The following is a 206,614-nucleotide window of genomic DNA, read 5'->3' as shown; positions in this document are numbered from 1 at the left end:
CGCCAGGGTTTTTGCGGGGTGTTCTTGACCAGCACTTCGCTGCCGCCGACTGCTTTGCCCGGTGCCAATTCCATCTGGGCCTGGTTGGAGGGCAAGCGGTTCAGTTGGTCGACCATCTGCTCGATTTCGCGCAGGTTCAGCAGATCACCTGGTTTGCCTGGGAAGCTCATGGCGAGCTGGCGCTCGGTGATCCCGCTGCCCTCGGCGCCCTTCATGCCCTCCAGTCGGCCTTCCACCACTTGCACCTTGAGGTTGCCACTGCCGAGGTTTTGTTGCGGCAGGTAGGCGCGACTGGTGACCAGGCCCTTGGCCAGGTAGTGGTCGGTGATGACCTTGAGCAGATCATTGAGCTGCGGCACGCCAAGACATTGGCCGATGTAGGGCTTGATTAGGCTGGCGCGCTCGCCTTCGGACAGCGCGTCGGCGCCGCTGAGTTCGATGGTGTTGATGGCGAAACAGCGAGTGTCGGCGGGCGCTGCCGGCTTGGCTGGGGCGGCGGCTTTGCCGGGCAGGTCCTTGAGCTCTTCGAGGCGGCGCTGTTGCTCTTCGAGCAGGCGATCCTGGCGGTCACGGATCAGGTCGGTAACGCCTGGCGTGTCCTGCGGGGTTGCGCCTTGGGCCATCCCGGCCGTGCTCAGGCAAAAAAATGCGAACAGCAGGCAAAGCCTGGTCCGACGTACCGAACGCCACATTTTTAGATCCCTCTAGATAGCCTTGTGCCACTATTTGGCGCGATCTTATGGTGGCAATTTGATGGCGCCAATTAAATGTATGAATTTGTTTCAGCGCCGAAATCCTGATATTTGACGATAAGAAATTTAGTCTTTTTGCATCAGTCACTTACCCGATAAAACGACTCAACTCCCGTCTGCGTTGAGCGCAAAGCCATTTAGGGTACACAAGCCACGGTAGAAGCGAATGCCAGATTAAACGCCCGCCCTCTTCCCCAATGACCTTGCCTGGACCGGCAGAACTGCGGCACTCTTCCCGCTCTTAGCCACTTAAATGCCACTACCCAGGGAATGCTAATGCCAGGAATCAAGGATGTTGCCGTCGAGTTTGCCGCCTTTGTAGATAGCCTTAGTGCCGAGCGGGCGGAGCTCATCGACTCCATCGCCGCACTGAACAATGGCTTCGAAGGTTGGTTGAAACTGGAGTTCTACTTCTGGCTCATCAAGAACCGGAAATTGCGCGCCGCAATCGACGATAAACCCGATGACCGCGACGTGGGCATGGAATACAAAGTCGCGCTCGATCAGCGCCATGCCGCCATGGACCGGAAAACCAAACAGTGTGATTTGTGGGTGCGAAACCACGACGAAAACGGCTTCCACTTTATAGAACTCAAGGCGCCGTTCTTCAACAGCAACCACGGCAAGATGATACGTAGCGCGGCGGATGACCTGTGGTACATGTCGCGCCTCACAGGCGCCTACGAGCAAGTGGTGACCGGCAGCACCATCGCCGTAGGCATCGGTTTTACCGCTGAGCGATGGGCCGAGAAGGTAGAGTCTGTGCGGGCTTATTCTGAGAAAACGTCGAAGCCCGTTTCTGTCACGCTCGGCAGCCTGGGCAAGCACGAGACCGCCCACTGGGCAGCGCTGACCGTCGAGTACTGACGTTCTCCTTGGGCACCCACTCAATTCTCAATGATATAAATGGGGTTGGTTTGACTGTGATGCACGTGCAACGGTGCCAAACACAGGGTATTGCGCCCCATGCCCTTGGCTTCATAAAGAGCTGCATCCGCACGGGCAAGCAGGCTGGCCGTGGTGTCACCTTCAGTTGGCACCACGCAGCAAACCCCGATACTGATGCGCAATGAGATGCTTGCCTCACCAAACCGAGCCGGTGACTCAGCAACCGAAGCGCGCAACGCGTCCAGAACCGCCACAGCATCTTCGGGGCTGGTACCGGGAAGCAAGACCAGAAATTCCTCACCCCCATAACGGCCGATACTGTCGGATTCACGAATTCGCTGGGTGAGATGGTTGACGCAGTGGCAAATCACCTCATCACCCGCCAGGTGTCCATGCACATCATTGATCTGCTTGAAATGGTCGATGTCGACCATCGCCACCGCCAGGTAGGAAACGTCTCGACGCGCGCGCTCCAGCTCTTTGGAATACTGTTCGAGCACGGCTCTACGATTGAGAATACCGGTCAGCACGTCGCGTAACGCCAGGCGCTGGAGTAACGACTCACTGCGCTCTTTGGCGAGTAGCACAAGCCCGAGGGAAATCATCATCGCGGTGAACGTGCCGATACTGACCGAGATAGTCTGCTTAAGGTTACTGACGTCATAGCGCATTTCGGCAGCCCCTCCGCCGATGATGGCGACCACCCGCATACCCAGACCGATCAGGCTGATACTCGACCCAATGATCAACAGCATGCGCGCACGTCCCTGAGCAGGGATGTAGCGGCGCGTCCAATAGATGATCAACGCGCACTGCACCATCAACACAAGCGTGGCAGCGAGCATTCGCGGCTCCAGCGTGTCGATCAGGCTTGCCATTAATGCGAGCATCAATGCAGCAGGCGCAAAGATCCGCCACCAAGAGACGGGCAACTCAACGATCCGAAATACGCTGGCCCCGTAGAAGGCCAACGCTACCGCCAACAGTGTGTTCGCAGCCCCGTAGGTCAACCACAACGGGGCGTAGCCGTACAGGGTATATCCAACGTAAGCCAGGGCATGTGCTAACAAACCAAAGCCAATGGTCAGCAAGCCGTCACGCTGGTTGAACTGGCCGACCAATATCAGACAAAACGCCATGATCGTCGCCACTAAGGCGACGCAGGCAAAAAGCGTGGGGGTATGGGCAATCATAAAGTCTCACCAGGCGCTGTCAGGGGCTGCTCTCGTGGAGTCTAGTTGAGTAGGCCGTCAGTTTGTCGGCCACACGCTGATGCGCTCGTCACCCCGTTCGAGTAACGAAGTCAGATTCGCCGGGGGGCCATAAAGATAAACCGTGCGTACCCTATACCGCTGCACGACGATGGGTTTTCTAGCGATAGCCCCGTGCCTGCACGTCAAATAGGTCGGCATAACGTCCACTGGCAGCCATCAGCTGGCTATGACTGCCCTCCTCCAGAATCTGCCCGCGTTCCAATACGATAATGTGATCCGCACTGCGCACACTGGAAAAGCGGTGGGAAATCAACAGGGTCATGCGGCCCTTGGCGTGCTCACGGAAGTGCTCGAACACTGCCGCTTCAGCCCCGGCATCCAGCGCGGAGGTCGGCTCATCGAGGATCAGCAAGTCGGCGTCCTGACGCATGTAGGCCCGCGACAAGGCAACTTTCTGCCACTGCCCACCGGACAGTTCCTGGCCGCCGAACCAGCGTCCCAGCTGGGTTGAATAGGTTTGGCTCAAGCGCTCGATAAATTCGGCCGCGACCCCTTGAGTAGCCGCGCTGCGCCAGCGTGCCTGGTCGTGCAGGGCATCGACGTCGCCGACGCCGAGGTTTTCACCCACGGTCATCTGATAGCGGATGTAGTCCTGGAAAATCACCCCGATGCGCTGGCGCAGGGTGTGTTCATCCCACTCCTGCAGGTCGCTGCCATCCAGCAGGATGCGGCCTTCATCCGGGGTATACAGACGGGTCAGCAGTTTGATCAAACTGGTCTTGCCGGAGCCGTTTTCACCCACCAGCGCCAGGCTTTTGCCGGGTGCCAAGTGCAGGTTGATATTGCGCAGCGCTGCAGAGGCGGCGCCTGGGTAGGTAAACCCCACTTGCTCGCAGCGCAGGCCATCGCCAGGGCGCACGCCCTGGGTGAGCCGGCCGCGCGGGGTGATCACGGGGGTTTCAAGGTATTCATACAGGTCCGAGAGGAACAAGCTGTCGTCGTACAGCCCGGCAATAGCGCTGAGGCTGGCGGTGATTGCGCTTTGTCCCTGCTTGAAGAGCACGATGTACATGGTCATTTGGCCCAGGCTCGTCTGGCCACGCACGGTGTCGAGTACCACCCAAGCGTAAGCCAGGTAAAACGCTGCGGTACCCAGCAGGCCCAATGCAAACCCCCACGCGTCACGGCGCACCGTTAATTGGCGGTCTTCCGTATACAAGCGCTGGGCGTTGTCGCGATAGCGCTGCAGGAACAGCGGTGCCAGGCCGAACAGCTTGACCTCCTTGGCATGGGCCTCGTGGGAGAGCAAGGACTCAAGGTAGTTCTGCTGACGCGTCTCCGGCGCCCGTCGGTGAAACAGGCGGAACGCATTGCCCGAAAAATGCGTCTCGGCGAAGAACACGGGTAATGCGCCGACCACCAGGATCAACAAGGCCCAGGGAGAGAAATGCACCAGCAGCACGGCAAAGCTGACCAGCGAGATGAGGTTCTGCACCAACCCCAGTCCTTTAGTCACCAGGCTCAGCGGCCGCGTCGAAGCACCCTGGCGCACACGCACCAGTTTGTCGTAGAACTCGGCGTCTTCAAATTGCAGCAGCGAAAGGGTCTGGGCTTTCTCCAGGACCATCAGGTTGACCTTGACGCCTAACCTCACCCGCAACAGCGACTGCTGCATCGACAACGCCCGTTGCGCGGCCGCCAACAACGCCAGCACGCCGGCCTCAGCCAACACGTAGCGCATCACTGGCCACACCGGTGCCTGGCTGCCGGCCGCGTGAACCTGCATGGCGTCGACCACGCCGTCAACAATGCGCTGTCCTATCCAGGCGGCCAATGCGGGCAGCAGCCCGGCGACGATCGTCGCCAGCAACAGCCCCAAGAACAGTGGCCGTGAGGTTTCCCACACCAGTCCCAGTGCCCTGCGCGCCTGGATAGAAAACGCGCCCAATCGATTGAACAGCACCATGAATGGCATGGACTCCTTGAGGGGGGGTGAAATCAGGCCGGATGGCCGAGTGTGAGAGGCGCCTGCGGATCACTGCTGCATTCGCTGCAAGGTCCAGGGTACAGGCGCGCCTGCATTACGCGCAGATTATGACAGGCCGCGACACCAGAACGACGAGCATTCATGCTCGACTGCGCAAAGTCTTCCTGGATACTGCGACGTCCTCCGGCAGGCTGGCCTGGTTCAGACCGGCCCGTAATTGCTCCTGACTGAGGACGACGAACGCGAACGGCTTTCCCGTCAACGCAGTCGCCGCCTCAGCCCGCTCCGCGCCAGTGACGGTTCTCGGGCCCGTCGCTGAGTAAATGGCGCCGACATGACCCTCCTGGGCCAATACGCCCGCCGCCGTTGCGGCAACATCGTCTCGCGAGACATAGGACAAACGACTTTCACCCAGGCCGGTGAGCATTCCGGTACCGGCCAGCATCCGGGCTTCCTGAGCGAACGCTTCTGGTAGCCTTCGCGACCGTCCCACCCCAGGTTGATTACGAGCTGACTGCCCTTGGCCACTCGCTCAAACCTCAGCTGGAGCTGCTTGCCGAGTGGGCGCGGGTCAATCAGGCGACTATCGAACAAGCACGCATCACCTTCGACCAGCGGAGCTGACTGGCCTCTCGATGACGACCGCTGTCCTCAACCGGCAAGACGCGTGGAGAGAAAGTCCAGCAACGTCTTGAGGGCGTTCGGCATACGCTGGCGTGACAGGTAAACGGCATGGATGCCGATGGGTTTGATGCGATATTCAGGAAACAGTCGAATCAGGCGCCCCTCCTTGATGGCCTGCTCGGAAGCGAAATGCGGGAGCATCGACACACCTGTTCCGCTCAGCGCAGCACGCACGATGATCGACGCCTCGTTAGTGCTGAAGCTGCCAGTGACCGGCACCGAGACGTTCTCACCGTCAACGATGAAATGCCAAAGGCTACGTCCGTAATACGCGTAGGTCAGGCAGTTGTGGACGGCCAGGTCTCTCACGTCGCCCGGTACGCCATGGCGCTGGAGATAGGCCGGGCTGGCACAGATGAACGAATCCACCTCGCCGAGCTTCTTCGCGATCACCCCCGGATCAAGGTTGTCAGTCACCCTGATCGCCAGGTCAATGCCCTCTTGCGCAAGATTGGTCATGCCATCGGCAATCTGCAAGTCGATGGCGACAGCCGGGTACAGCTGGAGAAACTCCATCAGCAGATCCGTCAGGCAATACTCGGCAAAAATCGACGGTGCAGTGACCCTGAGCAGTCCCTTGGGCGCACTCTCGGCTTGCGACCCCAGCACCTTGACGTCGGTCGATAGCGCCACCAGTTCCTTGCAAAGGGGCAGCAGTTGTTCGCCCGCGGCGGTCAGGCTGAGTTTGCGTGTGGTCCTGTGCAGCAGCCGTATCTCGGCCCATTCCTCCATCAACCCGATGTAACGCGTGGCCATCGCCCTGGACATCCCCAGGTGCGTGGCGGCCGCCGAAATGCTTCCCCTGGCGACGGTCTCAAGAAAGACTTTTGCCGCAGTCAACCGGTCCATATGCGCGCTCTGTGCAACAAAGCGTCAACTATAGCCCTGCATATCTTCATCCGCTAAGCGAATACGGTAGCAACCAACTGATTCCGTCTATTCCTGAACCGGAGAATTTTGCATGTCCGACGCCAACGGCAAGACCCTGCGTTTGCTGTTTCCACAATGGCAAGGTGGCAACAACCCGCCCTATCACTTCGGCGCCCAGCTTCTGTCCTGGCTGGCGCCTGAACACCTCGGCCCGGTCGAAGAGGTTCCTGTGAATCTCCCTGACGGCTCAACACTTGCGCCGGAAGGCGGGATCATCGGCCGAAGCGCGTTGCTGCGCCAGTTGTACGCTGCGCGTGCGCTGATCGACAAGCATCAACCGGATCGCCTTGTTGTTCTGGGCGGCGACTGCCTGGTGGACCTGGCGCCGTTTGCCTACCTGAACGAGCGTTATGACGCAGACCTGGCCATTCTCTGGGTGGATGCTCACCCGGACATTCTGACGCCCAACGACTTTCAGCACGCCCACGCGATGGTGCTGGGCAACCTATTGGGCGAAGGAGACCCTGATTTCCTGAAAGCCGTGAAGCGTCCAATCAAACCCGCCAATGTGATGTACGCAGGCCTGCAAGCAACGATGGACGTTGAAACCGCAATGATCGCCAGGCTGGGCCTGTCGAGTGCAAGTCCTGGCGAACTGGCGTGTTCCAGCGAGCCCGTCTTGCAATGGCTTAAATCGACAGGAGCGAAGCATCTGGCGATCCACTTCGACCTGGACGTGCTGGACCCGACGCTGTTTCGTTCATTACTGTTCGCCAACCCTGACGTTCCTGCCAGCACATGGGACGGCATCGCTCAGGGAAAAATGACCACGGCGCAGGTTGTTCGCCTCCTCGGGGATGTGGCAAACGTCATCGATGTGGTCGGAATCGGTATTGCCGAACACCTGCCGTGGGACGCGTTGGCACTAAAAAACATGCTGACCAAACTGCCGCTGATTGGCCAGCCAGAAACGCAACTTAGCGTTTCACCGGCGCATCGAAGCTGACCGCTGACAGGCATTGACCGGTGGTATCCGTCCGCGCCAGGGCTGGGCGCGCTCCAGCTGCGCGGCGAGTGCAAACAAGGTGCTTTCCTCACCAAAACGACCGGCAAAATGCGCCCCCATCGGCAGGCCTGCCGCGCTCCAGTAAAGCGGCACCGACATTGCCGGTTGCCCACTGGCGTTGAACAGTGCGGTGAATGGCGAATAGCTGTGAAACCGCTCAATCAGCTCATCGAGGCTCAAGCGATCGTCTTGCAGGTCCAGCTCACCGATCGGTGCCGGCTCACGCGCCAGGGTCGGCGTGAGGATCAGGTCGTAATCCTGCATGAACACCGCCAATTGCCGACCCAAGGCATGAATCCCCTCCACCGCCCCGGCGTACTGCGCACCGCTGACATCGCCTTTGCTGCGCAAAATGATGCGGGTACGGGCTTCAAGCTCCTCAGGCTGTACCGCGAAACCGCGCATCTGTCCCAGGACGTCGAGATAGTGGCGAGTACTTGCACCGATGATGGTGAAGACCTGGTCGAGAAACGCCGGCATCGCGACGGGCAAGCTGACCGGTTCAACGGGGTGCCCCAAGGATTGGCACAAGCGGGCGGCCTGGCGCACCGCTTCCAGACTTTCGCGGGAGGTCGGCCAAGGCTCGAGTTGCTCAACCAGCGCGATACGCAGAGGCCGGGGGTCACGCTGCAGTGCCGTGACATAAGGCTGCACCTGCTGCGGCGCGGCGTACGGCGCACCCAGGTCGATCCCGGCGGTGGCGTCCAGCAGCACAGCGCTGTCGCGTACCGACAGGGTAATGGCATGGGGGGTGCCCATCCCGGCCCAGCCTTCGCCGACCATCGGCCCGGATGGCAACAGCCCACGGCTGGGCTTGAGACCAAACACGCCACAGCAGGAGGCTGGCACACGCAAGGAGCCGCCGCCATCGTTGCCATGGGCAAACGGCACCACGCGTGCCGCCACCAAGGCTGCCGCGCCGCCGCTGGACCCACCGGCACTGTGGTCGACATTCCAGGGGTTGCGGGTGGCGCCAAAGCGGTTGGACTCGGTGGAGTACGACGTACCGAACTCGGGTGACGTACTGGTGCCGAGAATCACGCAACCGGCCCGGCGGATACGGTTCACGTGTTCGGCGTCAAAGTCTGCGCGAAAGCCTCCCAGCGCGTGCGAGCCATTGGTCATCGCCGCGCCGTTGACCGGTGAAAACAGGTCCTTGATCAAGGTCGGCACCCCGGCAAACACCCCGCGACCGGGGCGCGATGCGAGGGCGGCCTCGCGGGCGGATTCGTACAGCCGCTCGGCGACCGCGTTGAGATGCGGTTCGACCAGTTCAATGCGATCAATCACCGCCTCCAACAGCTCGCCCGGTTGCACCTCACCGCGCTTGATCCACTCGGCCAGGCCGGTGGCGTCTTCACTGTCCAGCAGGTTCTGGATGTCCATCTTCATTTCCTCTCTTACGAATGACTTGAACCGAGTGTCTGGGTCAGTGCTTTGCGCCGTGCCTGCAGGCCTGCCAGCGCCCATGCCAGGGCCGAGGCAAAACTGGCGAATGCCAGCCATTGGATGGCGTGACGCAGATCACCCGAGTAAACGCTGAGCACGGCCACCACCAGCGGGCTGACAAATTGGCCGAAGTACAAAAACGCGGTGAACCCGCCGAGGCCGCGCCCTCGGTTTTTGGCGTTAAGGGCATTCATCACCGGCGCCATCGCATTGGGCACCAGCAGTCCCGCGCCCACGCCGTGAATCAGCACCGCTACCAGCACCGCGTTGTAGCTTTGCCCCCGCATCAGCAGCCATAACCCCAGGCCCAGCAGGCTCAGCAACATCGCATTGCACCCAGCGATGCCGACACGGCGGCGCAGCAGCGGCCAGGCCAACGAACCGACCAAGGTCGCCAGCAGCCCCAGGCCCGCCGACAGCCCGATCATCGTGCTCGACGTCACCCCAAGGCTCACCAGCAGAATCGGCGCCTGGATCGGCACGACAAAACTCAGGACCATGCCGCTGAGGATCAGCAGGTAACCGACCACCAAAGGCAGCATCGCCACCCTGCCCTGCTCAGGCGTCTCGACCAACCGCCGAATGGCCGCAGGCTCCCACAGCACCTTGATCATCACCGGTACCAACAGCAGCGGCAGCAGGTACAACAGGAAGGGCAGGCGCCAGGAGTGCTCGCCCAACGCCCCGCCCACCACGAAGAACAACGAGCCCACCAGGCCGATAGTCACCACCTGCCGATTGATGTACCGCAGCCGCTCTTCGCCGTGCCAATAGTCGGCAATCAGCGTGGCGCAGCAGGTCATCACCGCCGCCTCCGCCGCGCCGAACAACAGGCGTACGCCGACGATGGCCGGCAAGTTATCCAGCAGTGCCGGGATGGCCCCGAGCACGGCATACAACAGCGTGGCGATCACCAGCAAGGCCTTGCGCCCGACCCGGTCGGCCAACCAGCCGGCCAGGGGCGCGCACAGTGCAATCGCCAGGGCCGGCCCGGTGACGGCCAAGGGCACCAGCAGGTCGGCGCGGGGCTCCAGCGGGCCGAACTCGGCCCCCAGCTTGGGCAGGATCGGCGCCACCATGACGGCGCCCATGATGGTCAGGCTGCTGCCCAGCATCAGCACCAGCCCTTCACGTCGCCCGGTGGCTTGCCGTGGAGATAAGGAATCGGAATGTGACGAGTTCATGCGCAGCCCCCTAGAAACTTTGCGAAATACGCAGCGCCACGGTGTAACCCTCGGCACGGTTGCGGGCATCGGTTTCCTTGTAGGCATGCAGCCACACGGGAGGCAGACCGGGCTTGAAGTAACTCACTGCCGGCCCGATGGCCAGCACCCGCGCACGGTTGCCCGATTGCAGCCCGGGCGCATCGTCATCGGTGAACTGGCGGTAGTAGTAACCCCCCAGGCCCAAGGTCCACGGCCCCACGTGCTGACCCACGGCAAACTCGTGCCGGTACTCGACACCGTTCTTGTAGTCGGTCGCGGGGTTGCGGGTATTGACGTCGACCTCAACGCTTGAGGAAACCTCAAAGCCGCCGTCGGTGATGTAGGTCGCGTTGACGATTGGCGAAAACGTCCAATGGTTGAGCCCCGGCGAAATCAACCGATTCTTGTCGTAGTCACCGGTGGGCGCCTGGATCTGCAACTGCGTGTTGATGAACAGATTCGGCGACAGGTTCCACTGCAGGATCACCGGCAGCAATTGCACGTCCGCCATGCGAAACGGATCAGCCTCCAGGTTCAGCGGCCCGACCGGCGTCGGCACCTTGACGGAGGCGTCCATCTTGAAAAACGGTACCACCGTGCCGAACCCGTATTGGGCGCCCAGCACGGTGTAATCCGTCATGCGCATGTAGGCGACGCCAATGGACAACACATCCAGTGAGAAGTGGTTGTCAACTGAGCGGCCGTGACGGTCCTTCTGCACGTTGGCGGAGTAAAACGCCGTTCGCAGCCCCAGCGTCCCGAACGGTGTGGCTGGCGGCATCATGCCCGCGCCAAAATCGTACACACCAACAGCGGTCGTCGGCGCACCGTTCTCGGTGCCGTGCACGCTGGCGCAGCAACCCAGCAGCCCCAGGGTAAACAGCGTCGTCCGTGCGACGCGTGCATTATTGTTATCAATCATCGAATGCCCCTCCCATCAAGTGGTGTGGGCCATCCTAGTAAGCGCCAGCGTATGCCGGTTATCCGTTTTCAGCAGAGTTGAGTGCGACGCAGGGTCTGTGATGGGCTTTCGCCAAACATGGTGCGGTAATCGCTCGAGAACCGACTCAAATGCCAGAACCCCCAACGCGCCGCCACTTCTTGTACGCCATGGGATTGGGTGCGGGTTCGCAGTTCGCGGCGCACCGCATTGAGGCGCAGCGCACGCAGATAGGCCACCGGGTTGATGCCCAGGGTTTCCTGGAAACAGTACTGAAGTTTGCGCCGGCTGGCGCCGATGTGGTTGCACAGGTCGAGGATCGACAGCGGTTCGTCGAGGTGGCTCAACGCATATTCGCGCGCCCGGTCGACCATCCTTTTGCGCGCCGTCGGGTTAAGGGGCGGCGCCTGGTCCGGCGCGATCAACTCCAGCACGTGCAGCATCACCGCATCCCGTATGCCGCGCCGGATCGAGTCATGCCCCAGCACGGCATCACGGCCCTGGTCGCAACCCGCCAGCGCATCGAACAACCCTGCGAGTTCACGTTGCACAGATGAATCGCCCAAGCGGTAACACTTGGGAAGATCGGTAATTCGAAACTCACTGCCCTGACGCTCCAGGACGTGTGCCAGTGCGTGTTCTTCAATGGCCACACTGAGCAAATCCAAGTGCTGTGGCGTGTGCAGCTCGGGAAGGTTTTCACCGTGGGCCACCAACAGGCTGGGCGCATGGATCGGGTGACCCGAGCAATACACCGGGCCGTCGGCACTCAAGGGAAGGCTGAAGGTGATGGCGCCTTTCCAGGCTGCGCCACTCTTGATCATGGCCTGATTAGAGCGGTCGCGCACCAGTTGCATCCAGCCCGAGCGGAACTCCACCAGCTCACCTTCAAACGCGCCCGGCGATAACTGATCGTAGCGAACCTGCCAGCCGCCCATATTGCGTGCGTGTTCATCGATGTCGCTGGTCAGAAAACGCTGGAGGGGTAACGCCGGTGGAAGCACCACCGAGGCCGCAGGCATCCGCACATTATTATTGTTCATCGACCCAACCTTTTTCAGTTCCAAGGCTTACAGGTCAGATCGCACGCAAGTTCCATTCCGGACCTGGGGCGGGTCGTGTATTTGTGCCGAAATTGGATAGTAAAGATTGGCCAGCGCAATGCCCTCGCCGGACAAATACGTTCACCTATTAACTAAAATATCGTGCATTCAAGGCTTGATATTTTTCAGCTCGTTCAGCAACGCCAACAGTTGCTCCATTTTCTCGGCGCCAAACTGTTCTTCGATTTTCTGGTAGTTGCTTTCCATGCCTGCGCTCATGGAGACGAAGCATTGCTGGCCGCGCTCGGTGAGGCCCACGAACACCCGGCGCTGATCCTGGCTGGACTTCTGCCGCCGCACCAGGCCGTCACGCTCCAGGCGCGTCAACACACCGGTCATGCTCGGCTTCAGGATGCAGGCCTGCAAAGCCAGTTGATGGCTTTCGAGTTCACCCCGCTCGCGCAGGATCCGAATGACCCGCCACTGTTGTTCAGTCAGTTCATGCTTGTTCAGGGCCGGACGGAAGAAGGCCATTGCGGCCTCACGGGCTTGCAGCAGGGTCAGGGTCAGCGAAGGTCTTGGGTTGGCCATGAACGGCACCCCTTGAATGGGCGAGTTGGCAGCTTAGTGTCGCCGGCCAGCGGCTGCAAGCGGCGTGGGCGCGATGAAAAGTACAAGCGGTTCTGTGTAAAAGCCATTCTGTCGCGCCACTGCGATGCGCATGATGATCCGCACACGATCAACAAGACCAAGGTGCGAAGCCGCCATGCCTGGCTCAACGCAACCCCGATTGGCGCTGGCGGTACTCCCCCGGCGTGAGCTGCGCGTAACGCTGGAAAAACCGGCTGAAATAGGCCGGGTCCTTGAACCCCAACTGGTAGCAGATTTCGTTGGCCGAGCTGCCCGTAAACAGCAGCAGGCGCTTGGCCTCTTGCATCAGGCGTTCGAGGATCAGGCGCTTGGACGGCAGGTCGGCGATGCGGCGGCACACGTCATTAAGCCGTGCCTCGGTCACCCCGATGCCTTGGGCGTAACGCGACAACGGCCAGTGCTGCTGGTAGTGCGCTTCGATCAGCTCATTGAAACGGTGGAAGATTTTCAAGTCCTCGTGGCGGGCAGGCGTGGCTTTCAGCGAATGGGAACACAGCCGCAACAGGCTGATCATGATCAACCGCGTCAGGCTGTCCAGGGCCGCACTGCGCCCCGAGCGCTGGGCTTTCATCTCATCGCTCAGCGACTCAAACAGAACGTCCAACCGGCGGATATCGCCTGCGTATTGCGGCCCCAACTGCGCCAGGGCCACACACGCGGCGGGCAATTGCGCCCCCGTCGGCGCCAGGCTGGCGTCGGCTTCGATCAGTTGCCACACCAATTGCTGACGCACCGTCAGCACGTGCCCGTCGCTGTCCGGCTCGGTCACGAAGGAATGCGCGACCGTGGGTGGCGTGAGGAAGAACATCGGTCCCGATTCGACGTACTGCTGGTCGTCCAAGTACACGCGCACAGTGCCGCTTTTCACGTAGTGAACCTGGAAAAACCGGTCGTGCCGATGCACCGGCATGTTACGGCCGAAAAAATCCGCCAGGTTGGCCAACTGGTCGTAATGCACTTCGGCATCGCTGTAGCGCTGGTCGTAGACCTGGCCAATGTTGATGTTCGGAATGGGTTGACGGTCGCTCATCGCACGCTACTCGTTTTTAGTGTGATTGCCGCCGTGCAGCGGCTCTCATCCTGCACCGATTCGGTCGGCACAACCACCGAAGAAACAGTCTGTCACGCTTGACGATAGTTAACATCTTAATTATAACGGTTAACACATTAACTAAATCCAGGGCCTCCATGGACCTGCCAGGAGAATGCATGAGCCGCGCCTTGCATGACGTCGCGACGGGCACCCTTTTCGGTGTCGCGCTGAACTACCAGGGGTTGCTCAAGCAGCACCTCGCCGAATTCGAAGCGCCGCCGTATCGGAAGCCGCCGGTCAAACCGGTGCTGTTCATCAAGACGCCCAACACGCGTAACCAAAACGGTGGCGATGTCGTGCACCCTGGCCAGGGCGAACGCCTGCAGCCTGGGCCGGCATTGGCGGTGGTGATGGGCAAGGACGCCAGCCGCGTCAGTGCAGCCGACGCCCTCGACTACGTGGCCGGCTTTACCCTCATCAACGAGTTCAGCCTGCCGGAAGACAGCTACTACCGCCCCGCCGTCAAAGCCAAATGCCGCGATGGTTTCTGCGCCATCGGGCCGGATCTGGTGCCGACCGCACAGATGGATGACCTGCACAGCCTGGCGATCACGCTGTACGTCAACGGCGAGATCCGCCAGCAAAACACCACGGCCAACTTCGTCCGCACCATTCCATTGCTGATCGCCGAGATCAGCGAATTCATGACCCTGCACGCGGGCGACGTGCTGATCACCGGCACTCCCGAAGGCCGGGTGGATGTGCAGCCTGGCGATACCGTGGAGGTCGAGATCAGTGGCCTGGGCCGCCTGGTCAATCACATCAAGGCAGAGGAGCTCTCATGAAACACGCCCGTATTCGCTTTGAAGGTGAAGTCCATTCGGTACAGGTCGAAGCTGAAAACGCCGTACGCCTGGCTGACGGCCGCCTGCTGGCCGAAGACCAGGTGCAATGGTTGCCGCCGGCCACCGGTAACATGTTCGCCCTGGGCCTGAACTACGCCGACCACGCTGCCGAACTGGCCTTCACGCCGCCGACCGAACCGCTGGCTTTCATCAAATCCGTGGGGACGTACACCGGCCACAACCAAGAGACCTGGCGCCCGGATAACGTCGCCTACATGCACTACGAGTGCGAGCTGGTGGCCGTCATCGGCAAGCCGGCGCGCAACGTCAAGCGCGAAGACGCGCTGGATTACTTGGCGGGTTACACCGTGTGCAACGACTACGCCATTCGCGACTACCTGGAAAATTACTACCGCCCCAACCTGCGCGTGAAAAACCGCGACGCCACCACACCTGTCGGCCCGTGGATCGTCGATGTAGCCGATGTACCGGACCCAGGCAACCTGACACTGCGCACCTGGATCAACGGTGAACTGCGCCAGGAAGGCAGCACCCAGGACATGATTTTCGACATTCCCTACCTGATCGAATACCTGTCCAGCTTCATGACCTTGCAGCCCGGCGACATGATCGCCACCGGCACGCCCGAAGGCCTGGCCGACGTCGTACCTGGTGATGAAGTGATTGTGGAAGTCGAAGGCGTGGGCCGCCTGGTTAACCGAATTGTCAGCGAAACGGCGTTCTTCAACGCCCGTAAAGAGGCTTGAGCAGCATGATCAAACATTGGATCAACGGCCGTGAGGTCGACAGCAAAGACGTGTTCGTCAACTACAACCCGGCCACCGGTGAAGCCATCGGTGAAGTGGCCAGCGGCGGTGCCGAGGAAGTCGCGCAAGCCGTGGCGGCCGCCAAGGAAGCCTTCCCCAAGTGGGCAGGCACACCGGCCAAGGAACGTGCACGTTTGATGCGCAAGCTCGGTGAACTGATCGAACAGAACGTGCCGCACCTGGCCGAGCTGGAAACCCTCGACACCGGCCTGCCGATTCACCAGACCAAAAACGTGTTGATTCCACGGGCGTCGCACAACTTCGATTTTTTCGCTGAAGTCTGCACGCGCATGGACGGCCACAGCTACCCGGTCGATGACCAGATGCTCAACTACACCCTCTACCAACCGGTGGGTGTCTGCGCGCTGGTGTCGCCCTGGAACGTGCCGTTCATGACCGCCACCTGGAAGACCGCACCGTGCCTGGCGCTGGGCAATACCGCCGTGCTGAAGATGTCCGAGCTGTCACCGCTGACCGCCAACGAGCTGGGCCGGCTGGCCGTCGAAGCCGGCATTCCCAACGGCGTGTTGAACGTGATCCAGGGCTACGGCGCGACCGCCGGTGACGCCTTGGTGCGTCACCCCGATGTGCGCGCGATTTCCTTTACCGGCGGCACCGCCACCGGCAAGAAAATCATGCAGACCGCCGGCCTGAAAAAATACTCCATGGAACTGGGCGGCAAGTCGCCAGTGCTGATCTTCGAGGACGCCGACCTGGAACGCGCCCTCGACGCTGCGCTGTTCACCATCTTCTCGCTCAACGGCGAACGCTGCACCGCCGGGAGCCGGATCTTCATCCAGGAAAGCGTGTACCCACAGTTCGTCGCCGAGTTTGCCGCTCGCGCCAAACGCCTGATCGTCGGCGACCCGCAAGACCCGAAAACTCAGGTCGGCTCGATGATTACCCAGGCCCATTACGACAAGGTCACAGGTTACATCAAGATTGGTCTCGAAGAAGGCGCTACCCTGCTCGCCGGTGGCTTGGAGCGCCCGGCCAATCTGGCGGCGCACTTGAGCAAAGGCCAGTTTATCCAGCCAACGGTGTTTGCTGACGTGAACAACACCATGCGTATTGCCCAGGAAGAAATCTTCGGCCCGGTGGTGTGCCTGATTCCGTTCAAGGATGAAGCCGAAGCCCTGCAACTGGCCAACGCCACCGAGTATGGCCTGGCGTCCTATATCTGGACCCAGGACATCGGCAAGGCGCATCGTCTGGCCTATGGCATCGAAGCGGGCATGGTGTTTATCAACAGCCAGAACGTGCGCGATCTGCGCCAGCCGTTCGGCGGTGTGAAAGGCTCAGGCACGGGCCGTGAAGGTGGCCAGTACAGTTTCGAAGTGTTCGCCGAAATCAAAAACGTGTGCATCTCGATGGGCAGCCATCACATTCCACGCTGGGGCGTCTGAGCGACACCAGAAGCCCCTAAGACAACAACAATAATTTCAGGAGAATCATCATGGGCGAAGTCGTCCTGGCGGCGAAAATCTGCCACGTACCCTCGATGTATTTGTCGGAGCTTCCCGGTAAACACCATGGTTGCCGTGAAGCGGCGATTGCCGGTCACAAAGAGATCGGCCGTCGCGCCCGCGAGCTGGGGGCCGATACCGCCGTGGTGTTCGACGTGCACTGGCTGGTCAACAGCGCCTACCACGTCAACAGCGGCGAGCACTTCAAAGGCATCTACACCAGCAATGAACTGCCGCACTTCATCAAGAACATGGAATACGAGTACCCAGGTTGCCCCGAACTGGGTGAGCTGATCGCGGCCGAAGCCAACGCCGCCGACGTGCGCACGCTGGCCCACAATATCCCGAGCCTGGAGCTGGAATACGGCACCTTGGTGCCGATGCGCTACATGCACATGGGCGTACCCGACGAGCAAAGATTCAACGTGGTGTCGGTGGCCGCCTGGTGCGCCTGGCATCGCCTGCAAGACAGCTTCAGCTTCGGCGCCGCTGTGCGCCGGGCGATCGAGAAAAGCGACCGCAAAGTCGTGGTGCTGGCCTCGGGTTCGCTGTCGCACCGTTTCTCCGACGACCGCAATGCTGAAGCCAATATCCATAACTGGACCCGCGAATTCGACAAGCAGGTCGACCTGCATGTGGTGGAACTGTGGCGCCAGGGCCGCTGGAAAGAGTTCTGCGCCATGCTGCCGGACTACGCCGAGCATTGCTTCGGCGAAGGCAAGATGCATGACACCGCCATGCTCCTGGGGTTGCTCGGCGGACCGGACTACGACAAGCCGGCCGAGATCATCACGCAACCCTTCGGCAGCTCGGGCACCGGCCAGATCAACGCCATTTTCCCTGTTTGAGCGCATGGCCGCCCGGTATCCCCGTGCGGCCTCAAGGAGCCCCTCATGCCCCACTTTATCGTTGAGTACACCGACAACATCGAACAGCAAGCCGACCTGCCTGGCCTGTTCGAAACAGTCCACGCCACCCTGGGCGACAGCGGCGTGTTTCCCCTGGGTGGCATCCGCAGCCGTGGCGTGCGCCTCGACACCTGGCGCATGGCCGATGGCAAGCACGACTACGCCTTCGTGCACATGACGTTGAAGGTCGGGCATGGTCGCGACCTGGCAACCCGCCAGAAGGTCGCCGAACAACTCTTCGCGGTGATCACCCAGCACTTCGCCGCGCTGCAGGACCAGCGGCTGCTGGCGTTGTCGTTTGAAATGATCGAGCTGCACGAGCAGCTCAACTTCAAGCAAAACAACGTGCACGCCTTCCTCAAGGCGCAGGTGGGCTGACACACCCACCCGCTCGTTCCATCGGCCTCTCAGACAAAAAGTATAAAACCATGAGCTCAGCCAATACCGCCGACACCCTCGGCACCGACGTCCGTGACCAAACCCACAGCACCGTGACTTGGCGGCTGATGCCGCTGCTGCTGATCTGCTACCTCTTTGCCCACCTCGACCGCATCAACATCGGCTTCGCCAAAATGCAGATGAGCGCCGACCTCAACTTCAGCGACACGGTCTACGGTTTCGGCGCCGGCCTGTTCTTCGTGGCCTACGCGCTGTTTGGCGTGCCCAGCAACATGGCCTTGGACCGCGTGGGCCCCCGGCGCTGGATTGCCACGTTGATGGTGGTGTGGGGGGCGTTGTCGACGTGCATGTTCCTGATCGACAGCGCCATGGGCTTCTATGTGCTGCGCTTTTTGCTCGGTGTGGCCGAGGCCGGTTTCTTCCCAGGCATCCTGGTATTTTTGAACCGTTGGTACCCGGCCGGTCGGCGCGCGCAAGTCACCGCCCTGTTTGCCATCGCCGTGCCGATGGCCGGGGTCATCGGCGGGCCGCTCTCCGGCGGCATCCTGGAACACTTTCATGACCTGGGCGGTTTGCGCGGCTGGCAATGGATGTTTGTCATTGAAGGCGCCCCCGTGATTCTGCTTGGGCTGGTGGTGCTCAAGTGTCTGCCGGACAGCTTCGAAACGGTGAAGTGGCTGACGCCCGTGCAAAAGCAACAACTGCGCGAGCAGCTGGACCAGGAAGAACACCGCAAATCCATCACCTCGTTCTCGGCCATTCTCCGTAACCCGCAAGTGTGGCTGCTGGTGGCGGTGTATTTCGCGGTAATGCTGGCGGTCAACACCCTGGCGTTCTGGATGCCGACACTGATCCATGGCGCCGGCATCGGCAGTGACGGCAAGGTAGGGCTGCTCAGTGCGGTGCCCTACCTGGCCGGTTGTTTCTTCATGCTCGGCTGCGGACGATCGTCCGACCGCCGCCGCGAACGCCGCTGGCACCTTTGCGTGCCCTTGCTGATGTCGGCGGCCGGTATTGCCATCGCCGGGCTCGCCCCCGCCGACCCGGCCCTAGTGCTGGGCGGCCTGATCATCGCCGGCATGGGTGCCAGCGCGGCGTTGCCGATGTTCTGGCAGTTGCCGCCGGCGTTCCTGTCCAACCACACCCAAGCTGCCGGCATCGCTTTGATCAGTTCCTTCGGCAGCATCGCCTCGTTCTTTGCGCCGTACTTGATCGGCTGGATGCGCGACACCACCCAGAGCGCCAGCCTGGCGCTTTACGTGCTGGCGCTGCTCATTGCACTCGGTGGCTTGCTGGTGCTGCGCACCCAGGCGGCCATCGTCAACCCTCAGTAAGAGTACCCTTGCCATGCTTGATCAACACCTCATTCAGCAAGCCGCCGCCCACCTCGACCAGGCTGAACGCTCACGCGAGCAGGTGCGTCAGTTTTCCCTGGATCACCCAGAAATCACTATCGAAGACGCCTATGCCATTCAACGCGCCTGGGTAGCGCAGAAAATCAAGGATGGGCGCAAGCTGGTCGGGCATAAAATCGGCCTGACCTCCCGCGCCATGCAGGTTTCGTCCAACATCACCGAGCCGGATTACGGCGCGCTGCTCGACGACATGTTCTTCGATGAAGGCACCGACATCCCGTTCGAACGCTTTATCGTGCCGCGCGTCGAGGTGGAGCTGGCGTTCATCCTCGGAAAACCGCTCAAAGGCCCGAACGTGACGGTGTTTGATGTACTGGACGCCACCGAATGGGTGATCCCGGCGCTGGAGATCATCGACGCGCGCATCGAGCAAGTCGACCCGCACACCAAGGCGACCCGCAAGGTGTTCGACACCATCTCCGACAACGCCGCCAACGCCGGCGTGGTCATGGGCGGGCGTGCCGTGCGCCCCACCGAGATCGACCTGCGCAAGGTGCCCGCCGTGCTCTACCGCAATGGCGTGATCGAGGAATCCGGCGTCTCGGCCGCCGTGCTCAATCACCCGGCCAAAGGCGTGGCCTGGCTGGCGAACAAACTGGCGGCCTATGACGTGACCCTGCAACCCGGGCAAATCATCCTGGGCGGCTCTTTCACCCGCCCTGTCGCGGCCAACCCAGGCGATACCTTCCATGTCGATTACGACATGCTGGGCTCCATCGCCTGCCGATTCGTCTAACCGGAGATCGTTCGATGGATATGCCTGTCAACACCTTCAAACAGCGCCTGCGCAGCGGTGAAACCCAGATCGGCCTGTGGCTGGGCTTGTCCGATGCCTACTGCGCCGAGCTGGCCGCCAACGCCGGGTTCGACTGGCTGCTGATCGACGGCGAACATGCGCCCAACGACCTGCGCGGTATGCTCGGCCAGCTCCAGGCCGTGGCGCCCTACCCCAGCCATCCGGTGATTCGCCCGGTCGTCGGCGACACCGCTCTGATCAAGCAAGTGCTGGATATCGGCGTGCAAACACTGCTGGTGCCCATGGTGGAAAACGCAGAGCAAGCGCGGCAACTGGTGAATGCCATCCACTACCCGCCCAACGGGGTTCGGGGCGTCGGCAGCGCACTGGCCAGGGCATCGCGCTGGAACAGCATTCCCGGTTACCTCGACCACGCCGATGAGCAGATATGCCTGCTGGTACAGATCGAAAGCCGCGAAGGCCTGGCCAACCTCGACGCGATTGCCGCCGTGGAGGGGGTTGACGGCGTGTTTATCGGGCCGGCGGACCTGAGCGCCTCGATGGGCCATCGCGGCAACCCGGCTCATCCGCAGGTGCAGACGGCAATCGAAGATGCCATTGCGCGCATCCGCAGCGCCGGCAAAGCCGCCGGTATTCTCAGCGCCGACCCGACACTGGCTCGGCGCTACATCGAACTGGGAGCGGCGTTTGTCGCGGTGGGCGTGGACACCACAGTGCTGATGCGCGGGCTACAAACCCTGGCGGCGACGTTCAAGGGTTCATCGGCACCCACCAGCACCGCTGGCGCTATCTACTGACAGTGCAGGCGCCGGCTTGTGATCTGCTTGTGATCCAGCTTTTGATCTTGATCTCAGGCGCCCCGTCAAACACGCTGGCCGAACGCAGGCTTGAATCCGTGGGTAACCCGGCAGGACGCCGGGTTAGCCGCCCCGTGCCATGGATGGCGCGTGGCGGCGGCCCACGGATTCAAGCCGGAGTGAGGGCACACCGAGCCTGAGCGAGGTGCCGAGTGTTGGGGCAAGAGCCTTTTGGTTACTTTGGGGCTTTTCCAAAATGACCCGCCGTAAGGGCGGAACCAATAACCGCCCTCACCCAAATAACGGATATGTACCCGATCTGATCCAACATCCAGGTCGGCTGCCAGGCCGCCATCGGGGGCAAGCCCCCTCCCACATTTGGATCGGTTTACACCCACGCTTAACTAGCGCTTGAGGCCTTTAAGCTCGTTGAGCAATACCAGCAAAGTCTGCAGCTTCTCTTCGCCAAAGTCCGCCTGCAAACGCTGGTAATTGGCCTCCATGCTCTGGCTCATCGAATCGAAACACGCTTGCCCCTTCTCGGCCAGCCGCACCAGCACACGCCGTTGATCCTGTTGCGCCTTGCGCCGCTCAACCATGCCCGCCGCTTCCATGCGCACCAGCACACCGGTCATGCTCGGCTTGAGGATGCACGCCAGCTCGGCCAGGCGATTGATCTCAAGCTCCTCGTGCTGGCTCAAGATACGAATGACCCGCCACTGCTGCTCGGTCAGTCCGTGTTGATTGAGCGAAGGCCGGAAAAACCCCATGGCGGCTTCACGCGCCTGGAGCAAAGTAAGGGTCAAGGATTGGCGCGGTTTGGACATAAAGGGAGACGTCGTAATTAGTTAACAGATTAACAACACTCTAACACCGGCCGCCGATTGGCGTGTGCCGCTTTAATGCCCGGCCGGATTCATCGTTGACATTGGCAGCCACGATCAAGGCCGGCGGCACACAGAATCAAGACACCTACCGCTCGGAAGGCACTTAATACACCCCAACAGGCACAGAGCTGTTTGTCGGCTCTGCAGCGAGATCCCTTCACTTTTCCAGGCTGCGCCATGATCAATATCGAAACGCCTACCTACTATTCGGCAACCAAGAAATACAACCTCAGCTTTCCCACGCTCGAGCAGGACGTGGAAGCCGATGTGGTCGTGATTGGCGGCGGTTTCTCGGGCATCAATACCGCACTGGAACTTGCGGAAAAAGGCATCACCAACATCGTGGTACTCGAGGCGCGCTACCTGGGCTTCGGCGGTACGGGCCGCAACGGCGGGCAGATCATGGCGGGGATCGGCCATGACCTGGAAAAAATCAAGAACCAGGTGGGCGACGAGGGCCTGCGCCAGATCTTTGAAATCAGCGAGCTGGGCGCCGGCATCATCAAGGACCGTATCGCCAAATACGCAATCGACGCCGACTTCTGCCACGGCTATGGCTACATGGGCTTCAATGCCCGCCAGGAAAAAACCCTGCGCGCCTGGGAGAAGGACTTCCAGTCGGTCAATACCAAGGACGAAATCCGTTTTATGGCCGGGTCCGAGGTCAAGCAGATCATCGGCTCCGATGCCTACACCAGCGCGTTGCTGCACATGGGCGGCGGGCACGTGCACTCGCTGAACCTGCTGCTGGGCGAAGCCAAGGCGCTGGCCGGTCATGGCGTGCGCATCTTCGAGCACAGCCCCGCCCTGGAGCTCAGCTACGGCGAGCGCATCACCGTGCGCACCGGCCGAGGGTCAGTCAAAGCCGCCAAGCTGCTGTGGGCCTGCGACAGTTTCCTCAACAAACTGGAACCTGAACTGCACAAAACCACCGTCAACACCTACGCCTTCCAGCTGATGACCGAACCGCTGTCGGACGAGATGATCCACCGCATCAGCCCGATCCGCGGTGCCTACAGCGATATTCGGCCGGTCATCGACTACTACCGCGTCACCAACGAGAACCGTCTGCTGTTCGGTGCCGCCACGCCGTTTGTCGAGCACATCCCGCTGGACCTCAAAGCCTGGAACCGCAACCTGATGCTGAAGATTTTCCCGTACCTGAAGGACGTCAAAATCGACCTGGCGTGGGGCGGGCCGATGGCGACCGGGGCCAACCTGTTCCCGCAGATCGGCACGCTGAGCGGGCGCCCCAACGCCTTCTACGTGCAGGGTTACGCGGGTTTTGGGGTTACGCCCAGCCACATCATCTGCAAGGTCTTGGCCGAAGGCATGAGCGAAGGCTCTTCGCGCTACGACCTGATCAGCTCGGTCAAGCATGCGCAGATCATGGGCAAGGATCATATCCGCCCACTGCTGCTCACGGCCGGCAAAAGCCTTCACCAACTCTCGGGCTATTTCAACGGTCGCCGTTAAGCCCCGCTGTTTCATTCACAGGAGAACTGCCATGCCCGTTACAACCCTGAAAAAAGATACCCAATTGTCGGACCTCGATGCCTGGGGCACCGTTGCCGACCTGGGCTCCGAGATCCTCGAAGGTGAAGTCAACGCCTTTGGCAAAATGACCTTCGGCGCACCGACCGACCCCGTCAGCAGCGCCTACTTCGGCACCACCCAAGGCAAATTCCGGATGGTCTACCCGTTCGCCGAGCAAGCCACGGTGGTCACCGGCGAAGTGCTGTTGACCGACGAAAGCACCGGCCAGACCACCCGCTACAAGGCCGGCGACAGCTGGTTCGTGACCAAGGGCACGCCGGTATTGTGGGAGGTGGTGAGCGAGAGTTTTGTGAAGCATTATTTCGCAGTAGTCTGATCGCTTTCGCTTGCTGGCTTCGGCCAGCAGCGTTTTCTCCGGCGCAGGTGACTGACCATGCACGCCCTCCCCGCTCAGGAAGTTGCCGGCCATTGCCTGCAGGCTTTTACCCAGCTCGTCCCCGTCAGCCAGGCGGCGTTCTATTGTGTCGACCGCCAACTGCAAGCGTGCGACTTCCGGCTGCACGGCATGAGCCGTGAAATGCACCGCGACTATCTGGACAACTACCGCCAATTCGACCCGTTGCAACCGCGCAATTGCCTGTCCAGCGGGTTGACGGTGGTGCCCCTGGGTTTCGCCATGGCACGCCAGCCGCCGCGTGACAGCCACCGCTACCGGGACTTCCTGCAGCGTTACGGCGTGGTCGATGTGGTGGAGATCGTCGCCCATCGTGCCGACCAGCCGCAGGCGGCCATCTCCTTGCTGCGCACCGCCGAACAAGGGGTGTTTACCGCCGACCAATTGACTCAGCTCAACGCGTTGCAGGCGTTGCTGCAGATGGCCGTGGCCAATATGCAGCCCTGCGACGATGCGCTGGCCGGGCTTACGCCCAAAGAGCGCCAGATCGCCTGGTTATTGCGTCAAGGTGCAAGCAACAAGCAATTGGCACTGGAGCTCGGCGTCGGCCTGCCGACCATCAAGACCCACCTGATCCACCTGTTTCGCAAGACGGGCGTGAGCAGCCGCACCGAGCTGGTCGCCGCACTGTTTCTTTAAGCCGCCTCAACCTTTCGGTTGATAGGCGAGCCTCCTCGCCCGCCGCATGATCCGGGATGTCCATTCCATCAACCGGAGCCATGCCATGACCACCCCATCCGACTGGATCACCGTAGGCGCCCTCGCCGACGGTTTCGCGCCCGACGCGTTTATCCTGCCCAACCTTGCCGACCTCAACGGCAAGACCTTCCACCTGCACTTCGCCAACGGTTGGCAGATCGAGCATCGCTTTGACACCGAGGCGTTGCACTGGCATGCCGCCGACGGTCACTCCAGCGGGTCGGCCGCATACCGCGCCACCTCGGTACGCCCGGGCCTGTACTTGGTCGACTTCATCAAGCACGAGGCCGGTCAGGCCTGGTCGATCAGCCTGGTGCTGGACACCACCACGTCGTCCTTTACCGCCGTGATCGGGCGCATGCCCAAGCGCGAACAAACCGAGGAAGGCCTTTACAGCCGTGCCCTGGCCGGCAAGGCCCTGACCTCGGTGGACGTGGACTTCCTGCATGGCAGCCTGGACCAACCCTGGCAGCCCGGCCAATGCCCCCACGCGCCCACTCAGGAACTGACCGGCTTGCGCAACCTGTATCGCTACAGCCCCAGCGAAGTCTACGAACACATCTACCTGAACGATCAGTTCTATGCCTGGCAATGCCTCAAGGGTGTGGAGCAAGGCTTGTGCGACACCGACCGCTGTCACTACTACAAGATTGCCGATCAGTTGTACCTGTTCGTCTGGCGCGAAAAGATCATCCCCACCCTCGGTCTGGTCCTGATCGACCTGCAACAGCACCGCAGCGACGGCAAGATCTTCGGCTATGCCGGCGCGGCCTTCGATGAGCTGTCGAACTTTCCGGTCAGCTCCTACTGCCAAGTGCTCAACCGCACGGAGTATCCCGATGCCTGATCCACGTACCGTTGTGATCACCGGGGCCGGCACGGGCATCGGTGCCGCCTGCGCCCGGCTCTACGCCGCCGAGGGCGCCAACCTGGTGCTGATCGGCCGGCGCCGCGAGCCTCTGGAGCAGGTGGCCGGGGACACCGGTGGCCTGGTCCTGGTCGGCGACGCAGCCTGTCCGGACAGCTGGGAAGGCTTCGTCGCACAGATCCGTGAGCGCTACGGCCGCCTCGATGTGCTGCTGGCCTGCGCCGGTGGGCATGGTGTGGGCAGCGCCACCCAGACTAGCCCTCCCACCTGGGAGGCGGCCTTGCGCAGCAACCTGGACAGTGCGTTCTATAGCGCCCGCGCCTGCCTGCCGCTGCTGATCGAATGCGCCGGCACTATCGTGTTGCTCGGTTCCATCGCCTCCCTGGCCGCCGGTCCCGAAGTGTGCGGCTACACCACCGCCAAGCACGCGTTGCTCGGGCTTAATCGCTCCCTGGCGCGGGATTACGGCCCACGCGGCGTGCGCGTGAACGCGGTGTGCCCAGGCTGGGTCACTACGCCGATGGCCGACGAAGAAATGCATCCGCTGATGAGCTTTTATGGGGACACACTGCCGCAAGCCTATGCCCGCGTATGCGCCGACGTTCCGTTACGACGCCCCGCCAGCGCCGAAGAAATCGCCAAGGTCTGTCGCTTCCTGGCCAGCCGCGATGCCTCGATCATCACCGGGGCGAGCGTGGTCGCCGACGGCGGTTCGAGCATCGTCGATGTGCCGACACTGGCCTATGCCCATATGGAGCGCGCACATGCCTGACGACTTGAATTTCAGCGGCAAAACCGTGCTGGTCACTGGTGGCGCGCAGGGCATCGGCCGGGCCATCGTCGAGGCGTTTGCTGTGCGCGGCGCGCGCGTGATGATTGCCGACCTTCAGCTGGCGCAAGCCCAGGCGCTGGCCGACGACCTGACGGCGCGAGCGTGCCAGGTCGCGGCCATTGAGGTTGACCTGGCCGATGCGGCGGCGGTACTCGAATGGGTGAAGGGAATCGAACGCAGCTGGGGCCGCCTGGATATCCTGGTGCACAACGCCGGCTACTTTCCGTTGACGCCATTCGCACAGATCACCCCGGCCATTCTTGAGCGCACGTTGGCGGTCAACCTCTCGGCCCTGTTCTGGTTGACCCAGGCCGCCTTGCCCATGTTTCAACGCCAGGGCGGCGGCTGTGTGCTGGTCACGTCGTCGGTCACCGGACCACGGGTAGCCTACCCAGGGCTCAGCCACTACGCGGCGTCAAAGGCCGGGGTGAACGGTTTTATCCGCAATGCGGCGCTGGAGCTGGCCGCCTACCAGGTGCGCGTCAACGGCGTGGAGCCCGGGATGATTGCCACGCCGGCCATGGATAACCTGGGCGACAACCAGGTCAATGCCGACATCGCCACCCGCGTGCCCCTGGGACGGCTCGGTGCTCCGGAAGATATTGCCGGGGCCATGTTGTTCCTGGCGTCCGACCTGGCGGCCTACATCACCGGGCAGACCATCGTGGTAGATGGCGGGTCGACTTTGCCTGAGGTGAAGTGACCTCTATCGGGCTGTAAACCGGATCAAAGGTGGGAGGAGGCTTGCCCTAATGCCAGTCAGTTAAGGGCAAACACTGTACCTGTGGCGAGGAAGCTTGCTCCCGTTGGACTGCGCAGCAGTCCCGGTTTTTTCGAGCAAAGAGCTGGGGCCGCTTCGCGGCCCAACGGGAGCAAGCTCCCTCGCCACAGGTTATTTTTTACCCTTTCTACGTCTTAACTGACTGGCATTAGGGCTTGCCCCCGATGGCAGTGGGTCAATCACCGGATGCACCCACTGACACGCCCTCATCGGGAGCAAGCACCCTCCCACATTTTGATCGGGGTGTATCCGCTGAAGAGCGGTCCCCCATTAGAGCATCGACAGTGAATCACTCAACACCCGCGACAAGGCCGCAAGCCGTTTGACGTAACCCTGGGGCGTCGAGTAGATCAGCTCCACATGCAGGCTGTCGACGATACCCAGGTAGGCGTCGCAAAACACCTCAAGCGCCTCCGGTTGCACCGTGCTGTACCGACCTTGCGCGGCACGCTGAAAGTCATCGCGAATGCGCGCCAGGTAGCCCTCGAATCCTGCGGTGATGACGCCGCGAATGTCCGCCGGCGGAAAGTACGCCGTGCGCAACAGGAAGCGCAGGTGCGCCGACCCTTCATAACGCCCGCTCAACCGTTCAAGGTGCAACTGCCCCGGCACGCCGGTGTATCCGGCTTCCTCCTTGAAGCATTGCGCGATGTACGAGTGCTCATGGGCCAAGGCAATCTCGAAGACCTTCTGAAACAGCGCATCCTTGCTGACAAAGTGCGCATACAGCGACGCCTTGCGCATGCCGGCCCTCTCTGCGATTGCGCTCAGCGAGGAGGCGTCGTAGCCGTGATCGGCAAAGTGTTCGACCGCCACGGTACAAATGTTATGGGCCGACAGGGTGAGCGGTTTCATTGATCGATGCGAACCTACGCCGCCCCTACCGTTTGCTGCAGGTGGGTAGACCGAAAGTCCTTGGGCGACAGGTCGAATTGCTTCTTGAACGAGCGACTGAAGTGCGCGGAATCGGTGAAGCCCCATTTGTAGGCGATCGAGGTGATCGACTCACGCTTGAGGAAGGGGTTGGTCAGATCATCCGCGCTGCGTTTGAGCCGAGCACGCTGGATGTATCGGCAGACGCTGTCGTCCTGCTCTTCAAACAAACGGTACAAATGCCGCACCGAGATGTTCAAACGATTGGCCAGGCCCACCGGGCTCAAGCCGGGCTGGGTCAGCGATTCGTCGATGACTTTCTGTACGTAGCTGCGCAGGTTACTGCCCTGCAACGACGCCGCGCAGTCGCCCGGCGCGTCGTGCAATTCAAAGGCTGACCCGAGCAAGGAGACAAACGCCGCTTGCAGTGCCTCGGCCTCTTCAATCGAGTCCTGCCCCTCCAGGCCTTCTCGGCACAGTTGGTCCATCAACACATGGAGCATGCGGCCGCAGGCTTTGGTCGAAGAGATCTTGCCGAAGGTTTTCGGTGCACCACCCAGTTGCTTGCACACTTCATGGCGTGAGAGTGCCAAGGACGCATGTTCGATAAGGCCGAACGGGCTGATCTCGATCGAGCCCGTGGAGTCCATCAGCAACATATCGCCGGGGGCCAACTGGATGACCTGGTCGTTCTGGGTGATCTGGCAATAGCCGCTGCGCTGACTGACGAGGAAACAATGTTGGTCCATATCGTGATCGGCGTTGGGTCGCTCGCGCTTGATCAGCCCGGCATTGGTCCGCAGGTTGGCCAGTGACAGGCCGCCCCGGGAGTGCTTGGACACTTCACCGATGAACAGCGAACGGTTGAAGGCCAGTTCCGTGTCGAAATGGCCGCAGGCCGCTCGCAGGTCCCGAGTCCAAGTTTCCAACCCATAGTGCGCAGACTGATAAGTGCTCATGGCATCTCCACAATGGCTTCTTGTTTTTGTTGGCCAATAGTTAACATGTTATCTATATGGGCGCAACAAGTCCGTGATAGCGACTGTGGAAGCACTAATGATGCCAAGTATTCCGATCAGACGGCGCCCAATACCCGCTGCAAGCCCGCCAAAACAGTCAACAACCCTGCCCGTTGAGCGTCACTCAAAGGAATGTAGCGACGAAACGCCGGCAGGCGGTTGACCACCTCGCTGCCGCCGATGTGTTCCAGCCGCACCTGCCATTGATGCCCGCTCAACGCGATGTGCAGGCGCTTGAAGTCGAGCCCCATCAGCGCTTGATGCAGGCTGAGGTCGTCGTTCAAAGCTGCCTGGAGCCTGGCGAGTAGAGCCGGCTCTCCCGAGCGTTGCCGACACGCCAGCCCCGTGCGTCGAATCGACCCGCGGTGGTGCAGCTCAAAGCGTGCACTGCCCTGCTCTGTGGCGGGCACCGTAAGCATGAATTCGGTCATGACCAGGTGCATCAGCAGTTGCGATTCGGTGCGTTCGGCAACGTCCACTTGCAGGCCGGTATCGTCCAAGCGAAACGCTGCACGGGCAGGCCCGGTCGAGGCGAAACTCGCCAGCCCGAGGTTACGCCTAACATATTCAAGCGTGACCCCCGGCCGGTAACCGGCCGGCGCCCGTTGGGCACTGAACAGCTCAGACAGCTTTAGCAGCCTGCTCGAGATAAGCGTTGTGAACGTTACCAGGCTCATGAGAAAACTCCTTGGCCAGCACTTCTTCGACCGAAGCGGGCTTGAATGGATTGACCTTCTGCACCACCAATGTCCAGAACAACGCGTAGGCCGCCGTGATCCCGAGCATTACCCCGAAAGGCACATAAATATCCGCCGGGTTCATGCCCGGCGGGGTGATGAACCACATGCCCAGTAAGATGCCGACGCTGGAAAGAATCTGCGGCAACGGGAACAACGGCGAACGATAAGCCCGTGGCAGGTCAGGACGACGAATACGCAGGATAACCACCGACAGCGTCACCAGCAGGTAGGAAAAACTCCACGCACACACGGCGGCCAGCACCAGGTGCATGATGTTGTCGGTGTTGCCGCCGAGCCACAGCGCATACAGGCACGGAATCAGCATCGCCACCAGGATGCACAACAGCGGCGTCTTGAAGCGCGGATGCAAGTAAGTGAACACCTTGGGCAGCGCGCCATCCACCGCCATGCCGTAGAGAATCCGTGGCACGCCCGCCATCAGCGTGTTGATGGTGGCGGCGCCGGCGAACAGAAAGCCAAGGCCCAGCCACAACGGGCCAATATTCCCCATGACCTGCTCGGCAAAGCGTGGAATCGCCATGGGCGTGTCCAACAAGTGCACGCCGGTGGCGGCATCCAGCAGTACGTTTTCCACCTGGCGCTTCATCGCGGCGCCGTAGATGAACATGCAGGTGGCCACGCTCAACAAGCCGAAAATCATCGCCTTGGGCATCACCTTGGCCGAATTGCGCAGGTCCGGCGCCAGCGGCGTGACGAACTCGCAGCCGACGAACATGAACATCGCCATGCCCACCAGCGACAGAATGGTGATCAGGTCGGTGCCCACCAGCGACACGCCGAACCAACCCTCGAGCTGCACCGCCGGCGCCGCGATCAGGCCCATCACGCCAAACACCATCAGCGTGGTCCACATGCCGAAGGTCAGGATGATCTCGGCCCTGCCAAAGGCGCTGACGCCAAAGGCATTCAGAATGCCGAATACCACCACAAACCCCACCCCCAGCAACCACGAACCGCCGGCAGACTCCGCCAGGGTGTTGAGGTGCTCGAAGTTCACCAGGGCCATGACCCCGGACAGAATCGTCTCCGCCGTCCCGGCAAACACATGCACGATCAGGTACGCCGACAAGGTGCCGGTAATGGCAAAGAAACGGCCCATGCCGCAGTTGATGTAGTCGTAGACCGAGCCGGTGGTCGGCAGGATTGAGGCGGCTTCGGCAAAGGTGGTCGCCTGGGCCAGCATCATCACCACCGCGATCAGCATGGCCACCGCGAACGCGCTGCCGCCGATGCCGAAGCCCATGGTCGCGGTGAGAATCACCGGGCTGGCCATGATCAGGCCGATGGTGCTGGCCAGCGCGGTCGGAAACCCGACGCTGCCCCGTTTCAAATGCTGTGTGAGCCGGTCATTGATCGACATGGTACGGATCCTCGAAAGCGGATTTCTGAGTGGATGCATCGAGCCGTACAAGGAGCCGGCGATAAAGCCCTCCCCAGCCAGTCCCTGATCGAAACGGCATCGTGCGCAAAATCACTGTGCGCCTCACACGCGCTGATCGTCTTGCCCATGTCTGCCGTCGCTTTTGCAGCTGCCTGCCAAGGCCTACGGCTTGGCGGGCAGGATCAATTACGTGGCACGCAGGTGAAAGACTTACCCCGCTGCGGATCATCTTAATGCGTCCTCGACCTATTGGCTGTCCAACCACGCTGGGGAACGTAACAATGGAGCACACACAAAGAACACGCAGGTTGTCCAAGGCCGTCGGCCTAGGTATCGCACTGTTGGTCGGCCACTCTTCGGCCCAGGCCTATGCGCTGTATGCCGACGATGACACGCACCTGAACGCGGACTTCCTGGCCGTATACGGGATGTTCAACAGCCGTCACAACTACGATGCCACGCCGGGCGGTTCGACCTGGCGCGAAGGATTCATCAAGTATGGGTTGAGCGGCGATCAGGGCCTGGCCGGTAACGGCACCGCGTACGGCGCGCTCAATTGGGTCAGCTCCGGCACCTGGGGCGACGGCGACGCGGCGGGCAACACCGATGGCAGCGAGCGCACGACCAAAATCGAAGACGCCTACCTGGGGTGGCGCTCGGCTGACCTGTTTCCGGCGCTGGGCAAGGACGGTGTGGACTTTTCCCTCGGCCGCCAGGTGGTCAAGATCGGCCGAGGGTTCCTGATCAACGACGACGGCCCCAACCTGGGCAACGGCCCGGCGGACGGTGCGTTGAATCGCGGTGGCGCCTACTACCTCGCGGCACGTCACGCGTTCGACCGCACCGCCGTGTTGCGCCTGGGTGGGCAAGAGGGGCTGCACGGCTCGGTGCTGTGGCTCAAGTCGGATAACCGTGCCCAGGCTGAAACCGAGCTGGCGGCGGGCACCCTCGACTACACGGGTGCCGCCGGTACGCTGGGGTTGACCTGGGTTCATGGCATAAGCGTCACCGACCAGTGGGCCAGCGATTTCCAGAAACAGCGCGAGGGCCTGAACACTTACAGCCTGCGCGGCGAAGGCAGCGCGGGTATCGACAACGCCAGCTTCGCTTTCGAATACGCCTGGCAAGACAAGGATGCAGGACCGCAAAAAGCCTGGTACGCCGAAGCCGGCTACACCTTCGCCGATATCGGCTGGGCGCCGAAGTTGACCTACCGCTACACACGCTACTCACAAAAATGGGACCCGCTGTTCACCGGACTCAGCACCGGTTACGGCACTTGGTTCCAGGGCGAAGTGGCCTCCAATTATGCCGGCCCGTTCAACAGCAACACCGGTGTGCATCACGTCGGTCTCAAAGCGACACCGCTGGAGAACCTGACGGTCGGCGCGTTGTACTTCGACTTCACTACCTTGCGCAAAAACGATGCATTGAACCTGGATGCCCGTGAGCTGGACCTGTACGCCGAGTGGACGGTCAACAGCCACCTGATCATCAGCCCGCTGGTGGGCATTTATCAACCCAAGAAGGATGCCGACACCGGGGGTAACCAGGTGGGCGGCAATGGCACCAACCTCTATAGCCAACTGACCGTGGCCGTGCCTTTCTGAAGGCCTTCAGGAGCTGCGCGATGCAGCTCCGTTGTGGCGAGGGAGCTTGCTCCCGTTGGACTGCGTAGCAGGCCCATGGTTTGGGGCCGCTTCGCGGCCCAGCGGGAGCAAGCTCCCTCGCCACAGGTTCGGGGTTCATCTTCCAAGTGGTCAGCAGTGGCTGATCAGTTGCTTCAATACCGTCTTGAAGGTTTCGATCTGGTCCTGGCTGAACTCGGCGAATACTTTCTCCTGTTGCTCACGGGCGATGGCCCAGAGGTCTTCGGTCTGTTCGATACCGGCCGACGTCAAATAGACGCCGTCGTCGTCGGCCACCAGCCCTTTGCGCTTGAGGTTGGCCACGGCGTCCTCGATTTCCCGCACCGGCATCGCCACTTCCCGCAACAATTCACTGGCACTCAGCCGTGCGTCGTTCTCCAGCACCATCAGCATCCGCGCCTCGTTGGTGCGCAGGCCGGTGGACAATTGCCGGGGCTGATAGCTGGACTGGTAGGCGCGTACCGCCTGGGTCATCAGGTAATACAGGTTGTGACTCAAGCGCCCCTGAAAATGACTGCTGGGCGGTTGCCCTTCGTCGCGCTGGGTCATGCGGGTATGGGGTAGGACCATCGAATAAGCGCCCTGATGATAAAGCAGCGGCGCACGGCCGAAATCATCGAAGGCCACGACCTTGCCGATCATGATCCAATGGTCGCCGCCGTCCACCTGCTGGTATTTCTCGCAGTGAAACCGCGCCGAGCAATCGGCGAACACCGGCGCCCCGCCCTGCCCCGACTGGTACTCGATCGCGGCGAACCGGTCGTCCTTGGGCCGGGCAAAATTGTTCGAGAGGTCGATCTGGTCAGCGGCCAGCACGTTGACCGCAAAATGGCTGGCCTGCTCGAACACGCCGTGGCTGCTCGAACGTTTGTCGATACTCCACAACACCAGCGGTGGGTCCAGGGACACCGAGTTGAAACTGTTGGCGGTGACGCCCACCTTGCGGCCAGAGGCATCTGCGGCAGTCACCACGGTCACGCCCGTGGCAAAGTTGCCCAGGGCCCGGCGAAAGGCGCGTGGGTCAAAGGTCGATTCAGACATGCAAGACTCCCGGACTGCGTCAGGCGCAGCCCTGATGGTTGTTATCAAAAGCCGGTTCAGATCATGCTCGGGTCGGGTTCCAGGCCCATCAGCTCGCGGCCGAGGATCTGCGCGCACACGTCGTAGTCGGTGTAGGCATGAGCGCCAGTCATGTGCGAATCGCGGAATAGGCGTTGCATTTCGTTGTGTTCGAACCAGGCATTGCCGCCGGCGGCTTCGAACAGGCGGTCCACCGCCTGGATGCACATCTTGGTGGCGTAAGCCTGGTTGGTGCGCCAGAACGCCAGGGTTTCGCGGCTGGGATAACGCTGCTGCTCACTGTGTTCGGCGTGTTCGTTCCAGGTTTTTTCGAGAAAGGCACGCGCGGCGGCGACCTGGTGAGTCGACTCGGCCAGGCGCATCAACGCCGGGGTGGCGGCACCGACGGCGGCACCGGTGTAGGCCCGCACGCGGGTCTTGGTTTTTTCGCGGAACACCTCGAGCATCCGCTCGGCGACACCCAGGCTGACCGTGGAAAAACCGCTGGCAAAATAAGGCCGGTAGGGCGAGTAGAAAATCTTGCTGTCGGGGTACAAACCAAAGCCGGCGGACTTACCTTCCATCATGTCCTTGGCCTTCTGGATGCGGTGTTCGGGCACCCGGGCCTTGTCGATGATCAACGTCTTGGTGCCGCTGCCTTTCATGCCTGCCGCAAACCAGTCATCGCGTATCTGATAATCGCTGCGCGGCAGCACCGCGAAGCAGTAATCCTGGGTGCCCTGTGCATTGTTGCGGCGAAACCCCACGATCGCCCACTCAGCGTGATCACAGCCGCTGCTCCAGCCCATTTCGCCGCTGAACAACACCCCGCCGTCGACTTCCTCGGTGCGCCCGAACGGCGCAATGCTGCTACTGGCCGTGGCATTCGGGTCGGTGCCCCAGACCTCCTGCTGCAACTGGGCCGAGAACAGCGCCAATTGATGGCTGTGGGTACACAGCAGGCTCATGGCCCAGGCGGTGCTGGCGCAGGCCCCGGCGAGCAAGGCGATGCAGTCGGCAAACTGTGGCAATGACAACTCCATGCCGCCGAACGCTTTGGGTTGAAAGGCGCGGTGCAGCCCGATGCTTTTGAGCAGTGCGATATTTTCGGCAGGCACCTTGCGGTCCTGCTCGGCCATGAACGCGTTGGCCGCAATGGTCGGCAAGATGGACGTGAGGTCTTCGAGGAGCGGGTTTGGCTTTTTCATGGATGGCCCTGCTTATTATTGGATGTCCAGGCCACTGGTGAAATCGAGAAGTGGCGCCGGATGCAGGGCCAGTATGGTGCGAGCCTGGCTGGCGGAACATGCACCTTCCAGAGTCAAGATTGTACTTTTCATAGCCTTAACGTGGTCAGCCGACCGCAGGCACTGGCAGCCACAGACATGTCGCTCGGCAGCCACAGTCAAGCCCAGTGCGGTCACTGGGATTAACCTCGAGCTTTGCAATGTCTGCCACCAGGAACCCCCCATGAGCGATATTCCACTGCTGCCCCACGTTGAAGCCTTCCTCAGTCGACACCATGCGCTGTTCATCGACGGCGGCTACGTCCAGAGTCATTCCAGCCAGACAGTAGAGGTGATCAACCCGGCGACCGGCCAGGTCATCGCCCAAGTCGCCGACGCCGACCCGGTCGATATCGATGCGGCCGTGGCCTCGGCGCGGCGCGGCTTCAAACGGTGGTCACAAGCAGCTCCGGCAACGCGTGGCGCCGTGCTGTTCAAACTCGCCGACCTGCTGGAGCAGCATCGCGAAGAACTGGCGCAGATCGAAACCTGCCAATCGGGCAAGATCATCCAGATTGCCCGAGCCTTCGAAGTCGACCAGGCCGCGCACTTCCTGCGTTACTACGCCGGCTGGGCTACCAAGATCAGCGGCCAGACCATCACCCCGTCACTGCCCTCCTTCGCCGGTGAGCGCTATACCGCTTTCACCCTGCGCGAGCCCGTCGGTGTGGTGGTCGGCATCGTGCCGTGGAATTTCTCGACCATGATTGCCATCTGGAAACTCGCCTCGGCGCTGGTGACCGGTTGCAGCATCATCATCAAACCCAGCGAATTTACACCGCTGACCATCCTGCGCATTGCCGAGCTGGCGATTGAAGCCGGTCTTCCCGCCGGGGCGCTGAACGTCTTGACCGGGGGCGGCTCGGTAGGCAAAGGCCTGATCGAACACCCTGGCACCAACAAAGTGTCGTTTACCGGCTCCGTGCCGACCGGGGTTGCGGTGGGCCAGAGTGCCATGGGCGCCGCTCTGACGCGGGCCACCCTTGAGCTGGGCGGGAAAAACTCGGCCGGGTTCCTGCGCGATGTGGCGCTGGATAAGGCTGTCAGCGGCATCATCGAAGCGGGCTTTCTGCACTCCGGGCAAATCTGCGCGGCGGCCGAACGGTTCTTCGTGCATCGCTCGCAGATCGACGCGGTCATGGCCAAACTGGCGCAGCGCTTGAGCGCGCTGAATATTGGCTCGCCCCTGGATGAGCGCACCGAATTCGGCCCAGTCACTCACCGCCAGCATCAACTCAAACTCGGCGAGTTCTTCGCCAAGGCCCGCGCCGAAAACAACACCATCATTCACGGTGGCCACCTGATCGACCGTCCGGGTTGCTACGTCGAGCCGACGATCATCCTCGCCAACAGCGTCAACGACACCTTGCTCAACGAAGAAACATTCGGCCCCATTGCAACCTTCTTCCCCTACGACACTGAAGACGAACTGCTGGCATTGATGAACAACACGCCCTACGGCTTGAGCGCCAGCCTCTGGACCAACGACCTGGGCAAGGCCCTGCGCATGGTGCCCGCCATCGAAGCCGGCACGGTGTGGGTGAACATGCACACGATGCTGGACCCGGCGGTGCCGTTTGGCGGCAACAAATCCTCGGGCATCGGCCGGGAGTTCGGCAGCGCATTCATTGACGATTACACCGAGCTGAAGTCGGTGATGATTCGCTACTGAGCCCACCTCGATATTTTTCGACTGGCAGCGGGTGCAGCTCTGGCGATAAAACACCGCTAAAGTGATTGCTGTCTCACATAAGGAATTGACAGATGTTCATTGGACGACTCGCCAAGCTGACCGGCTGCACCCCGAAAGCCATTCGACTGTACGAGCAACTAGGCCTGATCAACGCGCCGGAACGTGAGGGGCGGTATCGCCTCTACAACGCTCACCACCTGGAAATCGTCCACCTCATACGCAAGGCGCAAGTGGCCGGGTTCAAGCTGGCCGAGATGAACCCGCTGATTGCCGCAAAAAACACGTTGAAATCCTTTCCGCTGGCATTGGCCAACCAGGCCGTCGACGACAAGCGCCGGCAAGTCCAGGACAAAATCACCGAACTGCAGGCGCTTGATCTTCACTTGATTGGACTCAAACGCGAGATGAACTCAATGTTTGCGCCTCGTCCTGACGCGGGTCTTGATAAGGTTGATGCGCCTGTCTGTGCAGATAAGCAAACGCTTGCTTCAACGCCACTTCAGGCGGCCGCGGGTTGAAACCCAATTCGTTTTTCGCCTTGGTGATGGTGTATTCCTGCGCCACGTTGTGAAACAGGCGCACCTGGCTCAAAAGCAGCTGAGCGGACTTGCCACCCCATTGCGCCCGGCGCTCCTGGAGCCAGGCCACGCCCAGCAGTAACCAGCGTGGGGCTGAGACAGGCTGGCGATACCCAGGCGCTTGGGTGTTGGCAGCCTCGATCAAATCGCTGAGCGGCGACGAACGCTCATTGGCGAGGATATAGCGCTGCCCTGGCCGGCCCTTTTCGGCGGCGAGTATCATCCCGTCGGCCACATCGCGAACATCCACGAAGTTGGAACGAAATCCCGGGTCAAAAGGCATCTGCCGCTGCCGAACGGATTGAAGAAACCCCATGGTATCCGTGAGGTAGCCGGCATTGGGGCCGACCATGGCCGAAGGCAATACCGACACCATGCTCAACCCCAACGCCTCCGCACAGTGCCAGGCCGCCTGCTCGGAGAGAATCTTCGATGTGTAGTAGGCGTTTTCGCTTTCCGTATTCCAGTGTGCCTCATCCAGCGCCGTACCATCATGACCGACGGCGGCCACCGAACTGACGTAGACCACACGCCGTACACCTGCCCGTGAAGCAGCTTCCAGCACACGTCGCGCGCCCTGGATATTCGGCTCGACAATCTCGGCCTGCGGGTTGCGCGCCCAGTGCCTGAACACGGCGGCCGATTGAAACAGCACCTCTACGCCCTCCAATGCCTTGTCCAGGGCCGCACTGTCCTGCAACTCGGCATACACCAATTCGCAGTCCAGCCCGGCAAAGGGCGTGTGATTACTGAGGTCACGAACGCCGGCTCGAACCCGATAGCCCTGGCTGATCAGCGCGCGCACTAAATTATTACCCAGGTGGCCGTTGGCCCCCGTCACCAAACATAAACCTTTCACAGCAGCTCCTTTTGTCAGCGCGCCAGCGTGGGCGCTTGAAAAAAGGGTACGAGGTGTCCCATGGGACAGAGTCAAGTCATTCAGTGCTCGGAAGATCAACCCAACTGTGGATCCATTATTTTTAGAATGGCCGATAATCGCCCTATTAATAAGCGTAAAAAGATTGACCTACTAACCTTCACGCCATTTAATGGATCCATTAAATAAAAATAATCCATTGCCTGGAGAGTCGTCATGTACCCCAAGAACACGTGGTATGTCGCCTGCACCCCCGATGAAATCGCGCAAAAGCCCCTGGGTCGACAGATCTGCGGCGAAAAAATGGTGTTTTATCGTGGCCAGGAAGGCGCCGTCGTGGCCGTGGAGGACTTCTGCCCCCATCGTGGCGCGCCGCTCTCGCTGGGCTATGTCGACAACGGCAACCTGGTCTGCGGCTATCACGGCCTGGTCATGGGCGGCGACGGCAAGACGGTGGAAATGCCCGGTCAGCGGGTGCGTGGTTTTCCCTGCAACAAGACCTTTGCCGTGGTTGAGCGTTACGGCTTCATCTGGGTGTGGCCCGGCGATCAGAGCCAGGCCGACCCGGCACTGATCCACCACTTGGAATGGGCCGTGAGCGATGAGTGGGCCTATGGCGGCGGGCTGTTTGATATCCAGTGCGATTACCGCCTGATGATCGACAACCTGATGGACCTGACCCACGAAACCTACGTGCATGCTTCCAGCATCGGCCAGAAGGAAATCGACGAAGCGCCGCCCGTCACCACGGTGCAAGGCGATGAAGTCGTCACCGCACGGCACATGGAAAACATCATGGCTCCGCCGTTCTGGCGCATGGCTTTACGCGGCAACAACCTTGCCGATGACGTGCCGGTGGACCGCTGGCAGATCTGCCGCTTCACCCCGCCCAGCCATGTGCTGATCGAAGTCGGCGTGGCCCACGCCGGCAAGGGTGGCTACAACGCCGCTCCCGAACACAAGGCTGCGAGCATCGTGGTCGACTTCATCACCCCGCAAACCGATACCTCCATCTGGTACTTCTGGGGCATGGCGCGCAACTTCAACCCGCAGGATGAGGCACTGACCGCCAGCATTCGCGAAGGTCAGGGCAAGATTTTCAGCGAAGACCTGGAGATGCTCGAGCGCCAGCAGCAGAACCTGCTGGCTCACCCGGAACGCACCCTGCTCAAGCTGAATATCGATGCGGGCGGTGTGCAGTCGCGCAAGATCCTGGAGCGACTGATTGCCAAGGAACGCGCCCTCGAACCGCAACTGATCACGACCACCACCGCCTGAACAACACGATAACTCTGCGAGGACTGAACATGATCGATGTGGTGGTGGTATCCCGTAACACCGAAGCCCAGGACATTTGCAGCTATGAACTGGCCAGTGTCGATGGCCAGCCGCTGCCGACCTTCAGTGCTGGTGCGCACATTGACGTGCACCTGCCCGATGGGGTGATCCGGCAATATTCCCTGTGCAATCACCCCGAAGAACGTCATCGCTACCTGATCGGCGTGCTCAAGGACCCTGCCTCCCGGGGCGGCTCGCGCAGCCTGCACGAGCAGGTTCACGAGGGCACGCGCCTGGCGATCAGCGAACCACGCAACCTGTTCCCCCTGGCCCACGACGCGCGCCGCAGCCTGCTGTTTGCCGGCGGCATCGGCATCACCCCGATCCTGTGCATGGCCGAACGCCTGGCCCACGCGGGTACCGACTTCGAACTGCATTACTGCGCCCGCTCCAGTGAGCGTGCGGCGTTTGTGCAGAGGCTCAAGGCGTCGCCGTTTGCCGAACGGGTGTTCCTGCATTTCGATGAGCAGCCGCACACGGCCTTGAATGCTGCCGAGGTGCTGGCGGCGCCCGCAGACGACGTGCACCTGTATGTCTGCGGCCCTGGCGGGTTCATGCAGCATGTGCTCGACAGCGCACGCGCACAGGGCTGGCAGGAAGACTGTCTGCACCGCGAATACTTTAGCGCGACACCAATGGACAGCAGCCTCGACGGCGGCTTTTCGGTGAAGCTCGGCAGCAGCGGCCAGGTCTTTGAAATCCCCGCCGACAAGACCGTGGTCCAGGTTCTGGAAAGCCATGGCATCGAGATTGCCGTGTCCTGCGAACAGGGGATTTGCGGCACCTGCCTGACCCGTGTGCTCGACGGCATCCCGGAACACCGCGACCTGTTCATGACCGAGCAGGAGCAGGCCCTCAATGACCAGTTCACCCCCTGCTGCTCGCGCTCGAAAACCCCGCTGTTGGTGCTCGATATCTGAGCCCCGTCATGTGCTGGGCAAGATGACCTTCATGCGCGCATCGGCGGTGGCCGAACTGAAGATCTCGGCATAACGCAAGGTGGCATTGGCGTGTTCGCGCATGATGGCTTCGGCCCGAGCGCCCTGGCGATTGACCAGGGCGTCGAACACCGAATGGTGTTGCAGGTGGGCATAGTTGAAGCGCCGGTATTCACGGGCCATGTCGTCGCGATCCACCGCCAACGCGGTCACCGATGCAAACGGCAGGTGATCATTGCGCGCCAGCGCATCGGCGATCGCCGGGTTGTGGCTGCCTTCGACGATGACTTGATGAAAGCGCATGTTCAGGTCGTGATAAACCTCAAGGTCATCCTCGGTCACGTAACCTTTTTCGAACAGTTGATCGCCCTCCACCAGGCAGCGTTCAAGCACCCTGCGCGCCTCGTCGGACAACCCCCGCTCGGCAGTTTGACGCGCCGCCAAGCCCTCGAGCACACCACGCACTTCGACCGCGCCGGCAATGTCGCTGGGGCTGACCGAGCGCACCTGATAGCCGCGCCCGCCGAATGGCACCAGCAGCCCTTCCTGCTCGAGGGTACGAAAGGCCATGCGCACGGGCATGCGCGACACGCCGAACAGCTGCGCCGTAGGAATCTCCATCAAGCGCTCGCCCGCCGCCAGCTCCCCGCTGGCGATCATCTTGCGCAGTGCAACCAGCACCAATTGACCGGGTTTACTCATCCAGGCAACTTCCAGAACACGTGGGCTGCCATAGTACCGCAAGCGTCTAGTCAGTACCGCAAGCACCTGGCCGCGTCAGATGAACGCCAGCGCTGCGCGTGCCCCGTCTATGGCGCCCAGGTGCTGCGCCAGCCGCGACGGCAGGTAATCGAAAAAGAACCCGGCGCTTTGCAGCTTGGCGGCACGCAAGGGATCATCGTCGGGCAGTGCCCTGGAGACCCGCGCGGCCCGCGCCCAGGCAAAGGCCAGCAACGCGACGCCACAGAGCTGGAGGAAATCCGGTGCCGCCCGATAGGGGTATTCACTGTCCTCGTGCGCGCGTTCACGTATGGCGCTCACCACACGGGCCAACGCGTCGCACAGGCTACCCAACGCACCGCAAAAGCCTGCGCATTCGACAGACTGTCCGCCCTGCCCGGCCTCGGCGCGCAACGCGTCCAGCAGCAGGCCAAAGGCGCGGCCCTCATCCCCCAGCACCTTGCGCAGCAACAGGTCATTGGCCTGGATCTCATTACTGCCCTCGTAGATCATCGCGATACGGCTGTCGCGCAGGGTTTGCTCGATGGCGAACTCGGTGACATAGCCGTAACCGCCGAACACCTGCAGCGCATGGCTGGCCTGCCGAAAACCCTGTTCGGTGAAAAACGCCTTGATGATGGGCGTCAGCAACGGCGCCAACTGCGCGGCCGACGAGTCCTGGTCATGCTCGGCCTGATCCAGCAGGTGCGCCGCCCAATAGCCGATGGCGCGGATGCCCTCGCTGGTGGTGCGCAGCTCCAGCAACACGCGGCGCATGGCCGGGTGGTAACGGATCGGGTCAGCCGCCTGGGCGACCACCTCTTCCGGCCTTGACGGCGCACGCATCTGCAAGCGTTCGGCGGCGTACTGGCGGGCGTTCTGCCAAGCCGCCTCGACATGCCCCAAGCCTTGCAGGCCGACATGCAGGCGCGCCGAATTCATCATCACAAACATCGCCGCCAGGCCGCGATTGGTCGCGCCGATCAGCCAGCCTTGGGCACCGTCGAATACCAGCGAGCACGTAGCGCTGCCCTTGATGCCCATCTTGTGTTCAATGCCGTCACACCGCACGCCATTGGGCTGGCCATCGTCCAGCTGCTTGGGCACCAGGAACAGTGAAATGCCACGGCTGCCCGGCGGCGCATCGGGCACGCGCGCGAGCACCAGGTGCAGGATGTTGGCCGTGAGGTCGTGCTCGCCACCGGAGATAAATATTTTGCTGCCGCTCAGGCGATAGCTGCCATCCGCCTGGGGCTCGGCGCGACAGCGCAGCAAGCCGACGTCGCTGCCGGCCTGGGGTTCGGTCAGGCACATGGTGGGCAAGGTCTGGCCGCTGACAATCTCGGGCAAATAGCGCGCCTGCAGCCAGGGGGCGGCGTGGGCCTTGAGGCACAGGTACGCGCCGTGGGCGATGCCGGTGTACATGGCCCAGGCGTGATTGCTGGCGTAGAGCATCTCTTGCAGCGCCGCCTCGAGCAGTTGCGGCAAGCCCTGCCCGCCCGCCGCCTCGGCGCACGCCAGCGCGGGCCAGCCACCCTCGACATAGGCGCGATAGGCCTCGACGAAGCCGTCCGGGGTGCTGACCTGGCCCGCCTGCCACCGGCAGCCCTGGCGGTCACCCTGGCTGTTCAACGGCGCCAGCACGCCCTGACTGAAGCGCGCCGCCTCTTCCAGCACCTGGAGCGCGAGCGGCAGGTCCAGGGCCTCGAACGCCGGGCTGCGGCGCCACGTGTCGGGTGCCTGCAACCAGTGCTCAAGCACAAACTGCATATCGCGCAAAGGCGCCTCATAGCTCCACATCGGCACACCTCATCGACTAAAAATCGTGCGCTTCAAGCGCGATAGGCGGGGTTTTCGATCAACAACGCCATGCCCTGCCCGCCGCCCACACACGCGGCGGCAATCCCGTAGCGCAGGTGGTGCTGGCGTAATTGCCGGGCCAGGGTCATGACCAGGCGCAGGCCGGTGGCGGCCAGCGGATGCCCCAGCGCGAGGGCGCCGCCCTGGACGTTGAGCCGGGCGCTGTCCAGTTCCAATTCCTGAGCCACCGCGAGCACCTGGGCGGCCTGGGCTTCGTTGATCTCGAAACGGCCGATGTCGTCCAGGCTCAACCCGCTGCGTTGCAGCAGCAGGCGAATTGCCGGTGCCGGACCGATGCCCATGAACTCCGGGGCCACCCCCACCACTGCGCTGGCCAGCAGCCGCGCCAGGGGCGCACGCGTGCAGGCCGAGGCGCGGCCCACCAGGGCGGCCGCCGCGCCATCGACCACCGCGCAACTGTTGCCGGCGGTTTGTACACCGTCGGCATGCACGGCGTGCAGACGCGCCAAGGCCGCCAGGTCGGTGGGCCGTGGGTGGCTGTCGGCGCTGACGGCACTGGCGCGGCGTGCCAGGCTGATCCCTCTGGGCTGATAGCCCTCAAGCGCGAACACCTGGTGATCGACCGTGACGATTTCTTCAGCCCAGGCGCCGTCACGTTGTGCCTGCAAGGCGCGCTGATGGCTGTCGCAGGCGTAGCGGTCCACCGCCTCGCGGCTCAAGCCATAACGGCGCGCGAGGTTGTCGGCCGTGGCGATCATGTCCAGGCCCGGGGCCGGGTCGTACAGCGCTTCCCAGAGAAAATCCTTGAACTGCACTTCGCCGCCGAGACGAAAGCCGCCCCGGTGGGTGTAGGCGGCAATCGGGTTGCGCGACATCGATTCACTGGCCACGCACAGGGCCAGTTGCACCTCGTCACGCAGCTGCTCGGCGGCCTGGCGCAACAGCTCGAAACCGGTGGCGCAGATGCGCTGCACCCCCAGCGCGGGCACCGATTGCGCCACCCCGCTGTACAAGCCGATATGCCGTGGCAGCAAGTAGGCATCGAAGCTGGCCTGGGCCATGGAGCCGGCCAGTACGCTGTCCACCGCCCCAGGCTCGATGCCGGCTCGCGCCAGCACTTCGCGGCCCACCTTGATCCCCAAATCGATGGGCGACACCTGGGACAGCGCGCCGCCAAGGTCGACCCACGGGGTGCGCACCGCCTCGAAAATCGCCGCGTCGGCAAACGCCGAATACTGCCCGGCGCCGCTCAAGGCTTGGGCCCGGCGCGCAGGATGGTCGGGTCTTCACCGCGATACAACGCCTCGACCCTCGCCGCGCGCCATTGCAACACCGCACGCTGGTTGATCGAGCCTTTGTCGGTGATTTCCCCACGGTCGATGGACGCCGGCTCATCCAGCACGGCAATCCACTCCAAGCGACTGGCATTGCCGGTGGCCTCGCGATTGAGCCGCTGCAACCAGTCACCGAACCACTCGCGCACCGGCGCGCTGGCCAGCACCTCGGCGTCACTGGCGTCGGTGCTCAAGCCCGCCAGCCGGCGACACTCGTAGAGCCTGGGGAACACCAGGGCACCCAGGCATTCGCGGTCCGGCGCGGCAATCACCAGGTCCTGCACATAAGGCGAGCCTTCGAGCACCGCACGATTGCGCAGCGGCCCAACGCTGACAAACACGCCTGAGGAGAGCTTGAAGTCCTCGGCAATGCGTCCATCGAACATCAGCCCCAGTTGCGGTTGCTGCGGGTCGGCGAGCTTGATCGCGTCGCCCGAACAATAGAAACCCAGTTCGTCGAACACCTCGGCGGTCTGCTCGGGCGCCCGCCAGTAACCGGGCATGATGTGCGGCCCGCGAAAGCGTCCCTCGAATTTGCCGTCCAGCGGCACCAGGCGCACCTCACAGCCCGGTGCGGGCAACCCGATATACCCGGCCATCGACAGCGGCCCGGTGGTAAAGGTGCAGGACGGCGCGGCTTCGGTCATGCCCAGCCCGGCCATCATGCGGATACGTTCACCGCAGTGCCGCTCGGCCACGCGGTCGAGGCGGTCCCAGATACTTTGCGACAGGCCGGCGGCGGCGAAGAAGAACAGTTTCATCCGCGCGAAAAAGCGCTCGCGCAACTCAGCGTCCTGCTCCAGGGCGTTGACCAGTTCTTCCCAGCCCTTGGGCACCGTCAGGTAGGCCGTGGGCGACACGTCCTTGAGGTTGCGCAGGGTCTCGGCAAAGCCCTGGACCGTCGGCTTGCCGTCGTCGAGGTAAAACGTACCGCCGTTGTAGAGCACAATGCCGACGTTGTGGCTGCCGCCGAAGGTGTGGTTCCACGGCAGCCAGTCGACCAGTACCGGCGGTTCCTCACCGAACACCGGGAACGTCTGCAGCAGCATCTGCTGATTGGCGCAGAGCATGCGTTGGGTGGTGACGACCGCTTTGGGCAACTTGGTGGAGCCCGAGGTAAAGAGAAACTTAGCGATGCTGTCGGGGCTGGTGGCCTTGAACGCCGCTTCGGCCTCAGCGCCACCCGGCGTTTGCAGAAGGCTGGCGAAGCTGGCCTGAGTGCGCCCCGGCGCGTGGCCGCGCACGCTGATCAACGGAGTCTCGACCGGCAATACGGCGTCGATTGCGCGTTGGTAAGCGGACGCATCGCTGACGAACACCAAGCCCGGTTGCAGCAGGTTGCACACATGCCGCAGCTTGGCGAAATCCTGGGACAACAATGAATACGCCGGCGACACCGGGCAGTAAGGGATTCCGGCATACATCGCGCCGAGAGCCACCTGCAGATGCTCGATGTCGTTGCCAGACAGTAATGCCAGCGGTTTGTCCGCCGAGAGGCCGTAACGCAGCAGGCCCTGGGCAATCGCGCGCACGCTGTCGAGCATTTCCCTGTAGCTGACACGACGCCAATCACCACCGGCCTGGCGTGCGGCGATAAATGTTTGCTCGGGCCGCACCTGGGCCCAATGCACCAAACGATCGAGCAAGCGTGCCGGTAATTCACCCAGCGGATCCAGGGAACGCATGTGCAACACGCCCTGTTCTTCAGTGACCTGCACCGGCGCGTGGCCGATGGACACCTCGCGGTATCGCGGCGTGGGCTGGGGTTGCGGTCGGAATTCGGAACTCACAAGGATGTCCTCCATCAAGGCGGATCAACGCCGCCTTGTTATTGTTATGTCGCCGCGCCTTGTTCAGATCGGGTAATGCCGCGGCCCGTTCTGCAAGGTGACCCAACGCAATTGCGTAAAGTGTTCAATCGAAGCCTTGCCGCCAAAGCTGCCGTAGCCGCTGGACTTGACCCCGCCAAACGGCATCTGCGCCTCGTCGTGCACGGTCGGGCCGTTGATATGGCAAATGCCCGACTCCACCCGTTGCGCCAAGGCCAGCGCACGCCCGGTGTCGCGACTGAAGATCGCCGCCGACAGGCCAAACTCGGAGTCGTTGGCCAGGCGCAGCAGGGCTTCGTCTCCGTCACCGCGCAGCAGCACCGCCACCGGGCCGAAGGACTCTTCGCGGTACAAACGCATGTGTTCGGTGACGCCATCGATCAGGGTCGGCTGCAGGATACTGCCTTCCAATTGGCCGCCCACCACCAGCCGTGCACCTTTGGCGAGGGCATCGTCGATCAAGGCCTTGATGCGCGTGCCGGCACGCGCGTCCACCAGCGACCCCAGCACTGAATCCGCCGCGTCGGGGTTGCCCGCGCGCAGGGTCGCGACCTTGGCCGCCAGCTTGGCGGTGAACGCATCGGCGACCTTGGCATCGACAATCAAGCGTTCGGTGGACATGCAAATCTGCCCCTGGTTGAAGTAGGCACCAAATGCTGCCGCCGCCACTGCTGCATCGAGGTCGGCGTCGTCGAGCACCAGCAACGGCGCCTTGCCGCCCAACTCCAGCAGGGCCGGTTTGAGGTGACGCGCCGAGAGTTCGCCGACAATCCGCCCCACATGGGTCGAACCCGTGAAGTTGACCCGGCGCACGGCCGGGTTGGCGATCAGCCGCTCGACAATCGCGGCGGCATCCTCTGGCGCATTGCTGATCACGTTGACCACGCCATCGCCCAGCCCGGCGTCCTGCAGCACCTGGCCAATCAGGCGGTGCACCGCCGGGCTCAATTCCGAGGCCTTGAGCACCACGGTATTGCCGCAGGCCAGCGGCATGGCGATAGCCCGCGTGGCGAGGATGACCGGGGCATTCCACGGCGCGATGCCCAGCACCACGCCGCAGGGCTGACGCAGGGCCATGGCGAAACTGCCGGGGACATCGGAGGGAATGACGTCGCCGGTGATCTGGGTGGTCATCGACGCGGCTTCGCGGAGCATATTGGCCGCCAGGCGCACGTTGAAGCCGTACCAGTTGGCCATGGCGCCGGTCTCACCGGCCGCAGCGATAAATTCCGCGCTGCGCGCCTGCAATTGCTCGGCCGCCTTGAGCAAACGGGTGCGGCGCTCGTTGGGGGCCAGCGCTGCCCAGGTGGGGAACGCGGCTTGAGCGGCGGCGACGGCGGCGTCGGCATCTTCCAGGGTCGCTGCGGCGACCCGCGAGACGACTTCACCGGTCACCGGGTTGCGGCGCTCGAAGGTTCGACCGTCGCGGGCGGCGCACGACTGGCCGCCGATCAACAGGGGCACGTCCAGCATGGTGATTCCTCTTTATTGTCTTTATCGGGAATACGTTCAAGCGGGGTACAGCGGCGCGGCCAGGCGGCCGCGCCCTTCAGCGTTTATACGCCTGCAGGCCAGGCTTGATGCTCTTGTCGTCGAGGAACTGTTTCATGCCCTGCTCGCGACCGCCTTCGGTGTCGAGCAGGCGCGACTGATCGAGCTTGGCGTAGAGGTAATCCTCGTTCTGCTCCCAGGTCAGTTCGCGGCAGCGCTTGAAGCCATGCTTGGCCGCGCGCAGCACCACCGGGTTTTTCTCGAGCAGGTTGCGCGCCAGTTCGATGGTCACTTCGCGCAGTTGCGCCAAGGGCACGCTTTCGTTGACCAGGCCCATTTCGGCGGCTTTCTGCCCGCCGAAGGTCTTGCCGGTCATGATGTAGTACAGGGATTGGCGATGGCCCACGGTGTCGGCCATGGCTTTGCTCACCAAGTTGCCCGGCGGGATGCCCCAGTTGATTTCCGAGAGGCCGAAGGTGGCTTCGTCAGCGCAGATCGCCAAGTCGCACGCCACCAGTGGGCTGAAGCCGCCGCCGAAGCACCAGCCATTGACCATGGCGATGGTCGGCTTGGCATACATGCGCAGCAGTTTCCATTGCCATTGCGAGGCTTCGCGGCGAATTTTTTCCTGGAGGATCTCCGGCCCGGCGTCCACTTCGCGGAAGTATTCCTTGAGGTCCATGCCGGCCGTCCAGGCTTCGCCGGCACCGGTCAGTACCAGTACGCCGGCGGCAGGATCCTGCTCCAGGGTTTCCAGTACGTCGATCATTTCCCGGTTCAGGGTCGGGCTCATGGCGTTGCGTTTTTCCGGACGGTTGAGGATGACCCAGGCGATGCCTTCCTCGATCTCAACCTTGACTGTGGTCCAACGGCCTTCGTAATTGCTCATGGCGGTACGCTCTTGTTCTGGTGTGAAGATGAGTCGAAATTAAACCGCAAATATAGTTATGTCAATTAACTATTAATCTGGATAACCAATATTTTTTCGGTGTAAAACCCGAGTTTTTATGGTGTTGTGAAACGTCGGCATAGCCAGGGCTCGCCAACCTCGGCAAACTAGATAGCCTTCTTAACCTCCACCTCTTGAGGATTGCACTGTTAATGGCCAAGCCTTCCAACATCGCCGCCCCCAGCCCGGCACTGCCCGACAACGAGGAGGTGCGGCCGCCGCTGGATTCAGCCCTGGACGATCTGATCGGTTACGCCATGCGCCGCGCCCAGCTCAAGCTGTTCCAGAACCTGATCGGCCGGCTGTCGGACCACGACCTGCGTCCCGCGCAGTTCTCGGCCCTGGCGATCATCGAGCAGAACCCTGGGCTGATGCAGGCCGACCTGGCCCGTGCCCTGGCGATTGAGCCGCCCCAGGTGGTGCCCCTGCTGAACAAGCTGGAGAGCCGCGCCCTCGCCGTGCGGGTCCGCTGCAAGCCCGACAAACGCTCCTACGGGATCTTCCTCAGCAAGACCGGCGAAACCCTGCTCAAAGCGCTCAAGGAAATCGCCGCCCAGAGCGACCAGGACGCCACGGCCGCCCTGGACAGCCAGGAACGTGAAGAACTGCTGCGCTTGCTCAAGAAGGTCTATCAGGACTGATCGCCCTACCAGAGCGCCACGGTGTAGAGCACCAGGAAGCGGGTCTGGTTTTCGTCGCGAAAGGCTGCGCCGCTGGGGAAGTCATTGCGGTAGATCGACTTGCGCGCCATGAACCCGACGCTCTTCAGCGGGCCGCTCTGAATCACATAGCCCAGCTCCATCTGGAACTCGCGCTCCTTGCGATCCTCGGCGTTGAAAGCCGCCAATTCGATGTTGTCGCCGCGCACATAGCGCAGCCGGCTCTTCAGCCCCGGCACACCCGCTGCGGCGAAATCGTAGTCATAGATGGCCTGCCAGGTGCGCTCCTTGGCGTTGAGAAAGTCCGAACTCATGGTCAGCTCGCTCATGCCCATCAACTCGGTGCCGGAAATATAGGGCGTGGCGGTCTCGCCGCTTGAATGCATGTAGCCAAGGCTCACGCGGTGGCCGCCCAGGCGGTAACCAAACAGCGCCGAGAGGTTGCGGTTATCCACGTTCCCGGCCTTGGCACTGCCGTCCTCGCGGCTGAAGAAGCTGCGCAGGTCACTGGTGAGCACGCCATCCCCCACCGGCAGGTTATGCAGCAACGCCAGGGTGTCCTGCTGGTAGAGGTCCGCGACCTGCGAGTGATAAACGCGCAGGCTGAGGTCTTTGTTGACCTGGTAGTCACCGCCGACGTAAGCCAGGTGCGAGGTGGTGGCGGTGGCATTGAAACGCCGGTTGGGCGAGGCGACGGTCATGGCCTGGTAGTCCGTGGAGTCGCGCTTGTTGATACGGTCGATATAGCCGGTGTTGAGGGTCAGGCCCTCGATGTCCTTGGAACTCAGGGTGGTGCCGCGAAAGGTCTGCGGCAGCAGGCGCGACGGGCTGGCGAAGGCGAACGGCAGGAAGATCGACACGTCACCCGCCTTCACCGTGGTTTGGGCAAACCGCAGCTTGGCGGTCGGGGCCAGGCGCGCGTATTCATCGGCGGCACGCTTGTCGCTGGCCGACACCGGCAACAACTCGGTGCCGCTGCGGTCCGGTGACGAGTCGAGCTTGACCCCCATCAACCCACGCACATCCAGGCCAAAGCCGACTGGGCCTGGGGTGTATCCCGATTCCAGGTTGAGGATGAACGCCTGGGCCCATTCCCGTGCGGCCGTCTTCGCACCGTCGTCCTTGTAGTCACGGTCCAGGTAGTAATTGCGCAGGGTCAAGGTACCGTGGCTGTCGTCGATAAAGCCTGCCGCCCACAGTGGGGTGGGTAGCACGCTCAAGGCCAGCGACGCCAGCAACAGGCGTGGAATGTTGTTCGACACACAGGAGACTGACGCAGCCGCAACGGCGTCCTCCATCGGGAGTTCTGGCATGTTCGATGTCCATTTTTTGTTGTTGTTTTTGGGGTGTCACACGCTCGGCCCAGTCGGCTTTGCGAGCCAAGAATGGAAACAGCCGAGGGCGCTCGTCAACTGCAACTGAGCGATAATCGAACATTAATAAAACTATCTATTTTTCAGCTTCATATGGATCTTAATCATAACCACATGTTTTTGATCGATTTATTCTTATTTTTTAAGGTTTTTTATCCGCTATTCATTTTTTAGTTATCTTTGTTATCTTAATCGCCAGCAGCCACTGAAGCTCGCCATCCCCATAAAAACAACAATGAGGTTTGCCCATGGACAGTCCATCGCGTCGTTCGACGCTGACTATTGCGTTGTGCTTTATCGTTGCGCTGATCGAGGGGTTCGATCTGCAAGCCGCCGGCACCGCCGCCGCCGGGTTACGTCAAACGTTCGCCCTGGACCCGAAGATGCTCGGCTGGGTCTTCAGCGTCGGCATCATTGGCCTGCTGCCGGGGGCGTTCTTCGGCGGTTGGGTCGCCGACCGCATCGGGCGTAAGAAAATCCTGGTGATGGCAGTGCTGCTGTTCGGGGTGTTTTCCCTGAGCACCGCGTTTGTCGACAGCTATTCGGGCCTGTTGCTGGTGCGCTTCCTGACCGGCCTGGGGCTGGGCGCGGCACTGCCCAACCTGATCGCTCTGTGCGCCGAAGCGGTGAGTGAGCACAAGCGCGGCACCGCCATCAGCGTGATGTACTGCGGCGTACCGCTGGGTGGCGCCTTGGCTGCCGTGGTAGCGATGTTTTCCAGTGAACACTGGCAAACCACCTTTATCATCGGCGGCCTGGCGCCCTTGCTGGCCGTGCCGCTGATGATCCTGTTGCTGCCTGAATCCAGCGCCTTTCGCCAACAGCGCGACAACACCCCCGGCGCCCGCCCTTCCACGTCCCAGGCGCTGTTCGGCGAGGGTCGCGCGCGCACCACACTGGCGTTGTGGCTCAGCTACTTCTTCACCCTGACCGTGATGTACATGCTGCTCAACTGGCTGCCGTCGCTGTTGCTGGAACAAGGCTTCAGTAAACCCCAGGCGGGCATGGTGCAGATGCTCTTCAATATCGGCGGCGCTCTGGGTTCACTGCTTGGCGGCGTGCTGCTGGACCGCTGCAATGCCGTCAAAGTGGTGTTGTGCGTGTACGCCGGGTTGCTGGCGGCCCTCGCGGGCGTGGGACTCTCAGTGGGCATCGTGCCCATGGCGATTGCCGGCTTTGCCGCCGGCTTGTTCGTCATGGCCGCGCAGTTGGTGCTGTACGCGTCGGCACCGCCCTCCTACCCCACCTCGGTACGCGCCACCGGCGTCGGTGCCGCGGTAGCCGTCGGCCGCCTGGGTTCGGTGGCCGGGCCGCTGGCGGCCGGCCAACTGCTCGCAGCCGGCGCCGGCACCGCGGGGGTCCTGCTGGCGACCTCCCCCGGGGTGGTGATTGCCGCGCTGACCATCATCAGCGTGATGGTGCGGGCCGCGCCACCTAGAACTTGTGCAGCCAATTGAGCACCAGTTTGTTGCCCTGGGTGCGGTTCTCAGCCTGCTGCTCGAAGTAGGCGTTCACCGACAGCACGTTTTCCTTGTTGAAGGCATAGACCAGGCCTGGGCCCATGGCCCAGACCTTTTCCCGCCGCCCACTCACGTCGTGCCCATCGACCTGGGTGTCGGTGATCTGCTTCAACCAGTAGCCATTTACCCCCACGCTCAGTTGTTGGTTCAAGGCATATTGCAGCGTCAGGTTGGCATGCAAGGCCTGGCCGGCCTGGGTATCGGAAACATCCCCGAAGCCTGCCTGTGGATCATCGTTCTTGCCGTTCCACAGGTACATGAAACGCCCGCTCGCCGACCATTTCGGGTTGAACCAGTACGTCGCCGCATAATACGGGTTGAATGACCAGAAGTTGCTGCCGGGGTTGATCGAACGATTGCGGTTATAGGCCCCCACCGGCACCGACACATCGGCCTCGACGCGCTGGGTCAACAGTGGGCTGCCATCGGCCCGGCTCAGGGTCGGCAGTTGCAGGAAGGCACCAAGCGTCACGTCGCCAAAGCCTTCACGAGCACTCAACGCGGCGTTATGCAAACCATCATCGACATCCACATGGGCCAGCGAGGTGTTGATCAAGGTGAAGCCGGGCATGGCGCCATTGGCCAAAGGTTGACCGAGGTAGATGATCTGCGTGGTCGGCGCCACCACTTCCAGATCCTGTTTGGGCAACGCCAGCTTGTGGCCGTTGGCGTCGTTGAAACGGCTGGCGCGGGAGTACGTCAGGTACTCCTCCAAGTACCAGCCAGGGCCGGCCGGTGCCGGTGAGCCGTCGTAGAAACTGGTGCTGCCCAGGTTGAGTCCGGGCAAATCGTAAGCGTGTGCAGTCGATGACAGTGCGACAAAGGTCATGGCCGCAACTGCCCGCAAGATAGGCTTGAGCATCTTGTGTGTCCTGTATTTTTGTTGTTGTTCAAGACCCCCGGCACGGTGGATCCGCGCCGGGGTTTACCGCGGTTGCAGGCCCTACACGTAGGTGGCGGCCAACCCACCGTCCACCGGCAGATTGACCCCGTTGACCCAGCGTGCGGCGTCCGAGCAAAGGAAGGCGATCACCGCCGCCACCTCATCGGCCAGGGCTGGACGGGTCATGCGCTGGCTGTCCTCGGCCACCCGCTCCGGCCCGAGCAGGCTGACAAAGTCGCCCAGGATCGGGGTAAACACCGGCCCCGGCGCAACGCAGTTGATGCGCACCGAGTGATCGCGAAACCAGCCTTGGGCTTGCTGGAAGCTCCACACAATCAGCGCTTCCTTGAAGTACTGATAACAGGTGGCCTGCGCCACCGGATTGGCCGCCAGCCACTGCTGCCCTGCCGCGAAGTCTTGCGTGGCGGCCAGGGCCTTGTGCAGTTCCAGCCGTTGCGGCCATTGCGCGCCGAGCACCGACGCGACATTGACGATGCTGCCGCCCGCCGGCATGCGGGGCAGCAGCGCTTGCGTAAGATGCCGCAGCCCCAGGTAATTGACCTCGGCCACCGTCTGCGCGGGTGCCGTACCGGGCACGCCGGCAATGTTGCACAACCCGTCGACCCGTGCCGGCAGGCGCGCCACCAAGGCATCGATGCTGGCAGGGTCACCCAAGTCCGCCTGGAAGAATCCATCCAGGGTCAATTGCGGTTCATGGCGATCAACGCCGATCACCGTGGCGCCCTGGAAACGCGCGAGCCGCGCCAATTCGGCGCCAATGCCGGAGGCGACACCGGTGACAACCAGGGTTTTGTTATGCAGGTTCATGTTCAAGCCCTCTTGTTTTTGTATAGGCATGGGTGGAGCAAACCGATGAGCCAGGGCTCAGTACGGCCACGACTCAGTACGGCCGAAACTCAGAACGGATAGACAGGCGGCGTGTTTTTCACCGTAACCCACTGCCACTGGCTGTACTCGTCCCAGTCGGCCGGCCCGCCGACGCTGCCGCCGTTGCCGGAAGCGCCGCGCCCGCCGAAGGGGTTGATGCATTCGTCGGCCACGGTCTGGTCGTTGATGTGCAACAGGCCGCAATTAAGCCGCTCGCCGATCGCCATGGCGCGCCCGACGGACGGCGAGATGATGGCGGCCGAGAGTCCATACTCCGTGCGGTTGGCCAGCTCGATGGCCTCCTCGTCGGTGGCAAAACTGACCACGCTGGCCACCGGGCCGAACACTTCGTCCTCAAAGGCGCGCATGCCCGGCCGCACGCCACTGAGCACGGTGGGCTGGTAGAACAACTGGTCATATTCGCCGCCAGCCTCCAACCGTGCGCCTGCTTGCAGGCTGTCGCTGACGATCTCGTGCACGCGCTGCAATTGCCGTGGGTTGATTAACGGGCCGAGCGCTGCTTCACCCCGAGCGGCATTGCCCACGGTGAGCGCCCGGGCCTTGTCCACCAGCTTGCGCGTGAGACGTTCGGCGATGGATTCATGGGCAAGAATCAAGCCGGTCGCCATGCAGATTTGCCCCTGGTGCAGCCAGGCGCCCCAGGCCGCATTGCTTGCCGCCAGGTCGAGGTCGGCGTCGTCGAGAATGATCAACGGGTTTTTGCCACCCAGTTCCAGCGCGACTTTTTTCAAGTGACGCCCGGCCACCTCGGCGACTTTGCGCCCTGCCGCCGTGGAGCCGGTAAAGGTGATCATCTGCACATTCGGGTCACGGCACAGCGCTTCACCGACCGGCGCAGCACCGGGCAACACGTGCAGCAGGCCCTTGGGCAGGCCCGCTTCCTCGAACAGCCGGGCGATCAGAAAACCGCCGCTGACAGGGGTCTGCGGGTCGGGCTTGAGTACCACCGCATTGCCCGCCGCCAAGGCTGGCGCCACCGAACGCAGCGACAGCACCAGGGGGAAATTAAACGGTGAAATCACCCCGACCACGCCATGGGGCTGGCGCCGCGCATAGGACAGGCGCCCGGCCGCACTGGGCAGCACCAGCCCGTGCGGTTGGGACAACAGGCCCGCCGCCTGGTGCAGCAGCACGATCGCTTCGCGCACTTCGTGCTCACCTTTGAACAGCGCGCCCCCGGTTTCGCGGGCGACATACAGCGCCAGTTCGGCGAAGCACTGCTGAGCCAGGTCCGCCGCCTTGCGAAACACGGCGGCGCGTTCCCGTGGGCCGAGTGCGGCCCATGCCGGCTGGGCCAGGGCCGCGCTGCGACTGGCGACGGCGATGTCGGCCGCGTTGGCCATGGCGCACCGCATCAAGGGCTCGCCGGTGGCAGGTTCGATCACAGGCATCACGGACCCCGAGGCGGGTATCCAATCGCCGTTGAACAGGCATTCGGACTCAAGGGCCCGCTGTAACAGGTGGGTGGTTTCAGACACTGACATGGCAACTCCCGGTTCTTGTAATTGTCATCGCCTGCACATAGGCAAACGCCGCATCAGGTCTTGAGCAAAGGCTGTGCCGCTTGCGCGCGGCGACGCTGACATAAATCGCCGAAGGCTCTATGCCGGGGCCCGCCACGTACCACTCAGCCATCAGGCGTCGGTCCGTGGCAAAAACCACGGCCTCGCCACTTGTTCAATTGATAAGGTTATGTTTAATAACTATCTGAGCAGTTACTCAAATCGTTCATTCGCTTTGCAGGGGCATAACAATGACTAATCCCCACAGCGCGCTGCCCGATGATCGGGTGGCCACCGCGCCCTATCATCCACGGGGCGACAGCCGCCAACTCAGCGACAGCAGCTCGCCGACGCCTGGAGAACTGGCCGACTGCCTGTTCTTTTCCCCAGAAGACGGGCGTATCTGGCTCAACGACCAACGCATGATGTTGCTGCACAGTTCCTCGTTCGGCGCCCTGCGCGGGGAAGTCATCGAGCGCCTGGGGCTGGAGCAGGCGCGCGGCCTGTTCACCCGCACCGGTTACGCCTCCGGCGCGCGGGATGCGCGGCTGATACGCGAGCGCTGGCCACAGGCCGATGCCGCCGCGGTGTTTCGCGCCGGGACCCACCTGCACACCCTGGAAGGTATGACCAAGGTCGAACCGCTGCATTTCAAGTTCGATGCCGACTCGGGGTTCTACGAAGGCGAGTTTCTCTGGCACCACTCCTGCGAAGCCGATGAGCACGTGAGCGCCTATGGCATCGGCCAGGACCCGGTGTGCTGGACTGAAACCGGGTATGCCATCGGGTTTGTCAGCGGCCTCTTCGGGCAAATGGTGATTTTCCGCGAAGTGGAATGCCGGGGCATGGGCCATCGATGCTGCCGGGTGGTGGGCAAGACGGCCGAACAATGGGGTGACGTCGAGCAAGACCTGCGCTACCTGAACGTGTCCCAGGCCGTCACCAGTCCCGCCCCCTCCACCACTCCCGACCACCCAGTAAACCACGGCGCCTGGGTCAACCCGCCGCAAGCGCTGGTGGGCGCCAGCGCGGCGTTCAACGCCGCAACGCAAGCCCTGCAACGCGTTGCGCTGACCCCGGCGACGGTGCTGATCAGCGGTGAATCCGGGGTGGGCAAGGAGATGTTTGCGCGCCAATTGCACCAGCTCAGTCACCGGCACGAGCGCCCGTTTGTGGCGCTCAATTGCGCCGCCATCCCGGACAACCTGATCGAAGCCGAACTGTTCGGCGTCGAGCGCGGCGCGTATACCGGCGCCACGCACTCGCGCCCCGGGCGTTTCGAGCGGGCCCAGGGCGGGACACTGTTCCTCGACGAAATCACCAGCCTCAGCCTGGCAGGGCAAAGCAAGTTGCTGCGTGCCTTGCAGGAACGCGAAATCGAACGGGTCGGCGGCGTGCGTGGGATCAAGGTGGATGTGCGGGTGGTAGCCGCCACCAATATTGATCTGCGCAAAGCCGTGGCTGACGGTACGTTTCGTGAAGACCTGTTCTACCGGTTGAATGTCTACCCCATCGCCCTGCCGCCCCTGCGTGAGCGCCGGGATGATATTCCGTTGCTGATCAACGCCTTCCTCACGCGCTTCTGCCAGGAATACGCCCGAACCCCGGCGGGCCTGACCATGCGCGCCCTGAAGGTACTGTTGCGCTACGACTTCGCGGGCAATGTGCGCGAGCTGCAAAACCTGATCGAACGCGGCCTGATTGCCAGCGACGAAGGCCAAGCCATTGACTTGGTGCATCTGTTTCGCAACGAACCCATGCCGACGGATCCCTATGGCCTGGACGACCATGGCAGCCTGTCCAACACGGGACTGCAAGCCCCACGCCCCGCGCTGCTGGACACCCTTGGCCAGTTGGACCAGGGCTTTTCCATTGATGGCCTGGAGTCGCGCCTGATCAATGAGGCGCTGCAACACAACGCCGGCAACCTCGCGGCCGCCGCCCGGCTCGTGGGCCTCAGCCGTGCGCAATTTGCCTACCGGCTGAAGAAGCATCAGCGGCAAACCCCGTGATTGGAAATGAGTGCTTTAAAAGCTTTACCCAATTAAGTATTTTGCAGAGGTACCGGGCTACAAGCGCCCTTTTTTCCTACTCGTGACAAGGATCTCCTGTGAGCGGACTGCGTGAACGTCAGAAAGCCGAACGCCGCCAAGCCATCAGCCAGGCGGCGATCGAACTGTTTGAGCGCCAGGGCTTCCAGAACACCACCATCGAACAGATCGCCAGTCAGGCCGGCGTGTCGCCGCCCACGGTGTTCAAGTATTTCGGCAACAAACAGGAAATCATCCTGGAGATCCTGCGCCACGCCGATCAGCGGGCCATCACTGATACCCGCAGCCTGATCCACACAATAGACGACCCGGTCGACGCGCTCTGCCACCTGGAACGGCTGCTCACGGGCTATGCCCTCGAAGTCATGCATCCCAGCCTGTGGCGCGAACTGTTGCCGCTGATCCTGTTCGGTGGCAGCAATGAACTGCCCGCAGGTTATCGGGCCATGAACGATGCCCTCAGGGCGCAAATCAGTGAACTGCTGAGGGAGCTGCAACGGGCCGGCAAGCTGCGCCCGCAACTCGATGTGGAACTGGCCGCATTCCTGTTGAACGACTACTCACACCTGCAACTGTTCAGGCTGGTCAACCAGGAACACCCGGATATCGATGCGCACTCTACGCAGGTCAGGCGTATCACCGAGTTGCTGTTCTACGGCATGCAGGCCTGAGGGCATAGGCATGTATATAAACCTTAAACGCTGACACATAACGCTGTGGCGAGGGAGCTTGCTCCCGCTGGGTCGCGAAGCGGCCCCAGTTCTTTGTTTCAAAAGACTGGGACTGCTGCGCAGTCCAGCGGGAGCAAGCTCCCTCGCCACGGGTTACTTTTCGCTCTTGCTGCTTATTAACTGACTGGCATTAGGGCTTGCACCGCGTAGGGCAAGCCTGCTCACCACAAGCACCTCATGTTCTCAGGTTATGTCTTCATCGAAATGTATAGATCAATGGGCCTGACAGCTTCCAGGGTCGGGCCCGGCGCGCACGCACCGGGCCACCCTGTTCAGCGGTTCGTCTTGATGTTGATCCAGGTGCGGGTACGGATGCGCTCCACGGCAGCCGGAATCGGCTCCAGGGCGAACAGCGTCTTGCGCGCGGCGTCCGGCACATACATGTTGGGGTTGTTGCGGATACTGGCGTCCACCAGCGCGGTGGCGTCTTTGTTCGGGTTGGGATAGCCGATTTTGTTGCTGATGCGGGCAATCACCTCCGGACGCAGGATGTAATTGATGAACGCGTGCGCCTCAGCCAGATCGGGCGCGTTGGCCGGGATCATCATCACGTCCGACCACATCGGCGCGCCTTCCTTGGGCAGTGCCATCTCGACCTTGACGCCCTTGCCGGCGGCATCCGCCAATTGTTTGGCCAGCGCGACACCGCCGGACCAGCCCACCGCCACACAGACATCACCGTTGGCCAAATCCATGCCGTAACGCGACGAGTTGAAGTAGGTGATGTAAGGACGGATCTTCATCATCACGGCCTGGGCCTGTGGGTAGTCTTCGCGCTTCTGGCTATTGGGGTCGAGGCCCTTGAAGTGCAAGGCAATGGGCACGATCTCGTTGCCCGCGTCGAGGAAGCCGACCCCGCAAGCGGCCAGCTTGGCAAGGTTCTCTTCCTTGAAGATGATGTCCCAGGTATTCATCTGCACGTCGGCCCCCAGGGCCTTGCGGACCTTGTCGACGTTGTAGCCGATCAGCGTAGTGCCCCACAAGTAAGGCGCGGCGTAGCGATTGCCGGTGTCGCCCACGGCCTCCAGGGACTGCATGAACTGGGGGTCCAGGTGCTGCCAGTTCGGCAACTGCGTGCGGTCCAGCGGCTGGACCGCACCGGCCTTGATCAGGTGCCCCAGGTTGGCGCTGCCCGGAAACACCACGTCATACCCGGAGTTGCCGGTCAGCAGCTTGGATTCCATGGTTTCGGCACTGTCGAACACATCGTAAATCGGGCGAATACCGGTCTCTTCCTGGAAGCTCTTGAGCACCTCGGGGGGCAGGTATTCGATCCAGTTGTAGATCCGTACGGTGCGTTCTTCAGCCAGGCAAAAACCACTGATCAACAACGAAGCGACAGTGCCCAGCACGGTGTTACGCAAAAAACTGTTCATGGTGAAAACACTCCAGCGCGGCCACGATGGCTCGCAGCACTTAATAGCGATAGGTGAAATACAGCTCCAGCGCACTGAACGTTTGGTCATCGCCGAACACCTGTTTGGCGGCGGCCAGTGGCTTGACCCAGTTGTACGATAGCGACGTATAGAACGACGGCGTGGGCGTCCAGTCGAGGAATACCACGCTCTCGTCGGCAAAGCGCCGATCGTTGACCGGTGCACCCATGTAGTTTTTCTCGTCCAGCCAGAACTGGTAGTGAATCGCACCGAGGGTCACGGTTTCGTTGAGGTGGGTCTTGAGGGAAAACTGCTGGACGTTTTCGTTGCTGTTGAACAGCAGGTAGTTACCCACCACGTCGCCGATCAGCCAGGTGCTCCAGTCGACAAAGCCCTTACTGAGCGGGTCCCAGGCTTTTTGCCGGTTGTCGGAGAGGTTGTCGTCGCCGGAAAAACTCGCGTAGCGGTAGCCGATGATCGGGGTCAGCGGCAATGTGCTGAACGCATAGTCCGCCTGGCCATACCAGGCGTTGGCGGCGTAATCGACACCCTCGCCGCTGCCGCGCTCCAACGCGTATTCGGCGTTCAAGGTCAGTGCCGGCACGCCGGGAACCTTGGCATTGAGCGCCCTCAGGTTGTACACCCGCATGCCGTCCCGGCGTCGGGGAAGCGTGCTGCCTCTCGGGCCAAGGGCATTGACCTTCATGGCCATGGCGCCGAGCGTCACCTGATCATCGAGGTTGTAATCGAGGTTGACGCCGGTCATCCGGAAGTCGCCCAGATCATCATCGGTGCGCAGGGTGAACGCCTGAGACTTCAGTGCGCCGTGGTCCCAGGCCAGGACCGCCGAATCCTTGAAGGCGGTCCGAGGGCCCAGCCAGTAGGCAGCGTCTTTGTGCTGGTCGAGGTTACCGTCCATGACGATGAACCCCGTGCCGATCATGTAGTTCTGGCGGCCGGCGGTCAGCTTCCATTCGCCGGCGCGGAAACCCCCGTAGAGTTCTTCGGCCGCGACCTTGCCGTCGGAGCTGCGGGTGAAGCCACCGGCATCACCGTCGCCGAACGTGCTTGCCGCCACCAGCGAACCGCCCGCCAGCAGGCTGAAATCGGGTTGCACCGCGTACTCGAATTTGGCGCCTGGTTTTACGTAGAACTCTTGCCAGTTGATCCGGGCGCCGCCGTTTTTGCCGTTGCGCGCATCCACACGGCCGCTGCCGAAGTTGACGCCACGACTGAACAGCGTCGCCCCGCCCACCGTGAGGTTGACTTCACCCTTGAGATTGCCGTCCTCAAAGGTGTAGCCCGCCCATGCGACGTGGGTGGTCAAGGGTAAGCCGACCGCTAAGAGCGCTCGAGAGAAACGCTTGGTGAAAACCATAAGAAGCTCCTGTGGAATTATTGTTGTTACAGGGCAGTCAATGGCGACGCAGGGCGTCGCCAACACCTGGACAAGCCAGGTGAATAGAACGCAAGACTCTTATTTTTTGACGGGGTCAGTGGCTCAGGTGGGCGGCAATCGCGCGCAGCATGCGCACGCTGTCGGTATCGAACGGGCTGACCGCCTCGTTCAGCGACGATTGCTTGACGATCACCACGCCGGACGGTTTGTCGATGAACAGGTATTGACCGTGAATGCCCCCGGCCATCAGGGCCTGGCTGTGGTCGTTGAACACGTACCACTGGCTTCGATAGGACGCACCGGGTGTCCAGTGGGAGAACTCGGCGTTTTGCGCGTAAACCGCCGGGTCGGCCCCAGCGGTGATGCGGGCGACGGTCTCGGGCGACAGCAGCTCAACCCCGTCCTGGCGGCCGTTGTTGGCCAGCAGGCGACCAAAACGCGCCATGTCGCGCAAGGTGGCACTAAAGCCCGCCCCGGCGACATTACGCCCCCACGGATCGGCGATGAAATACCCGTCACGGTCGCACCCCAACTGCTGCCAGATACCCTCCAGCAGCTCACTGCAGGCGCTGCCCGAAGCCCGCTCCATCACCCACGCCAAGGCTTCGGTGGTGGCGGTCACATAGTGGAAAAACCCGCCGTGCACGCCACGTTTTTTCAGCGACGGCAGGTATTGGTACAACGACTCGAACTGAGCGTATTGCGCCAATGCCGGCTGGAAGCCACAGGCATAGCCGTACTGCGAGCTCTCTGAATTGGGGTCGTCATAGACCTCGCTGTAATCGATGCCCACCGCCATGTCGAAAAGCTGGCGCACCGTCGCATCACCAAACGCGCTGCCCACCAGTTCCGGCACGTAGTACGCGGCGGGCAGCTCGGGGTTGAGCACGCCGCGGGTCACCAGTTCTTCGCCCAGGGTGCCGACCAGTGATTTGGTCACCGAGAACATGATGTGCCGGTCACAGGCGCGCTGGCCGTTGAAGTAGCGTTCGAACAGCACGGTGTCACCCTGCATCACCAAAAAGGCATCGGTCTGGCTGGCCAGCAGATGCTCAATGACACTCACGCTCAACCCGCACTCACTGTCGAAGTACAGGGCATCCAATGCCTGTGGCGCGGTGTTCAAGGGCCCGGCGGGGCCGGCGCCCGCGCGCACATCGATGGAGGGACGCAGTCGCGCCAGGTTGCGAAACCCCCACTGGTTAAAGGGCGGGCGCATCCAGTTGTGCCAAGTGACGCGGTATTTGGGCCCCGCCGGGAAGCCCTGCATCAGTAAAGGCGCCAAGCGGGGCTGGGTGGAAGACTCGTTCGTCTCAACGTAAAGGCTGGCCAATGACGGCATGATGTTCTGACCCATGGGATAACCCTGGAAATGACTCTGCATGCGAGCAGATGCCAGGTAATAATTAACCGGCAAATATTCTTTAGTCAATAAATCTTTTAATCAAATAACCAAAGACCTGTTCGGTTTCATTCTGACGTGACCGATCTGCGCTGCTGTACATTGTCCTTAAATCCCCAGCCTTAACGAACGCAGTTAACTATGCTGAAGGACCCGTCCCGACGTTCCCCACAGTGATCCTTATCGGAGACCCAACATGAATCCAAACGCCACCGCCCTTGTCTTGATCGAATTCCAGAACGACTTCACCACGCCCGGCGGCGTGTTCCATGACGCCGTCAAAGACGTCATGCACACCGGCGACATGCTGGCCAACACCGCAACCACGGTGCAGCAAGCCCGCACACTCGGGGTGAAGATCATCCACCTGCCGATCCAGTTCGCCGACGGCTATCCGGAGCTGACCACGCGCCATTATGGGATTCTCAAAGGTGTCGCCGACGGCAGCGCGTTCCGCACCGGCAGTTGGGGCGCCGAGATCTCGGAAGCGATCACCCGTGAAACCGGCGATATTCTCGTGGAAGGCAAGCGCGGGCTGGATGGTTTTGCGACCACGGGCCTGGACCTGGTGCTGCGCAACAACGGTATCCAGAACCTGGTGGTGGCAGGGTTTCTGACCAACTGTTGTGTCGAGGGTACGGTGCGGTCAGGGTATGAGAAGGGTTATAACGTGGTGACCTTGAGCGACTGCACGGCGACGTTCACCGATGAGCAACAAAAGGCCGCTGAAAACTTCACGCTGCCCATGTTTTCGCAGGTGTTGCGGCACACCGAGTTCCTTGGGGCGTTGCGCGAAAAATAAGCAAAAAAAGGGGCGACTGATCCATCAGTCGCCCCCTTTTTGCTTAGCCCTGGGAATGGCTTATCCGTTCAACGTCAGCCCCGGATAGGCCCGCACAGGCACCTTGTGCCGTTGCGGTTGCTGCCGGGCGAGCTGCGCCTGGACCTGTGCGACGGCATCCAGCACGCGCTGCGCCCATTGCTCGTCTTCCGGGTCCACGACCACAACGCGGAAACCGTGATCGAAGCCTTCAAGCTGAACACCCTCGGAGTCATCGACATGCAGGTCGATGTCGAATGCCGGCGGGAATTTCGACGGTGTGCTCGACAGCCCGCGCTCCGTGAGCGCTTGATTGTGCCGCACGCTGTTGACCACGCCATCGACGTGGATGCCGTACAGCAGCAACCAACGGCGGATGTAGGACGGGGTCCGGCCGGACGAGGTGTAGACCCAGACGCTGCAACCCTGGCGACGCAGTTCGCGGGTCAGGGCGCGGGTGCCGCTGCGCAGCGGCTCGCCCAGCCAACGGTGTACACATGCCGGCAAACGGCTGTGCTCGGTCGCGCTGTGGTGAAGCTGGCAGGCCAGCGTGTCGTCGATATCAAAAGAGATACGGATACGCTGACGCTTGAACACCCGCTTGATTGTGTCGAGCACTGGGTACCTTCCCATCAATGGCCCCCTTGGCAGACGGGCGCCGGTGTGTCGCTCAGGAAAAACGCTATAGGGTCAGGGGCCTTATCTTCCAGGAACGCTGCATATTTTTTCTTGATCTTGGGCAATTCGTACAATGCCATTACGCCATGTTTGGCGGAGTTACGTATGACCGAGGACGGGTTGAAATAGCCCTCGGCGTTGTCCAGCGTCAGTACGAACGGCGGCAAGCCCTCCCGCATCAGCAGGTAGCTGACAATCAGCGACCCACTGCGGTGATTGCCTTCGACAAACAACTGCGGCCTGCTGAGGACTCGCACGTAGACACCGGCAGCGCGCTTCCACACCGATTCACTGTGGTGCCTGCAGTACCAGCCGTATAAATCCTTGATGCCACCCTCGACATTGTTGAAAAAATGCTCTTCGGTGGCCGCCAGGTGTTGGGCGTATTCCTGCCGGCGAACCGGGTCTTTACCGCAGAGCACGGTGGCATTGATCTCCAGCATCAGGTTCAGTTGCTGGAGGTCGAACAGGTCAACACCGCGCGCAACATAGTCGTCAATCAGGGCGTAGCCTTCAAGCACATTCTGCAGCACTTCGTCCGTCAGCGGGTCGCGTGGCTCGGTAAAGTCCCGGCTGAGCTGGGCAAAACGGTTCTGTACCTCGCGCAGTGCGCGTTCAATCGCGGCCAGATCAAGACGATGCGTTGCAGACATTGGCAATCCTGAAAAACGGTGCATGAGTCGGTCAGCTGAACTTGCCGCTGATGTAGTCCCCGGTCATTTGTTCGCGTGGGTTCTCGAAAATCTGCGTGGTGGCGCCCATTTCAACCAGATAGCCGGTGCGCGTGCCCTGGGAGATATCCACCGAGAAAAACGCGGTGGTATCGGCCACACGAATCGCCTGCTGCATGTTGTGGGTCACCAGCGCGATGGTGTAGTCCTTCTTCAACTCAACCATCAGCTCTTCAACCCGGCGCGTGGCAATCGGGTCCAGTGCCGAGCACGGCTCATCCAGCAGCAACACTTCCGGCTCGGTGGCAATGGCGCGGGCGATGCACAGGCGTTGCTGTTGGCCGCCGGAGAGCGACAGGCCGCTGACCTTGAGCTTGTCCTTGACCTCATCCCACAGCGCGGCGCCTTGCAGCGCGTGCTTGACGCGGTCGCCCAGGTCGCCCTTGTAGCGGTTGAGACGCAGGCCAAAGGCCACGTTGTCAAAAATGCTCATCGAAAACGGGTTGGGCTGCTGGAAAACCATGCCGATGTAACGGCGCACGACTACAGGGTCAACGCCCTTGCCGTACACATCCTGGCCGAGGAAATGCACATGGCCCTCGAAACGGAAGCCCTTCACCAGGTCGTTCATGCGGTTGAGGCTGCGCAATACAGTCGATTTGCCGCAGCCGGACGGGCCAATGAAACCGGTGATCTTGTTTTTCTCGATCGGCACATGGCTGTCACGCACCGCCATGAAGTTGCCGTAGAAAATCTTGTCCAGCTTGCAGTCCATGACCACAGGCGACTGGGTGATAAACGGAGCGGCTATTTGCGCGGATGACATGTTCAAAATTCAGGTGCTCCCGTTCTTAGTACTTGGGCTTGCCGAAAATACGGCTCACGATATTCACGACCAGTACGATCATTACCAGCACCAACGAGGCCGCCCAGGCGAGCTCAAGCTGGTTGTCGAAGGGCATGCCGGAGAAGTTGTAAATCAGCACGGCCAGCGAGGCCGTCGGATTCATGACTGCCAGGCTGCCGTCGTGGTAGATCCAGTAGTTGCTGAACAGCGCGGTGAACAACAGCGGTGCGGTTTCGCCGGCGGCGCGTGCCACGGCGAGCATCACGCCCGTGAGGATCGCGGGCATGCCGGTGGGCAAGACGATTTTCCAGATCACCTGCGAACGGGTGCAGCCCATCCCGTAGGCGGCATCCTTCATGATCTTGGGCACCATTTTCATCGACTCTTCGGCCGTCAGCACCACGATAGGCAGCATCAGCACGGCCAACGCCACGCCACCCGCCGGTGCCGAGTACGTGCCGGTGGTCATCACCACCAGGGCGTAGGCAAACACACCCGCCAGAATCGACGGCAAGCCGGTGAGCATTTTCGCGGCAAAGCGCGAGGCGTTTGCCAGCTTGCTGTCCGGCCCCAGTTCAGCCAGGAAAATCGCCGCCATAATGCCAACCGGCACTGCGATGGCGGCCGCGATACCGACCATGACGAAGGTGCCCGCCATGGCGTTGCCGAAACCACCGCCGGTCTCGAAACCGGTGGGTGGCAATTCGGTGAACACTTCCAGGCTCAAGCGTGCACCGCCACGGGTGATCAGCATGTAGAGCACGGAAATCAGCGGCACGCTGGCCAACAACGCCCCGAACCACACCAGGGTGGTCAGGACCAGGCTGCGCAGGGCACGGCCTTCGAACCGGCGCTGCAGGCTGGGCATGGCGGTGATAGGCGAAGAAAGGTCAGTCATTGTTTAGTCCCCCGCTGGGCGTAGACCATGATCATCGAACCGATGACATTCACCAGCAACGTGATGAACATCAGCACCAGTGCGGCGTACATCAGCACTTCGATCTCGTTCGGGCCGGCTTCGGGGAAGTTCAGCGCCAACAAGGCCGCCAGCGTGTTGGCCGGTGCAAACAGCGACAGAGAAATGTTGTTGGCGTTACCGACCAACATGGCCAGTGCCATGGTTTCACCCAAGGCGCGGCCAAGGCCCAGCACCAGCGAACCGAAGATGCCGGTCGCGGCGGATGGCACCATTACCTTGAGAATCGCTTCCCAGTGGGTGGTACCCATGCCGTAGGCGGCTTGCTTGGTTTTCATCGGCACACCCGTGAGGGCGTCCTGGGAGACGGCAGCGATGGTCGGCAAAATCATGATGGCCAACACCAGGGCTGCCGGAAGCAGGCCCGGCCCGCTCAAGGAGGTGCCGAAAAACGGAATCCAGCCGAGCTCGCTGTTCAACCACGCGGTCAGCGGGCGAATCGCCGGGATCACCACATAGATCCCCCACAGGCCGTAAACGACGCTGGGGATCGCGGCGAGCAACTCGACGATGGTGCGAAACACTGCAGCAAGCTTGGCGGGCAAAAAGTCCTGAGTCAGGAAGATCGCCATGCTGACGCCAAAAAAACCGGCGATCAGCAACGCGATGAAGGCGCTGTACAGCGTGCCCCAAATCGCCGGCAGAATGCCGTATTTACCTTGGTTAACGTCCCAGACGCTGCCGAAGAGCACATCAAAGCCGTGCTTTTCCATGCCTGGAAGTGCCTTGCGCCCTACTTCGAAGACCAGCGCGAATACCAGCGCCAGCACCAGCACCACGCCTATGCGTGCAAGTGCACGGAAGGTGCGGTCAACCAGGAAGTCCTTCGTGGACGGCGGCTGGCACGCAGAATCCGGGTTATCCGGTACGACAAAAGGTGTGTTCATGGGCTAATTCCGGAACAAGGGGGGAACGCTCCCGGCAAGGATGAAACCCTCACCGAGAGCGGCCTGGCGAGCCTTACTTAATGTTGGCGGACGCTTTACGAACCTGTTCGACCACCGATGGCGGCAGTGGGATGTAGCCCATCGAATCAGCGATTTTCTGACCTTCAGTCAAGCTGTACTCGACCATTTCACGCATGGCCTTGGCTTTGGCTGGGTTGCCGTTGTCCTTGCGGAAGATCATCCAGGTGTAGGACGTGATCGGGTAGGACTTGGCGCCATCCGGATCCGGCAGCCAGGCCACCAGGCTTTCCGGCATTTTCACCGCAGCCAGGGCTTCGGCGCCGCTTTCGGCGTTCGGTACCACGTACTTGCCGGCCTTGTTCTGCAGTTGGGCAAAGTCAACCTTGGCCAGCTTGGCGAAGCCGTACTCGATGTAGCCGATTGCGCCTGGGGTCTGGCGTACGGTGGCGGTCACACCATCGTTCTTCGGCGACTTGATGAATTTGTCGCTGGCGGGCCAGTTGACGGTGTTGCCTTCGCCCAAGTCCTTCTGGAACTCAGGGTTGATCGCCGCCAGGTGCTTGGTGAAGACGGCGGTGGTGCCGCTGGAGTCGGCACGCACCACAACGGTGATCGGCATGTCAGGCAGTTTCAGGCCTGGGTTGGCGGCAACGATCTTTGGATCGTTCCACTTGGTGATCTTGCCCAGGAAGATGTTCGAGTACACATCGCGAGGCAATTTGAGTTCTTTAGGATTGCCCGGCAGGTTAAACGCCAGCACGATTTCACCCGCGGTCATCGGCAGCAGTTGCACGCCTTCGGCCACCTTGGCGATGTCTTCGTCTTTCATGGCCGAGTCGCTGGCGGCGAAATCGACGGTCTTGTTCAGGAAGTCCTGTACACCCGCACCGCTCCCCTTGGACTGGTAGTCAACCGTGACACCTTCGGTTTTCTTGCTGAAATCCTTGAACCAGGTGAGGTAGATCGGCGCTGGGAAACTCGCACCGGAACCGGTCAGGCGGATGCTTTCGGCGGCAAACACCGAGGTGGCACTGAGAGAAACCGCAACGGCGAGTGCAGCAGACTTCATCAGACGTTTCATTAAGGAAAATCCTTGTGATTTCGGGCTCGGCAACTCTGCAACAATCTTGTTACGGTTTTATGAACGTGCAATGGCAAAACGCCCAGTTGTCCCCCTCTCCCGCCACAACACCGCATTTTGTGGTCATTGGTTCGTAACAAAATGCGACTAAGACTTTGCCATCCCCCACGACGCGAGTTCCGCCATGTCCTCACTAGAAGACACCTTGATACAGCGCATCCACCGTGAATTGCTCGATCACAGTGACGAAGAGCTGGAACTGGAATTATCCGAAGATGGCCATGACGTGAACGCGCTGTTTGATGAGCACGTCGGTGAAGGAAGCGAAAAAGCCGCGCGCCGCATTTATTTCAGCGAACTGTTCCGCCTGCAAGGCGAACTGGTGAAATTGCAGAGCTGGGTGGTCAAGACCGGCCACAAGGTGGTGATCCTGTTCGAAGGACGGGATGCCGCCGGCAAGGGTGGCGTGATCAAGCGCATCACCCAGCGCCTGAACCCGAGGGTCTGCCGAGTGGCTGCGCTGCCGGCGCCCAATGACCGTGAACAGACGCAGTGGTACTTTCAGCGCTACGTCTCACACCTGCCAGCCGCCGGCGAAATCGTGCTGTTCGACCGCAGTTGGTACAACCGCGCCGGTGTCGAGCAAGTCATGGGTTTTTGCAACGAGGACCAGTACGAAGAGTTCTTCCGCACCGTTCCGGAGTTCGAACGGATGCTCGCCCGCTCCGGCATCCAACTGATCAAGTACTGGTTTTCGATCTCCGACCAGGAACAGCACCTGCGTTTTCTCAGTCGCATTCACGACCCGCTCAAGCAATGGAAACTCAGCCCTATGGACCTTGAGTCGCGTCGGCGCTGGGAAGCGTATACGAAGGCCAAGGAAATCATGCTCGAACGCACCCACATCGCCGAAGCGCCGTGGTGGGTGGTACAAGCCGATGACAAGAAGAAAGCCCGACTCAACTGCATCCACCACTTGCTTGGGCAGATGCCGTATGAAGAAGTCGAGCTGCCGGTGATCGAACTGCCGCAGCGCGTGAGGCAGGAGGATTATTCGCGCAGCCCGACGCCGCCGGAACTCATCGTGCCGCAGCGCTACTGATTAACCCCCATTGCAGGTAGGTGGCGGGCGGCATCACGAATCGGGATGTTCGCTCGCCTCCCTGTTTTTTCAGACCCGTCTTAAATCATCTCCTGCCTGACATCGGTACGCTGGCCCCTTCCCTACCCCTATGTGGAACGCGCCCGGCGCACAGCTGACAGGTACCCTCGCCATGATCGACAAACACCTGCGGATCCTCATCGTGGATTCGCTTCACGCCCATGTCGTGCAGATCGAAAAGCTGCTGAACCGCATGGGCTATCACTGCATCGCCACCGCCAGCAGCGACCGGGAAGGCCGGCAATTGAGTCGCGCCGGGCTAAGGCGCTTCGATGTGCTGCTGGCCGCTGACCACGTGGTACGCAAGCCTGGCGTGGCGGGTTCGGCGTTTGATGCCTACGACATCGCGAACGTGTTTATCTATGGCCGGCCTGCCGACAGCGAACAGGTGCACCTGCCCAGCCACGGTGAGCGTTACTGGCGCTGCGGCTTACCGGAATACCTGGTACTGGAGTGGTTCATGGCCCGTTCCAAGCGCAGCCTGCCGGAGGCTGCCGCTCACCCTTTGCGAACGCCTTGCACAGACTCACCCGGTTACTTTGCGCTGCCAGGCGCAAGGTGACCGGGTATCGGGGCGTCAGATAGGGGCGCTGCTGACGACCCTTAGCGCCAACCCTTCATACGCATCCAGCGTGATGGTGAACGCTCCCTCCGCCGTCAAATCCCCCTCGACCCGTTCGTTGATGATGTCCACCACCATCCCCGCAGCGATATCCGGCAGGTGCAGGGTCTCGGTGATCGGCGTGGCGCCGAAGTTCAACGCAGTGATTTGCGTGCCTTTGCCGGCCGGCAATTCGTGGACCATCACCAACAGCCCTGGGTTTTGCACTTCCGGCACCTGGATCTGGCGGCTGGCGGCGATGTCGTAGGCCCGGCGCACCGCGAGGATTTTCTGCAGTTGCGAGGCGAAGGACTCAGGGTCCTGCAATTGGCTGTTGAGGCTGCCATACAAGCTTTTCGAGCGCGGCATATGGCCGGCGGACAATTCTGCGTCCGGGTTCAGGTCCACCAGGTCATAGGCGCCGCGATGAATCCAGCGCGTGTCGCCATCCTGCATCAAATGCTCGACCTCTTCGGCGGCCAGCGGCAGCGCGCCCACCAAGTCCCAGCCCGACAAGGCAAATACCCCAGGCTGCATGGCGTTGTACATCACCAACAGCAAATGGATCTGGCGAATCTGCAGAATATCCGCCGCGGTAATGGCCTCCAGATCCCGAATCCCCAGCGCCGCCGTGATGATGCTGGCGGTGGTGCAGGACACGCCATTGGTCACAAACTTGAGGTTGTAGGGGGCATGTTCGCCGGTCAGGCGTTCGTACATCTGTTCGCGAATGTGCTCGCGCAGGATATTGCCGGGGAAGGTTTGGCCCTGGTACAGGAAGGTGTCATGGGCGTGCAGGGTCCAGAAGTGCACCAACTCCAGGGTCAATTCATCGTGATTCTGCAACGCATGGATCAGCGAACCGGGATCGATGCCCTGGCGGTGCATTTCGCGCAGCATCAGGCGCAGGAACTCGGCGTCACCCATCAGCAACGCGTGCTGGTATGCAGGGCGGGTGATGAAGTCGTAGGACAGATCGGCACCGCCGTGAGACATGGACGCAATGTCATCCACGGTGAGGTTCAACTCCTGGAAGCTGAAGCCACCGGCTTTGCGAATCGCCCCGCCCAGCAGTTGGTTACCGGTGATCGACAGCGGATGGCTCTCGGACCAGGCCGTGCCGTCCAGCTTGCGTTCCACGCCGAGGAACCCGTTGGCGTCCAGGCGCAGGATCTTCGCCCCCATCACGTCGATGGCATGCAGGGCATCGCCGATGATCATCTGCTGTGCGGCGAAGGTCGGGTCCAACCAATTCAGCGACGGTTGGCCTTCCTTGAAGTAGTGCAGGTAGACCCAGCGGCGCGGCTTGCCATCCACGCCCAGCACCACGTTTGTGGCGCTCCAGTCGGTTTCCTTGACGCCGGGTTCAAAGAAGATCACGCGCTGCAACTGGCCGACGATGTAGTGTTTATCACGCAACGCATCAACCTGGACGGGGCTGAGGTTCTGCGCATCGCGGCCCTCTGCGACGTCAGGAAGCAATGGCCAATCTTCTTCGCGGATCTCCACCATATGGTAAAGGCCGGGATAGTCCTCGTACGCCATCTCGGCCAGGCGAAAATCCGCGCCCTTGCCGGTATGGGACGGGATTACGTCGTCGATGATCACCGCATTGTGCGCCGCCGCCATGCGCGTCAACGCCTGCAATTGCGCTTCGGTGCCCAGTTGCGGGTCGATCTCGAAACTGATGCGGTCGAAATTCCCGTCGATGGTGGGCGTGTGCTCCGTGCCGTTCAGGCCGCCGGATTTTTTCAACGGGCCGTTATGGATGCCTTGAATGCCGATCTTCGACAAGGCATGCCACAGCGCTTCATCCCCCAGCGCCTCCAACACCGTACCGCCTTCACGGGTCACGATCGACGCCGGGTAGGCGGTAAACCACACGGACGACAAGGCCGAGGCATCCCGTGGCCGCGTCTGCGCATAGGGTTGCTGCCACAACCGGCCTTGGCCCGAATAGAGCTTGGCCCGCTGGCGTGCCGCGTGCAGCATCGATTGTTCCACCAGCCAGTTCACATGGTTGTTTTCAGCCGCCGTCATAAGCCTGATACCTGTCGTCGTGAAGCATTACTCGTGAACATATGAGGGTTGTGCGGGCCATTCGTTGCATTGCGCTGGCCGCACTGACACAAAGCGATCACCGTGCGGGCTTGCTGTGGTGAGCAGGCTTGCCCTGCGCCGGGCTGCGAAGCAGCCCCTTGGGTCGGCGGTGAACCCGTCGAGGGACAAGCCCCCTCACCACAGGCAGCCTGCACACAGTTGGATGTTCATTAACACCCCAGCAGGTAGGTGCTCAGGTCTCCCGATACTGCCTCGGCGTAAACCCCGTCGAGGCCTTGAACTGGCGAGTAAAAGCACTGTGGTCGGTGTACCCGCACTGCAGCGCCACCTCGGTGATCGGCATGTCGGTGTGCAACAAGCGGTGGGCATGCTCCAACCGCACCTTCTGGATCATCTGCCGGGGCGTGAGGTGGAACACGCGTTTGCAGTAGCGCTCCAGTTGCGCCACGGAAATGCCTGCGATGCGCGTCAGCTCACCCAGGGTGACACGGCGGTTGAAGTGCGCGCGGATGTGCGCGTCGACGGCCGCCAGGCGTTGGTAGGCCGGATGACTTTCGCTGGCGGTTTGCAGGTCCACCGAGATGCCCGCCAGGCCGATGATGGCGCCCATGTGGTTGTACAGCGGCCACTTGTGAGTCAGGCACCAACCCGGTTCACGGGTGCCATAGAGGTGCAATTCCAGCTGGTCCTCCAGTACAAACCCCTGCTCCAGCACGCGCTGATCCTGTTCGGTGTAACCCGGCCCGAGTTGCGCGGGGAACACTTCAGCACTGGTCTTGCCCAGCAACGGTTGCAGGTGCTTGAGGCCACAGCGCTGCACCAGGGTGTGGTTGGCGAGCACATAACGGGCCTCGGTGTCCTTGATGAAAATCGCCGCATTGGGGATCACATCGAGCATCGGCAGTAACTGCGCCACGCCGGCCAATAGCTGCTCGATGCTGTGGGGCCGATTGGCCTCAGGCCCTTGGCAAAGGGTTGCAAACGCGCTCTGCATCATGACGGCTGATCCCCACTGGCGGCCTCGACGCGTAGCAGATTGCCCGATGCCTGAGGCGCTGTCGAGCGGTGCAAACTGTGCTGATTTCGTCATCGTTGTCGGCAAAAAACATCAATCGCGCCGCCGTTCATGAGTTCACTGTAGGGGCACTGCATGCCTATCCAATAACTCACAAGAAGGCGACGCTATGTCAGGTCAAGGCAAGTTCAAGAAGCAACTTTCATTGATGGACCTCACCTTTATCGGGCTGGGCGCCATCTTTGGTTCGGGCTGGTTGTTTGCGGCCAGTCACGTCTCCGCCATTGCAGGTCCTGCGGGCATCATTTCCTGGCTGATCGGTGGTTTCGCGGTGCTTCTGCTGGGCATCGTGTACTGCGAACTGGGCGCCGCATTGCCGCGCGCCGGCGGCGTGGTGCGCTACCCGGTCTACTCCCACGGCCCGCTGCTGGGCTACCTCATGGGTTTTATCACGCTGATTGCATTTTCCAGCCTGGTGGCCATCGAAGTGGTCGCCTCGCGCCAATACGCTGCAGCGTGGTTTCCCGAGCTGACCAAAGCCGGTTCCAGTGACCCGACCACCCTCGGCTGGCTGGTACAGTTCGCCCTGCTGTGCCTGTTCTTTATCCTCAATTACCGCAGCGTGAAAACCTTCGCCATCGCCAATAACCTGGTGAGCGTGTTCAAGTTCATTGTGCCGTTGCTGGTGATTGGCGTGCTCTTCACCTTCTTCAAGCCGGCGAATTTCCAGGTGCAGGGTTTCGCGCCGTTTGGTCTGTCAGGCATTGAGATGGCGGTGTCGGCCGGCGGCGTGATTTTCGCCTACCTGGGGCTCACGCCGATCATCTCGGTGGCCAGCGAAGTGAAGAACCCGCAACGCACCATTCCGATTGCGTTGATCCTTTCGGTACTGCTCTCGACCGCCATTTACGTGTTGCTGCAAACCGCATTCCTCGGTGGCGTGCCCACGGAAATGCTTGCCGATGGCTGGGCCGGGATCAGCAAACAACTGGCGCTGCCCTATCGGGATATCGCCCTGGCGCTGGGCGTGGGTTGGCTGGCGTACCTGGTGGTGGCCGACGCGGTGATCTCCCCCAGCGGCTGCGGCAACATCTACATGAATGCCACCCCGCGTGTGGTGTACGGCTGGGCGCAGACGGGCACGTTCTTCAAGATTTTCACGCGTATCGATGAGAAATCCGGCATCCCCCGCCCGGCGCTGTGGCTGACCTTTGGCTTGTCGGTGTTCTGGACCCTGCCGTTCCCGTCCTGGGAAGCGCTGATCAATGTGGTGTCCGCCGCGTTGATCCTCAGCTATGCGGTCGCCCCGGTCACCGTCGCGGCGCTGCGACGCAATGCACCGCAAATGGCGCGCCCGTTCCGGGTCAAGGGCATGGCGGTGCTCGGCCCCCTGTCGTTCATCATCGCCGCGCTGATCGTGTATTGGTCGGGCTGGAGTACGGTTTCCTGGCTGCTCGGCCTGCAAATCCTGATGTTCGGGGTGTACCTGCTGTGCGCGCGCTGGGTGCCGACCGCGCACCTCAACCTCAAGCAGCAAGTGCGCTCATCCGCGTGGCTGATCGGCTTCTATGCGGTGACCCTTTTGCTCTCCAAGCTCGGCAGCTTTGGCGGTATCGGCGTACTCGCCCACCCGTTTGACACCCTCGTCGTCGCGGTCTGCGCGCTGGGCATTTACTACTGGGGCGCAGCCACTGGCGTGCCGGCCCATCTGGTGCGCCTGGAACACGAAGCCGATGAAAGCGAAGCGGTCGACGAGCCCCTCGGCCGTGCCCCGCTGACCCCGGCCACCCACTGATTCTGGAGCGTTTTATGAAGCGATTGCATGTGATCGACTCCCACACCGGCGGCGAACCGACGCGCCTGGTGATGGACGGGTTCCCCAAGCTCATCGGCAATACCCTGGCTGAGCAGTTGAATAACCTGCGCAGCGAGCATGATAAATGGCGCCGTGCCTGCATTCTGGAACCGCGTGGTAACGATGTTCTGGTCGGCGCGCTGTACTGCGAGCCGGTCACGCCGGGCGCCATCTGCGGCGTGATCTTCTTCAATAACGCCGGCTACCTGGGCATGTGCGGGCACGGCACGATTGGCCTGGTCGCCTCCTTGCACCACGTGGGTCGCATCGCACCCGGCGTGCATCGCATCGACACGCCTGTCGGCCTGGTAGAAGCAACATTGCACGAAGACGGCGCCGTGACCCTGGGCAACGTGCCCGCCTACCGTCATCGCCGCCAAGTGCCGGTGGAGGTGCCGGGCCACGGGGTGGTGTTGGGCGACATCGCCTGGGGCGGCAACTGGTTTTTCCTGGTGTCCGAACACGGCCAGCGCTTGCAGATGGACAACGTCGATGCCCTCACCGACTACACCTGGGCGATGCTCAAGGCCCTTGAAGACCAAGGTATCCACGGTGCCGACGGCGCGCTGATCGACCATATCGAGCTGTTTGCCGACGACGACCACGCTGACAGCCGCAATTTCGTCATGTGCCCCGGCAAAGCCTACGACCGCTCACCGTGCGGCACCGGCACCAGCGCCAAGCTGGCCTGCCTGGCCGCCGATGGAACACTTGCGCCCGGAGCAACCTGGACACAAGCGAGCATCACCGGCAGCCAATTCGAGGGCCGCTATGAGTGGGACGGCGAACGCGTGCGCCCCTTCATCACCGGCCGCGCCTACATGACCGCCGACAGCACCTTGCTGATCGACGAACAGGACCCTTTCGCCTGGGGCATCTGAGCCCGGGCCACCTTTAACTGAACGATTGCAGGAGTTAGCACAATGAGCGACAACATCTTCACCGGCTGCATCCCCGCCCTGATGACCCCGTGCACGCCCGCGCGTAAGCCGGACTTCGATGCCCTGGTTGCCAAGGGCCGCGAGTTGATCGATATCGGCATGAGCGCCGTGGTGTATTGCGGTTCCATGGGCGACTGGCCGTTGCTCACCGAGGCCGAGCGCCAGGAAGGCGTGGCGCGGCTGGTGGCGGCCGGCGTGCCGACCATCGTCGGTACGGGTGCGGTCAACAGCCGTGAGGCAGTAGCCCACGCGGCCCACGCCGCCAAGGTCGGCGCCCATGGCCTGATGGTGATTCCGCGCGTCATGTCCCGTGGTGCCTCGGCCACCGCGCAAAAAGCGCACTTCTCGGCGATTCTCAAGGCCGCGCCGAACCTGCCGGCCGTGATCTACAACAGTCCGTATTACGGCTTCGCCACCCGCGCCGAGCTGTTCTTCGAACTGCGCCGCGAACACCCGAACCTGATCGGCTTCAAGGAGTTCGGCGGCGGCGCCGACCTGCGCTATGCCGCCGAACACATCACCTCCCAGGACGATAACGTGACCCTGATGGTCGGTGTCGACACCCAGGTGGTGCACGGCTTCGTCAACTGTAACGCCACGGGTGCGATCACCGGCATCGGCAACGCACTGCCACGGGAAGTCCTGCAACTGGTGGCGCTGAGCAAAAAAGCCGCCAAGGGCGACGCCAAGGCCCGCCGCCAGGCGCGTGAACTGGAAGCCGCGCTCGCGGTGCTGTCGTCGTTCGATGAAGGCTGCGACCTGGTGTTGTACTACAAACACCTGATGGTGCTTAACGGCGATAAGGAGTACGCCCTGCACTTCAACGAGACCTATAAGCTCAGCGACGCTCAGCGCCGTTACGCGGAAACGCAGTACGTGCTGTTCCGGCAATGGTACGCCCATTGGTCGGCGGAACAGAACGTCGCCTGAGCCCTTGCGTGCCGCTGCGGCGCTCGCAGCGGCCACCCTCTTTTTTCCAGGACGATTCCATGACTCTGACAGGCAAGATGCTGATCGGTCAGCACGCCACTGGCGGCAATCGCGAGCCCATCCGGGCGATCAATCCCGCCACCGACACAGCCTTGGAGCCGGCCTACCTGGGCGGCGACGGCGAACAGGTCGCGCAGGCGTGCGCCTTGGCGTGGGCGGCGTTTGATGGGTACCGCGAGACATCGCTGGAGGCGCGCGCAACGCTGCTTGAAGCCATCGCCGCGCAGATCGAAACATTGGGCGATGAGCTGATCGACCGCGCCGTTGCCGAAACCGGCCTGCCCCGCGCGCGCATTCAAGGCGAACGCGGGCGCACCTGCGGGCAACTGCGCATGTTCGCCCGCACCGTCCGCGCCGGGGAATGGCTGGATGTGCGGGTCGATACCGCGCAACCGCAGCGCCAGCCGCTGCCCCGGCCAGACCTGCGTCAGCGCCACATCGCGTTGGGCCCGGTGGCCGTGTTTGGCGCGAGCAACTTTCCGCTGGCGTTTTCCGTGGCCGGAGGCGACACCGCCTCGGCGTTGGCGGCCGGGTGCCCCGTAATCATCAAGGCCCATGGTGCTCACCCTGGCACCAGCGAACGGGTGGGCCGGGCGGTGGCCCAGGCGGTCAAAGCATGTGGGCTGCCGGAAGGTGTGTTTTCGCTGTTGTACGGTTCGGGCCGCGAGGTCGGCATTGCGCTGGTCACCGACCCGCGTATCAAGGCCGTCGGCTTTACCGGTTCTCGCAGCGGCGGCCTTGCGCTGATCCAAGCGGCGCAGGCGCGGCCGGAGCCGATTCCGGTGTACGCGGAAATGAGTTCGATCAACCCGGTGTACCTGTTCCCGGCGGCGTTGGCAGCCAGGGCTGAGGCGTTGGCCGAAGGTTTTGTCGCTTCGTTGACCCAAGGCGCCGGGCAATTCTGCACCAACCCGGGACTGGTGATAGGGGTACAAGGGCCCGCTTTGGATCGCTTTATCAAGGCTGCGGGTGAACGGCTGCCGACCTGTGCAGCACAGACCATGCTGACACCGGGGATTGCCAGTGCCTACGCTTCAGGGGTGGCGGCAATGACGGAACACGCCGAGGTCGCCGCCAAGGGGCTGGCGGCAGAAGGTCCTAACCAAGGCCAGGCGCATCTGTTCGTGACGCAGGCACAGGCTTTTTTGGCCAATGAACACCTGCAAGCCGAGGTCTTTGGCGCGGCCTCCTTGATGGTCGTCTGCGCCGATGCCGAGGAAGTCCGCCAGGTTTCCGAGCATCTCGAAGGCCAACTCACGGCCACTCTGCACCTGGACGAAACCGATTTGCCAGACGCCAAGGCCCTGTTGCCGGTGCTTGAGCGCAAGGCCGGCCGCCTGCTGGTCAACGGCTGGCCGACCGGCGTGGAAGTGTGTGAGGCCATGGTCCACGGCGGTCCGTTCCCGGCCACCTCGGATTCGCGCAGCACGTCGGTGGGCACGGCGGCGATCCAGCGTTTTTTGCGCCCCGTGTGTTATCAGGATTTCCCCGATGCGTTGCTGCCCGCCGCGCTCCAGCACGGCAACCCTTTGCTGCTGCGGCGCTTGCTTGACGGCCAGAGGGAGGCATAGGCGATGTCCGATCCCGATATCGTAGTGGTCGGCGCCGGTATTATCGGCGTCGCCTGCGCGCTGCAACTGGCGCGCCTCGGTCGGCACGTGGTGGTGGTTGACCAGCAGGCACCCGGCAGGGGCGCCTCCTATGGCAACGCCGGGCACTTGGCCACAGAACAGGTGTTCCCGATTGCCGACGTGTCGATCCTCAAGCGCTTGCCCGGCATGCTGCTGGACCCCATGGGCCCATTGCACCTGGATTGGAAATACCTGCCTCACGCCCTGCCCTGGTTCCTGCGCCTGCTGTGGAACCTGCGTCCGGCGAGCTATCAGCGCACGGTCGCGGGTATACGCACGCTCAATGAAGGCAGCCTGGGCGCCTGGCAGCGCTTGCTGCACAGCATCGGGCGCCCGCAGTTGCTGCGCGAGGATGGCTCGCTGCTGGTGTTTGAACAGGCCGACTCACGCCCGGCCCTTGAGGCCCTGCAACGGCGCATGCAGCAACAGCAAGTGCCCGTGGCGTTCTGGTCCGGCGATGCCATTCGCCAGGCCGCGCCGCAACTGAGCGAGCACCTCCAGGGCGGGCTGTTTTTCCCCGGCACCGGGCACTTTATCGACCCTTACCACGTGGTGTGCGAACTGGTCCAGGCCGCCAAGGCCCAGGGCGTGCAATTCCTCCAGCGCGAGGTGAAAGACGCACGCCTTGAGGAACATGGCGTCTCACTGACCACCGATCAGGGCCCCTTGAGCGCCCGCCAGGTACTCATCGCCTGCGGCGCCCACTCGGCCGAACTCACCGCCGCGCTCACCGGCAAAAAAATCCCGCTGGACACAGAACGCGGCTACCACCTGATGCTGCCCCACGAGCAGCATCGCCTGCCATTCGCCGTCACCTCCCTGGAGCGCAAATTCATCATGACCCCCATGACCGACGGCCTGCGCCTGGCCGGCACCGTCGAATTCGCCGGCCTCGACCGCCCGCCGAACATGCAACGCGCCTGGCAACTGCATCGGCTGAGCAAGGGGTTGTTCCGCGATGATTTGAGTGCACGGGATGCCACCCCGTGGATGGGGTTTCGGCCGTCGTTACCGGATTCGCTGCCGATTATTGATCGGGTGTGTGAAGGGAAAGTGTTGCTTGCGTTTGGGCATCAGCATTTGGGGCTGACGCAGGCGGCGGTGACGGCGGAGATGGTGCGAGAGTTGGCGGGTAAGGATCAAGTGCAGTCACTCACGCCTTATCGTCTGGACCGATTCTGACAACAGCACACGCAGCCTATGTACTGAGCGGGCTTGCCCCGCGCTGGGCTGCGCAGCAGCCTCAAAACTAGACGGTGAGGAGCACCTGACACACCGCATTTTGTATTGATTGGGGCTGCCGCGCAGCCCGGCGCGGGGCAAGCCCGCTCACCACAGGAGGAATCGAGTGCAATCACTTCACCAACCGCTTCTCCTTGGAGGGGCGATATCCGAAATACGAGCTATAGCACTTGCTGAAATGACTCGGCGAAACAAACCCGCACGCCACCAACACCTCCACCTGTGACAGCTCGGTGTGCTGCAACAGCCGCCGCGCTTCGGTTACGCGCAGTTCCATGTAGTAGCGCTGCGGTGTGGTGCCCAGTTGTTCCTTGAACAGGCGCTCCAGTTGGCGGCGCGAGCGGCCGGCGTAGACGGCCAGTTGGTCCAGTTCCAAGGGTTCTTCGAGGTTGGCGTCCATCAGCTTCACCACCTCACGCAGGGGCGCGCTGACGCTGACGTTTTCGGTGGGTTTGATCCGCCGGTAACGTGACTCTTCGAAAGCCAGGATGTCTTCGATGCCTTCGACCAGTGCCTTGTCGTGCAGCCCCTTGATCCAGTCCAACGCCATGTGGAACGCGCCGGAGGGGCTTGAAGCCGTGAGGCGGTCGCGGTCGATCACGTAGGGTTCGCTGGTCACGTGCGCAGCCTTGGACACTTCGGCCAGGGCTGGGCGGTGTTCAGGGTGGATGGCGCAGCGATAGCCTTGCAACAAGCCGGCGCGGCCGAGGAACCAGGCGCCATTCCAAAGACCGGCGAGGCCGATACCGTGCTCGGCGGCGGTACGCAGCAGGTGGATGAGGTCTTCACTGGCCTTGAGTTCAGTACGGAAACCGCCGCAGACCACCAACAGTTCCAGGTCTTGCAGGGCCGCCCCATCAAGGCGCGCGTCGGGGCGGATTACCAGGCCCAGGTCGCTGATGACTTCGCCATCGTCCAAACCGAAGGTGCGCGAGGCGAACAGTTCGGGGCGCAGCAGGTTGGCGGTAACCACCGTGTCGAGGGTCTGGGTAAATGCGGGCAAGGAGAAGTGTTCGAGCAACAGGAAGCCAACGCGAGTGACCGACGCCGGCTGCTGGGTTTCATTGAGGTAGCGCAGGTTTTTGCCTTTCATGCCACCGCTGAATTGACGTCTTTCCATCGAGGGTTTGCCCACTCTTATTGTTGATGCAATGTGCACCATCTTAGGGGCAAACACGTGAGTTGTCTCAGGCGCTGATCTTGAGCAAACCGCAACCGCATCAAGCCCGCAGCAGAACAGTGGCAACGGCATCTGATACGGTTTTTTCTTCGCTATCTGCGTCTGTATCGAAACACTGTTTGGGCGGACAATAGCGCCATTCCTACCCCCTTCCCTTCGGAGGCCTTATGACCAAGATGGCACTTTTCCTGTTCGGCTTTTTGGTGTTGACCATCGGCATCGGCCTGCTGGCGACCATCTCCCCCGTGTGACGCTCAACCGGCAAACAACATCGGGTACAGCGACAGCACCAGCAGCCCCGCCATCGACACATTGAAGACCCTCAGCCAGCGCGGCTCACGCAACACGTTGCGCAAGCCGCTGCCACACCCGACCCACACACACACGCTGGGCAAGTTGACCACGGCGAACACCAGTGCAATCACCAGCACATTGGTGACGTAGCCTTCGGCCGGCGTATAGGTGGTGATAGCGCCCAACGCCATGATCCAGGCCTTGGGGTTCACCCACTGGAACGCCGCCGCGCCGAGGAACGTCATCGGCTTGCCCTGCGCATCATCGCTGTCGGACATACCGCCCGCCGTCGCGATCTTCCACGCCAGGTACAACAGGTACGCCGCGCCGACGTAGCGCAACACCGTGTACGCCCATGGGAACAGCTTGAACACCTCGCCCAACCCCAGGCCCACCGAGATCACCAGCAGCATGAACCCGATACTGATCCCCAGCGCATGCGGCATCGACCGGCGGAACCCGAAGTTCACGCCAGAGGCGAGCAGCATGGTGTTATTGGGGCCTGGCGTGATCGAGGACACGAAGGCGAACAGTACAAAGGCTGACAACAGGCTGGTAGACATGAACATGACGCGGCATCCGAACACAGGTGATAGGCCTGTGACAGTAAAGGCTTATGGACCGCCCTGACCCGTACAGCCACAGTACGATTAAGGCATACACTTTTTTGCCAAAGCTTTCACAAACCTTTCACAGATGGGCGCCTATGGTGAATCCAGCTCCTAATGAACATCCTTTTAGCCCGCGCTCCCCACGCGGGCTTTTCTTTGCCTGGGATTTGTCACGCTGGAATAAACGCCTCGGCCCAAACTGCGATTGGCAGGCAAAAAAAGGGCAAGCCATTCGTCATGGCTTGCCGCTATTTTTGCCTGTCCGTTAACGCGGACCGCCACCACCGCCTGGGCCACCTGGGCCACCGCCCTGACCATGCCCGCCACCATGACCACCACCGCCACCTCCCGGTGGCATGAATATCCAGCAGCCCGACAAGGTCGACAACAACGCGACAACCACAGCCGCCTTGGTTAGATAACTCAACTTCATGACCACACTCTCTTACTTGACGAGATTAACTTCTCGCTGGATATGACAGTGCGAACCGCAAGGCGTCACGGCTATCGTGTAACGCGATGGTAGGGTTTGTATGCGTGACGGTACAACGTGAAGACCGTTCCAGGGTTGCCTCAGCCCTTTGCGCAGACCAGGCAACCGTAAGGTCGAGTCAAGGTTCGCAAATCAACTACCATGAGCCTTCATTCATGGAAACGATTACCACAAGACTCGCCGGGGCCCACTCATGAGAGACCTACCGCCAACCGCTACGCTGCGCGCTTTCGAAGTTGCCACCCGGCACGCGACCTTCACCTCGGCTTCAGAGGAGTTGCATGTAACCCAGAGCGCCGTCAGTCATCAGTTGAAGCACCTCGAAGACCTCTGGGGCCTGCAGCTGTTCCAGCGTGGCAAGTCGTTGCGGTTGACCCCCGCCGGTGCGGCGCTGGCGCCCATCGTGCGCGAGTTTTTCATGAACCTGGAGGCCACACTGTCTGACCTCAGGGAACAAAAAGGCAGGGTCCGGCTCAAGGTCAGCGCCACCTACTCCTTCGCCCTGAAATGGTTGCTCCCGAGGTTGCCGAGCTTGTCGCAACAGCATCCGGAGATTCTGATCACGCTGGAGACCAGCGACAAAGCAATCACGTTTTCCAGCGCAGATTCAGACGTGGCGATCCGCCTGGGCAACGGTAATTACCCCGGCCTGCACTCGGAGTTCATGCTCAGGGAGCAGATATTTCCGGTGGCCAGCCCTGACCTGCTCAACCGCTTTGGCACCCCGCAGGAGCCCGCCGAGCTGTTGCGTTACCCGCTGCTGACGCGCGACGGCGCAGACTTGGTGCCCAAGTGGGAAGCCTGGTTTGAACACGTCGGCGTCGGGAGTTGCGCGCTCAACGAAAGCGTCAGGTTTGCTGATACCAACATGACCATTGAGGCGGCATTGCTGGGCCATGGCATTGCCTTGGCGCGTAGCGGCCACGTCGAAGCTGAAATCAACGACGGCCGCCTGGTGAGGCTGTTTGAGGTGCCGTTCGCTTCACCGGTCGCCTACTTTTTTGTCTGCCCCAAAGGGATCGAATCCCAGCCTCACATCATCAGTTTCCGTCACTGGCTGCTGGCCGAATCAATCCAAGCCCAGCAGCGCTACCGATAAAGCATGAATAATCACTCATGCCAGGATGAGCGGACTTCGCTTTCAGGCAAGCCATAATGTTACTTAATATGGCGCATGCCTTTTCCTATCGTTCTACTCATCCTCTTCGCCGCGCTCCTGCATGCCAGCTGGAACGCGCTGTTGCGCGCCGGCACCGACCGGCTGTGGTCAATGACCGTGATGTGCCTGGCGGTGGCCGTCGCCAGCACGGTCATTGCCTTGTCCCTCACGCCGCCCGCCGCCGCCAGTTGGCCGTACGCGGTCCTGTCGGGCGTGTTGCACGTCGGTTACAACCTGTTCCTGGTGCGCAGCTACAAAGTCGGCGACCTTGGGCAAACCTACCCGATTGCCCGTGGTTCCTCGCCCATTCTGATCACGCTGTTCGCCTTCGCATTCGCCGAGGAGACGGTCAGCGCAGGCGCGCTGATAGGCATCGTATTGGTGTCAGGTGGCATCATTTCACTGGCCTTCAAACAGCGCAGGCTGGCCGTCCCCAGCCTGCCTTACGCCTTGGGCACGGGCGTTTTCATTGCGGCCTACAGCGTGACGGACGGCATCGGCGCAAGGCTGTCTGACGCGCCGTTGGCCTATACCGCGTGGATGTGTGCGCTCTGGGGCATCATGATGCCCCTGGTTTACGTTGGCCTGCGCGGCACGCGCAGCCTGCTCACGCCGCGCCCAGGCTGCATCACGGCCTTCCTGGGAGGGCTGGTCTCCCTGCTGGCCTATGGCATCGTTATCTATGCCATGTCAGAGGCGCCGATGGGCGCCGTGTCGGCGTTGCGCGAAACCAGCGTAGTGTTCGCGGCATTGATCGGTTATTACTTCCTGGGCGAGTCACTGACTGTCCGAAAAGTCCTCGCGTGCGTGGTCATTGCGACCGGCACGATCCTTATCGGCTGAACCCTCAGCCCTCCTAAAAGGCGCAAGCAATGGATACTGTCTCTTCAGCCCCCCTCATTTTGATCACAGGCGGCAGCCGAGGTGTCGGCGCGGCAACGGCGCGGCTGGCGGCTGCGCAAGGCTACGACGTGGCAATCAGCTTCATCAGCAACGAGGCCGCCGCCCTCGGCGTGGTGGCCGATGTGCAAGCCTTGGGACGACGCGCCCTGGCCATTCGCGCCGACAGTGCAGACCCAGAACAGGTCGCCCACCTGTTCGCCGCCATTGACGAGACGTTTGGACGTATCGACGTGCTGGTTAACAACGCCGCCATCATTGCGCTTCAATCGCGCTTCGAAGACCTCGACTTCGCCCGTATGCAACGCATTTTCGCAATCAATGCCATCGGCCCGATGCTGTGCGCACAGCAGGCCGTGAAACGCATGTCGCTGCGCCACAACGGCAAGGGCGGCAGCGTGATCAACGTGTCCTCGGGCGCCGCCCGGCTTGGCAGCCCGAACGAATATGTCGACTACGCCGCCTCCAAGGGTGCCCTGGAGACATTCACCATCGGGCTGTCCAAGGAAGTCGCGCGCGAAGGCATACGCGTCAACTGCGTACGCCCAGGGCACATCTACACCGACATGCACGCCAGCGGCGGCGAACCTGGCCGCGTGGATCGCGTCAAGGACAGCATTCCAATGGGCCGGGGCGGAGAACCCGAAGAAGTGGCGCGGGCCGTGCTTTGGCTGGCCAGCTCAGAGGCGTCGTTTATCACCGGGACCTTTCTGGATGTAACTGGGGGGAAGTAACCTGTAACACGGGTGTCGGACAGAGATTGATGGGGGCAATAGATGGACGATTTGATACAAGGGCTCGATGGGCCCAGGACTGCACAGCAGGAATTGTTCTACGACCTGGAAGATGCGGCGGCGGTGATTGGGTGGTCGGTGGTTGAGTTGACGGCGATGGCGGGTAGCGACAGAACGCCGGATGAGGCCGTGGCGTTGATGAAAATATGCGCGTTGTTGGCCGCGCAGCAGAAAAAAATGGCGGTGTATGCGAGTGAGGTTAAGGACCAGCGGATCGTCAGGTCTGAGGGCATGTAAGCGCGCGGTCACACACTCAAGCAGGGCATTTACGGATGCCATTTCCGTTGGAAGAAGGAATAGCGTTATTCCTGCTCAAGTGCGTGGAGCACAGCGCTGAAGGCGATAACTGAAATCTGCCAGCATGGCCTGATAGAGCAGCACACTTAGCACTCGCCAGTAGGTGCTGCTTATCGATTCATACAGCCGAGTTGATCCACTCCGGATGGACATTCATCAGGTTTCCAGGCGACTTTTTAACACCATTGCAACACACCCACCCGTTATATAAATACAACCCAGGGTACTTGATAAAACTCACCGGCTTCACCGTCAGATACGCCGCATTGGTCCAACTTCCATACGCATAGAGATAGCTTGAATTTGTATAGGAAAGATACTCAGCGGTGCCCACGGTGACAATATACCAATTACCCTCTCCATAATTCACCACCAGAAACAGAGACGCTTGTGTAATGTCCTCCGTGGTTTTTACATAACCTTCGACCATCTTAAGATACGTGTTGGGCACGGTCGAAAAATCTTTCAGGCGAGCCAACTGAGACGGCGGCACCGCCGCCTTATTGGAGCGTTCACCTGCTTGCGGCTTTGCTTCGGGTTTTCCTGTTCCCTCTGGCGATTGCAATCCGGTCGACATGTTGAAGTCCTTTCAGGAAGAGTCAGTATTTCGATGACGTACGGGAGAAGAATTAAAGAGCGTTTGACTTACAGCCCTCGTCCATTCCTCGTCGCCTACGTCAGTCCTTGCCTATGCCGGTTGCAAACGCGGCACACTGCAGAGAAATAGTGATCAACCCTTTTCTCGTCCGATACTGTCAACGTTCACAGTACGCTAGACAGTTTCGCGATGAATAAGTACGTTAAAAGTACAAAAACGCCCAGACAATTAAAAACCCCGTACACGCTAATCCAGGGCTTTTCCGCAAGTGGCGGCCAAGGTAGAAATCGAACCGCCACAGGCAGACATGCAACTCAACGGTTTAATCTACAAATCAATCAGTGTCCTCTTGGCTGTTCCTAGGCTGCTTTTCCTCACCCAACGGCAACGACGCCACGATCTCAGCACGGCACGTTTCGAGTATTTCATCCGCCAGAGCAGAGTCATCCGGGCACGCCCGCGACAACATCACTGCGCCGATTGCATGCGCCAGCAGGTCGATCATTTTTGCGCGAACGTCTTGCTTCGTCGTATCCGGACCCGCCGGGTAATTTTCCTCGAGTGCTGCGAGGGTGCTCTCTACGCCGCTGGCGAAGGTCGCCTTTAACTCATCTGACTGGCGGGCAGCATCGCCACACAGCGCCGCCATGGTGCACCCGCCGCTCCTGCCGTCTCTGTGCTCGCGCGACACATACATGTTGACGAACCCCGTAACGTCGAGGTGGCAGGTATTGGCCAGGGATTGCGAAAGGCTGTTTTCAGCGGCCTCGGCCATCAAGTCTGCTTTGGAACCGAAGTGTTTGTAGAACCCGCCCTGGGTAAAACCGGCAGTCGCCATCAGCTCTGCCACCCCGACGCCATCGTAGCCACGCTCACGAAACAGCGCTGACGCCGTCTCCACAATATGAGCCCGGTTGGCGATGGATTGCGTTTTGGTGATCTTCATTTTGCGCTCCTGTGCCTCATGAACAATGGCCTGACTATACTCTGATGTCAGTCATAATCAAAAACGTTGACATCTTTGATTATGATCGACATCATAAATTCCGTACTGCAATCCTCTGCCACTACGGCGCAGGTCGCCGTCATTGATCAACGAGTATGGAATCGATATGAACGACAAGACCTTGTTTGAACCCTACACGCTCGGCTCACTGACGCTTTCCAACAGAATCGTAATGGCACCGCTGACACGGAACCGTGCGGGCGCGGGCTTTGTTCCGAGCGAGCACGCGGCGACCTATTACAGCCAGAGAGCCTCTGCAGGCCTGTTGATTTCCGAGGCCACGCAGATCTCACAGCAGGGCCAGGGTTATCAAGACACCCCCGGGATTTATACGCAGGCACAGATAGACGGATGGCGTTCTGTCACAGAAGCCGTTCACGCGAAGGGCGGACATATTTTCCTGCAACTGTGGCATGTGGGGCGCGTGTCCCATACCGACCTTCAGGAAAATGGCACAGCACCGGTGGCGCCCTCTGCGCTCCGTGCAGCGACGAAGGTGTTCGTCAACCATCGTTTCGTGGATGTTTCTGAACCTCGGGCGCTCGACATCAGCGAACTGCCCGGCATCGTGGGCGACTTTCGTCGCGCCGCGTTAAACGCAATTGCGGCTGGTTTTGATGGTGTAGAAATCCATGGTGCGAACGGCTATTTACTTGACCAGTTCCTCAATGACGGCGCGAATGTGCGTACGGATGCCTACGGTGGCTCGGTTGAAAATCGTGCGCGCTTGTTGCTGGAGGTTGCGGCGGCGGTAGTGAGCGAAGTCGGTGCTGAGCGCACGGGCATCCGCCTATCGCCAGTGTCGCCGGCCAATGGGGTGTCCAGCACCGACCCGCAAGCCCAATTCGATTACCTCGTCGATCAACTCAACACCCTCGGCCTGGCTTACCTGCATGTGGTCGAAGGCGCCACTGGCGGGCCTCGCGACGTGGCGCCCTTCGACTTCGGCGCCTTGCGCCAACGCTTCAATAACACCTACATCGCCAACAATGGCTACGACCTGAACCTGGCCACCTCGACACTGATTGAAGACAAAGCCGACCTCATTGCCTTCGGCCGTCCGTTCATTGGCAACCCTGATTTGGTAGAGCGACTCCAGACCGATACGGCTTTATCCGCTTTTGACCCGGCCACCCTGTATGGCGGCGGCGCAGCGGGCTACATCGACTACCCGCCACTGACTGAAAGCGGCCAACGCCATCCCTGAACGTCACCTTTGCGAACGTTCCCGCCCTACATCCACAACAGAGAATCAAGCCATGAGCCTCCCTAACACCGTCCTCATCACCGGCGCCTCCACGGGCATCGGCGCCACCTATGCCGAGCGCTTCGCGCAACGCGGCCACGACCTCATCCTGGTCGCACGCGACAAAAATCGACTGGAGGCGCTGGCAGCGCAACTGCGCGATAAACACAAGGTCGCCATCGAGGTACTTCAGGCTGACTTGACCCACAGCAGCGACCTGGCGGCTGTCGAAACGCGCCTGCGCGAGGACGCCAGCATTGGCATCCTGGTAAACAATGCGGGTGCCGCGCAATCCGGCAGCTTTATCGAACAGTCCACCGACAGCGTTGCTCAACTGGTGACGCTCAACACGACCGCGCTGGTGCGACTGGCCAGCGCCATCGCCCCTCGCCTGGCCCAGGCCGGGAACGGCGCGATTATCAACATAGGTTCAGTGGTGGGCCTGGCGCCGGAGTTCGGCATGACGGTCTACGGCGCGACCAAGGCCTTTGTACTGTTTCTATCACAAGGCATGAGCCTGGAATTGACGCCCAAAGGCGTCTACGTGCAAGCCGTCTTGCCTGCTGCCACGCGTACCGAGATCTGGGAACGTGCAGGCATCGACATCAATACCCTGACTGACGTGATGGAGGTCGGCGATCTGGTCGATGCGGCGCTGGTGGGTTTTGATCGTCGCGAGACCGTGACGATTCCTCCCTTGCAGGATGCCGCCCGCTGGGATGCCTTGCAGGCTGCACGTCAGGGTTTACTGGCGCAGATTCGACAATCCGATGTCGCCGAGCGATACACCACCACTGCATAAATACGACCCATATCAAGGGGCTGCCATGCCTAATGCCAGTCATTTAAGGGTGAGCACCGTACCTGTGGCGAGGGAGCTTGCTCCCGCTGGGTCGCGAAGCGGCCCCAGCTCTTTGTTTCAAAAGACGGGGACTGCTGCGCAGTCCAGCGGGAGCAAGCTCCCTCGCCACGGGGTACTTTTCGCTCTTGCTGCTTCTTAAACTGACTGGCATTAGGCTGCCATGCCCCTTTTTCACACGCGGATCCCTGAATAACTGAGGCGGTCAAGTTCCATTGAACGCCATGAGAGCTGAATCAAAATGAAGGCATTCTCGATCGACCGTTACGGCAAAAAGAATGGACGCATCAGCGAAGTGCCCACCCCTGAAGTGGGTGCCCATGACGTGCTTGTTCAGGTGCATGCCACAAGCGTCAACCTGCTCGACGCGAAGATCAGGACGGGCGAATTCAAACTGATCCTGCCGTACTCATTCCCGCTGATATTGGGTAATGACCTGGCGGGGGTGGTGGTCCGCGTAGGGGCGTCCGTGCGGCGCTTCAAGCCGGGTGATGAGGTGTACGCACGCCCTCCTCAGGCGCGCATAGGCACCTTCGCGGAACTGATTGCGGTAGATGAAAACGCACTGGCATTGAAACCTGAAAACCTCAGCATGGAAGAGGCCGCCGCCCTCCCGCTGGTTGCGTTGACGGCGTGGCAAGTGCTGGTTGACAGCGCCAGGCTGAAACAGGGTCAGAAGGTCTTTATCCAGGCGGGCTCCGGCGGCGTTGGCAGCGTCGCCATCCAGCTCGCCAAGCACCTGGGTGCCTTTGTCGCGACGACCACCAGCACGGCTAACGTGGAGTGGGTCAAGGCACTCGGGGCAGACGTCGTGATTGACTACAAGACGCAAAAGTTTGAACAGGTTCTTCAGGATTACGACGTCGTATTAAACAGCCTGGGCGCGGATGAACTGGAAAAGTCGCTGACCATTCTGAAGCCGGGAGGCCAACTGATATCCATCTCCGGGCCACCGACGCCGGCGTTTGCCCAGGCGCAAAAGTTACCCTGGGTAGTGGGCCTGGTGATGCGTCTGTTGAGCAGCGGTATTCGCAGGAAAGCGCGAAACAAGAAAGTCAGTTATGCGTTCGTATTTATGCGTGCCAGTGGCGCGCAACTGGACAAGATAACGGCGCTGGTTGAGTCCGGCAGTATCAAACCGGTGATCGACCGCACATTTACCTTCGACTCGACCGCCGACGCCTTGAGCTATGTCGAACAAGGAAGATCCAAGGGCAAAGTCATCATTAAAGTCAAATAACTATCCCCTCCTCTTCGTTCACGAAAGACGTTGTGAGTGAGCCGCACACTTGGAGCAGCAAATGAGTACATCTTCCGAAAGAACCGCGATTGTGACCGGCGCCTCATCGGGCATTGGTCGCGCGACCGCTGAGGCGCTGGTACGGGCGGGATACACCGTGTTCGGCACGAGCCGCAAGGCCACCGGCACGCCAACCCAGGTGACCATGCTCGTCTGTGATGTGACCGATGACGACGCTGTCAGCGCCCTCGTTTCCACTGTACTTGCGCGGACCGGGCGGATCGACCTTCTGGTCAATAATGCTGGCGTTGGCCTGCTGGGTGGCGCGGAAGAGTTCTCGATCTCGCAGGTGCAGGCACTGTTCGACGTCAACCTGTTCGGCGTGATCCGCATGACCCATGCGGTCTTACCGTCGATGCGGGCAAATGGCCAAGGCCGCATCATCAATATCGGATCGATTCTGGGGTTAGTGCCCGCGCCCTACTCCGCTCATTACTCAGCGGTCAAACACGCGCTGGAGGGCTATTCGGAATCCCTTGATCACGAGGTGCGCGCCTTCAATATCCGAGTCTCGATTATCGAGCCGGCATTCGTAAGAACCGTCTTCGATCAGAACGGCATAGAACCGGACTCACCGCTGAAGGAGTACGACCAGGCGCGCGCCGGGTTCAAGGCGCTGCTGGCCGATGTGATGCCCAACGCCGATCGTCCAGAAGTCGTAGCGACGGTAGTCGTAGAAGCGGCGAGCGATATTCACCCCAAGCTTCGCTACACGGCCGGGAAGGCAGCGAAACAAATCAGCCTGCTGCGCCGCTTCGCTCCCGCCGGGGTGTTTGATAAGAGCTTGCGCAAGCAATTCCGGTTGCCGGCTTGAATCCTGGGTCTCAGGGGCGCCACTCACGCCAGCGCGTCTGCGAAATCCGTGCAGTACTCGTAGCAGGCTCCCTTTCTGGCACATTTCGCCCCGCGCCAAAGGGCTGGGTGTTTAAGTTTCACGCCATGAATATCGACGATGACACCTCGAAGTGGCTCGGCTGCCCTACTCCCCTGGAAATGTACAGGCACCAGTGCCCTGCTCGAGGATGAGTTCACAAACCCAGGCCAAGCTGCGAAAGACAAGAACCAATGACGTCAGCCTGGTACAGATCAACTACCTGCTGATCACAGGCAAGGCTTTGACCGAGGCTGAACTCAAAAAGACACTCGAAAATATCGCACGGAACAACCTTGAGAACTCGGAGCTTTCCGGGAAGGCTAGAAGCTTGGAGTGGGTGGCCCAGCAGCGCGACTACCTATTAAGGGGGAGAATCAGCGGCGGCTGGAGCTGAAAGTATTTAGGGGACACAGCCCTATTTAGACTTGCACGCATCCCTGTTCAACAAGTCCTTCATCCCCATCGCAACTGATGGGGAACATACGCTGAACCCGGCGTGGATCTAGCTCAACTCGCAGTCCAGCATCGCCTGCGCAGGCTCGATCGAATGTCGTAGAGAGCCTGCTGATCCGATGCGTTGGTGCAAACTAATAAGACTATTGAACTGAGGATGTCATATTTCCACCTGCTGGCTTCAGGTAGCTTTCGATTGCAGGGGCCAATAAGTGAGAGCCATCGATGCTCAAATGGTGATCGTCACGATAGAAAAGCACCCCGTCTCGCATGATGAAGCATTGGGCATCGTCACAAAACTGGTTGATTGGATCTACGACACTTAAGTAAGGGTACTTGCCTTGAAGATATTCTACGAGCCCATCTTCAAGCTTGCGCATTTGCATGTAATCGGATTTCGGAATGGTGCAATTACCTGGCATAGCGCGCGACCTAAGCTTGCAGTACTCAAGGAGTTCCGACGTGATTGCAGGCGTATCTCTAACAAAAACCACACCAAGGCCCGACTCCTCTAGGCTATCAATAGTCCGACTCAATCCTGCACGAACAAGCTCAGGGTTTGAGAGCCCGGTCTCACTTGGATTCGTTGAGTAAAGCCGTACGCTCCCGTTCAGCCTTACGGCTTCGGGATTTAAGTAGGTACCGGAAAGAACCGGCCACCACCAACCTGAAATCACTGCAGTTTTTAAAGTTGGTATATCTCGCGCAAGTTTAAGATTTCGCTCTAGATGTTCACGAGCCCGGCACTCGGGCTTTGGGGCGCCCGCTGGTCGCTCGGCTTCAATTCCTTCTAATGGGGAGCAGGTTCCTGTATTCAGGAGAGTATGATCACCAAAGGAAGCTAGCCCAGGGTAAATATGATTTGCATGACTATCGCCAATAATAATCACATCTGGGCTTTCGCCATTACCTACGCAGGGTGCTACTTGGTACTTATCGAAGCAGCTAGCGTCAATCCACTGCCCACCCCAATTAAGGTTCTTGCTGACGTTCTGTTTCAATTGGGCGAACTCGCGAAATTCTAATCCACCATTCTTAGACGCACCAAACCCAACACAGCCAACAACAAATAGAGCAACCGCAAGAAAAAAAGTTACGCGCCCAGATGTATTACCGAACCGGACTGGCTTTTCTAAAAACCTATAAGTTAGCCATGCAAGCACAAAGCTCATAACTAGCGCAGCTATGCGAATTCCCACTGGGGGGACTTCAGACCACACCAGCCGAGCAAACGTCAAAATAGGCCAATGCCAAAGATAGAGGGGATAGCTGACCAGCCCTACGAAGACCATTAGCTTATTGGACAGGAGAACTCGATTAACCCAGGTTTGCGGGCCAGCCAGTAGCAACAAGAACGTCCCCCAGACAGGCAGCAATGCCCACCAGCCCGGAAATGCCTTGCTCTTGTTTATGAATAGGATGCCAGCAACAATGAGCACAGCGCCTGTAGCTGACAGAATATTGTTTATTGCCCCGCCACGCCCTGCCAACTGCATCCAGATAGAAAGCCTGCTCGTATTGAACACTTGCAGATAGGCTAGCAGCGATCCGACCAAGAGTTCCCAAATCCTGGCTTGCGGCAGAAAGAAAGCAATGGAGGGTTTGGCCGTTACGTAATGAAGGTTAATTCCGAACGAAACAACACCGAGCAGCAGTACCACTGCAAGCACGTTGACTCCGATGCGCCATGCTAAAAATATAAGAACGGGATACACCAGATAAAACTGCTCCTCTACGGCCAATGACCAAAGATGAAGCAACGGCTTTAGTTCGGCTGCCGTACCGAAATAGACATCCTCTCGCGCCAAGTTAAAATTCTGAAAAAAACTAGCGCTTGCAACTATATGCCCACCCAATTGTTTAAACTCATTGGGGAACAATATAAACCAACCAACCACATAACTAACAACCAACACAAAAATCAGAGCTGGAAATATACGCTTTATGCGATGGGAGTAAAAGCTAGAAAAACTGAAACTGCCGCGCTGCAAGCTCTTGAAGATAATACTTGAGATCAAGAACCCTGATATAACGAAGAAGATATCAACGCCTACAAACCCCCCTTGCAATACGGATGGAAATGCGTGAAATAAAATAACTGAAAGAATCGCCACAGCGCGCAAACCGTCAATATCCGGACGGTACGCTGTACTTACGTTACGTGTTTCGAGTTTTACATCAGGCGGGTTGTACATCCAGCAGATCCATATGCGAAAAATCGGCGTAGTCTATCCTCCAGCACTGTATTAAAGCTACTTGATTCGCTTCGCCAACTCTGAGGACCTCCTTCAGATCCGCCTGGCCCGCCAACCTTTGCGCCGGCGTCATGCCAGCAGGCAGGTAGTTCGATCAACTCAGGCATATTGATCAAGTCCACTCCCAGTGCCTTGCCGCACGCTGCATAGTTCGCTCGGCCGGTGACTTGGATCAGGCCAAGGCCGCGGTACTTGGAGCCGTTTCCCTTCACGCTGTTGCCCAGGACGGCGCAGCCTTCGTATCCGGTTTGGATCGCCGGTGGTCCCTATAACTCACGAACCCACCGCAACTAGCCAGACTCGGGCCCGACCTGAGCAATGAGGGCGGCAATCATCTGGCGAGTTACGATCCCATACCTACCCGTGGCGGCATTCAGCAGCGGAACGAAAACGCCGGCTTTACGGCCGGCGTTCGGGAGGATCTACAGCGACTGCTCACTGGTGGAGACAATCAAGCTGACCAGCGCGGCCAACCTCAAGTTCGCCGAGCTTTTCGTCGATGCTGGCCGTGCTGACCGGCGACCGCCTGCCGATCGTGGATCGGCCCGCTGATGCGCTTCGAAGAAGAGTGGCTGCCGAATCGTTCGCGCGCAACTTGAAAGAGATCAAGTTCAAACTCGAGCGCTACCGGCAAGGATCTGGGTGACGGGCTGATAGGGCTGCTTGACGGGCTGGCCATAGCCGAGTATCTGGACAACTTCATCAACAACGCATACACGAAGCATCACGGCTTATGGATGCAGATCTTGGCCTTCGCGCTGGCCAAAGGCCTGTCCGAGAACAACAACGCTGAGCTCACCTATGTAAAGAGGGAGGCCGAGAAGAAACGGCAAAGCCACGCGCTCGATGGGTTAAAGCTGATCATCGATGTAACGGCCACGCCGCCATGACTGAAGCGAGCAATCCGCCTGGCCTTGGCCAGCCTTCAGCGCCAGGACGACATCGTCACATGACTGGAGTATGTTTCTGACATGGAGAAGAACACGCTCACCGTTCCACCCGAGAAGATCCAGGGCTACTAAAACCGGTGCATTTGAATATCACAGGACGTCTGGAGCGCCTACGACCATTTGCCAGCCGGTGAGCCCCTCACTTTTAACGAGATCCGCACATTGAGTGCGAGCAGCAAAAATTCCCACAGGAATACATCCAGCCGCTCATAGCGCACGCGGACGAGAAGATGACTAAGAACTATCAGGAGGGGGCGACGAAAAGAAAATCGAGTATCTAGAGATGGGCGCCGAATTGGCGATGTGAGGTCGGAGTCTTGCACATCCCGGCGCCCTGCCGACACACACCACTCCCAAATCTTAGAAACCTCGATAACTGCATGCACATGCAGCGCTTGAATTGACATGCATCAACATCGATCAAGACACCTGCGATTGGCTCGGTTGCCCGAAAAAATATTGCCGGCCCGGCCCAGCTTAGCGATGCACTGTCCACTGGCAAGGCAAAGGCTGCGGCGGACCTCAAAAAAGCGCTCGCTGGCGTGGCTAGGTTCAACCTTAGCACTTCGGAACTGGAGGAGAAGAACCGCAGCCTTCAAGGGGTCGCAGATCAGCACGACTACCGGTTCATAGAGAACAAGAGGCTCCTGGGCGAGCTTAGAATACTCGCCGCGACACAGTACTGACGTATGCTTGGAAATTACACAGCGCCGCCGTCATCCTCTAATCTTTCAATACCCGTTTGACCGCATCACAAAATCTAGACACAGCCAATAAGATCAACGCAGCCACGCTCAACCATATAGTCCTTTATGGTTTTGCCTCGATTATCCACTACAGAGGGATCTGCCCCGCGCTCAAGAAGCGCAAGAAATGCACGGCTATCTTTTGATTTCTCATAGTGGCTGAAGGCATACATCAACGGGGTGGTACCGTTATAGCCAGAAACCGAAATGCCTGCTCCTTCACCCAAAAGCAGTTCAATAGCGGGAGCACTGCCGGAGTAAGCGGCGATAATCAGCGCACTCCACCCCTTGCTGTTCCTAAGATCAAGGTCATCAATAAACTCAAGCGCGCCCTTGATTCCTGCAACATCTCCATGCGCCGAGGCGTCCCAAAGCGCTGGATAATAGTCCTTGATCATCAACAGATCGTAGTCGATCGTCGACACAATAATTCCTGCCTCAGTATCGCTGATTACTGATCCGGGCTTAAGATTGCTTTTGCTCTCGAGAATTACAGCCCCATCAATCTGCCACGAGCCGAAGCTAGGCATTTGATACTCCCTAAAAGTAAACGCCCTTAACTGATTTGCAACTTCAAATGCGCACTTTCTGAAGTCAATCGAAAGAGCTGAGTAGTTAATGGCGGACTTGGAGTAATATGACGCCCCGAAGCTAGGCTGTTCGTAGCATACAAAATCGCCACTAAGTACTGATGAAATACTGCCCAAGAATAATTCTTTCGCAGCAGACAAATATTTAAAATATAAATCCCTAGCATTGTCTGAGAAGCTAATATCGAAGCTAAGCTGACTGATGATACTGCCAGTATCTATTCCAGAATCAATTCTGTGCAGCGTAACGCCTGACTCTGTTTCCCCATGCAAAAGTGGAAGTGCAGAGGTATACATTCCTTTATATTTAGGAAGCAGAGAAAAATGTATATTGTAAAGATCGGACGACTTAAATTTTTCAGGCTTTATAATCTCTGCAAATTCAAGTGAAATAAATATCAAATCTTCTACATCGTACAGATCACTAAGACTCACCTGCTGAATGTTTTCCGACAAAGCATACTTTCTAAAAGATGGCTGCCAACCATCAACCCCATTATCGGTTTCATTTGGTATGAACACTATTTTTAGATCAGGATGATTTTTTATAAAATAGCGCAGACCGTCTACTGCTATATTATTTTTTCCAGCAATACAAATAGTACGCATAACCTACAGGGCTTCCTTGGCTAAAATACATTCCTGAACATGAAAGCTTTCGTCGTCGCGCACACGAGATAAAACATCCGAAGGGGTGGATTTGTTCATTACCACGGCCCCCCGAACAACCTCATCGCTAGATAGAGAAAGCTCTCTCAAGTCGCCCGAGGTCGTATCCGGGTCGCTGGCAGCTCGAAAGGCCAGATGAGATAAATTTATTGCTTTTTTCGCGTCCATTTGTAACGGATCCAAAAGTTCCTTGTATCAAGCATTGTACATAAAAAATCTCATCTCTTCCCCTTGCGCCCTCCTGGTCGCATCTTTGACTGAATAAAAACCTCACAGGGAGTCCGGACGATTAATGCTCTATGGCATTGTAGGACTGCTCGCAGCTCGCTTCTCTGATCAGGGCTTGATCAGCAGTTGCTGCCAGTTCGCCCACTCGTTGGTCAGCGCACTTAAGCACGTCGGCAAACACCATGACGGCGCAGGCTGCTGACACTACGGGTAGTTGCGTCGGCGGCCTCATGCAAGCTGCCAGACTCGCGATTAGCGGCAACGACAGCAACCGTAGCGGTGTCTGGAACACCTTGTGATTGACTGTAGACGAGCTTGTTCTTTGACACGTTCTACTGCCTTTTTTACCGCGTTTTCGCTTGCGGCGGCGGCGTCTCGATCGCTCCACCTAGCCTTCAAATCATCGTCCTTGACGGATAGCCAAAGGTGATAGGCGCCGAACAACGTACCGGCCACCAATGTTAGAGCAGCGATATACGGGAGCGCCTCACAGTGGTTACCCCAGCAGCATCGGTTGGCTGGCTAGGTCAAGACCAAGCGCATCCCCGCAAACCTTGAATTTCGCCCGGCCGGTGATCTGGATTAGGCCAAGGCCACGGTACTTGGAGCCATCGCCAGCGACGGTATTGCCCAGGTCCTCGCGCCCTTCGTAGGCGGCCTGCGAGGCGGTCGCCCCCCCCCCCCCCCAGATATCACGCACGTAGCGCAACTGGCCGGACTCGTGCTAATGCTAGATCTGGGCGACGAACGCGGCAACGAGCAATCGCGTGACGATCCCGTACTTGCCCATAGCGGAATTCAGCACAGGAACAAAAACGCCGGCTTAGCGGCTGACGCTCGTGAGGATCTGAAGCAACTGCTGCTCGGTGATAGGCATACTTTTCTCCAAGCAAAAAATACCCGCTGATGGCGGGTGTCTGTGTTTTCAGCTCGGAGCGACCGGGCGCTTGGCTTCGCCAGGAAAATCGGAGTTAGCCTACCTCCACACACGCAGGGCCTGCCAATCGCCGAGCATTTCAATCGTCTCGTTTATCAGCTTCATTTCGTCCCTCAGACTTCCTGTCTCGAACTGTCAATTGCCCTCATGCCTAAGAATTACATGATGCAGTTCCAAGCACCTCCGATCAGTGCGAAGCCTAAGGCTAAGCACCTTGACACACAGATTTTTGTCTTAGATTGCGAAACGAATTCTCAAATCCCAGGCAATAAAAAACCCCGTAAACGTTAATCTACGGGGCTTTCAAGAGTGGAGGCCGAGGTCGGAATCGAACCGGCGTAGGCGGATTTGCAATCCGCTGCATAACCATTTTGCTACTCGGCCTCAAACGATCAATGCCCCAACTGCTGGCACTCACCGCATAAAAATTTGAGTGGGCTGTACAACCCTGTCTCTACTCTAACTCATTGAATACATTGAAGTTTTTAATGCTTCATTGCGTTCGATGGGCGCCATTATGTACGTATTTACCAACGCGTGCAACCCCTTGATTTCAAAAATATTTCGTAATGCCATCAAGGGGTTGCGCGTCTGCCCTACTCCTTGATGCGCAGTTGCTGGTACTGCGGGTCGGCCTTGATTTGGGCTTCGGTGAACGGCAGCGGGCTGAGTTTTTTCTGGGAGAACGCTTGGGTCTGGTCGTTGGAATGCGCGGAGGCCGGGTTCGTGGACTCGGAGAACGCAAGTACGCCTTGGGCATGCGGGCCCTGGTCGTCGAAGGTGACGATTTGCAGGTAGCTGCTGCCGCTGACCACTTCGCGCTTGCCGTCGGCGCGGGGCACGGTTTGCATGGCGTTGTAGATTCCCAGTTCCTGCGGGCCACCGTGGATTGGGGTTTGGCCGGAGACTTGGATATCGCCCCATGTGCTGTCGGCAGTCAGGCCCAGTTTTTCGACGTCGGCAGTAGAGGCCAGCATGGCTTCGCGCAGCGCTTTCGCCACGGGTGCGCGGTCGATCGCAAGGCCGCGTGGGGTGGTGAGCGGCTGGGCCGGGTCGAAGGCGACGCGCCAGGCGTCGGGGATTTGCTGCAGCTGTTGTACCAGGTTGATGAAGTGCACGAGGCCTATGCCGCTGTCGAGGTTGGCGCGTTGGTCCCAGTTTTTCAGGCTGGTGCACAGGGGTTGCAGGGCGGTGGCGTCGGCGCCGAGGTGCTTGGCGCAGAAATCGAGCAGGTCGGGCATGACTTGGCCGGCCAAGTACACCTCGTTGTCCATCACCATGTTTTGCAGGTCGGTGACGCTGATCGGTTTTTGCAGGGATTGCAGGCGCTGCAGGGCAAAACGCGCGCGCGGGCCAAGGCCGATGTGGTCCTGGCTGATTACCGGGGAGAAGCCCGTGAGCGGCGCCTTCGGGTTGGCCAGCCACGCCGAGTCGTTGGAATGTTGGACGTAGTCGGTGCGTTGCAGTTGCGGCAGTTGGTCGGCCGCGAAGATCCCAGGCTGGGCCGCGCGCGGGTCGATGTCCCAGGCGCAGGCGCTGTGTGCACCGTCGAGCAGGATCAGTTGCAGGCCGGCACGCGGGTCGCTGCACTGCGCCAGTTTGGCCGCGCTGACGTTGGGCACCACCGACTGGTTCATGTACAGGCTCTGGCCCTGGTCATCCGCGGCCAGGGTGTTGACCCACGGGATGCCTTGCAGGGTGTGCACCGAGGTTTTCAGTTCATTGAGGCTGGTGGCGCGGTTCATCGCGTACCACTGTTGCAGCACGCGGTCATTGCCCAGGTTGGCGTCGCGCAGGCTGAAGGCGTAGTGGCTGTCCCAGTCGAGCTTGCCCGGCCATTGCACCACCGGGCCGAATGGCGAGCTGTAGACGGTGTGCGACTGGTCCTTGAGGCTGCCATCCGCTTGCTTGACCTGCACGTTCACCGTGGTTTTATCCAGCGGCACCGACTTGCCATCAAGCATATAGCGCGTGGGGTCCTTGGGATCCAGGGTCAGGCGGTACAGCGTGAAGTGCTTGGACGTATCCACCGTATGGGTCCACGCCACATGCTGGTTAAAGCCGATATTGATGACCGGCAGGCCCGGCAACGCAGCGCCCATCACATCCAGCTGACCGGGGATGGTCAGGTGCATCTGATAAAAGCGCATGCCGCCTACCCACGGGAAATGCGGGTTCGCCAATAGCATGCCGCGCCCGTTGAACGAGCGATCACGCCCCACCGCCACCGCGTTACTGCCGCGATCGAAGGCGAAGCGCTGCTGGTTGGCGGCCGCGAGCTCAAAGGCCTTGGCGTTGCGCGTCACAGAGGCTGTCGCTTGAGGTGGCGTCGCGCCGACCAGGGCTTCGGCGAATTGCCCCACGCCACCCTCTACCAGCAACCTACGGGTCAATTTGACCAAGTCCTCAGCCACCAATGGCCGCACCCAGGCCGCCTGGCACTGTGCCGGGGCGCCCTGCTCTTTCAGGTAACGGTTGTAGCCGGCCACATAGCCTTCGATACGCTGCTGGATCTGCGGGCTCTGCGCTTTCCAGAACGCGGCGACCGCATCCGGCGGGTTGAGCCAGTTGAAGAACACATCGCTGGCCAGGTTGTTGCGCTCTTCCAGGGTCGCCTGTTCGGGGCCGAAGAACCGGGCACGCTGCCCATTCACCGTGACGACTTCATTGGCCAGCAGGCACAGGTTGTCCTGGGCGTAGGCGTAGCCAATGCCGAAGCCCAAGCCACGCTCATCACTGGCGCGGATATGCGGCACGCCGTAACTGGTACGACGGATATCCGCCGACGCTTGCGTCACCTGCTCCCGCGCTGTGGCAGCCAGGCTCAACCCCAGCAATACCCCGGCCACACACACCCTGGACAACCCATTGGAAATAATCACGCAGACTCCACCGTCAGATTTAACCGCCTCACATGGGGCAATAACCCCACCGTAAGAACGCAAACCACCGGGAATAATTTAGCGTGGAGGGAGAGTTAGTTGGGGCCGCGCGGATGTGACAAAACGGATACCGACGAAATTTCTACATCCTTCACTTCATGATTTCGCTCGCTCGTTCGTCTTATTAACTAAGAGCGCTCATTTTTTCCTGATCAGGCTCTGAAAAGGAGTTTTTGCATGTACAACCCGCAAGTGCCCACGGATGGACATTCATCGGCTGCCGAGGCCAGTTTCGGCAGCGGTACACAAGCATTCGGCAAAGTGCCCGAACAGCAAGGCAACCAGCGTATCCGCCATTTGCTCAAGTGTTTTGGCTTGCGCACCAGCCTGATCCGGCTGAAGGTCATCGACGCCCTGCTCACCGCCGCCGACAACCAGCGCACCCTGGGTGTGCGCGGCGTACACAGCCATTTATTAGAGCTGGGTATCCCGCTGTCGTTTCTCAGCGTGCGCGAGGTGCTCAAGCGCCTGTGCAGCGAGGGCGTGATCACCCTCAATGCGGATAAAAGCTACAGCCTCCATGAAGAGGCTGCCAAGGTACTCGAAGGTCGCGCCTGATGGGCGCCCTGTCGCTTAGAGCTTGACCTTGCGGCGCATGATGCCGTTGATCACCACCACGACCACTGCGACGGCAATGGCGATGGTCTGGAATGTCTTCTCGCTGATAACCCCGGTGTTCTGCAAATAGGACAGGCCAAACATCGTCGCCAGTACGGCCAGGGCAATCAGAATCGAGTACTTCAAACGCTGCTTTTGTGTCATGACGGGTTCCTGAACTTGAAGAATAGAGCCGGTGTGAATCGCCGGACCTGCGCGGCAGATAAGCGCCAGCACGTCAGGCAGGCGCTTATGTTACAGGCGATGAAAAACTTTGGCTCGACCAATCAGCCCGCATCCACCTCACGCCGTAACCCGGTACCGGGCTGGGCGCAAAGCGCTACCAGCCAATCCACAAATACCCGCACCCGCTGGGATAATTGGCGATGCGGCGGGTACAGCGCCGACAGTGCCATGGTTGGCACCTTCACCTGGGGCAATACTTCCACCAACGATCCCTCGGCCAATTGACGCATCGCGTGATAATGCGGCGCCTGTATCAAGCCGAACCCGGCCTCACACGCTGCGAAATAGCCGTCGGAACTGTTCACCGCCAAGCCCTTCGACAGGTTCACCGTGTGCAAGTGGCCGTCGACCTGGAACTCCAGGCCAAACCGTTTGCCACTGGCGCTGGAGACGTATTCGACCATCTGATGGTTGACCAGGTCATCAAGCGACGCGGGCACTCCCCTGCGCGCCAGATACTCCGGACTCGCCAGGGTCAGTTGATCCATCATCGCCAACGGCCGCGCCACCAGCGACTCGTCCAGCGCAAGGCCGCCACGCAGCACGCAATCCACACCCTCACGGATCAGGTTCACCGGGCGGTCGTTAAGGCCGACCTCCAGTTCGATCTGCGGGTAGCGCGCGGTGAACGCGGGCAAGGCAGGGATCACGATCAACCTTCCGATTCCCGAGGGCATGTCCACGCTCAACGTGCCGCGTGGGTTCTGCCGCCGGGTGGAAAAGACCGCCTCGGTTTCTTCCAGGTCGGTCAGCAGTTGCACGCAACGTTGGTAATACGCCGCACCGTCCAGCGTCGGGCTGACTTGCCGCGTGGTGCGTTGCAACAGTTGCACGCCCAAGTGCGCTTCCAGCTGCTTGATCAGCACGGTCACCGACGCGCGCGGCAGTTGCAGGCTGTCGGCGGCCTTGGCGAAGCCACGCAGTTCGACGATGCGTGTGAACACGCGCATTGCGTTGAAACGGTCCAAAGGCAGCTCCTCGAACTGATTATTCAGATAATACGAATAGTGATAGTGCTTTTAGCCGGTTTATCCCGATTTTGTCGAGCGTGACAATGCAGGCCTTCCCACCCAAGGCGCTGAAACCATGCACACACGTCAACTCGGAACAAACGGCCCGCTCGTCTCCGCCATCGGCCTCGGCTGCATGGGCATGAGCGATTTCTACACACCCGGCAGCGACACCCGCGAAGCCACCGCGACCCTGCACCGTGCGCTGGAGTTGGGCATCAATTTTCTCGACACCGCCGACATCTACGGCCCGCACACCAATGAACAACTGATTGGCCAAGCCATCGCCGGCAAACGTGACCAGGTGTTCCTGGCCAGCAAGTTCGGGATTGTGCGCGATCCGGCACACCCGGCGCAGCGTGGCGTGAACGGCCGCCCCGACTACATCCGCGAGGCTATCAACGGCACGCTGCGACGCTTGGGCGTGGAGACCCTCGATCTGTATTACCAGCACCGCATCGACCCGGACGTCGCCATCGAAGAAACCGTCGGTGCCATGGCCGAGTTGGTCCAGCAGGGCAAAGTGCGCTACCTGGGCTTGAGCGAAGCCTCTGCCGCGACACTTGAACGCGCGCATAAGGTGCACCCGATCAGCGCGTTGCAAAGCGAGTACTCGCTGTGGAGCCGCGACCAGGAACACAACGGCTGTCTCGCCGCCTGCCGGCGCCTGGGCATCGCGTTCGTGCCCTACAGCCCGCTGGGCCGTGGTTTTCTAACCGGTGCGCTGAAAAGCCCGGATGACTTCGGTGCCGATGACTACCGTCGGTTCAGCCCGCGCTTCCAGGGTGAGAACTTTGGCAAAAACCTCGAACTGGTAAAGCAGGTACAAACGCTGGCAGCCGACAAAGGCGTGAGCGCCGGACAACTCGCGCTGGCCTGGGTGTTGGCGCAGGGTGACTTCATCATTCCGATACCCGGCACCAAGCAGCGCAGGTATCTGGAAGAAAACGCGGCGGCGGTGTCGATCTGCCTCAGCCAGGCAGAGCTCGCGGCACTGGAGGCGATCTTCCCCATCGAGGCAACAGCAGGCTTGCGCTACCCCGAGGCGGTAATGGCCATGCTGGATATCTGAATAAAATGCCAGTCAGTTAAGGGTGAGCACCGTACCTGTGGCGAGGGAGCTTGCTCCCGCTGGGTCGCGAAGCGGCCCCAGCTCTTTGTTTCAAAAGACTGGGACTGCTACGCAGTCCAGCGGGAGCAAGCGCCCTCGCCACGGGTGACTTTTCGCTCTTGCTGCTTCTTAACTGACTGGCATTACCCGGCGCTCTTTTTTCTTGCACGACCGTACCTAAAGCTCCGCCCTCCCAAGCCGATAGCCCTACGAAGCTCTAACAAAGCCGCGTCGACAATAAACGCTTCGTAAGGACGACCTCATGCCCCCACTGCGCTCTATCCAAGCCCGCTATACCCTGTTCCTGGTGCTGTTCGTCCTGGTGTTATTTGTGTTGACCGTGGTGGGCATCGGCCAGTTGGTCGCGCCCACGCTGCGACAGACAGAAGAACAGGTGGTGCTCAACCGCATCGCCGAGGTCGCCGAGCAGATTCAGGGCGAACTGAACAAGGTTCAGTCCCAACAACGCACCATTACCCAGACCATCCCACTGCTCGACAGCGATGCCATCGACAAGGTCCTGCCCGGCCTGGTCGACCAGTACGGCGAGCTGAAAGTCTTCGGGGGCGGGATCTGGCCGTTGCCCAACCAGCGCACACCAGGGCGTAACAAACACAGCACGTTCTGGCACCGAGATGCCTCGGGCAAGCTGGCGGTGAATACGTTCTGGAACAGCGACCCCGCGCCCAACTATTACGACCAGAGCTGGTACAAAGGCGGCTTGGCCTCGCCGCGCGGTCAATGTGCCTGGGCGGCCGCCTACAAGGACGACGCCAGCCAGGAGCCGCGCACCAACTGCGCCATGGCCATCCAGCGCGACGGCGTGCCTTATGGTGTCGCGACCATCGACGTGACCCTGGGCTTCTTCAATGACCTGGTGGCCAGTAAAGAGAAAGACATCGGCGGGCAAATGCTGATCGTCGAAGGTGACGGCAAGATCATCAGCAACAGCACCCGCATCAGCGGTCCGGTGGTGCTGAAGAACATCAGCGAACTCACCGGCACTTCGGCGTTTGCGGCCCAGGTCAGCAAAGCCCTGGCCCACCGCGACCAAGCGCTGCAACGCAACGAGTTCGACAACCAGGGCGTGGCCAGCACTTTTTACATGCGCCCTATCGGTGGCACGCCATGGTTCCTCGCCACCGCCCTGCCCACCTCACTGATTACCGCCCAGCGTGATGACGTACTGGGCACCTTGGCCTTGCTGCAAATCCCTATGGTCCTGCTGCTGGTGCTGCTCGCCGCGTATGCGATCCGCCAACTGGTGCAGCGCATGAAGTCGTTGAAAACCAATATCGACGCACTGTCCGCCGGCGATGCCGACCTGACCCGCCGCATCACCATCCGTGCCGAAGACGAATTGGGCGCCATCGGCCACTCGGTGAACCGCTTTATTGTCTACCTGCAGAACATGATCGGCGAAGTCACCCAAGCCACCGGCGCCATGTCGTCAAGCCTTGAGCAACTACAGCGGACGTCGGCGCACACCAACCAGATCCTGGTACGGCATGCCTCGGAAACCGACCAGACCGTCACCGCCATCACCGAAATGAGCTCCACCGCCGACACCGTTGCGCAAAACGCCGCCGAAACCGCAGCGTTCACCCAGCGCGCCAACGAACACGCCGACCGTTCCCGCGTGGTCGTCGGTGAAGCCTCCAACAGTGTCAGCGCGTTGATTGGCGAAGTGTCCAGTGCGACCCACAGCGTGGAAAACATGCGCCAGGATGCCGCGCGCATCACCGAAACCCTCGGCGTGATCGGCGCAATCGCCGGCCAGACCAACCTGCTTGCCCTCAACGCCGCGATTGAAGCGGCGCGTGCCGGTGAGCAAGGCCGTGGTTTTGCGGTGGTGGCCGATGAAGTCCGCGCGCTGGCCGCACGCACGCAGGCCAGCACGTCACAGATCAACGAAATGCTCACCCGCCTGACGGCTGGCGTGAGTTCCTCGGTCGCCGCGATGGAAAACACCCAGGCCAGCTGCCAGTCGGCCGCGGATGCCACGGCGCGGGTGAACACCGGGTTGGATGAAATGGCCGGCTCGGTCAGCCACATCAATAACCTCAGCACCCAGATCGCCACGGCCGCCGAGCAGCAGAGCGCGGTGACCGAGGAGATCAACCGCAGCATGGTGCAGATCCGACAAATGGTCGAAGAGTTGGTGCAGAGCGGCCATGCCACTGAAACCAATACTCAAAGCCTGCTGGACGCGAATGGTCGGGTAATTGCGTTGATGGGTCGATTCAAGGTGCAGTGATAAACGGCTGAAACACTCCCGTGCAATGTGCGGGAGTGGGACTATTCTGACAGTTCAAGGTGATTACTACTGCCACACAGGAGGTGTGCCATGCGCGCAGCCGAGCAGTCGGTCCGCTTGGAGCGGATCAGTCAGGAACGCTTTATCCAGGCCCCCATCGACGCCGTTTATGACTACGTGACCCAACCGGATCGCTGGCACGAATGGCACCCCACCTCCCTCAGCGCCGATACGGGCACCACCGGTTCACTCCCGCCCGGCGCACGTTTCACCGAGTTCATCGATTTGCTGGGTGTGCGTGTGCCCATGAGTTACCGCGTGCAGATCGCGCGGCGCCCCGGCGAATTCAAGACCGTGTTCACTTCCCTGGCCGTCGACGGCTCGATTCACTACTTCCTGTTACCCCATCAAGGCGGCACGCTGTTCAAGCGTGTATTGACCTATGAAACCGAATTGCAATTGGCCACCTTGCATGAACGCATGATTGAACTGTCGGCGGTCGCCCTCGGCCAGCTCAAGCATCGCCTGGAAAACCCACCTCTCGTATAATTTGGAAACATTACCGCCACACACCCCCCTCGGTGGAGACTGGCTTGCCTGCGCTGACGTCGTCATGATCGCCTGCATCCTGACGACGTTCACCGACCGACGAGCCCCACCATGAAAACCCGATTGCGATTGGCCCTGCTTTCAACCCTCTTCACCGCCACCCTGGCCCAGGCTGCCGACCTGATCCCCATTGACGTGCACCGCGACGCCAACTGCGGTTGCTGCAAAAAATGGATCAGCCACCTGGAAAGCAACGGTTTCAAGGTCAATGACCACGTCGAAACCGACATGAGTGCGGTCAAACAACGCCTGGGCGTGGCGCCGCGCCTGGGCTCCTGCCATACCGCCGTGATCGACGGCAAATTCGTCGAAGGCCATGTGCCAGCCGAACAAGTGCTGGCCTTGCGCAAACGCAACGACCTGCTGGGCGTCGCCGCGCCGGGCATGCCCATGGGCTCGCCCGGCATGGAGGTGGAGGGCCGAAGCGAGGCCTATCAAGTCATCGGCCTGACCCGTGAAGGCAAAGATGTGGTGGTGGCGCAATACCCGGCACAATGATCGCGGGCTACCTGGGGTTGTTTTTCGCGGCGTTTGGCGCCGCGACATTATTACCCCTGCAATCGGAAGCGGTACTGGTCGGCCTGCTCCTCAGCGGCCATTACAGCCTGTGGCTGTTGCTGGGCATTGCCACGTTGGGCAATGTGCTGGGCTCAGTGGTGAACTGGTGGCTGGGCCGCTGGGTGGAGCACTTCAAGCAACGGCGCTGGTTTCCCATCAACGACAAGCAACTGGAAAAAGCCCGCAACCATTACGAGCGCTGGGGGCATTGGACGTTGCTGCTCAGTTGGCTGCCGATCATTGGCGACCCGCTGACACTGGTGGCCGGGGTGATGCGCGAGCCACTGTGGCGATTCCTGCTACTGGTGACCCTGGCCAAAGGCCTGCGTTATGGCGTGCTCGCGGCGATCACCTTGCAGTGGGTGTTAATCCCCACTTAATCGTCTCGCAACAGCATCCGAATACCCTTCTCGGAGCCCAGCCAATGCCTCTGATCCGCGCTTTTTGTATCGCCGGCCTGCTCACAGCCACTGCCGCCCCGGTGTTCGCCGCGACCTACGGTCCCGAACTGCAAGGCTTCGAATACCCCTATCCGCTCAAGCATTTCGCGTTTCAATCCCAGGGCAAGTCCTTGCAAATGGGCTATATGGACGTCCCCGCCAAAGGTCAGGCCAACGGTCGCAGCGTGGTGCTGATGCACGGCAAGAACTTCTGCGGCGCCACCTGGGAAGGTTCGATCAAGGCCTTGAGCGACGCCGGCTACCGGGTGATCGCGCCGGACCAGATCGGATTCTGCAGTTCCAGCAAGCCCGATCATTACCAGTACAGCTTCCAGCAATTGGCGCTTAACACCCACCAACTGCTGGAAAAGCTCGGCGTTCAAAAGGCCACCCTCCTCGGCCATTCCACCGGCGGCATGCTCGCCACGCGCTACGCACTCATGTACCCCGAGCAAACCGAACAGCTGGCGATGGTCAACCCGATCGGCCTGGAAGACTGGAAAGCGTTGGGCGTGCCCTCGCTCAGCGTTGACCAGTGGTATGAGCGGGAGCTGAAGGTCAGCGCCGAAGGCATTCGCAACTACCAACTCAACACCTATTATGTCGGGCGCTGGAAGCCGGAGTACGAGCGGTGGGTGGACATGTACGCCGGCCTGAGCAACGGCCCCGGGCATACGCAGGTGGCATGGAACTCGGCGTTGATTTACGACATGATCTTCACCCAGCCGGTGTACTACGAGTTCAAGGACCTGCAGATGCCCACGCTGCTGCTGATCGGCACCTCGGACAACACTGCCATCGGCAAAGACATCGCGCCGCCGGCGGTCAAGGCCACGCTTGGCGATTATGCCGTGCTGGGCAAGCAGGTGGCCAAGCTGATCCCCCATGCAACCCTGGTGGAATTCCCGGGCCTTGGGCACGCGCCGCAAATGGAAGAACCCGCCCAGTTTCACAAGGCACTGTTGCAGGGCCTTAACGCCCTTTAGTCCAACCTTTTTCGAGGCACTCGTGAATGTCGGTACAGATCGCAGTCATTGATGATTGGCAGAATGTGGCCAGTGGCGTGGTGGATTGGTCGGTCCTTGCGGCCGTGGGCCAGGTGCATTTCCTGCACGATTACCCGGCGGATACCGCCACCATGATCGAGCGCTTGCAGGGCTTCGAGGTCATTTGTGTGATGCGTGAGCGTTCTACCTTCGACAAAGCCCTGCTGCAAGGCCTGCCCGCGCTTAAATTGCTGGTGACCGGCGGCATGCGCAACGCCGCGATCGACATTCCCGCGGCCAAGGCCTTGGGTATCCAGGTCTGTGGCACCGACAGCTATAAACACGCGGCGCCGGAATTGACCTGGGCGTTGATCATGGCTTCCACGCGTGACCTGGTGGCTGAAGCCCATTCGCTGCGCGCCGGCCACTGGCAGATCGGCCTGGGCGGCGATCTGTATGGCAAGACCCTGGGGATTCTCGGGCTGGGCAGTATCGGCCAGAAAGTCGCGCAGTTTGCCCAGGTGTTCGGCATGCGTGTCATTGCCTGGAGTGAAAACCTCACCCCGGAACGGGCCGCCGAGTCAGGCGTGACGTGGGTCAGCAAGCAAGCCTTGTTCGAACAGGCGGACATTCTCACCGTGCACCTGGTGCTCAGTGACCGCACCCGTGGCTTGGTGGACGCGCAAGCGCTGGGCTGGATGAAGCCCAGCGCGCGCCTGGTCAACACCGCGCGGGGGCCGATAGTGGATGAGCAGGCGCTGGTGCAGGCCCTCGAAAGCGGCCGCCTGGCCGGTGCGGCGCTGGACGTGTATGCCCAAGAGCCGCTGCCCGCGGATCATCCCTTCCGCCGCTTGCCAACGGTACTGGCCACCCCGCACGTGGGCTACGTGAGCGAGCAGAATTACCGGCAGTTCTACGCGCAAATGATCGAAGACATTCAAGCCTGGGCGAACGGCGCGCCCATTCGCACCCTCGGCTAACGCACCAATGTAGTGAGTGGGCTTGCCCCACGCTGGGGCGCGAAGCGGCCCCAAAACCAAACACCTCGGTGGCACTCATTGCACCGAGTACGCCTTATGAGGAGCGCTTCGCACTCCGACGCGGGACAAGCCCGCTCACTACAGACAGCTTCCCCACTACAGCGGCATAACGTTAAAAGTATTTTGTCCTACAAAATCCTCTCGAAAACCCTACAGGCTCTAGGATATGTCCTAGACTGATGACCGATGGGTCCGTTTCAAAACAAAAGCCCCGCGAAAAAATCGAAACTTTACAACTCTGCCATAGGTCAGGTTTAGGGTAAGGCGCGCACATGCGGTTCATACCAGATGCCGTCTATCCATTCTTTTTGAGCTAACCGTGCAACTGGCATACGCCTTGCCCCAACTATTCAAAGGGCGTTATGCGCTTGCGCCTGGCCGCAGGATGCGGTCATCGGAGCTAGTGGCAGCGGGCCATTAGCCGACCAACACGTGGAGAGAACTATGATCAGTGCCGCTGCAAGTATTCAGGGAGAGCGTGTTAGTCAGCCAGTTGGCGGGTCGACCTCTTTGGTTGACCTCAACACGGTGCGGCCGGTCCCGAGTCACAATCCCAATCGCAAGAAAGTCCTGTTTGTCACCTCCGAATTCGCCGATCTGGTGAAAACCGGCGGCCTGGGCGATGTGTCCGCTGCCCTGCCCCGCGCCATGGCCCACCTGCACGATGTGCGGGTGCTGATCCCTGGCTATCCGCAGGTAATGGAGAGCGACAACCCGATCCATATCATCGGTGAGCTGGGCGGCCACGCTGCGCTGCCGCCGTGCAAGATCGGGCGGATGGACCTCAAGGACGGCCTGGTCATCTATGTACTGATCTGCCCCGAGCTCTACGAGCGTGAAGGTACACCCTACGGCGCCAACAACGGCCGCGACTGGCCGGACAACCATATCCGTTTCGCCCGCCTGGGCCTGGCCGCCGCTGACATGGCTGCCAACCTGGCGCAGATCCACTGGTGCCCGGACCTGGTGCACGCCCACGACTGGCCCGCTGGCCTGGCACCGGCCTATATGCACTGGCGTGGGTCACGCACCCCGACCCTGTTCACCATCCATAACCTGGCGTATCAGGGCGTCGTCAGCCTGGCCTCCACGCCGGAACTGGGCATTCCACCCCACGCCTTGCAACAGGAAGGCATGGAGTTCTACGGCAAGATGTCGTTCCTCAAGGCCGGCATGGCGTATTCCAGCCATATCACCACCGTGAGCGCCACCTACGCCCAGGAAATCACTACGCCTGAATTCGGCTGCGGCCTGGATGGCTTTTTGGCCAGCAAGACCCAGCAAGGCTTGCTCAGCGGCATTCCCAACGGCATCGAAGACAGCTGGGAAACCTCCACCGACCCCCACCTAACGCACAACTTCAATATTGGCGATTGGGAAGGCAAGGCGGTGAACGCCGCGCAGGTGCGCAACCTGTTCGGCCTCCACGACTCGACGGGTCCGCTGTTCGCCGTGGTCTCGCGCCTGGTCTTCCAGAAAGGCCTGGACCTCACCGAAGCCGTTGCCAGCTTTATCGTCGAACAAGGCGGCCAGATCGCGATTATCGGCCGCGGTGAGCCTGAAGAAGAAAACGCCATGCGTGAACTGGCGCTGCGCTTCCCAGGCCAGATCGGCGTGCGCATCGGCTTCAACGAGACCGACGCCCGGCGCATGTTCGCCGGCAGCGATTTCCTGCTGATGCCGTCGCGTTACGAGCCCTGCGGCCTGAGCCAGATGTACGCCCAGCGCTTCGGTTCGCTGCCCGTCGCACGTAACACCGGTGGCTTGGCTGACACCATTGAAAACGGTGTCACCGGCTTCCTGTTCAATGAATCCACGGTCGACAGCTACAAAGAAGCCTTGAGCCGCGCGTTCAAGGTGTTTGCCTTCCCTGGCTTGCTCAACGCCATGCGCTGCCGGGCGATGACCCAACCGTTCAACTGGAGCCAGGCCGTGGAACCCTACGCCGAACTGTATGAGCAACTGGTGGCTAAAGCACTGGGGAAATCCGCTAAATAATCAAAGGGAGGTTTTTATAGATGCCGTTACGGACTCTGGAAACCTGGCCCCACGGCGCAATCATGCTGGACGCGCAACACACGCGTTTCGCCTTGTGGGCGCCAGACGCGTTTTATGTCAGCGTTGAATTGGAAAACGGCAAGTCCGTCGCCATGCTGCCCCAGGCAGAAGGCTGGTTTGAAACCGAAATAGCGTGCCCGGCGGGCACGCGCTACCGCTTCAATATCGATGGGGAGATGGACGTACCCGATCCCGCCTCCAGGGCCCAGGCCTCGGATGTGCACGGTTGGAGCGTAGTGGTCGACTCCCTCGCCTATCAATGGCGTCACAGCAATTGGCAAGGCCGCCCCTGGCACGAGGCAGTCATCTATGAACTGCACGTCGGTGCCATGGGGGGTTATGCCGGCATTGAGAAACACCTGCCACGCCTGGCCGAATTGGGCGTTACCGCGATTGAATTGATGCCGTTGGCGCAATTCCCCGGCGATCGCAACTGGGGCTACGACGGGGTCCTGCCCTATGCACCCCAAGCCTCCTACGGCACCCCTGAACAGCTCAAGCACCTGATCGACAGCGCCCACGAACATGGCCTTGCGGTGATTCTCGACGTGGTCTACAACCACTTCGGGCCCGACGGCAATTACCTGGGCCAGTACGCCAAGGGGTTCTTCCAGGAAGACGTGCACACGCCATGGGGCGCCGGCATCGATTTCAACCGGCGTGAAGTGCGGGACTTCTTCCTCGATAACGCATTGATGTGGTTGCTCGAATACCGCTTCGACGGCCTGCGCCTGGACGCGGTACACGCCATCGATAACCCGGAGTTTCTCAAGGAGCTGGCCCACCGCGTGCGCGAGCAGGTGGACACGGGCCGCCATGTCTGGCTGATGCTCGAAAACGAGCTCAACCAGGCCGGGCTCCTGCAGCACGATTTCAACGCGCAATGGAATGATGATTTCCATAATGTGTTGCACGTGCTGTTGACCGGCGAGACCGATGCGTATTACAGCGACTTCGCCCAAGAGCCGACCGCTAAATTGGCCCGCTGCCTGGGCGAAGGCTTTATCTACCAAGGCCATACAACCCGGCATGGCCATGTGCGTGGCGAACCCAGTGGGCACCTGCCACCGAGCGCGTTCGTGGCGTTCCTGCAAAACCATGACCAGATCGGCAACCGTGCCCTGGGCGAGCGCCTGCATCAGCTCTGCTCGCCGCAGGCCTTGAAGGCGGCGACCGCGCTGCTGCTGCTGTCGCCGATGATCCCGCTGATGTTCATGGGTGATGAGGCCAACGCCAGCGAGCCTTTCCTGTTTTTCACCGATCACCATGGCGAGCTGGCCGAGGCGGTGCGTGAAGGTCGACGCAATGAATTCAAGGATTTCGCCGCGTTCCAGGACCCGGAGCGGCGCGAACGCATTCCCGATCCCAATGCCCTGCCGACCTTTTTGCAAACCACGCCCAGCTTCGACGAGAACGAACACACCCAGCTCTATCGCCAACTGCTGAGCCTGCGCCACCGGCATCTCGTGCCGCACCTGCCCGGCAGTGTCGCGCTGGGCGCTCAGGTCCTGGCCGATCACGCCGTCAGCGCCCGTTGGCGCCTGGGTAACGGCAGTGTGTTGCGGATCGACCTCAACTTGAGCGCCGTGCCGCTGGATCACCCAGCCACGGAGCCGGTCCTTTTTCAAACGCCTGCCAACGCCGGCGCAACCCTGCCGCCGTACAGCGCACGCGTCACCCTATACCCTGTTGGAGAGCACCCTTGAGTGAAGCGAACCTGGAAATCCTCGCCAGCCGAGCGGGCCTGGCCGTCGATTGGATCGACGCAAACGGCCGCCCGCAACGTGTAACACCCGACGCCCTGCGCGCCGTTCTCAAAGGCCTGGGCCACCCGGCCGACAGTGACGCAGAGATCGACGCCAGCCTGCTTGAACTGGAGCGGGTACAACAAGACAAACACCTGCCGCCCCTACTGACCATCGACAGTGGTGACGGCCTCGACCTGGCGCGCTACTTCGAACCGGACACCCTGTGCCGGGTCAGCCTGGAAGACGGCGACACCCTGGAACTGCGGCTCGATGGCAACGCCGTCCTGCCAGGCGTCATTGCCCTGGGTTATCACCAAGTGCATATCGCCGATCAGGTCTTCACCTTGGCCGTCGCCCCCACGCATTGCTACAGCGTCGCCGAAGCGGTCGATACCCAACCGGCCCGCGCCTGGGGCCTCAGCGCGCAACTGTATGGCCTGCGCCGTCTGGGCGACGGCGGTTTTGGCGATACCCTGGCCTTGGAGCATCTGGCCCGCTCGGCGGCCGAGCGCGGCGCCGATGCACTGGCCATCAGCCCGATGCATGCCATGTTCAGCGCCGACACCGGGCGCTACAGCCCGTATTCGCCGTCGAGCCGGTTGTTCCTCAACAGTTTGTACGCCTCCCCGGGCTGCATCCTGGGTGAGCGCGAAGTGCGCAACGCGATCGAGTCCCTCGGCCTGGCGGATGAGCTGCACGCGCTGGAGCAACACACCCTGATCGACTGGCCCGCCGCCGCCAAGGCCAAGCAACGCCTGTTGCGTGCACTTTATGAAGACTTCCGTCATGGCCACCACCCACAACACGCCGACTTCCTCAGTTTCCGCCAGGCCGGTGGCGAGGCGCTGGAAAACCATTGCCGCTTCGAAGCCGTGCAAGCGGCTCGCGCATCGGCAGGTGAAGCACTCGACTGGCGCCACTGGCCCGAAGACTGGCGCAGCCCGCAGAGCCCGGCACTGGCGCAGTTCGCCGAAGACAATCGCGATGAGATCGGCTACTTCGCGTTCAGCCAATGGCTGATCGCCCGTTGCCTTGAGCGCGCGCAACAAGCTGCGCGCGGCAGCGGCATGGGCGTCGGCTTGATCGCCGACCTCGCGGTGGGCGCCGACGGCGGTGGCAGCCAGGCCTGGAGCCGCCAGGATGAATTGCTGGCAGACCTGACCGTCGGTGCGCCGCCCGACATTCTCAACCGTGCCGGCCAGGGCTGGGGGATTTCCGCCTTCTCGCCCGAAGGTCTCAAGCGCAATGGTTTTCGCGCCTTTATCGAAATGCTGCGCGCCAACTTTGCCCATGCCGGCGGCTTGCGCATCGACCATGTGATGGGCCTGCAACGCCTGTGGGTGATCCCCATGGACGCCTCGCCGCGCGAAGGCGCCTACCTGTATTACCCGGTGGATGACCTGTTGCGGCTGTTGGCGCTGGAGTCCCACCGTCACCAGGCCATTGTGCTCGGTGAAGACTTGGGCACGGTGCCGGATGGCCTGCGTGAAAAACTCATCGCGCGCTCGATCCTGGGCATGCGTGTGTTGCTGTTCGAGCAAAACCACGAGGGCCGGTTCACGCCGATCCTCGACTGGCCGGACAACGCCCTGGCCACCACCAGCACCCATGATTTGCCGACCCTGAACGGTTGGTGGCACAGCCGCGATATCGACTGGAACATCCAGCTTGGCCTGATCGACGCGCCTACGGTGGAACAATGGAGCGAACACCGCCTGCGCGAACGCCAGGCACTGCGCCAGGCCTTGAGCCAGGACCCGCAGAACTTCGTCGAAGAAATCCGCAATGAAACCGACCATATGATCGACGCCAGTGCGCGCTACCTCGGCCACACCCGCGCGCCCCTGGTGCTGTTGCCGTTGGAGGACGCCCTCGGGGTGGAGGAACAAGCCAACCTGCCCGGCACCACCGACACCCATCCCAATTGGCGTCGCCGCCTGCCGGGCGAGGCGTCCAGCCTGCTCGACAATGCCGGTGCCGCCCGCCGCCTCGAGCTGTTGGCCGTCGCGCGCAACCAAGCCTATGAGCGTGACCGATGAACGCACTGCCCCTGCGCGCGACCCAGCGCCTGCAATTCCATAAAGGTTTTACCCTCGATGATGCGGTGCCCCTGGTGCCGTATTTCGCCCAGTTGGGCATCAGTCACCTGTATGCCTCACCGCTGCTCAGCGCCCGTGCCGGGTCCATGCACGGCTACGATGTGGTCGACCCCACCAGCGTCAACCCGGAGCTGGGCGGCGAACCCGCTCTGCGCCGCCTGGTCGCCGCGCTGCGTGAACACAAGATGGGCCTGATCCTCGATATCGTTTCCAACCACATGGCCGTGGGCGGCGCCGACAACCCTTGGTGGCTGGACCTGCTGGAATGGGGGCGACTGAGTCCCTACAGCGAGTTCTTCGATATTCAATGGCACTCGCCCGACCCGTTGCTCAAGGGCCAATTGCTGATGCCGTTCCTCGGCAGCGACTACGGCGAAGCCCTGCAGGCCGGCACCCTGACGTTGCAGTTCGACGCCCCCCACGGCGCGTTCTACGTTGAGCATTACGAACACCGCTTCCCGATCTGTCCAAAAGACTACGCGGCGATCCTGGGCACCGAGGCGCCGCTCAAGCCCCTGGCCGAGCGCTTCACCGCCCTCGCCCATCAGGAAGACGCTTACCACGAAGCGGCGTGGCTCAAACAGGCCCTGGCCGAACGCGCCACCGAGGTGCTGCCAGCCATCGAGCAGCGGCTGACCACCTTCGACGGGCGCCAGCCCCAAGGCTTCAAGCGCCTGCATCAACTGCTGGAACAACAGGCCTACCGCCTGGCCAGCTGGCGCACGGCGGCGGATGACATCAACTGGCGGCGCTTCTTCGATGTCAACGAACTCGGCGGCCTGCGCGTAGAGCGTACCGCGGTGTTCGAAGCCACCCATGGCAAGATCTTCGAACTGATCAGCGAAGGCTTGGTGGATGGCCTGCGCATCGACCATATCGACGGCCTGGCCGACCCGCGCGGGTATTGCCGCAAGCTGCGCCGTCGCGTGGATTCGCTGGTGCCGGAACGGCACTTGCCGATCTTCGTCGAGAAGATCCTCGGCGAGGGCGAAACCCTGCGTGAAGACTGGCAAGTGGACGGCACCACCGGCTACGAATTCATGAACCAGTTGTCGCTGCTGCAACATCAACCGGACGGCTTCGAACCGTTGGCCGAGCTGTGGACACGCCATAGCGAACGGCCTGCGGCGTTTATCGAGGAAGCGCGGCTGGCACGCCAGCAGATCCTCAATGGCTCCCTCGGCGGTGACTTTGAAAGCGTGGCCCAGGCCCTGCTGCAAGTGGCCCGCGACGACGTGATGACCCGCGACCTGACCCTCGGGGCCATCCGCCGGGCCTTGCAGGAACTGATCGTGCACTTCCCGGTGTACCGCACCTACATCAGCGCCCGTGGCCGTAGCGCCGCCGACGACAAGGTGTTCCAGCAGGCCATGGACGGCGCGCGCACGACCTTGGGCGAAGGCGACTGGCCGGTACTTGAGCACCTGGAAAATTGGCTCGGCGGCCAGCCCTGGCGCAATCGCCCGGTGGGCCGTGAGCGCAAGATCCTCAAGCATGCCTGCGTGCGCTTCCAGCAACTGACCTCGCCCGCCGCCGCGAAAGCGGTGGAAGACACCGCGTTCTATCGTTCGGCGGTGCTGCTGTCGCGCAACGACGTGGGCTTCAGCACCGAACAGTTCAGTGCGCCCTTGGCCGACTTCCATGCGGTCAACCAGCACCGTTTGCAGACCTTCCCCGACAACCTGCTGGCCACCGCCACCCACGACCACAAGCGCGGCGAAGATACCCGCGCGCGCCTGGCCGTGCTGAGTGAGTGCGCGCCGTGGTACGTCGAACAGGTCGAGCATTGGCGCAGCCTCGCCGCGCCGCTGCGGGTTGACGCGAATACGCCGTCGGCCGGCGATGAATTGATCCTCTATCAGGCACTGCTGGGCAGTTGGCCGCTGGACCAGGACGCCGACTTCGAGGGTTACCAGCAACGCCTGTGGCAATGGCAGCAAAAAGCCCTGCGCGAAGCCAAGTTGCAAAGCAGCTGGAGCGCGCCCAACGAAGCGTATGAGCAAGGCGTCGAAGCCTTCCTCTCGCGGCTGCTGCTCACTGATGAGGGGCGCGAACTGCGCACCGCCATTGGCAACGCCGCCCAGGTGATCGCCCCGGCCGGTGCGCTCAATGGCCTGGCGCAATCTTTGCTTCGCATCACCGTACCGGGTGTGCCGGACCTGTACCAGGGCGACGAGTTCTGGGACTTCAGCCTCGTGGACCCGGACAACCGCCGCCCGGTGGATTTCAACGCACGGCAACAGGCGCTGGATACTCCGCCGGACCTCGGTGAACTGTTGTTCAACTGGCGCGACGGGCGCATCAAACAGGCGTTGATTGCTCAGGTGCTGGGCTTGCGTAAAGCCCATCCCGAACTGTTCCGCAGCGGCGCATATACACCGCTGGAAGTGGTCGGCACGCACGCCGAACGGGTGGTCGCTTTCGCCCGCGAGTATCAGGGCAAATGCGTGCTGGTGGTGGTGCCACGCTGGTCGCACGCGCTGCTTGAAAACGGTGTGCACCCTCAGGTCAATGCGCGGGTTTGGGGCGATACACGGGTGAAATTACCGTTCGCCGCGACAACTCAAAACTGGAAGGGACTTTTTCATACAGGCGCAGTCACACCAGACAAGGAGCTGTTGATCAGCACTGCCCTGGGGGATTTCCCGGTCAATGTCTTTATCAATCCTGATGATCAAGAAAGCTGAAATTTTCTGCGAGGAGCATTGTGATGAGTACTGAAGACAAACGCATACGCGAACTGGCACATCAGATCTGGGAGTCTGAGGGCAAACCTCACGGCGAGGACGCGCGACACTGGGAGATGGCGCGCAAACTGGCGGAAGCCGAAGCGCTGACGCCGAGCAAGCCCAAGCCCACTGCCAAGCCCAAGGCAAGCGCACCCAAGCCCCCGCCAAAAGCCAAGCCGGCCGCACCGGCCGCCAGTAAACCAGCACCACCGGCGGCGAAGAAACCCGCGGCGCCGAAAAAGCCTAAGCCTTGAACCCGAGCCTCTTGCCGGTGCCGTCGGCAAGGGGTGATTTCATTTTCCATATTGTCAGCTGAAATTTCGTCAGCACGGCCGCACTCGGCCTGAAAAAAGACCTTTGCAGGAGCAACACCATGAGCAAACCCGACAAAACCCCACCGACGCCGGACAACGAGCCGTCGCGGATCCGTGAAGGTTTGCCCTTCCCGCTTGGCGCGACCTGGGATGGCCTGGGCGTCAACTTTGCACTGTTTTCAGCCAACGCCACCAAAGTGGAGTTGTGCCTGTTCGATGATTCCGGCGAAGTCGAGCTGGAACGCATCGAACTACCGGAATACACCGACGAAACCTTCCACGGCTATCTGCCCGACGCCCACCCCGGGCTGATTTACGGCTACCGCGTGTACGGTGCGTATGACCCGGCCAACGGCCACCGTTTCAACCACAACAAATTGCTGATCGACCCCTATGCCAAACAGCTGGTGGGCGAACTCAAATGGTCCGAGGCGCTGTTCGGCTACACCATCGGCCACCCGGATGACGACCTGAGCTTCGACGAACGCGACAGCGCGCCCTTCGTGCCTAAGTGCAAGGTGATCGACCCGGCCCACACCTGGGGCAACGATCAGCCGGTACGGGTGCCGTGGGACCGTACGATCATCTACGAAACCCACCTGCGCGGCATCAGTATGCGTCACCCTTCCGTCGGCGAGTCCGTGCGCGGCACCTGCGCCGGGCTGATGGAAGATGACGTGCTCAAGCACATCCGCCAGCTGGGTATTTCGTCGGTAGAACTGCTGCCGGTGCACGCCTTTGTCAACGACCAGCACCTGCTGGAAAAAGGCATGACCAACTACTGGGGTTACAACAGCATCGCGTTTTTTGCCCCCGACCCACGCTACCTGGCCAGCGGCAAGATTGCTGAGTTCAAGGAGATGGTCGCGCACCTGCACGAAGCCAAGCTCGAAGTGATCCTGGACGTGGTCTACAACCACACCGCCGAGGGCAACGAGCGCGGTCCGACCCTGTCGATGCGCGGTATCGACAACGCTTCGTACTACCGCCTGATGCCGGATGACAAGCGTTTCTACATCAATGATTCAGGTACCGGTAACACCCTGGACCTGAGCCACCCGTGCGTATTGCAAATGGTCACCGACTCGCTGCGTTACTGGGCGACCGAGATGCACGTCGACGGTTTCCGCTTCGACCTGGCGACCATCCTTGGCCGCTACCGCGATGGGTTTGACGAGCGCCACAGTTTCCTCGTGGCCTGCCGCCAGGACCCGGTACTGCGTCAGTTGAAGATGATCGCCGAGCCCTGGGACTGTGGCCCCGGCGGATACCAAGTGGGCAACTTCCCGCCGGGCTGGGTGGAATGGAACGACCGTTTCCGCGACACCGTGCGTGCATTCTGGAAAGGCGACGACAGCCAGTTGGCCGACTTTGCCGCCCGCATGACCGCTTCCGGCGAGATGTTCAACCACCGTGGGCGCCGCCCTTACAGCTCGGTGAACTTCATCACCGCCCATGACGGGTTCACCCTGCACGACCTCGTGTCGTACAACGACAAGCACAACGAAGCCAACGACGAGAACAACCAGGACGGCAGCAACAACAACCTGTCGTGGAACCACGGTGTCGAAGGCCCGACAGACGACCCGGAAATCAACGCGCTGCGCCTGCGTCAGATGCGTAACTTCTTCGCCACGCTGCTGCTGTCCCAAGGCACGCCGATGCTGGTGGCCGGTGACGAATTTGCGCGTACTCAGCACGGCAATAACAACGCCTACTGCCAGGACAGCGAGATCGGTTGGATCAACTGGGACCTGGACGAAGACGGCAAGGCGCTGCTCAAGTTCGTCAAGCGCCTGATCAAGCTGCGCCTGGCCTACCCGATCCTGCGTCGCGGGCGCTTCCTGGTGGGCGACTACAACGAAGACATCGGCGTGAAGGACGTCACCTGGCTGGCGCCGGATGGCAACGAGATGACCACCGAACAGTGGCAAGACAGCAACGGCCGCTGCCTGGGCATGCTGATGGATGGCCGCGCCCAAGAGACCGGCATTCGCCGCCCTGGCGCCGATGCCACCTTGTTGCTGGTGGTCAACGCGCACCACGACATGGTCAATTTCCGCCTGCCGTCGGTGCCCCAAGGTGAATTCTGGACCTGCATGCTCGACACCAACGAGCCGGCCGTGCGCGGCCAGGAACGCTTTGACTTTGATCACGAGTACGCGGTGACCGGCCGCTCGCTGCTGCTGTTCGAACTGCAGCGTGACGACGAGGTGTGAGATGGCTTTGCATGGATTCCTTCAGGGCTACCGGGGCTATGCGGACACGCAAGCCCTGGGCGCTGCCCTGAAGGCGCTTCAGGAGGAAGGCCTGGACCAACTGCCCTTGCCGGGCAGCGGCCAGACACTGGCGCGGTTCAGCCGCTTGGCGCAGGTGGCAGGCCATGACCTGCGCCTGTGCAAGCTGTTCGAAGGCCACACCGATGCCTTGGCGATTATTGCCGAGCTCAACAGCCCCTTGCCGCCCTTGGGCAGCACATGGGGCATGTGGGCGGCCGAGCCGCCAACGGCCAAGGTGCGTGTCCTGCAAGAGGGTCATCGCCTCAGGGTGCAAGGGCGTAAAGCCTGGTGCTCCGGCGCGGCGGTGGTGAGCCATGGGTTGATGACCGCCTGGGATGAAGAAGATCGGCAGCAGTTGGTAGCGGTGCACATGGATCAACCCGGCATCACCGTCACTGACGAGGGCTGGAACGCGGTGGGCATGGCCGCCACTGGCAGTGTGGAGATTGTGTTTGACGGGGCCTGGGGGCTGGCCGTCGGTGGACCGGGTGACTACCTCGCCCGCCCCGGTTTCTGGCAAGGCGGCATCGGTATCGCCGCCTGTTGGTATGGCGCGGCGCAACGGCTGGCGGAAGTCTTGCGCGAACACTGCAGCAAGCGTCCCGAGCCGCACGCCCTCGCGCACCTCGGCGCCGTCGACAGCGTATTGAACAGCGCTGCGTGCGTACTGCGCGCCAGCGCCGAACAGATCGACCGCGCACCCAAGGCCGACGCCAGGGAACTGGCCCAGCAGGCCCGTGCCTGCATCGAAGACACTGTTGAGCAAGTGACACACCACGTCGGCCGCGCGGTCGGCGCGGGGCCTTTCTGCAAGGACCCGCATTTTGCCCAATTGATGGCGGACCTGCCGGTGTACATGCGCCAGAGCCATGCCGAGCGCGACTTGGCAGGCCTCGGAGCATTGGTCGCAGGCGACTCCACAGGGAGGTGGCAGTTATGAAACCCAACCCGATTGTGGGCCAGGGCACGCCGCTGCATCACTGGCAGGCCTCAGCGAAAATGGCCGAGCTGCCCCACATCAGCGTCGAACAATTGGTTCCCGAAGGGCATCGTGCCGTGATCATCGCGCCCCATCCGGATGATGAAGTGCTGGGGTGCGGCGGTTTGATGCAGGGTTTGGCGGCGCTGGGCCGGCCGATCCAGCTGATTTCGGTGACCGATGGCAGCGCCAGTCACCCCGGTTCGCAGCGCTGGTCGGTGGAACGCCTGAGCGTGGTGCGCCCTCAAGAGTCTGCCCAGGCCCTGCATCGCCTCGGCTTGCCACTGCACAGCCTGAAATGGCTGCGCGCAGGGTTTGCCGACAGCCAGGTGGCCGCTCGCGAAGCGGAACTCGCCGCGTTTATCCAGCGCTACCTCAAGCCCACCGATGTGGTGTTCACCACCTGGCGCGAAGACGGCCATTGCGACCATGAGGCCGTCGGCCGTGCCAGCGCCAAGGCTGCCCAGGCGGTAGGCGCCACCCTGTATGAGTTGCCGGTGTGGACCTGGCACTGGGCAACCCCGGAAAACAGCCTGGTGCCCTGGCACCGCGCGCGCAAGATCCCGCTGACCTGCGAAGCCGTGGCCCGTAAGCGCCACGCCATCCATGCGTTCGCCAGCCAATTGGAAGGCGACCCGCAGATCGGCCTGGCGCCCGTGCTCGCGCCCTATGTGGTGGAGCGCCTGTTGCAACCCTTTGAAGTGGTATTCGTATGAGTGTGGCTACGCCTTACTTCGACCAAATGTTCGCCGAAAACGACGATCCCTGGGCCTTTCGTCAGCGCTGGTACGAACGACGCAAACGCGCGATGACCTTGGCCATGCTCACGCGGCCTCGCTATGCCTCGGTGTTTGAACCGGGTTGCGCCAATGGCGAACTGAGTTTCGAGCTGGCCGCCCGCTGTGATCGCCTGTTGTGTTGCGACACTGCCTCGGCGGCCGTGGCCCTTGCGCGCAGTCGCTTGCTCGGCTTCCCCCATGCCGAGGTGCAGCAGAGCCGTTTGCCCGAGCAGTGGCCCACCGGCCGGTTCGAGCTGATCGTGCTGAGCGAGTTGTGCTACTACCTGGATGCCGAAGACCTCTGCCGGTTGATCGATCGCGCCCGCGCGTCGTTGACCGCCGACGGCCAGTTACTGGCCTGCCATTGGCGTCCACCTATCGCAGGCTGCCCGCAAACCGCCGAAGAGGTGCATGCCTTGCTGCAGCAACGATTGGCGATGCCGCAGGTGGCCAGCTATCACGAACATGACTTTCTGCTCGACCTGTGGAGCTGCGATGGCACCTCGGTCGCTACCCTTGAGGGCCTGCGATGATCGGCATTCTGATCCCGGTACATAACGAAGAGGCGTTGCTGGGCGACTGCCTGAAAGCGGCACTGATCGCCGCCGCCCACCCTGGCCTGTTGGGCGAGGCGGTGACTATCCTGGTCGTGCTCGACAGTTGCAGCGATGGCAGTGCCGCGATTGCACAGGCCTACCCGGTGCAGTGCTTGGAAGCCCAGGCGCGCAATGTGGGCCATGTGCGGGGTGTGGGCGCACGTCATCTGCTCAATCAAGGTGCGCGCTGGATCTCCTGCACCGATGCCGACAGCCGGGTGGCGCCCGATTGGCTGGTGGCCCAACTGGCACTGGGAGTGGACGCGGTGTGCGGCACCGTGACGGTGGATGCCTGGAGTGAAGATTTCGACCCGGCGGCGCAGATTCGCTATCACCAAGGCTATGAGGCGCGGGACGGTCACCGGCACATCCACGGTGCCAACCTGGGGGTAAGCGCCGGCGCTTATATTCGCGCCGGTGGTTTCGACCCCCTGCCGTGCCATGAGGATGTCCAATTGGTGCGCAACCTTGAGTTGTGCGGCGCCTCTATCGCGTGGAGCCACACCCCGCAAGTGATCACCAGTGCGCGCCTGGACGCCCGTGCACAAGGCGGTTTCGGCGACTATTTGAAGACCCTGATGCACGCCACTTAAAAAAACGACGTTACAAAATGTGAAACCCGGCAATCCTTGTCTATGCTGAGGACGCCTTGCTGGCATTCCTGGAGTGGAGTGCCATGCCATCACCGCGGCGGAGTCTGCGGTGAATAAAAGAGCGTCGTCCCGTCAACGGGGCACGACCCAGCATCAACCGACAAGGATGTGACACCCATGAAGCTTGCTTCCTTAAGCGACGGCCGTAGCGGCCCTGCTCAAATCTGGAACAGCGCCCCACAGCTGGCGCAAATCCCGCCCATTACCCCTTCCGCTTTGGTGCCGCGCGGCGCACGCGTGGTGATTATCGCCCCTCATCCCGGCGACGAAGTATTGGCCTGCGGCGGCCTGCTGCAGTTACTCAGCATGCGGGAACATCCGCTGCAACTGATCTCCATCACCGACGGCAGCGCCAGTCATCCAGGTTCCAACGTGTGGCCAGCCAGCCGCCTCAGCGTGATCCGCCCCCAGGAAAGTGTCGAGGCCCTGCGCCGCCTGGGCATGCCGCTGCACAGCCTGAAGTGGATACGCGGCGGCTTTTGCGATAACGCCCTCGCCGCCCGCGAACCGCAACTGAGCCCTTTCATTGCGCGCTACCTGCAACCGGGTGATGTGGTGTTCAGCACCTGGCGCAATGACGGCAATGAGGACCACGACGCCGTCGGCCGTGCCAGCGCCAAGGCCTGCAGCCTGGTCGGCGCGCAGCTGTACGAACTGCCGATCTGGGCCTGGCACTGGCCTGCCCGCGAAGGGGCAATCATCCCCTGGCAACGCGCGCGCAAGGTGCGCCTGGACACCTGGAGCGTGGCGCGCAAACTCCATGCCGCCCATGCCTACGCCAGCCAATTGGCCGGTGACCCGGAGATCGGCCTGCCACCGATGCTGGCCCAGGTGTTGCTGGAAAGAATGCGCGAGCCGTATGAGATCGTGCTTACGTAGGCTCCCCACTCGTCTACACCGTTCAGTCCTGGCAGTAGCGCCCTGCCCCACGCTGGAGTGTATCGGCCCACGCGCAAAGGCCCGAGGTGCTTGCCAAGGCGATCATTGGCGCGGGTCACCTGTGACCGAGTCGGCAGCCTTCATCCAATGGGCGCCCCGATAGCGCGAGAGCTGGTAGGCAATTCCCAGCCAGATGAACCAGGCCGGCATTACATACAGCGCCAGGCGTGTGTCCGGCCGCAACGCCAGCAGGCCGAGTACAAACAGCAGAAACGCCAGGGAAAACCAGGCCATCGGTACACCACCGGGCATCTTGTAGAGGGATTTGGCGTGCAGGTCCGGGCGTTTTTTGCGGTAGGCGATGTAGGACGCAAGGATGGTCGACCAGGTAAAGATCACCAGGATCGCCGACACCGTCGACACGATGGTGAAGGCGGTCATCACCTCCGGCACCACAAACAGCAACACCAGCCCCAAGAGCATCAGCAAGGTGGTGAATGCCAGGCTGATAAACGGCACGCTGCTGCTCGACAGGCGCCGGAAGATCCCCGGTGCGTCGCCCAGGTCGGCCAACCCGAACAACATGCGGCTGGCGGAAAACACCCCGCTGTTGGCCGAGGATGCCGCCGAGGTGAGTACCACGAAATTGACGATGCCCGCGGCGGCGGGGAAGCCTGCCACCAGGAACAACTCCACAAACGGGCTCTTGCTTGGCGAGACCTGCTGCCATGAAGTCACCGCGATGATGCACGCCAGGGCCAGCACGTAGAACAGGATGATACGCAACGGGATCGAGTTGATCGCCTTCGGTAAGGTGCGCTCCGGTGCACGGGTTTCGGCGGCGGCGGTGCCGATCAGCTCGGTGCCGGCGAAGGAAAAGATCGCCATCTGGAACCCGGCAAAAAAGCCGAACAGGCCATTGGGAAACGCCGCCTGTTTATCCAGCAAATGGGTCAGCGATGCGGTAACGCCCGTGGGCGAGACAAACGAGCTGGCAATCAGCACCACACTGACGCCGATCAAGGTCACCACGGCGATGATCTTGATGATCGCGAACCAGAACTCCACTTCGCCAAACAGCTTGACCGTCAGTACGTTCAACGCGAACAGCGTGAGCAGCATGCCCACGGCGGGCATCCACGCCGGCACATGGGGGAACCAATACTGGAAGAACCCGCCCACGACCACCGCATCCCCCACCACGGCCACGCTCCAGCTCAGCCAGTACGACCAGCCGAGAAAGAACGCCGCACGCGGCCCCAGGTACGCGCCGGCAAAGTCGGCGAAGCTCTTGAAGTTGAGGTTGGACAGCAGCAGCTCCCCCATGGCGCGCATCACGAAATACACGAAGAGCCCGATGATCATGTAGATCAGGATGATCGAGGTGCCGGACAGCGCGATGATCTTGCCGGAGCCCATGAACAGGCCGGTGCCGATCGCACCGCCCATGGCCATCAACTGGATATGGCGGTTGCTCAGGGTGCGTTGCAACGCAGGCTTTTCATAAAGCCCGGACGTGGATGTTTTCATCACAAAACCTCTTGTTATGTTTTTGAGTTTTGGCAGAAGAAAAGACGACAGGGTGTTGTTATTGGGATTTGCTTTCGAAACCGTGCAGGACGTTGACGGCATTGATGCCGATCTCATCGACCATGTAGCCGCCTTCCATCACGAACAGCGTGGGCACGCCGACGCTGGCGATGATTTCGCCCATGCCGAGGAAGTCCTGGCTGTCGAGAAGGAAATGGCTGATGGGGTCGTCCTTGAAGGTGTCGACGCCAAGGGAGATCACCAGCACTTCGGGCGCAAAACGGCGCAGTTGCTGGCAAGCGTCGATCAGGGCGGTTTGGTAGTGGGCCCAGGTGGTGTTTTTCGGCAACGGGTAATTCAGGTTGAAGCCCTCCCCCGCACCTGCGCCGCGCTCATCACGGGCACCGGAAAAATACGGGTAGGACACTGCCGGTTCGCCGTGCAGGGAGATGAACATCACGTCCGGACGGTCGTAGAAAATATTCTGCGTGCCGTTGCCATGGTGAAAATCCACATCCAACACGGCCACGCGCTTGGCGCCTTGGGTGATGGCGTGCTGCGCGGCAATGGCGGCGTTGTTGAGGTAGCAGTAACCGCCCATGTATTCGCGGGCCGCGTGATGGCCCGGTGGGCGACACAGGGCGAAGGCGCTGTAGTGGCCCTCATCAAGCAGCGCCAGGCCGGTCAGGGCGATGTCCGCGCTGGTCTTGACCGCCTCCCAGGTGGTGCTGGTGATCGGGGAACCGGCGTCCATGGCGAAGAACCCCAGCTTGCCGTCAATGAAGTCCGGCACCCGTTCGTTGGCCAGGTCGCGTACTGGCCACACCAGGGGCAATGCGTCATGACTGCGGCCGATGGCGGTCCATTCATCCCAGGCGGTTTCAAGGAACGTGACGTAGCGTTCGCTGTGGGCGGCGACGTAACAGCCCCGGTCAAAGCGGCGTGGCGTGATGATATCGCCCAGGCCAACCTGCCTGACGCGGTCACGCACGGTGTCGGCACGGCTTGGTTGCTCGAACGAGGGCTTGAGCACGCCGTCCTTCAGTTCGGTGCCATGGTGCAAACGGTGGTCTTCACTAAATACAGTCAACATGTGTGGGCATCCGCCAGTAAAAGACAGGGTCTATTTTGTTCTGGCGACGCCGGGCTTTCTTTGCTTTTACTTCTGCCACTGGTAGTTTTATCGGGTGTTTTTACCCTTGTGATTGCCCTATATGAAAAATAAAACCAAACAGGTCGTTCTTGATGACACCGATCTCGCCATCCTCGCCCTGCTGCAAGCAGACGCCAGTATTTCCAACGCGCAATTGAGTGAGCGGCTATCCCTGAGCCTCACACCCTGCTGGCGCCGCCGCAAACGCCTGGAAGAAGAAGGCGTGATCAAGGACTACCAGGCCAACCTGGATCGCAAGATGCTCGGGCTGGATATCCTGGCTTTCGTGCATGTGCGTTTCGCGATCCATACCGACCATGCGCCCGACGCCTTCGAGGCGGTGATGAGGGAGCTGCCGCAGGTGTTGTCGTGCCATAAGATCACCGGCGATGCCGATTACCTGTTGCAGGTGCTGGCGGAGGATCTGGACAGCTACAGCGAGTTTGTCGAGAGCGTGTTGCGGCGCCAGTTAGGGATTGCGTCAATTCAGTCGAGCCTGGCGCTGAGGGAGGTCAAGGCGACGAGTCGCGTGGCCATTTCAAAGCGTGAATGAGGGACATACAGGGGGGGCGGTGTGGCTAAATGCCGCCACCCAGATGTGAAAAATTCGTTAACTAATTCTCCCCTAAGGCTTTTTCCTACAGGCTCAATCTGACAAACTGATGCGAATAATTATCAACATCTTTATTATTCGCCAGGGACGGCATTCGGGGAGAGTCAGTTCCATGTCTGTGCAACAACACGGCGGCAAAGGTTTTTCACCCAGTTTGATGGCGTTGGCGGTCTGTCTTGCTGCTTCACACGCGGCCTTCGCGGCCGAGACCGAAGCGCCGGCCACCACCCTTGAACTGGGTGCAACGCAAATCTCCGGCGAAGAGCAACTGGGCCAAACCACCGAAGGCACGCAGTCCTATACCACCGGCGCAATGAAAACCGCGACCAAACTGCCATTAACCATGCGTGAAACCCCGCAGGCCGTCACCGTGATTACGCGCCAGCGTATGGACGACCAGGCGATGACCAGCATCAACGACGTGGTCAAGGCCACGCCGGGGTTGTTCCTGAACTTCTCCAACGGCCCTGGCCGGCAGTCCTACACTGCACGCGGTTTTGACATCGACAACCTGATGTACGACGGCATCCCGACCGGCTATAACGGCGTTTCGGTGGGCGCCCAGCCGAACCTGGCGATGTTCGATCGCGTCGAAGTGGTACGCGGCGCCACCGGCCTGGTGACCGGCGCGGGTAACCCTTCCGCCGCCATCAACCTGGTCCGCAAGCGCCCGCTGGACGAGCAGAAAGTCACCCTGACCGGCGCCGCCGGCAGCTGGGACGACTACCGTGGCGAGCTCGACGCCTCCAGCCCGCTTAATGACAGCGGCACATGGCGCGGCCGCGTCGTCACCTCTTACCGGGACGCCAACAGTTTCATCGACAACGCCGAGGAATATCACGGCCTGTTCTATGCCGTCACCGAAGCTGACCTGAGCGAGGACACCACCCTGACCCTCGGTTTCTCCAATCAGAAAGACAAAACCAATTACTTCTGGGGCGCGTCGATGGTCGGCCAGGATGGCCATCACCTGAACTATTCGCGGTCCTACAACCCCGGCACCCCTTGGGAAAACAAGGACCAGGAAATCAACACGGTATTCGCCGAACTGCGTCAACGCCTGGCCAACGACTGGAGCCTGCAGGTCAACGCCAACTACGCTGAGCAGAACGCGTTGTTCTCGGGTTCCTACCAGTCACGCTGGGTCAGCAACACCCTGGCTCGCACGGTCTACCAAGCGTCCTACGACGAAAACCAGGCCGGCGTCGACGCCTTTGCCAGCGGCCCCTTCCAAGCGTTTGGACGTACTCACGAACTGGTGGTGGGCGCCAGCCGGCGCATCTACGACATGACCACCCACAACTACAGCCCGTACAACCTCAACTGGCCGCTCACCGCCGGCAAACCGGACTTCGTCCATACCACCAACGACCGCGACGTCACCACCCAGGACGGGGTCTACCTGACCACACGCCTGAGCCTGGCCGACCCGTTGAAGCTGATCCTCGGCGGACGTCTGGATTGGTATGACTACGACGCCCATGGCAGCAACGATGGCGACTATAAGGTCACCCGCAACCTCACCCGCTACGCAGGCCTGATCTACGAGCTGGACGACCACCACTCGGTGTATGTCAGCTACAGCGACATCTTCACGCCGCAGAGTGCAAAGGACACGTCCGGTACCCCGGTCAAGCCGATCGTCGGCAAGAACTATGAGGTTGGCATCAAGGGCGAATACCTCGGTGGCGCGCTGAATGCGAGTGTCGCGCTGTTCCGCGTCGACCAGGAAAACCGTGCCGTGGAGGTGGTCGTTGCAAACTGCCCACAAGCCTCCTGCAGTAACGCTTCGGGCGAGATCCGCAGCCAGGGTATCGACTTCGAACTGCAAGGCGCGCTCACTGAGAATTGGCAGGTCGGCGGTGGCTACACCTACGCCCGTACACACACCATCAAGGACGACGCGAACCCCCAGAACGTCAACAAGCAGTTCGACACCGACACCCCCGAGCACCTGTTCAAACTGACCACCAGCTATCGCTTCCAGGGTCCCCTGGAAAAACTCCGCGTAGGCGGTAACCTCTCTTGGCAAAGCCGGATGTACAACGACCTCGAGTTGGCCAATGGCGGCAGCTACCGTCTCAAGCAAGGCGCCTACGCCGTCACCGACCTGATGGCCGGCTACAGGGTCAACGACCACCTCGACCTGCAGGTCAACGCCAACAATATCTTTGATCGCCGTTACTACTCGACCATCGCCAACTCCGTGAGCTATGGCGGTGACGCATACGGCAACCCGCGCAACATGATGCTGACCGCCAAATACAGCTTCTGATCACAGCCCGATAAACGGCTACCCACCCGGGTAGCCGCTCCTCAAGTCCCTCCTCCTGTTGCCGATAACCGTTTGGCATCGCTCAATCCAATAAAAACCAAGCACACCCAATTCGCGCCACCCTGCCCCTCGTTTTGTTTCGGCCAGACCACATGGAGTAAGTGTGAATGCCCATCCGCACGCGTTTTTTCGAGCACTACCGCAAGGCCGACCGCATCATGCTGGCGCTGATCTGGCTGATGTTCCTGTTCTCACTGGGCCTGGCGTTCTGGCATGACACTTTGATTCAAGCGGCCATCGTCGGCGGCGGCACCAGCGTGGTGCTGACCGCGCTCTACCGCGCCATCGGTGGCACCCGTGTGATGCGTTGCGCCCTCGGCGCGGGCTTGATGGTCATGGCGGCGCTGCACATCAACCAGGCGCAGGGCGTGATCGAAGCGCACTTCGGGATCTTCGCACTGTTGGCCGTGCTGACGTTTTATCGCGACTGGCTGCCGATCCTGGTCGCAGCGGCCACGATCGCCGTGCACCACGTGGTGTTCCATGCGCTGCAACATCAAGGCTTCCCGGTATTCGTGATGGATCATCACGGCGGCTGGGCCATGGTGTTTGTCCATGCGTTCTATGTCGTGATGGAAACCGTCGCCCTCCTCTACCTGGCCGTGCACAGCCAGGCCGAAGCGGTCGAGAGCCAGGAGATGCTGGAAAAAATGCTGGCGGTTACTTCCCAGCTGACGGTCGAAACCGCCGAAGGTGACGCGGGCAAGGTGCACGTCTCCCTCGCCAAGCGTTTCGACCACTTCCTGCAGCAGCTTACCGGCCTGATCGACGGCGTCGCCCGTGACTCCCATGGCCTCGGCCAACTCGGCCAGGAACTGGCCAGCGCCAGCGGCACCCTGGAAAAAGGCGCACGGCACCAATTGGCGGAAATCACCCAGATGACCGGCTCGATGCAGCGCATGGAAGACGCCATGGGCCACATCGCCGTGCACGTGGAGCAAGCGGTGGATCACGCCGGCAAGGCCAGCCAACAGATCCTGCGCGGCCAGGAAAGCGTGGGCCGTGCCCAGCAGGAAATCACCCAGTTGGCCTCACGCCTCAACGGCACGCATGAGACGGTACAAGGCCTGGCCGTGCAGGCCGAGCAGATCGGCACTGTGCTCGAAGTCATCAGCAGCATCGCCAACCAAACCAACCTGCTCGCCCTCAACGCTGCCATCGAGGCCGCCCGTGCCGGCGAGCAAGGCCGTGGTTTTGCGGTGGTCGCCGACGAAGTCCGCAGCCTGGCGCAACGCACAGCGGTGTCCACCCAGGAAATCAAAACCATCATCGAGGGTTTGCAGCACGGGAGCCGCCAAGCCGTCGAAGCCATGCACGACAGCCGCCAAGGCGTGGAGCGGTGCGTGGAAGACAGCCAGGTAGCGGTCGAAATGTTGCGCGCGGTGGGCAATGACATCGCGCACATCGACGACCTGAATGGCCGGATCGTGACCACCACACGCGAGCAAACCTCGGCAAACCTGGAGATTGTCGGCCGGCTGCAGTCGGTGCAAAGCATTGCGCAAAACACCGCCGACGATGTTGAAACCCTGGCCAGAAGCAGTGAGCGGTTGCCGCCGATTGCGGTGCGGTTGGATGCGCTGGGGCGACGGTTTCATCCATGATTTTTAGCGCGGCTCAACCCTCGGCAATGACCTCGCGCACGAAGTCTTCGTAGGTGCGCAACGGGTGCCCAATGAGGGCCTCAAGCATTTCGACCGTGCCTTCAACGGCGTGCATGCCAAAGGTCTGGATACCCGCCATCATCAGGCGCATGTCATACGCCAGCCAGCTGGGGCCGTAAGAAGCCAGCTGTGCTTCGAACGCGGCCAAGTCATCCCCGCCGTAGGCGATCTCGCGGCCTAGCGCCGCACTCCAGGTCTTCGCCACGGAGGCACCGGTGAGCGCCTGCGGCCCAACCAACTCCAGCGTTACACGAGCCAGCGCCGAGGGCGCTGTGTCGCGTCGCAGCAGTTCTGCAACCGCGACATCAGCGATATCGCGCGCGTCAATCATCGACACGCCCGCCGCGCCGATCGGCATCGGGTATACCGAATAGGCCTGAATAGCCTGTTGCACCAGGCGGTCGTTTTGCATGAAGTAAGCCGGACGCAAGACCGTTACAGGCATGTCAAAGCGCTCGATCATGCGCTCAACCGTATGCTTGCCGGTGAAGTGCGGAACATTGGTGAATGTGTCGGCATGAATCACCGACAAATAAACGATACGTTCGATACCCGCCTCACGCGCCAGGTTCAGCGTGATCAGGGCTTGAGTGACCTCGTCGGGCGTCACGGCATTGAGCAGGAACAAGGTACGCACCGACGCAAGCGCAACGCGCATCGACACGACGTCGGTGAGGTCTGCGACAACTTCAGTGACGCCGGCCGGAAACTCCCGCTTGCCCGCTTGGCGCACAAGGGCTTTGACCTCGGCGCCCGCGCCAGCCAGGCCTTGAGTGATCAGTGAACCAAGGGTGCCCGTGGCGCCAATAACCAGAATGCTCATGTTTGAAACTCCTGCAGTGGGTTTAGAGTGGATCAGCGAGTGAAATCCGCAACAACCTTGCCCGTCCGTGAAACGGTGCGATTGCGTGCGAGTGCATCGGGATGTCGGAGAAGCTGACGACGTCGTCCTGCGCCAACACCGTTGGAGACTGCTCATTGGAAATGCCTCATGGCGTGTCCCGATGACGAGACAGTAATTCGTTGCACTTCCAAAACGAAGACCACAAAATCCAGACACCTCGTTTCACATATGGAACACCCATGAACCTGAATGCGCTGATTGATTTCACCCTCGTCGCCACCCATTCGGGGCTGGGCAAGGCCAGCCGCGCGAGCGGTATTTCCAAAGCCACCTTGTCGCGCCGAATCAGCGACCTTGAAGAACAACTGGGCGTGAGGCTGATCGAGCGCAGCGCACGTGGCCTGAAACTCACCGAAGCCGGTGAGGCGCTGATGTCTCGAACTGAAGGCCCGCTGAGTGAAGTGACCGACGCCATGACCGCCGCACGCGAAGGCGTTTCAACACCGCGCGGACGTCTACGGGTCGCGGCCCCGATTCTGTTCTCGCAGCTGGCGATGGGGCGTATCGGCGCCGAGTTCTGTGCGGCCTATCCGGAGGTGTTTATCGAGGTGGTGTCGGAAGATCGACGGGTGGATCTGGTGGAGGAACAATTTGATGTCGCCATTCGAATCAACCCAAGCCCGGACAGCAGCCTGGTCGGACGGTGCTTCGCCAAGGACCGGCTGATCGTGGTGGCGGCGCCTGAACTGCTCAGGCCGATGCCCGGCGCGATCCGATCCGTGCCCGCGATCGTGACGTCGACTTTCCAGCCCACCCACTGGCGTCTTGACGGCGGGCAGTTGGTCTTGGAGCCGGTCCCGACCATGCAGTTCTCTTCGCTGTTGATGGTCCGCGATGCCGCTGTCGCCGGTGGCGGTGCGGCGCTCATCCCACAGTCCATCGCCTGGAATCAGCTTGCCCGCGGTGAGTTGGTTCAGTGGGGAACGGTGTCGGGTGTAGAGCCGGCGCTTTGGGTCTTACACACCTCCAGGCGGCTTGCGGCGCCGAAGGTTCGCGCATTCGTCGACTTCATGTGTGATCACTATTCAGACATGTCGCTTGTTCTGAGGGGATAGGACTGATTAAACGCCGAGGGCGGGTGGTCTGGCCCGTAGACATACGACAACCACCGACGAAAGCGGGGTGAGTGCTCGCCATGGGCCGAAAATCACCCTTCAATGAAAACGCTCGGCGAACCGCAAAAACTCAGAATGGTAGCCGTTATATAAACGCTTGCCCTTGCTCCTTCGCCTCAAACGCGCTACAAATCCCACCCTCAAGTTGTACGACAACCTAACAATAAATCGCCATCCTCGACGATGGTGCCCACTGTTCGAGCCCTCTCATGACTGCCCTTGCCGCCACGCAAACCACACCCGCCCCCTTCTCCCGCCCCATCGCCGTGTTGATTCTGCTGTGCATGGGCTGTGCCTTCGCCGGCAACCACATTGCGGCGCGCGTAGCCTTCGATGATGGCGCCGGTGTGTTGCTGGCTATTCTGATGCGTTCGGGCGGCACCTTGCTGGTGCTGGCCGTGCTGGTGCTGTGGCAACGCCAAAACCTGCGCCTGCCGGCCGGGGCATGGCGCTGGCAAGTGCTGCTGGGACTGCTTATCGCCACCCAAAGCCTGTGCCTCTACTCCGCCGTCGCCCGCGTGCCGGTGGCGCTGGCGTTGCTGGTGGGCAACGTGTTCCCGATCTTGCTCGCCCTGCTCACCTGGGCATTCGGCGGCCCACGCCCGACGGCGCGCACCGCCTTGCTGATGGGCTTGATTCTGGTCGGCCTGGTGTTTGTCCTGGACGTACCCGGCCGCCTCTCAAGCAGTGCCGAGATCGGCCCGCAATGGCTGATCGGCGTCAGCCTGGCATTCTGCGCCGCCTTCGTGTTCGCCTGCGCGCTGTGGATCACCGATCACAAGTTGTCCCAGGTTCGCGGCTCAGTGCGCAGCCTGCTGACGATCTTCATCGTGTTCAGCAGCGTCAACCTAGCGGGCCTCAGCGGTGCCCTTCCGGGCGGCCTGAACCCACCGGCAAGCAGTACCGGCTGGCTGGCGCTCGCGACGTTGGTGGTGCTGTATGGCACCGGTTTTATCGTGCTGTTCATGTCGGTCCCACGCCTGGACATGCCGCGCAATGCGCCGGTCATGAACATTGAGCCGCTGGCGACGTTGTTGATGGGCTGGGTCGTGCTCGATCAAATGCTCAACGCCGGGCAGATGCTCGGCGGCGTCATCGTGGTGACCGGGATTGTGCTGCTGACTTACCGCAAATCTGCCCGCTAGCGATAAATCCCCGCCTGACCTGGCCCAATTCCTGCTCCTTCACTCCCACCCAGTCGCTACTGGCTATGCGGACGACTCTTTTGAGCCCGGCCGCCCACCCGCCTTCCCCGGATAATCCAGCATCCCCGACCCCTTCCGAGGCCTTCCCCATGACGAGCCCCTCCACCGAACAGGTAAGCCCCCAAACCCTGCGCAAGGTCATCATCGCCGCCGGCATCGGCAACTTCGTCGAGTGGTTTGACTTCGCCGTCTACGGTTTCCTCGCCACCACTATCGCCCAACAATTCTTCCCCAGCGGCGACGCCAGTGCGGCGTTGCTCAAAACCTTCGCGGTGTTCGCCGTCGCCTTCGCCTTCCGGCCCTTGGGCGGGATTTTCTTCGGCATGCTCGGCGACCGCATCGGGCGCAAACGTACCCTGGCCATGACGATCCTGCTGATGGCCGGCGCCACCACCTTGATCGGCCTGCTCCCCACCTACGCCGCCATCGGTGTCGCGGCGCCGATTCTGTTGTCGCTGATCCGTTGCGCCCAAGGCTTCTCCGCCGGGGGCGAATATGCCGGGGCCTGTGCGTACCTGATGGAACACGCACCCAGTGACAAGCGCGCCTGGTACGGCAGCTTCGTGCCCGTGTCGACATTTTCCGCCTTCGCCGCCGCCGCCGTGGTGGCGTACGCCCTTGAAGCATCGTTATCGGCCGAGGCGATGGGCAACTGGGGCTGGCGCCTGCCGTTCCTGATCGCCGCGCCGCTCGGGCTGGTGGGGCTTTACCTGCGTTGGAAGCTGGATGAGACGCCGGCCTTCCAGGCAGTGAAGCAGGAGCATGCGGTCGCCCACTCGCCACTCAAGGAAACCTTGCGCAACCATGGTGCGGCGATCTGCTGCCTGGGCGCTTTTGTGTCACTGACGGCGCTGTCGTTTTATATGTTCACCACCTACTTCGCGACCTATCTGCAAGTGGCGGGCGGGCTGAGTCGGGCGATGGCGTTGCTGGTGTCGCTGATCGCGCTGATCTTCGCTGCGGCGATTTGCCCGCTGGCGGGGTTGTATTCGGACCGGGTGGGGCGTCGGGTCACGGTGATGACCGCGTGCGTGTTGTTGATTGTGGTGGTGTACCCATCGTTCCTGATGGCCAGTTCCGGCTCGTTTGCAGCGTCCATTGTCGGCGTCATGTTGCTGGCGGTGGGCGCCGTGTTGTGCGGCGTGGTCACGGCGGCGCTGCTGTCGGAGACCTTCCCGACACGCACGCGGTACACCGCCTCCGCAATCACTTACAACATGGCGTACACGATCTTCGGCGGTACCGCGCCGCTGATAGCGACGTGGCTGATCAGCACCACGGGCAGCAACCTGTCACCGGCGTTTTATCTGATAGCGGTGGCATTGCTCGCACTGGCGGGGGGTTTGGCGTTGCCGGAAACGTCGAGGATTTCCCTGCACGACGTAGGCACGGAGGAAAAAGGCGCGGCACTGTCGCTGTCGCGTTAGGTTCATACCTATAGGCGCGAGGCTGCGATAGCGGTGGGTCAGGCGCAGAAAATGCCAGCAGTGCCGCCGCACAGCAGTTCCCGAAGACAGGTATGATCGACAGCCATCCGACCCGTCTGGACCCACGCCGATGCCAGTCTGCCAAACCCGCCCTGCCCCGGCGCCTTTGCTCAACCCCGGCGAGACCGTGGTGTTGTTCGACGGCGTGTGCAAGCTGTGCAACGGTTGGGCAAGGTTCCTGATTCGCCATGGCCACCCGCGGCGCGTGCGGTTGGCGGCAGTGCAATCTCCCGAGGGCCAGGCGTTGCTGGCCTGGGCGGGTTTGCCCCTGGATCAGTTCGACACCCTGGCGGTCATTCGCGACCATCACTATTGGGTGCGTTCAGAGGCAGTGTTCGAAATCATTGCGCAACTGCCTGCCACGTGGCGTGCATTGCTGCTGTTGCGCTTTATCCCGCGCGGGCTGCGGGATTGGGCTTACGACCGCGTGGCGCGCAATCGCTATCGACTTTTTGGGAAGTACGACAGCTGCCTGTTGCCACATCCGGATCATGATCAGCGCTTTCTGAAAGGCCGGCTATGAACCACTGCGCAGCCGGTCAAGCACCTCATCAAACGCCACTGTATTTCCTCCCTTGATTCTGTTTCCGACTGCATCATAGGCATTTTGGGCGCACCCGGACGCTCACGTTCATGACGGCGTTTGCTTACGTTACACTCGCGACTCCGAACATCAGCCAAGGAGACAGGCATGAGTATTCGCGGCAAAGACCGACAAATCGACAACATCGAATTCAACGTGGGCGATATTGCCCGTAGCAAAGCCTTCTACGGCGGCGCATTCGGCTGGACATTCGTCGACTATGGCCCCAGTTACACCGAATTCAGCGACGGCCGCCTGAGCGGAGGCTTCACCACAGGCGAGCCCGTTAGACCGGGGGGACCGCTGGTGATTTTGTATGCGGATGATCTCGATGATACGCAACAGAGACTCAAAGCCCTGGGTGCCGTTATCACCCGCGAGACGTTTACGTTCCCGGGTGGAAGTCGGTTTCACTTTACGGACCTGGATGGGTATGAATTGGCGGTCTGGACGGTGCAGCAGTAGGCTTGGGAACGCGTAATCAATATCGACAGCCGATTGAAGGGTCCGCCATGCACCCAGCTCTTCACACCGCAGCCAATGGTCATCTAACCCTGGGCCTCAACGAATTGCCTGACGCTTATTGGCTTTCGCTGGTCGACACCTTAGTCAAACACCATGGGTTCCGACAGGTGGGATCGCCCGTCGTCGGCCTTGACACGACAATTCACCCAAGTTTCCATTGCGCTGAGTTTAGCCTCGCCGCTGGCTGGGATATTTGGTTTGGGCACTATTTACTTTCAGAATCAGCGGCAGGTGATGTGTTTCTGCAACAGCTATTCAACCAGTTGAAAACCTGACCGGCTCACTGATGCATCACGATCTTTTTTGGATCAGTCAGCGGCCAAGCTATTTCCTGCCCGCTATGGAGAGAACGATGAGAGTCATATTTGCGTTGCTATTGATGTTGAGTGGGTACGCCTACGCCGGTTGCGGCAACATCAGTGACGACAATCAACGCGCCTATTGCAATGCCAAAATCAACGGACAAAGCTGCAGCAACATTCGCGACGATAACCTGCGGGCCACCTGCAATGCTGAAATGAACGGGCAAAGTTGCGGCAACATTAGTGACGACAATCAACGCGCCTATTGCAATGCCAAAATCAACGGACAAAGCTGCGGCAACATCCGCGACGATAACCTGCGGGCCACCTGCAATGCTGAAATGAACGGGCAAAGTTGCGGCAACATCAGTGACGACAATCAACGCGCTTACTGCAATGCCACGATCAACGGTCAAAGCTGCGGGAATATTCGAGACAGCAACTTACGTAACCAGTGTGAGGCCCTGAAGCGTTAATCGACGACTAGCGCGGGGCCGGTTGTTTTACATCGACACCCTCGAACCTGGCCGTGCTCATCACTGACCAGGATAACCGCCGACCTCCACGAACAGCTTACGAAGCTTCCTCTGGGCGGCCTCTGAAAGACGCGCATGATAGCGTCGGAGCTCCTCTTCAGCCGCGTCGGGCTTGCCGTTCATGGCCAATACAAAGGCGTAGGCAAGCGGATGCTGCGTGTAGTTGTAGAAACCCAGCCCGCCTGTCGACAGATGCTGCCTGACAAGCTCGAAAGCGCCAGGCAGGTCGGTGATCGAACGCGCTGCGTTCCAGAACGACTCAGCCTTTGGAATGGCGGCCCTGAGGATATCGGGTGCGCACTTCGCGATAGTTTCAGGCCCGTAGTGATAGGAGCGGCGGGCAAGCCCGATGATGATCAATATGAGTTTTTCTGATGGACTGCTTTCGGCCAAAAGCGATCTGTCATGAACTTGAGCATAAAGCTCATTATAGGGCTCGACAAAATTAAATTGAGTTAAGTATAGAGCACTCCTTGTTTTGCGTATGACTTTGAAGTAAATATCCAGCCAGAAATAAAAAACCACTCAAATAGATATGCACAGACAGTGCAGGCAATTCGATTGGGCTGCTAGAGTTGCAATTTAGCACTTTAGTATCACAACGCCATTTAACACTTGAACTATTGCCATCCAGCGGCCCATAGTCCCAATGCGCCATATTCTTGGCTGCACCATAAGAATACTAAAAATCTCTTGGAGACTCAGCATGTTAAATTCATGGTCGGTGCGGACAAGATTGCTGTTGGGCTTTGGCTTAATGGTAGTGATTACGTTTATGATCTCTGCATTTTCTGTCATTAGTTTAAATGAATCAAATCTACGCTTCTCAAATTATGTTGATGGTTTGGATAAGCGCATGGGGCTGATGAACGATTTATTGCTCGCTGCGCAACAACGTGCTATTTCAGCACGCAACCTTGTACTGATCACCTCTGCAGTGGAACGACAGGCTGAGGCGGATGCCATAAATACCGAACATCAAAAAGTTAAAAAGCTTTTGTCGGAACTGGTAGCGGGCGTCAATGTGTTACCTCCATCCGCCGAGGGTAACAACGCTCGGAGTTTAGTGGCTGAGATCGAGAAAATTGAGAAAATTTATGGCCCTGTCGCTTTAGAGATCACGCGGTTAGCCATGAGTGGCAATGATAAAGCGGCTATTGATATGATGAACAGTGAATGCTTGCCACTTTTAAAGAAACTTGTAACCAGCGTTATTAATTACAAGAGCTTTAACTCAAGCCTCGCGCAGGCTAGCATCAGTGACTCGCAAAACGAATATAAAAACACCCGTAACTTCCTGATGTTCTTCTGTGCACTGGCAATTACCATAGGGGTCGTACTGACCACTCTGATAGTTCGTGGTTTATCACGTGCTCTTGGTGCAGAGCCCACTGTCTTGTCCACCATCGCTCAGCGCGTCGCCAGTGGTGACTTGCGCCCGATTCTTGAAGCGAAAATGTCAGTGGCCGGTAGTGTGCTGTCCTCCTTAGGTGAAATGCAGTCACGCCTGAGCCTGCTTATTAGTCAAGTTAATACGTCATCGGCCGTTATTTCTGATGCCGCCGTTGACCTTTCCGCTGCGACAGAGCAGACCCGCATCGGCGTAGGAAATCAGAGAATTGAAATCGACCAAGTCGCCACCGCGATCCACGAAATGGTAGCAACCACCCTTGAAGTTGCGCGCAACTCCGAAGAAGCAGCCCATGCGGCACTCAACGCTAACCTTCACGCGCAGACCGGCGGCACCATGGCAAAAGACGCAATAGCCCAAATCAAACGTCTGGCCTCTGAGGTATCGAAATCTGCGGCCGCTATGGCACAACTCAAAATAGAGAGCCTAAATATAGGTGGGGTATTGCAAGTTATAACGTCAGTCGCAGATCAAACCAACTTATTGGCGCTGAATGCCGCTATCGAAGCTGCGAGGGCGGGTGATGCGGGTCGAGGATTTGCGGTGGTAGCAGATGAGGTGAGAACGCTTGCCAAACGGACTCAGGGCGCAACCCTGGAAATTGGAGCTCTGACCGCCAATCTGCAAAAAATAGCCGAAGAAGCTGCTGGGATGATGGAAGTCTGTCGCGGTTTGACTGATGAAACCGTCATACAAGTTTCAAACACCGGGAGTTCGGTTGAAACCATCGTAGGGATGATTGACAACATCCAGCAGATGGTCAGGCAAATCGCAACCGCCGGTGAGGAACAAAGTTGTGTGGCAGAAGAAATTAACCGCAGTGTTACTTCAGTTCGTAATATTGCGGATGATTCAGCTTTGTCGTGCGAGAGAACTGCCAGTTCAAGTAATGACTTGGCAGAACTCGGAGCCGTGCTACAGCGGCAAATAGGTAAGTTTACGGTTTGATGAGCTTATTAAGATTGCGTCTGCGGAGTGAGGAGCGCTCGATTGATTCACGCTCAGAATTATTTTTACAGATCACCGCAACCCAATCCATCAGAACGACATGTATAGCTTCTCGGCCACGTAATAAGTAGCACAACGCCCAGCAGATAGAGCGTTCAGCGACGCTGCTACGTAACTTGATCAAAATGGAACACTGCGGTTCGGAGGGCGCGTTGCGCGCGCGTGCTCCGCCTGCAGGGACTGATATCGCCGTCACCCGGACAGGGTCGGAGCCAAGTAATTTAACAGGATCCAATTAATTCTGGACTTCGACTGGCGCTTGGCGAATTGCCACTATACTGGACCAACCCACCTGTTTCATCGGGTCACACCACGTATTGAATTCAAGGAGCGAATCATGACCAGCACCTCAAACCTCACCTGTAATTTCACTCTATCCAGCAGCCTTGCGTTGGGTGTGTCCTTTGCCAGTGATGACGGTGGGGCCAGCTACGGCGGGCAAATTACCGTATCCACTCCCGCCACTGCCGGGCCCGTGAGCACAGGCTTATGGGACAACGACGGCAACGTGTTTTTTACGCTTTACCTGACTGAAAATCCCGAGATCAACTGCGTCATCAATTCCGGCTCTGAGCCGGGCTCGTGGGTGCCGTACATCACGTTAGGTCGCGAATCTGGATTGGCTTGCCAAATCAGCAGCCCGCAGCAAGTCGGCGAAAATAATTACAACTACACGCTGACCGTAACACAACCTGCTGCCTGACAAGCTGCGACCATCTGACTGGGGCCCGTCGGCGTTAGAGAGGCAACTGATGGCTTGCTGCGGGCTATGCGACGATTTTCCATGGAGGAAGTGACGTATGTACCAGCAACAGATCAACCATCCGGCCAACCTGAGCGCCGAACCGCTTCCCCCAGAGATATACGAGGCGATGTTCGACCTCTTCGAACATATTTGCCATTTCTGGGACAATCTGGATAACCCGCAGAACTTTAAATCACGGCTGTTCGTATTCATGGACAACCGTATCCGACTGCACCCCGAGTACAGAAGCTTTTATATTCAAGCCAACCAGACGCTGGATGAGTTAGTCGAACGTTTGGGCGAGGCGGCGGCTTACAAGATGCTATTCACCGACACAGCAGCCAACCAAGCGCCGCCACAGACGCCGTTGAGCCTGGTACGGCAGAAGGTATCTAACGAGTTCATTGCTTTCCAAGTCTCGCAGGGCGGATTCAAGGCATTCACAGGGGCTATCAATTACCCCGGCTACATTGCCGGCGCCTTCATCCCGGGTGAGCCTGTCCCCTACCGGACCGGGCAGGAGGGCGCACAATGAATACCGACGTCTTGATCATAGGCTCTGGCGTAGCGGCCGCAGCGATAGCCAACAGAATGCTGGAAGCCGATCCCAACCGGGAAATCCTAATCCTTGAAGCTGGCACCCGGGTGAAGATGCAAGACCAGGCCCTGTGGGATGACTTCATGGTTTCGGGCAGCTCTTACACGAAGCTGCCCTATTACAAATACAATGACCTGGATTACCCGCAGCGTGACGCTCCAGGCGAGAACCTAAGTGTTGGCGCGACCGTCGTCCCACTGGCGGGCGCCAGGGTCATGACTTATGGAGGTTCTACCATCCATTGGGGAGGCTGGTCCTTCCGGCTCAAAGCAGAAGATTTCCGACTAAAGAGCAACACCGGCCAAGGTGCCGACTGGCCGATTACCTACACCGACCTTGAGCCCTTCTACAACCAGGCAGAGTGCTACATTGGCGTTTCAGGAGACTCAACCGACCAAGACCCGCCCCGCTCGGCCCCCTACCCGTTCCCTGCCTTTCCTTACACGCTTGAGGACCAGCCCGTCTACCAGGCCATGACCGCCTTGGGAATGAGCAGCGCCAATGTGCCGATCGCCCGCCATGGCATCACCAACACCACGTCCCGCCACGCGCCCTGCAAAACCACAGGCACCTGCAAGTATTGTCCTTTCGGTGCGCGTTACGCAGCGCCCAACTTCTTGGGCGACATGACGGCATGGGGCAATTTTCCGAACCTGTGCATCATGGACAACTGCGTGGTTGAGCAAATCACCATGTCGTCTCGACAGCATGCCAGCGGTGTCACCTACCTGAATAAAATGAGCGGCGAGTTCCTTACGGTTGAAGCCAACACGGTAATTGTGGCCGGCGGCGCGATCGAGTCGCCGAAGCTGCTGCTGCGTTCATGCTCGACATATTGGCCCCTGGGTATCGGCAACGATCATGACCTGGTAGGCCGATATTTCGTGACCCACCCCTACTTCGTGTTCACCGGCACTCTCAAAGACAATCCCAACCGGTTGCAGCCCGAGATGGACTTCCCAACATTGTGCAGCCGTTATTTCGACAGCCCGCAGGAGCAGGCCGCGGGTAAATTTATACTGATAAACCCGCCGAGTTCGTTCGCCACGCTGGTCAACAACAAGCCGTCGAGTGTCACCCAAATGATGCAGAACGGCATGCTGCGTCAGGACATTGAGAAAGCAGTTCAAGGTCCAACCCAAGTGCAGATTCACGGCATGGTCGAGATCCCGAGTGAATACAGCAACAGAGTCTCGAATCTGGATATCCGCAACCGCATGGGCCTGCAGGAAACCATCGTGGACTACTCGCAGTCCGCGGACTTCAACACACGGATGCAGCAAATAAGCGCCCATGTGGGAAACATCTTTGAGTCGATGGGCGCAACCCTCGCCGGGCCGCCCTCCATTTCCTGGCGAGCCGATCATTCCGCCTGCACCTGCCGGATGGCAGGGACAGAGCAAGAGGGTGTCATCGATAAAGACCTCAAGGTTTTCGGTGTCGACAACGTTTATATCTGCTCCAACGCAGCCTTCCCAAACACTGGCGCAATCAACCCGACATTGACGCTTACGGCACTGGCGCTACGGTTGGGCGAACACCTGGCAGCTCCGGCACACCCATGACAATGCGAGGGCACATCACATGAGTACGTTGGAACAGGAAAAACAAGAGCTGAGCAAGTGGCTGCATACCGCCATGACCTTGGAACTATCCACCATCCCGCTTTATATGACCCCCCTGATCAGTATCAAGCCTGGGAAGAATCGAGTGCCCGCTAACATCCTGCGCGGTGTGATGATGGAGGAAATGCTGCATTTGTCTCTGGCCGGCAATCTGCTCTCTGCTATCGGTGGCAGAGCATGTTTCACGGCTGACAATGTCCCGTCATTTCCATTGGCACTGGCGTTCAACGGCAAGCGTTTCAAGGACAGGGAGTTCGAGGCCAACCTCGGCCCTTTCAGCCCGGCCAACATCGAAACCTTTACCCAGATCGAGCTGCCTGAAGGCTGGGGCGAACATCCCGAGCTCACGGCCGTCCAGCAGATCGACGTGCCCGGCTACACGATCGGTGAATTTTACGAGGCGCTCTCCAACAAGCTTGAGACGCTGTGCAAGACCTATGGGCCGACGGCTGTGTTTAGTGGCAACGTCGAGCACCAATTGGGACTCGACTACTATTGGGGCGGAGGCGGAAGCCCCATCGTCATCACCGACTTGGCATCGGCTCGGCGCGCCATTCAAGTGATCGTCACTCAAGGTGAAGGCAGCCGCCATAACGTATATGACGACGACCAACAGTATTTTAGCCAGCCAAATGAGGTATCCCACTTCTTCCGGTTTCGGGAAATTCAGTTCGGTCGCCACTACCAGGCTGGCGACAATCCTCATCAGGCACCCACCGGCCAAGCCTTCGAAGTGGACTACGACGAGGTCTATCCGATCCTGAGCAATCCGAAGTCAACAGATTATGCGCTCGATCCCGCAATGTCGGCACTTAATGAGCAATTCAATCGCCTTTACTCACTCATGCTCTATCAAATTGCTGAAGCGTTGAATGGCGCCGCGGGCGCAATGTACACCGCCATTTTGAACAGCATGCACGACATGACTGCTACCGCGCTGACCATGGTAGCAACGCCTATCGCAAACGATCCCCAGGGAAGAAATGGCGCACCTTCCTTTGAATGGATTCAACCTTTGGCATGACTGAAAAGGACGCAATGATGATCACATTGATATCTCGCTGGGAACTGCTGGATGGATGCCCACTCGACCTGAAACAAGCGCTGGACGGCTTGGCCGAGAGAGTCAGGGAAAAAGAGCCAGACACCTGGATGTACATGGTTCACTTGCAAGCCCCCGCCCCCTTGGACGCTGACAACAATCCTATCGAACCACCGTTACCAGCAATTCCATTGGCGCAGCAAACGGAGGTGACCTTCGTGGAAATCTACAAAGATGAATCCGCCTTCAGCCGCCACGTCAAGGGCTCGGTGTTTCAGTCTTTCTTGAAGGAATACAGCCACTATTTTAAGCAGGCCCCTGCACGGCCAGGGTGGCCCGCCACCCTGAATACGACGCTGGCTCGCGTTTCCGGGGTTATCCGCGACGCCGCTTGCAGGACTTAAGCATTTTGCCAAGCGTGCATGGGGGGCGCTTGCTACAACTTACCCCCTGTGCGTAGCCTCGTTTGAGGGGACTCACTAGAGTGGCGGCTAACGGCCAAAAGCGGTTAGTTGTCTCTCCGAAATTTTGGGCGATTCAGCGTGATACCAGAGGGCAGCAGCTTGCTCAAGGAGTTGTGCAATATCTTCATCGGTGTCACGACCATGCACCGCTGTCATGGGAGTGGTACGCAGCCTGTGCAAGATTATTGGCCGGAAGGCGAGCCTTCGCTGGTGCCCATCTGCACCAGGAAATAAGGAGATTGATCATGTGGCTCAAAAATGTAGCTTTTGCGCTGTTGATTTGCCCCCTCCTCACCGCTTGCTTTAGCAAGCCATTTCAGCCGCCCACGGCCGATGCCGACTTGTGGGAAAAACCCGGCGCCAGTCACCAGGATGTGGTTGCGTCCATGTTGGCGTGTGGTGAAAAGAATGGCTCCGGCGTTGATCCCAAGGCCAGCTTCCAAGAGATGGCCCAGCGATTTGTATGTATGAAGAGTGCGGGCTATACCCGGCGTGACGGTTTCGACATCTGTGCATTGCGCACCGGGGAACCGTTGAAGGCCTGTGAGTCGACGCAATGAAGCCACAAAGGCATCGCCCGGTATTGAAGGAGTCGGCATTGAACCCTTTAGGGTGAATTGCCCCAAGTATCCATAGGTACATCCAACTGACTGCTTCCGACCCACATCGGCCCTTCACTAAGGTCAGGAATAGACCCAAAGCTGCCCTTCGCGAAAGGCAGCTATCGGCCAAAAGCGGTCACTCGGCGTGTCTACGAAACTAGGGGCGATTCAGGAAATTATTCGCAACTATGTCGCCGCTAATTAGCGCATCCCAATATACGGATCTGACACAGAGCTACCTAACTCGGATAACGCGAGTGAAATCTCATTAAACACCTCCGGTGACACGTCTTTAGGCGAGCGAGAGGCTAGGAAAGTATTGATCGCTTCAAGCCCTAAACTCGCCATAATGCTAATAACCTCTTCAGCTTGCTTCAGATCATGACCACTCCATAAACACAACAAGCAATGTTCAATTCGCTCTCTGAGACTATCGTCTAGTAAACTATAGGTATGCCACTGTCGTTCACTCAATTGCACCAATGACTTTATAAGCACCGCGCTGCCGTTTTTTTCAGGTTCGAACTCATCCAACAACTCTGTAAACGCCGTTTCAAGTTCCTCCTTGGTCAGGAAATCTGGCAGCGACGCATAATATTCAACATTTTTCATGCTTAGAAATCCACAGGTATGCGTTGTATTCGAAGGCCTCCGGTAAAGCACGCCGTCTTGACCAAGCAATTTATTTCCTATTTTTATTTGCGCGGTCCATCCAGCTCCTGAGTTCGACCCTACATGATTCATGGCAGCGTTCGCATCCGGAGCATGCCACTTTATCTCGACCCGCAGGCCATTCAACGTGTACTGGAACTTGCTACCGTCGGTGAAAGTAGCTGAAGGTTTGAATAGATCTGGCTTGCCAGGCGGAACCAATTTCTGTAAGTCTGCGGCGTAAATCCTAACATTATTAATAAAACCCTTAGCTGACGCTTGAGCATCAAAAAATGCCGGTGGTTTACTTGGTCCAGGTTGGTTCAAGTAGCCAAAGTCACCATCGGCTTGCGACGCGGGGAAACCCGGTTTTGAGGGCGGCGCAACAGTTGGCCCACTCCTGTCAACTGTAGTACCACCGGTGCCTTTTGCACCGCCACCACCTTTTGCCGCATTAAACGCCGCAACGCCCAATCTGACTGCAACGACAAGCGCTGCAGCACGCTCAGGAGACATACCAAACTTGGAGGCCAAAAGCTCGGTAACTGTACCCGATGTAACGCCTGCCAAGTCATTCTGAAAGCCATAATTTTCGGCAATCAGCCTATTAAGCATGTTCGCAACGGCAGGAGGTGAATCGCTCCGGATTTCTTGGACATTGAGCGACTGCTTTTGACCGATAGCAGCCTGTCACCTGCGACAGCAATCGGCCAATACCGCCCAGTGGGTGACCAGCAAAATCGAAGACGAGCCACAAACACCTGCGGTAACTAAGCCCGATCTATTCGCCCGGAGTAGCAACCCTGCTTGGCATTGTGAACGTGAATGTAACTAACCTCTGGATTGGCAAACATCCGGGTAACGACAGGTTCTATTGCTAGTCCATCAGCGACGTCGGCGTCGAGCATCATCCCATCATCAGTGAAAGCGCGAAGTGATAGCAGGCGGATCCGCATAGACTCGGGTACCTGATCGACTGCGTCGTAAGCGTGCGCGGCCCACTCCCGTATGAAGATCGCGTGTGAGGCACGGTATGGCGTCTTGGCTGGCTGACAGACATGGTTGAGTAAAAGCACACTCTGACCCAGCTCCGCATCCTTCATTTCGATACGGTCAGGAAAGCCTGGGTTGCTGTCGACGATGTAGCGCTTTATCCCGAGAGACGCGAGCTCTTGGTCGGGCAACCCAAACAGTGACTGAAATGACTCCGGGGAAAGGCCAGTTATACGAAACGCCATGGTCGAACTCCTATTTTGGTTTGGAGTGCTATCAGACTGGAATTCGTACAGTGCTTACTATCCGATTCTTGCTGCTTTATTCAAGCTGCCGCGACCGGTTGTTTGAGTAAAAAGCTGGCATTTCGAATGTCGCTTGATTTGGCGGGATTTCACTGTAAAAAGGCTGCGGACTTTCACGAACCACCCGCATCAAAAAGGTCACAGGGAATGAGATCGATGGAAAATAACCCTCCACAGTTCAGTCGTATTCCGCTGGCAACCATCGGCGTCGGATTGGGCCTTGCCGTTGCCGTCTACACCACGGGAAAAGGCCCCTTCTTCCTGGAGAACTTTGCATGCACCTGGTTACCGCAAGTGGCAGTGCTTTGCATCGCGTTGTTGTGCAAAGCGTCACGAGAATCGCTGGGAGGAATGGCGACTGCCATGGGGCTGTACTTGTTCCTTTTCCACCTCTGGGTCACAGACTCCATGGGGTGGCTTTTCTACTTATTCAGCTTTCCAGGCATCCTCATCGGGGCATTGCTTAGCGTTGTTTTCAGCCCCTCGCGGAAGGTCTTCAAGGCACTGGTAGCGTTTGCGTGGGTGGTCCTCGGTATAGTGGGAAATTTGGCGGTTCTGGTTTTTACGCTCAGATAAGACGCCTAGCAGCGACTGGAAGTGGGTCATTATTTTATGAACGAAGGTTGGCAAAACGACGATTACCTCATCGTCCTCACGCAGGATGAAAGCTTGGCTGCGATGAAAGCCTACCGAGAAGCCGTTGGTTTGCGGGGGCGATCCAACAGACAAAACGAACGTGGCCTGGATCACTCATGAACAACATGCCGAACTTGTCGTCTGGTGGAACGAACAGTACAAGCGCGCCGGAGCGCAGCCTTTTAGCGACTAATCTTTAAGCCAAAATCGTGTGATTTTGAAGGTCAGCGAAAGGTCGGTAGCTGCGCTGCCACTTGCATCGCTCATAGCATGCGCCCGATGCATCCTCGATCAGCCAAAAGGATTCACACCGAATCAGGGACGATTAATGAAACTAACCGAGATTCAACAGATTACGCACCTGCCGGCGGAAGTTCTTACTTTGGAGAAAGAGGCCGTTGCAGAAGGTTTCCGGTTTCTTACGCGCCTGATTTCGGAGTGGCATTCTGGAACGAATCGCTTCAACGCACCCGGTGAATGTCTCATGGCAGCGTATTCGAACCAGCAAGTGATAGGAATCGGAGGGCTAACAGTTGATCCCTATAACAAGCCCGATACCGCAAGGCTGCGGCGAGTGTACGTTGCACCTGCGGCAAGGCATCAACACGTCGGTCAGGCGCTGGTAAACGCGTTGGTTGCACACGCAACTCTTCACTTTCAGAAGGTGCGTCTTTCCACCGATACTTCTGGAGGCGACGCGTTTTATTTGCGCTGCGGCTTCAGTCGAACAGAAGATGTCCATGCCACCCACATCATGGAGTTGGTCAATGCCTGATCAGGCAGCTTTCGGCTCAGAAGGAACCACTCGGATGCCTCTAGAAAATCAGGGGCGATTCAAACGAGCTTAAGGCATTTCAATCTAGATTTTTCTGACTATGTTAAAGGGTGAGTAATGGATGTTCTAAAAAAAGAGTGTATTGCCAGTGTAACGTTGTTTGATTTGCGCCTATCTGAAGGGGAGCTAATGATTTATGCAGATTGCATGCGCATTATCAAAGAGCGCCTTTGCGATTCGGAAATAGCTTCTCTAACAGTTTGCGAATCTAAAGAGGAGCTAACTCACTTCTTGGAAGATATGTTGAATGCGCTAAAATTAGTTGAAAGCCAAGAGTACATTCCAGATAGGTTTAAGTAGTTTTTAAGTCTGTGTCATTTTCAATTTTGTCTCTACAGCTGGGTAAGTTGAGTGTCTTTCTGTGGACAGGTGAAAAGCCGCTCATGGCCGATCGCAGTCGGAGGTGACAAGCAGCTATCGCCCAAGGGCCGCCGCTCGCAACCGACAGTTTCCTTGGTGAAGCAGTCAACCGTCGATCAATCTTGCGGAGCTTGGCCAGTCGTTTTTCCAATGTTTGCGAGAAAAATCCTGGTATCTCGATTAGAACGCAGATGAACCACGCTGCAAGCTGATGGCGCTGTTGCCAAGAGTTGTTGCATCTTCGCTCGCGCTGATTTTTTCGTCCGCCACATGAATCTAAAAAACTCCGGCAGGTTCGCCAGCCGTTCGGGGCAGTTCTCCGGCAAGTCAGGCCGAGACTTACCACGTTGGAGCAGTGTTCTGCGCAGTACGCGCAAGAATCGAAGTGTCGCCGAACGATCAATCCATATTAGAAGATCTGCACGGGCCATCCGGTTGTCCCAAGTGACTGAATGGCCACCTTCGAATATCCAACAATCACGGGCCTCGACGTCGAGACAAAGCCGCGTCTTCTCATCCCGGCTTCGCTCGATCCACCCTGGTTGCCAGTGGATAGTGTCGATATGAACGACCGGCAACCCCGTACGCTGGCCAAGCTTACGCGCCAAAGTGCTTTTGCCAGACCCAGGTTGACCAACAATCATCACCCGTTGCATCTGAGCTCCTTCTGGCTATGCACGCTGATTTTTTGGGGTGGCGATTTTACGCCAATGCCTATCTCCGTCAACAAAAGCGAGGCAGCTTTCGCCCGGAAGACTTCAGTCGTTTGGAGGGCATGGGTTGGATGAACTGTGCCAGTGCGCTGCGGCGTCGAGATGAACATGTTTCTGCTTTCGAGGTAAAAAGGGCGTATCGAGCGTGCCCAGCGCTATTGAAACCCAGTTGGCAAACTCACCTTGAGATCGTGACCAGAACAAGGCCGAACCGCACTGCGCGCAGAACTCGCGTGATACCGTCTCTGAAGAAGCATAGGTTTTGATATGCATAGCGCCGCTAAGTATTTGCAGCGCGCTACGCGGAACGCTGCCGTACGAAGCAAATGCGGCTCCATGACCTTTGCGACACTGGCTGCAATGACAATGACTCACCGCTTTGGGTGTGGTGGACAGCTCATAACTGACGGCCGCACATAAACAGCTTCCTTGATACACCTCTGTCATACGCTCTTCCATGCATGCAAAGACCCCAGCGTAACCTTCCCAATCTAATCAGTCGACCGAGCGCTACAGGCCTAAAGCGTCTCCGGTTCGCAGCGAACGGAGTTGAGAGATTCGTGACCGGCTCGTAAGCTGAATCCCTTTAATGACGGCTGCCTTTAGATGGAAAACAATATGTCGCTGCAGATCGAGCGGGCAGCTTATGACGAGTTCATCCGGCTGTGGAGCCAAGGACGCTTCAAGCAACAGCGGTTGGGCCAAGCCTTTTATAATCACTTCAAACTACACAGGCTCAACGATCAAGATTCATTGCACACACTCTACGAAGCGGATGGTGAGAAAGCCTCACGGCTAATTTTGCGCCTTTTCCTTCTGCACTAATCGGCAGTTTTTGACCGTTTACTGCATGTGGTGACCGGCAGAAATCGACCCATTGCTGTCGTTCATACAGGTCCAATCCGTCGTATCAGATAATGCCTATCTCTTCAGCCCAACTATCGACTCCAAGCTTTTTAGCCGCCTCAACTAAGCAGTTCCTTTCCGCATCGGAGGCATCGTTCAGTTCAGCAGCCTCAAGCGCCGCCACGTCATCATCGTTTTCAAAGAGATGCCGGCCGTCAATATGTTTGCAGGCAAGGACCAAGGCGCGCTAAGAGTCATAGCATCCAAAAACGGAAGGCATTTCGGTCTGACGTAGTGAGCGCGCCGAACGACGATCCCCGGCCTAGCAGTAAAGCCAGCTGATCGTCCAAGTGAAGTAGAGAGCGGGCCGGCCAATCAGAATGGCTGTCGCGAGCAACGTGCCATAAGCCCGCCTGGTTCCTGTCGCCGGGTGATGAATGAAGTGTCACATCCCCGATCTTGGCTGGATAGAACCCTGCTCGGGGGCATTTTGGGATAAGCGCCTCCAATGCAATTCGAGCCTTCACGCGTGGCTTTGCTATCGTGCAGCAACTGGCCGTCTAAACTCCACACGCCCATGCTCACGTGGAGACCCATCATGACCCGCAAAAACACCCTCTGCCTCTGGTACAACGGCACCGCCCTGGAGGCTGCGACCTTCTATGCCAAGACTTTTCCGGACAGCCAGGTGAACGCTGTCCACCTGGCCCCCGGCGATTTTCCGGCCGGCAAACAGGGCGACGTATTGACCGTGGATTTCACCGTGTTGGGCCTCCCTTGCATCGGCCTTAACGGCGGGCCAATCTTCTCCCATACCGAGGCGTTTTCGTTTCAGGTGGCCACCGATGACCAGGCCGAAACCGACCGCTATTGGGACGCCATCGTCGGCAACGGCGGCCAGGAAAACGCCTGCGGCTGGTGCAAGGACAAATGGGGGGTGTCGTGGCAGATCAGCCCACGCGTACTGACTGACGCAGTGACTCACCCTGACACGGCGACCGCCAAGCGTGCCTTCGAGGCGATGATGACCATGAAAAAGATCGATATCGCCGCCATTGAGGCGGCGGTCGCTGCAGGTTAAGGCAACGCCTCAAGCATCGCCTTGGCCGCCAGTGCATGAACCTTGCGGGTGGGGTGCCATTCGTCCCAGTAGTAATGGGTATCGGGGTCGGCACACACCGGCTTCACCTCCGGGTAGGTGGCTTGGCACGGTGTGTCGAGGTCGGTTAACCCCTTGTCCGCCGGGTTGGCGCGCAGTGTGTCACTGAAGGCCAGATGATCGAAGTAGCTGACCTTCGCCGTCCCGATCTGCGCCAGCACTTCAGGAAGTTTCTGCGCGAGCAACTGCTGGTACTTTTTCGCATTGTCGACCTGATTGCCCTGCACCACGGCAGGCACATGGCTCAGGTCGGTGGTGCCCACAACCATGATGTGCCTGGCTCCCGCTGTAACCAACTGCTCGGTGGCGCTGCGGATATTCGCCAGGCTGGCTTCGCTCAAGGCCTCGACCGTTTCAGGATGGGCGAAGTCGGCCCATTCAAAAAAATCGTTGGCCGAGATGAAGATGAAATACAGCGCTTTGGGGTCGGCCTTGTAGCCCTTGGCGACCTGCAAATGCTCAGCGACCTGCCCCAGCAGGCCGGTGTCGCGGGACGGCATCATCCACGCGTAGTAGTTGCCATGGCCACTTTTGGCTCCGCCCACCGCATAGTCGGTCAGGGGAATGTTCAATGCCTGTGCCAGGCCTTCGACGGCGGTGGGGCCATTGCTCCAGCGCCCCTTCCAGTACAGGGGGCCTGGCAGCGCCTGGGCCTCCTTGACCTTCTGCGCGGCAAGCCGGGTGGTGAGTGCTTCGCCCGCGCCATTGTCTGAGTAGCTGTCGCCAAAGGCATACAGATGATCGTAGTTCGAAACGCCAAAGGCGGTCGAGGCGGACAAGGTCAGCAGAGCGGCCAAACACGCACGTCGGATCATCGAGGTTCTCCCGGAATATCTGCACAGCCTACCGCCTCACTACGACCACGGCAGAACGATTGCGACCTTTACATATCCGGCGGCGGCCACGCCACGGCTGTACAGAGGCGGCCATCCTCGTTAGGCTTGCGGCCCGCAACATCCGGTTAAAGATTCAACTTTATCCGCCGTCACCCTTACATCCCTGAATGGACTCAACGAGGCTCTCGTGCGCTTTATCACTCCCCTTTTGCTGATCGGTGGCTTCGCCACCTTGGCCGGTTGCGCCACCCAACAAAAACAGATCGATCAAATCTTCACCCAGGCGCTCACTCAGCCCTTGGTGGAAAACAGCATTGTGCGCGAAGGCGACTCGCTGAGCTTTGAGCTGCTGATGCCCGCCCTCCCCAATGGCGTGCGTCGTACCCTGCAAATGGAAGCGGCGTGTTCTTCACCGAAGGTGCATCTGTTGTACATGGATGCTGTCCGACGCATGTACCCAGGCAGCATTGGCCGCTATGCAACAGCGCAGACATTGTCGCCGCAACTGTACGCGACCCTGGCCGCCAACCAGACCTTCGTACGCGCCTGTGCCGAAACACCGCAGCCGGACTGGCGCCTGGTGCAGACCAACGAACGTGACAACCAGGTCCTGATCGATGCCAACAGCATCAAGACCGTCAACGGCGAAACGCGCTTCTGGGCTGCCTTCGATAACCCGACGGTGCTCAATGACCTGCCCTACAACGCCCCGTATGCGCAAAAACGCGAACACTTTTCGGTGGCGTGCAAAGCCGGTACTTACCTGCAACTGGCCGGCTACGACATGGATGCCAACAACCGCGTCAGCGACGGTCGTGTCGACAGTTTCCCCACGCCGCAGAACATCGCCGGCAGCAATGCCGACTATGAGTTGCTGTTCAATAAAGTCTGCGTCAACCCGGAAAAAATCGCCGCACTGCCGACGTTCAAGCCCCGCATGAAAGCACCGACCACCATTGCCCTGACCTCCGTGCAGCCTGCCGTGCTGGCGGCCATCACGCAACTGAACCTGGACAAGCCCACCCGTTCGTTCAAATACGTACAGTTTGTCGGCACCAGCAACTACCGTGGTAAGGCCAGTGATAACAAAAGTACCCAGTTCATCAGCCAGGATGCGCCGAGCGGTCAACTGGCCCTGGCCACCCGTGGCGACGGCTATGAGAGCCAGGCCGTGAGCTGGCGCAACCTGTTCAACCTGGTGTCGAAAGCCACCTACGGCGGTTCAGGCATGGCCGAAAGCTCGACGCTGACCCAACTGAGCTTCACCGGCAACTGGAAGGCCCTGCCCGTGGGTGAGACAGTGACCTATGCAAGCACACGTTCCAGCCTCAACAGCCTGATCGGCAGCAGCACAAACTCACAAACCACCCGTTGCCAGGTCGAGCGTGAACTGCAGGCCAGCGAACTCAACGCGAAACTGTCGGGCACCGCCAAGGCCTTGTCCTGCCGCGTCGACGACGACAAGTACAAGCGCGTCAGCCACCTGTACTTCCTGACCGACTACGCCTACTTCCTTGAGTCGAGCACCGACAAGAACGAGTTTTTTTACTCCGACTCGCGTATCGATAAATTCGAATAAGCCCCGTTGACACACTCTGTAATATTCCATGAAGATGGAGGCCTTATTCAGGGTGTGTCAGCCAATGTCTGCAATGTCCTCCGTTAACCTGTGCGCCATTGGCTTGATTGCCAAGGCGCAAGGTTGCGTTGCGCACACCCTCAAATCGAAGAAACAGTCGCTCATGTGACCGGGGCGCGCTGTCCCGTCAGATGAGCTGACAGGACATTGAGCGCGACGGTCTACCCACCTTGCACACTTGCCTCTGCCCTTCTGACGGTGACTCCAGCGGTCAATCATCAGGAGAAAGTGCATGTCAACGTTTCAAGGTATCTGGGTTCCCGTGGTCACGCCGTTCCACCACGGCGCTATCGACTTTAACGGCCTGCACCGGCTGGTCAGTCACCTGCTGGAAAAGCACGTGTCCGGGATCATGGTGTGCACCACCACCGGGGAAGCAGCGTCGCTGAGCCGTCAGGAGCAACTGGCCGTGCTGGATGCGGTGTTGCAGTGGGTGCCCGCGCACCGTGTGGTGATGGGCCTGGCAGGCAATAACCAGGTCGAGTTGCTGCAGTTCCAGCGTGAAGTGCTGCAACGCCCGGTGGCCGGGTTACTGGTGCCGGCGCCGAGTTACATCCGCCCATCCCAGGCGGGCCTGGAAGCGTTCTTCCGTACCGTGGCCGACGCGTCCAGCGTGCCGATCATTCTCTACGACATTCCCTACCGTACCGGCGTGACCTTCGACCAGACGACCCTGCTCAACATCGTTGCCCATGAGCGCATCGTGGCGATCAAGGATTGCGGTGGCAACCTGGGCAATACCCTCGCGCTGCTGGCCAGCGGTGAGGTGGACGTGCTGTGCGGCGAAGACGTACAAATGTTCAACGCGTTGTGCCTCGGCGCGACCGGAGCCATTGCGGCCTCGGCACATATTCAGACGCACGCGTTTGTGGCGCTGTGCCAGCAGGTATGCGACAACCAGTTGGCCGAAGCGCGAGCGACATTCTTTCAGTTGCTGCCGCTGATCAACACACTGTTCATGGAGCCCAACCCGGCGCCGGTCAAGGCCGCGCTGGCCCTGCAAGGCTTGATCGGCGGTGAATTGCGCGCGCCGATGCAGGCCGCCACTACCGCCGTTGTCACGCGTTTACAGCAGGTGCTGAACCCGCCCGGCTAATGCGCCAAAAACAGTCAGCCAACGGACCGTCCGGTTGCGACCGGACCGATCCCGGCCTATCGTCGAACCCACGCTTTGCGCTTTTGCTGTCCATCCCATCCGTATTCAGGTGACGACATGCCCAGCCCTTCCCGCCCCGCCGTCCTCGAACTGATCGGCAACACGCCACTGGTGCGCGTCAGCCGTTTCGACACCGGTCTGTGCACGCTGTTTCTCAAACTGGAATCCCAAAACCCCGGCGGCTCCATCAAGGACCGCATCGGCCTGGCCATGATCGACGCCGCCGAGCGTGACGGCCGCCTGCGCCCCGGCGGCACCATCATCGAAGCCACCGCCGGCAACACCGGCCTGGGCCTGGCACTGGTCGGCCGGGCCAAAGGCTATCGGGTGGTGCTGGTGGTGCCCGACAAGATGTCCACGGAAAAAGTGTTGCACCTCAAGGCCATGGGCGCCGAGGTGCACATCACCCGCTCCGATGTGGGCAAAGGCCACCCCGAGTATTACCAGGACGTGGCCGCACGCCTGGCCAAGGACATCCCGGAGTCCTTCTTCGCCGACCAGTTCAACAACCCGGCCAACCCTCTGGCCCACGAGACCAGCACCGCGCCGGAGATCTGGGCACAAACCCAACATGATCTGGACGCAATCGTGGTGGGCGTCGGCTCGGCCGGCACACTCACCGGCCTGACGCGGTTCTTCAAGCGCGTGCAACCCGAACTGGCCATGGTACTTGCCGATCCCGTGGGTTCGGTGATGGCCGAGTACAGCCGCAGCGGCCAGTTGGAGACGCCAGGCTCGTGGGCGGTGGAAGGCATTGGCGAGGACTTCATCCCCTCGATTGCCGACCTGTCCAGCGTGCGCCATGCCTATTCCATCAGCGATGAAGAAAGCTTCGATCACGCCCGCCAGTTACTCAAGGCCGAGGGCATTCTCGGCGGGTCGTCCACCGGCACCCTGCTCGCCGCCGCACTGCGTTACTGCCGCGAACAGACCACGCCCAAGCGCGTGGTCACGTTTGTGTGCGACACGGGCACACGCTACCTGTCGAAGGTCTACAACGACCAATGGATGAACGACGCGGGCCTGCTGCACTACAAGCACTACGGCGACCTGCGCGACCTGATCGCGCGGCGCTTCGAAGACGGCCGAGTCATCAGCGTGAGCCCTGACGACAGCCTGCTCACCGCATTCCAGCGCATGCGCCTGGCGGATGTCTCGCAACTGCCGGTGTTGGTGGACGGCCGTGAGTTGGTGGGGGTGATCGATGAGTCCGACATCCTGCTGGGCCTGCACCAGGACGCCGCGCATTTCAACATGAGGGTCGCCAGCGCCATGACCAATACCCTGCAAACCCTCGCCCCCAACGCCAGCCTGGCGGAGCTTCAGGCGGAGCTGGATCGCGGCCTGGTCGCCATTATTGCCGATGCTTCAGGCTTTCACGGCCTGATCACCCGCGTCGACCTGCTCAACCACCTACGGAGATCCCTTGCATGAGTCAGTCCGATAAAAGCGCGTTTGCCACCCGCGTGATCCACGCCGGGCAATTTCCCGACCCGACCACTGGCGCGCTGATGCCACCGATCTACGCCAACTCCACCTACCTGCAAGACAGCCCCGGTGTGCACAAGGGCTTCGATTACGGCCGCTCCCACAACCCCACGCGGTTTGCCCTGGAGCGCTGCGTGGCCGACCTCGAAGGCGGCAGCCAGGCGTTTGCTTTCGCATCCGGGCTGGCGGCGATCTCGACGGTGCTGGAGCTGTTGGATGCCGGCGCCCACATCGTCTCCGGCAATGACCTGTACGGCGGCACCTTCCGCCTGTTCGACAAGGTGCGCCAACGCAGCGCCGGGCACCGCTTCAGCTTTGTCGACCTGAGTGATGTGTCGGCATTTGAAGCGAGCTTGCAGGACGACACCCGCATGGTCTGGGTCGAGACCCCCAGTAACCCGCTGCTGAGTCTCACCGACCTCAGCGCCATTGCCCGCATCTGCCGCGATCGAGGCATCATCTGCGTGGCCGACAACACATTCGCCAGCCCGTGGATCCAGCGCCCGCTGGAGCTGGGTTTTGACGTGGTGGTGCACTCTACGACCAAGTACCTCAACGGCCACTCCGATGTGATCGGCGGTATTGCCATTGTCGGCGATAACCCCGAACTGGCCGAACGTCTGGGTTTCCTGCAGAACTCGGTCGGCGCCATCGCCGGCCCCTTCGATGCCTTCCTCACCCTGCGCGGCGTGAAAACCCTGGCGCTGCGCATGGAGCGCCATTGCAGCAACGCCCTCGACCTGGCCACCTGGCTGGAGCAGCAACCGCAAGTGGCGCGGGTTTACTACCCCGGCCTCACGTCCCACCCGCAGCATGCACTGGCGCGCCAACAGATGCGCGGCTTTGGCGGGATGATCTCGATTGACCTGAACAGCGACCTGGCCGGCGCCAAGCGCTTCCTGGAAAACGTCAAGATCTTCGCCCTGGCCGAAAGCCTCGGCGGCGTGGAAAGCCTGATCGAGCACCCAGCGATCATGACCCATGCAAGCATCCCGGCGGCCACGCGGGCGCAGTTGGGGATTGGCGATGGGTTGGTGCGGTTGTCGGTGGGGGTTGAGGATGTGGAAGACCTGCGCGCCGACCTGGCGCAGGCGTTGGCACGCATCTAAACAGGTTGGATTGGTTTGTGTGGTGAGCCCGCTCTTGTAGTGAGCGGGCTTGCCCCGCGCTGGCCTGCGAAGCAGGCCCAAACCACCCCGAACACAAAAAATCTGATACTCCCCATAGGGCTGCTACGCAGCCCAGCGCGGGGCAAGCCCGCTCACCACAAGAGCCCGATCACCACAACAATCACGCTCACCACAACAAGCCAGCTCCTGCAGGGCCAAGTATCAGCCGGTGGTGACGGTGGCACGTGCCGCATGCAGCTTCTTGTAGCTCTCGATCAAACGTTGATGCCGGTCCAACCCCTCCAGCTTCATGCTGGTCGGCGTCAGGCCATGGAAGCGCACATCGCCGTTCACCGAACCAATCACTGCATCCATCCGCTCATCGCCGAACATGCGGCGGAAGTTGGCCTCGTAATCCGCCAGGTCCAGGTCGTCGTCCAGCTCCATCTCCAGCACCGCATTCATTGCCTGGTAAAACAGGCCACGCTCGGCGGTGTTGTCGTTGTACTGCAGGAACATCTCCACACACTCCTTGGCCTCTTCATATTGCTGCAAGGCCAGGAAGATCAGCAGCTTCAATTCCAGGATGGTCAGTTGGCCCCAGGCGGTGTTGTCGTCGAACTCGATGCCGATCAGGGTGGTGATATCGGTGTAGTCGTCCAGCTCGCTCTCTATCAGGCGCTCGACCAACGCCTGCAACGCTTCCTCGTTGAGGCTGTGCAGGTTGAGGATGTCCTCGCGGAAGAACAGCGCCTTGTTGGTGTTGTCCCAGATCAGGTCATCCACCGGGTAGATTTCCGAGTAGTCCGGCACCAGGATGCGGCACGCGGTAGCGCCGAGGTGTTCGTACACCGCCATGTAGGATTCTTTACCCATGCCTTCAAGAATACCGAACAGGGTCGCGGCCTCCTGTGCATTCGAGTCTTCGCCTGCGCCCGTGAAGTCCCACTCGACGAATTCGTAGTCCGACTGGGCGCTGAAGAAGCGCCACGACACCACGCCGCTGGAGTCGATGAAGTGCTCGACGAAGTTGTTCGGTTCGGTCACCGCCTGGCCTTCGAAGGTCGGCTGCGGCAAGTCGTTCAGGCCTTCGAAACTGCGGCCTTGCAGCAGTTCGGTGAGGCTGCGTTCCAGCGCCACTTCCAGGCTTGGGTGCGCGCCGAAGGAGGCGAATACGCCGCCGGTACGCGGGTTCATCAGGGTCACGCACATCACCGGGAATTCACCGCCCAGTGACGCGTCTTTCACCAAGACAGGGAAACCCTGGGCTTCCAGGCCCTGGATACCGGCGAGGATGCCTGGGTACTTGGCCAGCACCTCGGCCGGTACGTCCGGCAAGGCGAATTCGCCTTCAATGATTTCACGCTTCACGGCGCGCTCGAAGATCTCCGACAGGCACTGCACCTGGGCTTCGGCCAGGGTGTTCCCCGCGCTCATGCCGTTGCTGAGGTAGAGGTTTTCGATCAGGTTGGACGGGAAGTACACCACCTCACCGTCCGACTGGCGCACGAACGGCAGCGAAACGATGCCGCGTTCCTCATTGCCGGAATTGGTGTCGAACAGGTGCGAACCGCGCAGCTCGCCTTCGCGGTTGTAGACCTTCAGGCAGTAGGCGTCGAGGATTTCGTTGGGCAGTTCGTCGTTGGGGCCCGGCTGGAACCAGCGCTCATCCGGGTAATGCACGAACGGCGCATTCGCCAGCTCTTCGCCCCAGAACTGGTCGTTGTAGAAGAAGTTGCAGTTAAGCCGCTCGATGAACTCGCCCAGTGCCGACGCCAAGGCGCCCTCTTTGGTCGCGCCCTTGCCGTTGGTGAAGCACATCGGCGAGTGCGCATCCCGGATATGCAGCGACCACACGTTAGGCACGATATTGCGCCACGAAGCGATCTCGATCTTCATGCCCAGTCCGGCCAGAATGCCGGACATGTTGGCGATGGTCTGCTCCAGTGGCAGGTCTTTGCCGGCGATGTAGGTGCCGCCGTCGGAGGTCGAACCGGGCATCAACAAGGCCTGGGCATCGGCGTCCAGGTTCTCGACTTCCTCGATGACGAACTCCGGCCCGGCCTGCACCACTTTTTTGACCGTGCAACGGTCGATGGAACGCAGGATGCCCTGGCGGTCCTTGTCGGAGATGTCCGCTGGCAACTCGACCTGAATCTTGAAGATCTGGTTATAGCGGTTTTCCGGGTCGACGATGTTGTTCTGCGACAGGCGAATATTGTCGGTGGGGATATTGCGCGTCTGGCAATACAACTTCACGAAGTACGCCGCGCACAAGGCCGACGACGCCAGGAAGTAATCGAACGGCCCCGGTGCCGAGCCATCGCCTTTATAGCGAATCGGCTGGTCGGCAATCACCGTGAAGTCATCGAACTTGGCTTCAAGTCGGAGGTTGTCGAGAAAGTTGACCTTGATTTCCATGGGGGCACACCAGAATAACGGACTAAACAAAAATGGCCGCCATTATGAGGTTTTTCATCGGGAAGTTTCAGGCTTTTGACCAGTGGCGGGCCAATTGACCCATGTGGATTAACTTTTTTGCAATTGGCGCCGATGAACTGAGGGCAATCAGGGAGTAGTCGGAATGCGCAATAACCAGCCCGTAACACAGCGTGAGATTTCCCTCGCGCCTTCGCAAAAACTCATCTCCGCCACAGATGTCCGAGGTGTCATCACTTACTGCAACGACGCCTTTGTCGAGATCAGTGGCTTTGAACGCGCCGACCTGATCGGCGCCCCGCAGAATATCGTACGTCACCCGGATGTGCCGCCCGCGGTTTTTGCGCACATGTGGGGTGCGCTCAAACAAGGCCTGCCCTGGATGGGCATCGTCAAGAACCGCTCGAAAAATGGCGACCACTATTGGGTCAACGCCTATGTCACGCCGATCTTCGAGGGCAGCAAGGTGGTGGGTTACGAGTCGGTGCGGGTCAAGCCCACTGCCGATGAAATCCGCCGTGCCCAGGCCCTGTACCAACGCATCAGCCAGGGCAAGCCGGGCGTACCGCGCCTGGATGCCTGGCTGCCGGCCGCGATCAGTTGCGTGCCGTACGTGGCGACCGGATTGGCCGGCAGCCTCGCGGGGTTATTCCTCAGTGCACCCATCGCCATCGCGGTGGCTGTTGCGGTCGCCGTGCCGGTGGGTATGCTCTGCTCGCGCTGGCGCCAAGGCAGCACGTTGCGCCTGTTGCAAGGTGTGGAGCCTTCGACGTCGGATGCCTTGATCGCGCAGATGTACAGCGATGCACGCGGCCCACAGGCCCGTCTGGAAACCGCGTTCCTCAGCCAGGACGCGCGCCTGAAAACCTGCCTCACCCGCCTGCAGGACAGTGCCGAACAGTTGAGCGCCCTGGCCGGGCAATCCGATCAGCTGGCCACCGCCAGCTCCAAGGGCCTGGACCGCCAGCGCGTCGAAACCGAACAGGTCTCGGCCGCCGTCAACCAGATGGCCGCTACCACCCAGGAAGTCGCCAGCCACGTTCAACGTACCGCCGACGCCACTCAGCAAGCCAACGTACTGACTGGGCGCGGCCGTGAAGTGGCGCGTGATACCCGCGAAGCCATCGAACGCCTGTCCGCAGTGGTCGGCGAAACCGGAGCCACCGTGGCGCGATTGGCCAAGGACAGTGACGAAATCGGCAGCGTAGTGGATGTGATCAAGGGCATTGCCGACCAGACCAACTTACTGGCCCTGAACGCCGCCATCGAAGCCGCACGGGCCGGCGAGCAAGGACGTGGTTTTGCCGTGGTCGCCGACGAAGTGCGTCAACTGGCACAGCGTACGTCCCAGTCCACCACCCAGATCCACGCGCTGATTACCCAGCTGCAGGCGTCTTCAAACAACGCGGTGCAAAGCATGGAGCACGGCCAACGCCAAGCCCAGGAAGGCGTGGCCTGGGTGCTGGAGGCCGACCAGGCGCTGGTAGGCATCAGCGAGGCCGTGTCCCATATCACCGAAATGACCACCCAGATCGCCGCCGCCACCGAAGAGCAAAGCGCGGTCGCCGAGGAGATCAGCCGCAACATCACCACCATCGCCGAACTGGCCGACCAGACCTCGATGCAAGCCCATCAATCCACGGACTTGAGCAAGGAGCTGACGAATACCGCGGCCACCCAATATGCATTGGTCGAGCGGTTCAATCGCTGACGGTGAGCACCGTTGAGAAGCGACGCTCGACGGTGCAACGCTTTACGCCAAAGGAGATGCCCATCAGCCGGTTTCAAGTCATGGCTGCTTACGGTACTTCCCCGTCAAGTAATCCAGGCTGTCGGGCGCCGAGTTGTGTTCAATGACCGCGAAGTTCTTTACCAGTTGGATGTGGTACGGGCCTGCCCGTTTGGACGCCAGGGGGTCACGCACGATAATCAGGTTTTCGGTTTCCATCGGCACGGTGTGATGCGCGGTCACGATGGCTTTGGAGGTGCCGGTGGCTTTGAGTGTGAGGGTGAATTGCGCGAGTTCCCGGCCCTCGGCATCGCGTTCGGGCAAGATAGTCAGGTCCAGGTCGCCATCGCGGTCGAGGAAGTCATCACGCATCTGGTAATGGCCACTGCGTTGGTCGCGCGCGACTTCGCTGAGTTTGTCGTACTCCGGTTCGCGGTCCTCACGCTGCAATTGGATCTCCAGTTCAGGCGTGTTGTCCTTGCCGGCAGCGACCCAGCTACCGCTGTAGCGATAAGGCTCGACGGTTTCCTGGGTTATGCGCCAGATCCCGGTCTGGTGGCCGTCATCGGCGTATTCGAAGAGGTAGTCGAACGCCTTGCTGTCATACTCGCCCTGCTCACCCACCAGCTTGATCGGCTTGCCACTGCCACTTTTGGTGTAACGCACTTCACCGATCAGCACCGCACCTTGCTGCTGGTACCAGAGTTGCACCGGGATCTTGCCGTTGAGGGTGCCGACCAAGTACTGAGGGTCTTCATTGACGGGGCCTTCGAGGCGCGGTGTCTCCTGCCATTTACCGTCTTTCCACTCGCCAGTGGTGCGCAGCATGTAGCCGCGGGGCATGCTCGAGTTTTCTCCATCCTCGGTAGGCGGGACTTGTTGTTGGGTGTAGGAATCCAGCCGCACCAACTCACCGTCGCGCATATGCAAACGACTGGAGCGTGTCCAGCAGCAGCCACGGTTGGTTTGCGAATGGATGATGCCGTCCTTCGCGACTGAAAACATCCCGCCGAAGGTTTCGTTCGCCAGGTCGGTCAATGGACGGTTCAGTACCCATTGGGTTTTAACCGGGTCTTGCAGATACACATCGTAGTGGTACTGCAAGCTCTCATTGGCGTCTTCACCATTACGAATCGCCAGGTCCTGGCGCCCATCCCCGTTGATATCGGCGAAGTACAACAAGCCGTACTCGCCCACCAGATGGTCAGCGCGTGTCGCGCCATTGCGATCCTGCGGCACGTTACCGGCCGGGGTCTGCAACTGTTGCAGGGTTTCTAGGGTGGTTCTGTCACGCACGGTGATCAGGGCGCGAGCCAGTTGCTGCACGTCTTGCGGCACGTCCGGGAACACTGCTTCGACCAGGAATTTGCCACTGGGATCGTTGACCGAGAACGAGCGCGGCTCGGCCATGGCCGGTGCGGCAAAGGTTATCGAAAGGAACACACCGCGCACTAACGAACGCATTCAGAGCATCCTTGCTGAAATTCGGGGCGACAGTGTAATGGCAAACGGCGGCTGCTTCGCATAAATCCCTGTTTGGGTCTACGCATGGGCTGATATGTTTCGCGTCACGCCAGCAAAAGGATGTGCAAACATGCCCTTCACACCCCCTCAAACGGCTTCAGTCGTTTTGGTCCAGGCTCAACAAAGCGACGTGGACGACCTTGTAACCATTCGAATCGAGGCTATGCGCGAAAGCCTGGAGCGTGTTGGGCGCTTTGATCCAGTGCGCGCGAGGGAGCGGTTTCTGAATGGGTTTGAAGCCCACAACACACGCTACATCGAGGTTTCTGGAGAGCGGGTAGGTTTCGTAGTCGTCAAGCAGTACCACAATGAACTGTTACTCGATCATTTGTACGTTAGACCGAGCATGCAAGGATCAGGCATCGGCGCTGCTGTTCTCACGCAGATCTTCAACGAAGCCGATGCAGCTGAGCGCCCTATTAAAGTGGGGGCACTCAAAGACAGTGCCTCGAATCGCTTCTATACCCGCCATGGTTTCAAGTTCGTCGAAAGCAGTGAGTTCGACAATTATTATGTTCGTCAGAGCGTTTCGCCGGCTCAATAAAGCAGTCACCGGGACGGAACAGTTTCCCAAAAAGTCCGTGCGTTCTTAACGTTCAGAAATTGGCGCAAGGTGTAGACGGCATACACATTGCGCCCATGAGTAGGGTTATCGGGCAAGACCCGCACGAGCTTGCCTGACCGCAAGTCATCAATGGCCGAGCACCCAGCCAACAGGCCGATACCGGCGCCATCGCACAGGGCAAACGCCATGACCGCCCTATCATTGACGCTGAAGTTTGGCCCCAGCGAATACGTCGAACAAATCGCTGTCTGGCCCCCACGTTGGCTGATATGTTTCCAGCCATACCCACAAAGGAAAGTGCCATGTCGCCGATAGCCACCCACGCCGCACTGCTGATCATCGACATGCAGCAAGGCATGACCCAGCCAACGCTGGGGCGGCGTAACAACCCAGGCGCCGAAGTGCAGATACAGCGCCTGTTGGATGCGTGGCGGCAATCCGGCCGCCCGGTCGTGCACATCCGGCACATTTCCCGTTCGCCCGGTTCGGTGTTCTGGCCGGGCCAACCGGGTTGCGAGTTCCAGCCGGCGCTGGAACCGCTTGCGCATGAGCATGTGGTGGAAAAGAACGTGCCGGATGCCTTCGCCGCCACGGGGTTGGAGCGCTGGCTGCAGGTGCGTTCGATCCGGCAACTGGTGATCGTCGGTGTGATCACTAACAACTCGGTCGAGTCCACAGCGCGCTCAGGCGGCAACCTGGGTTTTGAAGTGGCTGTGGTTTCAGACGCCTGCTACACCTTCGATCAAACGGATTTGTCCGGGCGCCTGTGGCCGGCCGAGGATGTGCATGCGTTGTCGTTGAGTAACCTGGCAATGGATTACGCCGAGGTTGTCACGGCCGACGAGATCCTGGCTCATGATTGAGCGCACCTGTCACCGGTAGGGTGCGGCTGACGCGTGCGCTTGCAGATACGCCGTCAACAACAGCGTGGTCTGTTGCTCCAGCGCGGCTTTAGCCAGGCTGCGCCACCATCGCTCGCCACGCCTGGACGCTGGCGCGCTCATTCACCTTGGCTTGCCACGCATGCAGTGCCTCACATTCCTGCGGTATCGGCAGTTCCACCAGTGCGGCGAAGATCAGGCCGCCCAGTACGGCAATGTCCGCCATGGAAAACGCATCGCCCGCTACGTACGCACGTGTTTTGAGGAGGCCATCGAAGTAGCGCATGCCCCTCACCGCCTTGTCGCGCATACGCATGCCCCATTCGGCGTTCTGGTAAAGCTCGACCTCTGGTCCAAGCCCAGGCGTGGCGTGATGGAAATACACGCTGACCGCGTCCATCAGCTCAATTTCCGCACGTTTGGTCAGCATATGGATCAGGCCTTGCTCAACGGGAGTTTTACCGGTGAGGGTCGGGGTTCCTTCAAGGACGTCCAGGTACTGAGTGATCGCGGTGCATTCAGCGATCAACGTGCCGTCTGGAAGCTCCAGCACCGGCAGGGTGCCGGAGTAATTCAGGGCGAGAAATGCAGGCTGTTTGTGCTCGCCCTTCCAGAGGTTGACCGAGACGAACTCGATGCTCGGCAGCAGGCCTTTCTCGGCCAAGGCGATCCGCACGCGTGCCGGATACGGGCCGCTGTACCAGTCATAGATCTTCATCAGCGGGTGGGAGGATGCGTCGGAGTGTGTCGGTTGGAACGTCATGATGGGGTCGCCTACCTGTCAAGTGGTAGGCAAACATTGAGCGCTTGTTTTTCAGCTGTCAAGCATTACCTACCAGTTGGCAGGTAAAACCTTATGGGCGTAGAATCCGCCCATCCCACCCCACGACCGAGGAATCCCTACGTGAGTGAAAACGCGCGTGAAGCCATCCTGGAAGCCGCCAAAGCCGCGGCTCAGCATTACGGCTACAGCGGCATCAACTTTCGCAGCATCGGCGAAACGGTGGGGATCAAGAACGCCAGTATCTATTACCACTTCCCGAGCAAAGCCGAGCTCGGCGCGGCCGTCGCCAAGCGGTATTGGGAAAACACCGCCAGTGCCCTCGAGGCCATACGCCTGGAAAACCCGGATCCGTTGGAGTGCATGCAAATCTACCCCAGCATCTTTCGCCAATCCCTCGAGGACGGTAATCGGCTATGCCTGTCCAGCTTTATGGCGGCCGAATACCAGGACCTGCCCGAGGCCGTCAAGAAAGAGATCCTGGCGTTTGCCGATATCAACGTGGCTTGGCTGGCGGCCCTGCTCACTGAGATCCAACCCGGCGATGCCGAAAGCTGCGAGCGCCGCGCCCGCGCCATCTACACCGCCATTGCCGGTGCACAGTTGATTGCCCGCACGCGCGCCGATCTGCGTTTGTACGACGAACTGGTGCAGAGCTATCGGGACGCGGGGCTCATTCCGACGTGACGGGCGGGAGCCCGCCACCGAAGACATCCACTGACACCGCTGTTGGCGCAACAACAGTGCTTGGACAGCTTGTGCGGAATCAACACAACCAAACTCTTCACGAAACACTCGTATCCAATTGAAATAAAAGCATTTAACGCTATGGCATGACGCGTGCAAAAGCCTTCGCATCAATCCGAAGGATGCCCCCATGCCTCACACACTGCCCCAGGCGCTGTTGCTTCAAGCCCACACCCGAGGCTCGGCGATTGCCTTGCGCTACAAGCATCTGGGCATCTGGCACACACGCAGCTGGAGCGAACTGGCGCACGAGGTCAACCGGCTCGCCGCGGCCCTGCAGGCGCGCAATTTCCGTCAGCACGATGATCTGTTGATCATCAGCCAAGCGCGTCCCGAAGCGCTGCTGTTGGCGCTGGCGGCGCAATGGCTGGGGGGCAGCGTCACGCTGCTGGACCCGGACCGCGACAACCGTGCGCTGCTCGCCGGGCTGCGGCCGCGCTTCGTGCTGGCGCAAGACCTGCAAGCGCTGCAACACCTGCGTGAAGACGCAGTAGTGATGTACCTCGACGGACGTGGGCTGAGTCAGCAGCAAAGCGCCGAGTTGATCGCCTATACCGACTTAAGCGCGGAAACGCCCGCCCCCGTCTGCGCCACGCAACCCGGCGATACTGCGTTCGTCTTTCATGCCGACACCCCGCTGCGCTTGACTCACACGCAGTTGCTGGCGGGCGCTCGCACGCTGGTCCAGCGGGAACAACTGAGCGCCGAAGAGGAGGCATTGGCCGCACGGGTATTCGCCGCCAGCGGGCAAGCGCGTTACCTGCTCGCTCCCTGGCTGCACACCGGGTTTTGCCTCAACTTTCCCGAGGCTCTGGCCACGCGTGACACCGACCGCCGAGAGCTCGGCCCCACGTTAGTACTCGGCACCCGCGAATCCTACGCCCGCCTGGAACAGTGGGTGCAAGAGCGCCTGCCCATGCCGGGCACCCTCAGCCACCACGTGTACCGCTGGGCCATGCAGCCGAGCTCATCCCCCGCTCGCCACTGGCTGGGCCACTGGTTGGTGCGGCGTCCCTTGCGGGATGTGCTGGGCATGAGCCGCCTGCGTGTGCCGCTGCTGGTCGGGCCGCCGCTGAGCCCGGAAACGGCGGCGTTCTTCTCCGCCTTGGGGATTCGACCCGGCCACTGGCAAGAGCCCTCCCCCCGCCACGAACCCACCGACCACTTGCTGTCTCAGCCTGTCTGACGAGCCCGCCATGCACTCACCCACTCAATCGGTATTACTGCGGCTCGATGACATCTCCCTGTCGTTCAAGGGTATCAAGGCCATCACCTCCATCAGTTTCGACGTCAAAGCCGGCGACATCTGCGGGCTGATCGGCCCCAACGGCGCGGGTAAAAGCTCACTGCTCAATGTGATCAACGGGGTCTACCACCCCCAGAGCGGCACTGTCCACTACGCGGGCCAGACGCGACGGCGTATGCGCGCACACCAGGCGGCCGAAGGCGGGATTGCGCGGACCTTCCAGAACATCGCGCTGTTCAAGGGCATGAGTGTGCTCGACAACGTACTCACCGGGCGCAACCTCAAGCGCCGCAGCAGTTGGATCGAACAGATGCTGCGCCTGGGCCGCGCGCCCAGCGAGGACGACACGCACCGCCTGCACGCGGAAAAGGTGATTGCCTTTCTGCAGATCCATCCCTGGCGCCATGTGCTGGTAGGCACCCTGCCCTATGGCCTGCAAAAGCGTGTCGAACTGGCCCGCGCCCTGGCGTCCGAGCCCACCCTGCTACTGCTGGATGAACCCATGGCGGGCATGAACGCGCAGGAGAAAGCGCAGATGAGTCAGTTCATCCGCGACATCAACCGCGAGTTCGGCACCACCGTGGTGTTGATCGAACACGATATCGGCGTGGTCATGGGCCTGTGCGACCACGTGGTGGTCCTCGACTACGGTCGCAAGATTGGCGACGGCACCCCGGAGCAGGTGCGCGCCAACCCCGATGTCATCGCCGCTTACCTGGGGACTTGAGCATGGAATTTTTCTTCGAAGTGCTGATCGGCGGGCTGCTGGCGGGCGTGATGTATTCCCTGGTGGCGATTGGTTTTGTGCTGATCTACAAAGCCTCGGGCGTGTTCAACTTTGCCCAGGGCGCCATGGTGCTGTTCGCCGCGCTGACATTTGTCAGCCTGCTGGAACGCGGCTTCCCCTTCGCCTGGGCGTTCCTGCTCACCCTGGCAAGCATGGTGGTGCTAGCGCTGCTGATCGAAAAAGTGGTGCTGCGCCCCTTGGTCAATCGCCCGCCGATCATCCTGTTTATGGCCACCCTTGGGCTGTCTTACCTGATCGAAGGGTTCGCTCAGTTCCTCTGGGGCGCACAGGTGCATGGGCTGGACCTGGGCATCGCCGACGAACCGCTGGAAATCCGCGGCATGCTGCTCTCGCAATTCGACCTGTTTGCCGCCGGCACCGCCGCCGTGCTGGTGATCGCCCTGTCGCTGCTGTTCAACAAGACGCGGGTGGGGCTGTCGTTGCGTGCGGTGGCGGATGACCCGCTGGCATCCATGGCGGTGGGTATCCGGCTGCCGCGTATCTGGGCGCTGGTGTGGGCGGTGGCGGGGTTTGTCGGCCTGGTGGCCGGGTTGCTCTGGGGCGCGCGCCTGGGGGTGCAGTTCTCGCTGTCGCTGGTGGTGCTCAAGGCGTTGCCGGTGTTGATCATCGGCGGCTTCTCTTCCATCGGCGGCGCGATTGTCGGCGGTTTGATCATCGGCGCAAGCGAGAAAATCGCCGAGATCTACCTCGGCCCGATCATCGGCAGCGGCATTGAAAACTGGGTGCCGTACGTCCTTGCCTTGCTGTTCCTGCTGGTGCGGCCTGCCGGCTTATTCGGCGAGCGCGCCATCGAACGGGTCTGATTGTCCTTGAGGAAATGCCTGCATGCTGTATCAAGAAGTCGGTCAAATCAGCACCTCCTACGCGGCCGAGCGCCGTACCTTCCGCTTGCGCCAAGACCGCATCGGGCTGTGGCTGCTGCTGGGTTTTGCGTTTTTTGCGCTGCCGTGGCTGGGCAATGACTACTGGTTCAGCGCCATTCTGGTGCCGCTGCTGGTGCTGTCGCTGGCGGGGCTTGGGCTCAACCTGCTGACGGGCTACGCCGGGCAACTCTCATTGGGCTCGGCAGCGTTCATGGCCGTGGGCGCGTTCACCGCCTACAACCTGCACCTGCGCGTGCCCGGTTTGCCGCTGCTGGTCAGCTTTGCCCTGGGTGGTGTGATCGCGGCGCTGGTGGCGGTGCTCTTCGGGCTGCCGAGCCTGCGTATCAAGGGGTTTTACTTGCTGGTGGCGACCCTGGCCGCGCAGTTCGTGGTGGAGTGGGTGCTCACCCGCTTCAGCTGGTTCACCAACGATAACGCTTCCGGGGTGATCACCTCGCCACCGCTGCTGGTTGCCGGGCTGGATTTCAGCTCCCCCCGAGGCCGCTATGTACTGACGTTGACCATAGTGGCGGCGCTGTTCTGGCTGGGCAAAAACCTGGTCCGCAGCGAGCTTGGCCGCAACTGGATGGCGGTACGCGACATGGACACCGCCGCCGCCGTCATCGGTATTCGCCTGTTGAAAACCAAGCTGCTGGCGTTTGCGATCAGCGGCTTTTACTTGGGCGTCGCGGGCTCACTGTGGGCCTTCGCTTACCTGGGCACCGTCGAGCCTCACGGCTTCGACCTGAGCCGCTCCTTCCAGGTCTTGTTCATCATCATTATCGGCGGCCTGGGCAGCGTGCTCGGCAACTTCCTGGGGGCGGCGTTCATCGTGTTGTTCCCAATCCTGCTGGGCAACCTCTTCGCCCTGCTGCCCGCCGGGCTGATGGACGCGGGCCAATTGGAGAACATCCAGAAGATGCTCTTCGGCGCGCTGATCATCGCTTTTTTGATCAAGGAACCGGAGGGGCTGGCCCGCCTGTGGCAGCGCTTTCGTCAACGGGCCAGGGTGTGGCCGCTGCGTTACTGAACTCAATAACCTCCCAGGAATGACCTCCATGACACACCGCTTATCGCTGCGCCGCCTGGCCTTGGGCCTGGCCCTGATCACCGGCACGCTCTCGGCCGGCGCCCAGGCTGCCAACGAACAATACTTTCCGTTGCAGAGCTACCGGGTCGGCCCGTACGCCGCTGGCGGCACCGGTTTCTTCGGCGGGTTTATCGACTACCTGCAATACATCAACGCCAAGGGCGGGGTGAACGGCGTCAAGCTGACCTGGAGTGAATGCGAGACCGAGTACGTGGTGGAGAAAGGCGTCGAATGCTACGAACGCCTCAAGGGCGGACTCAACGGTGCCCCGGCCGCCGCGACCAACCCACTGTCTGTGGGCATCGCCTACGCCACCCTGGAACGTTCCACCGCCGACAAATTGCCGCTGATCACCATCAACCACGGCCGTACCGACTCCACCGACGGCAGCGTGTTCCCCTATGTATTTCCGCTGCAGCTCAATCCGTACTCGGAAGTTTCGGCGATCATCAACTACATCGGCCAACGCGAGGGGGGCGCGGACAAGCTCAAGGGCAAGAAAATTGCGGTGCTGTACCACGGCTCGCCGTACGGCAAGGAAACCAATGGCGTACTGGAAACCCTGGCAAAAAATGCCGGCTTCGAATTGACCCTGCTCGAAGTGCCGCACCCCGGTAACGAACAGCAATCGCAGTGGCTGAATATCCGCCGCCTCAAACCCGACTGGGTGATCCTGCGTGGCTGGGGCGTGATGAACCCGGTGGCGCTGAAATCCGCGCAAAAAGTTGGCTACCCGGCCGATCACATCATCGGCAATATCTGGAGCAACTCGGAGGAAGACGTGGTGCCCGCCGGTGCCGCCGCCAAGGGCTTTATCGCGATCACCACGCACCCTTCCGGCACCGACTTTCCAGTCTTGCAAGGCATCAAGCAAAGCGTGGTGGACGCCGGCAAAGGCAACCTGGCCGACCCCAAGCGCTTTGGCACCGTGTATTACAACCTGGGCGTGGTCAACGGCATTCTCAACGTCGAAGCGCTACGCCTGGCCCAGGAAAAATACGGCCACCAACCGCTCACCGGCGAACAGGTGCGCTGGGGGTTCGAACACCTGAACCTCGACGATGCACGGCTTCAGGCACTCGGCGCCAAAGGCCTGGTGCAACCGCTGAAACTCTCCTGCGCCGACCACGAAGGCGGCGGCGCCGTGCGCTTCCAGCAATGGGATGGCCAGCGCTGGAACCTGATCAGCGACTGGGTACAGGCCGACCGCGCACTGTTGCGGCCGATCATCGAAGCCTCTGCCGCGCAGTACGCCAAGGAGAAAGGCATCACCCCGCGTGATTGCAGCAAAGAGCAGTAAGCATCTATCGGATGCAACACAGTTCAAATGCGGGAGGGGCTTGCTCCCGATGGCGGTGGATCAGCCAATGAATCTATTGACCGGCACTCCGCTATCGGGGGCAAGCCCCCTCCCACATTTTGACCTCGGTGTATCAGCCCACGCTGACTCACGACGCGACGGCGCTGGCCCCCTGATCAGCAACTGGGTGCAGGCCGACCGCGTGATTGCAGCCAGGAGCAGTAAGCATCTATCGGATGCAACACAGGTCAAATGTGGGAGGGGGCTTGCCCCCGATGGCGGTGGATCAGCCAATGAATCTGTTGACCGGCACTCCGCCATCGGGGGCAGCCCCTCCCACATTTTGACCTCGGTGTGTCAGCCCACGCTGACTTCCACTACGCCAGCATTCAACCGCACCGGCCACACCCGCAGGCGCTGCTCCGGTGCCTCCAGGCATTGGCCGTCGTGCAAACGGTAATGCTGCTTGTAGATCGGTGCGGCCACCACCAGGTCGCCCTTGATGCTGCCGACCAAGCCACGACCGATCACATTCGCGCCGGATTGCGGGTCGTGGTTGTCGATGGCGTACAGCGTCTGGTCCTGCGCACCGGGCAGGTAGAACAGCGCGACTTGGGCGCCGTCCAGCCACACCACCACCCCGGAATTGCTCACCAGGTCGGCCTCGCTGCACACACCTTTCCAAGTGGCCAGGGTGCGTTGAGTATTAGGCTGGCTCATCAGGCAATCTCCTCGATGACGGGAATCAGGTTGAGTTCAGCGGCCATGATCGGCCGGCGCTGGCCGCGTTCCTGGACGAAGTGGATGTCCGGGTCGGGGCGTTTGTCGTTGACGAAGGTGCGGAAACGCTTGAGTTTTTCCGGGTCCTTGAGGGCGTTGGCCCACTCGCATTCATAGCGGTCGACCACCTGTTGCATCTGCGCTTCCAGCTCGGCACCCAGGCCAAGGCTGTCGTCCAGGATCACATCCTTGAGGAAATCCAGGCCGCCTTCCAGGCTTTCGCGCCATACGGAGGTGCGCTGCAACTTGTCGGCGGTGCGAATGTAGAACATCAGGAAACGGTCGATGTAGCGGATCAGCGTGGCGTCATCCAGGTCGGTGGCGAACAGCTCCGCATGACGTGGGCGCATGCCGCCGTTGCCGGCGATGTAGAGGTTCCAGCCCTTCTCGGTGGCAATCACGCCCACGTCTTTGCTCTGGGCTTCGGCGCACTCGCGGGTGCAGCCGGACACCGCGAACTTGAGCTTGTGCGGCGAGCGCAGGCCCTTGTAGCGGTCCTCGATCAGCAGCGCCATTTTCACGCTGTCTTGCACGCCGTAGCGGCACCAGGTACTGCCCACGCAGGACTTCACCGTGCGCGTGGATTTGCCATACGCATGCCCGGTCTCGAAACCGGCCGCGATCAATTCGGCCCAGATATCCGGCAGCTCGTGCAGTTGCGCGCCAAACAGGTCGATGCGCTGGCCGCCGGTGATCTTGGTGTAAAGGTCGTATTTCTTCGCCACCTCGCCGATCACGATAAGTTTGTCCGCAGTGATCTCGCCGCCCGGAATGCGAGGCACCACCGAGTAGGTGCCGTTCTTCTGCATGTTGGCCATGAACGTATCGTTGGTGTCCTGCAACGGCACCAGGGAGGCGTCCATGATCGGTTGGTTCCAGCACGACGCCAGGATCGAACCCACCGCCGGCTTGCACACGTCGCAACCGGTGTGGCCACGGCCGTGTTTGGCCAGCAGTTCTTCGAAGGTGATGATGCCTTCCACGCGCACCAGGGCATACAGCTCCTGCCGGGTGTGGGCGAAGTGTTCGCACAGGCTCTTGTCGACGCTGACACCCCGGGCGATCAGCTCATGCTCGAACACTTGCTTGAGCAACCCCGCGCAGCCGCCGCAACCGGTGCAGGCCTTGGTCTGGGATTTGAGCAGGCCGAGGTCGCTGCAGCCGCTGTCGATGGCCGAGCAGATCGAGCCTTTGGTCACGTTGTGGCAGGAGCACACCGTGGCCGACTCCGGCAACGCACCGGGGCCGAGGGTCGGCGCACCGCTGGAGGATGGCAGGATCAGGCTGGCCGGCTCGGACGGCAGCACGATGCTGTTCTGCATGTATTGCAGCAAGGTGTCGTAATAGCTGTTATCGCCCACCAAAACAGCACCGATCACGTGCTTGCCCGAGGCATCCACCACCAGCCGGCGGTAGCTGGCGCTGGCCTCGTCGATAAATTGATAACTGCGCGCGCCGGGCGTATGGGCGTGGGCGTCGCCGATGGAGCCCACGTCCACGCCGAGCAACTTGAGTTTGGTCGACATGTCCGCGCCCACAAACGGCTCGGCGGTTTGCTCGCAGAGCAGCGCGGCAACCCCACGGGCCATCTGGTAGCCCGGCGCGACCAGGCCGAACAGGCTGCCGTTCCAAGAGGCGCATTCGCCAATCGCGTAGATGTTCGGGTCGCAGCTCAGGCACTCGTCGTTGATCACCACGCCGCCACGCGGACCGATCTCCAGGCCGGCCTGGCGAGCCAGTGCGTCCTGGGCGCGGATGCCGGCGGAAAACACGATCAGGTCGGTTTCGAGGAACTCGTCATTGGCAAAATTCATGCGATAGCGGTACTGCTCGCCGGCGCTGATCGACTGAGTCGCACGCGACAAATGCACCCCCACGCCTAAGCGCTCGATCTGCGCCTTGAGCGCCAGGCCGCCAAAATCGTCCAGTTGCACCGGCATCAAGCGCGGCGCGAACTCCACCACGTGCGCTTCAAGGCCCAGGCTCTTCAGCGCGTTGGCGGCTTCCAGGCCCAGCAGGCCACCGCCCACCACCACACCGCGCCGCGCGTTGGCGGCGGCCTTACGGATGGCATCCAGGTCTTCAAGGGTGCGGTACACCAGGCGCGAATCGCCTTCGGCGCCCTCGATGGGCGGCACGAACGGATAGGAACCGGTCGCCAGCACCAGCTTGTCATAGGCCACGCAACCGTCGGCGGTGATCACCTCGCAGCGGGCGCGGTCGATCTCCACTACCGGCACGCCCAGGTGCAACGTCACCCCCGGCGTCTGGTACAGCGAGGCTTCTGAGAGTGCCAGCGACTCAGCATCGCGGCCGGTGAAATACTCGGACAGATGCACCCGGTCATAGGCGCGCATCGGCTCCTCGCTGAACACATGCAAGCGGTAGTGATCCAGCACGCCGCGTTCGATCAGTTGCGCCACACAGTGGTGGCCGACCATGCCATTGCCGACGACGATCAGGGTTTTGAGACTGTTCATATAAATCACCCGACAAAGCTCATCACGGTTTAAAAAAGCAAAAAAAAACGCCTGAAACCTTGCGGTTCCAGGCGTCTTTGCCTGTTCTTATGCGGGTTCGGATCGGGCGACTGCGCCGGATACACCGCTATTGCCCATGGTGTCGATCGTCGTTGACCGAGGTGGGTTGAGAGGGAGCTTGCAGGGTCTGTGCCAACCGAAGACAAGGCCTGCGTTCACGGCATCACAACGTAATCAGCGGTTTTTTACGCGCGCTTTCAGCGCCTCCAACTGGTGCGCCCCGCGTCATAAAAGTGCACCCGCCCGCTTCCTGTGGCGAGGGAGCTTGCTCCCGCTGGGCTGCGTAGCGGCCCCAACATCCTGGGAGCGCTGCGCACTCCAGCGGGAGCAAGCGCCCTCGCCACAATGATCTCGGTCCTCCTCAGAATGGGTGTTTCAGGCCGATAAAAAACCTGGCGCGTGACTTGCTAGGAACACTTCAACCAGGCAATCAACGCTGATTGCCCTCTCACGACAAAGGCGCCGTGTAATCCCCGTTTTTCAACGGAGGGTTACAAGGCGCCTTTTTTGTTTACGGGGTTACGGATGGCAAACCAAAACGTGCGCAGTGTGTGTCCTTATTGTGGCGTGGGCTGCGGCATCGTCATGCAGGTCGAGCAGAATAAGGTGGTCAAGGTGATCGGCGATAAGGCCCACCCCACCAACTTCGGCCGCCTGTGCACCAAGGGCACCACCTGCGGGCAAGCCATCGCCGAGTCCGGGCGCATGGAGAGCGCCTATGTGCGCCAGGCGCGCGAGCATGACCCGGTGCGCATCGCCATGGACAAGGCCATCCGTGAAACCGCAGGCCGCCTGCGCCAGATCCTCGACACCCACGGGCCGGATGCGTTGGCGTTCTACGTGTCGGGCCAGATGTCGCTGGAGTCCCAATACCTGATCAACAAATTGGCCAAGGGCTTCGTGCGCACCGCCAACATCGAGTCCAACTCACGCTTGTGCATGGCCAGCGCCGGCAGCGGCTACAAACTGTCCCTCGGCTCCGACGGCCCGCCAGGCTCCTATGAAGACTTCGACCGCGCCGACCTGTTCTTCGTGATCGGCGCGAACATGGCCGACTGTCACCCGATCCTGTTCCTGCGCATGATGGACCGGGTCAAGGCCGGGGCGAAGTTGATCGTGGTCGACCCTCGGCGCAGCGCTACGGCGGACAAGGCCAACCTGTTCCTGCCCATCAAACCCGGCACCGACCTGGCCCTGCTCAACGGCCTGTTGCACCTGCTGGTCAAAAACGGCCATACCGACCCGGCCTTTATTGCCGCGTTTACCGAGGGCTGGGAGGCCATGCCCGCGTTCCTGGAGGACTACTCGCCAGAACGGGTGGCTGCGATCACCGGCCTTGCCGAAGCCGATATCCGCCAAGCCGCCGACTGGATCGGCCAGGCCGCCGAGTGGATGAGCTGCTGGACCATGGGCCTTAACCAGAGCACCCACGGCACCTGGAATACCAACGCCCTGTGCAACCTGCACCTGGCCACCGGCGCCATTTGCCGTCCGGGCAGCGGGCCGTTTTCCCTCACCGGTCAACCCAACGCCATGGGCGGGCGCGAAATGGGCTACATGGGCCCCGGCCTGCCGGGGCAACGCTCGGTACTGGTCGAGGCCGACCGCGTGTTTATCGAGGACCTGTGGCAGATCCCCCACGACAGCCTGCCGCGACAGGCAGGTAGCGGCACCGTGGCGATGTTCGAACAGATGGCCGCCGGGCAGATCAAGGCCTGCTGGATCATCTGCACCAACCCCGTCGCCAGCGTGCCCAACCGCCAAACCGTGATCAATGGCCTGCAGGCCGCCGAGCTGGTGATCACCCAGGACGCGTTCCTCGACACCGAGACCAACCGCTACGCCGACATCCTGCTGCCCGGCGCGCTGTGGGCCGAGGCCGAGGGCGTGATGATCAACTCCGAGCGCAACCTGACCCTGATGCAGAAAGCCGTCGACGCCCCCGGCGAGACCCTGCCCGACTGGCAGATCATCGCCAGGGTTGCGTGTGAGATGGGCTTTGCCGAGGCGTTCACCTATGCCTCCGCCGCCGACGTATTTGAAGAAATCAAACGCGCCTGGAACCCCAAGACCGGCTACGACATCCGTGGCGCGAGTTACCCGCGCCTGCGTGAACAGCCGCTGCAATGGCCCTGCGCATCCACTGAGGCCGCGCACCGCAACCCGATCCGCTACCGCACCAACGGCACCCTCGCGTTCGCCACCGATAACGGCAAGGCGCAGTTCCTCGCCCGCCCCCATATGCCGCCCGCCGAGATGCCCGATGACACCTTCCCCTTCGTGCTCAACACCGGCCGCGTGCAGCACCAATGGCACACCCTGACCAAGACCGGCAAAGTCGCCACGTTGAACAAACTCAACCCCGGCCCCTTCGTCGAGCTGCACCCGGAAGACGCCGCCCGCCTGGGCATCCAGGACAAAGACCGGGTTGAAGTACGCTCCCAGCGCGGCCACGCCGTGCTGCCCGCCGTGGTCACCGACCGTGTGCGGCCAGGCAACTGTTTTGCGCCGTTTCATTGGAACGATGTGTTCGGCGAACACCTGGCGATCAATGCGGTGACCAACGATGCGGTGGACCCGATTTCCTTGCAGCCCGAGTTCAAGTTCTGCGCCGTCGCCCTGGCCCGGGTCGAACTGATCGACCACCAGTTCCTGGACCTCCCTTCCCCCGTAGCAGAGGATTGCACCCTGTCGCGCCTCGACGCCTTCGCCGACCTCGCCGGCATCCGTCACGTATCGCCACCGCCCCTGAGCGACAGTGAGCGCACCTACCTCGCCGGCTTCCTCAGCGGCCTGCAATCCAACGCCGCGCGCCAGGCTGTCGGCGTACCGACAATGCCCGCGAATGCCCCCCTGGCCGACGCATCCCGGCTGTGGCTGAACGGCTTGCTCGGCGGGTTGTTCAGCCATACGGAAACCCTCGCAGCGCCCTCCCCGGCCGTCACCCTGCTGTGGGCGTCGCAAACCGGTAACGCCGAAGCCCTGGCCGAACGATTCGCCAAGCGCCTGCGCGAGGCGGGCATCACGGTGGAGCTGAGCGCGATGTCAGACTTCCCCGCAAGCAAACTGGCGAGCACCCACACCCTGGCATTGATCAGCAGCACCTTTGGCGACGGCGACCCGCCGGACAATGGCGAAGGCTTCTGGCACAGCCTCAGCACCGCCGAGACGCGCCTGGAGTCGCTGCGCTTTGCGGTGCTGGCCTTGGGCGATCCGAACTACGACCAGTTCTGCAACCATGGCAAACAGCTCGATCAGCGCCTGTTGGAACTGGGCGCAACCCGCCTGTTGGAACGCGTGGATTGCGACACCGAATTCGAAGCCCTGGCCGATGCCTGGCTGGTGCGCTTCCAACAGACCCTTCACCCGACAAAGCCCGTAGCACTCGCCGCACCGGCCACGCCTGCCGGCAAGACCAAGCTGTACGGCTCACGCCTGCTGCTCAACCGGCACCTGAACCCGCAAAGCCCGCACAAGGAGACCCGCCAGTTCGCCCTGGACCTGGCCGACTCCGGGCTGACTTATGAGGCCGGTGACGCGTTGGGCGTGCGGCCGCGCAACTGCCCCGAACTGGTCAGCGAACTGCTCGACCTGACCCGCCTGAGCCCCAGTGCCAGCGTGAACATCGACACCTTCGGCGATGTGCCCCTGCAACAGGCGCTCACCCAGCATTTCGAAATCGCCCGGCCCAGCAGCGATACCTTGACCTTCATCGCCGAGCGCAGCGCCAACCCTGGCCTCAAGCACCTGCTCAACCCCGAGCACAAGGCCCAATTGAATGACTGGTTGTGGGGCCGGCAACTGGCGGACGTGCTACAGGAATACCCGATCGAGTGCTCGGCGGACGAACTGCTGGGCACGCTTAAGCGCCTGCAACCGCGTTTGTATTCGATCGCCTCGAGTGCCAAGGCGTACCCGCAGCAAGTGCACCTCACCGTGGCCGCCGTGCGCTATGGCAAACGCAAAGGCGTGTCCTCGACCTTCCTGGCCGACCGTGTCGGAGACGGAGAAGTGCCGTTGTTCGTGCAGCCGTCCAAGCACTTCCGCCCCCCCAGCGACGGCGAGGTGCCGATGATCATGATCGGCCCCGGCACCGGCGTCGCACCGTTCCGCGCCTTCTTGCAGGAACGCCGAGCGCTGGGCCATCAGGGGCGCAACTGGCTGTTCTTCGGTGAACAGCACGCGGCCAGCGACTTCTACTATCAGGACGAACTGCAAGGCATGCAGCGCGACGGCCTGCTCACCCACTTGAGCCTGGCGTTCTCCCGCGATCAGGCGCAGAAGGTCTACGTGCAGGACCGCATCCGCGAACAGGGCGCCGAGCTGTGGCGCTGGTTGCAGGACGGCGCAAAGCTGTACATCTGCGGCGACGCCAGCCATATGGCCAAAGACGTCGACCAGGCCCTGCGCCAAGTGGCGCAAACCCACGGCGGGCTTGGCGTGGAAGGCGCCGTGGAGTACTGGCGGCACTTGAGCGAGCAGAAGCGTTATCTGCGTGATGTGTACTGATTGGACACAGAACAATAAGCACTTTGTATTGTGTACAAAAAACCCTAAAGATTTACCGGTATCGGGCCGAAACAGCAGAAACAGCGAATCGCCGTATTTTATTGATTGAAATCGGCGATTTGGCCGCCCTCTCCGCTGATGGTCGTCTCGATGAAAATAAAAAATAAACTGGTACTGGCATTCGTCTCTGTCGCTTTTATCCCGGTAAGCCTGGTGGCGGTGATCTCGGTCATGAACACGCGCACCCAGGCCGTGGATCAGTTCATCGATGGCAGCACCCGTGAAATCCGCCAGATCGATGGCAACATCCGGCAGTTCTTCGACGGCACACTGCAAAACGTCGATCAGATGGCCACCGACCCTGTATACACGTCGGTGAACACGCTGAAAAACTACCAGCCCACCGACGCGGCCAGCCAGCCGATGCCGGCCGAAGCGCAAGCCGTGATCGACCGTTTCGCGCGCTTTGGTGCCACGCACCCGGCGGCGGCGATCCTCTCCATCGGCCTGGAAGACGGCACCTACGCCAAATGGCCGGATGACCCGCAACTGGCCAAGTACGACCCACGCACCCGCCCTTGGTACAAGGCCGCGATGGCCAGCCCCGGCAAGACCGTGCGCACCCCCGCTTACTACTACGACAAAGACGACGTGGCACTGGTGGGCACCGCGCGGGCGCTGTTGGACAACGGCAAGCCCAAGGGCGTATTTGTGGTCAGCGTGTCGCTGAAGAACCTCACCGAACTGGTCAAAAGCATCAAGCTGGGAGAAAGCGGCTATGTGATGCTGATCGAAGACGGCGTGGTGCTGGTAGACCCGCGTGACGCCGCCCACAGCTTCAAGCCGCTCAAGGACCTGGGCGCGCCTTATGCGCATTTGGCCGACACCCCGCAGGGCTCCACGGAAGTGGTGATCGACGGCGTGCGCTACATGGCCAACGTGTGGACCTCGCCCGGCCTCGGCTGGCGCTATATCGGGCTGATCGAACACCGTGAAGTCATGGCCGAAGCCACCCGCATGACCTACCTCACCGCGACCATCGTCGGCGTGCTCGTGCTGATCTTCGGGCTGATCGCGGCGGCGTTCTCCAAGGTCATCGTCAAACCCATCGGCCAGGTCAGCACCGGCCTGCAGTCCATCGCCCAAGGTGAAGGCGACTTGCGCCACGAACTGCAGGTACAGGGCAAAGATGAAACCGCCGAACTGGCCGGCTGGTTCAACAAGTTTCTCGCGGCGATCCGCCAACTGATCCAGCATATCGGCGCGGCCTCGGCCAACCTGCAGAACGCCTCCAAGGTCAACAGCGAGGTGGCGCACAACATGAACGAGGCCGCTGGCCGGCAACGCGAGGCGGTCGAATTGGTGTCGACGGCGTTCAACGAGATGGTGGCTACCGCCAACGAAGTCGCGCGCTCATGCAGCGGTGCCGCGGAATCCGCCGAAAACGGGCACCGGCGCGTGGCCGAGGGCAAACAGCAGATCGAAGCCACCACCGATAACGTCAACCGTCTGGGTCGCCGCCTCACCGAATCGTCCCAGGCCATGGTCGAGCTGGAAGCCGGCAGCCGCAGCATCAACCAAATCCTCGGCACCATTCGCGCGATCGCCGAACAGACCAACCTGCTGGCGCTCAACGCCGCCATCGAGGCTGCCCGTGCCGGTGACCAGGGCCGTGGCTTCGCCGTGGTTGCTGACGAAGTGCGCGCGCTGGCCAAACGCACTTCCGACTCCACGGGCGAGATCGAGCAACTGCTCGGCACCCTGGAAAACAAGACCCAGGAAGTCACGCAAAAAATGGGCAGTTGCCTGGACCTGTCGCGCGCCAGCGTCTCGTCCATCGAAAGCGCGCGGGACAGCTTTGAAGGCATCCAGACGTCGGTAAACGAAATCCGCGACCAGAACCTGCAGATCTCCGCTGCCGCCGAGGAGCAGCACAGCGTGGCCGAAGAGATCAACCGGCACATCCAACAGATCTACGACGAAGCGCGGCTGGTGGAAAGCCTGGCCAACTCGGCGCAGGACGACTCCGGGCGGCTGTCGGACCTGTCGGATGAGTTGAATGGGCTGGTGGGCCGATTCAAGTCCTGAGGAAGGCGGCGATGCTCATTGAGGTGCCGCCTACCGTCAACGGGATAAAGGCGTGAACAAGCGACATGCGGGGGGTCATACGCCAATCGTATGAGCCTGGAAGTGCGCGACCAACATTGAGTGAGGGAGCTGTCGAGCCCCGGCGAGGCTGCGAAGGCGGCGGTACTGCCAACATTTTCAGCACCTGACACACCGCTATCGCAGCCTCGCTAAAGCTCGACAGCTCCCACAAGGGATCGGCTGTGTAAGTGGGATTTCGGTCGTAGCGGCGAGCGCAATTTGAGCCATGGCGAATATCGGTATGGGAGCTGCTATCTACCTTTGCTGTGAAACCATCCAGCCCAGAAATGCTTGAAGCCGATCTAAGAATTTTTCGCTGTCGGCACTGGGGTTTCGGGCTTCAAACAGGAAGAAGGCCACTTGGGCAACCTGCGTCGGATAACCCCGTAGGAACAGCGCAACATGCTCTTCGAGTGTCTGCGGCCACGTCGATCCGTCTTCTCCACTCAATACCTGGGTGGCTCTGATCAGTTTGCGCGACGCTTCGCGCTGCAAGCGAAGGCGTTCTTGCTCGGTGTCGGCACGTGCGATGCGGGTGACATAGGCTGTCAGCACCGCTGCATAGTCACCATTCACGGCCAAGGCAATGTCCAGTGACGGCCGAAACCGCTCGAAGTGCAGTGCCAGGTCGTTGCCCCATACGCATCGGCAATGGTGCTTGAGCCAGTAGCCCCAGCGGTTCCGGTTTTCAGCCGCAAGTGCTTGTGCGCGGCTGCCAATATCGAAATCCACCTTGGTGACGTGCGGGTGCCGCCGCTCCAGGTCGCACCGCACGACGTCCAAGCGCGCCAACTGCGTTGACGTCGGCGACTCGCGCAGCACCAACGTGAGATCAAGATCGGAAACACCCGGGACGGCATCGCCGCGCGCCACACTGCCATAGAGGTAAATGCCGTCCACCCCAAACTCTGGAGGTGAGAGTTGGTTGCAGACATCCTCAAGCAATGGCTGAAACTCACGCTGCACGGGGCCGTCGGAAACCGTGAGGATAAAACCGTCGGCGTCCACGCCAGTGGATCGCGATGCGCTCATGGCCGATGCCTCTCGATCACCAGCCCCTCCTCCTCGCTCGGCACGCAGAAGTGGCGGGTAATCAGGTCAAATTCGGCATCCGTGGCGGCAAAGTCATGCTCACCTTGGGCGTTGCGCGCGTGCAGTCGGGCGCGGCAGGTGGCGTCATCCCGTTCAAGGTAATGCAGGCAGTGCGGGACCTGGGCGACGTGCGCCAGTCCCAACAGCCATTCGCGGCTGGCCAAGGTATTGGCAGGAAAATCCAGCACCACGTTGACGCCCGATTGCAGCATATTGATGACCAGCGGCCCCAGCACGCCGCGAATACGCTGGGCGCAGCTGAGGTAATCGGCAATGGCGCGGATTTCACCGGGGTAAAGCGTGGCAAGCCAGTGGTCTTCACTGAGCACAATGGCGGCGTGCTCGGCGGCAAGGCGCGTGGCGAGCGTGGACTTGCCCGAGGCGATCTTGCCGCAGAGCAAATGCAGGGTTGGCATAGGGCGGTTCCTTGTGTCAGGCCTGCCAGCATGCAGGCTGAGGATTGATCGCACAACGTCCTGCACGCCTAGAGCTATTGCGATGGCCCCTCTTCAAGGTGGGCTGCGCCGCTTCCAGTGCTCATAGAACGCCAGCGAGGCGACGTTCTTGTCCTTGGCTTCAAGCATGATGTCGAAGCGATCGAGAAATTGCAGCGCGTAGTCGTTGGTCCAGCGGTTCCACATCTGCGCGCTGTGGGCGTACAGGTCGCGCTTGGACACCACCTGCAACAGCGCGTCCATTTCCAGCTTATGCTCGGCGTCGAATCCCAGTTCCTGCAGGCTCTCCTGAGGTTGGGAATAGTGCAGGGTCGGCCGTACGCCGCGCCAGCTTTCGATCATGCGGGCGACCCGCTCCGAGTGGGGGTCGATGTAGTGGTTTTCGTTGACCCAACAGTGGTGAATGTCCAGCACCACCGGCGCCAGGTCGGCCACTTGCAGGCAATGATCAAGGCCGTAGGTCTTTTCGTCGTTCTCAAAGGTGATGCAGTTGCGCGCCACTTCCGACAGGCGCGACCACACCGCACGGGTGCCTTCCACGCCGAGGCGGCCGGCAATATGCACATTGCACTTGAGGTCCTGGAAGCGCCGGCCGTAACCCATCATGCGGATCATGTCGGCGTGGTATTCGAATTCAGCCAGGCTGTTTTCCACCACGCCGGGGTTCTCCGAACCGAGCACACAGTACTGGCCGGGGTGGAACGACAGGCGGATATCCGCAGCGCGGGCCAGCTCGCCGATGGCGGCAAAACCTTCCACCAATTGACGCTCGATGGCCGGGTCTTTATAGACGGCGGCAACGTTCGGATGGCTATAGAACGGCAGCAGATCACTGCTCAGGCGCAGCATGCGCAGGGTCGGTGGCAGTCCGGCGACATAGCTCAGCAGGCGTAATTGGGCGGCCAGGTTGTGGGTGACCACTTCCACCAATTTGTCGCGAGCCACCTGCGGCGAGACACTCTCCATCCAACGCAATGTGGTCGTGCGCGGGTTGAAGGGGCCTTCGATCAGCTTCAAGGCGCTGGCCGACAGCAGGCGTTCGGGATGCTTGTACTGGCATGCGAAGCCGATGCGAGGATGGGTCATGGAAGCGCCTGACGGAATAAAGTACGGAAATGATACGGCGTTAGGCCGAAACCGGCCCAGTGGGTTCACAATATTTCGACACGATTCACGCTGAACTTTCTGACACGCGGTGCGTTCATTTCCTATGCGCTGCCCTGCTAAGGGGCGTTGTACAACAAGGAGCCGCTACCACGATGACTACCCTTCCCGCTTACCGATACACACCCGGGCCGCTGCATGCGACCTTACTGGCCGGCACCGTGCCGTTGTTTCTCGGTGCCTTGCTCAGCGACATTGCCTACACCCAGACCTACCAGATTCAATGGGCCAACTTCGCGTCCTGGTTGATTGCCGGCGCGCTGGTGTTTGCTGGCTTCGCGTTTCTGTTCGCGCTGGTCAACCTGCTCCGTGCCGAACGCAAGGCCGGGCAACCCACACGCTATGTCCTGCTGCTGGTGGCCACCTGGGTAGTGGGCCTGGTCAATGCCTTCCAGCATGCCAAGGATGCCTATGCCTCGATGCCGACCGGCCTGGTCCTGTCGGCCATCGTCTTGCTGCTGACACTGGCGGCCACCTGGACCGGCCTGCGCGCGGGAGGTGTCAAATGAAAACGTCCAGCACCCTGACCCTGTTGAGCGCCACATTATTGCTCGCCGCCTGCGGTGGCGAAGGCGACAAGACCCAGGCCCGTGGCCCCGACCCCAAGCTGCCGGAACAACAAAGCAGCCTGTTGCCGAGCATGAAGATCGCCGAGCCTGCGCCCTGGGGCGAGCAGAAACCCAAGGTTCCGGAAGGCTTCAGCGTCACGGCGATCGCCACGGACCTCGCCATCCCGCGCCAAACCCTGGTGTTGCCCAACGGTGACATCCTCGTGGCCGAAGGCCGTGGCGGCAGCGCGGCCAAGCTCAAGCCCAAGGATGTGATCGCCAGCCTGATCAAGGCCGAAGGCAACACCAAGGTCAAGAGCGGCAACCGCCTGACGTTGCTGCGCGACGCCGATGGTGACGGCACCTACGAACTCAAGACGGTGTTCGCCGACAACCTCAACGCACCGTACGGCCTGGCGTTTGCCAACGGCAAACTCTACGTGGCCAACCAGGACGCGCTGGTGAGCTTCGACTACGCCGACGGCCAGACCAAGGCCAGCGGCCCGCCCAGCACCGTCACCGACCTGCCGGCACAGATCAACCATCACTGGACCAAATCCCTGGCCGTGAGCGCCGACGGCAGCCAGCTCTACGTCGGTATCGGCTCCAACAGCAACGTCACCGAACGCGGCATGGAAGTGGAGATCGACCGTGCGATGGTCTGGCAGATCGACGCCACCACCGGCGCGCACAAGCCCTACGCCACCGGCTTGCGTAACCCGACGGCACTGACCATCCAGCCGGACACCGGGCAATTGTGGACGGTGGTCAACGAACGCGACGAGCTCGGCCCGGACCTGGTGCCGGACTACCTGACCTCCGTGCGCGAAGGCGCGTTTTACGGCTGGCCCTACAGCTATTGGGGCCAGAACGTCGACCCGCGCGCCCAACCGCAGAACCCGGCCAAGGTCGCCGCCGCGATCAAGCCGGATTACAGCCTGGGTTCCCACGTTGCGGCCCTCGGCGTGGACTTTTCGATCCCGCAAATGGGCGAGAAATTTGCCGACGGCGTGTTCGTCGGCGAGCACGGCAGTTGGAACCGCGACAACCCAGTGGGCTACAAGGTGATCTTTGTGCCCTTCAGCAACGGCAAGCCGTCCGGTGAGCCGATCGACTTTGCCACTGGCTTTCGCGGTGACGACGGCAAGACCCGTGGGCGTCCGGTGGGTGTGACGGTGGACCCGAAAGGTGCGCTGATCATTGCTGATGACTTGGCCAATACCGTGTGGCGGGTGACACGTAATCAGTAGCTGGCTGCGCGTGATCTGCTTTTAACCTCGGGCGCCCCGTCTAACACGGTGCCCGAACCCAGGCTTGAATGGGAGGCTAACCCGGCAGGACGCCGGGTTAGCCGCGAGTGACGCGCTCGCCGACGCCTTCCCCCTCGTCATCCTGCAACTGCGCTTCCAGCCAAGCCAGCAAGGCCGCAACCTCCGCCCGGTCCCTCTCCCCTTGGTGCCTGTACACCGAAATAGCCTCAGGCAAATGCACACTCTGCGCACACGGCCTTACGAGCGCGCCGCTTTCAATCAACCGACTCGCCGTACGCCGCCAGCCCATGGCGATACCGTGCCCTTCCACGGCCGCTTGCAGCATCAGCGGGTAACTGTCGAAGCTGGCACTGCGTGCATTCCCGGCCATCAACTGCCCGAACACCCGTAGCCACTCATCCCACTCCATCAAGTGGGGCGCGTCAGCCCTGTGGTGCAAAAATGTATAGGACTGCAATTCGGTGATCGGCAGCGGTTGTTCCGCGCTCAGGTAGGCGGGACTGCACACCGGAAACACCTCGTCGGAGGCGGTGAACATCAACGGATGCGAGCCACTGGCGCGCCAGGTGCTTTGCAGCGCCACGTCGAAAGGGTCATTGAACTCCGTGAGTGGCCGGGTGGAGGTCACCACCTGGATCTCGATGTGCGGGTATTGCTGGTGAAACGTCGAGAGGCGCGGCATCAGCCAATAAAACGCTTCGCACAACTGGCACAGCAGCACCACCCGGTTGCGGTGGTGCGACGCGCGCAGGCTGGCGGCCCCCTCGCTGATGCTTTGCAGCGCAAGGCTTACCACCCGTCCGAGCTCACGCCCTTCCTGGGTGAGGAACACTGCGCGATTGCGCCGGGAAAATAGCTTGACGCCCAAGTTGTCTTCCAGGCCCCGAATCTGCCGGCTGATAGCGGCCTGGGTGATGTGAAGCTCATCGGCCGCCCTGGAGAAACTCTCCAGGCGCGCCGCCGCTTCAAAGGGCAACAAGCTCGCGAGCGGCGGTAAGGTTTTGCCGAGTGCATTCATAATCTGAGGTTATGCATCCAGGGCTGAGAACTCGTTTGTAGCATACCCGCGTGGCTGGGCACCATGAATGCATGACTTCAGGGACACTCTCCATGCAGACCTCCGCTTTCCTCGGCGTAAGCCTTGCCGTTATCGCGACCCTGGGCTGGGCGCTGAATTTCATCGCGCCATACGTCACCGGTGAATACAGCCTCTTTGACTTCATGGCGGTGCGGTACCTGATTGCCGGCGTACTCGGCTGCGCGGGGTTGATCCTGTACCGCGCCCAATTGCGCTGTCTTGGCCCGCGCCGGTTGTGGATCGCTGCCGGACTCGGTGTAACGGGCTGCCTGGGCTACGGCGCCTGCATTACCGCTGGCGTCGTCTTCGGCGGCCCGGTGTTGACCCCGACGTTTGTCAGCCTGGTCCCCGTGTTACTGGCCCTGCTCGGTAACGCCAGGAACAAGACCGTGCGCTGGTGCCGGCTGGCCATCCCGCTGGGGTTCTTGACGGCAGGATTGCTGCTGTCGAATCTCAGCAGCCTCCAACACGCTCCTGCGAACAGTGGCGACTGGCTGGCCGGTCTGTGCTTTTCAGTAGGTGCCGTGGTGGTGTGGGTGGGCTTCAGCGTGATCAACCAGAAGCACTTGCAGGCCCTCGCGCCCTCCGCAACCGGCGTCTGGACCGCGCTCATGCTGACGGGCAGTGGTATTGCCACGCTGTGCCTGGTACCGCTGGCGCAGATGCTGGGCTTGTTCAAGCTGCCAACCCTCGGTTTCGGCTTTGCCCAAGCGGGGCCATTGTATGCCTGGTGTTTGTTTATCGCGCTGATGTCGACCCTGATCGGCGCCTGGGCCTGGAACGCTGCGACCCAGCGTCTGCCGATGGTGCTGAGCAGCCAGTTGATAGCCCTTGAATCCCTGTTCGCCAGCCTGCTCGGCCTGTGGTTCAGCACGCGCTGGCCCACGCTCATGGAAACGGCCGGGATAGCCGCGGTATTGATCGGTGTGGTCCTGGCTGTTCGCATTATTCTGACGGTTGTGCGCACCTGATCAAATGGATTGACATGCTTGCCTGAAGCAACAATATAATTGCCCCAGGCAACCATTCGAGTATTCGCGCATGTCTACCCCTCTGCTGATCGAGCGCGCCGGTGTCGTGCGCGGCTTCAACCGCTTCTATACGCAGCAGATCGGCGTGCTGCAGGAACACCTGCTGCAAAGCGACTACTCGCTCACCGAAATCCGCGTGATGTACGAGTTGTCTTCCCGAGGCGATCTCACCAGCGCTGACCTGTGCCACATGCTCAGCCTGGACGCGGGTTATCTGAGCCGGCTGGTAGGCGGCCTGGAAAAGCGCGGCCTGATCCAGAAAGTCCGCTCCGTTACCGATGCTCGCGCGGTGCAATTGCACCTCAGCGATCTCGGTCGCGCCGTGTTGGCGCCCCTGGAGCAGCGCACCCAGAACGAAGTCATCGCCCTGCTCGACAGCCTGCCGGAGCAGCAACAGCATCAGCTCACCGAAGCCATGAAACGCATCCAGGCGCTGCTGCAAGGCACGGCGCCCAGCTATCTGCTACGCGATCCACAACCCGGCGACATGGGGTTGGTGGTGCAACAACAAACCGCAATATACGCGCGTGAATATGGCTGGAATTGGGAATTCGAAGCGCTGGTGGCGGAGATTGTCGCCAAGTACCTGCGCGAATTTGATCCGACCTCCGAGCGTTGCTGGATCGCGGAAAAGGACGGTGACGTGGTGGGGTCGGTGTTTGTGATCCGCCATGACGACACCACAGCCAAGTTGCGCATGCTCTACGTGGATGCCAGCGCGCGGGGCATGGGCATCGGCCAGCGTTTGGTGGACGAGTGCGTGCGTTTTGCCCGCCAGGTGGGCTACACCCGCATGCTGCTGTGGACCGTGGACATCCTGACCGATGCGCGCAAGCTCTATCAGAAAGCCGGGTTTGAGTTGGTGGAGGAGGAACCGATGGTCAGCTTCGGTAAATCCCTGGTCAGCCAGACCTGGGCCCGCGCGCTGTGAAACGGTCCCGCGCGATTGCCGCGCGGGACGTCAAGCCTTACAGGTCGGTGATTTCCTTGTGGCGCGGCACCAGCGTCTTCATCACGCTCCAGGCCACCAGGTAGGCCAGCGCACAGATCGCGAACATAATCATGTAGCCGGTGTGGATATCGTTGACTGACTTGTAGTAGTCGAACACCCAGCCACCAATCTTGGTCATCACCACCCCGCCCAAACCGCCGGCCATGCCGCCGATGCCGACCACCGAGGCCACGGTCTTCTGCGGGAACATATCGGAGACGGTGGTAAAGATGTTGCACGACCACGCCTGGTGCGCCGACGCGCCCACGCCGATCAACAATACCGGCACCCAGAAGCTGATGTAGCCCAGGGGTTGCGCCAACAGCACCACCAACGGAAACAGGGCGATCACCAGCATGGCTTTCATGCGGCCGTCATACGGCGCATCGCCACGGGCCATGAAGTAGCTCGGGAACCAGCCGCCGCCGATGCTACCGACCATGGTCATGCTGTACAGCACCGCCAGGGGCAGCACGATGTCGGGACCTTTCATGCCGTATTGCGCCGACAAGTAGGTGGGCAGCCAGAACAGGAAGAACCACCACACGCCGTCGGTCATGAACTTGCCGAAGGCGAAGGCCCAGGTCTGGCGGTAGGTGAGCAGCTTGAACCACGAGACTTTTTTCGTTGCATCGCCCGCAGCTGCCGGGGTGAACGGCTGCACGGTCTGGTCGCTGCGGATATACGCCAGCTCGGCGGCCGACAGGCGTTTTTGCTCATCCGGCTTCTTGTACAGCGCGACCCACACCGCCACCCACACAAAGCCCAGGCCGCCGATCACGATGAAGGCCGCTTCCCAGCCCCATAACCCGGCAATCAACGGCACGCAGATCGGCGCCAGGATCGCCCCGACGTTGGCACCGGAGTTGAAGATACCCGTGGCCAGGGAGCGTTCTTTCTTGGGGAAATATTCGGCAGTGGCCTTGATCGCAATCGGGAAGTTGCCCGCTTCACCAATCGCCAGCACGGCGCGGGAGAGCATAAAGCCGGCAATCGACACCGGAATTACCGCCAGGCCGATTGCACCGCTGATCGCCGCGATGCCCTCACCCATCGGTACCGAAAACGCATGCATGATGGCGCCCGTGGACCAGATGCCAATCGCCACCACGTAGGCCGCCTTGGTGCCGATCTTGTCGACAAAACGCCCGGCGAACAGCATGGAGATCGCGTAGACAAACTGGAACACTGCGGCAATGTTGGCGTAATCGGTGTTGCTCCAGCCAAATTGCGTCGACAGTTGCGGCGCCAGCAAGCTGAGCACCTGGCGGTCGAGATAGTTGACGGTGGTCGCGAAAAACAGCATCGCGCAGATGGTCCAGCGGTAGTTACCTACTGCTTGGCCAACGCGATGAGCATGGATGGGCTCGATCAAGTTCATGGCATCACTTTTTATTTTTGTTAGGTAGGACATATGTAACGTCATATGTCGTCGTACAACTGTGGCTTTTATATCGAGGTCCCTATCCCCTGTCAATCTGAAAGATTAGGGTTATATGAGGTCTTGCGCGGCTGTGAAAAGTGTCAGCTTTGAGCAGTTGTAGGATGACAAATCCTGAATACCCGGCTGGGTGGCTTGCCGGGTACATCATCGAGCAGGCCGAAAGGCTGCATGCCAAGCTTCTCCAGCACGCGGATCGACGCCGCATGGTCGGGCCGGACCAGGCCAAATACCTCGGGTAACGCCAGGGTTTCAAATGCCAACTTCAGGGCATCGCGCCCCACTTCGGTGGCATAGCCCTGGCCCCAGGCTTGCTCGGCAAAGCGGTAACCCAGGTTGATGCGCCTTTGCGTCAGGTAATTGAGAGGCGCGATACCGCCAAAGCCGATGATGTGCTCCGGCGCCGCGTGGTGCGCAATCGCCCACCAGCCATAGCCCTCGCTGGCCCACTGCTCGAGCCAGCCGTCGAGCAGGCGTTGCGCATCGGCCAGGCACGTCAGGGGGCCGGCGGGGTTGAACAGGTGGGTCCGAGGGTCGCCGAAGATCGCGAACAATGGCTGCAGGTCGCTGGGGAGTGGCTGACGGTAGGTGAGACGCGCGGGGCTGGCGAGCATTCGGATAACTCTCTGTAAAATTCACAAAGTTCAATGCATCTGCAAAAAAACGCAAATACGGGTGAATTATTTCATGTCCGCTTGTATCTGAACTGACAGAGCGGTGCCATCGCTGCGATGGCACCTCCCCTGTTCTGCTTTAGAGTGCCCCCGCATGAAATTACGTAAGAAAAGCGTCAAACCCATCGGTTTGAAAGACATCACCATCGTTGACGACGCCAAGGTGCGCAAGGCAATCACCGCTGCCGCCTTGGGTAACGCCATGGAATGGTTCGACTTCGGCGTCTACGGGTTTGTCGCCTATGTGCTCGGCAAGGTGTTCTTCCCGGACGCCTCGCCCAGCGTACAAATGATCGCTGCATTGGGTACCTTTTCGGTGCCCTTCCTGATTCGCCCGCTGGGCGGTCTGTTCTTCGGCGCACTGGGCGATAAATACGGGCGGCAAAAAGTACTCGCCGCCACCATTGTGATCATGTCCCTGAGCACCTTTGCCATCGGCTTGATTCCCGGCTATGCCTCCATCGGCATCTGGGCGCCGATCCTGCTATTGCTGTGCAAAATGGCCCAGGGCTTCTCGGTCGGCGGTGAATACACCGGCGCGTCGATCTTCGTCGCCGAATACGCCCCGGACCGCAAGCGCGGTTTCCTGGGCAGCTGGCTGGACTTCGGCTCCATCGCCGGTTTCGTGCTCGGCGCCGGTGTGGTTGTACTGATTTCCACCGTGTTGGGTGAAGCCGAGTTCGAAGCGTGGGGCTGGCGCCTGCCGTTCTTCCTCGCCCTGCCTCTGGGCATCATCGGCCTGTACCTGCGTCACGCGCTGGAAGAAACCCCGGCGTTCCAACAGCACATGGACAAACTCGAGCAAGGCGACCGCGAAGGCCTGACACACGGTCCCAAAGTGTCGTTCAAGGAAGTCGCGACCCAGCACTGGCGCAGCCTGCTGACCTGCATCGGCATCGTCGCGGCCACCAACGTGACGTACTACATGCTGCTCACCTACATGCCGAGCTACCTGTCGCATAACCTGCATTACAAAGAAAACAGCGGCGTGCTGATCATCATCGCGATCATGGTCGGGATGCTGTTCGTGCAGCCGTTCATCGGTTTTGTCAGCGATAAGATCGGTCGCAAGCCGTTCATCATCGCCGGCAGCATCGGCCTGCTGTTCCTGTCGATCCCTGCATTTATGCTGATCACCAGCGGCAAGATCGGGCTGATCTTCGCCGGTTTGCTGATCCTGGCGGTGATCCTCAACTTCTTTATCGGGGTGATGGCCTCGACACTCCCGGCGATGTTCCCCACGCACCTGCGCTACAGTGCATTGGCCAGTGCGTTCAACGTGTCGGTGTTGATCGCAGGCGTAACCCCGACTGCCGTGGCCTGGCTGGTGGAAAGCACCAACGACCTTTACATGCCCGCCTACTACCTGATGGTGTTTGCGGTCGTTGGACTGGTCACTGGCCTGACCATGAAGGAAACCGCCAACAAACCGTTGCGCGGCGCAGCGCCGGCCGCTTCGGACATGGAAGAAGCCAAGGAGCTGCTGCAGGAACATCACGACAATATCGAGCAGAAGATCGAAGACATCGATGCCGAGATCGCCGAATTGGAAGCCAAGCGCAACAACCTTGTGCAGCAGCATCCACGGATTAACTAAGCCCTCAACGTGCGTGGTGGGCCAGGACCACCACGCAATTGGAGTGTTCACCTATGATTCCTAGCGTCACCTCAGCACAGTCCCTGCTCAGCGCCGATGAGCGCGCTGCCATCGCCGAAATAGAAGCCAGCACCAGCATCCTGCAACTGGTCACCCGCCTGACCGGCATGCGCTTTGCCGGCCTCGCCAAATTCACTGACCAGGAATGGGTGGTCTGCTCCGTGCACGACACCGCCGAAATGGGCATCCAGGTCGACGACGTGCTCGACCTCGAAACCACGCTGTGCAGTGAGTTCTTTATCAACCCTCAGACGCTGTTCATCCCGCAGATCAGCCAGAATGGCCGCTTTGCCACTCGCCCGGTGGTCAAGCAATTCGCCATCGAAAGCTACGCCGGTGCGCCGATCTTCCTGCCTGACGGCCGCCTGTTCGGTGCGCTGTGCGCGCTGGATTCCAGGCCGATGCTGTTTGAAGACCCCAACCTGCCGGAAACCCTCAGCCTGTTCGCGCGGCTGATCGGTTGTATTTTCTACGCTAACCTGACGGCGGCTGATCACTGACAGTCGCTTTGCCACGCAGTGCCGCCACATCGCGCTTAGGCGGCATGCCGAACAAGCGGCTGTACTCGCGGCTGAACTGTGACGGGCTTTCATAGCCCACTTTGAACGCGGCACTGGACACGTCCTGGTGCTCGTTCAACATCAAGCGCCGCGCCTCATTCAGGCGCAGCCACTTCTGATACTGCAACGGGCTCATCGCCGTCAGTTGGCGAAAGTGATGATGAAAGGTTGCCGCACTCATTTGCACGCGCGCCGCCAACTCATCGACGCGCAATGCCACGTCGTAATTGAGCTTCAGCCAATCAATCGCTTTGGCAATCCGATAGCCCTGCCCGTCGACGGAACAGATCTGACGCAATCGGCTCGCCTGGTCGCTTTTCAGTAGACGATAGTGAATCTCGCGCTGGATCAACGGTGCCAGCACCGCAATTGCTTCGGGTTCATCCAGCAGCGCCACCAGACGCGCGAAAGACGCCAGCATGCCCTGGGTCACCGTACCGATGCCCACCCCCTTCAGCACCGACCGCTCCCGCGCCGGCGGCAACTCACTCTGAGCGATCAGCTCGGCCAATATGCGCAAATCCAACTTGAAGGTGAGCCCAAGGCAAGGTCTTTCGGGGCTGGCCACCAGCACTTCGGAATTGGCGGGAATGTCCAGTGAGGTCACCAGGAAGCGCGAAGTATCGTATGGATAACCCTCACCCCCCGCCCACAGCTGTTTTGCACCTTGGGCAACCAACACGATGCACGGCTCGACCATGCACACCACGGGGCTTGCGGGCTGTTCACGCCGGTAGAAGCCAAGACCAGGAATCGGCATGGGGTAGTCGCCCGGTGCCTGCACCCGCGATCCAATAGCCTGGATCAGCGCGTCCAGGGGCGTTTCATTGATAGTCATAACAGGCTCTTTTTCTCTCGTCATCGGACTTTACCCCGAGCGGTCCGTGGCGTCCCGGCAAACCGCAGAACTCAGAGGATCAGGCAAGTAATCCAGTCAAACGCACTACAGAACCCTGACCGCCCCCGGGAAAATGTGCGCACCCACCCCCTCAAGGATCATCCGATGAAAAACCTCCTGCTCACCCTGGGTTTGCTGGTGACCTGTACCACTTCACTGGGAGCCGATATGTCCAACGGTGCCAACAACTTCTACACAAGCGACAAGGTCAGTGTCGAAAAGGTCACCTTCAACAATCAATACGGCATGGCGGTCGCGGGCAACCTGTTTGTGCCCAAGGACCTTGCCCCCACCTCCAGAAATGCTGCGATTATCGTTGGCCACCCGATGGGTGCCGTCAAAGAACAGAGCGCGAACCTCTATGCGACCAAAATGGCAGAACGGGGTTTTGTAACGTTGTCCCTGGATCTCCCATTCTGGGGAGAAAGTGCCGGCACACCACGCAATGCGGTGTTGCCCGAGCTCTACAGCGAAGCCTTCAGCGCCGCCGTGGATTACCTTGGCACCCAGCCAATCGTCGACCGCGAGCGCATTGGCGTGATCGGTATCTGCGGCAGTGGCAGCTTCGCCATCGCTGCCGCGAAGATCGACCCACGCCTCAAGGCGATCGCCACGGTGAGCATGTATGACATGGGCGCCGCGACTCGCAATGGCCTCAAACATGGCGTGACCTTGGCGCAACGCCGACAGGTACTGCTGCAAGCGGCCAACCAGCGCTATGTGGAATTCCAGGGGGCCGACACCGTCTACACCGGCGGCACACCGAACGCCCTGACCGGCGATGCGGTTGGCGATGAGTTCTACGATTTCTATCGCACATCGCGCGGTGAGTTCACCCCCACCGGCGCCTCGCCACACACCACCACCCGGCCGACGCTGAGCAGCAACGTGAAGTTCATGAACTTCTACCCGTTCAATGACATCGAGACCCTTTCTCCGCGTCCGCTCTTGCTGATTGCCGGCGCCAATGCGCACTCCCGCGAATTCAGCGAGGACGCCTACCAGCGTGCTGCCGAGCCCAAGGAACTGGTGATCATCCCCGACGCCGGGCATGTGGACTTGTACGACCGGGTCGACCTGATCCCGTTCGACACGCTCGCCGGCTTTTTCAGGAAGTACCTGAAGTGACGACCGCCGAGCCAAAAAACTGGGGCGCCGTACTCGCAATGTCACTGGCGGCATTTGCCCTGGTGGCCTCCGAGTTCCTGCCCGTGAGCCTGTTGACGCCGCTGGCGACCGACCTGCATATCACCGAGGGCCAGGCCGGACAGGGCATTTCGGTATCAGGGCTGTTTGCCTTGCTCACCAGCCTGGTAATTGCGGCCGTGGCGGCGCGGGTTGAACGCAAGCGCTTGCTGCTGTCCTTGACCCTGCTGATGATCATTTCTGGCACGGTGGTGGCATTCGCACCCAATTACTCCGTGTTCATGCTGGGCCGCGCGTTGATCGGCGTGGCCATCGGCGGCTTCTGGTCACTGTCGGCCGCCACCGCCATGCGCCTGGTGCCCGCAGCCCAGGTGCCGCGGGCATTGGCTATCGTCAATGGCGGCAACGCACTGGCAACGGTGATCGCGGCACCGTTGGGCAGCTTCGTCGGCGGCTTGATCGGCTGGCGCGGGGCGTTCTTTTGCGTCGTCCCCGTTGCAGTGCTGGCGGCGGCCTGGCTGATGCTCAGTCTGCCGTCGATCAAAGCGCAGGGGGCGGCAAAAAACGGCCGCCTGTTGGGCTTGATGAAGCGCAAGCCGGTGGCCTTGGGCATGCTGGCGGTCAGCGTGTTTTTCATGGGCCAGTTCATGCTGTTCACTTACCTGCGACCGTTTCTGGAGGCTGTCACCCAGGTCAGTGTTTCCCGGTTGTCGCTCATATTGTTGGTGCTGGGCCTGGCCGGACTGGTGGGGACGCTCCTGATCGAGCGTTTGCTGAAAAAGAGCGTGTTCCTGACATTGATCATCATCCCTTTGGTGATGGCGGGGATTGCGCTGGCGCTGGTCAAGGTCGGCAGCTCCATGGTGATGACCACGTTGTTGCTGGGGCTCTGGGGCCTGGTCGCCACCGCCGCGCCGGTGGGCTGGTGGACCTGGCTGTCGACAACCCTGCCCGACGATGCCGAGGCAGGGGGTGGCTTGATGGTCGCGATCATCCAGCTGGCGATAGCATCGGGCGCTATCGTTGGCGGCCTCGTGTTTGACTGGAGCGGTTACCAGGCTACCTTCCAGTTGAGTGCGGCGGTGCTGGGTGCGGCAGCCGTGTTGGCGTGGCTCGCGGCTCGCGCCAGCGGTTACCGCGCACTGTCGATGATTTGCCCGCCATCCGGTGTGAGGCTGTAGCCGGTAATGAATTGCGCGTCCTGGCTGGCCAGGAACAGCACCACCGGCGCAATGTCATCTTCAGGCGAGCCGTAACGCCCCAGCACATTGGTCAGCGCCGGGGCGTCATACGCATCGCCCCAGGTGTCGGCCACCGGCAACAGGTTGTTGACCGTGATGTTGTCCACTCCCCATTCTCGCGCCGCCGAGCGTGTGAGTGCGCGTACGGCTTCCTTGGCGATGTTGTAGGTGCATAGCCTGCCGGTGAAGCCCAAAGCCAGGGGACGCAACGCGCTCCAGCGTGAGCCCTGATCCGCTGCAACGCTCTCAACGTTTTGCCACGGCCGCCGATAACACGTCATACCCCTGACTTGCAGCGACGCTCTGCGGGAAACAATGCCGAACTCTCTCGCTCCTATCGTCCGCTCGCTTTCCGACCGCACCAGCCTTTCACTGGCGCGCACCTCGCTGTTCCGGTTCATGGGCTTGTTGGCCGTGGTATTTGCTGCCGCGGCCTACTCGCTGGTTTACCTCGCCCACGAACTGGACCGTTCCGAGCAGGTTGAAAGCGCCTTCTATACCCGTAAAGCCGTGCAATCGCTGGAGAAAACCTTACGGGTGACCGTCAAGGACTACGCCTTTTGGAGCGATGCCTACAAGCACTTGCACGTTAAAGTCGACAATGACTGGGCTTACATGCGGGGCAATCTCGGCGCCACGTTGTTTGATGATTTCGGTTTTCAAGGCCTGTTTGTGGTCAACGACGCCAATCGCACGGTGTACGCGGTCGTCGACGGCAAGCTGCTGGATATCGACCTCACGCAATGGCTGGGCCAGCCCATTGCCGGGATTCTCGACCAGGCCCGTGCGGGTGCCGACAGCGAGACACCGGTCACCGCCTTTATCAACGTGCACGGCAGCCCCGCGCTGGTGGCGGCCGCCGCCATCACTCCCGGCACCGACCCCACGGTGCGGGCCGATGGCCGGCCGGCCTCGGTGCTGATCTTCATCGACATCCTCAACAGCGCCAAACTGGCCGTGATCGGCGATGAGTTCGGCGTGAACAAACTGCACATTGCCAGCCCCGATGAAATCGGCAAAACGTTGCTCTTTCCCCTCGGCGACAACGGTACCGCCGGCAGCCTGCACTGGGAGCCGGCCCGGCCCGGTTTGCGGCTTATGGGGGTCGGTCTGCCGCTGCTGGGCCTGGCCGCGTTGCTGGTGTGCCTGATGACCTGGGCCATTTCGCGCCGCACCACCGCCGCCGCGCTCGCCCTGGATGCGAGCCATTCGTCGCTGCAGAACAGCCAGAATGCCCTGGCCACCAGCGAAGCACGCTTTCGCGATGTGGTGGAGGCCAGCTCCGACTGGGTGTGGGAAATCGACGCCGGTTGGCGCTTCACTTACCTGTCGGAACGCTTCGAAGGCGTCACCGGGTTGACCCGCTATGCGTGGATCGGGGCGACGATGAACGACTTGCTGGAGACCGAGTCGGGCCTGCTTTCCCAGTGGCTCAGCGCACCCGGACGACGCCCGGATATCAGCGTGCAGTGTCGCTACGTCGATGCAGCAGGACAGGAACGCACCACTCGGCTGTCGGCGCGAGAGATGCCGTGCGGCGGGTTTCGCGGGACGGCCACCGACGTGACGGAAGAAGTCGAAGCCCGTCGGCGCATCGAGTTCTTGTCCCAGCATGACGCCCTGACCGGGCTGCCCAACCGCACCCGCCTGCAAGCGTTCCTCGACGGCAAACTCAAAGCCCTGCCCTCCACCGAACAGCCCCTGGTGATGCTCAGCCTGGACCTGGATCGGTTCAAGCCGGTCAATGACCTGCTCGGGCACGCGGCCGGTGACCGGGTGCTCAACGAAGTGTCTGCGCGCCTGGCGGACTGCGTGCGCCATGGTGATCTGGTCGCTCGTGTCGGCGGCGATGAATTTGTGCTGATCCTGACCGATGCAGGCACTCAGGACGAAGTCGAAACCCTGTGTAAGCGGTTGATCGAATCCATCGAACGCACGATCAGAATTGACGAGCAAGAGGTGTTCATCAGCGCCAGTATCGGGATTGCCATCGCGCCCAACGATGCCCGCGAAGCCGCGGAACTGCTGCGCTACGCCGACATTGCGCTGTACGAGGCGAAAGCCGCCGGGCGCAATACCTGGCGGTTCTATTCCGGCGACATGAACGCGCGGATCATCGAACGTCGGCGTCTGGAAAGCGACCTTCGGTATGCGATCAAACATGCCGAACTGCGCCTGCACTTCCAACCCCGCTATCGCATCGCCGACGGGCAAATGGTCGGCGCCGAAGCGCTGGTGCGCTGGCAGCACCCGGTACGCGGCCTGATCGCGCCGGACACCTTCATTCCGATTGCCGAAGAGTCCGGGTTGATCCTGGCGCTGAGCGATTGGGTACTGGAGACCGCTTGCGTGTGTGCCGCGCAGTGGCCGGAGCCTCTTTTTGTGTCCGTCAACCTGTCACCCACGGAGTTCAAGCGTGGCAACCTGGTGGAGCGTACGCAGCAAGCGCTGAAGAGCTCAGGCATTGATCCCGCGCGCGTAGAACTGGAAATCACCGAAAGCGTCATGCTTGAAGATGCCACCGGGGCGCTTGAGGTGATGCGCACGCTCAAGCAATTGGGCGTACGCATTGCCATGGATGACTTCGGCACCGGCTACTCGTCCCTGAGCTATCTGCGCGCCTTCCCGTTCGATGGTTTGAAAATAGACCGCAGCTTCCTCACCCGACTGGAGGAAAGTGACGATGACAAGGCAATTATCCAGGCGATTGTCGGGCTGGGCCGCGCCCTGGCACTGACAGTCACGGCCGAAGGCATTGAAACCGCCGAGCATCTGGCGCTGCTCAAGGCCGTGGCCTGTGAAGAGGGCCAAGGCTATTTCCTCAGTCGGCCATTGGATATCGAGGCGCTCAACAGCTTGCTCGACGTGCACGCCGGCACCGTGCAGTGATTACCGGAAAAACTGGCTCGGCGTCTTGCCAAACTGTTTCTTGAACATGCTGGTAAACGCGCTCGGGCTTTCATAGCCCAGTTCCAGGGCAATATCGATCACCTTCTCGCCCACCGCAATGCGCTCCAGCGCCAGCAGCAGCCGCGCCTGCTGACGCCACTGGCCGAAGGTCATGCCGGTTGCCTTGCGGAACAGGCGCTGGATGGTGGTCTGGTCCAGGTTCAGGCGCGCGCTCCAATCCGCCACGGTGGAGGCGTCCCCCGGATCGTCCTGTAACGCAAGGCAGATCTGCTTGATACGCGGGTCGGCGGGCTGGGGCAACGCCAGTGGCAGCGCCGGCAAGATGGCGAGTTCGTCGAGGATCAGGTGCATGATCCGCGCCTCCCGCGAGTCCTCGGCGTACGGCGGTTTCAAACTCACCGACGCCTTGATCAGCTCGCTCAGCAGCGGCGAGATGCTGACCGTCTTCGGCTCGCCGGGCATGTTCGGGAACCGGTCCGGGCGCACAAACACGCTGCGCATTTTCAGGGTGCCGACACAGCGCAACGAATGCACCTGCCCGCTGGGCATCCAGATCCCGCGATTGGGCGGTACCGTCCACTGGTTCAGCGCCGAGTACACCACCATCACCCCTTCGATGGCGTAGAGCAGTTGATGTTTTTCGTGGCTGTGGTCGGGGATCACCCAATTTTCCGGGTAATCCGTGGCGGAACTGATGACCGCCCAGGCGCCTTCGTTGATTTCCTGGAGAAATTCATTCAGTGGTTTGATCATTTCGCCCTTTTTGCGATGGTTGCCGCCCGAATTACGCGAGACAGGCATTCATGACGAATCTAGCATAAACGCCGAATCATTTTGTAATGGATGGTGACCTTAAGAAGTCGCCGCCTCTGATTAGCTGCCTTGTATGGAATGCCTGCATGTCGACCCTCACCGCGTCACCCGCCGCTGCAACCACTGCACCCCAAGCCAGCCCCTTGGTCATGCGTATCCTCGGCGCCTGCGCCTTGGCGCATTTGATCAATGACCTGATCCAGGCCGTGCTGCCGTCGATCTACCCGATGCTCAAGGCCAACTACGGGCTGTCGTTCACCCAAGTGGGCCTGATCACCCTGACCTTCCAGCTCACTGCCTCGCTGCTGCAACCCTGGATCGGCTACCACACCGACCGCCACCCCAAACCGTGGCTACTGCCGGCGGGCATGGTGTGCACCTTGATCGGCATCCTGATGCTGGCGTTTGTCGGCAACTTCCCGGCGATCCTGCTGGCGGCCGGCCTGGTCGGCGTCGGCTCGTCGACCTTCCACCCGGAAACTTCGCGTGTCGCGCGCCTGGCCTCCGGCGGTCGCTACGGCCTGGCCCAATCGACCTTCCAGGTCGGCGGCAACACCGGCAGCGCGTTGGGCCCGTTGCTGGCGGCGGCGATCATCATTCCCTACGGCCAAGGCCATATCGCCTGGTTCGGGCTGTTTGCCGTGTTCGCGATCCTGGTGCTGTACGGCTTGAGCCGCTGGTACCGCAACCACCTCAACCTGTTCAAGCTCAAGCAAGGCGGCAAAGCCACCCATGGTTTGTCCAAAGGCCGCGTGACCTTCGCCCTGGTCGTACTGGCCGTGCTGGTGTTTTCCAAGTACTGGTACATGACCAGCCTGACCAGCTACTTCACGTTCTACCTGATCGAAAAATTCCAGCTGTCGGTCTCCAGCTCCCAGATGTACCTGTTCCTGTTCCTGGGCGCAGTGGCGGTCGGCACCTTCGCGGGCGGCCCCATCGGCGACAAGATCGGCCGTAAGAAAGTCATCTGGTTCTCCATCCTTGGTGCAGCGCCGTTCACCCTGGCGCTGCCCTACGTCGACCTGTTCTGGACGGCGGTATTGAGCGTCGTGATCGGGTTTATCATCGCCTCGGCCTTCTCGGCCATCGTGGTCTTTGCCCAGGAACTGGTGCCGGGCAATGTGGGCATGATCGCCGGGATCTTTTTCGGCCTGATGTTCGGTTTCAGCGGGATTGGCGCGGCGCTGCTCGGTTTGCTCGCTGACACACACGGTATCGAGTACGTCTACAAACTGTGCTCGTTCCTGCCACTGGTGGGCATCCTGACCGTCTTGCTGCCGTCTACCAAAGGCATTTGACCGCACTTATCCGCATGACTGACGCAGGCAGGGACGCCTGCGCAGCATGCCGCAAGCCAATCCGTGCTTAAATCCTTGTTTGGCAGCTTCCCGCGCATTTCTGCTCGCCGCCCCTCCAAGGAACCCCCGCATGCGCCTGCCAGACTTCATTCTTGCAAACCTCGAACCGATTCTTCAGGCCTGGGAAGACTTTGCACGCACCATCCAGACCCCAGGCGCCGACCTCGACCGTGCAGGCCTGCGTGATCACGCCGAACAGATGCTGCACGCCATCGTACTCGACCTGCGCACCAGCCAGACGGTGCAGGAACAAACCGAAAAGGCTCAGGGGCTGGCACCGCAGAATGACACCGAGAGCCCCGCTGAAACGCATGCGGTAACCCGCTTGATGGCGGGGTTCTCCATCGACCAGATGGTGTCTGAATACCGTGCGTTGCGCACCAGCGTACTCAGCCAGTGGCTTGACCAGATCAAACACGGCACGGCGCTGCAAGTCGACGACATGAACCGCTTTCATGAGGCCATCGACCAGGCGCTGGCGGAATCCATCGCCAGCTACTCGCGCGCGGTAGAAGCGTCGCGCAATGTCTTCCTGGGCATTCTCGGTCACGACCTGCGCACGCCGCTGGGCGCGATTCTGCTGGGCGCCGACATGCTCAGGCGTTCGCCGGCCTTGGGCGAGCGCAATACCCGCGTGGCCACGCAGATTTACACCAGTGTCCAACGCGCCAGCCAGATCGTTGGCGACCTGCTGGATTTGACGCGCTGCCAGATGGGCCCCGGCATTCCGGTCAAACGCACGGCCGTCGACCTGGCACCGATCTGTGAACGGATCGTCGACGAAATCCGCGCGTTTCACCCCGACTCACACATCCTGTTCGAAGCGACAACCCAGGCCACTGGCGCCTTCGATGGCCCGCGCATGGAGCAAGTGTTTTCCAACATCATCAGCAATGCAGTGCAACACGGTGATGCGCGTTCACCGATCAAGGTGCAATTGTCGGCGTCGGCAGAGACGTTGGTGTTCGCGGTGCACAATCGCGGCAACCCCATCCCGGTGGACGTTTTGCCATTTATCTTCAACCCCATGGGACGCTTTTCCCAACGCGCGGTGATTGAACACGGCCCCACGGAAGGCCTCGGGTTGGGCTTGTTCATCGCTTCTGAAATTGTGGCGTCCCACCAAGGGTTGATTGAAGTCGAGTCGAGCCTGGCGTCTGGTACGGTGTTCCGCGCAACGGTGCCTCTGTACTGACCTGCGTGCACTGACCTACGTGCACCGACCTCCGCGGGCTGATAGCCGTTCGCCAGTAAGGCTCCGAAAACCGCTCGCGAAGGCTTACAATCGCGGTTTTCAACGCAACCCTGGCAGACCCGGCAGCACATGACGCTCGACCCTCCTACGATTTTGGCACTCACCGTTGCCCTGGCAGCCGCTGCCGCCCTGTACCTGGCCGTTGAATGGCGCAGTGTGCGTGAACCTTCGCTGCTGTACTGGAGCGCTGGTTTCGCGACCATCAGCATCGGTTCCACGCTTGCGCTGCTGCGCATCAATGGCTTTGTGATGATCGGCATCTGGTTCGCCAACGGCCTACTGGTGAGCGCGCACTTTCTGTTTTTGCTCGGCGTGGCGCGGTTCACCCAGGTGCGCCTGTCACGCCTGTGGCTGCTGATGCTGGCGGTCTGGTTCGGCATGCTGATGCTGCCGGCCGACCTGCCGTGGTCCAAAGCCATGCTGGGGGTGCAGTCGCTGCTGGTGGCGCTGCCGACCTTGCGCGCCAGCTTTTTGCTGCGCCCCCATGGCAAATCGTTGAGCATCGGCGCGGTGCAATTGCGTTATGTGCTGCTGATCCATGGCACCTTCTATGTGGCCAAGGCCCTGTCGGTACTGATCCCCGGCACCCTGATCGACCTTGCCGCGTTCAAGGGCGAAATCATCCAGGTCTCCCTGGTGGAAGGCGCCATGGCGATCATGCTGATTGCCCTGTCGATGACCGGCTCCGAACGCTACCGACGCGAACAACAGATCGCCCGCCTCGCTGCCCGCGACCCCCTCACCGCCCTGTACAACCGCCGCGCCCTCGACCTGCGCGCCCCACGCCTGCTGGCCCAGGTGTCGCCGGCGCAACCGGGTGCGTTGCTGCTGATCGATATCGACAACTTCAAATCGGTCAACGACCTCCACGGCCATATCGCCGGCGACCGCTTGCTGATCGCGTTGAGTGAAATGATCCGCGGCGTGGTGCCCCGAGGTGCGCTGGCCGCACGCCTCGGCGGCGATGAGTTCGTGATCCTGTTGAACCCGGCCTCCACCGAGCAAATCGTCACGCTGGGCAGCAGCCTGCGCGACCAGTTTCACCAACTGGCCGCGCAGACCTTCGCCACGCCAGCGCCGGTCACCCTGAGCATCGGCGCCAACCTGTTTGATCAACCACCGCCGAGCCTGACGGCGCTGATTGAACAAGGCGATACCACGCTGTATGAATCCAAGCGGGCTGGCCGTGACAGCATCCGCCTGGTCGACCGGACCGGCACCGGCCCGTACGGCTAACTGCTTTTTCCAAAATCGACGGTGGCGGCGAATGCAAATGAGATGACGACCGTTGCAGCCATGCCAACACAAGCATCGACACAACGTTTTAGCAACCACGGTAACCACGATGCGAAGCGAGCCGCTCTTGATCTTGATCTTGATCTTGATCTAGCTTTTGATCTCAGGCGCCCCGTCAAACACGCTGGCCGGAATTCGACAGGGATTTGGGGGGTAAACCGGCAGGGATG

185 protein-coding genes, 1 tRNA gene and 7 pseudogenes are annotated in these 206,614 nt (G+C 60.7%); 118 read left to right on the top strand and 75 right to left on the bottom strand.

Annotated features, from left to right (window positions below):
• Positions 1–692 (bottom strand): POTRA domain-containing protein (locus tag AC3ZU9_RS09070; RefSeq protein WP_490090620.1); only part of this gene is annotated, 692 nt, incomplete at its 3' end.
• 336 nt (positions 693–1,028) lie between these two features.
• On the opposite strand from AC3ZU9_RS09070, the gene AC3ZU9_RS09065 reads away from it, so the two are divergent.
• On the top strand, positions 1,029–1,619 hold the full coding sequence (locus AC3ZU9_RS09065; protein WP_046036089.1) for a hypothetical protein: 591 nt from the start codon (positions 1,029–1,031) through the stop codon (positions 1,617–1,619).
• Between the two features lie 20 nt (positions 1,620–1,639).
• Here AC3ZU9_RS09065 and AC3ZU9_RS09060 read toward each other — a convergent pair whose 3' ends face one another.
• Both AC3ZU9_RS09060 and AC3ZU9_RS09055 read right to left on the bottom strand, forming a co-directional pair.
• Positions 1,640–2,833, bottom strand: coding sequence for a GGDEF domain-containing protein (locus tag AC3ZU9_RS09060; protein ID WP_046036090.1), 1,194 nt, complete (start codon positions 2,831–2,833; stop codon positions 1,640–1,642).
• Positions 2,834–3,011: 178 nt separating this feature from the next.
• Positions 3,012–4,820, bottom strand: a complete 1,809-nt coding sequence (locus AC3ZU9_RS09055) for an ABC transporter ATP-binding protein (RefSeq protein WP_046036198.1) — start codon at positions 4,818–4,820, stop codon at positions 3,012–3,014.
• Positions 4,821–5,175: 355 nt separating this feature from the next.
• Between AC3ZU9_RS09055 and AC3ZU9_RS09050 the strand changes: the two genes are divergently transcribed.
• Positions 5,176–5,316, top strand: coding sequence for a hypothetical protein (locus AC3ZU9_RS09050; RefSeq protein WP_163825804.1), 141 nt, complete (start codon positions 5,176–5,178; stop codon positions 5,314–5,316).
• Positions 5,310–5,465, top strand: a complete 156-nt coding sequence (locus AC3ZU9_RS09045; RefSeq protein ID WP_102061451.1) for a winged helix-turn-helix transcriptional regulator — start codon at positions 5,310–5,312, stop codon at positions 5,463–5,465. The genes AC3ZU9_RS09050 and AC3ZU9_RS09045 overlap by 7 nt, the downstream gene beginning before the upstream one ends.
• Before the next feature lie 27 nt (positions 5,466–5,492).
• On the opposite strand, the gene AC3ZU9_RS09040 is transcribed toward AC3ZU9_RS09045, so the two are convergent.
• Positions 5,493–6,374, bottom strand: coding sequence for a LysR family transcriptional regulator (locus AC3ZU9_RS09040; RefSeq protein WP_102061430.1), 882 nt, complete (start codon positions 6,372–6,374; stop codon positions 5,493–5,495).
• A gap of 112 nt (positions 6,375–6,486) precedes the next feature.
• On the opposite strand from AC3ZU9_RS09040, the gene AC3ZU9_RS09035 reads away from it, so the two are divergent.
• Positions 6,487–7,401 (top strand): arginase family protein, encoded by a 915-nt coding sequence (locus tag AC3ZU9_RS09035; protein WP_102061429.1) that lies wholly within the window; start codon positions 6,487–6,489, stop codon positions 7,399–7,401.
• On the opposite strand, the gene AC3ZU9_RS09030 is transcribed toward AC3ZU9_RS09035, so the two are convergent.
• From AC3ZU9_RS09030 to hpaA, 6 genes are all read right to left on the bottom strand, one after another.
• Positions 7,381–8,847, bottom strand: a complete 1,467-nt coding sequence (locus AC3ZU9_RS09030; protein WP_122811314.1) for an amidase — start codon at positions 8,845–8,847, stop codon at positions 7,381–7,383. The genes AC3ZU9_RS09035 and AC3ZU9_RS09030 overlap by 21 nt on opposite strands.
• A gap of 14 nt (positions 8,848–8,861) precedes the next feature.
• Positions 8,862–10,094 (bottom strand): MFS transporter, encoded by a 1,233-nt coding sequence (locus tag AC3ZU9_RS09025; RefSeq protein ID WP_490090619.1) that lies wholly within the window; start codon positions 10,092–10,094, stop codon positions 8,862–8,864.
• A 10-nt stretch (positions 10,095–10,104) separates the two neighbouring features.
• Positions 10,105–11,037 (bottom strand): SphA family protein, encoded by a 933-nt coding sequence (locus AC3ZU9_RS09020; RefSeq protein ID WP_102061427.1) that lies wholly within the window; start codon positions 11,035–11,037, stop codon positions 10,105–10,107.
• A gap of 68 nt (positions 11,038–11,105) precedes the next feature.
• Positions 11,106–12,098, bottom strand: coding sequence for a helix-turn-helix domain-containing protein (locus AC3ZU9_RS09015; RefSeq protein WP_012724428.1), 993 nt, complete (start codon positions 12,096–12,098; stop codon positions 11,106–11,108).
• A gap of 168 nt (positions 12,099–12,266) precedes the next feature.
• On the bottom strand, positions 12,267–12,689 hold the full coding sequence (gene hpaR, locus AC3ZU9_RS09010) for a homoprotocatechuate degradation operon regulator HpaR (protein ID WP_043205390.1): 423 nt from the start codon (positions 12,687–12,689) through the stop codon (positions 12,267–12,269).
• A 184-nt stretch (positions 12,690–12,873) separates the two neighbouring features.
• Positions 12,874–13,779: a 4-hydroxyphenylacetate catabolism regulatory protein HpaA gene (hpaA, locus tag AC3ZU9_RS09005; protein ID WP_046036096.1), complete on the bottom strand. Its 906-nt coding sequence runs from the start codon at positions 13,777–13,779 to the stop codon at positions 12,874–12,876.
• 179 nt (positions 13,780–13,958) lie between these two features.
• On the opposite strand from hpaA, the gene AC3ZU9_RS09000 reads away from it, so the two are divergent.
• From AC3ZU9_RS09000 to hpaI, 8 genes are read left to right on the top strand one after another with little or no spacing between them, the layout of a single operon-like run.
• On the top strand, positions 13,959–14,627 hold the full coding sequence (locus AC3ZU9_RS09000) for a fumarylacetoacetate hydrolase family protein (RefSeq protein ID WP_490090618.1): 669 nt from the start codon (positions 13,959–13,961) through the stop codon (positions 14,625–14,627).
• Complete coding sequence (locus AC3ZU9_RS08995; protein ID WP_012724432.1) at positions 14,624–15,394, top strand: fumarylacetoacetate hydrolase family protein; 771 nt, start codon at positions 14,624–14,626, stop codon at positions 15,392–15,394. The genes AC3ZU9_RS09000 and AC3ZU9_RS08995 overlap by 4 nt, the downstream gene beginning before the upstream one ends.
• Before the next feature lie 5 nt (positions 15,395–15,399).
• Positions 15,400–16,860 carry a 5-carboxymethyl-2-hydroxymuconate semialdehyde dehydrogenase gene (gene hpaE / locus AC3ZU9_RS08990; RefSeq protein WP_012724433.1) on the top strand — a complete coding sequence of 487 codons (1,461 nt, stop codon included), beginning with the start codon at positions 15,400–15,402 and terminating at the stop codon, positions 16,858–16,860.
• 50 nt (positions 16,861–16,910) lie between these two features.
• Positions 16,911–17,768 carry a 3,4-dihydroxyphenylacetate 2,3-dioxygenase gene (gene hpaD, locus AC3ZU9_RS08985; protein ID WP_490090617.1) on the top strand — a complete coding sequence of 286 codons (858 nt, stop codon included), beginning with the start codon at positions 16,911–16,913 and terminating at the stop codon, positions 17,766–17,768.
• Positions 17,769–17,813: 45 nt separating this feature from the next.
• Positions 17,814–18,206, top strand: coding sequence for a 5-carboxymethyl-2-hydroxymuconate Delta-isomerase (locus AC3ZU9_RS08980; RefSeq protein ID WP_012724435.1), 393 nt, complete (start codon positions 17,814–17,816; stop codon positions 18,204–18,206).
• 50 nt (positions 18,207–18,256) lie between these two features.
• Entirely contained in the window at positions 18,257–19,561 is a 1,305-nt protein-coding gene (locus AC3ZU9_RS08975) for an MFS transporter (RefSeq protein ID WP_490090616.1), read from the top strand.
• A gap of 13 nt (positions 19,562–19,574) precedes the next feature.
• On the top strand, positions 19,575–20,378 hold the full coding sequence (hpaH, locus tag AC3ZU9_RS08970; RefSeq protein ID WP_490090615.1) for a 2-oxo-hept-4-ene-1,7-dioate hydratase: 804 nt from the start codon (positions 19,575–19,577) through the stop codon (positions 20,376–20,378).
• A gap of 14 nt (positions 20,379–20,392) precedes the next feature.
• The gene (gene hpaI, locus AC3ZU9_RS08965; RefSeq protein WP_490090614.1) at positions 20,393–21,196 is read left to right on the top strand and encodes a 4-hydroxy-2-oxoheptanedioate aldolase; all 804 of its coding nucleotides are present in this window, start codon (positions 20,393–20,395) and stop codon (positions 21,194–21,196) included.
• A gap of 404 nt (positions 21,197–21,600) precedes the next feature.
• On the opposite strand, the gene hpaR (AC3ZU9_RS08960) is transcribed toward hpaI, so the two are convergent.
• Complete coding sequence (hpaR, locus tag AC3ZU9_RS08960) at positions 21,601–22,023, bottom strand: homoprotocatechuate degradation operon regulator HpaR (protein WP_012724439.1); 423 nt, start codon at positions 22,021–22,023, stop codon at positions 21,601–21,603.
• A gap of 237 nt (positions 22,024–22,260) precedes the next feature.
• Here hpaR (AC3ZU9_RS08960) and AC3ZU9_RS08955 point away from each other — a divergent pair, with 237 nt between their 5' ends.
• The 6 genes from AC3ZU9_RS08955 to AC3ZU9_RS08930 all read left to right on the top strand — a co-directional run bounded on the left by AC3ZU9_RS08955 (position 22,261) and on the right by AC3ZU9_RS08930 (position 27,136).
• Positions 22,261–23,559 (top strand): NAD(P)/FAD-dependent oxidoreductase, encoded by a 1,299-nt coding sequence (locus AC3ZU9_RS08955; protein ID WP_490090613.1) that lies wholly within the window; start codon positions 22,261–22,263, stop codon positions 23,557–23,559.
• A 31-nt stretch (positions 23,560–23,590) separates the two neighbouring features.
• Positions 23,591–23,956, top strand: coding sequence for a cupin domain-containing protein (locus AC3ZU9_RS08950; protein WP_012724441.1), 366 nt, complete (start codon positions 23,591–23,593; stop codon positions 23,954–23,956).
• A 57-nt stretch (positions 23,957–24,013) separates the two neighbouring features.
• On the top strand, positions 24,014–24,673 hold the full coding sequence (locus tag AC3ZU9_RS08945; protein ID WP_490090612.1) for a helix-turn-helix transcriptional regulator: 660 nt from the start codon (positions 24,014–24,016) through the stop codon (positions 24,671–24,673).
• 85 nt (positions 24,674–24,758) lie between these two features.
• Positions 24,759–25,580 carry a molybdenum cofactor biosynthesis F family protein gene (locus AC3ZU9_RS08940; RefSeq protein WP_490090611.1) on the top strand — a complete coding sequence of 274 codons (822 nt, stop codon included), beginning with the start codon at positions 24,759–24,761 and terminating at the stop codon, positions 25,578–25,580.
• A complete protein-coding gene (locus AC3ZU9_RS08935; protein WP_490090610.1) occupies positions 25,573–26,373 on the top strand; it encodes an SDR family NAD(P)-dependent oxidoreductase in 801 nt (266 codons plus the stop codon). The genes AC3ZU9_RS08940 and AC3ZU9_RS08935 overlap by 8 nt, the downstream gene beginning before the upstream one ends.
• Positions 26,366–27,136 carry an SDR family oxidoreductase gene (locus tag AC3ZU9_RS08930; protein ID WP_064053530.1) on the top strand — a complete coding sequence of 257 codons (771 nt, stop codon included), beginning with the start codon at positions 26,366–26,368 and terminating at the stop codon, positions 27,134–27,136. Before AC3ZU9_RS08935 ends, AC3ZU9_RS08930 begins: the two co-directional genes overlap by 8 nt.
• Before the next feature lie 348 nt (positions 27,137–27,484).
• Here AC3ZU9_RS08930 and AC3ZU9_RS08925 read toward each other — a convergent pair whose 3' ends face one another.
• The 4 genes from AC3ZU9_RS08925 to AC3ZU9_RS08910 all read right to left on the bottom strand — a co-directional run bounded on the left by AC3ZU9_RS08925 (position 27,485) and on the right by AC3ZU9_RS08910 (position 31,227).
• On the bottom strand, positions 27,485–28,069 hold the full coding sequence (locus AC3ZU9_RS08925) for a TetR/AcrR family transcriptional regulator (RefSeq protein ID WP_490090609.1): 585 nt from the start codon (positions 28,067–28,069) through the stop codon (positions 27,485–27,487).
• Positions 28,070–28,083: 14 nt separating this feature from the next.
• On the bottom strand, positions 28,084–29,046 hold the full coding sequence (gene feaR / locus AC3ZU9_RS08920) for a transcriptional regulator FeaR (protein WP_012724447.1): 963 nt from the start codon (positions 29,044–29,046) through the stop codon (positions 28,084–28,086).
• A 116-nt stretch (positions 29,047–29,162) separates the two neighbouring features.
• Positions 29,163–29,783, bottom strand: a complete 621-nt coding sequence (locus AC3ZU9_RS08915) for a DUF3156 family protein (protein WP_490090608.1) — start codon at positions 29,781–29,783, stop codon at positions 29,163–29,165.
• Positions 29,728–31,227, bottom strand: a complete 1,500-nt coding sequence (locus AC3ZU9_RS08910) for an APC family permease (RefSeq protein WP_490090607.1) — start codon at positions 31,225–31,227, stop codon at positions 29,728–29,730. The genes AC3ZU9_RS08915 and AC3ZU9_RS08910 overlap by 56 nt, the downstream gene beginning before the upstream one ends.
• Before the next feature lie 302 nt (positions 31,228–31,529).
• On the opposite strand from AC3ZU9_RS08910, the gene AC3ZU9_RS08905 reads away from it, so the two are divergent.
• Complete coding sequence (locus AC3ZU9_RS08905; protein WP_490090606.1) at positions 31,530–32,858, top strand: alginate export family protein; 1,329 nt, start codon at positions 31,530–31,532, stop codon at positions 32,856–32,858.
• Positions 32,859–33,008: 150 nt separating this feature from the next.
• Here AC3ZU9_RS08905 and AC3ZU9_RS08900 read toward each other — a convergent pair whose 3' ends face one another.
• Together AC3ZU9_RS08900 and AC3ZU9_RS08895 are read right to left on the bottom strand one after the other, a co-directional pair.
• Positions 33,009–33,938 (bottom strand): p-hydroxyphenylacetate 3-hydroxylase reductase component, encoded by a 930-nt coding sequence (locus tag AC3ZU9_RS08900; protein ID WP_093545740.1) that lies wholly within the window; start codon positions 33,936–33,938, stop codon positions 33,009–33,011.
• Positions 33,939–33,994: 56 nt separating this feature from the next.
• The gene (locus AC3ZU9_RS08895) at positions 33,995–35,164 is read right to left on the bottom strand and encodes a p-hydroxyphenylacetate 3-hydroxylase oxygenase component (RefSeq protein WP_012724452.1); all 1,170 of its coding nucleotides are present in this window, start codon (positions 35,162–35,164) and stop codon (positions 33,995–33,997) included.
• A gap of 262 nt (positions 35,165–35,426) precedes the next feature.
• On the opposite strand from AC3ZU9_RS08895, the gene AC3ZU9_RS08890 reads away from it, so the two are divergent.
• Together AC3ZU9_RS08890 and AC3ZU9_RS08885 are read left to right on the top strand one after the other, a co-directional pair.
• Positions 35,427–36,914: an aldehyde dehydrogenase family protein gene (locus AC3ZU9_RS08890; RefSeq protein ID WP_490090605.1), complete on the top strand. Its 1,488-nt coding sequence runs from the start codon at positions 35,427–35,429 to the stop codon at positions 36,912–36,914.
• Between the two features lie 92 nt (positions 36,915–37,006).
• Positions 37,007–37,315 (top strand): annotated as a pseudogene (locus AC3ZU9_RS08885) (MerR family transcriptional regulator); the annotation flags it as partial.
• A gap of 13 nt (positions 37,316–37,328) precedes the next feature.
• Here AC3ZU9_RS08885 and AC3ZU9_RS08880 read toward each other — a convergent pair.
• A complete protein-coding gene (locus tag AC3ZU9_RS08880; protein ID WP_490090604.1) occupies positions 37,329–38,372 on the bottom strand; it encodes an NAD-dependent epimerase/dehydratase family protein in 1,044 nt (347 codons plus the stop codon).
• Positions 38,373–38,606: 234 nt separating this feature from the next.
• Between AC3ZU9_RS08880 and AC3ZU9_RS08875 the strand changes: the two genes are divergently transcribed.
• Positions 38,607–39,668: an aromatic ring-hydroxylating oxygenase subunit alpha gene (locus AC3ZU9_RS08875; RefSeq protein ID WP_012724455.1), complete on the top strand. Its 1,062-nt coding sequence runs from the start codon at positions 38,607–38,609 to the stop codon at positions 39,666–39,668.
• 29 nt (positions 39,669–39,697) lie between these two features.
• A complete protein-coding gene (locus tag AC3ZU9_RS08870; RefSeq protein ID WP_490090603.1) occupies positions 39,698–40,648 on the top strand; it encodes a PDR/VanB family oxidoreductase in 951 nt (316 codons plus the stop codon).
• A 6-nt stretch (positions 40,649–40,654) separates the two neighbouring features.
• On the opposite strand, the gene AC3ZU9_RS08865 is transcribed toward AC3ZU9_RS08870, so the two are convergent.
• From AC3ZU9_RS08865 to AC3ZU9_RS08840, 6 genes are all read right to left on the bottom strand, one after another.
• Positions 40,655–41,368 (bottom strand): GntR family transcriptional regulator, encoded by a 714-nt coding sequence (locus AC3ZU9_RS08865; protein ID WP_102061412.1) that lies wholly within the window; start codon positions 41,366–41,368, stop codon positions 40,655–40,657.
• 75 nt (positions 41,369–41,443) lie between these two features.
• The gene (locus AC3ZU9_RS08860) at positions 41,444–43,186 is read right to left on the bottom strand and encodes an acyl-CoA dehydrogenase (RefSeq protein WP_490090602.1); all 1,743 of its coding nucleotides are present in this window, start codon (positions 43,184–43,186) and stop codon (positions 41,444–41,446) included.
• A gap of 32 nt (positions 43,187–43,218) precedes the next feature.
• Positions 43,219–44,460, bottom strand: coding sequence for a thiolase family protein (locus AC3ZU9_RS08855; RefSeq protein ID WP_490090601.1), 1,242 nt, complete (start codon positions 44,458–44,460; stop codon positions 43,219–43,221).
• Complete coding sequence (locus tag AC3ZU9_RS08850; RefSeq protein WP_490090600.1) at positions 44,457–46,331, bottom strand: feruloyl-CoA synthase; 1,875 nt, start codon at positions 46,329–46,331, stop codon at positions 44,457–44,459. Before AC3ZU9_RS08850 ends, AC3ZU9_RS08855 begins: the two co-directional genes overlap by 4 nt.
• A gap of 63 nt (positions 46,332–46,394) precedes the next feature.
• Entirely contained in the window at positions 46,395–47,843 is a 1,449-nt protein-coding gene (locus AC3ZU9_RS08845; protein ID WP_490090599.1) for an aldehyde dehydrogenase, read from the bottom strand.
• 76 nt (positions 47,844–47,919) lie between these two features.
• Positions 47,920–48,750: a p-hydroxycinnamoyl CoA hydratase/lyase gene (locus tag AC3ZU9_RS08840; RefSeq protein ID WP_010567568.1), complete on the bottom strand. Its 831-nt coding sequence runs from the start codon at positions 48,748–48,750 to the stop codon at positions 47,920–47,922.
• 212 nt (positions 48,751–48,962) lie between these two features.
• On the opposite strand from AC3ZU9_RS08840, the gene AC3ZU9_RS08835 reads away from it, so the two are divergent.
• Positions 48,963–49,451: a MarR family winged helix-turn-helix transcriptional regulator gene (locus AC3ZU9_RS08835; protein ID WP_012724462.1), complete on the top strand. Its 489-nt coding sequence runs from the start codon at positions 48,963–48,965 to the stop codon at positions 49,449–49,451.
• Between the two features lie 5 nt (positions 49,452–49,456).
• Here the strand turns inward: AC3ZU9_RS08835 and AC3ZU9_RS08830 are convergent, their stop codons facing one another.
• Positions 49,457–50,782, bottom strand: coding sequence for an OprD family porin (locus tag AC3ZU9_RS08830; protein ID WP_490090598.1), 1,326 nt, complete (start codon positions 50,780–50,782; stop codon positions 49,457–49,459).
• 308 nt (positions 50,783–51,090) lie between these two features.
• On the opposite strand from AC3ZU9_RS08830, the gene mhpT reads away from it, so the two are divergent.
• Positions 51,091–52,299, top strand: a complete 1,209-nt coding sequence (gene mhpT / locus AC3ZU9_RS08825; RefSeq protein ID WP_046036121.1) for a 3-(3-hydroxy-phenyl)propionate transporter MhpT — start codon at positions 51,091–51,093, stop codon at positions 52,297–52,299.
• Here mhpT and AC3ZU9_RS08820 read toward each other — a convergent pair.
• The 3 genes from AC3ZU9_RS08820 to AC3ZU9_RS08810 form a co-directional block, all read right to left on the bottom strand.
• The gene (locus tag AC3ZU9_RS08820) at positions 52,277–53,224 is read right to left on the bottom strand and encodes a SphA family protein (protein ID WP_012724465.1); all 948 of its coding nucleotides are present in this window, start codon (positions 53,222–53,224) and stop codon (positions 52,277–52,279) included. The genes mhpT and AC3ZU9_RS08820 overlap by 23 nt on opposite strands.
• An 81-nt stretch (positions 53,225–53,305) precedes the next feature.
• The gene (locus AC3ZU9_RS08815; protein WP_046036122.1) at positions 53,306–54,073 is read right to left on the bottom strand and encodes a coniferyl-alcohol dehydrogenase; all 768 of its coding nucleotides are present in this window, start codon (positions 54,071–54,073) and stop codon (positions 53,306–53,308) included.
• A gap of 89 nt (positions 54,074–54,162) precedes the next feature.
• Positions 54,163–55,638: a benzaldehyde dehydrogenase gene (locus AC3ZU9_RS08810; protein ID WP_012724467.1), complete on the bottom strand. Its 1,476-nt coding sequence runs from the start codon at positions 55,636–55,638 to the stop codon at positions 54,163–54,165.
• Between the two features lie 269 nt (positions 55,639–55,907).
• Between AC3ZU9_RS08810 and AC3ZU9_RS08805 the strand changes: the two genes are divergently transcribed.
• Positions 55,908–57,668, top strand: coding sequence for a sigma-54-dependent Fis family transcriptional regulator (locus AC3ZU9_RS08805; protein ID WP_046036123.1), 1,761 nt, complete (start codon positions 55,908–55,910; stop codon positions 57,666–57,668).
• Positions 57,669–57,766: 98 nt separating this feature from the next.
• Positions 57,767–58,378, top strand: a complete 612-nt coding sequence (locus tag AC3ZU9_RS08800) for a TetR/AcrR family transcriptional regulator (RefSeq protein ID WP_012724469.1) — start codon at positions 57,767–57,769, stop codon at positions 58,376–58,378.
• Positions 58,379–58,710: 332 nt separating this feature from the next.
• Here the strand turns inward: AC3ZU9_RS08800 and AC3ZU9_RS08795 are convergent, their stop codons facing one another.
• The 3 genes from AC3ZU9_RS08795 to AC3ZU9_RS08785 form a co-directional block, all read right to left on the bottom strand.
• Positions 58,711–59,814, bottom strand: a complete 1,104-nt coding sequence (locus tag AC3ZU9_RS08795; RefSeq protein WP_102061403.1) for a polyamine ABC transporter substrate-binding protein — start codon at positions 59,812–59,814, stop codon at positions 58,711–58,713.
• Between the two features lie 40 nt (positions 59,815–59,854).
• Positions 59,855–61,192: an alginate export family protein gene (locus AC3ZU9_RS08790; protein ID WP_490090597.1), complete on the bottom strand. Its 1,338-nt coding sequence runs from the start codon at positions 61,190–61,192 to the stop codon at positions 59,855–59,857.
• 115 nt (positions 61,193–61,307) lie between these two features.
• Positions 61,308–62,570 (bottom strand): serine hydrolase domain-containing protein, encoded by a 1,263-nt coding sequence (locus AC3ZU9_RS08785; RefSeq protein ID WP_122811245.1) that lies wholly within the window; start codon positions 62,568–62,570, stop codon positions 61,308–61,310.
• Between the two features lie 241 nt (positions 62,571–62,811).
• Here AC3ZU9_RS08785 and AC3ZU9_RS08780 point away from each other — a divergent pair, with 241 nt between their 5' ends.
• Positions 62,812–63,417 carry a cysteine hydrolase family protein gene (locus tag AC3ZU9_RS08780; protein WP_046036126.1) on the top strand — a complete coding sequence of 202 codons (606 nt, stop codon included), beginning with the start codon at positions 62,812–62,814 and terminating at the stop codon, positions 63,415–63,417.
• A gap of 60 nt (positions 63,418–63,477) precedes the next feature.
• On the opposite strand, the gene AC3ZU9_RS08775 is transcribed toward AC3ZU9_RS08780, so the two are convergent.
• The 6 genes from AC3ZU9_RS08775 to pstS form a co-directional block, all read right to left on the bottom strand.
• Positions 63,478–64,068: a hypothetical protein gene (locus AC3ZU9_RS08775; RefSeq protein ID WP_012724474.1), complete on the bottom strand. Its 591-nt coding sequence runs from the start codon at positions 64,066–64,068 to the stop codon at positions 63,478–63,480.
• Positions 64,068–64,766: a hypothetical protein gene (locus AC3ZU9_RS08770; protein ID WP_490090596.1), complete on the bottom strand. Its 699-nt coding sequence runs from the start codon at positions 64,764–64,766 to the stop codon at positions 64,068–64,070. The genes AC3ZU9_RS08775 and AC3ZU9_RS08770 overlap by 1 nt, the downstream gene beginning before the upstream one ends.
• A gap of 31 nt (positions 64,767–64,797) precedes the next feature.
• Positions 64,798–65,559, bottom strand: coding sequence for a phosphate ABC transporter ATP-binding protein PstB (gene pstB, locus AC3ZU9_RS08765; RefSeq protein ID WP_217649954.1), 762 nt, complete (start codon positions 65,557–65,559; stop codon positions 64,798–64,800).
• A gap of 76 nt (positions 65,560–65,635) precedes the next feature.
• Entirely contained in the window at positions 65,636–66,529 is an 894-nt protein-coding gene (gene pstA, locus AC3ZU9_RS08760) for a phosphate ABC transporter permease PstA (RefSeq protein WP_012724477.1), read from the bottom strand.
• Complete coding sequence (gene pstC / locus AC3ZU9_RS08755) at positions 66,526–67,494, bottom strand: phosphate ABC transporter permease subunit PstC (protein WP_012724478.1); 969 nt, start codon at positions 67,492–67,494, stop codon at positions 66,526–66,528. Before pstC ends, pstA begins: the two co-directional genes overlap by 4 nt.
• Positions 67,495–67,567: 73 nt before the next feature.
• Entirely contained in the window at positions 67,568–68,596 is a 1,029-nt protein-coding gene (gene pstS / locus AC3ZU9_RS08750) for a phosphate ABC transporter substrate-binding protein PstS (protein WP_012724479.1), read from the bottom strand.
• Between the two features lie 184 nt (positions 68,597–68,780).
• Between pstS and ppk2 the strand changes: the two genes are divergently transcribed.
• Both ppk2 and AC3ZU9_RS08740 read left to right on the top strand, forming a co-directional pair.
• Positions 68,781–69,698 carry a polyphosphate kinase 2 gene (gene ppk2, locus AC3ZU9_RS08745; protein ID WP_122811248.1) on the top strand — a complete coding sequence of 306 codons (918 nt, stop codon included), beginning with the start codon at positions 68,781–68,783 and terminating at the stop codon, positions 69,696–69,698.
• Between the two features lie 172 nt (positions 69,699–69,870).
• A complete protein-coding gene (locus tag AC3ZU9_RS08740) occupies positions 69,871–70,320 on the top strand; it encodes a response regulator (protein WP_052958940.1) in 450 nt (149 codons plus the stop codon).
• A gap of 15 nt (positions 70,321–70,335) precedes the next feature.
• On the opposite strand, the gene treS is transcribed toward AC3ZU9_RS08740, so the two are convergent.
• Both treS and AC3ZU9_RS08730 read right to left on the bottom strand, forming a co-directional pair.
• On the bottom strand, positions 70,336–72,399 hold the full coding sequence (treS, locus tag AC3ZU9_RS08735) for a maltose alpha-D-glucosyltransferase (RefSeq protein ID WP_093545790.1): 2,064 nt from the start codon (positions 72,397–72,399) through the stop codon (positions 70,336–70,338).
• 253 nt (positions 72,400–72,652) lie between these two features.
• A complete protein-coding gene (locus AC3ZU9_RS08730; RefSeq protein ID WP_012724483.1) occupies positions 72,653–73,417 on the bottom strand; it encodes an AraC family transcriptional regulator in 765 nt (254 codons plus the stop codon).
• 187 nt (positions 73,418–73,604) lie between these two features.
• Between AC3ZU9_RS08730 and AC3ZU9_RS08725 the strand changes: the two genes are divergently transcribed.
• The 5 genes from AC3ZU9_RS08725 to AC3ZU9_RS08705 are packed head-to-tail and all read left to right on the top strand — an operon-like array spanning position 73,605 to position 80,034.
• Entirely contained in the window at positions 73,605–75,230 is a 1,626-nt protein-coding gene (locus tag AC3ZU9_RS08725; RefSeq protein ID WP_093545793.1) for an APC family permease, read from the top strand.
• 14 nt (positions 75,231–75,244) lie between these two features.
• On the top strand, positions 75,245–76,171 hold the full coding sequence (locus AC3ZU9_RS08720; protein WP_046036131.1) for a 4-hydroxyproline epimerase: 927 nt from the start codon (positions 75,245–75,247) through the stop codon (positions 76,169–76,171).
• A 42-nt stretch (positions 76,172–76,213) separates the two neighbouring features.
• Positions 76,214–77,161, top strand: a complete 948-nt coding sequence (locus AC3ZU9_RS08715) for a dihydrodipicolinate synthase family protein (RefSeq protein ID WP_490090595.1) — start codon at positions 76,214–76,216, stop codon at positions 77,159–77,161.
• A gap of 59 nt (positions 77,162–77,220) precedes the next feature.
• On the top strand, positions 77,221–78,792 hold the full coding sequence (locus AC3ZU9_RS08710) for an aldehyde dehydrogenase (NADP(+)) (protein ID WP_490090594.1): 1,572 nt from the start codon (positions 77,221–77,223) through the stop codon (positions 78,790–78,792).
• A 3-nt stretch (positions 78,793–78,795) separates the two neighbouring features.
• Positions 78,796–80,034, top strand: coding sequence for an NAD(P)/FAD-dependent oxidoreductase (locus tag AC3ZU9_RS08705; RefSeq protein ID WP_490090593.1), 1,239 nt, complete (start codon positions 78,796–78,798; stop codon positions 80,032–80,034).
• A gap of 172 nt (positions 80,035–80,206) precedes the next feature.
• Here AC3ZU9_RS08705 and AC3ZU9_RS08700 read toward each other — a convergent pair whose 3' ends face one another.
• Together AC3ZU9_RS08700 and AC3ZU9_RS08695 are read right to left on the bottom strand one after the other, a co-directional pair.
• Positions 80,207–81,187 carry a GlxA family transcriptional regulator gene (locus AC3ZU9_RS08700; RefSeq protein WP_043205407.1) on the bottom strand — a complete coding sequence of 327 codons (981 nt, stop codon included), beginning with the start codon at positions 81,185–81,187 and terminating at the stop codon, positions 80,207–80,209.
• 341 nt (positions 81,188–81,528) lie between these two features.
• A complete protein-coding gene (locus AC3ZU9_RS08695) occupies positions 81,529–82,137 on the bottom strand; it encodes a LysE family translocator (protein ID WP_122811254.1) in 609 nt (202 codons plus the stop codon).
• A 728-nt stretch (positions 82,138–82,865) separates the two neighbouring features.
• Between AC3ZU9_RS08695 and gcvA the strand changes: the two genes are divergently transcribed.
• The 4 genes from gcvA to AC3ZU9_RS08675 all read left to right on the top strand — a co-directional run bounded on the left by gcvA (position 82,866) and on the right by AC3ZU9_RS08675 (position 85,762).
• Positions 82,866–83,771, top strand: coding sequence for a transcriptional regulator GcvA (gene gcvA, locus AC3ZU9_RS08690; protein ID WP_064053493.1), 906 nt, complete (start codon positions 82,866–82,868; stop codon positions 83,769–83,771).
• A 75-nt stretch (positions 83,772–83,846) separates the two neighbouring features.
• The gene (locus AC3ZU9_RS08685) at positions 83,847–84,674 is read left to right on the top strand and encodes an EamA family transporter (protein WP_490090592.1); all 828 of its coding nucleotides are present in this window, start codon (positions 83,847–83,849) and stop codon (positions 84,672–84,674) included.
• 29 nt (positions 84,675–84,703) lie between these two features.
• Positions 84,704–85,465, top strand: a complete 762-nt coding sequence (locus AC3ZU9_RS08680) for an SDR family oxidoreductase (protein WP_012724493.1) — start codon at positions 84,704–84,706, stop codon at positions 85,463–85,465.
• A 42-nt stretch (positions 85,466–85,507) separates the two neighbouring features.
• The gene (locus AC3ZU9_RS08675; RefSeq protein WP_490090591.1) at positions 85,508–85,762 is read left to right on the top strand and encodes a hypothetical protein; all 255 of its coding nucleotides are present in this window, start codon (positions 85,508–85,510) and stop codon (positions 85,760–85,762) included.
• 178 nt (positions 85,763–85,940) lie between these two features.
• Here the strand turns inward: AC3ZU9_RS08675 and AC3ZU9_RS08670 are convergent, their stop codons facing one another.
• On the bottom strand, positions 85,941–86,399 hold the full coding sequence (locus AC3ZU9_RS08670) for a hypothetical protein (protein ID WP_102061390.1): 459 nt from the start codon (positions 86,397–86,399) through the stop codon (positions 85,941–85,943).
• Positions 86,400–86,754: 355 nt separating this feature from the next.
• Positions 86,755–87,366, bottom strand: a complete 612-nt coding sequence (locus AC3ZU9_RS08665; RefSeq protein WP_093545820.1) for a TetR/AcrR family transcriptional regulator — start codon at positions 87,364–87,366, stop codon at positions 86,755–86,757.
• Between the two features lie 166 nt (positions 87,367–87,532).
• Between AC3ZU9_RS08665 and AC3ZU9_RS08660 the strand changes: the two genes are divergently transcribed.
• The 5 genes from AC3ZU9_RS08660 (at position 87,533) to AC3ZU9_RS08640 (ending at position 92,099) form a co-directional block, all read left to right on the top strand.
• Positions 87,533–88,633 (top strand): alkene reductase, encoded by a 1,101-nt coding sequence (locus AC3ZU9_RS08660; RefSeq protein ID WP_490090590.1) that lies wholly within the window; start codon positions 87,533–87,535, stop codon positions 88,631–88,633.
• Positions 88,634–88,685: 52 nt separating this feature from the next.
• Positions 88,686–89,474 (top strand): SDR family NAD(P)-dependent oxidoreductase, encoded by a 789-nt coding sequence (locus AC3ZU9_RS08655; RefSeq protein ID WP_102061388.1) that lies wholly within the window; start codon positions 88,686–88,688, stop codon positions 89,472–89,474.
• 298 nt (positions 89,475–89,772) lie between these two features.
• A complete protein-coding gene (locus AC3ZU9_RS08650; protein WP_102061387.1) occupies positions 89,773–90,771 on the top strand; it encodes an NADP-dependent oxidoreductase in 999 nt (332 codons plus the stop codon).
• A 61-nt stretch (positions 90,772–90,832) separates the two neighbouring features.
• Positions 90,833–91,645: an oxidoreductase gene (locus AC3ZU9_RS08645; RefSeq protein WP_490090589.1), complete on the top strand. Its 813-nt coding sequence runs from the start codon at positions 90,833–90,835 to the stop codon at positions 91,643–91,645.
• 208 nt (positions 91,646–91,853) lie between these two features.
• Positions 91,854–92,099, top strand: a complete 246-nt coding sequence (locus tag AC3ZU9_RS08640) for a hypothetical protein (RefSeq protein ID WP_490090588.1) — start codon at positions 91,854–91,856, stop codon at positions 92,097–92,099.
• A 202-nt stretch (positions 92,100–92,301) separates the two neighbouring features.
• Here the strand turns inward: AC3ZU9_RS08640 and AC3ZU9_RS08635 are convergent, their stop codons facing one another.
• On the bottom strand, positions 92,302–94,353 hold the full coding sequence (locus tag AC3ZU9_RS08635) for an acyltransferase family protein (protein WP_490090587.1): 2,052 nt from the start codon (positions 94,351–94,353) through the stop codon (positions 92,302–92,304).
• Positions 94,354–94,496: 143 nt separating this feature from the next.
• Positions 94,497–94,835, bottom strand: a pseudogene (locus AC3ZU9_RS08630) (glycoside hydrolase family 19 protein); the annotation flags it as partial.
• Between the two features lie 77 nt (positions 94,836–94,912).
• Here AC3ZU9_RS08630 and AC3ZU9_RS08625 point away from each other — a divergent pair.
• Both AC3ZU9_RS08625 and AC3ZU9_RS08620 read left to right on the top strand, forming a co-directional pair.
• Positions 94,913–95,059: a hypothetical protein gene (locus tag AC3ZU9_RS08625; protein WP_490090586.1), complete on the top strand. Its 147-nt coding sequence runs from the start codon at positions 94,913–94,915 to the stop codon at positions 95,057–95,059.
• Positions 95,060–95,159: 100 nt separating this feature from the next.
• A complete protein-coding gene (locus AC3ZU9_RS08620) occupies positions 95,160–95,303 on the top strand; it encodes a hypothetical protein (protein ID WP_490090585.1) in 144 nt (47 codons plus the stop codon).
• A gap of 820 nt (positions 95,304–96,123) precedes the next feature.
• Here the strand turns inward: AC3ZU9_RS08620 and AC3ZU9_RS08615 are convergent.
• The 5 genes and pseudogenes from AC3ZU9_RS08615 to pvdQ all read right to left on the bottom strand — a co-directional run bounded on the left by AC3ZU9_RS08615 (position 96,124) and on the right by pvdQ (position 101,415).
• Complete coding sequence (locus tag AC3ZU9_RS08615; RefSeq protein ID WP_490090584.1) at positions 96,124–97,308, bottom strand: formyltransferase family protein; 1,185 nt, start codon at positions 97,306–97,308, stop codon at positions 96,124–96,126.
• 3 nt (positions 97,309–97,311) lie between these two features.
• Positions 97,312–97,536: a hypothetical protein gene (locus tag AC3ZU9_RS08610; protein ID WP_490090583.1), complete on the bottom strand. Its 225-nt coding sequence runs from the start codon at positions 97,534–97,536 to the stop codon at positions 97,312–97,314.
• 562 nt (positions 97,537–98,098) lie between these two features.
• Positions 98,099–98,473 (bottom strand): annotated as a pseudogene (locus AC3ZU9_RS08605) (glycoside hydrolase family 19 protein); the annotation flags it as partial.
• A gap of 370 nt (positions 98,474–98,843) precedes the next feature.
• A tRNA-Cys gene (locus AC3ZU9_RS08600) sits at positions 98,844–98,917 on the bottom strand.
• A gap of 212 nt (positions 98,918–99,129) precedes the next feature.
• The gene (pvdQ, locus tag AC3ZU9_RS08595; RefSeq protein ID WP_490090582.1) at positions 99,130–101,415 is read right to left on the bottom strand and encodes a bifunctional acylase PvdQ; all 2,286 of its coding nucleotides are present in this window, start codon (positions 101,413–101,415) and stop codon (positions 99,130–99,132) included.
• Between the two features lie 237 nt (positions 101,416–101,652).
• Between pvdQ and AC3ZU9_RS08590 the strand changes: the two genes are divergently transcribed.
• A complete protein-coding gene (locus AC3ZU9_RS08590; protein ID WP_012724513.1) occupies positions 101,653–102,033 on the top strand; it encodes a hypothetical protein in 381 nt (126 codons plus the stop codon).
• A gap of 15 nt (positions 102,034–102,048) precedes the next feature.
• Here the strand turns inward: AC3ZU9_RS08590 and AC3ZU9_RS08585 are convergent, their stop codons facing one another.
• Positions 102,049–102,237, bottom strand: coding sequence for a hypothetical protein (locus tag AC3ZU9_RS08585; RefSeq protein WP_010210250.1), 189 nt, complete (start codon positions 102,235–102,237; stop codon positions 102,049–102,051).
• Positions 102,238–102,359: 122 nt separating this feature from the next.
• Entirely contained in the window at positions 102,360–103,286 is a 927-nt protein-coding gene (locus tag AC3ZU9_RS08580) for a LysR family transcriptional regulator (RefSeq protein WP_093546855.1), read from the bottom strand.
• Between the two features lie 118 nt (positions 103,287–103,404).
• On the opposite strand from AC3ZU9_RS08580, the gene AC3ZU9_RS08575 reads away from it, so the two are divergent.
• The 19 genes and pseudogenes from AC3ZU9_RS08575 to AC3ZU9_RS08485 all read left to right on the top strand — a co-directional run bounded on the left by AC3ZU9_RS08575 (position 103,405) and on the right by AC3ZU9_RS08485 (position 125,442).
• Positions 103,405–104,400, top strand: coding sequence for an aldo/keto reductase (locus AC3ZU9_RS08575; protein ID WP_490090581.1), 996 nt, complete (start codon positions 103,405–103,407; stop codon positions 104,398–104,400).
• A 301-nt stretch (positions 104,401–104,701) separates the two neighbouring features.
• Positions 104,702–105,835: pseudogene (locus AC3ZU9_RS08570) on the top strand (HAMP domain-containing protein); the annotation flags it as partial.
• Positions 105,836–105,850: 15 nt separating this feature from the next.
• Entirely contained in the window at positions 105,851–106,696 is an 846-nt protein-coding gene (locus AC3ZU9_RS08565) for a methyl-accepting chemotaxis protein (RefSeq protein WP_371914036.1), read from the top strand.
• 90 nt (positions 106,697–106,786) lie between these two features.
• The gene (locus AC3ZU9_RS08560; RefSeq protein ID WP_012724517.1) at positions 106,787–107,245 is read left to right on the top strand and encodes an SRPBCC family protein; all 459 of its coding nucleotides are present in this window, start codon (positions 106,787–106,789) and stop codon (positions 107,243–107,245) included.
• A gap of 111 nt (positions 107,246–107,356) precedes the next feature.
• Positions 107,357–107,803: a DUF411 domain-containing protein gene (locus tag AC3ZU9_RS08555; RefSeq protein WP_012724518.1), complete on the top strand. Its 447-nt coding sequence runs from the start codon at positions 107,357–107,359 to the stop codon at positions 107,801–107,803.
• Positions 107,800–108,243: a YqaA family protein gene (locus AC3ZU9_RS08550; RefSeq protein ID WP_012724519.1), complete on the top strand. Its 444-nt coding sequence runs from the start codon at positions 107,800–107,802 to the stop codon at positions 108,241–108,243. The genes AC3ZU9_RS08555 and AC3ZU9_RS08550 overlap by 4 nt, the downstream gene beginning before the upstream one ends.
• A 44-nt stretch (positions 108,244–108,287) precedes the next feature.
• Positions 108,288–109,289: an alpha/beta fold hydrolase gene (locus tag AC3ZU9_RS08545; RefSeq protein WP_490090580.1), complete on the top strand. Its 1,002-nt coding sequence runs from the start codon at positions 108,288–108,290 to the stop codon at positions 109,287–109,289.
• A gap of 26 nt (positions 109,290–109,315) precedes the next feature.
• Positions 109,316–110,269, top strand: a complete 954-nt coding sequence (locus AC3ZU9_RS08540) for a D-2-hydroxyacid dehydrogenase family protein (protein ID WP_012724521.1) — start codon at positions 109,316–109,318, stop codon at positions 110,267–110,269.
• 504 nt (positions 110,270–110,773) lie between these two features.
• Positions 110,774–112,327 carry a glycogen synthase GlgA gene (gene glgA / locus AC3ZU9_RS08535; RefSeq protein WP_080567197.1) on the top strand — a complete coding sequence of 518 codons (1,554 nt, stop codon included), beginning with the start codon at positions 110,774–110,776 and terminating at the stop codon, positions 112,325–112,327.
• Between the two features lie 20 nt (positions 112,328–112,347).
• A complete protein-coding gene (gene treZ / locus AC3ZU9_RS08530; protein WP_490090579.1) occupies positions 112,348–114,093 on the top strand; it encodes a malto-oligosyltrehalose trehalohydrolase in 1,746 nt (581 codons plus the stop codon).
• Positions 114,090–116,174 carry a 4-alpha-glucanotransferase gene (malQ, locus tag AC3ZU9_RS08525; RefSeq protein ID WP_490090578.1) on the top strand — a complete coding sequence of 695 codons (2,085 nt, stop codon included), beginning with the start codon at positions 114,090–114,092 and terminating at the stop codon, positions 116,172–116,174. The genes treZ and malQ overlap by 4 nt, the downstream gene beginning before the upstream one ends.
• Positions 116,171–118,921, top strand: a complete 2,751-nt coding sequence (locus tag AC3ZU9_RS08520) for a malto-oligosyltrehalose synthase (protein WP_490090577.1) — start codon at positions 116,171–116,173, stop codon at positions 118,919–118,921. Before malQ ends, AC3ZU9_RS08520 begins: the two co-directional genes overlap by 4 nt.
• 23 nt (positions 118,922–118,944) lie before the next feature.
• Positions 118,945–119,217: a DUF2934 domain-containing protein gene (locus AC3ZU9_RS08515; protein WP_043205419.1), complete on the top strand. Its 273-nt coding sequence runs from the start codon at positions 118,945–118,947 to the stop codon at positions 119,215–119,217.
• Between the two features lie 119 nt (positions 119,218–119,336).
• Positions 119,337–121,496 (top strand): glycogen debranching protein GlgX, encoded by a 2,160-nt coding sequence (glgX, locus tag AC3ZU9_RS08510; RefSeq protein ID WP_012724526.1) that lies wholly within the window; start codon positions 119,337–119,339, stop codon positions 121,494–121,496.
• A 1-nt stretch (position 121,497) separates the two neighbouring features.
• Positions 121,498–122,496: an acyl-CoA dehydrogenase family protein gene (locus AC3ZU9_RS08505; protein WP_093546836.1), complete on the top strand. Its 999-nt coding sequence runs from the start codon at positions 121,498–121,500 to the stop codon at positions 122,494–122,496.
• Complete coding sequence (locus AC3ZU9_RS08500) at positions 122,493–123,251, top strand: PIG-L deacetylase family protein (RefSeq protein ID WP_012724528.1); 759 nt, start codon at positions 122,493–122,495, stop codon at positions 123,249–123,251. Before AC3ZU9_RS08505 ends, AC3ZU9_RS08500 begins: the two co-directional genes overlap by 4 nt.
• A complete protein-coding gene (locus AC3ZU9_RS08495) occupies positions 123,248–123,847 on the top strand; it encodes an SAM-dependent methyltransferase (protein WP_490090576.1) in 600 nt (199 codons plus the stop codon). Before AC3ZU9_RS08500 ends, AC3ZU9_RS08495 begins: the two co-directional genes overlap by 4 nt.
• Entirely contained in the window at positions 123,844–124,503 is a 660-nt protein-coding gene (locus AC3ZU9_RS08490; protein WP_012724530.1) for a glycosyltransferase family 2 protein, read from the top strand. Before AC3ZU9_RS08495 ends, AC3ZU9_RS08490 begins: the two co-directional genes overlap by 4 nt.
• A gap of 177 nt (positions 124,504–124,680) precedes the next feature.
• Positions 124,681–125,442 (top strand): PIG-L deacetylase family protein, encoded by a 762-nt coding sequence (locus tag AC3ZU9_RS08485; RefSeq protein ID WP_046036155.1) that lies wholly within the window; start codon positions 124,681–124,683, stop codon positions 125,440–125,442.
• A gap of 102 nt (positions 125,443–125,544) precedes the next feature.
• Here AC3ZU9_RS08485 and AC3ZU9_RS08480 read toward each other — a convergent pair whose 3' ends face one another.
• Both AC3ZU9_RS08480 and AC3ZU9_RS08475 read right to left on the bottom strand, forming a co-directional pair.
• The gene (locus AC3ZU9_RS08480; protein ID WP_460948906.1) at positions 125,545–126,972 is read right to left on the bottom strand and encodes an amino acid permease; all 1,428 of its coding nucleotides are present in this window, start codon (positions 126,970–126,972) and stop codon (positions 125,545–125,547) included.
• Positions 126,973–127,030: 58 nt separating this feature from the next.
• Complete coding sequence (locus AC3ZU9_RS08475; protein WP_012724533.1) at positions 127,031–128,065, bottom strand: histone deacetylase family protein; 1,035 nt, start codon at positions 128,063–128,065, stop codon at positions 127,031–127,033.
• 121 nt (positions 128,066–128,186) lie between these two features.
• Between AC3ZU9_RS08475 and AC3ZU9_RS08470 the strand changes: the two genes are divergently transcribed.
• From AC3ZU9_RS08470 to AC3ZU9_RS08460, 3 genes are all read left to right on the top strand, one after another.
• Positions 128,187–128,678 (top strand): Lrp/AsnC family transcriptional regulator, encoded by a 492-nt coding sequence (locus tag AC3ZU9_RS08470; RefSeq protein WP_012724534.1) that lies wholly within the window; start codon positions 128,187–128,189, stop codon positions 128,676–128,678.
• A 172-nt stretch (positions 128,679–128,850) separates the two neighbouring features.
• Positions 128,851–131,013, top strand: a complete 2,163-nt coding sequence (locus AC3ZU9_RS08465; RefSeq protein WP_490090575.1) for a TonB-dependent siderophore receptor — start codon at positions 128,851–128,853, stop codon at positions 131,011–131,013.
• Positions 131,014–131,180: 167 nt separating this feature from the next.
• Complete coding sequence (locus AC3ZU9_RS08460) at positions 131,181–132,677, top strand: methyl-accepting chemotaxis protein (RefSeq protein WP_046036159.1); 1,497 nt, start codon at positions 131,181–131,183, stop codon at positions 132,675–132,677.
• A 13-nt stretch (positions 132,678–132,690) separates the two neighbouring features.
• On the opposite strand, the gene AC3ZU9_RS08455 is transcribed toward AC3ZU9_RS08460, so the two are convergent.
• Positions 132,691–133,560 (bottom strand): NmrA family NAD(P)-binding protein, encoded by an 870-nt coding sequence (locus AC3ZU9_RS08455; protein WP_490090574.1) that lies wholly within the window; start codon positions 133,558–133,560, stop codon positions 132,691–132,693.
• 260 nt (positions 133,561–133,820) lie between these two features.
• Between AC3ZU9_RS08455 and AC3ZU9_RS08450 the strand changes: the two genes are divergently transcribed.
• From AC3ZU9_RS08450 to AC3ZU9_RS08420, 7 genes are all read left to right on the top strand, one after another.
• Positions 133,821–134,696 carry a LysR family transcriptional regulator gene (locus tag AC3ZU9_RS08450; protein WP_064053463.1) on the top strand — a complete coding sequence of 292 codons (876 nt, stop codon included), beginning with the start codon at positions 133,821–133,823 and terminating at the stop codon, positions 134,694–134,696.
• A gap of 269 nt (positions 134,697–134,965) precedes the next feature.
• Positions 134,966–135,901: an EamA family transporter gene (locus tag AC3ZU9_RS08445; protein ID WP_490090573.1), complete on the top strand. Its 936-nt coding sequence runs from the start codon at positions 134,966–134,968 to the stop codon at positions 135,899–135,901.
• 149 nt (positions 135,902–136,050) lie between these two features.
• Positions 136,051–137,388 (top strand): MFS transporter, encoded by a 1,338-nt coding sequence (locus AC3ZU9_RS08440; RefSeq protein WP_012724540.1) that lies wholly within the window; start codon positions 136,051–136,053, stop codon positions 137,386–137,388.
• Positions 137,389–137,518: 130 nt separating this feature from the next.
• Positions 137,519–137,971, top strand: a complete 453-nt coding sequence (locus AC3ZU9_RS08435; RefSeq protein ID WP_490090572.1) for a thiol-disulfide oxidoreductase DCC family protein — start codon at positions 137,519–137,521, stop codon at positions 137,969–137,971.
• Between the two features lie 168 nt (positions 137,972–138,139).
• Positions 138,140–138,496, top strand: a complete 357-nt coding sequence (locus AC3ZU9_RS08430) for a VOC family protein (RefSeq protein WP_046036163.1) — start codon at positions 138,140–138,142, stop codon at positions 138,494–138,496.
• A gap of 47 nt (positions 138,497–138,543) precedes the next feature.
• On the top strand, positions 138,544–138,831 hold the full coding sequence (locus AC3ZU9_RS08425) for a hypothetical protein (protein ID WP_043205424.1): 288 nt from the start codon (positions 138,544–138,546) through the stop codon (positions 138,829–138,831).
• Between the two features lie 77 nt (positions 138,832–138,908).
• Positions 138,909–139,334, top strand: coding sequence for a hypothetical protein (locus AC3ZU9_RS08420; RefSeq protein ID WP_043205425.1), 426 nt, complete (start codon positions 138,909–138,911; stop codon positions 139,332–139,334).
• Positions 139,335–139,394: 60 nt separating this feature from the next.
• Here the strand turns inward: AC3ZU9_RS08420 and AC3ZU9_RS08415 are convergent, their stop codons facing one another.
• Complete coding sequence (locus AC3ZU9_RS08415; RefSeq protein WP_490090571.1) at positions 139,395–139,919, bottom strand: hypothetical protein; 525 nt, start codon at positions 139,917–139,919, stop codon at positions 139,395–139,397.
• A 181-nt stretch (positions 139,920–140,100) separates the two neighbouring features.
• Between AC3ZU9_RS08415 and AC3ZU9_RS08410 the strand changes: the two genes are divergently transcribed.
• From AC3ZU9_RS08410 to AC3ZU9_RS08380, 7 genes are all read left to right on the top strand, one after another.
• The gene (locus tag AC3ZU9_RS08410) at positions 140,101–141,753 is read left to right on the top strand and encodes a methyl-accepting chemotaxis protein (protein ID WP_046036164.1); all 1,653 of its coding nucleotides are present in this window, start codon (positions 140,101–140,103) and stop codon (positions 141,751–141,753) included.
• Between the two features lie 397 nt (positions 141,754–142,150).
• Positions 142,151–142,516: a hypothetical protein gene (locus AC3ZU9_RS08405; protein ID WP_052308669.1), complete on the top strand. Its 366-nt coding sequence runs from the start codon at positions 142,151–142,153 to the stop codon at positions 142,514–142,516.
• Positions 142,517–142,613: 97 nt separating this feature from the next.
• The gene (locus AC3ZU9_RS08400; protein ID WP_490090570.1) at positions 142,614–143,093 is read left to right on the top strand and encodes a hypothetical protein; all 480 of its coding nucleotides are present in this window, start codon (positions 142,614–142,616) and stop codon (positions 143,091–143,093) included.
• Complete coding sequence (locus AC3ZU9_RS08395; protein ID WP_102061369.1) at positions 143,090–144,721, top strand: GMC oxidoreductase; 1,632 nt, start codon at positions 143,090–143,092, stop codon at positions 144,719–144,721. The genes AC3ZU9_RS08400 and AC3ZU9_RS08395 overlap by 4 nt, the downstream gene beginning before the upstream one ends.
• 19 nt (positions 144,722–144,740) lie before the next feature.
• Positions 144,741–145,805, top strand: a complete 1,065-nt coding sequence (locus AC3ZU9_RS08390) for a ferritin-like domain-containing protein (RefSeq protein WP_490090569.1) — start codon at positions 144,741–144,743, stop codon at positions 145,803–145,805.
• Positions 145,802–146,227 (top strand): putative quinol monooxygenase, encoded by a 426-nt coding sequence (locus tag AC3ZU9_RS08385; protein WP_490090568.1) that lies wholly within the window; start codon positions 145,802–145,804, stop codon positions 146,225–146,227. Before AC3ZU9_RS08390 ends, AC3ZU9_RS08385 begins: the two co-directional genes overlap by 4 nt.
• Positions 146,228–146,532: 305 nt before the next feature.
• Entirely contained in the window at positions 146,533–146,847 is a 315-nt protein-coding gene (locus AC3ZU9_RS08380; protein ID WP_490090567.1) for a hypothetical protein, read from the top strand.
• 243 nt (positions 146,848–147,090) lie between these two features.
• On the opposite strand, the gene AC3ZU9_RS08375 is transcribed toward AC3ZU9_RS08380, so the two are convergent.
• Together AC3ZU9_RS08375 and AC3ZU9_RS08370 are read right to left on the bottom strand one after the other, a co-directional pair.
• Positions 147,091–148,155, bottom strand: coding sequence for a hypothetical protein (locus AC3ZU9_RS08375; protein ID WP_490090566.1), 1,065 nt, complete (start codon positions 148,153–148,155; stop codon positions 147,091–147,093).
• 155 nt (positions 148,156–148,310) lie between these two features.
• The gene (locus tag AC3ZU9_RS08370; protein ID WP_490090565.1) at positions 148,311–148,778 is read right to left on the bottom strand and encodes a DUF1203 domain-containing protein; all 468 of its coding nucleotides are present in this window, start codon (positions 148,776–148,778) and stop codon (positions 148,311–148,313) included.
• 216 nt (positions 148,779–148,994) lie between these two features.
• Here AC3ZU9_RS08370 and AC3ZU9_RS08365 point away from each other — a divergent pair, with 216 nt between their 5' ends.
• The 3 genes from AC3ZU9_RS08365 (at position 148,995) to AC3ZU9_RS08355 (ending at position 150,609) form a co-directional block, all read left to right on the top strand.
• The gene (locus AC3ZU9_RS08365; protein ID WP_224265939.1) at positions 148,995–149,414 is read left to right on the top strand and encodes a hypothetical protein; all 420 of its coding nucleotides are present in this window, start codon (positions 148,995–148,997) and stop codon (positions 149,412–149,414) included.
• Positions 149,415–149,802: 388 nt separating this feature from the next.
• Entirely contained in the window at positions 149,803–150,249 is a 447-nt protein-coding gene (locus AC3ZU9_RS08360; protein ID WP_043205430.1) for a GNAT family N-acetyltransferase, read from the top strand.
• A 117-nt stretch (positions 150,250–150,366) separates the two neighbouring features.
• A complete protein-coding gene (locus AC3ZU9_RS08355; RefSeq protein ID WP_093541917.1) occupies positions 150,367–150,609 on the top strand; it encodes a hypothetical protein in 243 nt (80 codons plus the stop codon).
• 176 nt (positions 150,610–150,785) lie between these two features.
• Here the strand turns inward: AC3ZU9_RS08355 and AC3ZU9_RS08350 are convergent, their stop codons facing one another.
• Complete coding sequence (locus AC3ZU9_RS08350) at positions 150,786–151,325, bottom strand: P-loop NTPase family protein (RefSeq protein ID WP_064053450.1); 540 nt, start codon at positions 151,323–151,325, stop codon at positions 150,786–150,788.
• Positions 151,326–151,427: 102 nt separating this feature from the next.
• Positions 151,428–151,829 carry a GFA family protein gene (locus tag AC3ZU9_RS08345; RefSeq protein WP_082893930.1) on the bottom strand — a complete coding sequence of 134 codons (402 nt, stop codon included), beginning with the start codon at positions 151,827–151,829 and terminating at the stop codon, positions 151,428–151,430.
• Positions 151,830–151,988: 159 nt separating this feature from the next.
• On the opposite strand from AC3ZU9_RS08345, the gene AC3ZU9_RS08340 reads away from it, so the two are divergent.
• Both AC3ZU9_RS08340 and AC3ZU9_RS08335 read left to right on the top strand, forming a co-directional pair.
• Complete coding sequence (locus AC3ZU9_RS08340) at positions 151,989–152,207, top strand: hypothetical protein (RefSeq protein WP_064053449.1); 219 nt, start codon at positions 151,989–151,991, stop codon at positions 152,205–152,207.
• Positions 152,208–152,826: 619 nt separating this feature from the next.
• A complete protein-coding gene (locus AC3ZU9_RS08335; protein WP_122811290.1) occupies positions 152,827–153,309 on the top strand; it encodes a VOC family protein in 483 nt (160 codons plus the stop codon).
• On the opposite strand, the gene AC3ZU9_RS08330 is transcribed toward AC3ZU9_RS08335, so the two are convergent.
• Positions 153,306–154,202 carry an SGNH/GDSL hydrolase family protein gene (locus tag AC3ZU9_RS08330; protein ID WP_102061362.1) on the bottom strand — a complete coding sequence of 299 codons (897 nt, stop codon included), beginning with the start codon at positions 154,200–154,202 and terminating at the stop codon, positions 153,306–153,308. The genes AC3ZU9_RS08335 and AC3ZU9_RS08330 overlap by 4 nt on opposite strands.
• Before the next feature lie 208 nt (positions 154,203–154,410).
• On the opposite strand from AC3ZU9_RS08330, the gene AC3ZU9_RS08325 reads away from it, so the two are divergent.
• The 4 genes from AC3ZU9_RS08325 to AC3ZU9_RS08310 all read left to right on the top strand — a co-directional run bounded on the left by AC3ZU9_RS08325 (position 154,411) and on the right by AC3ZU9_RS08310 (position 159,615).
• The gene (locus AC3ZU9_RS08325; RefSeq protein WP_012724560.1) at positions 154,411–155,802 is read left to right on the top strand and encodes a hypothetical protein; all 1,392 of its coding nucleotides are present in this window, start codon (positions 154,411–154,413) and stop codon (positions 155,800–155,802) included.
• Positions 155,803–156,094: 292 nt separating this feature from the next.
• Entirely contained in the window at positions 156,095–156,958 is an 864-nt protein-coding gene (gene dapA / locus AC3ZU9_RS08320) for a 4-hydroxy-tetrahydrodipicolinate synthase (protein WP_490090564.1), read from the top strand.
• 117 nt (positions 156,959–157,075) lie between these two features.
• Positions 157,076–158,452: a pyridoxal-phosphate dependent enzyme gene (locus AC3ZU9_RS08315; RefSeq protein WP_046036175.1), complete on the top strand. Its 1,377-nt coding sequence runs from the start codon at positions 157,076–157,078 to the stop codon at positions 158,450–158,452.
• On the top strand, positions 158,449–159,615 hold the full coding sequence (locus AC3ZU9_RS08310) for a cystathionine gamma-synthase (RefSeq protein ID WP_490090563.1): 1,167 nt from the start codon (positions 158,449–158,451) through the stop codon (positions 159,613–159,615). The genes AC3ZU9_RS08315 and AC3ZU9_RS08310 overlap by 4 nt, the downstream gene beginning before the upstream one ends.
• Positions 159,616–159,837: 222 nt before the next feature.
• Here the strand turns inward: AC3ZU9_RS08310 and AC3ZU9_RS08305 are convergent, their stop codons facing one another.
• Complete coding sequence (locus AC3ZU9_RS08305) at positions 159,838–162,036, bottom strand: OsmC domain/YcaO domain-containing protein (protein WP_490090562.1); 2,199 nt, start codon at positions 162,034–162,036, stop codon at positions 159,838–159,840.
• A gap of 163 nt (positions 162,037–162,199) precedes the next feature.
• Between AC3ZU9_RS08305 and AC3ZU9_RS08300 the strand changes: the two are divergent.
• Both AC3ZU9_RS08300 and AC3ZU9_RS08295 read left to right on the top strand, forming a co-directional pair.
• Positions 162,200–162,472: pseudogene (locus AC3ZU9_RS08300) on the top strand (PAS domain-containing protein); the annotation flags it as partial.
• Positions 162,473–162,730: 258 nt separating this feature from the next.
• On the top strand, positions 162,731–163,765 hold the full coding sequence (locus tag AC3ZU9_RS08295) for a methyl-accepting chemotaxis protein (RefSeq protein ID WP_490090621.1): 1,035 nt from the start codon (positions 162,731–162,733) through the stop codon (positions 163,763–163,765).
• A 78-nt stretch (positions 163,766–163,843) separates the two neighbouring features.
• Here the strand turns inward: AC3ZU9_RS08295 and AC3ZU9_RS08290 are convergent, their stop codons facing one another.
• A complete protein-coding gene (locus AC3ZU9_RS08290; RefSeq protein ID WP_490090561.1) occupies positions 163,844–165,247 on the bottom strand; it encodes an XAC2610-related protein in 1,404 nt (467 codons plus the stop codon).
• A 130-nt stretch (positions 165,248–165,377) separates the two neighbouring features.
• On the opposite strand from AC3ZU9_RS08290, the gene AC3ZU9_RS08285 reads away from it, so the two are divergent.
• Both AC3ZU9_RS08285 and AC3ZU9_RS08280 read left to right on the top strand, forming a co-directional pair.
• Positions 165,378–165,851, top strand: coding sequence for a GNAT family N-acetyltransferase (locus tag AC3ZU9_RS08285; protein ID WP_046036178.1), 474 nt, complete (start codon positions 165,378–165,380; stop codon positions 165,849–165,851).
• Positions 165,852–166,174: 323 nt separating this feature from the next.
• The gene (locus AC3ZU9_RS08280) at positions 166,175–166,735 is read left to right on the top strand and encodes a cysteine hydrolase family protein (RefSeq protein ID WP_490090560.1); all 561 of its coding nucleotides are present in this window, start codon (positions 166,175–166,177) and stop codon (positions 166,733–166,735) included.
• Between the two features lie 88 nt (positions 166,736–166,823).
• Here AC3ZU9_RS08280 and AC3ZU9_RS08275 read toward each other — a convergent pair whose 3' ends face one another.
• Positions 166,824–167,516, bottom strand: a complete 693-nt coding sequence (locus AC3ZU9_RS08275) for a glutathione S-transferase (protein WP_490090559.1) — start codon at positions 167,514–167,516, stop codon at positions 166,824–166,826.
• Positions 167,517–167,657: 141 nt separating this feature from the next.
• Between AC3ZU9_RS08275 and AC3ZU9_RS08270 the strand changes: the two genes are divergently transcribed.
• The 6 genes from AC3ZU9_RS08270 to AC3ZU9_RS08245 all read left to right on the top strand — a co-directional run bounded on the left by AC3ZU9_RS08270 (position 167,658) and on the right by AC3ZU9_RS08245 (position 173,588).
• Positions 167,658–168,221 (top strand): TetR/AcrR family transcriptional regulator, encoded by a 564-nt coding sequence (locus tag AC3ZU9_RS08270; protein ID WP_012724574.1) that lies wholly within the window; start codon positions 167,658–167,660, stop codon positions 168,219–168,221.
• 190 nt (positions 168,222–168,411) lie between these two features.
• Positions 168,412–169,467 (top strand): AMP-binding protein, encoded by a 1,056-nt coding sequence (locus AC3ZU9_RS08265; RefSeq protein WP_102061353.1) that lies wholly within the window; start codon positions 168,412–168,414, stop codon positions 169,465–169,467.
• 10 nt (positions 169,468–169,477) lie between these two features.
• The gene (locus AC3ZU9_RS08260) at positions 169,478–170,254 is read left to right on the top strand and encodes an ABC transporter ATP-binding protein (RefSeq protein WP_012724576.1); all 777 of its coding nucleotides are present in this window, start codon (positions 169,478–169,480) and stop codon (positions 170,252–170,254) included.
• A 2-nt stretch (positions 170,255–170,256) separates the two neighbouring features.
• Complete coding sequence (locus AC3ZU9_RS08255) at positions 170,257–171,138, top strand: branched-chain amino acid ABC transporter permease (RefSeq protein WP_012724577.1); 882 nt, start codon at positions 170,257–170,259, stop codon at positions 171,136–171,138.
• Positions 171,139–171,160: 22 nt separating this feature from the next.
• Entirely contained in the window at positions 171,161–172,228 is a 1,068-nt protein-coding gene (locus AC3ZU9_RS08250; protein WP_490090558.1) for a branched-chain amino acid ABC transporter permease, read from the top strand.
• Between the two features lie 28 nt (positions 172,229–172,256).
• The gene (locus tag AC3ZU9_RS08245) at positions 172,257–173,588 is read left to right on the top strand and encodes an ABC transporter substrate-binding protein (protein ID WP_490090557.1); all 1,332 of its coding nucleotides are present in this window, start codon (positions 172,257–172,259) and stop codon (positions 173,586–173,588) included.
• A 357-nt stretch (positions 173,589–173,945) separates the two neighbouring features.
• Here the strand turns inward: AC3ZU9_RS08245 and nirD are convergent, their stop codons facing one another.
• Complete coding sequence (nirD, locus tag AC3ZU9_RS08240) at positions 173,946–174,308, bottom strand: nitrite reductase small subunit NirD (protein ID WP_012724580.1); 363 nt, start codon at positions 174,306–174,308, stop codon at positions 173,946–173,948.
• Positions 174,308–176,848 (bottom strand): nitrite reductase large subunit NirB, encoded by a 2,541-nt coding sequence (gene nirB / locus AC3ZU9_RS08235; RefSeq protein ID WP_093541887.1) that lies wholly within the window; start codon positions 176,846–176,848, stop codon positions 174,308–174,310. Before nirB ends, nirD begins: the two co-directional genes overlap by 1 nt.
• A 585-nt stretch (positions 176,849–177,433) precedes the next feature.
• Here nirB and AC3ZU9_RS08230 point away from each other — a divergent pair.
• The 3 genes and pseudogenes from AC3ZU9_RS08230 (at position 177,434) to AC3ZU9_RS08220 (ending at position 183,505) form a co-directional block, all read left to right on the top strand.
• Entirely contained in the window at positions 177,434–181,417 is a 3,984-nt protein-coding gene (locus tag AC3ZU9_RS08230; RefSeq protein ID WP_490090556.1) for a bifunctional nitrate reductase/sulfite reductase flavoprotein subunit alpha, read from the top strand.
• A 138-nt stretch (positions 181,418–181,555) separates the two neighbouring features.
• A pseudogene (locus AC3ZU9_RS08225) lies at positions 181,556–182,650 on the top strand (cache domain-containing protein); the annotation flags it as partial.
• Between the two features lie 87 nt (positions 182,651–182,737).
• Entirely contained in the window at positions 182,738–183,505 is a 768-nt protein-coding gene (locus AC3ZU9_RS08220; protein ID WP_370636048.1) for a methyl-accepting chemotaxis protein, read from the top strand.
• A gap of 315 nt (positions 183,506–183,820) precedes the next feature.
• On the opposite strand, the gene AC3ZU9_RS08215 is transcribed toward AC3ZU9_RS08220, so the two are convergent.
• The 3 genes from AC3ZU9_RS08215 to AC3ZU9_RS08205 all read right to left on the bottom strand — a co-directional run bounded on the left by AC3ZU9_RS08215 (position 183,821) and on the right by AC3ZU9_RS08205 (position 186,198).
• Positions 183,821–184,597, bottom strand: coding sequence for a nucleotidyltransferase domain-containing protein (locus tag AC3ZU9_RS08215; RefSeq protein WP_093541883.1), 777 nt, complete (start codon positions 184,595–184,597; stop codon positions 183,821–183,823).
• A complete protein-coding gene (locus tag AC3ZU9_RS08210) occupies positions 184,594–185,073 on the bottom strand; it encodes a P-loop nucleotide/nucleoside kinase family protein (RefSeq protein ID WP_460948963.1) in 480 nt (159 codons plus the stop codon). The genes AC3ZU9_RS08215 and AC3ZU9_RS08210 overlap by 4 nt, the downstream gene beginning before the upstream one ends.
• Before the next feature lie 93 nt (positions 185,074–185,166).
• Positions 185,167–186,198 carry a UV damage endonuclease UvsE gene (locus AC3ZU9_RS08205; protein WP_490090555.1) on the bottom strand — a complete coding sequence of 344 codons (1,032 nt, stop codon included), beginning with the start codon at positions 186,196–186,198 and terminating at the stop codon, positions 185,167–185,169.
• A gap of 173 nt (positions 186,199–186,371) precedes the next feature.
• Here AC3ZU9_RS08205 and AC3ZU9_RS08200 point away from each other — a divergent pair, with 173 nt between their 5' ends.
• Both AC3ZU9_RS08200 and AC3ZU9_RS08195 read left to right on the top strand, forming a co-directional pair.
• Positions 186,372–186,785 (top strand): DUF2231 domain-containing protein, encoded by a 414-nt coding sequence (locus tag AC3ZU9_RS08200; protein WP_012724587.1) that lies wholly within the window; start codon positions 186,372–186,374, stop codon positions 186,783–186,785.
• Positions 186,782–188,074, top strand: a complete 1,293-nt coding sequence (locus AC3ZU9_RS08195; RefSeq protein ID WP_012724588.1) for a PQQ-dependent sugar dehydrogenase — start codon at positions 186,782–186,784, stop codon at positions 188,072–188,074. The genes AC3ZU9_RS08200 and AC3ZU9_RS08195 overlap by 4 nt, the downstream gene beginning before the upstream one ends.
• Before the next feature lie 97 nt (positions 188,075–188,171).
• On the opposite strand, the gene AC3ZU9_RS08190 is transcribed toward AC3ZU9_RS08195, so the two are convergent.
• Positions 188,172–189,113, bottom strand: a complete 942-nt coding sequence (locus AC3ZU9_RS08190) for a LysR substrate-binding domain-containing protein (protein ID WP_490090554.1) — start codon at positions 189,111–189,113, stop codon at positions 188,172–188,174.
• A 92-nt stretch (positions 189,114–189,205) separates the two neighbouring features.
• Here AC3ZU9_RS08190 and AC3ZU9_RS08185 point away from each other — a divergent pair, with 92 nt between their 5' ends.
• Both AC3ZU9_RS08185 and AC3ZU9_RS08180 read left to right on the top strand, forming a co-directional pair.
• Complete coding sequence (locus AC3ZU9_RS08185) at positions 189,206–190,144, top strand: DMT family transporter (protein WP_490090553.1); 939 nt, start codon at positions 189,206–189,208, stop codon at positions 190,142–190,144.
• 70 nt (positions 190,145–190,214) lie between these two features.
• On the top strand, positions 190,215–191,135 hold the full coding sequence (locus AC3ZU9_RS08180; RefSeq protein WP_012724591.1) for a bifunctional helix-turn-helix transcriptional regulator/GNAT family N-acetyltransferase: 921 nt from the start codon (positions 190,215–190,217) through the stop codon (positions 191,133–191,135).
• 37 nt (positions 191,136–191,172) lie between these two features.
• On the opposite strand, the gene AC3ZU9_RS08175 is transcribed toward AC3ZU9_RS08180, so the two are convergent.
• The gene (locus AC3ZU9_RS08175; protein ID WP_046036194.1) at positions 191,173–192,576 is read right to left on the bottom strand and encodes an MFS transporter; all 1,404 of its coding nucleotides are present in this window, start codon (positions 192,574–192,576) and stop codon (positions 191,173–191,175) included.
• A gap of 143 nt (positions 192,577–192,719) precedes the next feature.
• Positions 192,720–193,250, bottom strand: a complete 531-nt coding sequence (locus AC3ZU9_RS08170) for a GNAT family N-acetyltransferase (protein ID WP_490090552.1) — start codon at positions 193,248–193,250, stop codon at positions 192,720–192,722.
• A gap of 154 nt (positions 193,251–193,404) precedes the next feature.
• Between AC3ZU9_RS08170 and proP the strand changes: the two genes are divergently transcribed.
• Together proP and AC3ZU9_RS08160 are read left to right on the top strand one after the other, a co-directional pair.
• Positions 193,405–194,907, top strand: coding sequence for a glycine betaine/L-proline transporter ProP (gene proP, locus AC3ZU9_RS08165; RefSeq protein WP_012724594.1), 1,503 nt, complete (start codon positions 193,405–193,407; stop codon positions 194,905–194,907).
• 53 nt (positions 194,908–194,960) lie between these two features.
• On the top strand, positions 194,961–195,467 hold the full coding sequence (locus AC3ZU9_RS08160) for a GAF domain-containing protein (RefSeq protein WP_122811306.1): 507 nt from the start codon (positions 194,961–194,963) through the stop codon (positions 195,465–195,467).
• Here AC3ZU9_RS08160 and AC3ZU9_RS08155 read toward each other — a convergent pair.
• Positions 195,442–196,365 carry an AraC family transcriptional regulator gene (locus AC3ZU9_RS08155; protein ID WP_046036195.1) on the bottom strand — a complete coding sequence of 308 codons (924 nt, stop codon included), beginning with the start codon at positions 196,363–196,365 and terminating at the stop codon, positions 195,442–195,444. The two genes, AC3ZU9_RS08160 and AC3ZU9_RS08155, sit on opposite strands and share 26 nt — an antisense overlap.
• Positions 196,366–196,530: 165 nt before the next feature.
• Between AC3ZU9_RS08155 and AC3ZU9_RS08150 the strand changes: the two genes are divergently transcribed.
• Both AC3ZU9_RS08150 and AC3ZU9_RS08145 read left to right on the top strand, forming a co-directional pair.
• Positions 196,531–197,553, top strand: coding sequence for an alpha/beta hydrolase (locus AC3ZU9_RS08150; protein WP_490090551.1), 1,023 nt, complete (start codon positions 196,531–196,533; stop codon positions 197,551–197,553).
• 38 nt (positions 197,554–197,591) lie between these two features.
• Positions 197,592–198,752 (top strand): MFS transporter, encoded by a 1,161-nt coding sequence (locus AC3ZU9_RS08145; RefSeq protein WP_093541947.1) that lies wholly within the window; start codon positions 197,592–197,594, stop codon positions 198,750–198,752.
• Here the strand turns inward: AC3ZU9_RS08145 and AC3ZU9_RS08140 are convergent.
• Positions 198,704–199,021: an SDR family oxidoreductase gene (locus tag AC3ZU9_RS08140; protein ID WP_224795913.1), complete on the bottom strand. Its 318-nt coding sequence runs from the start codon at positions 199,019–199,021 to the stop codon at positions 198,704–198,706. The two genes, AC3ZU9_RS08145 and AC3ZU9_RS08140, sit on opposite strands and share 49 nt — an antisense overlap.
• A 106-nt stretch (positions 199,022–199,127) precedes the next feature.
• Between AC3ZU9_RS08140 and AC3ZU9_RS08135 the strand changes: the two genes are divergently transcribed.
• Entirely contained in the window at positions 199,128–201,701 is a 2,574-nt protein-coding gene (locus AC3ZU9_RS08135) for a bifunctional diguanylate cyclase/phosphodiesterase (protein ID WP_046036197.1), read from the top strand.
• Here the strand turns inward: AC3ZU9_RS08135 and AC3ZU9_RS08130 are convergent, their stop codons facing one another.
• Complete coding sequence (locus AC3ZU9_RS08130; protein ID WP_043205440.1) at positions 201,702–202,523, bottom strand: AraC family transcriptional regulator; 822 nt, start codon at positions 202,521–202,523, stop codon at positions 201,702–201,704.
• 98 nt (positions 202,524–202,621) lie between these two features.
• On the opposite strand from AC3ZU9_RS08130, the gene AC3ZU9_RS08125 reads away from it, so the two are divergent.
• From AC3ZU9_RS08125 to AC3ZU9_RS08110, 4 genes and pseudogenes are all read left to right on the top strand, one after another.
• Positions 202,622–203,833 carry an MFS transporter gene (locus AC3ZU9_RS08125; RefSeq protein ID WP_012724602.1) on the top strand — a complete coding sequence of 404 codons (1,212 nt, stop codon included), beginning with the start codon at positions 202,622–202,624 and terminating at the stop codon, positions 203,831–203,833.
• A 130-nt stretch (positions 203,834–203,963) separates the two neighbouring features.
• A complete protein-coding gene (locus AC3ZU9_RS08120) occupies positions 203,964–205,088 on the top strand; it encodes a sensor histidine kinase (RefSeq protein WP_012724603.1) in 1,125 nt (374 codons plus the stop codon).
• Positions 205,089–205,217: 129 nt separating this feature from the next.
• The gene (locus tag AC3ZU9_RS08115; protein WP_012724604.1) at positions 205,218–206,384 is read left to right on the top strand and encodes a GGDEF domain-containing protein; all 1,167 of its coding nucleotides are present in this window, start codon (positions 205,218–205,220) and stop codon (positions 206,382–206,384) included.
• Between the two features lie 42 nt (positions 206,385–206,426).
• Positions 206,427–206,614, top strand: a pseudogene (locus AC3ZU9_RS08110) (hypothetical protein); the annotation flags it as partial.

The sequence above is a fragment of the Pseudomonas sp. A39 genome (genome assembly GCF_058145955.1).
Note: the sequence above shows the minus strand (reverse complement) of the source record. Positions and strands in the feature narration are given on the sequence as shown.

Excerpts from the sequence above, each read along its gene's own strand:
- AC3ZU9_RS09065 (WP_046036089.1), top strand. The coding sequence starts at position 1,029 with ATGCCAGGAATCAAGGATGTTGCCGTCGAGTTTGCCGCCTTTGTAGAT.
- AC3ZU9_RS09060 (WP_046036090.1), bottom strand. The coding sequence starts at position 2,833 with ATGATTGCCCATACCCCCACGCTTTTTGCCTGCGTCGCCTTAGTGGCG.
- AC3ZU9_RS09055 (WP_046036198.1), bottom strand. The coding sequence starts at position 4,820 with ATGGTGCTGTTCAATCGATTGGGCGCGTTTTCTATCCAGGCGCGCAGG.
- AC3ZU9_RS09050 (WP_163825804.1), top strand. The coding sequence starts at position 5,176 with ATGACCCTCCTGGGCCAATACGCCCGCCGCCGTTGCGGCAACATCGTC.
- AC3ZU9_RS09040 (WP_102061430.1), bottom strand. The coding sequence starts at position 6,374 with ATGGACCGGTTGACTGCGGCAAAAGTCTTTCTTGAGACCGTCGCCAGG.
- AC3ZU9_RS09035 (WP_102061429.1), top strand. The coding sequence starts at position 6,487 with ATGTCCGACGCCAACGGCAAGACCCTGCGTTTGCTGTTTCCACAATGG.
- AC3ZU9_RS09030 (WP_122811314.1), bottom strand. The coding sequence starts at position 8,847 with ATGGACATCCAGAACCTGCTGGACAGTGAAGACGCCACCGGCCTGGCC.
- AC3ZU9_RS09025 (WP_490090619.1), bottom strand. The coding sequence starts at position 10,094 with ATGAACTCGTCACATTCCGATTCCTTATCTCCACGGCAAGCCACCGGG.
- AC3ZU9_RS09020 (WP_102061427.1), bottom strand. The coding sequence starts at position 11,037 with ATGATTGATAACAATAATGCACGCGTCGCACGGACGACGCTGTTTACC.
- AC3ZU9_RS09015 (WP_012724428.1), bottom strand. The coding sequence starts at position 12,098 with ATGAACAATAATAATGTGCGGATGCCTGCGGCCTCGGTGGTGCTTCCA.
- hpaR (WP_043205390.1), bottom strand. The coding sequence starts at position 12,689 with ATGGCCAACCCAAGACCTTCGCTGACCCTGACCCTGCTGCAAGCCCGT.
- hpaA (WP_046036096.1), bottom strand. The coding sequence starts at position 13,779 with ATGAGCGACCGTCAACCCATTCCGAACATCAACATTGGCCAGGTCTAC.
- AC3ZU9_RS09000 (WP_490090618.1), top strand. The coding sequence starts at position 13,959 with ATGAGCCGCGCCTTGCATGACGTCGCGACGGGCACCCTTTTCGGTGTC.
- AC3ZU9_RS08995 (WP_012724432.1), top strand. The coding sequence starts at position 14,624 with ATGAAACACGCCCGTATTCGCTTTGAAGGTGAAGTCCATTCGGTACAG.
- hpaE (WP_012724433.1), top strand. The coding sequence starts at position 15,400 with ATGATCAAACATTGGATCAACGGCCGTGAGGTCGACAGCAAAGACGTG.
- hpaD (WP_490090617.1), top strand. The coding sequence starts at position 16,911 with ATGGGCGAAGTCGTCCTGGCGGCGAAAATCTGCCACGTACCCTCGATG.
- AC3ZU9_RS08980 (WP_012724435.1), top strand. The coding sequence starts at position 17,814 with ATGCCCCACTTTATCGTTGAGTACACCGACAACATCGAACAGCAAGCC.
- AC3ZU9_RS08975 (WP_490090616.1), top strand. The coding sequence starts at position 18,257 with ATGAGCTCAGCCAATACCGCCGACACCCTCGGCACCGACGTCCGTGAC.
- hpaH (WP_490090615.1), top strand. The coding sequence starts at position 19,575 with ATGCTTGATCAACACCTCATTCAGCAAGCCGCCGCCCACCTCGACCAG.
- hpaI (WP_490090614.1), top strand. The coding sequence starts at position 20,393 with ATGGATATGCCTGTCAACACCTTCAAACAGCGCCTGCGCAGCGGTGAA.
- hpaR (WP_012724439.1), bottom strand. The coding sequence starts at position 22,023 with ATGTCCAAACCGCGCCAATCCTTGACCCTTACTTTGCTCCAGGCGCGT.
- AC3ZU9_RS08955 (WP_490090613.1), top strand. The coding sequence starts at position 22,261 with ATGATCAATATCGAAACGCCTACCTACTATTCGGCAACCAAGAAATAC.
- AC3ZU9_RS08950 (WP_012724441.1), top strand. The coding sequence starts at position 23,591 with ATGCCCGTTACAACCCTGAAAAAAGATACCCAATTGTCGGACCTCGAT.
- AC3ZU9_RS08945 (WP_490090612.1), top strand. The coding sequence starts at position 24,014 with ATGCACGCCCTCCCCGCTCAGGAAGTTGCCGGCCATTGCCTGCAGGCT.
- AC3ZU9_RS08940 (WP_490090611.1), top strand. The coding sequence starts at position 24,759 with ATGACCACCCCATCCGACTGGATCACCGTAGGCGCCCTCGCCGACGGT.
- AC3ZU9_RS08935 (WP_490090610.1), top strand. The coding sequence starts at position 25,573 with ATGCCTGATCCACGTACCGTTGTGATCACCGGGGCCGGCACGGGCATC.
- AC3ZU9_RS08930 (WP_064053530.1), top strand. The coding sequence starts at position 26,366 with ATGCCTGACGACTTGAATTTCAGCGGCAAAACCGTGCTGGTCACTGGT.
- AC3ZU9_RS08925 (WP_490090609.1), bottom strand. The coding sequence starts at position 28,069 with ATGAAACCGCTCACCCTGTCGGCCCATAACATTTGTACCGTGGCGGTC.
- feaR (WP_012724447.1), bottom strand. The coding sequence starts at position 29,046 with ATGAGCACTTATCAGTCTGCGCACTATGGGTTGGAAACTTGGACTCGG.
- AC3ZU9_RS08915 (WP_490090608.1), bottom strand. The coding sequence starts at position 29,783 with ATGAGCCTGGTAACGTTCACAACGCTTATCTCGAGCAGGCTGCTAAAG.
- AC3ZU9_RS08910 (WP_490090607.1), bottom strand. The coding sequence starts at position 31,227 with ATGTCGATCAATGACCGGCTCACACAGCATTTGAAACGGGGCAGCGTC.
- AC3ZU9_RS08905 (WP_490090606.1), top strand. The coding sequence starts at position 31,530 with ATGGAGCACACACAAAGAACACGCAGGTTGTCCAAGGCCGTCGGCCTA.
- AC3ZU9_RS08900 (WP_093545740.1), bottom strand. The coding sequence starts at position 33,938 with ATGTCTGAATCGACCTTTGACCCACGCGCCTTTCGCCGGGCCCTGGGC.
- AC3ZU9_RS08895 (WP_012724452.1), bottom strand. The coding sequence starts at position 35,164 with ATGAAAAAGCCAAACCCGCTCCTCGAAGACCTCACGTCCATCTTGCCG.
- AC3ZU9_RS08890 (WP_490090605.1), top strand. The coding sequence starts at position 35,427 with ATGAGCGATATTCCACTGCTGCCCCACGTTGAAGCCTTCCTCAGTCGA.
- AC3ZU9_RS08875 (WP_012724455.1), top strand. The coding sequence starts at position 38,607 with ATGTACCCCAAGAACACGTGGTATGTCGCCTGCACCCCCGATGAAATC.
- AC3ZU9_RS08870 (WP_490090603.1), top strand. The coding sequence starts at position 39,698 with ATGATCGATGTGGTGGTGGTATCCCGTAACACCGAAGCCCAGGACATT.
- AC3ZU9_RS08865 (WP_102061412.1), bottom strand. The coding sequence starts at position 41,368 with ATGAGTAAACCCGGTCAATTGGTGCTGGTTGCACTGCGCAAGATGATC.
- AC3ZU9_RS08860 (WP_490090602.1), bottom strand. The coding sequence starts at position 43,186 with ATGTGGAGCTATGAGGCGCCTTTGCGCGATATGCAGTTTGTGCTTGAG.
- AC3ZU9_RS08845 (WP_490090599.1), bottom strand. The coding sequence starts at position 47,843 with ATGCTGGACGTGCCCCTGTTGATCGGCGGCCAGTCGTGCGCCGCCCGC.
- AC3ZU9_RS08840 (WP_010567568.1), bottom strand. The coding sequence starts at position 48,750 with ATGAGCAATTACGAAGGCCGTTGGACCACAGTCAAGGTTGAGATCGAG.
- AC3ZU9_RS08835 (WP_012724462.1), top strand. The coding sequence starts at position 48,963 with ATGGCCAAGCCTTCCAACATCGCCGCCCCCAGCCCGGCACTGCCCGAC.
- AC3ZU9_RS08830 (WP_490090598.1), bottom strand. The coding sequence starts at position 50,782 with ATGCCAGAACTCCCGATGGAGGACGCCGTTGCGGCTGCGTCAGTCTCC.
- mhpT (WP_046036121.1), top strand. The coding sequence starts at position 51,091 with ATGGACAGTCCATCGCGTCGTTCGACGCTGACTATTGCGTTGTGCTTT.
- AC3ZU9_RS08820 (WP_012724465.1), bottom strand. The coding sequence starts at position 53,224 with ATGCTCAAGCCTATCTTGCGGGCAGTTGCGGCCATGACCTTTGTCGCA.
- AC3ZU9_RS08815 (WP_046036122.1), bottom strand. The coding sequence starts at position 54,073 with ATGAACCTGCATAACAAAACCCTGGTTGTCACCGGTGTCGCCTCCGGC.
- AC3ZU9_RS08810 (WP_012724467.1), bottom strand. The coding sequence starts at position 55,638 with ATGTCAGTGTCTGAAACCACCCACCTGTTACAGCGGGCCCTTGAGTCC.
- AC3ZU9_RS08805 (WP_046036123.1), top strand. The coding sequence starts at position 55,908 with ATGACTAATCCCCACAGCGCGCTGCCCGATGATCGGGTGGCCACCGCG.
- AC3ZU9_RS08795 (WP_102061403.1), bottom strand. The coding sequence starts at position 59,814 with ATGAACAGTTTTTTGCGTAACACCGTGCTGGGCACTGTCGCTTCGTTG.
- AC3ZU9_RS08790 (WP_490090597.1), bottom strand. The coding sequence starts at position 61,192 with ATGGTTTTCACCAAGCGTTTCTCTCGAGCGCTCTTAGCGGTCGGCTTA.
- AC3ZU9_RS08785 (WP_122811245.1), bottom strand. The coding sequence starts at position 62,570 with ATGGGTCAGAACATCATGCCGTCATTGGCCAGCCTTTACGTTGAGACG.
- AC3ZU9_RS08780 (WP_046036126.1), top strand. The coding sequence starts at position 62,812 with ATGAATCCAAACGCCACCGCCCTTGTCTTGATCGAATTCCAGAACGAC.
- AC3ZU9_RS08775 (WP_012724474.1), bottom strand. The coding sequence starts at position 64,068 with ATGGGAAGGTACCCAGTGCTCGACACAATCAAGCGGGTGTTCAAGCGT.
- AC3ZU9_RS08770 (WP_490090596.1), bottom strand. The coding sequence starts at position 64,766 with ATGTCTGCAACGCATCGTCTTGATCTGGCCGCGATTGAACGCGCACTG.
- pstB (WP_217649954.1), bottom strand. The coding sequence starts at position 65,559 with ATGGACTGCAAGCTGGACAAGATTTTCTACGGCAACTTCATGGCGGTG.
- pstA (WP_012724477.1), bottom strand. The coding sequence starts at position 66,529 with ATGACTGACCTTTCTTCGCCTATCACCGCCATGCCCAGCCTGCAGCGC.
- pstC (WP_012724478.1), bottom strand. The coding sequence starts at position 67,494 with ATGAACACACCTTTTGTCGTACCGGATAACCCGGATTCTGCGTGCCAG.
- pstS (WP_012724479.1), bottom strand. The coding sequence starts at position 68,596 with ATGAAACGTCTGATGAAGTCTGCTGCACTCGCCGTTGCGGTTTCTCTC.
- ppk2 (WP_122811248.1), top strand. The coding sequence starts at position 68,781 with ATGTCCTCACTAGAAGACACCTTGATACAGCGCATCCACCGTGAATTG.
- AC3ZU9_RS08740 (WP_052958940.1), top strand. The coding sequence starts at position 69,871 with ATGATCGACAAACACCTGCGGATCCTCATCGTGGATTCGCTTCACGCC.
- treS (WP_093545790.1), bottom strand. The coding sequence starts at position 72,399 with ATGACGGCGGCTGAAAACAACCATGTGAACTGGCTGGTGGAACAATCG.
- AC3ZU9_RS08730 (WP_012724483.1), bottom strand. The coding sequence starts at position 73,417 with ATGATGCAGAGCGCGTTTGCAACCCTTTGCCAAGGGCCTGAGGCCAAT.
- AC3ZU9_RS08725 (WP_093545793.1), top strand. The coding sequence starts at position 73,605 with ATGTCAGGTCAAGGCAAGTTCAAGAAGCAACTTTCATTGATGGACCTC.
- AC3ZU9_RS08720 (WP_046036131.1), top strand. The coding sequence starts at position 75,245 with ATGAAGCGATTGCATGTGATCGACTCCCACACCGGCGGCGAACCGACG.
- AC3ZU9_RS08715 (WP_490090595.1), top strand. The coding sequence starts at position 76,214 with ATGAGCGACAACATCTTCACCGGCTGCATCCCCGCCCTGATGACCCCG.
- AC3ZU9_RS08710 (WP_490090594.1), top strand. The coding sequence starts at position 77,221 with ATGACTCTGACAGGCAAGATGCTGATCGGTCAGCACGCCACTGGCGGC.
- AC3ZU9_RS08705 (WP_490090593.1), top strand. The coding sequence starts at position 78,796 with ATGTCCGATCCCGATATCGTAGTGGTCGGCGCCGGTATTATCGGCGTC.
- AC3ZU9_RS08700 (WP_043205407.1), bottom strand. The coding sequence starts at position 81,187 with ATGAAAGGCAAAAACCTGCGCTACCTCAATGAAACCCAGCAGCCGGCG.
- AC3ZU9_RS08695 (WP_122811254.1), bottom strand. The coding sequence starts at position 82,137 with ATGTTCATGTCTACCAGCCTGTTGTCAGCCTTTGTACTGTTCGCCTTC.
- gcvA (WP_064053493.1), top strand. The coding sequence starts at position 82,866 with ATGAGAGACCTACCGCCAACCGCTACGCTGCGCGCTTTCGAAGTTGCC.
- AC3ZU9_RS08685 (WP_490090592.1), top strand. The coding sequence starts at position 83,847 with ATGCCTTTTCCTATCGTTCTACTCATCCTCTTCGCCGCGCTCCTGCAT.
- AC3ZU9_RS08680 (WP_012724493.1), top strand. The coding sequence starts at position 84,704 with ATGGATACTGTCTCTTCAGCCCCCCTCATTTTGATCACAGGCGGCAGC.
- AC3ZU9_RS08675 (WP_490090591.1), top strand. The coding sequence starts at position 85,508 with ATGGACGATTTGATACAAGGGCTCGATGGGCCCAGGACTGCACAGCAG.
- AC3ZU9_RS08670 (WP_102061390.1), bottom strand. The coding sequence starts at position 86,399 with ATGTCGACCGGATTGCAATCGCCAGAGGGAACAGGAAAACCCGAAGCA.
- AC3ZU9_RS08665 (WP_093545820.1), bottom strand. The coding sequence starts at position 87,366 with ATGAAGATCACCAAAACGCAATCCATCGCCAACCGGGCTCATATTGTG.
- AC3ZU9_RS08660 (WP_490090590.1), top strand. The coding sequence starts at position 87,533 with ATGAACGACAAGACCTTGTTTGAACCCTACACGCTCGGCTCACTGACG.
- AC3ZU9_RS08655 (WP_102061388.1), top strand. The coding sequence starts at position 88,686 with ATGAGCCTCCCTAACACCGTCCTCATCACCGGCGCCTCCACGGGCATC.
- AC3ZU9_RS08650 (WP_102061387.1), top strand. The coding sequence starts at position 89,773 with ATGAAGGCATTCTCGATCGACCGTTACGGCAAAAAGAATGGACGCATC.
- AC3ZU9_RS08645 (WP_490090589.1), top strand. The coding sequence starts at position 90,833 with ATGAGTACATCTTCCGAAAGAACCGCGATTGTGACCGGCGCCTCATCG.
- AC3ZU9_RS08640 (WP_490090588.1), top strand. The coding sequence starts at position 91,854 with ATGAGTTCACAAACCCAGGCCAAGCTGCGAAAGACAAGAACCAATGAC.
- AC3ZU9_RS08635 (WP_490090587.1), bottom strand. The coding sequence starts at position 94,353 with ATGTACAACCCGCCTGATGTAAAACTCGAAACACGTAACGTAAGTACA.
- AC3ZU9_RS08625 (WP_490090586.1), top strand. The coding sequence starts at position 94,913 with ATGCTGGCCGTGCTGACCGGCGACCGCCTGCCGATCGTGGATCGGCCC.
- AC3ZU9_RS08615 (WP_490090584.1), bottom strand. The coding sequence starts at position 97,308 with ATGCGTACTATTTGTATTGCTGGAAAAAATAATATAGCAGTAGACGGT.
- AC3ZU9_RS08610 (WP_490090583.1), bottom strand. The coding sequence starts at position 97,536 with ATGGACGCGAAAAAAGCAATAAATTTATCTCATCTGGCCTTTCGAGCT.
- AC3ZU9_RS08590 (WP_012724513.1), top strand. The coding sequence starts at position 101,653 with ATGTACAACCCGCAAGTGCCCACGGATGGACATTCATCGGCTGCCGAG.
- AC3ZU9_RS08585 (WP_010210250.1), bottom strand. The coding sequence starts at position 102,237 with ATGACACAAAAGCAGCGTTTGAAGTACTCGATTCTGATTGCCCTGGCC.
- AC3ZU9_RS08575 (WP_490090581.1), top strand. The coding sequence starts at position 103,405 with ATGCACACACGTCAACTCGGAACAAACGGCCCGCTCGTCTCCGCCATC.
- AC3ZU9_RS08565 (WP_371914036.1), top strand. The coding sequence starts at position 105,851 with ATGATCGGCGAAGTCACCCAAGCCACCGGCGCCATGTCGTCAAGCCTT.
- AC3ZU9_RS08560 (WP_012724517.1), top strand. The coding sequence starts at position 106,787 with ATGCGCGCAGCCGAGCAGTCGGTCCGCTTGGAGCGGATCAGTCAGGAA.
- AC3ZU9_RS08555 (WP_012724518.1), top strand. The coding sequence starts at position 107,357 with ATGAAAACCCGATTGCGATTGGCCCTGCTTTCAACCCTCTTCACCGCC.
- AC3ZU9_RS08550 (WP_012724519.1), top strand. The coding sequence starts at position 107,800 with ATGATCGCGGGCTACCTGGGGTTGTTTTTCGCGGCGTTTGGCGCCGCG.
- AC3ZU9_RS08545 (WP_490090580.1), top strand. The coding sequence starts at position 108,288 with ATGCCTCTGATCCGCGCTTTTTGTATCGCCGGCCTGCTCACAGCCACT.
- AC3ZU9_RS08540 (WP_012724521.1), top strand. The coding sequence starts at position 109,316 with ATGTCGGTACAGATCGCAGTCATTGATGATTGGCAGAATGTGGCCAGT.
- glgA (WP_080567197.1), top strand. The coding sequence starts at position 110,774 with ATGATCAGTGCCGCTGCAAGTATTCAGGGAGAGCGTGTTAGTCAGCCA.
- treZ (WP_490090579.1), top strand. The coding sequence starts at position 112,348 with ATGCCGTTACGGACTCTGGAAACCTGGCCCCACGGCGCAATCATGCTG.
- AC3ZU9_RS08520 (WP_490090577.1), top strand. The coding sequence starts at position 116,171 with ATGAACGCACTGCCCCTGCGCGCGACCCAGCGCCTGCAATTCCATAAA.
- AC3ZU9_RS08515 (WP_043205419.1), top strand. The coding sequence starts at position 118,945 with ATGAGTACTGAAGACAAACGCATACGCGAACTGGCACATCAGATCTGG.
- glgX (WP_012724526.1), top strand. The coding sequence starts at position 119,337 with ATGAGCAAACCCGACAAAACCCCACCGACGCCGGACAACGAGCCGTCG.
- AC3ZU9_RS08505 (WP_093546836.1), top strand. The coding sequence starts at position 121,498 with ATGGCTTTGCATGGATTCCTTCAGGGCTACCGGGGCTATGCGGACACG.
- AC3ZU9_RS08500 (WP_012724528.1), top strand. The coding sequence starts at position 122,493 with ATGAAACCCAACCCGATTGTGGGCCAGGGCACGCCGCTGCATCACTGG.
- AC3ZU9_RS08495 (WP_490090576.1), top strand. The coding sequence starts at position 123,248 with ATGAGTGTGGCTACGCCTTACTTCGACCAAATGTTCGCCGAAAACGAC.
- AC3ZU9_RS08490 (WP_012724530.1), top strand. The coding sequence starts at position 123,844 with ATGATCGGCATTCTGATCCCGGTACATAACGAAGAGGCGTTGCTGGGC.
- AC3ZU9_RS08485 (WP_046036155.1), top strand. The coding sequence starts at position 124,681 with ATGAAGCTTGCTTCCTTAAGCGACGGCCGTAGCGGCCCTGCTCAAATC.
- AC3ZU9_RS08480 (WP_460948906.1), bottom strand. The coding sequence starts at position 126,972 with ATGAAAACATCCACGTCCGGGCTTTATGAAAAGCCTGCGTTGCAACGC.
- AC3ZU9_RS08475 (WP_012724533.1), bottom strand. The coding sequence starts at position 128,065 with ATGTTGACTGTATTTAGTGAAGACCACCGTTTGCACCATGGCACCGAA.
- AC3ZU9_RS08470 (WP_012724534.1), top strand. The coding sequence starts at position 128,187 with ATGAAAAATAAAACCAAACAGGTCGTTCTTGATGACACCGATCTCGCC.
- AC3ZU9_RS08465 (WP_490090575.1), top strand. The coding sequence starts at position 128,851 with ATGTCTGTGCAACAACACGGCGGCAAAGGTTTTTCACCCAGTTTGATG.
- AC3ZU9_RS08460 (WP_046036159.1), top strand. The coding sequence starts at position 131,181 with ATGCCCATCCGCACGCGTTTTTTCGAGCACTACCGCAAGGCCGACCGC.
- AC3ZU9_RS08455 (WP_490090574.1), bottom strand. The coding sequence starts at position 133,560 with ATGAGCATTCTGGTTATTGGCGCCACGGGCACCCTTGGTTCACTGATC.
- AC3ZU9_RS08450 (WP_064053463.1), top strand. The coding sequence starts at position 133,821 with ATGAACCTGAATGCGCTGATTGATTTCACCCTCGTCGCCACCCATTCG.
- AC3ZU9_RS08445 (WP_490090573.1), top strand. The coding sequence starts at position 134,966 with ATGACTGCCCTTGCCGCCACGCAAACCACACCCGCCCCCTTCTCCCGC.
- AC3ZU9_RS08440 (WP_012724540.1), top strand. The coding sequence starts at position 136,051 with ATGACGAGCCCCTCCACCGAACAGGTAAGCCCCCAAACCCTGCGCAAG.
- AC3ZU9_RS08435 (WP_490090572.1), top strand. The coding sequence starts at position 137,519 with ATGCCAGTCTGCCAAACCCGCCCTGCCCCGGCGCCTTTGCTCAACCCC.
- AC3ZU9_RS08430 (WP_046036163.1), top strand. The coding sequence starts at position 138,140 with ATGAGTATTCGCGGCAAAGACCGACAAATCGACAACATCGAATTCAAC.
- AC3ZU9_RS08425 (WP_043205424.1), top strand. The coding sequence starts at position 138,544 with ATGCACCCAGCTCTTCACACCGCAGCCAATGGTCATCTAACCCTGGGC.
- AC3ZU9_RS08420 (WP_043205425.1), top strand. The coding sequence starts at position 138,909 with ATGAGAGTCATATTTGCGTTGCTATTGATGTTGAGTGGGTACGCCTAC.
- AC3ZU9_RS08410 (WP_046036164.1), top strand. The coding sequence starts at position 140,101 with ATGTTAAATTCATGGTCGGTGCGGACAAGATTGCTGTTGGGCTTTGGC.
- AC3ZU9_RS08405 (WP_052308669.1), top strand. The coding sequence starts at position 142,151 with ATGACCAGCACCTCAAACCTCACCTGTAATTTCACTCTATCCAGCAGC.
- AC3ZU9_RS08400 (WP_490090570.1), top strand. The coding sequence starts at position 142,614 with ATGTACCAGCAACAGATCAACCATCCGGCCAACCTGAGCGCCGAACCG.
- AC3ZU9_RS08395 (WP_102061369.1), top strand. The coding sequence starts at position 143,090 with ATGAATACCGACGTCTTGATCATAGGCTCTGGCGTAGCGGCCGCAGCG.
- AC3ZU9_RS08390 (WP_490090569.1), top strand. The coding sequence starts at position 144,741 with ATGAGTACGTTGGAACAGGAAAAACAAGAGCTGAGCAAGTGGCTGCAT.
- AC3ZU9_RS08385 (WP_490090568.1), top strand. The coding sequence starts at position 145,802 with ATGACTGAAAAGGACGCAATGATGATCACATTGATATCTCGCTGGGAA.
- AC3ZU9_RS08380 (WP_490090567.1), top strand. The coding sequence starts at position 146,533 with ATGTGGCTCAAAAATGTAGCTTTTGCGCTGTTGATTTGCCCCCTCCTC.
- AC3ZU9_RS08375 (WP_490090566.1), bottom strand. The coding sequence starts at position 148,155 with ATGCTTAATAGGCTGATTGCCGAAAATTATGGCTTTCAGAATGACTTG.
- AC3ZU9_RS08370 (WP_490090565.1), bottom strand. The coding sequence starts at position 148,778 with ATGGCGTTTCGTATAACTGGCCTTTCCCCGGAGTCATTTCAGTCACTG.
- AC3ZU9_RS08365 (WP_224265939.1), top strand. The coding sequence starts at position 148,995 with ATGGAAAATAACCCTCCACAGTTCAGTCGTATTCCGCTGGCAACCATC.
- AC3ZU9_RS08360 (WP_043205430.1), top strand. The coding sequence starts at position 149,803 with ATGAAACTAACCGAGATTCAACAGATTACGCACCTGCCGGCGGAAGTT.
- AC3ZU9_RS08355 (WP_093541917.1), top strand. The coding sequence starts at position 150,367 with ATGGATGTTCTAAAAAAAGAGTGTATTGCCAGTGTAACGTTGTTTGAT.
- AC3ZU9_RS08350 (WP_064053450.1), bottom strand. The coding sequence starts at position 151,325 with ATGCAACGGGTGATGATTGTTGGTCAACCTGGGTCTGGCAAAAGCACT.
- AC3ZU9_RS08345 (WP_082893930.1), bottom strand. The coding sequence starts at position 151,829 with ATGACAGAGGTGTATCAAGGAAGCTGTTTATGTGCGGCCGTCAGTTAT.
- AC3ZU9_RS08340 (WP_064053449.1), top strand. The coding sequence starts at position 151,989 with ATGGAAAACAATATGTCGCTGCAGATCGAGCGGGCAGCTTATGACGAG.
- AC3ZU9_RS08335 (WP_122811290.1), top strand. The coding sequence starts at position 152,827 with ATGACCCGCAAAAACACCCTCTGCCTCTGGTACAACGGCACCGCCCTG.
- AC3ZU9_RS08330 (WP_102061362.1), bottom strand. The coding sequence starts at position 154,202 with ATGATCCGACGTGCGTGTTTGGCCGCTCTGCTGACCTTGTCCGCCTCG.
- dapA (WP_490090564.1), top strand. The coding sequence starts at position 156,095 with ATGTCAACGTTTCAAGGTATCTGGGTTCCCGTGGTCACGCCGTTCCAC.
- AC3ZU9_RS08315 (WP_046036175.1), top strand. The coding sequence starts at position 157,076 with ATGCCCAGCCCTTCCCGCCCCGCCGTCCTCGAACTGATCGGCAACACG.
- AC3ZU9_RS08310 (WP_490090563.1), top strand. The coding sequence starts at position 158,449 with ATGAGTCAGTCCGATAAAAGCGCGTTTGCCACCCGCGTGATCCACGCC.
- AC3ZU9_RS08305 (WP_490090562.1), bottom strand. The coding sequence starts at position 162,036 with ATGGAAATCAAGGTCAACTTTCTCGACAACCTCCGACTTGAAGCCAAG.
- AC3ZU9_RS08290 (WP_490090561.1), bottom strand. The coding sequence starts at position 165,247 with ATGCGTTCGTTAGTGCGCGGTGTGTTCCTTTCGATAACCTTTGCCGCA.
- AC3ZU9_RS08285 (WP_046036178.1), top strand. The coding sequence starts at position 165,378 with ATGCCCTTCACACCCCCTCAAACGGCTTCAGTCGTTTTGGTCCAGGCT.
- AC3ZU9_RS08280 (WP_490090560.1), top strand. The coding sequence starts at position 166,175 with ATGTCGCCGATAGCCACCCACGCCGCACTGCTGATCATCGACATGCAG.
- AC3ZU9_RS08275 (WP_490090559.1), bottom strand. The coding sequence starts at position 167,516 with ATGACGTTCCAACCGACACACTCCGACGCATCCTCCCACCCGCTGATG.
- AC3ZU9_RS08265 (WP_102061353.1), top strand. The coding sequence starts at position 168,412 with ATGCCTCACACACTGCCCCAGGCGCTGTTGCTTCAAGCCCACACCCGA.
- AC3ZU9_RS08260 (WP_012724576.1), top strand. The coding sequence starts at position 169,478 with ATGCACTCACCCACTCAATCGGTATTACTGCGGCTCGATGACATCTCC.
- AC3ZU9_RS08255 (WP_012724577.1), top strand. The coding sequence starts at position 170,257 with ATGGAATTTTTCTTCGAAGTGCTGATCGGCGGGCTGCTGGCGGGCGTG.
- AC3ZU9_RS08250 (WP_490090558.1), top strand. The coding sequence starts at position 171,161 with ATGCTGTATCAAGAAGTCGGTCAAATCAGCACCTCCTACGCGGCCGAG.
- AC3ZU9_RS08245 (WP_490090557.1), top strand. The coding sequence starts at position 172,257 with ATGACACACCGCTTATCGCTGCGCCGCCTGGCCTTGGGCCTGGCCCTG.
- nirD (WP_012724580.1), bottom strand. The coding sequence starts at position 174,308 with ATGAGCCAGCCTAATACTCAACGCACCCTGGCCACTTGGAAAGGTGTG.
- nirB (WP_093541887.1), bottom strand. The coding sequence starts at position 176,848 with ATGAACAGTCTCAAAACCCTGATCGTCGTCGGCAATGGCATGGTCGGC.
- AC3ZU9_RS08230 (WP_490090556.1), top strand. The coding sequence starts at position 177,434 with ATGGCAAACCAAAACGTGCGCAGTGTGTGTCCTTATTGTGGCGTGGGC.
- AC3ZU9_RS08220 (WP_370636048.1), top strand. The coding sequence starts at position 182,738 with ATGAACGAGGCCGCTGGCCGGCAACGCGAGGCGGTCGAATTGGTGTCG.
- AC3ZU9_RS08215 (WP_093541883.1), bottom strand. The coding sequence starts at position 184,597 with ATGAGCGCATCGCGATCCACTGGCGTGGACGCCGACGGTTTTATCCTC.
- AC3ZU9_RS08210 (WP_460948963.1), bottom strand. The coding sequence starts at position 185,073 with ATGCCAACCCTGCATTTGCTCTGCGGCAAGATCGCCTCGGGCAAGTCC.
- AC3ZU9_RS08205 (WP_490090555.1), bottom strand. The coding sequence starts at position 186,198 with ATGACCCATCCTCGCATCGGCTTCGCATGCCAGTACAAGCATCCCGAA.
- AC3ZU9_RS08200 (WP_012724587.1), top strand. The coding sequence starts at position 186,372 with ATGACTACCCTTCCCGCTTACCGATACACACCCGGGCCGCTGCATGCG.
- AC3ZU9_RS08195 (WP_012724588.1), top strand. The coding sequence starts at position 186,782 with ATGAAAACGTCCAGCACCCTGACCCTGTTGAGCGCCACATTATTGCTC.
- AC3ZU9_RS08190 (WP_490090554.1), bottom strand. The coding sequence starts at position 189,113 with ATGAATGCACTCGGCAAAACCTTACCGCCGCTCGCGAGCTTGTTGCCC.
- AC3ZU9_RS08185 (WP_490090553.1), top strand. The coding sequence starts at position 189,206 with ATGCAGACCTCCGCTTTCCTCGGCGTAAGCCTTGCCGTTATCGCGACC.
- AC3ZU9_RS08180 (WP_012724591.1), top strand. The coding sequence starts at position 190,215 with ATGTCTACCCCTCTGCTGATCGAGCGCGCCGGTGTCGTGCGCGGCTTC.
- AC3ZU9_RS08175 (WP_046036194.1), bottom strand. The coding sequence starts at position 192,576 with ATGAACTTGATCGAGCCCATCCATGCTCATCGCGTTGGCCAAGCAGTA.
- AC3ZU9_RS08170 (WP_490090552.1), bottom strand. The coding sequence starts at position 193,250 with ATGCTCGCCAGCCCCGCGCGTCTCACCTACCGTCAGCCACTCCCCAGC.
- proP (WP_012724594.1), top strand. The coding sequence starts at position 193,405 with ATGAAATTACGTAAGAAAAGCGTCAAACCCATCGGTTTGAAAGACATC.
- AC3ZU9_RS08160 (WP_122811306.1), top strand. The coding sequence starts at position 194,961 with ATGATTCCTAGCGTCACCTCAGCACAGTCCCTGCTCAGCGCCGATGAG.
- AC3ZU9_RS08155 (WP_046036195.1), bottom strand. The coding sequence starts at position 196,365 with ATGACTATCAATGAAACGCCCCTGGACGCGCTGATCCAGGCTATTGGA.
- AC3ZU9_RS08150 (WP_490090551.1), top strand. The coding sequence starts at position 196,531 with ATGAAAAACCTCCTGCTCACCCTGGGTTTGCTGGTGACCTGTACCACT.
- AC3ZU9_RS08145 (WP_093541947.1), top strand. The coding sequence starts at position 197,592 with ATGTCACTGGCGGCATTTGCCCTGGTGGCCTCCGAGTTCCTGCCCGTG.
- AC3ZU9_RS08135 (WP_046036197.1), top strand. The coding sequence starts at position 199,128 with ATGCCGAACTCTCTCGCTCCTATCGTCCGCTCGCTTTCCGACCGCACC.
- AC3ZU9_RS08130 (WP_043205440.1), bottom strand. The coding sequence starts at position 202,523 with ATGCCTGTCTCGCGTAATTCGGGCGGCAACCATCGCAAAAAGGGCGAA.
- AC3ZU9_RS08125 (WP_012724602.1), top strand. The coding sequence starts at position 202,622 with ATGTCGACCCTCACCGCGTCACCCGCCGCTGCAACCACTGCACCCCAA.
- AC3ZU9_RS08120 (WP_012724603.1), top strand. The coding sequence starts at position 203,964 with ATGCGCCTGCCAGACTTCATTCTTGCAAACCTCGAACCGATTCTTCAG.
- AC3ZU9_RS08115 (WP_012724604.1), top strand. The coding sequence starts at position 205,218 with ATGACGCTCGACCCTCCTACGATTTTGGCACTCACCGTTGCCCTGGCA.